Source organism: Alcaligenes aquatilis, from assembly GCF_003076515.1.
GTDB classification, from domain to species: domain Bacteria; phylum Pseudomonadota; class Gammaproteobacteria; order Burkholderiales; family Burkholderiaceae_B; genus Alcaligenes; species Alcaligenes aquatilis.
In genome coordinates this window covers 2359377-2588283 of the sequence record NZ_CP022390.1, presented here as the reverse complement: position 1 = coordinate 2588283, position 228907 = coordinate 2359377, and the positions used below count along the sequence as shown (strand labels likewise).

At 56.8% G+C, this 228907-nt stretch carries 200 protein-coding genes, 8 tRNA genes and 1 other RNA gene (1 of these 209 running past the window's edge); 110 read left to right on the top strand and 99 right to left on the bottom strand.

The annotated features are described in order from the left end of the window. Positions 1 to 34: 34 nt before the first annotated feature. From CA948_RS11835 to CA948_RS11815, 5 genes are read right to left on the bottom strand one after another with little or no spacing between them, the layout of a single operon-like run. Entirely contained in the window at positions 35 to 286 is a 252-nt protein-coding gene (locus CA948_RS11835) for a formate dehydrogenase subunit delta (protein WP_108728092.1), read from the bottom strand. After that, entirely contained in the window at positions 283 to 1149 is an 867-nt protein-coding gene (gene fdhD / locus CA948_RS11830) for a formate dehydrogenase accessory sulfurtransferase FdhD (RefSeq protein ID WP_094195653.1), read from the bottom strand. Before fdhD ends, CA948_RS11835 begins: the two co-directional genes overlap by 4 nt. A gap of 32 nt (positions 1150 to 1181) precedes the next feature. Beyond that, positions 1182 to 4103: a formate dehydrogenase subunit alpha gene (gene fdhF / locus CA948_RS11825; protein ID WP_108728091.1), complete on the bottom strand. Its 2922-nt coding sequence runs from the start codon at positions 4101 to 4103 to the stop codon at positions 1182 to 1184. Between the two features lie 13 nt (positions 4104 to 4116). Further along, the gene (locus CA948_RS11820) at positions 4117 to 5685 is read right to left on the bottom strand and encodes a formate dehydrogenase beta subunit (protein ID WP_108728090.1); all 1569 of its coding nucleotides are present in this window, start codon (positions 5683 to 5685) and stop codon (positions 4117 to 4119) included. After that, positions 5682 to 6188, bottom strand: a complete 507-nt coding sequence (locus tag CA948_RS11815) for a formate dehydrogenase subunit gamma (RefSeq protein WP_094195656.1) — start codon at positions 6186 to 6188, stop codon at positions 5682 to 5684. The genes CA948_RS11820 and CA948_RS11815 overlap by 4 nt, the downstream gene beginning before the upstream one ends. A 202-nt stretch (positions 6189 to 6390) precedes the next feature. Between CA948_RS11815 and CA948_RS11810 the strand changes: the two genes are divergently transcribed. From CA948_RS11810 to mobA, 3 genes are all read left to right on the top strand, one after another. Further along, entirely contained in the window at positions 6391 to 7497 is a 1107-nt protein-coding gene (locus CA948_RS11810) for a substrate-binding domain-containing protein (RefSeq protein ID WP_162496910.1), read from the top strand. A gap of 284 nt (positions 7498 to 7781) precedes the next feature. After that, positions 7782 to 8816 (top strand): GTP 3',8-cyclase MoaA, encoded by a 1035-nt coding sequence (moaA, locus tag CA948_RS11805; RefSeq protein WP_159086153.1) that lies wholly within the window; start codon positions 7782 to 7784, stop codon positions 8814 to 8816. After that, a complete protein-coding gene (mobA, locus tag CA948_RS11800; RefSeq protein WP_108728088.1) occupies positions 8813 to 9412 on the top strand; it encodes a molybdenum cofactor guanylyltransferase MobA in 600 nt (199 codons plus the stop codon). The genes moaA and mobA overlap by 4 nt, the downstream gene beginning before the upstream one ends. A 61-nt stretch (positions 9413 to 9473) precedes the next feature. Here the strand turns inward: mobA and CA948_RS11795 are convergent, their stop codons facing one another. Further along, entirely contained in the window at positions 9474 to 10070 is a 597-nt protein-coding gene (locus CA948_RS11795; protein WP_108728087.1) for a hypothetical protein, read from the bottom strand. Between the two features lie 94 nt (positions 10071 to 10164). Here CA948_RS11795 and CA948_RS11790 point away from each other — a divergent pair, with 94 nt between their 5' ends. Further along, a complete protein-coding gene (locus CA948_RS11790) occupies positions 10165 to 10842 on the top strand; it encodes a helix-turn-helix transcriptional regulator (protein ID WP_108728086.1) in 678 nt (225 codons plus the stop codon). Positions 10843 to 10895: 53 nt separating this feature from the next. On the opposite strand, the gene CA948_RS11785 is transcribed toward CA948_RS11790, so the two are convergent. From CA948_RS11785 to CA948_RS11755, 7 genes are all read right to left on the bottom strand, one after another. Continuing rightward, positions 10896 to 12101, bottom strand: coding sequence for a molybdopterin molybdotransferase MoeA (locus CA948_RS11785; RefSeq protein WP_108728085.1), 1206 nt, complete (start codon positions 12099 to 12101; stop codon positions 10896 to 10898). A 100-nt stretch (positions 12102 to 12201) separates the two neighbouring features. Continuing rightward, positions 12202 to 12732: a molybdenum cofactor biosynthesis protein B gene (gene moaB, locus CA948_RS11780; RefSeq protein ID WP_108728084.1), complete on the bottom strand. Its 531-nt coding sequence runs from the start codon at positions 12730 to 12732 to the stop codon at positions 12202 to 12204. Next, positions 12725 to 13204, bottom strand: a complete 480-nt coding sequence (locus tag CA948_RS11775; protein ID WP_094195660.1) for a molybdenum cofactor biosynthesis protein MoaE — start codon at positions 13202 to 13204, stop codon at positions 12725 to 12727. The genes moaB and CA948_RS11775 overlap by 8 nt, the downstream gene beginning before the upstream one ends. Position 13205: 1 nt before the next feature. After that, positions 13206 to 13463 carry a molybdopterin converting factor subunit 1 gene (moaD, locus tag CA948_RS11770; RefSeq protein ID WP_009463873.1) on the bottom strand — a complete coding sequence of 86 codons (258 nt, stop codon included), beginning with the start codon at positions 13461 to 13463 and terminating at the stop codon, positions 13206 to 13208. A gap of 19 nt (positions 13464 to 13482) precedes the next feature. Continuing rightward, a complete protein-coding gene (moaC, locus tag CA948_RS11765; protein WP_108728083.1) occupies positions 13483 to 13986 on the bottom strand; it encodes a cyclic pyranopterin monophosphate synthase MoaC in 504 nt (167 codons plus the stop codon). A gap of 80 nt (positions 13987 to 14066) precedes the next feature. After that, complete coding sequence (locus tag CA948_RS11760) at positions 14067 to 14705, bottom strand: response regulator transcription factor (RefSeq protein WP_108728082.1); 639 nt, start codon at positions 14703 to 14705, stop codon at positions 14067 to 14069. Next, the gene (locus tag CA948_RS11755; RefSeq protein ID WP_108728081.1) at positions 14698 to 16668 is read right to left on the bottom strand and encodes a PAS domain S-box protein; all 1971 of its coding nucleotides are present in this window, start codon (positions 16666 to 16668) and stop codon (positions 14698 to 14700) included. Before CA948_RS11755 ends, CA948_RS11760 begins: the two co-directional genes overlap by 8 nt. 115 nt (positions 16669 to 16783) lie before the next feature. On the opposite strand from CA948_RS11755, the gene CA948_RS11750 reads away from it, so the two are divergent. From CA948_RS11750 to CA948_RS11730, 5 genes are all read left to right on the top strand, one after another. Beyond that, the gene (locus CA948_RS11750; RefSeq protein WP_094195664.1) at positions 16784 to 17767 is read left to right on the top strand and encodes a TRAP transporter substrate-binding protein; all 984 of its coding nucleotides are present in this window, start codon (positions 16784 to 16786) and stop codon (positions 17765 to 17767) included. A 119-nt stretch (positions 17768 to 17886) separates the two neighbouring features. Next, positions 17887 to 18522 (top strand): TRAP transporter small permease, encoded by a 636-nt coding sequence (locus tag CA948_RS11745; RefSeq protein WP_094195665.1) that lies wholly within the window; start codon positions 17887 to 17889, stop codon positions 18520 to 18522. Continuing rightward, positions 18519 to 19844, top strand: a complete 1326-nt coding sequence (locus CA948_RS11740; protein WP_094195666.1) for a TRAP transporter large permease — start codon at positions 18519 to 18521, stop codon at positions 19842 to 19844. The genes CA948_RS11745 and CA948_RS11740 overlap by 4 nt, the downstream gene beginning before the upstream one ends. Before the next feature lie 391 nt (positions 19845 to 20235). Next, a complete protein-coding gene (locus CA948_RS11735) occupies positions 20236 to 20745 on the top strand; it encodes a peroxiredoxin (protein WP_094195667.1) in 510 nt (169 codons plus the stop codon). Between the two features lie 164 nt (positions 20746 to 20909). After that, positions 20910 to 22409 (top strand): MFS transporter, encoded by a 1500-nt coding sequence (locus CA948_RS11730; RefSeq protein ID WP_108728080.1) that lies wholly within the window; start codon positions 20910 to 20912, stop codon positions 22407 to 22409. 213 nt (positions 22410 to 22622) lie between these two features. Here CA948_RS11730 and CA948_RS11725 read toward each other — a convergent pair whose 3' ends face one another. Together CA948_RS11725 and bioB are read right to left on the bottom strand one after the other, a co-directional pair. Beyond that, positions 22623 to 23474 (bottom strand): EamA family transporter, encoded by an 852-nt coding sequence (locus CA948_RS11725; RefSeq protein WP_108728079.1) that lies wholly within the window; start codon positions 23472 to 23474, stop codon positions 22623 to 22625. A gap of 1 nt (position 23475) precedes the next feature. After that, positions 23476 to 24492 carry a biotin synthase BioB gene (bioB, locus tag CA948_RS11720; protein ID WP_094195670.1) on the bottom strand — a complete coding sequence of 339 codons (1017 nt, stop codon included), beginning with the start codon at positions 24490 to 24492 and terminating at the stop codon, positions 23476 to 23478. A gap of 288 nt (positions 24493 to 24780) precedes the next feature. Between bioB and CA948_RS11715 the strand changes: the two genes are divergently transcribed. Next, positions 24781 to 25203 (top strand): acyl-CoA thioesterase, encoded by a 423-nt coding sequence (locus tag CA948_RS11715; protein ID WP_094195671.1) that lies wholly within the window; start codon positions 24781 to 24783, stop codon positions 25201 to 25203. Here CA948_RS11715 and CA948_RS11710 read toward each other — a convergent pair. The 10 genes from CA948_RS11710 to CA948_RS11665 form a co-directional block, all read right to left on the bottom strand. Next, the gene (locus CA948_RS11710) at positions 25180 to 25662 is read right to left on the bottom strand and encodes a DUF3293 domain-containing protein (protein WP_108728078.1); all 483 of its coding nucleotides are present in this window, start codon (positions 25660 to 25662) and stop codon (positions 25180 to 25182) included. The two genes, CA948_RS11715 and CA948_RS11710, sit on opposite strands and share 24 nt — an antisense overlap. A gap of 191 nt (positions 25663 to 25853) precedes the next feature. After that, positions 25854 to 28925 carry an efflux RND transporter permease subunit gene (locus CA948_RS11705; protein ID WP_108728077.1) on the bottom strand — a complete coding sequence of 1024 codons (3072 nt, stop codon included), beginning with the start codon at positions 28923 to 28925 and terminating at the stop codon, positions 25854 to 25856. Continuing rightward, positions 28922 to 30007 (bottom strand): efflux RND transporter periplasmic adaptor subunit, encoded by a 1086-nt coding sequence (locus CA948_RS11700; RefSeq protein WP_108728076.1) that lies wholly within the window; start codon positions 30005 to 30007, stop codon positions 28922 to 28924. The genes CA948_RS11705 and CA948_RS11700 overlap by 4 nt, the downstream gene beginning before the upstream one ends. A 54-nt stretch (positions 30008 to 30061) precedes the next feature. Next, positions 30062 to 30673, bottom strand: a complete 612-nt coding sequence (locus tag CA948_RS11695; RefSeq protein ID WP_108728075.1) for a TetR/AcrR family transcriptional regulator — start codon at positions 30671 to 30673, stop codon at positions 30062 to 30064. Positions 30674 to 31046: 373 nt separating this feature from the next. Continuing rightward, a tRNA-Asp gene (locus CA948_RS11690) sits at positions 31047 to 31123 on the bottom strand. A gap of 24 nt (positions 31124 to 31147) precedes the next feature. Further along, positions 31148 to 31223, bottom strand: a tRNA-Glu gene (locus CA948_RS11685). Between the two features lie 25 nt (positions 31224 to 31248). Next, a tRNA-Ala gene (locus CA948_RS11680) sits at positions 31249 to 31324 on the bottom strand. Between the two features lie 124 nt (positions 31325 to 31448). Next, a tRNA-Asp gene (locus CA948_RS11675) sits at positions 31449 to 31525 on the bottom strand. Between the two features lie 24 nt (positions 31526 to 31549). Continuing rightward, positions 31550 to 31625, bottom strand: a tRNA-Glu gene (locus CA948_RS11670). 24 nt (positions 31626 to 31649) lie between these two features. Beyond that, a tRNA-Ala gene (locus CA948_RS11665) sits at positions 31650 to 31725 on the bottom strand. A gap of 538 nt (positions 31726 to 32263) precedes the next feature. Between CA948_RS11665 and CA948_RS11660 the strand changes: the two genes are divergently transcribed. Continuing rightward, a complete protein-coding gene (locus CA948_RS11660) occupies positions 32264 to 35092 on the top strand; it encodes an EAL domain-containing protein (protein ID WP_108728074.1) in 2829 nt (942 codons plus the stop codon). A 57-nt stretch (positions 35093 to 35149) separates the two neighbouring features. On the opposite strand, the gene lnt is transcribed toward CA948_RS11660, so the two are convergent. The 5 genes from lnt to miaB all read right to left on the bottom strand — a co-directional run bounded on the left by lnt (position 35150) and on the right by miaB (position 40656). Then, complete coding sequence (gene lnt, locus CA948_RS11655) at positions 35150 to 36772, bottom strand: apolipoprotein N-acyltransferase (RefSeq protein ID WP_108728073.1); 1623 nt, start codon at positions 36770 to 36772, stop codon at positions 35150 to 35152. Then, positions 36759 to 37640, bottom strand: coding sequence for an HlyC/CorC family transporter (locus CA948_RS11650; RefSeq protein ID WP_094195678.1), 882 nt, complete (start codon positions 37638 to 37640; stop codon positions 36759 to 36761). The genes lnt and CA948_RS11650 overlap by 14 nt, the downstream gene beginning before the upstream one ends. Before the next feature lie 147 nt (positions 37641 to 37787). After that, positions 37788 to 38264, bottom strand: coding sequence for an rRNA maturation RNase YbeY (gene ybeY / locus CA948_RS11645; protein ID WP_108728072.1), 477 nt, complete (start codon positions 38262 to 38264; stop codon positions 37788 to 37790). After that, positions 38257 to 39252 (bottom strand): PhoH family protein, encoded by a 996-nt coding sequence (locus CA948_RS11640; protein WP_108728071.1) that lies wholly within the window; start codon positions 39250 to 39252, stop codon positions 38257 to 38259. Before CA948_RS11640 ends, ybeY begins: the two co-directional genes overlap by 8 nt. Before the next feature lie 3 nt (positions 39253 to 39255). Beyond that, complete coding sequence (gene miaB / locus CA948_RS11635; protein ID WP_094195681.1) at positions 39256 to 40656, bottom strand: tRNA (N6-isopentenyl adenosine(37)-C2)-methylthiotransferase MiaB; 1401 nt, start codon at positions 40654 to 40656, stop codon at positions 39256 to 39258. A gap of 263 nt (positions 40657 to 40919) precedes the next feature. Between miaB and CA948_RS11630 the strand changes: the two genes are divergently transcribed. Together CA948_RS11630 and map are read left to right on the top strand one after the other, a co-directional pair. Continuing rightward, entirely contained in the window at positions 40920 to 41141 is a 222-nt protein-coding gene (locus tag CA948_RS11630; RefSeq protein ID WP_094195682.1) for a ParD-like family protein, read from the top strand. Beyond that, entirely contained in the window at positions 41138 to 41905 is a 768-nt protein-coding gene (gene map / locus CA948_RS11625) for a type I methionyl aminopeptidase (RefSeq protein WP_108728070.1), read from the top strand. Before CA948_RS11630 ends, map begins: the two co-directional genes overlap by 4 nt. A gap of 589 nt (positions 41906 to 42494) precedes the next feature. On the opposite strand, the gene secF is transcribed toward map, so the two are convergent. From secF to queA, 5 genes are all read right to left on the bottom strand, one after another. After that, positions 42495 to 43433: a protein translocase subunit SecF gene (gene secF / locus CA948_RS11620; protein WP_108728069.1), complete on the bottom strand. Its 939-nt coding sequence runs from the start codon at positions 43431 to 43433 to the stop codon at positions 42495 to 42497. Between the two features lie 52 nt (positions 43434 to 43485). Continuing rightward, positions 43486 to 45357: a protein translocase subunit SecD gene (secD, locus tag CA948_RS11615; protein WP_108728068.1), complete on the bottom strand. Its 1872-nt coding sequence runs from the start codon at positions 45355 to 45357 to the stop codon at positions 43486 to 43488. A gap of 60 nt (positions 45358 to 45417) precedes the next feature. Further along, entirely contained in the window at positions 45418 to 45762 is a 345-nt protein-coding gene (yajC, locus tag CA948_RS11610) for a preprotein translocase subunit YajC (RefSeq protein WP_003803689.1), read from the bottom strand. Between the two features lie 89 nt (positions 45763 to 45851). Then, positions 45852 to 46988 carry a tRNA guanosine(34) transglycosylase Tgt gene (gene tgt, locus CA948_RS11605; protein WP_094195686.1) on the bottom strand — a complete coding sequence of 379 codons (1137 nt, stop codon included), beginning with the start codon at positions 46986 to 46988 and terminating at the stop codon, positions 45852 to 45854. Beyond that, positions 46985 to 48049, bottom strand: a complete 1065-nt coding sequence (gene queA / locus CA948_RS11600; RefSeq protein WP_094195687.1) for a tRNA preQ1(34) S-adenosylmethionine ribosyltransferase-isomerase QueA — start codon at positions 48047 to 48049, stop codon at positions 46985 to 46987. Before queA ends, tgt begins: the two co-directional genes overlap by 4 nt. Positions 48050 to 48207: 158 nt before the next feature. On the opposite strand from queA, the gene dacB reads away from it, so the two are divergent. From dacB to CA948_RS11535, 13 genes are all read left to right on the top strand, one after another. Next, on the top strand, positions 48208 to 49656 hold the full coding sequence (gene dacB / locus CA948_RS11595; RefSeq protein WP_108728067.1) for a D-alanyl-D-alanine carboxypeptidase/D-alanyl-D-alanine endopeptidase: 1449 nt from the start codon (positions 48208 to 48210) through the stop codon (positions 49654 to 49656). 70 nt (positions 49657 to 49726) lie between these two features. Continuing rightward, complete coding sequence (gene upp, locus CA948_RS11590) at positions 49727 to 50377, top strand: uracil phosphoribosyltransferase (protein WP_042483245.1); 651 nt, start codon at positions 49727 to 49729, stop codon at positions 50375 to 50377. 102 nt (positions 50378 to 50479) lie between these two features. Beyond that, positions 50480 to 51196: a hypothetical protein gene (locus tag CA948_RS11585; RefSeq protein WP_108728758.1), complete on the top strand. Its 717-nt coding sequence runs from the start codon at positions 50480 to 50482 to the stop codon at positions 51194 to 51196. 145 nt (positions 51197 to 51341) lie between these two features. Continuing rightward, the gene (locus tag CA948_RS11580; RefSeq protein WP_094195690.1) at positions 51342 to 51659 is read left to right on the top strand and encodes an ElaB/YgaM/YqjD family protein; all 318 of its coding nucleotides are present in this window, start codon (positions 51342 to 51344) and stop codon (positions 51657 to 51659) included. Positions 51660 to 51817: 158 nt separating this feature from the next. After that, the gene (locus CA948_RS11575; protein WP_094195691.1) at positions 51818 to 52207 is read left to right on the top strand and encodes a phage holin family protein; all 390 of its coding nucleotides are present in this window, start codon (positions 51818 to 51820) and stop codon (positions 52205 to 52207) included. Beyond that, positions 52204 to 52593 (top strand): hypothetical protein, encoded by a 390-nt coding sequence (locus CA948_RS11570; RefSeq protein WP_108728066.1) that lies wholly within the window; start codon positions 52204 to 52206, stop codon positions 52591 to 52593. Before CA948_RS11575 ends, CA948_RS11570 begins: the two co-directional genes overlap by 4 nt. A gap of 159 nt (positions 52594 to 52752) precedes the next feature. Continuing rightward, complete coding sequence (locus CA948_RS11565; protein WP_094195693.1) at positions 52753 to 53631, top strand: LysR substrate-binding domain-containing protein; 879 nt, start codon at positions 52753 to 52755, stop codon at positions 53629 to 53631. Positions 53632 to 54128: 497 nt separating this feature from the next. Next, the gene (locus CA948_RS11560) at positions 54129 to 55352 is read left to right on the top strand and encodes an aromatic ring-hydroxylating oxygenase subunit alpha (protein ID WP_094195694.1); all 1224 of its coding nucleotides are present in this window, start codon (positions 54129 to 54131) and stop codon (positions 55350 to 55352) included. A gap of 18 nt (positions 55353 to 55370) precedes the next feature. After that, positions 55371 to 56336 (top strand): PDR/VanB family oxidoreductase, encoded by a 966-nt coding sequence (locus CA948_RS11555; protein ID WP_108728065.1) that lies wholly within the window; start codon positions 55371 to 55373, stop codon positions 56334 to 56336. Between the two features lie 20 nt (positions 56337 to 56356). Then, positions 56357 to 57229, top strand: a complete 873-nt coding sequence (locus tag CA948_RS11550) for an NAD-dependent epimerase/dehydratase family protein (RefSeq protein WP_035271165.1) — start codon at positions 56357 to 56359, stop codon at positions 57227 to 57229. A gap of 47 nt (positions 57230 to 57276) precedes the next feature. Beyond that, the gene (locus CA948_RS11545; RefSeq protein WP_108728757.1) at positions 57277 to 57891 is read left to right on the top strand and encodes an NAD-dependent dehydratase; all 615 of its coding nucleotides are present in this window, start codon (positions 57277 to 57279) and stop codon (positions 57889 to 57891) included. A gap of 9 nt (positions 57892 to 57900) precedes the next feature. Continuing rightward, on the top strand, positions 57901 to 59067 hold the full coding sequence (locus CA948_RS11540) for an oxamate carbamoyltransferase subunit AllG family protein (protein WP_108728064.1): 1167 nt from the start codon (positions 57901 to 57903) through the stop codon (positions 59065 to 59067). Further along, a complete protein-coding gene (locus CA948_RS11535) occupies positions 59048 to 60358 on the top strand; it encodes an amidase (RefSeq protein ID WP_108728063.1) in 1311 nt (436 codons plus the stop codon). The genes CA948_RS11540 and CA948_RS11535 overlap by 20 nt, the downstream gene beginning before the upstream one ends. Positions 60359 to 60419: 61 nt before the next feature. Here the strand turns inward: CA948_RS11535 and CA948_RS11530 are convergent, their stop codons facing one another. After that, a complete protein-coding gene (locus tag CA948_RS11530) occupies positions 60420 to 60854 on the bottom strand; it encodes a hypothetical protein (protein WP_094195698.1) in 435 nt (144 codons plus the stop codon). A 246-nt stretch (positions 60855 to 61100) separates the two neighbouring features. After that, positions 61101 to 62480, bottom strand: a complete 1380-nt coding sequence (locus CA948_RS11525) for an MFS transporter (RefSeq protein WP_108728062.1) — start codon at positions 62478 to 62480, stop codon at positions 61101 to 61103. Between the two features lie 306 nt (positions 62481 to 62786). Between CA948_RS11525 and CA948_RS11520 the strand changes: the two genes are divergently transcribed. Both CA948_RS11520 and gloA (CA948_RS11515) read left to right on the top strand, forming a co-directional pair. Continuing rightward, the gene (locus CA948_RS11520) at positions 62787 to 63710 is read left to right on the top strand and encodes a LysR family transcriptional regulator (RefSeq protein WP_238988587.1); all 924 of its coding nucleotides are present in this window, start codon (positions 62787 to 62789) and stop codon (positions 63708 to 63710) included. A 94-nt stretch (positions 63711 to 63804) separates the two neighbouring features. Next, entirely contained in the window at positions 63805 to 64221 is a 417-nt protein-coding gene (gene gloA, locus CA948_RS11515) for a lactoylglutathione lyase (protein ID WP_108728060.1), read from the top strand. Positions 64222 to 64345: 124 nt separating this feature from the next. On the opposite strand, the gene CA948_RS11510 is transcribed toward gloA (CA948_RS11515), so the two are convergent. Further along, on the bottom strand, positions 64346 to 65890 hold the full coding sequence (locus CA948_RS11510; RefSeq protein WP_108728756.1) for a UbiD family decarboxylase: 1545 nt from the start codon (positions 65888 to 65890) through the stop codon (positions 64346 to 64348). A 96-nt stretch (positions 65891 to 65986) separates the two neighbouring features. Between CA948_RS11510 and CA948_RS11505 the strand changes: the two genes are divergently transcribed. Further along, positions 65987 to 66826 carry a lytic transglycosylase domain-containing protein gene (locus tag CA948_RS11505; protein WP_094195701.1) on the top strand — a complete coding sequence of 280 codons (840 nt, stop codon included), beginning with the start codon at positions 65987 to 65989 and terminating at the stop codon, positions 66824 to 66826. Between the two features lie 94 nt (positions 66827 to 66920). On the opposite strand, the gene CA948_RS11500 is transcribed toward CA948_RS11505, so the two are convergent. Beyond that, entirely contained in the window at positions 66921 to 68081 is a 1161-nt protein-coding gene (locus CA948_RS11500; protein WP_094195702.1) for a pyridoxal phosphate-dependent aminotransferase, read from the bottom strand. A 142-nt stretch (positions 68082 to 68223) separates the two neighbouring features. On the opposite strand from CA948_RS11500, the gene CA948_RS11495 reads away from it, so the two are divergent. The 4 genes from CA948_RS11495 (at position 68224) to CA948_RS11480 (ending at position 73307) form a co-directional block, all read left to right on the top strand. Continuing rightward, entirely contained in the window at positions 68224 to 69123 is a 900-nt protein-coding gene (locus CA948_RS11495; RefSeq protein WP_108728059.1) for a hypothetical protein, read from the top strand. A 217-nt stretch (positions 69124 to 69340) separates the two neighbouring features. After that, complete coding sequence (locus tag CA948_RS11490; protein WP_108728058.1) at positions 69341 to 71635, top strand: NADP-dependent malic enzyme; 2295 nt, start codon at positions 69341 to 69343, stop codon at positions 71633 to 71635. A gap of 8 nt (positions 71636 to 71643) precedes the next feature. Further along, a complete protein-coding gene (locus CA948_RS11485) occupies positions 71644 to 72840 on the top strand; it encodes a patatin-like phospholipase family protein (protein ID WP_108728057.1) in 1197 nt (398 codons plus the stop codon). Next, positions 72840 to 73307, top strand: a complete 468-nt coding sequence (locus CA948_RS11480) for a barstar family protein (RefSeq protein WP_009455142.1) — start codon at positions 72840 to 72842, stop codon at positions 73305 to 73307. The genes CA948_RS11485 and CA948_RS11480 overlap by 1 nt, the downstream gene beginning before the upstream one ends. 10 nt (positions 73308 to 73317) lie before the next feature. Here the strand turns inward: CA948_RS11480 and CA948_RS11475 are convergent, their stop codons facing one another. After that, positions 73318 to 74046 (bottom strand): 16S rRNA (uracil(1498)-N(3))-methyltransferase, encoded by a 729-nt coding sequence (locus CA948_RS11475; protein ID WP_108728056.1) that lies wholly within the window; start codon positions 74044 to 74046, stop codon positions 73318 to 73320. Between the two features lie 194 nt (positions 74047 to 74240). Here CA948_RS11475 and tkt point away from each other — a divergent pair, with 194 nt between their 5' ends. From tkt to CA948_RS11460, 3 genes are all read left to right on the top strand, one after another. After that, complete coding sequence (gene tkt / locus CA948_RS11470) at positions 74241 to 76286, top strand: transketolase (RefSeq protein WP_108728055.1); 2046 nt, start codon at positions 74241 to 74243, stop codon at positions 76284 to 76286. A gap of 12 nt (positions 76287 to 76298) precedes the next feature. Further along, complete coding sequence (gene gap, locus CA948_RS11465) at positions 76299 to 77312, top strand: type I glyceraldehyde-3-phosphate dehydrogenase (protein ID WP_108728054.1); 1014 nt, start codon at positions 76299 to 76301, stop codon at positions 77310 to 77312. Positions 77313 to 77374: 62 nt separating this feature from the next. Beyond that, entirely contained in the window at positions 77375 to 78565 is a 1191-nt protein-coding gene (locus CA948_RS11460; RefSeq protein WP_275263375.1) for a phosphoglycerate kinase, read from the top strand. A 75-nt stretch (positions 78566 to 78640) separates the two neighbouring features. Here the strand turns inward: CA948_RS11460 and CA948_RS11455 are convergent, their stop codons facing one another. Together CA948_RS11455 and CA948_RS11450 are read right to left on the bottom strand one after the other, a co-directional pair. Continuing rightward, positions 78641 to 79030, bottom strand: a complete 390-nt coding sequence (locus tag CA948_RS11455) for a type II toxin-antitoxin system HicB family antitoxin (protein WP_108728053.1) — start codon at positions 79028 to 79030, stop codon at positions 78641 to 78643. Positions 79031 to 79039: 9 nt separating this feature from the next. After that, a complete protein-coding gene (locus CA948_RS11450) occupies positions 79040 to 79885 on the bottom strand; it encodes an NAD-dependent epimerase/dehydratase family protein (RefSeq protein WP_238988586.1) in 846 nt (281 codons plus the stop codon). Positions 79886 to 79960: 75 nt separating this feature from the next. Between CA948_RS11450 and CA948_RS11445 the strand changes: the two genes are divergently transcribed. From CA948_RS11445 to CA948_RS11410, 8 genes are all read left to right on the top strand, one after another. Next, on the top strand, positions 79961 to 81403 hold the full coding sequence (locus CA948_RS11445) for an aldehyde dehydrogenase family protein (RefSeq protein ID WP_108728052.1): 1443 nt from the start codon (positions 79961 to 79963) through the stop codon (positions 81401 to 81403). Between the two features lie 136 nt (positions 81404 to 81539). Next, on the top strand, positions 81540 to 82298 hold the full coding sequence (locus tag CA948_RS11440; protein ID WP_094195712.1) for an SDR family oxidoreductase: 759 nt from the start codon (positions 81540 to 81542) through the stop codon (positions 82296 to 82298). Positions 82299 to 82378: 80 nt separating this feature from the next. Continuing rightward, on the top strand, positions 82379 to 83008 hold the full coding sequence (gene mog / locus CA948_RS11435) for a molybdopterin adenylyltransferase (RefSeq protein ID WP_108728051.1): 630 nt from the start codon (positions 82379 to 82381) through the stop codon (positions 83006 to 83008). An 80-nt stretch (positions 83009 to 83088) separates the two neighbouring features. Beyond that, positions 83089 to 84153 (top strand): class II fructose-bisphosphate aldolase, encoded by a 1065-nt coding sequence (gene fba / locus CA948_RS11430; RefSeq protein WP_094195714.1) that lies wholly within the window; start codon positions 83089 to 83091, stop codon positions 84151 to 84153. Between the two features lie 209 nt (positions 84154 to 84362). Beyond that, complete coding sequence (locus CA948_RS11425) at positions 84363 to 85175, top strand: phosphoribosylaminoimidazolesuccinocarboxamide synthase (RefSeq protein ID WP_420866727.1); 813 nt, start codon at positions 84363 to 84365, stop codon at positions 85173 to 85175. Positions 85176 to 85414: 239 nt separating this feature from the next. Beyond that, on the top strand, positions 85415 to 85927 hold the full coding sequence (purE, locus tag CA948_RS11420; protein WP_162496909.1) for a 5-(carboxyamino)imidazole ribonucleotide mutase: 513 nt from the start codon (positions 85415 to 85417) through the stop codon (positions 85925 to 85927). Between the two features lie 15 nt (positions 85928 to 85942). Next, positions 85943 to 87124 (top strand): 5-(carboxyamino)imidazole ribonucleotide synthase, encoded by a 1182-nt coding sequence (locus tag CA948_RS11415; RefSeq protein WP_162496944.1) that lies wholly within the window; start codon positions 85943 to 85945, stop codon positions 87122 to 87124. After that, on the top strand, positions 87117 to 88142 hold the full coding sequence (locus tag CA948_RS11410) for an L-threonylcarbamoyladenylate synthase (protein WP_094195715.1): 1026 nt from the start codon (positions 87117 to 87119) through the stop codon (positions 88140 to 88142). The genes CA948_RS11415 and CA948_RS11410 overlap by 8 nt, the downstream gene beginning before the upstream one ends. Before the next feature lie 50 nt (positions 88143 to 88192). Here CA948_RS11410 and CA948_RS11405 read toward each other — a convergent pair whose 3' ends face one another. Then, positions 88193 to 89008, bottom strand: coding sequence for an alpha/beta fold hydrolase (locus CA948_RS11405; RefSeq protein WP_108728049.1), 816 nt, complete (start codon positions 89006 to 89008; stop codon positions 88193 to 88195). A 293-nt stretch (positions 89009 to 89301) separates the two neighbouring features. Here CA948_RS11405 and CA948_RS11400 point away from each other — a divergent pair, with 293 nt between their 5' ends. Next, complete coding sequence (locus CA948_RS11400) at positions 89302 to 89748, top strand: MaoC family dehydratase (RefSeq protein ID WP_094195718.1); 447 nt, start codon at positions 89302 to 89304, stop codon at positions 89746 to 89748. A gap of 336 nt (positions 89749 to 90084) precedes the next feature. Here CA948_RS11400 and CA948_RS11395 read toward each other — a convergent pair whose 3' ends face one another. Continuing rightward, positions 90085 to 91278, bottom strand: coding sequence for an acyl-CoA dehydrogenase (locus CA948_RS11395; protein ID WP_108728048.1), 1194 nt, complete (start codon positions 91276 to 91278; stop codon positions 90085 to 90087). A 301-nt stretch (positions 91279 to 91579) separates the two neighbouring features. On the opposite strand from CA948_RS11395, the gene CA948_RS11390 reads away from it, so the two are divergent. Both CA948_RS11390 and ggt read left to right on the top strand, forming a co-directional pair. Further along, entirely contained in the window at positions 91580 to 92461 is an 882-nt protein-coding gene (locus tag CA948_RS11390) for a LysR substrate-binding domain-containing protein (RefSeq protein WP_108728047.1), read from the top strand. Next, complete coding sequence (gene ggt, locus CA948_RS11385; protein ID WP_108728046.1) at positions 92458 to 94203, top strand: gamma-glutamyltransferase; 1746 nt, start codon at positions 92458 to 92460, stop codon at positions 94201 to 94203. Before CA948_RS11390 ends, ggt begins: the two co-directional genes overlap by 4 nt. Before the next feature lie 320 nt (positions 94204 to 94523). Here ggt and purU read toward each other — a convergent pair whose 3' ends face one another. The 5 genes from purU to CA948_RS11360 form a co-directional block, all read right to left on the bottom strand. After that, a complete protein-coding gene (gene purU / locus CA948_RS11380; RefSeq protein ID WP_166727032.1) occupies positions 94524 to 95378 on the bottom strand; it encodes a formyltetrahydrofolate deformylase in 855 nt (284 codons plus the stop codon). 25 nt (positions 95379 to 95403) lie between these two features. Then, the gene (locus CA948_RS11375) at positions 95404 to 96519 is read right to left on the bottom strand and encodes an NAD(P)/FAD-dependent oxidoreductase (RefSeq protein ID WP_108728752.1); all 1116 of its coding nucleotides are present in this window, start codon (positions 96517 to 96519) and stop codon (positions 95404 to 95406) included. Positions 96520 to 96606: 87 nt separating this feature from the next. Beyond that, a complete protein-coding gene (locus tag CA948_RS11370) occupies positions 96607 to 97119 on the bottom strand; it encodes a flavin reductase family protein (RefSeq protein WP_094195723.1) in 513 nt (170 codons plus the stop codon). A 39-nt stretch (positions 97120 to 97158) separates the two neighbouring features. Next, on the bottom strand, positions 97159 to 97791 hold the full coding sequence (gene pdxH / locus CA948_RS11365) for a pyridoxamine 5'-phosphate oxidase (RefSeq protein ID WP_094195724.1): 633 nt from the start codon (positions 97789 to 97791) through the stop codon (positions 97159 to 97161). Positions 97792 to 97800: 9 nt separating this feature from the next. Further along, positions 97801 to 98472, bottom strand: coding sequence for a gamma-glutamylcyclotransferase (locus tag CA948_RS11360; protein WP_042483350.1), 672 nt, complete (start codon positions 98470 to 98472; stop codon positions 97801 to 97803). A 252-nt stretch (positions 98473 to 98724) separates the two neighbouring features. Here CA948_RS11360 and CA948_RS11355 point away from each other — a divergent pair, with 252 nt between their 5' ends. Continuing rightward, positions 98725 to 99525, top strand: coding sequence for a tRNA threonylcarbamoyladenosine dehydratase (locus tag CA948_RS11355; RefSeq protein ID WP_094195725.1), 801 nt, complete (start codon positions 98725 to 98727; stop codon positions 99523 to 99525). On the opposite strand, the gene CA948_RS11350 is transcribed toward CA948_RS11355, so the two are convergent. From CA948_RS11350 to uvrA, 3 genes are read right to left on the bottom strand one after another with little or no spacing between them, the layout of a single operon-like run. Further along, complete coding sequence (locus CA948_RS11350) at positions 99502 to 100152, bottom strand: aminotransferase class IV (protein WP_094195726.1); 651 nt, start codon at positions 100150 to 100152, stop codon at positions 99502 to 99504. The two genes, CA948_RS11355 and CA948_RS11350, sit on opposite strands and share 24 nt — an antisense overlap. A 10-nt stretch (positions 100153 to 100162) precedes the next feature. Further along, positions 100163 to 101275 (bottom strand): aminodeoxychorismate synthase component I, encoded by a 1113-nt coding sequence (gene pabB / locus CA948_RS11345; protein WP_108728045.1) that lies wholly within the window; start codon positions 101273 to 101275, stop codon positions 100163 to 100165. Continuing rightward, complete coding sequence (uvrA, locus tag CA948_RS11340) at positions 101248 to 106950, bottom strand: excinuclease ABC subunit UvrA (protein WP_108728044.1); 5703 nt, start codon at positions 106948 to 106950, stop codon at positions 101248 to 101250. Before uvrA ends, pabB begins: the two co-directional genes overlap by 28 nt. 225 nt (positions 106951 to 107175) lie before the next feature. On the opposite strand from uvrA, the gene CA948_RS17860 reads away from it, so the two are divergent. Both CA948_RS17860 and CA948_RS11335 read left to right on the top strand, forming a co-directional pair. Further along, a complete protein-coding gene (locus tag CA948_RS17860; RefSeq protein ID WP_003803595.1) occupies positions 107176 to 107304 on the top strand; it encodes a hypothetical protein in 129 nt (42 codons plus the stop codon). A 257-nt stretch (positions 107305 to 107561) separates the two neighbouring features. Beyond that, positions 107562 to 108485: a glycosyltransferase family 2 protein gene (locus CA948_RS11335; RefSeq protein ID WP_108728043.1), complete on the top strand. Its 924-nt coding sequence runs from the start codon at positions 107562 to 107564 to the stop codon at positions 108483 to 108485. Between the two features lie 117 nt (positions 108486 to 108602). Here CA948_RS11335 and CA948_RS11330 read toward each other — a convergent pair whose 3' ends face one another. Further along, positions 108603 to 109103 carry a hypothetical protein gene (locus CA948_RS11330; protein WP_108728042.1) on the bottom strand — a complete coding sequence of 167 codons (501 nt, stop codon included), beginning with the start codon at positions 109101 to 109103 and terminating at the stop codon, positions 108603 to 108605. Positions 109104 to 109265: 162 nt separating this feature from the next. On the opposite strand from CA948_RS11330, the gene ettA reads away from it, so the two are divergent. The 3 genes from ettA (at position 109266) to CA948_RS11315 (ending at position 111839) form a co-directional block, all read left to right on the top strand. After that, positions 109266 to 110939 carry an energy-dependent translational throttle protein EttA gene (gene ettA, locus CA948_RS11325; protein ID WP_009455087.1) on the top strand — a complete coding sequence of 558 codons (1674 nt, stop codon included), beginning with the start codon at positions 109266 to 109268 and terminating at the stop codon, positions 110937 to 110939. Positions 110940 to 110949: 10 nt separating this feature from the next. Further along, on the top strand, positions 110950 to 111486 hold the full coding sequence (locus CA948_RS11320; protein WP_108728041.1) for an isochorismatase family protein: 537 nt from the start codon (positions 110950 to 110952) through the stop codon (positions 111484 to 111486). Between the two features lie 125 nt (positions 111487 to 111611). Next, a complete protein-coding gene (locus CA948_RS11315) occupies positions 111612 to 111839 on the top strand; it encodes a glycine zipper 2TM domain-containing protein (protein WP_094195732.1) in 228 nt (75 codons plus the stop codon). Between the two features lie 153 nt (positions 111840 to 111992). Here the strand turns inward: CA948_RS11315 and CA948_RS11310 are convergent, their stop codons facing one another. The 5 genes from CA948_RS11310 to CA948_RS11290 all read right to left on the bottom strand — a co-directional run bounded on the left by CA948_RS11310 (position 111993) and on the right by CA948_RS11290 (position 117258). Beyond that, entirely contained in the window at positions 111993 to 113141 is a 1149-nt protein-coding gene (locus CA948_RS11310) for an aromatic ring-hydroxylating oxygenase subunit alpha (protein WP_108728040.1), read from the bottom strand. Between the two features lie 259 nt (positions 113142 to 113400). After that, positions 113401 to 113679: a cell division topological specificity factor MinE gene (gene minE, locus CA948_RS11305; protein WP_042483380.1), complete on the bottom strand. Its 279-nt coding sequence runs from the start codon at positions 113677 to 113679 to the stop codon at positions 113401 to 113403. 1 nt (position 113680) lies between these two features. Then, a complete protein-coding gene (gene minD / locus CA948_RS11300) occupies positions 113681 to 114496 on the bottom strand; it encodes a septum site-determining protein MinD (RefSeq protein ID WP_094195734.1) in 816 nt (271 codons plus the stop codon). 223 nt (positions 114497 to 114719) lie between these two features. Next, positions 114720 to 115490, bottom strand: coding sequence for a septum site-determining protein MinC (gene minC / locus CA948_RS11295; RefSeq protein ID WP_094195735.1), 771 nt, complete (start codon positions 115488 to 115490; stop codon positions 114720 to 114722). A gap of 10 nt (positions 115491 to 115500) precedes the next feature. Further along, complete coding sequence (locus CA948_RS11290; protein WP_108728039.1) at positions 115501 to 117258, bottom strand: glutamine--tRNA ligase/YqeY domain fusion protein; 1758 nt, start codon at positions 117256 to 117258, stop codon at positions 115501 to 115503. 161 nt (positions 117259 to 117419) lie between these two features. Here CA948_RS11290 and CA948_RS11285 point away from each other — a divergent pair, with 161 nt between their 5' ends. From CA948_RS11285 to yfaE, 8 genes are all read left to right on the top strand, one after another. Next, entirely contained in the window at positions 117420 to 118760 is a 1341-nt protein-coding gene (locus CA948_RS11285; protein ID WP_108728038.1) for a cytochrome ubiquinol oxidase subunit I, read from the top strand. After that, positions 118757 to 119806, top strand: coding sequence for a cytochrome d ubiquinol oxidase subunit II (locus tag CA948_RS11280; RefSeq protein WP_094195738.1), 1050 nt, complete (start codon positions 118757 to 118759; stop codon positions 119804 to 119806). Before CA948_RS11285 ends, CA948_RS11280 begins: the two co-directional genes overlap by 4 nt. Positions 119807 to 119814: 8 nt before the next feature. Then, the gene (locus tag CA948_RS11275; RefSeq protein ID WP_094195739.1) at positions 119815 to 121587 is read left to right on the top strand and encodes a ClcB-like voltage-gated chloride channel protein; all 1773 of its coding nucleotides are present in this window, start codon (positions 119815 to 119817) and stop codon (positions 121585 to 121587) included. Between the two features lie 21 nt (positions 121588 to 121608). After that, complete coding sequence (locus tag CA948_RS11270; protein WP_108728037.1) at positions 121609 to 122745, top strand: fimbria/pilus outer membrane usher protein; 1137 nt, start codon at positions 121609 to 121611, stop codon at positions 122743 to 122745. A 9-nt stretch (positions 122746 to 122754) separates the two neighbouring features. After that, positions 122755 to 124581, top strand: coding sequence for a DNA helicase RecQ (recQ, locus tag CA948_RS11265; protein ID WP_094195741.1), 1827 nt, complete (start codon positions 122755 to 122757; stop codon positions 124579 to 124581). A gap of 198 nt (positions 124582 to 124779) precedes the next feature. Then, entirely contained in the window at positions 124780 to 127059 is a 2280-nt protein-coding gene (gene nrdA, locus CA948_RS11260) for a class 1a ribonucleoside-diphosphate reductase subunit alpha (RefSeq protein ID WP_094195742.1), read from the top strand. A gap of 18 nt (positions 127060 to 127077) precedes the next feature. Continuing rightward, positions 127078 to 128214, top strand: a complete 1137-nt coding sequence (gene nrdB, locus CA948_RS11255) for a class Ia ribonucleoside-diphosphate reductase subunit beta (protein ID WP_094195743.1) — start codon at positions 127078 to 127080, stop codon at positions 128212 to 128214. Next, entirely contained in the window at positions 128211 to 128519 is a 309-nt protein-coding gene (gene yfaE / locus CA948_RS11250; RefSeq protein WP_094195744.1) for a class I ribonucleotide reductase maintenance protein YfaE, read from the top strand. Before nrdB ends, yfaE begins: the two co-directional genes overlap by 4 nt. 16 nt (positions 128520 to 128535) lie before the next feature. Here yfaE and CA948_RS11245 read toward each other — a convergent pair whose 3' ends face one another. Further along, entirely contained in the window at positions 128536 to 130350 is a 1815-nt protein-coding gene (locus tag CA948_RS11245; RefSeq protein ID WP_108728036.1) for an ATP-binding cassette domain-containing protein, read from the bottom strand. Between the two features lie 65 nt (positions 130351 to 130415). On the opposite strand from CA948_RS11245, the gene rnpB reads away from it, so the two are divergent. From rnpB to lpxC, 16 genes are all read left to right on the top strand, one after another. After that, positions 130416 to 130822, top strand: an RNA gene (gene rnpB, locus CA948_RS11240) — RNase P RNA component class A. Positions 130823 to 131111: 289 nt separating this feature from the next. Beyond that, positions 131112 to 131540, top strand: a complete 429-nt coding sequence (gene mraZ / locus CA948_RS11235) for a division/cell wall cluster transcriptional repressor MraZ (protein WP_003803565.1) — start codon at positions 131112 to 131114, stop codon at positions 131538 to 131540. A gap of 7 nt (positions 131541 to 131547) precedes the next feature. After that, entirely contained in the window at positions 131548 to 132618 is a 1071-nt protein-coding gene (rsmH, locus tag CA948_RS11230) for a 16S rRNA (cytosine(1402)-N(4))-methyltransferase RsmH (protein WP_094195746.1), read from the top strand. Next, positions 132615 to 132917, top strand: coding sequence for a cell division protein FtsL (gene ftsL, locus CA948_RS11225; protein WP_094195747.1), 303 nt, complete (start codon positions 132615 to 132617; stop codon positions 132915 to 132917). Before rsmH ends, ftsL begins: the two co-directional genes overlap by 4 nt. Beyond that, positions 132914 to 134653, top strand: coding sequence for a peptidoglycan D,D-transpeptidase FtsI family protein (locus CA948_RS11220; protein WP_094195748.1), 1740 nt, complete (start codon positions 132914 to 132916; stop codon positions 134651 to 134653). Before ftsL ends, CA948_RS11220 begins: the two co-directional genes overlap by 4 nt. Continuing rightward, complete coding sequence (gene murF / locus CA948_RS11215) at positions 134650 to 137427, top strand: bifunctional UDP-N-acetylmuramoyl-L-alanyl-D-glutamate--2,6-diaminopimelate ligase MurE/UDP-N-acetylmuramoyl-tripeptide--D-alanyl-D-alanine ligase MurF (protein ID WP_108728035.1); 2778 nt, start codon at positions 134650 to 134652, stop codon at positions 137425 to 137427. The genes CA948_RS11220 and murF overlap by 4 nt, the downstream gene beginning before the upstream one ends. Beyond that, a complete protein-coding gene (gene mraY, locus CA948_RS11210; protein WP_094195750.1) occupies positions 137417 to 138589 on the top strand; it encodes a phospho-N-acetylmuramoyl-pentapeptide-transferase in 1173 nt (390 codons plus the stop codon). Before murF ends, mraY begins: the two co-directional genes overlap by 11 nt. Next, a complete protein-coding gene (murD, locus tag CA948_RS11205) occupies positions 138586 to 140115 on the top strand; it encodes a UDP-N-acetylmuramoyl-L-alanine--D-glutamate ligase (RefSeq protein WP_094195751.1) in 1530 nt (509 codons plus the stop codon). Before mraY ends, murD begins: the two co-directional genes overlap by 4 nt. Then, complete coding sequence (ftsW, locus tag CA948_RS11200) at positions 140112 to 141305, top strand: putative lipid II flippase FtsW (RefSeq protein WP_094195752.1); 1194 nt, start codon at positions 140112 to 140114, stop codon at positions 141303 to 141305. The genes murD and ftsW overlap by 4 nt, the downstream gene beginning before the upstream one ends. Beyond that, positions 141302 to 142375 carry an undecaprenyldiphospho-muramoylpentapeptide beta-N-acetylglucosaminyltransferase gene (murG, locus tag CA948_RS11195; RefSeq protein ID WP_108728034.1) on the top strand — a complete coding sequence of 358 codons (1074 nt, stop codon included), beginning with the start codon at positions 141302 to 141304 and terminating at the stop codon, positions 142373 to 142375. The genes ftsW and murG overlap by 4 nt, the downstream gene beginning before the upstream one ends. Next, complete coding sequence (murC, locus tag CA948_RS11190) at positions 142372 to 143778, top strand: UDP-N-acetylmuramate--L-alanine ligase (RefSeq protein WP_094195754.1); 1407 nt, start codon at positions 142372 to 142374, stop codon at positions 143776 to 143778. The genes murG and murC overlap by 4 nt, the downstream gene beginning before the upstream one ends. Continuing rightward, entirely contained in the window at positions 143775 to 144725 is a 951-nt protein-coding gene (locus CA948_RS11185; protein ID WP_094195755.1) for a D-alanine--D-alanine ligase, read from the top strand. The genes murC and CA948_RS11185 overlap by 4 nt, the downstream gene beginning before the upstream one ends. Positions 144726 to 144742: 17 nt before the next feature. Continuing rightward, positions 144743 to 145534 carry a cell division protein FtsQ/DivIB gene (locus tag CA948_RS11180; RefSeq protein WP_094195756.1) on the top strand — a complete coding sequence of 264 codons (792 nt, stop codon included), beginning with the start codon at positions 144743 to 144745 and terminating at the stop codon, positions 145532 to 145534. A 7-nt stretch (positions 145535 to 145541) separates the two neighbouring features. Beyond that, entirely contained in the window at positions 145542 to 146768 is a 1227-nt protein-coding gene (gene ftsA, locus CA948_RS11175; RefSeq protein WP_009455039.1) for a cell division protein FtsA, read from the top strand. A 171-nt stretch (positions 146769 to 146939) separates the two neighbouring features. Then, on the top strand, positions 146940 to 148106 hold the full coding sequence (gene ftsZ / locus CA948_RS11170) for a cell division protein FtsZ (RefSeq protein ID WP_094195757.1): 1167 nt from the start codon (positions 146940 to 146942) through the stop codon (positions 148104 to 148106). A gap of 210 nt (positions 148107 to 148316) precedes the next feature. Then, positions 148317 to 149240, top strand: a complete 924-nt coding sequence (gene lpxC, locus CA948_RS11165; RefSeq protein ID WP_094195758.1) for a UDP-3-O-acyl-N-acetylglucosamine deacetylase — start codon at positions 148317 to 148319, stop codon at positions 149238 to 149240. Between the two features lie 33 nt (positions 149241 to 149273). On the opposite strand, the gene CA948_RS11160 is transcribed toward lpxC, so the two are convergent. Continuing rightward, positions 149274 to 149756, bottom strand: coding sequence for a DciA family protein (locus CA948_RS11160; RefSeq protein WP_164461430.1), 483 nt, complete (start codon positions 149754 to 149756; stop codon positions 149274 to 149276). Between the two features lie 18 nt (positions 149757 to 149774). Here CA948_RS11160 and CA948_RS11155 point away from each other — a divergent pair, with 18 nt between their 5' ends. The 3 genes from CA948_RS11155 to CA948_RS11145 all read left to right on the top strand — a co-directional run bounded on the left by CA948_RS11155 (position 149775) and on the right by CA948_RS11145 (position 154661). Next, on the top strand, positions 149775 to 150707 hold the full coding sequence (locus CA948_RS11155) for a M23 family metallopeptidase (protein WP_108728033.1): 933 nt from the start codon (positions 149775 to 149777) through the stop codon (positions 150705 to 150707). 119 nt (positions 150708 to 150826) lie between these two features. Beyond that, on the top strand, positions 150827 to 153556 hold the full coding sequence (gene secA / locus CA948_RS11150; RefSeq protein ID WP_108728032.1) for a preprotein translocase subunit SecA: 2730 nt from the start codon (positions 150827 to 150829) through the stop codon (positions 153554 to 153556). A gap of 211 nt (positions 153557 to 153767) precedes the next feature. Continuing rightward, on the top strand, positions 153768 to 154661 hold the full coding sequence (locus CA948_RS11145) for an NAD(P)-binding domain-containing protein (protein ID WP_108728031.1): 894 nt from the start codon (positions 153768 to 153770) through the stop codon (positions 154659 to 154661). 373 nt (positions 154662 to 155034) lie between these two features. Here the strand turns inward: CA948_RS11145 and mgtE are convergent, their stop codons facing one another. The 3 genes from mgtE to CA948_RS11130 all read right to left on the bottom strand — a co-directional run bounded on the left by mgtE (position 155035) and on the right by CA948_RS11130 (position 158268). After that, positions 155035 to 156516: a magnesium transporter gene (gene mgtE / locus CA948_RS11140; protein WP_094195762.1), complete on the bottom strand. Its 1482-nt coding sequence runs from the start codon at positions 156514 to 156516 to the stop codon at positions 155035 to 155037. A gap of 21 nt (positions 156517 to 156537) precedes the next feature. Further along, a complete protein-coding gene (locus CA948_RS11135) occupies positions 156538 to 156882 on the bottom strand; it encodes an acyl-CoA thioesterase (protein WP_003803527.1) in 345 nt (114 codons plus the stop codon). Positions 156883 to 157068: 186 nt separating this feature from the next. Further along, a complete protein-coding gene (locus CA948_RS11130; RefSeq protein WP_108728030.1) occupies positions 157069 to 158268 on the bottom strand; it encodes a M20 aminoacylase family protein in 1200 nt (399 codons plus the stop codon). A gap of 80 nt (positions 158269 to 158348) precedes the next feature. Here CA948_RS11130 and CA948_RS11125 point away from each other — a divergent pair, with 80 nt between their 5' ends. Further along, positions 158349 to 160046 (top strand): AMP-binding protein, encoded by a 1698-nt coding sequence (locus tag CA948_RS11125; RefSeq protein WP_108728029.1) that lies wholly within the window; start codon positions 158349 to 158351, stop codon positions 160044 to 160046. 157 nt (positions 160047 to 160203) lie between these two features. Here the strand turns inward: CA948_RS11125 and CA948_RS11120 are convergent, their stop codons facing one another. After that, positions 160204 to 161067, bottom strand: coding sequence for an inositol monophosphatase family protein (locus tag CA948_RS11120; RefSeq protein ID WP_108728028.1), 864 nt, complete (start codon positions 161065 to 161067; stop codon positions 160204 to 160206). Positions 161068 to 161198: 131 nt separating this feature from the next. Between CA948_RS11120 and mnmC the strand changes: the two genes are divergently transcribed. The 9 genes from mnmC to glnQ all read left to right on the top strand — a co-directional run bounded on the left by mnmC (position 161199) and on the right by glnQ (position 171115). After that, positions 161199 to 163064 (top strand): bifunctional tRNA (5-methylaminomethyl-2-thiouridine)(34)-methyltransferase MnmC2/FAD-dependent 5-carboxymethylaminomethyl-2-thiouridine(34) oxidoreductase MnmC1, encoded by a 1866-nt coding sequence (gene mnmC, locus CA948_RS11115; protein ID WP_108728027.1) that lies wholly within the window; start codon positions 161199 to 161201, stop codon positions 163062 to 163064. 151 nt (positions 163065 to 163215) lie between these two features. Next, positions 163216 to 165384, top strand: a complete 2169-nt coding sequence (locus CA948_RS11110; protein ID WP_108728751.1) for a glycoside hydrolase family 31 protein — start codon at positions 163216 to 163218, stop codon at positions 165382 to 165384. 264 nt (positions 165385 to 165648) lie between these two features. Next, positions 165649 to 165724 (top strand) — tRNA-Lys (locus CA948_RS11105). Positions 165725 to 165970: 246 nt separating this feature from the next. Continuing rightward, the gene (locus tag CA948_RS11100) at positions 165971 to 166981 is read left to right on the top strand and encodes a methionine ABC transporter ATP-binding protein (protein WP_108728026.1); all 1011 of its coding nucleotides are present in this window, start codon (positions 165971 to 165973) and stop codon (positions 166979 to 166981) included. Next, the gene (locus CA948_RS11095) at positions 166978 to 167637 is read left to right on the top strand and encodes a methionine ABC transporter permease (RefSeq protein ID WP_022983463.1); all 660 of its coding nucleotides are present in this window, start codon (positions 166978 to 166980) and stop codon (positions 167635 to 167637) included. The genes CA948_RS11100 and CA948_RS11095 overlap by 4 nt, the downstream gene beginning before the upstream one ends. Positions 167638 to 167687: 50 nt before the next feature. Next, complete coding sequence (locus CA948_RS11090) at positions 167688 to 168479, top strand: MetQ/NlpA family ABC transporter substrate-binding protein (RefSeq protein WP_094195768.1); 792 nt, start codon at positions 167688 to 167690, stop codon at positions 168477 to 168479. 227 nt (positions 168480 to 168706) lie between these two features. After that, positions 168707 to 169438: a glutamine ABC transporter substrate-binding protein GlnH gene (gene glnH / locus CA948_RS11085; RefSeq protein WP_395013717.1), complete on the top strand. Its 732-nt coding sequence runs from the start codon at positions 168707 to 168709 to the stop codon at positions 169436 to 169438. Positions 169439 to 169550: 112 nt separating this feature from the next. After that, positions 169551 to 170390, top strand: coding sequence for an ABC transporter permease subunit (locus tag CA948_RS11080; protein WP_395013623.1), 840 nt, complete (start codon positions 169551 to 169553; stop codon positions 170388 to 170390). After that, a complete protein-coding gene (glnQ, locus tag CA948_RS11075; RefSeq protein ID WP_094195771.1) occupies positions 170387 to 171115 on the top strand; it encodes a glutamine ABC transporter ATP-binding protein GlnQ in 729 nt (242 codons plus the stop codon). Before CA948_RS11080 ends, glnQ begins: the two co-directional genes overlap by 4 nt. Positions 171116 to 171233: 118 nt before the next feature. Here the strand turns inward: glnQ and CA948_RS11070 are convergent, their stop codons facing one another. The 3 genes from CA948_RS11070 to CA948_RS11060 form a co-directional block, all read right to left on the bottom strand. Further along, entirely contained in the window at positions 171234 to 171941 is a 708-nt protein-coding gene (locus CA948_RS11070) for a hypothetical protein (protein WP_094195772.1), read from the bottom strand. Positions 171942 to 172105: 164 nt separating this feature from the next. Beyond that, on the bottom strand, positions 172106 to 172816 hold the full coding sequence (gene murU / locus CA948_RS11065; protein WP_108728025.1) for an N-acetylmuramate alpha-1-phosphate uridylyltransferase MurU: 711 nt from the start codon (positions 172814 to 172816) through the stop codon (positions 172106 to 172108). Then, positions 172816 to 173862 carry an aminoglycoside phosphotransferase family protein gene (locus CA948_RS11060; protein WP_108728024.1) on the bottom strand — a complete coding sequence of 349 codons (1047 nt, stop codon included), beginning with the start codon at positions 173860 to 173862 and terminating at the stop codon, positions 172816 to 172818. The genes murU and CA948_RS11060 overlap by 1 nt, the downstream gene beginning before the upstream one ends. A gap of 139 nt (positions 173863 to 174001) precedes the next feature. Here CA948_RS11060 and CA948_RS11055 point away from each other — a divergent pair, with 139 nt between their 5' ends. From CA948_RS11055 to rsmA, 3 genes are read left to right on the top strand one after another with little or no spacing between them, the layout of a single operon-like run. Continuing rightward, entirely contained in the window at positions 174002 to 176359 is a 2358-nt protein-coding gene (locus CA948_RS11055; RefSeq protein ID WP_338021505.1) for an LPS-assembly protein LptD, read from the top strand. Beyond that, a complete protein-coding gene (locus CA948_RS11050; protein WP_108728023.1) occupies positions 176352 to 177803 on the top strand; it encodes a peptidylprolyl isomerase in 1452 nt (483 codons plus the stop codon). Before CA948_RS11055 ends, CA948_RS11050 begins: the two co-directional genes overlap by 8 nt. Before the next feature lie 8 nt (positions 177804 to 177811). Continuing rightward, positions 177812 to 178594, top strand: a complete 783-nt coding sequence (gene rsmA, locus CA948_RS11045) for a 16S rRNA (adenine(1518)-N(6)/adenine(1519)-N(6))-dimethyltransferase RsmA (protein WP_094195776.1) — start codon at positions 177812 to 177814, stop codon at positions 178592 to 178594. 177 nt (positions 178595 to 178771) lie between these two features. Here the strand turns inward: rsmA and CA948_RS11040 are convergent, their stop codons facing one another. From CA948_RS11040 to glyQ, 7 genes are all read right to left on the bottom strand, one after another. Next, a complete protein-coding gene (locus tag CA948_RS11040; protein WP_094195777.1) occupies positions 178772 to 180001 on the bottom strand; it encodes a nucleoside recognition domain-containing protein in 1230 nt (409 codons plus the stop codon). Positions 180002 to 180378: 377 nt separating this feature from the next. Next, complete coding sequence (gene gloA / locus CA948_RS11035) at positions 180379 to 180774, bottom strand: lactoylglutathione lyase (RefSeq protein ID WP_108728022.1); 396 nt, start codon at positions 180772 to 180774, stop codon at positions 180379 to 180381. A 12-nt stretch (positions 180775 to 180786) separates the two neighbouring features. Then, positions 180787 to 181668: a M48 family metallopeptidase gene (locus CA948_RS11030; RefSeq protein ID WP_094195778.1), complete on the bottom strand. Its 882-nt coding sequence runs from the start codon at positions 181666 to 181668 to the stop codon at positions 180787 to 180789. After that, on the bottom strand, positions 181634 to 182383 hold the full coding sequence (locus CA948_RS11025) for a lysophospholipid acyltransferase family protein (protein WP_108728021.1): 750 nt from the start codon (positions 182381 to 182383) through the stop codon (positions 181634 to 181636). The genes CA948_RS11030 and CA948_RS11025 overlap by 35 nt, the downstream gene beginning before the upstream one ends. Before the next feature lies 1 nt (position 182384). Then, positions 182385 to 182924 (bottom strand): D-glycero-beta-D-manno-heptose 1,7-bisphosphate 7-phosphatase, encoded by a 540-nt coding sequence (gene gmhB / locus CA948_RS11020; protein WP_094195780.1) that lies wholly within the window; start codon positions 182922 to 182924, stop codon positions 182385 to 182387. Continuing rightward, positions 182924 to 185056 (bottom strand): glycine--tRNA ligase subunit beta, encoded by a 2133-nt coding sequence (gene glyS / locus CA948_RS11015; RefSeq protein WP_108728020.1) that lies wholly within the window; start codon positions 185054 to 185056, stop codon positions 182924 to 182926. The genes gmhB and glyS overlap by 1 nt, the downstream gene beginning before the upstream one ends. Next, positions 185056 to 185961, bottom strand: a complete 906-nt coding sequence (glyQ, locus tag CA948_RS11010; protein WP_094195782.1) for a glycine--tRNA ligase subunit alpha — start codon at positions 185959 to 185961, stop codon at positions 185056 to 185058. Before glyQ ends, glyS begins: the two co-directional genes overlap by 1 nt. Positions 185962 to 186203: 242 nt before the next feature. Here glyQ and CA948_RS11000 point away from each other — a divergent pair, with 242 nt between their 5' ends. Together CA948_RS11000 and CA948_RS10995 are read left to right on the top strand one after the other, a co-directional pair. After that, on the top strand, positions 186204 to 186971 hold the full coding sequence (locus tag CA948_RS11000) for a crotonase/enoyl-CoA hydratase family protein (RefSeq protein ID WP_094195784.1): 768 nt from the start codon (positions 186204 to 186206) through the stop codon (positions 186969 to 186971). A gap of 39 nt (positions 186972 to 187010) precedes the next feature. Continuing rightward, positions 187011 to 188531, top strand: a complete 1521-nt coding sequence (locus tag CA948_RS10995) for a fumarate hydratase (protein WP_042483647.1) — start codon at positions 187011 to 187013, stop codon at positions 188529 to 188531. Between the two features lie 327 nt (positions 188532 to 188858). Here CA948_RS10995 and CA948_RS10990 read toward each other — a convergent pair whose 3' ends face one another. Continuing rightward, positions 188859 to 189446, bottom strand: a complete 588-nt coding sequence (locus CA948_RS10990; protein WP_035271028.1) for a TetR/AcrR family transcriptional regulator — start codon at positions 189444 to 189446, stop codon at positions 188859 to 188861. A gap of 132 nt (positions 189447 to 189578) precedes the next feature. On the opposite strand from CA948_RS10990, the gene CA948_RS10985 reads away from it, so the two are divergent. The 3 genes from CA948_RS10985 to CA948_RS10975 all read left to right on the top strand — a co-directional run bounded on the left by CA948_RS10985 (position 189579) and on the right by CA948_RS10975 (position 192492). Continuing rightward, positions 189579 to 190781 (top strand): MFS transporter, encoded by a 1203-nt coding sequence (locus tag CA948_RS10985; RefSeq protein ID WP_108728019.1) that lies wholly within the window; start codon positions 189579 to 189581, stop codon positions 190779 to 190781. Between the two features lie 24 nt (positions 190782 to 190805). Further along, on the top strand, positions 190806 to 192017 hold the full coding sequence (locus CA948_RS10980) for an MFS transporter (protein ID WP_108728018.1): 1212 nt from the start codon (positions 190806 to 190808) through the stop codon (positions 192015 to 192017). 196 nt (positions 192018 to 192213) lie between these two features. Then, positions 192214 to 192492 carry a hypothetical protein gene (locus CA948_RS10975; RefSeq protein WP_230019077.1) on the top strand — a complete coding sequence of 93 codons (279 nt, stop codon included), beginning with the start codon at positions 192214 to 192216 and terminating at the stop codon, positions 192490 to 192492. A 180-nt stretch (positions 192493 to 192672) separates the two neighbouring features. On the opposite strand, the gene folK is transcribed toward CA948_RS10975, so the two are convergent. From folK to hda, 4 genes are read right to left on the bottom strand one after another with little or no spacing between them, the layout of a single operon-like run. Beyond that, entirely contained in the window at positions 192673 to 193125 is a 453-nt protein-coding gene (gene folK, locus CA948_RS10970; protein ID WP_108728748.1) for a 2-amino-4-hydroxy-6-hydroxymethyldihydropteridine diphosphokinase, read from the bottom strand. 29 nt (positions 193126 to 193154) lie between these two features. Next, complete coding sequence (gene pcnB / locus CA948_RS10965; protein ID WP_108728017.1) at positions 193155 to 194534, bottom strand: polynucleotide adenylyltransferase PcnB; 1380 nt, start codon at positions 194532 to 194534, stop codon at positions 193155 to 193157. Between the two features lie 10 nt (positions 194535 to 194544). Further along, positions 194545 to 195246, bottom strand: coding sequence for an HAD family hydrolase (locus CA948_RS10960; protein WP_094195789.1), 702 nt, complete (start codon positions 195244 to 195246; stop codon positions 194545 to 194547). A gap of 3 nt (positions 195247 to 195249) precedes the next feature. After that, positions 195250 to 195948: a DnaA regulatory inactivator Hda gene (hda, locus tag CA948_RS10955; protein ID WP_094195790.1), complete on the bottom strand. Its 699-nt coding sequence runs from the start codon at positions 195946 to 195948 to the stop codon at positions 195250 to 195252. A 54-nt stretch (positions 195949 to 196002) separates the two neighbouring features. Here hda and purM point away from each other — a divergent pair, with 54 nt between their 5' ends. Together purM and CA948_RS10945 are read left to right on the top strand one after the other, a co-directional pair. Next, complete coding sequence (gene purM / locus CA948_RS10950; RefSeq protein WP_094195791.1) at positions 196003 to 197052, top strand: phosphoribosylformylglycinamidine cyclo-ligase; 1050 nt, start codon at positions 196003 to 196005, stop codon at positions 197050 to 197052. A 285-nt stretch (positions 197053 to 197337) separates the two neighbouring features. After that, the gene (locus CA948_RS10945; RefSeq protein ID WP_094195792.1) at positions 197338 to 198798 is read left to right on the top strand and encodes an NCS1 family nucleobase:cation symporter-1; all 1461 of its coding nucleotides are present in this window, start codon (positions 197338 to 197340) and stop codon (positions 198796 to 198798) included. 106 nt (positions 198799 to 198904) lie between these two features. Here the strand turns inward: CA948_RS10945 and miaA are convergent, their stop codons facing one another. After that, entirely contained in the window at positions 198905 to 199843 is a 939-nt protein-coding gene (miaA, locus tag CA948_RS10940) for a tRNA (adenosine(37)-N6)-dimethylallyltransferase MiaA (protein WP_108728016.1), read from the bottom strand. Beyond that, positions 199840 to 201708: a DNA mismatch repair endonuclease MutL gene (mutL, locus tag CA948_RS10935; RefSeq protein WP_108728015.1), complete on the bottom strand. Its 1869-nt coding sequence runs from the start codon at positions 201706 to 201708 to the stop codon at positions 199840 to 199842. The genes miaA and mutL overlap by 4 nt, the downstream gene beginning before the upstream one ends. Positions 201709 to 201853: 145 nt before the next feature. Here mutL and CA948_RS10930 point away from each other — a divergent pair, with 145 nt between their 5' ends. Continuing rightward, entirely contained in the window at positions 201854 to 202504 is a 651-nt protein-coding gene (locus CA948_RS10930) for a VTT domain-containing protein (protein ID WP_094195794.1), read from the top strand. A 69-nt stretch (positions 202505 to 202573) separates the two neighbouring features. On the opposite strand, the gene CA948_RS10925 is transcribed toward CA948_RS10930, so the two are convergent. From CA948_RS10925 to CA948_RS10895, 7 genes are all read right to left on the bottom strand, one after another. Then, positions 202574 to 203548 carry an FAD:protein FMN transferase gene (locus tag CA948_RS10925; protein ID WP_108728014.1) on the bottom strand — a complete coding sequence of 325 codons (975 nt, stop codon included), beginning with the start codon at positions 203546 to 203548 and terminating at the stop codon, positions 202574 to 202576. Then, the gene (locus CA948_RS10920; RefSeq protein ID WP_108728013.1) at positions 203529 to 205712 is read right to left on the bottom strand and encodes a PepSY domain-containing protein; all 2184 of its coding nucleotides are present in this window, start codon (positions 205710 to 205712) and stop codon (positions 203529 to 203531) included. Before CA948_RS10920 ends, CA948_RS10925 begins: the two co-directional genes overlap by 20 nt. Positions 205713 to 205721: 9 nt before the next feature. After that, complete coding sequence (locus tag CA948_RS10915) at positions 205722 to 206201, bottom strand: DUF2271 domain-containing protein (protein WP_094195797.1); 480 nt, start codon at positions 206199 to 206201, stop codon at positions 205722 to 205724. A 75-nt stretch (positions 206202 to 206276) separates the two neighbouring features. Next, entirely contained in the window at positions 206277 to 206597 is a 321-nt protein-coding gene (locus CA948_RS10910) for a PepSY domain-containing protein (RefSeq protein WP_094195798.1), read from the bottom strand. A gap of 439 nt (positions 206598 to 207036) precedes the next feature. Beyond that, entirely contained in the window at positions 207037 to 208407 is a 1371-nt protein-coding gene (locus tag CA948_RS10905; RefSeq protein ID WP_094195799.1) for an N-acetylmuramoyl-L-alanine amidase, read from the bottom strand. Then, positions 208371 to 208871, bottom strand: coding sequence for a tRNA (adenosine(37)-N6)-threonylcarbamoyltransferase complex ATPase subunit type 1 TsaE (tsaE, locus tag CA948_RS10900; RefSeq protein WP_094195800.1), 501 nt, complete (start codon positions 208869 to 208871; stop codon positions 208371 to 208373). The genes CA948_RS10905 and tsaE overlap by 37 nt, the downstream gene beginning before the upstream one ends. A 9-nt stretch (positions 208872 to 208880) precedes the next feature. Then, positions 208881 to 209777, bottom strand: coding sequence for an AEC family transporter (locus CA948_RS10895; protein WP_094195801.1), 897 nt, complete (start codon positions 209775 to 209777; stop codon positions 208881 to 208883). Between the two features lie 208 nt (positions 209778 to 209985). Here CA948_RS10895 and CA948_RS10890 point away from each other — a divergent pair, with 208 nt between their 5' ends. Further along, positions 209986 to 210924 (top strand): tripartite tricarboxylate transporter substrate binding protein BugE, encoded by a 939-nt coding sequence (locus CA948_RS10890; RefSeq protein ID WP_234354421.1) that lies wholly within the window; start codon positions 209986 to 209988, stop codon positions 210922 to 210924. Between the two features lie 69 nt (positions 210925 to 210993). Here the strand turns inward: CA948_RS10890 and CA948_RS10885 are convergent, their stop codons facing one another. Next, the gene (locus CA948_RS10885) at positions 210994 to 213282 is read right to left on the bottom strand and encodes an NADP-dependent malic enzyme (protein WP_094195803.1); all 2289 of its coding nucleotides are present in this window, start codon (positions 213280 to 213282) and stop codon (positions 210994 to 210996) included. A 151-nt stretch (positions 213283 to 213433) separates the two neighbouring features. Here CA948_RS10885 and CA948_RS10880 point away from each other — a divergent pair, with 151 nt between their 5' ends. Continuing rightward, positions 213434 to 214429: a LysR substrate-binding domain-containing protein gene (locus CA948_RS10880; protein ID WP_094195804.1), complete on the top strand. Its 996-nt coding sequence runs from the start codon at positions 213434 to 213436 to the stop codon at positions 214427 to 214429. Between the two features lie 214 nt (positions 214430 to 214643). Here the strand turns inward: CA948_RS10880 and CA948_RS10875 are convergent, their stop codons facing one another. From CA948_RS10875 to dctP, 6 genes are read right to left on the bottom strand one after another with little or no spacing between them, the layout of a single operon-like run. Beyond that, positions 214644 to 216128: an aldehyde dehydrogenase gene (locus CA948_RS10875; RefSeq protein WP_108728012.1), complete on the bottom strand. Its 1485-nt coding sequence runs from the start codon at positions 216126 to 216128 to the stop codon at positions 214644 to 214646. Further along, the gene (gene dapA, locus CA948_RS10870; protein ID WP_108728011.1) at positions 216129 to 217016 is read right to left on the bottom strand and encodes a 4-hydroxy-tetrahydrodipicolinate synthase; all 888 of its coding nucleotides are present in this window, start codon (positions 217014 to 217016) and stop codon (positions 216129 to 216131) included. Positions 217017 to 217051: 35 nt separating this feature from the next. Further along, positions 217052 to 217702, bottom strand: coding sequence for a GntR family transcriptional regulator (locus CA948_RS10865; protein ID WP_108728010.1), 651 nt, complete (start codon positions 217700 to 217702; stop codon positions 217052 to 217054). A 25-nt stretch (positions 217703 to 217727) separates the two neighbouring features. Then, entirely contained in the window at positions 217728 to 219047 is a 1320-nt protein-coding gene (locus tag CA948_RS10860; protein WP_094195808.1) for a TRAP transporter large permease, read from the bottom strand. Then, positions 219044 to 219565, bottom strand: a complete 522-nt coding sequence (locus CA948_RS10855) for a TRAP transporter small permease subunit (RefSeq protein ID WP_108728009.1) — start codon at positions 219563 to 219565, stop codon at positions 219044 to 219046. Before CA948_RS10855 ends, CA948_RS10860 begins: the two co-directional genes overlap by 4 nt. A 26-nt stretch (positions 219566 to 219591) precedes the next feature. Further along, positions 219592 to 220650 (bottom strand): TRAP transporter substrate-binding protein DctP, encoded by a 1059-nt coding sequence (gene dctP / locus CA948_RS10850; RefSeq protein WP_094195810.1) that lies wholly within the window; start codon positions 220648 to 220650, stop codon positions 219592 to 219594. Positions 220651 to 221200: 550 nt separating this feature from the next. Here dctP and CA948_RS10840 point away from each other — a divergent pair. Together CA948_RS10840 and CA948_RS10835 are read left to right on the top strand one after the other, a co-directional pair. Then, positions 221201 to 221275: transfer RNA gene (locus CA948_RS10840), tRNA-Arg, on the top strand. Positions 221276 to 221350: 75 nt separating this feature from the next. After that, positions 221351 to 221776 carry a PACE efflux transporter gene (locus tag CA948_RS10835; RefSeq protein WP_108728007.1) on the top strand — a complete coding sequence of 142 codons (426 nt, stop codon included), beginning with the start codon at positions 221351 to 221353 and terminating at the stop codon, positions 221774 to 221776. A gap of 214 nt (positions 221777 to 221990) precedes the next feature. Here CA948_RS10835 and CA948_RS10830 read toward each other — a convergent pair whose 3' ends face one another. Continuing rightward, the gene (locus tag CA948_RS10830; protein ID WP_108728006.1) at positions 221991 to 222380 is read right to left on the bottom strand and encodes a winged helix-turn-helix transcriptional regulator; all 390 of its coding nucleotides are present in this window, start codon (positions 222378 to 222380) and stop codon (positions 221991 to 221993) included. A gap of 151 nt (positions 222381 to 222531) precedes the next feature. Between CA948_RS10830 and CA948_RS10825 the strand changes: the two genes are divergently transcribed. After that, positions 222532 to 223143 carry an NAD(P)-dependent oxidoreductase gene (locus CA948_RS10825; protein ID WP_108728005.1) on the top strand — a complete coding sequence of 204 codons (612 nt, stop codon included), beginning with the start codon at positions 222532 to 222534 and terminating at the stop codon, positions 223141 to 223143. Positions 223144 to 223159: 16 nt separating this feature from the next. Further along, positions 223160 to 223639: a nuclear transport factor 2 family protein gene (locus CA948_RS10820; protein WP_108728004.1), complete on the top strand. Its 480-nt coding sequence runs from the start codon at positions 223160 to 223162 to the stop codon at positions 223637 to 223639. 172 nt (positions 223640 to 223811) lie between these two features. Here the strand turns inward: CA948_RS10820 and CA948_RS10815 are convergent, their stop codons facing one another. The 3 genes from CA948_RS10815 to xerD all read right to left on the bottom strand — a co-directional run bounded on the left by CA948_RS10815 (position 223812) and on the right by xerD (position 226756). Continuing rightward, positions 223812 to 225041, bottom strand: coding sequence for an MFS transporter (locus tag CA948_RS10815; RefSeq protein ID WP_108728003.1), 1230 nt, complete (start codon positions 225039 to 225041; stop codon positions 223812 to 223814). A 308-nt stretch (positions 225042 to 225349) separates the two neighbouring features. Further along, positions 225350 to 225844, bottom strand: a complete 495-nt coding sequence (gene ybaK, locus CA948_RS10810; RefSeq protein ID WP_009461319.1) for a Cys-tRNA(Pro) deacylase — start codon at positions 225842 to 225844, stop codon at positions 225350 to 225352. A 15-nt stretch (positions 225845 to 225859) separates the two neighbouring features. Continuing rightward, positions 225860 to 226756 carry a site-specific tyrosine recombinase XerD gene (xerD, locus tag CA948_RS10805; RefSeq protein ID WP_108728002.1) on the bottom strand — a complete coding sequence of 299 codons (897 nt, stop codon included), beginning with the start codon at positions 226754 to 226756 and terminating at the stop codon, positions 225860 to 225862. Positions 226757 to 226943: 187 nt separating this feature from the next. On the opposite strand from xerD, the gene modA reads away from it, so the two are divergent. The 3 genes in view from modA to CA948_RS10790 are tightly spaced (at most 18 nt apart) and all read left to right on the top strand, a layout consistent with a single transcriptional unit that may run on beyond the window. Continuing rightward, positions 226944 to 227693: a molybdate ABC transporter substrate-binding protein gene (gene modA / locus CA948_RS10800; protein ID WP_094195818.1), complete on the top strand. Its 750-nt coding sequence runs from the start codon at positions 226944 to 226946 to the stop codon at positions 227691 to 227693. Positions 227694 to 227711: 18 nt separating this feature from the next. Continuing rightward, complete coding sequence (modB, locus tag CA948_RS10795; RefSeq protein WP_094195819.1) at positions 227712 to 228392, top strand: molybdate ABC transporter permease subunit; 681 nt, start codon at positions 227712 to 227714, stop codon at positions 228390 to 228392. Continuing rightward, positions 228389 to 228907, top strand: the 5' portion of a protein-coding gene (locus CA948_RS10790) for a sulfate/molybdate ABC transporter ATP-binding protein (RefSeq protein ID WP_108728001.1). 183 nt of this gene lie beyond the right edge of the window; the window shows 519 of its 702 coding nt (coding positions 1-519); it begins with the start codon at positions 228389 to 228391; its stop codon lies beyond the right edge, outside the window. Before modB ends, CA948_RS10790 begins: the two co-directional genes overlap by 4 nt.

Here is a 228907-nt window from a genome sequence, read left to right as displayed (position 1 = left end):
TGGCCGATCTTCAGGAACGCCAGAGCCGCCCACTTTAATAGCTGCGTGGCTCCAACTGCTGTTTATGGGCGACGACCGCCTGCAAGACAATAGGCAAAAGCTCGCCGTCTTCGCTTTTGCCGCTGGGATTTTGCTCTACAAAGTCCAGCAGGGAACGACGCATGCGCGGGTCCCAGAATTTCTGGATATGTTCCGCAATCTCGCGCAGGCCTTGCTCCCGATTGCTCAGGGTTTCAAAGAACTGGCCGATCTGGTTGGCCATGGGAATCAAAGGAACAATATTCATGGTGATGTGGCCGAGCGGGACTCGGCAGAATTCAGGTAGTGGGGATGGCTGTACAGCGTGAAGCTGCGGTCACGGGCAAAGGCGGCCAGCATGACACCCAGTTCATCAGCAATCTGCACGGCATAGGCGGTGGGGGCGGAGACCGCCACCACAAAGTTGATGCCCATGGCAGCGGCTTTCTGGACCATCTCGAAGCTGGCACGGCTGGAGATCAGCACCATGCCAGAGCGGGGATCAATATCATTGCGAAGCATGTGGCCCAGCAGCTTGTCCAGCGCGTTGTGGCGGCCTACGTCCTCACGCACGGCCAGGATATCGCCTTGCAGATTGCACCAGGCAGCGGCGTGGGTAGCCCCTGTCAGGCGATGCAAAGGCTGGCTGGAGCGCAAGGCATCCAGCGCCTGGAAGATGGCGGTGGCATCGGGGCTGTGCTCAGGGGCGTCCAGACGGGGTAGCTGGCGGCGTACCTCGTCCAGGCTTTCCAGACCACACAGGCCACAGCCCGTACGGCCAGCGAGCTGACGGCGACGCGCCTTGAGCTGATGCTGGCAAGCGCTGGCAATTTCGATTTGCAGCAAACTTCCGCGCTCGCCTTCCAGCACATCCACGCCGCGTATATCGTCAGCCGTACGGATGATGCCCTCGGTCATGGAAAATCCGTAAGCCAGATCCTCCAGATCGCTGGGGCTGCACAACAAGGCACTATGGCTGATGCCGTTGAATTCCAGGGCAACGGCCTGTTCGCGCGCCAGCGCATCCTGATCCTCTTGGGGCAGGGTGTCCGCTTGTGTTTGCGCTGGGGTACGCGCCTGCCGCCATACGGTGGCAGGGGCGCTGGCATCACGAAAATCTGCCTGGCTCACGTGGGCAACTCCTTAGGGCCTGTTTAGACGCATCATACTTTCGCGACGGCCTCGGCAGGCTCATGCGAGTGGCTATGATCCGCCTGGGCCAAATCCTCGGCCGGGACGGTCTCGCCTTGCAGGAGACGTTGCTGAATATCGTGGAAACGGTTCCAGCGATTTTGCCAGGCCGACTCGGAGGTCACGCGCTGAATTTGCACGGCCGTCACCTTGTACTCGGGGCAGTTGGTTGCCCAGTCCGAGTTGTTGGTGGTGACCACGTTGGCGCCCGACTCGGGAAAGTGGAAAGTAGTATAGACCACCCCAGGTTGTACCCGTTCGGTCACCGTCGCACGCAAGGCAGTCTCGCCCGCACGGCTCTTGACCGAAACTTTGTCGCCACTACGAATGCCACGATCTTCAGCATCCACCGGGTGAATTTCCAGCAAGTCTTCGGCATGCCAGGCCACGTTGTCGGTACGGCGGGTTTGTGCGCCCACGTTGTATTGCGACAGGATGCGGCCGGTCGTCAGCAGCAAGGGGAACTTGCGGCTGCTGCGCTCTTCGGTAGGCACATACTGGGTCAGCATAAAGCGGCCTTTGCCGCGCACGAACTCGTCAATGTGCATGGTGGGGGTGCCTTCAGGCGCTTGCTCGTTGCAAGGCCATTGCACGCTGCCACCCAGTTCCTGAATGCGATCGTAGGACACGCCGGTAAAGGTCGGTGTCAGGCGGGCGATCTCGTCCATGATCTGGCCGGGATGCTCGTAGCTCATGGGGTAGCCCAGCGCACGGGCCAGGGCGCAGGTGACTTCCCAGTCGGCCATGCCTGCCTTGGGTTCCATCACTTTGCGTACGCGCGAAATACGACGCTCGGCGTTGGTGAAGGTGCCGTCTTTTTCCAGGAAGGACGAACCGGGCAGGAATACGTGAGCGTATTTGGCGGTTTCGTTCAGGAACAGATCCTGCACTACCACACATTCCATGGCGGCCATGGCGGCGGCTACGTGCTGGGTGTTCGGGTCGGATTGAACAATGTCCTCGCCCTGGCAGTACAGCCCCTTGAAGCTGCCACTCAAGGCGGCCTCAAACATATTGGGAATGCGCAGGCCGGGTTCGGATTGCAGGGACACGCCCCAGGCTTCTTCAAACTGCTGACGTACGCTGGTGTCGGAGACGTGACGGTAGCCAGGGAATTCGTGCGGGAAGGAACCCATATCGCAGGAGCCTTGCACGTTGTTCTGACCACGCAGCGGGTTCACACCCACGCCTTCGCGGCCCACGTTGCCGGTGGCCATGGCCAGATTGGCAATGGCCATCACGGTGGTGGAACCTTGGCTGTGTTCAGTCACGCCCAGGCCGTAGTAAATCGAGCCGTTGCCGCCGGTGGCGTACAGACGGGCTGCGCCACGGATGTCCTCGGCGGACACGCCGCAAATCTCGGCCATGGCTTCTGGCGAGTTCTGGGGCTGGCTGACAAAGCTGCGCCATTCATTGAAGGCAGCAGTATCGCAGCGCTCGGCCACATAGGTTTCGTTCACCAGATTTTCGGTGACGATAACGTGGGCCATGGCAGTCAGTATGGCGGTGTTGGTGCCGGGGCGCAGGGGCAGGTGGTAGTCGGCCTGGATGTGTGGTGAGCTGACCAGTTCGGTCTGGCGCGGGTCGATCACGATCAGGCGCGCACCTTGGCGCAGGCGGCGTTTCAGGCGCGATGCAAACACGGGGTGGGCGGCGCTGGGGTTGGCACCCATCACGATCACCACGTCGGTGTGCATCACCGAGTCAAAGGTTTGTGTACCGGCGGACTCACCCAGGGTCATCTTCAGGCCGTAGCCGGTAGGGGAGTGACACACGCGGGCGCAGGTGTCCACGTTATTGGTACCAAAGGCGGCGCGAACCAGCTTTTGCACCAGATAGGTTTCTTCGTTGGTGCAACGCGAGGACGTAATACCGCCCACGGCGTCACGACCGTGCTGATCCTGAATGCGACGGAACTCGGACGCGGCGTAATTGATGGCCTCGTCCCACGACACTTCCTGCCAGGGATCGGTAATGCTCTTGCGTATCATGGGGTTCAGGATACGGTCCTGGTGAGTGGCGTAACCCCAGGCAAAACGGCCTTTCACGCAGGCGTGGCCACGGTTGGCCTTGCCGTCTTTCCAGGGGGTCATGCGAATGACCTTGTCGCCCTTCATCTCGGCCTTGAAGCCGCAACCGACACCGCAATAGGCGCAGGTGGTGATGACGGCGTGCTCGGGCTGGCCCAGATCGATAACGGATTTTTCCATCAGGGAGGATGTCGGGCAGGCCTGGACACAAGCACCACAGGACACGCAGTCGCTGCCCAGGAAATCGTCGTTCTGGCCGGCGGTGACGCGCGACTCAAAACCGCGCTTGTCGATGGTCAGTGCAAAGGTGCCCTGAACTTCCTCACAGGCGCGCACACAGCGGTTGCAGACAATGCACTTGCTGGAGTCGTAGGCAAAGTAGGGGTTGGAGTTGTCGGTGGTGTCGTCCAGATGGTTGGCACCCTCAAAGCCATAGCGCACGCTGCGCAGGCCCACAACACCGGCCATATCCTGCAGTTCGCAATTGCCGTTGGCAGGACAGGTCAGGCAGTCCAGCGGGTGATCGGAGATGTACAGTTCCATCACGTTGCGGCGCAGCTTGTGCAGGGTGTCGTTTTCGGTCTGGACGACCATGCCTTCTTCCACCAGGGTGGTGCAGGAAGCAGGGTGGCCGCGACGGCCTTCAATGTCCACCAGGCACAGACGGCAGGAGCCAAACGCTTCCAGCGAGTCGGTGGCGCACAGTTTTGGAATATTGATGCCGGCCAAGGCGGCCGCATGCATCACGGACGTGCCAACGGGCACTTCAATCAATTTGCCGTCAATGGTCAGGTTGACCATCTCGGTCTGGGTCGAGGCTGGGGTGCCCAGGTCACGTTCGCGTACGGCGACTGTTTCTTTCATGGTGTTCTCCGTCTTAGACCTTGGCCAGGTCCTGCTCGGTTTGCGGGGCCAGTCCAAAATCCTGGGGAAAGTGTTCCAGCGCGGACAGGACGGGATACGGGGTCATGCCGCCCAAGGCGCACAAAGACCCGGAGAACATGGTGTCGCACAGATCACGCAGCAGCTCGACATGGTTGTCCATGTCTTGGCGGCGACGGATCTTCTGGATGGTCTCCACGCCACGCGTAGAGCCGATGCGACAGGGCGTGCATTTGCCACAGGATTCGATGGCACAGAACTCCATGGCGTACTGCGCCATGTGAGCCATGTCCACTGTGTCGTCAAAGGCCACCAGACCACCGTGACCGACCATGGCATTGATCTTCATGTAGGCTTCGTAGTCCAGCGGGACATCCCACTGGTGCTCGGGCAGATAGGCACCCAATGGGCCACCTACTTGCACCGCACGCAAAGGACGACCGCTGGCGCTGCCGCCACCGTAGTCGTACAGCAGTTCACGCAAGGTGACGCCAAAGGCTTTTTCCACCAGGCCACCGTTTTGCAGATTGCCGGTCAACTGGAACGCCAAGGTGCCACGCGAACGGCCCATGCCGTAGTTCTGGTAGTAAGCACCGCCCTTGGCCAGAATCACCGGCACGGAAGCCAGCGACACCACGTTATTGATCACGGTAGGCTGACCGAACAAGCCTTTGATGGCGGGCAGAGGTGGTTTCACACGCACCATGCCGCGTTTGCCTTCCAGACTGTCGAGCAGGGCGGTTTCTTCGCCACAGATGTAGGCGCCGGCTGCTTTGCGCACTTCCAGGTCGAACTCGTAGCCGCTGCCCTGAATATTCTTGCCCAGCCAGCCCGCCGCGCGCGCTGCCTCAATGGCTTCGTTCAGCGCTTGCACGGCCAGCGGATATTCGGAGCGCACGTAGATGTAGCCATAGGTTGCGCCCACGGCCAGACCGGCAATCGTCATGCCTTCAATCAGGCACAGTGGGTCGCCTTCCATCAGCATGCGGTCAGAGAAGGTGCCCGAGTCGCCTTCGTCGGCATTACAGACAATGTATTTCTGCTGCGCCGGAGTGTTCAGTACCGTGTTCCATTTGATGCCGGTGGGGAAAGCCGCACCGCCACGACCACGCAGGCCGGAGTCGGTCACTTCTTTCACAATAGCGGCCGGCTCCATGGCCAGTGCTTTGCTCAAACCCTCAAAGCCACCACAGGCCTGATAATCGGCCACACTGACCGGATCAATAATGCCCACGCGGGCAAATGTCAGGCGTTCCTGGTTCTTCAGGTAGGGGATGGCGTCCGTCAGGCCGTGGCACAACTTATGTGTACCACCTTGCAGGAAACCGGCGTCAAACAGACCGGGCAAATCTTCAGTCTGGACAGGGCCATAAGCGACGCGGCCTGCTGCCGTTTGTACTTCCACCAGAGGTTCCAGCCAGAGCAAGCCGCGTGAGCCATTGCGCACGATCTGTATGTCCAGACCGCGCTCCTGAGCCTGGGCCGCCAGTTGCTGGGCAATCTCATGGGCGCCCATGGCGACCGCCGCAGTGTCGCGCGGAATGTAAACGGTGATGGTGCTCATGACTGGGCCTCCTGGCTGCTTAGCAGGGCGTCCAGTTTTTCGGGGGTGACGCGGGCATGGGGAACGCCGTCCAGCATGACAGCGGGGGATTGGGCGCACAGGCCCAGGCAGTAGACGGGCTCCAGTGTGTACTGGCCGTCGTCGCTGTTTTCGTGGAAGTCGCAGTTCAGGCGGCGACGGGCATGAGCCGTCAGCTCCAGCCCGCCCCGCGCCTGACAGGCTTCAGCCCGGCAGATTTCCAGGGTATGAGTCGCGTGAGGCTGGGTGCGAAAGTGGGCGTAAAAAGAGATAACGCCATGGATTTCCGCCCGGGATAGAGCCAGTTGTTCGGCCAGCACCGGCACCACGGACTCGGGAATACAGGCAATCCGGTCCTGAATCGTGTGCAAAATAGGCAATAGGTTACCTTTCTGGCCGGCGTGCTCCTGCACGGCCTGTAAGGTGACCTCTTCAGGCGTCAGGCCGGACTGGTCCTGCTCCTGGTGATGAGGGGTTGTTTGCATGTCCTGTGTGCGCGGTGCCCGAGTAGGGAGCCTGCGCCTCCATGTTTTTTTATGCACAGCCGTGCATATTATTTGACAGTGTTTTCCCTTGTAATCTAACCACTTAAGTCCATAACTTCAATAAGCAATATTTCGCATATATAATGTTTGGTACATGCAGCACAAAACATAAATACGAAAATACACTGGTCGACAAAAACACATGACCAAACAGAAATTCAAAGCCCGGCTGCGCTCTGAATGGATTCTGGAAAATGCAGACGGCGTGGAACTCCTCATGGGGGATGTGCTGCGTCTGTTGGGTGCCATCGAGCGACTGGGGCACTTGGCGGGAGCCAGCAAGGAATGCCAGTTTTCTTACAGACATGCCTGGGGCTTGTTGCGCAATGCCGAACAACAGTTTGATGCCGCCTTGCTGGAAACGTCCCGGCGTAAAGGCACCAAGCTGACCGAGTTTGCCCAGCGTTTGCTATGGGCAAACCGGCGCCTGGATGCGCGTCTGACGCCGACCCTGGAGAGCATGGCCTCCGAACTGGAAGAGGAGCTGGGTCGCTTGTATGCTCAGCCTCTGGACCGTTTGCGCTTTCAAGCCAGTCACGGATTTGCGATTGAAGGCTTGATGCGCTTTGCCAACGAACACGAGGGCTTGCCGCTGGAACTGCGCTATCGCACCGCTATTGAAGCACTGGCTTCGCTGGAGCGTGGGGACTGCGACCTGGCCGGTTTCCAGGTTCCGGTAGGCGAGTTCGAGGTGGCTGCCATGCGCCGTTATGGGCAATGGCTGTCACCGGCGCGTCACCGGCTGATTTTCCTGTCCACGCGCCGAACGGGCCTGTTTGTGGAACAGGGCAACCCCAAGAACATCACGGGCATGGCGGATTTGCTACGGCCCGATGTGCGCTTTGTGAACCGTCAGATGGGGTCCAGCACCCGCTTTCTGGCCACCTTGCTGCTGGGTCAGTTAGGGGTAAACACGAATGCGGTCCTGGGCTTTGAAACAACAGAATTGACGCATATGGCGGTGGCGGCCCATGTTGCCAGTGGCATGGCCGATACCGGGCTGGGTGTGGAAACAGCGGCCAGCCGATGCGGGCTGGAGTTTATTCCCCTGGCGCAGGAGCGTTACTTCATCGCGGTCGAGCAAGAAGCGCTGGATAAGGCTCCTATGCAGCAACTGATGAACGTGATTGGCGGTTCCGCGTATAGTCAATTCATGCAAGATCTGGTGGGTTATGACCCACGCGGTTTAGGGCAGATCATGACGCTGGAACAGGCATTCGGCCAGGCCGCCGACATGCTCTGGCGTTAGACCCCTTTGCTTGACGAAAACACACATACACCATGAGACGGGGCCAACCCTGTCCTTGAACGAAAGAGAACACCATGAGCGATGATCATGGGCCAACGTTTGAATCCCCGCCTGAAGGCGGGGGTTCGACCGGGCCACATCAAAAAGCGGCTCCTCCAGGCGCCGGGGCTTTGTCGTCGGGGCGGACTGACGCGGCGCCTGCTGGATCGGGGCTTGTACCGTCAGGCATTGAACAGGGGGTTCAAACGAGTGCTGCTGAACCTGCGCGCCGCCCTACCGTGCGCATGGCGGCGGTGTCTGAGCAACCGCTGGACAAGCGCCACCGTCCGTTTCACGATCTGCGTATTTCTCTGACCGACAAGTGCAATTTTCGCTGTACCTACTGTATGCCCAGGGAAGTGTTTGGCACGGACTACGAGTTCCTGCCTCATTCTTCCCTGCTCAGCTTTGAAGAGATCGAGCGCGTGGCACGGCAGGCGGTTTCCCTGGGCGTGCGCAAGCTGCGCCTGACAGGTGGCGAGCCGCTCTTGCGTCGAAATATTGAAGTGCTGATTGCCATGCTGGCCAAGCTGCGCACACCGGAGGGTGAGCCGGTAGAGCTGACTTTGACCACCAATGGCACCTTGTTGGGTCGCAAAGCTCAGGCGTTGAAAGACGCGGGCTTGAATCGTGTCACTGTCAGCCTGGATGCCTTGGACGATGCCCGCTTTACGCAACTCAGCGACAGCGGCGTGTCCGTGTCCACCGTGCTGGATGGCATTGCCAAGGCGCAGGCGGCAGGTTTGAGCCCGGTGAAGGTCAATATGGTGGTGCGTAAAGGCCTGAACGACGATCAGATTCTGCCCATGGTCGAGCACTTTAAAGGCTCCGGCCAGATTTTGCGCTTTATTGAATATATGGACGTGGGCACCAGCAATGGCTGGAATCTGGAAGAGGTCGTCAGCGGTGCGCAGATTGTGGAGCGTATCCAGTCCCGTTTCGCGCTGGAGCCGGTAGCGGCCCAATACCGTGGCGAAGTAGCCAGCCGCTGGCGTTTCAAGGATGGCACAGGGGAAGTGGGCGTGATTACCAGCGTGACGCAACCCTTCTGTGGGGACTGTTCACGCATGCGTCTTTCCCCGGAAGGACGTCTGTTTCTGTGTCTGTTTGCCTCTCAAGGTTATGATGTGCGGGCGCAATTGCGCTCGGGTGCTTCCGACGACCAGTTAGCCGCCTATATGCACGGTGTTTGGACGGGGCGGCAAGACCGATATTCCGAGATTCGGGGTGAGCACACCACGAGTCGTGACCGTATAGAAATGAGTTACATCGGCGGATGATAAGCACACAGGACATCAGCGGTATTGTGCTGGCAGGCGGACAGGCCCGGCGTTTTGATTTGTCGGGCCAGGTCGATAAAGGCTTGCTGCTTTTACAGGGCCAGCCGTTGGTTCAGCATCTGGTACGTCGCCTGCGCCCGCAGGTGGGGACTATCCTGATCAGTGCCAATCGCAATCCTGAACAGTATGTCCATTGGGGGCGGGTGGTGCCCGATGCGCTGGAGCTGGAAGGCTATCTGGGCCCCTTGGCCGGTCTGGCCAGTGTGCTGGATCAGGTTTCTACCCCGTGGGCTTTGTCCTGTCCCGTGGACTTGCCCTTTGTGCCAAAGGATCTGGGCAAACGCTTGATCAAAGCTGTGGAAGAGCAGGGCGCTGTCGCCGCTTATGCGCAAGCTGAACGCAGCCATCCTCTTTGTCTGCTGCTGCGTACTGATCAGGCTGCTAGCCTGAAACAGTATCTGCTGAGCGGTGAACGCCGCGTCATGAGCTGGTTGGAAAGCATAGCTGCGGTGGCAGTGGACTTTCGCGATGCACCGGAACATGCTTTTTTCAATATCAATACGCCGCAGGATCTGGATCAGGCACAGGGGTGGTAGCGCACCTTTCCATTGAGCAATGGGCTAGCCAACGTCGGTGATCGCGCTCCTTGGACGATGCTTAAATAAGCGTCCCAAATTCCATGCTGATCGGTTCAATCATATCCAGGAAGGTATTGCAGTCAGCATTCCCGGCCCAACTGTGACAAATGTTTTGAGCGTGGGTGTCGGTCGTAGCGAAAGCGATATCCATGAAGCTGCCATCTTGTAGACGAACCAGCCTCTGTCCGAGCCAGCCAGGTTGTAGGGACAAGTGCTTGTTGACCATTTTGGTGTGAGCTGCACGCAACGCTTCTTCGCTAAAGCCTTGGCGCAAACGAAATTGGCCAACTTCGATGCCGCTTCCGGTTTGCATTAAAACGACTTCATTGGCCGCGGTCGTATAGTGGCCCATCGTGCCAAACTCCGTAATCGTTACACGAAAGTCGGCAAAATCGTCTGACTTACCTACGATTTGCGCCGCTGTTTCAGCTGCTTTGGGATTGTCCCAAAGGACGATATCCGCCCGCTTGCTCTGGTCCATGCTATCAGTAAGCGGTAACCATCCTTTAAAGCCGGAGAGCGTTGAAACTCGCAGGCGTGCGCTGTCGCGCTGTTGGTCGGCCTGGATTGGATTTTCTATCTTATAAGTGACAATTTCGATACATTGACTGGCCATAGGGTTTGGCTCCTTGTAGTGGGCGTGTTGAAGAAGCCTCAGTTTAATAAGAGCCCCTGACATTTTCTGTCAGGGGTGTAGTACAAAATAATTTATGAAAACTCTTCGGCTTTTTGCCCTCTTGGATCAATTGAGAAGTGCTCGTTATCCAGTTTCTGCCGAGGCACTCGCACAGAGGTTCGGCGTTTCACCGCGTACTATTTATCGAGATATGGCCAGCCTTCAGGCGATGGGTGCGCCTGTGCGGGGCGAGTCCGGCCTTGGCTATCAATTGGAGAAGGGCTATTTTCTGCCACCGCTGCAATTTGACCCTGATGAGATGGAAGCGATCATGCTTGGCTTGCGCCTTGTGATTGCTCGTGATTGTGGGGACTTGGGGGATGCTGCCCAGCGAGTCTCGGGTAAAGTCGCCAGCGCCCTGGGTGAAGAAGGAGGGGAAAGGTTTCAGACCCTCCCAATTTTGGCGGTAAGCCGACCACAGCTAGGTGAGGAGCAAGTCACGAGGTGGGGCAGCATTCTGCGTAAATCCATTCGTGAGCGACGTGTCTTGGAGCTTGCCTATTGCGATCTTGGCGATCGCACTAGCTGCAGACGTGTCCACCCTCTTGGCCTGACGCTGTTCGATGAAGCGTGGCTCCTGACAGCGTGGTGCGAGCTGCGTCAAGATTTTAGGAATTTCCGACTGGATAGGATTAGCGGGATTAAGGAGATGGATGATCATTTCCGTCCGCAGAACGGGCAACGCTTTAAGGACTATTTAGCCAAACTGTGAGTGTGTCGTAAGGGGGCTGTTGCCCCCAAACTATTTTCTCTGTGAGGCTTAAATCAAGCCTGCCACTGGCTGTATTCGTACAGACGCACCACATCGGCGGGGGAGACATGGGAGTCGGCAGGGATGCGGGCCAGTGCCTGCGCCCAGGGCAGGGAGCTGATCACGCCCGAACCCTGATTATTGAATGGCCGCGCCAGCAGGCGGCCTTGTTCGTCGCTATCCACTTGTACTCGGATGAACTCTTCGCGGTCACCTTCAAAGTGGCGCTCGCCTTGCAAAATGCCGTAGCGAATCGCAGGCAGTACTTGATGGCGGCCTTGCAGGCGACGAATCAGCGGTGACACCATCAAGGAAAACACCGCGTAAGAGGACACCGGATTGCCGGGTAGGCAGACCAGGGGCTTGTTGTCTATGTACGCCAGTGCCAGCGGTTTGCCGGGCTTCATGCGCACTTTCCACAGATCTAGCTGACCGCCTATCCCTTCGATGGCTGGCTTCACAAAGTCCTTTTCACCGACCGAGACACCGCCTACGGTCAGCACCAGATCGCAGCGTTGCAGTAGTGCTTTCAGGGCGTCCTGAATGGCTTCCAGTGTGTCTTTGGCATGGACAGCATGGACTGTTTCAACCCCTAGTGCTTGAAGCTGTGCACGCAGCATGGGGGCGTTGGAGTTGTAGATCTGGCCGGTTTTCAGGGGCTGACCGGCGGGGGTCAGTTCGTCACCTGTAGTCAGAATGCCCACTGTCAGGCGAGGGTAGACCTGTAGCTGAGCGTGGCCTTGCGCAGCCAGTTGGGCAATATGGGCTGCTGTCAGCTTGGTGCCTGTGGTGATCAGCACCTCACCGATGCGCATGTCTTCACCACGGCGGCGGATGTTCACGCCTGCCACGGGCATTTCCAGAATGCGCACGCCCTGTTCGTCTTCCTGGCAGTTCTCCTGAATCACCACGGTATCGGCACCGGGCGGCAGCATGCTGCCGGTAAAGATGCGAATCGCCATGTTCTCTTGCAGCGTTTCAGGAATATCGCCGGCATAGCAGCGTTGCTGAATGGGCAATACCTTGCCATCGGCAATATCAGCCAAGCGCAGGGCATAGCCGTCCATGGCGCTATTGTCAGCGGGCGGCATGTCCAACAGGGCGTGAATATCCTGGGCCAGAATACGTCCCAAGGCTTGCGACAAGTCGCAGGTCTCGATTTGGGTGGGAACTTGCCCTGCCTGGGCCAGCCTTTGCTGTGCTACGTCAAATTCGATCATAGGATGGATAAATTCGATAAAACAATTCGTGGCTCAGGGCGTCAGAGCACGGTGGAAAGGAGGTCGTTCCGGAGCAGCCACTGCCATGCCTTTGCAGGCATCAGGACTTGGCTGGCTCCAGATATTCAGAGGCAAAATTGCACGGGCGATGACGGCTGTCCAGTTGTTCTTTCAGGATTTTTTCCCAGGCTAGTTTGCAGGCACCGCCCGAGCCGGGAATGCAGAACAACAAGGTCCGGTTGGCCGTTCCAGCCAGCGCATCGGATTGCAAGGCCGAGGAGCCAATATCCTGATAGGACAGGTAGCGGAACTGTTCGCCAAAGCCGGTAATGACCTGATCGAGCAAAGGCGTGACTGCGGCAATCGTGGATTTTTTATGGCTGAAACCCGTACCGCCATTGCAGATGATGACGTTGATTTCCGGGTCCAGAATCCATTGGCTGAGCAGGGCGCGGATGGCGTAGATATTGTCCTTGCTGATGGCTCTCCGTACGCAGTAGTGGCCGCTATCCGTCAGGCTGGCTGCCAGATAGTCGCCGGATGTGTCTTCATCTGGGCCACGGCGGTCTGAAATTGTCAGGACGGCCACATTCAATCGGGCAGCGGGTAAGTCGCTCTTGGCTTTAGACATGCTTGTTGGTGTCCGCAGAAGTATTCCAGGCATCGGTTTTCTGGGCGTCGCTGTCGCGCTGCTGTACCCAGAAACGTTTGCCGTCAGCCAGGGTTTCGCGTTTCCAGAAAGGAGCGCGGGTTTTCAGCACATCCATGATGAATTCGCAGGCACGAAAAGCATCGCCCCGGTGGGCGCTGGTCACGCCAACATAAACGATTTGTTCGGTCAGATGCAGTTCGCCCACACGGTGTACGACCAGCGTATCCAAAATGGGCCAGCGTTGGCGGGCCTGATCGCAAACCGCTTCGATCTCGCGCTCGCACATGCCAGGGTAGTGTTCCAGGAACAGGGATTCGGTGGCAGTGCCATCGACCTGATCGCGCACATAGCCGGTAAAGGTCACCATGGCACCGGCCTTGCCGCCAGCCGTGGTACGCAGTTCGGCGTTCAGAGTGGCAACATCAAAATCTTCGGTCTGGATGCGAATCATCTCAACCTCCGGTGACGGGCTCGAATACAGCCACTTCATCGCCGGGTCGGACAGGGTCGGTGGGCTTGGCGTGAAACTGGTTCACCGCCACATGCAGGCGGCCTGCCATATCGCTCAAATTCGGGTGGCGTTGCAGCAGGGCCTCAGTCCATTGCTGGACGGTGCCTTCCTGGGGCCATTCCCAGTTTTCCTGGCGCTGGCCTGTGCGTTCGGCCACTTGGGCGAAGTACAGGACGCGCAATGTTAAAGGGCTTGTCATGCTATCTCCGTGAAAGGGCTTAGGCAAAAGCTGTCCAGGTCCCGCTTTTGCCGCCGGTTTTCTCCAGCAAACGGGTCTGTTCAATCACAATGCCTTTGTCGGCCGCTTTGCACATATCGTAAATGGTCAGGGCGGCAATGGAGCAGGCCGTCATGGCTTCCATCTCAACGCCAGTGGTATAGCGGGTGCGGCAGGTAGCCAGCACCGCAATGGTGCCCGCCGCTGCATCACTTTCAAAATCAATGCCGACAAAATCCAGGGGCAGGCTGTGGCACATGGGTATCAGTTCGGCACAGCGTTTGGCGGCCAGCACACCTGCCACACGGGCGGTGTTGAGCACTTCGCCCTTGGCATTGTGCTGGGCTGACAGCAGTTGATAGGCAGCCGGGCTCAAACGTACCACGGCGCGGGCAGTGGCATAACGGGATGTCGCCGATTTGTGGCTGACATCGACCATCTGAACTTTGCCATCTTCATCCAGATGGGAAAGGTGCAAATCGGTGTTTTCGGTAGTGGTGCTCATGATTGCTCCGGGGACCGGGCCTAGTGCGCGGTTCTAATAGTTTATGGCTGCATTATATACACCCGCCCCGGTAGCTTTGACTAAGGCCCCGGTGGGTTGCGGTCTTCCCGCAGGCGGGCTGGGTCCAGTAGTCGGGCCAGCTCGATCAGCGTGCGGGCCTGCATCTTTTCCAGTGCTCGGGCACGGTGTACCTCCACCGTGCGCATGGTGATGTTCAGGTCCTGGGCAATCTGTTTGTTCAGTCGTCCCTCCAGCGCCAGGGCCAACACTTCACGTTCGCGCTGAGACAGGGTATCCAGCCGTTGTTCCAAAGCCTGCTCGTGGTCTCGTGCTTTCTGGCTGGCCTCGTAGTTGCGCAGCACCTCCAGCACGCGGTCCACCAGATCGTTATCGTTAAAAGGCTTTTCGATGAAATCTGCCGCGCCTTGTTTCAGCGCGGTCACGGCCAGGGGCAGGTCGCCGTGGCCGGTCAGAAAAATAACGGGCAGGCAGGACTGGCGCTGGCGCAGTTGCTCAAACACCTCCAGGCCGGACAGGCCATCCATGCGTATGTCGAGCAGAATGCAGCCTTGGGTTTGGGGGCCAAGCGCATTGAGAAAGGCCTCGCCGCATTCCCAGCGTTCGGTATTGACCTGACGGGTAGCAAAGAGCCAGGACAGGGCATCGCGGATGGCCGGGTCGTCGTCCACGATGTGGACTAAAGGGGCGTGCTTAGTCATGTTCGATCAAGGGCAAGGAAAACAGGAAGGTGGCACCGTGGGGAACCCCGTTTTCAAACCAGAGTTTGCCATGGTGCAGCTCCACAATGGAGCGACAAATATTCAGACCAATGCCCAGGCCCTGAGCTTTGGTGGTGGTAAAGGCCTGGAACACCTCGGCCATGATGGTCGCTGCTACACCGGGGCCTTGGTCGGCCACCATCACCAGCACCACACCGTTGCTGGCCTGCATGCTGACTTCCAGTACCCGGCGTTCCGGCTCCAGGCCGGACATGGCTTCGGCAGCATTACGCAGCAGGTTGAAAATCAGTTGTTCCAGTAGCACCTTGTCACCCATCACGGGCAGGTTCTCGGGGTGAGAGGGCACGATCAATTGAATCTGATGATGACGCAGGCCCGCCTTGGCCATGGCCAAGGCGCCTTGCAAGGCATCGGGCAAATTCAGGGGGCTGAGCTGCGGATCGCGTTTACGTACAAAGTCGTGAATGCGGTGGATGATTTGCCCGGCACGGCGTGTTTGTTCGGCCAGACTTTCCAGGCCTCGACGCAGCAGTGTCGGATCCAGTGGTTCATTACCCAGCAGGTTCAGGGAGCCGGCTGCATAGCTGGCAATGGCCGATAGCGGCTGGTTCAGTTCATGGGCCAGCGTGGAGGCCATCTCGCCCATGGTGATGAGTTTGGCCGTGTGGTGCAATTGTTCGGACTGTGAGCTGGCCAGGGCTTCGGCCTGCTTGCGCGAGCTGATGTCAATGATGGAACTGATCCAGCCCACATGCTGTTTCTGGGCGTCAATCAGCGGGGATTCAAAGACCTGTACATCGACGCGCGAGCCGTCCGGACGTTGGAACAGCGTGTCAAAGACCTGCACGGAGCGGGAGGACTTCAGGCGGTCCCGGCGCTCCAGCGTTTCATCCATCATCTCCGGCACCCACCAGGGCATGGGCGGTGCCAGACCAATAATTTCTTCGCTGCTGCGCCCGACCAGTTCGCAAAACGCCGGGTTCACATACAGCACCTTGCCGTCCAGATCGCGGGCGCGCATGCCGGTCACCATGGAGTTCTCGATAGCACTGCGAAAGGCTTGTTCCTGCCTCAAGGCCAGCTCGGCATCACGGCGTTTGCGTGCGTAGTGATGTTGCATGGCCAGGTTCACCACAGCCAGTAAAGCCAGACCGGCAATGACGGTCAGCAGCAAGGTGAAGGTGGGAATGTTTTTTTGCGGATAGGGTGTCATCAGCAAACGCACGCCATGCAAAGGCGGGTCTACCGACATGGCGTAACGTAATTCGCTTTGCCCCGGCTCGCCTTTGGAGCGTGTGGCCAGCGTCTGGTCGCCCTGGTCGATCAGGGAGACGTGATACTGCTCGGCGATCCACCAGGGCACGTTTTCCATCAGAATGGTGGCCAGGGAAAAGGTGGCGCGCAAGGTGCCGACAATCTCGTTGTCCTCGTAAATGGGCACCACCAGATCCAGCACACTTTCCTGGTGCTCATTGGAGTAGTAGGCAGGTAACCAGGTGGACGTGCGAGGCGTGCTGACGTGGGCCGCAATTCGGGTGTCGGCACCGGGAGGGCGCACCAGCAAAGTGGTGCCAAAGCGATCTTGTACCGCGACTTTGAGCAGATCGGGGTGAATGGTTTTGAAGTGCTGTAACTGTGTCAGTGCCGTCTGGGTGGTGGCGGGCTGGGAGTGAACTTCAATTTCACTGGCAATGCGGCTTAAATTGTTCTCGTGCGAGCGCAATTGAAAGGACAGGGACTGCTCCACCCACAGGGCATTGCGTATCAGCTCGTTGGATTGCTCCTCATGGCGCTCCTTGCTGACTGCCCAGGCAAACACGCCCATCAGCAGCACAATAATCAGAATGGCCAAAATAGGCACATAGGTGCTGATCGGGTGGGCGGCCAGGGTGCGTGAGGCAGCCTGGCGCATGAATCCGGACGGACGGGCAAGACGCATCATGACAAAAGGTTTCGGATTTCCACAATAGATAATTCGGGACTGCTTTTTTAAGCTACACGCTTTCAAGCAAATCAATCAATAACACGTGTCGGTTCCCCACCGACCGGAGGCAAACATGAAAAAGACCCTTGTGGCCAGCTTGCTGGCGTCCGTATTCTTGTCCGCGCCTGTTCTGGCCAACCCCATGATCATCAAGTTCAGCCACGTTGTGTCGCCAGACACACCCAAGGGCAAGGGTGCTGTGCGCTTTAAGGAACTGGCCGAAAAATACACCGAGGGCAAGGTCGTTGTCGAAGTCTACCCGAACTCGCAACTGTACAAAGACAAGGAAGAGCTTGAAGCCCTGCAACTGGGCGCGGTACACATGCTGGCCCCATCGCTGGCCAAGTTCGGTCCTTTGGGCGTACGTGAATTTGAGGTGTTCGATCTGCCTTTCATCTTCAATGACCGCAACGATCTGCGTAAGGTCACCGAAGGGCCTGTGGGCCGCATGCTGCTGGACAAACTGGAGCCCAAGGGCATCAAGGGCCTGGCTTACTGGGACAACGGTTTTAAGGTCATGAGCGCCAATACGCCCCTGAAAAGCGTGGACGATTTCCTGGGCCTGAAGATGCGTATTCAGTCCTCCAAGGTTCTGGAAGCTCAGTTCAAGGCACTGGATGCCGTGCCTCAGGTGATGGCGTTCTCTGAGGTGTACCAGGCCCTGCAAACCGGTGTGGTCGATGGCACCGAGAACCCGCCGTCCAATATGTACACCCAGAAAATGCATGAAGTGCAAAAGCACGCCACCGTGTCCAATCACGGTTATCTGGGCTATGCCGTGATTGTGAACAAGAAGTTCTGGGAAGGTCTGCCTGACGATATCCGCCAAGGCATGGAAAAGGCCATGGCCGAAGCCACGGTTTACGCCAACGATATTGCCGAGCAAGAGAACAACGATTCCATGAAGGCTATGCAAGAGTCCGGCAAGACTCAGTTCTATCAGTTGAGCGATGCCGAGCGTCAGGAGTGGGTCAAGCAACTGCATCCTGTTCATAAGGAAATGGCATCTCGTATCGGCCAGGACGTGATCGATGCCTTTTACAAGGCGACCGAATAAAGTCGGTTTTCTCCGCTTATCTTGTACAGGTCTGTTTCAGACCTGCTCCGTTTTTCTTCCCGCTACTGCGCCGCGCCTGCCCGTGATCCGGGTGGGCCCGCTGTAGTCTGGAGCTACCCATGTTCTTACGTATTCTGGACCGCTTTGAGGAGGCGTTCATCTCGCTTCTCATGGTGGCCGCCGTGGTGATTATTTTCGTAGCGGTCTGCCAGCGTTACTCGGTCAGCATGCTGGCTGATCTGGTGTCCTGGTCGCGGGCTCAGGGTTACGAATCCGTGATGGCGATGGCCCGTTCAAGCTATCGCAGTGTGGCTGGCATCAATTTGCTCTGGGCGCAGGAGCTGTGTATTTACCTGTTTGTCTGGATGGCCAAGTTTGGTGCCGCATACGGCGTACGCGTGGGTATCCACGTGGGTGTGGACGTGCTGGTTAACGCGGTAGGGCCGCGTTGGCGCCATCTGCTGGTGGTGATTTCCCTGTTCGCCGGTGCCTTGTTTACCGCCATGGTTGCCTGGATTGGCGGCAGCTTTGTCTACGACATTGCCCATACAGCTCAAGTGTCGGCTGACCTGGAAGTGCCTGTCTGGATTGTGTACCTGGCGGTGCCTGCGGGTTCCCTGCTGATGTGTTTTCGTTTCCTGCAAGCCTTGATGAATTTCATTCAGACTGGCCAGTTGCCCCATCACGAGCCTGCGGCTGATCTGATCGCTGAAACAGAGCGCGGTGTGTCTGAATCCGAAGGAGCGCGCGCATGACCGCCCTGATTATTTTTGCCTTGCTGGCTATCCTGCTGTTGACAGGCATGCCCGTGTCGATTGCCCTGGGTCTGACGGTGATGGGGTTCCTGTTCACCATGACAGACGTGCCCATGGACAGTATTGCTCTGAAGCTGTTTACCGGCATCGAGAAGTTCGAGATCATGGCGATTCCGTTCTTCATTCTGGCCGGTAGCTTCCTGACGCACGGTGGGGTCGCGCAGCGCATGATTCGCTTTGCGGCCTCCATGGTGGGCCATTTACCCGGCGGCATGGGCTTGGCAGCGGTACTGGCTTGCGCCTTGTTTGCCTCGATCAGTGGTTCTTCGCCAGCTACTGTGGCGGCCATTGGGTCGATCATGATTCCGGCGATGGTCAAACAAGGCTATCCCGCACAGTTCGGAACCGGCATTGTGGCTACCTCTGGTGGTCTGGGTATCTTGCTGCCACCTTCAATTGTGATGGTGATGTACGCGGTGGCTACCAGCGGCATGATGGTCGAAGGCCCGGATGGAGCCAAAGTAGGCACCGCCTCGATTGGTCAGCTATTTATTGCAGGTGTGGTGCCGGGCTTGATCTTGGCGCTTGCCCTGGGTGCGACCACCATGTTCCGCGCCTGGAAAATGAACTACCCCCGTATGCCGCGTGCTTCTTACAAAGAGCGCTGGCGTGCCTTCATGGATTCCATCTGGGGGTTGATGCTGATCGTTATTGTGATGGGGGGGATTTACTCCGGTGTGTTCACGCCGACCGAAGCCGCCGCCATCAGTGCCGTGTACGCTTTTGTGATTGCGGTCTGGGTCTACAAGGATGTGAAGCTGCGCGAGGTAAAACGCATTGTGCTGGAGTCGGCGGCCATGAGTGCCATGCTGCTGTACATCATCACGAACGCGGTCATGTTTGCCTTCATTTTGACCTCCGAGCAGATTCCACAAGCGATTGCCGAATGGATTGTGTCGCAAGGGATGGGGCTGATTGCCTTCTTGCTGTTCGTCAATGTCTTGTTGCTGGTGATCGGTATGGTCATGGAGCCATCGGGGCTGATCCTGATCATGGCCCCCATTTTGTTCCCGGTTGCCATGAAGCTGGGCATGGACCCGGTTCACTTCGGCATCATGATGGTGGTGAATATGGAGATTGGGCTGGCGACGCCGCCGGTTGGCTTGAATCTGTATGTGGCGTCTAGCATATCGAAGCTGGGCCTGACCGAAGTGACCAAGTCCACCATGCCGTGGTTGCTGACGGGCCTGGCCTTCCTCTTGATGATTACCTTCATTCCAGGAATTACGCTTTGGCTGCCCCGCATGATGGGATGGCTGTAGAGGTCCTGATCGCTATCGGCGAGCAGGGCAAGGTGAGCCCATGATGGGGCAGTACGGCTTTATGCAATCGGCGTAAAACGTGAATCACCTGGAAGGCCGGGCAAAAAGCCCGGCCTTTTTTTGTGGGTGAGTGTTTTGGTGCTGACAGATTTTTTTGCTGTATGGACTGTATTTTTTTGAGTGCGGGGACCGGCTTATTCCAGAACCCACCAAAGGTTGCTGCCTACGTGTGCTGGTCTGATTGTCTTTCAGCGCTGAATGGTTTTTCTTGGCTGTGTAGGCAAATGAAACGTACTGATAAGTATTATTTGTCTATCAGACACGCTAGTCTATTAGTATCATAGTTTGATCGGGCCGCCATACTGGCGGTGTTTATTCATACGGAGACCTTATGTCCATTTCAGTCGGTGAGCGCGTTCCAGACGCGACCCTTAGTGAGTACATTGAAACCGCCACAGAAAGTTGCCCGATGGGCCCCAATAACTTTCAGGTGGCTGATCTGGTTAAAGGCAAGAAAATTGCCGTGTTTGCCGTCCCTGGCGCTTTCACTCCCACCTGCTCCGAGCAGCACTTGCCTGGCTTTGTCGCCAAGGCAGATGAGTTCAAGGCTGCTGGTGTGGATGAAATCTGGTGCGTGTCTGTGAACGATGCTTTCGTGATGGGTGCATGGGGTAAGTCCCTGAATGTCAATGGCAAAGTGCGCTTGTTGGCTGACGGCAGTGCGGTCTGGACCAAGAAACTGGGTCTGGAGTTTGATCTGACGGCCAAAGGTCTGGGCGTTCGTTCCAAGCGTTTTTCCGCCTTGCTCGATGATGGCGTTGTTAAACAATTGAACATTGAGAACGACGGAGGCCTGCATACGTCGGATGCAGATACTCTGCTCAAACAGGTACAGTCTTAAGTATCTGACCCTGCGCCAGTCCGGCCAGGCGTGGGAGTGAAAGCTTACAAAGCGCTGGCTGCAAGCTGGCGCTTTTTTTACCGTGCTTTTGTCGTGGCACCCCGGCTGGAGTGTGGGGGATAGCCAGAGTAAGCACGGTGCTGCTGTTTTTTTAGGATGTGTGAATGCTGTCATCGGTGGGTGCGTTTTCGTCCCTGTACTTTGCGACCCTGATGCTCTTGCTCAGCTCGGGCCTATTCAACACCTTCATGGGGGTGCGCCTGACGGCCATCTCCGTGTCAGAGGTATGGATTGGTGGGCTGATTGCGGTGTATTACCTGGGCCTGGTATTTGGTGCTCGTATGGGCCATCGCCTGATCATGGGCGTGGGCCATATTCGTGCGTACGCCGCCAGTGCTGCCATTGTCACCATCTGTGTGCTGGTGCAGATTCTGATCGACTCCATGTATGTCTGGCTGCTGTTGCGTTTTTTGGCGGGCGCAGCGATGGTAGTGCAGTTCATGGGTATTGAAAGCTGGCTGAACGAGCAAAGCGACAATAGCCAGCGCGGTACAATTTTTGCCATTTACATGGTGTTCTCCAGTCTGGGCACGGTGTTGGGACAGTTGTCGTTAACGCTGTTCCCGCATCTGAATTACGAACCCCTGGTTTTTGTGGCGATCTGTTCGGCCTTCAGTCTTGTGCCGGTGGCGATTACCCGTCGCAGTCATCCGCCTTTGCAAGTCCCCGCACCCATTAATGCGCGTTACTACGTAGACCGCGTGCCCTTGTCCTTGATGGTGCTGCTGGTGGCTGGCATGTTGACCGGGGCCTTCTACGGGCTGGCCCCGGTATATGCGGTGCGTGTCCATTTAAGTAGTGAGCAGGCGGCCTTGTTTGTTGCGGTGTCGGTGGCAGCCGGGGTGTTGGCTCAGTGGCCGGTAGGCTGGTTGGCAGATCGCATGAATCGCGTCAAGCTCATCCGCATCAATGCAATCTGTTTGCTGGTCTTGGCTATTCCCTTGTGGGGCTGGTTCGAGGCACCGTTCTGGTTCTTGCTGGTTTTTTCCGCGCTGTTCGGGATTCTGCAATTTACGCTCTACCCCTTGGGGGCGGCGTTTGCCAACGATAACGTGGACCCAGAGCGGCGGGTCGGGTTGAGCGCCATCCTGTACATGGTGTATGGCTTGGGGGCCTGTTTGGGACCGCTGCTTGCCGGCGGCCTGATGACTTACATCGGCAGCAACCTGTACTACATTTTCGTGGCGGCCTGTGGTTTGGCACTGGTCCTGTTGGTTCGTCCGCAAAAAGTGCTGGGCGATCACTTGAGCCAGGATGCGCCAACCAACTTTGTGCCTATGCCCGATAGCTTGCAAAGCTCGGCTGCGGCGGTGGCATTGGATCCTCGGGTCGATATCAGTTCTGACGTGTCACACGACCCGGTGTTCGAGGATCTGCCCCCGGTTGAGGAGCGCGTGCCTGCGACAACGGAAAGTACTGCGGTAGAGCGCCAGGCGGAGGATGAGGCCGTAGAAGCGACACTTGCCGAGGACGACAAGAGGGTTGATCCTGTTGCGGGAAGTTCCAGAGGCTTGGATGATTCTGGGAACCCGGCAGATGTGGATAGCTCGGGCGGTGCGCAAGAGGCAGAGAGCAAGCGGAAACCGTCAGATCCAGCTCCGTAAACAGTCGACAGAATCGAGCCTGTTTTCGTGGCGCTTTACGACCATGATTCACTCAAAAAAACCCAGGCCAGGCCTGGGTTTTTTTTCTTTGCCCGGATCTTAAATCTGGAATTCAAGCCCGTTAAATTTAGCTTCAAGCTCAATCTTGCCAGCCAGAATATCCTGCTGCCGCGCTGCACTACGCAGGCGTGTATGAGATACGCCTGGGACTGTTTAACGTGGAATCAGGGCCACGATCGCGCCTATTGCCAGGGCAACCCCCACGATATTGAGGGCGCTGAGTTTTTCTTTGAAGAAGCCCGCTCCAACAATGGCCCCCAAGGCAATGACGCCAATATTCATGGCCGAGAACACCAGGGTGGGGTTTTCCGGGAAGATTTGGTGGGCGCGGATGTAAAAGAAAATATTTCCGAAGTTCAGCAGGCCTAGTACCAGACCAGCCAAGAGACTGCCTTTGTGCCAACTGGTGCGCTTGGCCAGCAGCCAGCACAGCATCAGCACTCCTGCCAAGGAGAAGGACACCACCAGACTGCTGGAGAAAGCGGCGCCGGCTTTGGAGAGCTGCTTGAACATGATGTCGATCACGCCATAGCCCAGCCAGACCGCCAGCAGCATCAGGGCCGGATGTCCGGAACCCGCGTCCTGCTTACTGGTTTGGTGGGGACGTATCAGCAAGCACAGCAGGGCGGTCAGGGCCAAGCCTATGCCCAATAGTTTCTGTCCGCCCAGATGTTCGCCAAACAGCAGAAAGGCCGCCAGCAAGGGGATGAACAGAGACAGGCGTTGGGCGGCATCGCTCAATACAATACCGGCCTGGCGTACGGCTGCCGCCATGAACAGAAAGACACTAGGCAAAAGCACGCCCAAGGCAATCAGAATCCACCAGGGTGTGGCGGGATTGAGCAGGCTGCTGGGGTGTGGTTGCAGCAAGACCAGGCTTAAGGTTACTGCCACGCCGTAGTTGACCATGATGGCCTGGGCGACATCGATCTGCCGCTGGCGGGCAACTTTGAGCAGAATGGAAACAGCAACACTGCACAGAATACTGGCGATCAAAGTGAGCATATTAAAGGGCCTCGACCATCGCGCGTGGACGGGTTTGTTCCAAAGACAAAGGAGGTTCGGACAGTGTGGTTTTGGCCGCTTCCAGTTGCAGGCGGGCAAACAGATCCTGGTCCGCTACAAACTGCGGGTTGCCGGTGGTCAGCAATTGCTCGCCATAGAAGATGGAATTGGCCCCCGCCATAAAGCACAGGGCCTGTGTGCTGTCATCCATGGTTTCGCGGCCCGCTGACAGGCGCACGGCGCTGGTGGGCATGAGGATACGTGCAATGGCGATAGTGCGTACAAACTCGAAGGGGTCCAGGTCATCGACCTGATCGAGCGGTGTGCCTGGCACTTTTACCAATTGGTTGATGGGCACGGACTCGGGGTAGGGGCGCATATTGGCCAACTGGGCCAGCAGGCCGGCACGCTCGCGGCGACTTTCGCCCATGCCAATGATCCCGCCACAGCAACTGTTCAAACCGGCTGCACGTACGCGTTCCAGCGTGTCCAGGCGGTCCTGGTAGGTGCGTGTGCTGATGATCTGGCCATAGAACTCGGGAGAGGTGTCCAGGTTGTGATTGTAGTAATCCAGCCCAGCCTCTTTTAGGCGTTCGGCCTGACCGTCTTTCAGCATGCCCAAAGTGACACAGGTTTCCAGCCCCATCGCTTTGACGGCACTGACCATATCAATGACTTGGTCCAACTGCTTTTCTGTAGGGGAACGCCAGGCGGCACCCATGCAAAAACGCTGTGCGCCCTGTGCCTGGGCCGCGCGGGCCGCCTCCAGTACCTGTTCCAGAGGCATCAAGGGTTCGGGTTCCAGCTCGGTCTGGTATTTGGAGGATTGCGGGCAGTAGGAGCAATCCTCGGGACAGGCGCCAGTCTTGATGGACAGCAGGCTGGAGAGCTGGATTTGATTGGCGGGGTGGTGCTGTCTATGTACGCTTTGCGCCTGGAATACGAGATCCATAAAGGGCAGTTCGTAAAGCTCCATGATGCGACGAATTGTCCAGGGCGCGGGGTTATTTACAGACATGGCAGGCTACCTTATTCAGTGACGCGGCTATGCTAGGTGCTCTGCCTGTGAAAGACGACTTCTGTCCCTGCTTGGGAGTGACGGCTTTCCCTCTGCAGAGGCTTTTTTCAGTGATAATTAAGCGAAATTGTTGCTAACTTCGCTTAATTGACATGCCTGATAGCGATACAAATTGTTTCTTGGCCAGTGTTTGCAAAATGTTTCCGTTGCTGGTTTAGTACCTGATTAGCGTGGTTTCCACCTTTTTATCCGCGGTAAACTGACCGGTGATTTTGCGAAAGGATAAACATGCACGTGTTCGAGCGCCGCATCACGGTGGAGTGGGGTGATTGCGATGAGGCCGGGATTGTTTTTTATCCCAACTATTTTTACTGGTTTGATTGCACGTATCAGGCGTGGCTGCGGCAGGCTGGTTTGAGCCAGCGTGTCTTGCGACAAGAATACGATGCCGTAACCCCGTTGGTGGATGTCGGTGCCAACTTCCGCGCACCTGTTACCTATGACCGCGAAATTCGCGTTTGTGTGCATGTGACCCAATGGCTGGAGCGGCGTTTCAAGCTTGAATATCAAGTCTTCAATATGGATGGTGTGCTGGTAGCAACTGGCCACGAGTGGCGTGCCTGGGCGCGGGTCTTGCCGGAGGGGCGGCTGAAAGGAGCTGCCATTGCCGATGGTTTCCGTCAGCGTCTAGAAGGGAGCAGGGCTGTTTAAATCAGCCTGATTGGAGACAGGCAGTCGCTGCTGCACGTGGTGCAACTGTGGTTTGCCATTGGTCGGGATATAGACAAAAGCCAATTGCTTGAACAGGCGTGCTTGCCAGCGCGCTTGTTGCAGACTGATGTCCAATACCAGCAAGCTGGGTTCATCCGGCCATTTGCCTTTGGGGTCCAGGTTCACGGCGGGCCACCAATGAAGGTCCTGTTTTTGCAAATCGCGTAGCAGGGTTTCCTGAACGGCATCGTTAAAGGCGCGGCTGCAAATTTGGGCGCCTGGATTGCAGGCGGTCAAAATCGCTGCGCCACGACTGTTTTCTTGTTCCAGCAATTGATTCAGAGTGCGGTTGAGCTGGCCGATGCGCACGTCTATATCGCCCTGAGGGCTGTGTACTCGGTAAATTGCCTTCTCGAAAGCGTGAGACAGGGCGGCGGGCAAGTTGTTCGGTGTAGACATAAGCTAACTGGCGTCGTTCTGTTCTCCAGGCCCACAAGACTGGCCGTGGGACACATGGTTTTTCCCTCACAAACCCCCGTCCGTGGGCAAAAAATGCTCCCTTTTGTGGGGGCGGCTGGCAGGCGGTATGCCTGCCTCGCGTGCGGGGTTCGGTCCAAACCATGCATCCATTATTTACATAGTTTCAGCCTTCAAGCAAGTGATGAGACGCGTGGGTCCTGGATTCGATTCCAGATCGAATACAAGCTGGGTAAAAACAGGAGGGTCAGGATGGTGCCAATCGCCGTGCCACCGATCAGCGTCAGGGCCATGGAGCCCCAGAACACGGAGAAGGACAGCGGGATGAAGGCCAGTACCGCCGCCAGCGCCGTCAGAATAACGGGGCGGGCACGCTGTACGGTGGCCTCGATTACGGCGTCGTAGGGCGAGGCACCCTCGGCCCGGTTGGTCTTGATCTGCTCAATCAAAATCAAGGTATTGCGCATCAAAATCCCCGCCAGACCGATCAGCCCCAGAATCGCGGTAAAACCAAAGGGCTGCTGGAAAATCAGCAAGGCAGGTACGCTGCCGATCAGGCCCAAGGGGGCCGTCAGGAACACCATGATCATGTTCGATAGCGAACGCACTTGAATCACGATAACCAGCAGCATCAGCGCAATCATGACCGGGAAAACGGGCAGCAGCGCGTCGTTGGATTTCTTGGCCTCGGCGGTAATGCCGCTCATCTCGATCAGGTAGCCAGGGGGCAGGGAAGCTTGCAAGGAGGCAAACTCCTTCATCACCCGGTTGGCGACCTCTGCCGGTTGTACGTGCGGAGCAATATCACCCCGTACCGTCATGGTAGGCAGGCGGTTGCGACGTGCCAGCTTGGGTTCTTCCTGCATGATTTCCAGCTTGCCGACTTGCTCCAAAGGTAGATTCTGGCCCTGATCATTCATGACGGTCAGGCCGGACAGGCGAGTGGGATCATGGCGGTTGACGGCCGAGCTGCGCGCTACGACCAGTACATTACGTAAATCCTCGCGGTATTCCGCAACCGTTGCGCCGTCCAGCTGCAACTGGATTTGTTCTGCCAGACTCTGACGATTCAGGCCTAGTGCCTGCAGGCGTTGAGGGTCTACATTTAGCTTTAAGACGGGCACACGCGAACCCCAATCCACGTTCACCTGACGCATGTCCTTGTCGGCACGCATAATCGTCATGGCCTGCTCGGAAATATCGCGTAGCGTGTCCAGGTCGGGGCCGCGCACCAGAAACTCCACGGGGTATTTGGTGGATGGGCCGAACACCAGTTGCGTTGCGCGCACTCGCGCTTCTGGCGTCAAACCATCGGCCACCACCTGGCGAAAGCGTTGCAGCAGAGCATCGCGGTCGTGATAATCGGCGGTCAGCACCACCAGACGGGCAAAAGAAGGGTCGGGCAGTTCTGGGTTGTAGGACAGAAAGAAGCGCGGTGCGCCTTGCCCGGTATAGCTGGTCACCAGCTTGGTCTCGGGCTGCTCGCGCAACCAACTCTCGACCTTGCGAGTAACGGCCTGCGTGGACTGAATGCTGCTGCCTTCAGGCAACTGCACTTCTACCAGCAGCTCGGGCCGATCGGAGGTGGGGAAGAATTGCTGTTTGACGAAACCCATGCCTACAACTGCCAGCACGAAGGCACCCACCACAATGCCGGCCACCAGAAACTTGTGGTGTACCGACCAGGCAATCATGCGGCGCAGACGCTTGTAGTTGGGGGTGTCATAAATGGCTTGGTGACCGCCTGGACGGGCAGGAATGGCGGGCAGCAGTTTCACGCCCATATAGGGAGTGAAAGCCACGGCAACCAGCCAGGAAGTCAGTAGGGCGGCGGCCAGAATCCAGAAGATATTGCCCGCGTATTCTCCAGCAGAGGAACGGGCAAAACCCACTGGCAGAAAGCCAATGATCGTCACCAGGGTGCCGGACAACATGGGAGCTGCCGTATGGTTCCAGGCATAGGCAGCGGCTTTCAGGCGGTCCATGCCTTCTTCCATTTTCACGATCATGATCTCGATCGCAATAATGGCGTCGTCCACTAGCAGGCCCAGCGAGATAATCAGCGCACCCAGCGTCACCCGGTCAAACACCTTGCCCGTCATCATCATGATGACGAACACCATGGCCAGCGTCAGGGGGACGGCTGCTGCCACCACAATTCCCACACGCCAGCCCATGCTGATCAGACACACCAGCAGCACGACGCTGAGTGCTGCGAAGAACTTGAACATGAACTCGCCCACGGCCGAAGCAATGTTCACCGACTGGTTGGTCACGGTCTCCAGCGAGAAACCCAGAGGCAGGGCAGCGGCAATATCTTCCCGTGCCTTTTCCAGATCCTTGCCCAGATACAGGCCGTTGTAGCCCTCCTGCATCACGACATCCAGCAGCATGGCAAATTGGGCGTTGTGATGAATCTCGAAGCTGGGCGGGTCCTCGTAACCCCGGCTGATTGTGGCAATATCGCCCAGTCGCAAGGTGTGACCTTGTACGTAGATATAGGTATTGCTGATGGCCTCTATATCATCCAGTCCGGCACTGAGGCGAAGATGAATGCGTGGTCCATCGGTGCTGACCGCACCACTGGCGGTCATGGCGCTGCGTTTGGACAAGGCTTCCAGGATCTGTTGAGGATTCAGTTGCAGATTGTGCAACTTGGCCTCGTCCAGATCGACAAAGATGCGCTCGCTTTGCTCGCCCAGAATGTTGACTTTCTTGACGCCGGGAACCTGCAGCAACTGGCTGCGCACCTTCTCGGCTTCGCGAGTCAGTAATCGCGGTGGCAAGCCTGGGGCTTGCAGGGCGAACAGGCTAAAGGACACGTCCGAATATTCATCGTTCACGAAGGGGCCTTGCACGCCTTTGGGCAGACGTGGAGCTTGATCTTGCAGCTTTTTGCGTAGTTGATAAAACTCGCTTTGGACGTCCGCCGGCGGCATGGTGTCTTTCAAGGTCACGACCATCAGGGCTGTGCCAGGGCGGGTAACCGTCTCTACCCTGTCAAACCAGCGCAGCTCCTGCATGCGTTTTTCCATGGGTTCGGCCACGAGATCCTGCATTTCCTGAGCCGTCGCTCCGGGCCACATGGCAGTGACCGTCAGCACTTTTACGGTAAACGCCGGGTCTTCGGCTCGTCCCAGTTTCACGAAGGAGTAAATGCCGGAGGCTGCCAGAGCAATGATCAGGAACAGTGTGATGGCCCGTTCGCGCACGGCCAATGCTGAAAGATTGAAGCGGCCTGTCATGGTTTGGCCCCGCGCATTTCTGGGCGTACTTCCTGGCCTTCGTGCAGTAGATTGGCACCCAGGGCCACAATGGTTGTACCGGTTTCAGGGCCTTTGGAGAGGTAGGCGTACTCTTGGGCCAGTTTGGCAATCGTCACAGGCTGCCAGTGCACGGTTTTCTGATTATCAATGACCCATACGCCGGGGCCTTTGCCCGCATCGTAAATGGCGGTCAGTGGCACCTGATTCAAGGCGTCTGCATCGGGAGGTGTCAAATGCACGATGGCGCTGGAGCCTAGTCGGGCAGTGACATTCTCACCCTCGAAGGAAAAGCGGGCCTGATAGCTGCGAGTGGCGGGGTCAGAGGATTGTGCCAACTCACGCAGTTGGGCGGGCAGGCTTTCCTGGGAGTCAGTCAGCTCGATCGTGGCGCGGGTGCCCAGTGGAAGATCCCATTGTTCGGGCAAACTGACGATGACATCACGTGGGCCGTCCTGGGCCAGGCGCAGCACGGCTTGCCCCGCACTGACAACCTGACCGACATCAGCCAACTGGGCGGTAATGATGCCGCTGGCCTCAGCCTTCAGGGAACTGTACTGGCCTGCGTTGCGGGCAAGGTCAGCCTGTGCTTGCGCTGACTTCAAGTTCGCCTGGGCGCTGCGTAGCGCTTGTCTGCTTTGCTCATGGGCCTGACGGGAGACACCCCCCTGATCGACAAGCAGGGATAAACGCTTGTAGTCTGACTGGGCTTGTTCTGCCTGAGCTTGGGCCGCCTGCACGGCAGCCAGACGAGCACGATGATCCAGTTGCAGATCCTTGGGATCCAGAGTCATCAAGAGCTGACCCTTTTTTACATGCTCGCCGTTTTGGACCTGGCGCGTATCAATCTTGCCGCCTACCCGAAATGCCAGCGGGCTCTCGATTCGCGCGCTAACCAAGCCCAGGAAACGCCGCTGCTGATCGGCCTTGGGCGCAACAACACTTTGAATTACCAAAGGAGCCTGAGTGCGAGGGTCTGCCTCTTGGGTCTGCTGACTACACCCCATCAGTACAAGGGCGGCAGACAAACTTAAAACGGGGCTAAGAGAGCGGAAAAGAGCCATGCAGGACTCCGGGTAAGTAAAGAGTTGGATGAACTGTAACTTGGGATTTGATGCTCAGGGCATCAGGCTGCGCAGGATTAGCTGGGTGACCACCAGCAAGCCTTGACGGGTTTTTTCAGGGGGGTGTATTTCTAGCAAGACGGGGTGCAGGCAGGCGGTCAAGGCAAACAAGATGCCTTGGACCACTTCGTCCAGGGGAGTACGACGCTCAAAGTCGCCACTTTCCCGACCCGCACGCACCAGTGCGGTAATTTGGGTCAGCAAATCCTCTCTGTGCTGGTCGACTGTGGCCCAGTTGTTTTGCAGAGCCTCAATCACCACCTCTTGCATGCGGCCTTCCCGCAAGAACAGCTCCAGGCTTAGATTGCAGGCGGTTTCAATGAAATGGCGCAGGCGTTCAATAGGCGGTAAATCGCCTTCAACAATTTGCTGCAGTTGCACGTGCATGCCATTGAGCACGGAATGACAAATTGCTTGGCCAATGGCCTGTTTGGAGTCGAAAAAACGATAGAGATAGGCGCTGGATACGCCTATGGACTTGGCCAGACTGGCAACCGAGGTCTTGCGATATCCGTAGAGCCGGAAATGAGCATTGGCCTGCTCAATAATCTGTTCGCGGCGATGGTGCTCGGTCGGGCCTCGCTGGCCCAAGGTGCTGGCGGACATGGAAGTTGAATGTTGAAGTAACGATAACGCAATACATTAACTTCCTTGCGTCTCAGGGGCAAGATAATTGCGTGCCTGAAACCACGAATTGACTGTTTGGTCGCGGAGGGGTTGGTGGTTGGGGTGCCGCGTCCGGCTACGCTGCAACGCGCTTGTGGATTGGCGAGAAAGAAGGTGAGGAACCTGCTGAATGTCAGCAGAGCTATCTGGCTTTCTGGGAGTCCGATGAGCGTGCCAGCTATAGAGGATCGAGATCTGATAATGGACCAGAGCTGCCATTTTGAGGTGTGCCTGGTGCTGAAGCTAGGTAACTTGAGTAGCGGGCATGAAAAAAGCCTGATAGATCGAAATCTATCAGGCTTTTTGAATTCTTTGGCGGAGCGGACGGGACTCGAACCCGCGACCCCCGGCGTGACAGGCCGGTATTCTAACCAACTGAACTACCGCTCCGCAGCGGTTGCCAAGCAAAAGCTTTGGCGTCCCCTAGGGGATTCGAACCCCTGTACCCACCGTGAAAGGGTGGTGTCCTAGGCCTCTAGACGAAGGGGACAGGACTTACAACTTAATCGTCGTTTTGGTGGAGGTAAGCGGGATCGAACCGCTGACCTCTTGCATGCCATGCAAGCGCTCTCCCAGCTGAGCTATACCCCCAATTTTCTTTACTTTGTATTTTGACTGTGTCAAAACACCCAAGTATCGAAATAAGTGTCAGGCTTGACGAGGCTTGCCACTTCAAACTGCTAAAACCAGTACAAGACTGATTTTTAAAATCTTTTGGCGGAGCGGACGGGACTCGAACCCGCGACCCCCGGCGTGACAGGCCGGTATTCTAACCAACTGAACTACCGCTCCGCAGCGGTTGCCAAGCAAAAGCTTTGGCGTCCCCTAGGGGATTCGAACCCCTGTACCCACCGTGAAAGGGTGGTGTCCTAGGCCTCTAGACGAAGGGGACAGGACTTACAGCTAATCTTCGTTTTGGTGGAGGTAAGCGGGATCGAACCGCTGACCTCTTGCATGCCATGCAAGCGCTCTCCCAGCTGAGCTATACCCCCATTTCGGTGTTCTTTGTGTTGACCACCAACGAAGAATTGAGATTATGAAGATGTTTTTGCCTTTGTGCAAGTCTTTTGAAGAAAAAAAACAAAATAAAGTGAAAAAACTTTAGATGACGCGGTTTGGGGGGGGCAGAAAATGATGTCCCAGCCGGGGGAGGGGGTAAAGGGGGGGCCTAGTCCTGGGAGGTTCTTGTATCTTTTTATTTGTTACAAAACTTTGTGCCTATTTGTGTCGTAGTATTTCATTTATGGGCTAATAAAAGAAAATGATTTCCTGTATTAGCATCGCTTTTTTGTTCCTTCAAAGGAACATTACGCCGCTCCTTAGGCGCATAAATGAAGGGTTTATAGGAAATTTTCGCTGCTCTGTAATCTAATGATGTTATGCTTCGTTGAGTAACATTTCACCTGCAATAATTACGTTTTGTAGGTCGATCTCTTAGCCTGCATTTTCTTATTTAATGGCGCTATGTCAGCAAAGCAGTGCATATCATCACCTCTGCCAGTTCCAGTGGATGCACAAAGACGAATCAGTTTGAGTGCCTTGCTGATTTGGGTGCTGTTGGCCTGGTTGTTGTTGATCTCGGCAACGGTTACGGTCATTTACAAGCAGAATCAGGCACAGACGCGTCTGCAAGCCAGTAGCGGCCTCTTGCGCCAGCTCTCGGATATCAGCTATTCCGTCGCCTTGGCGGTACCGTCCAGTTCAACCCCCGCTCGCTTGCGTCAAGTGGATCAACAGTTCCAGGGGGTAGTGCATCTGCTCAGAGAAGGGGGCATGGTCGATGGCGTCATGCTGCTGCCGTTGGACAAACCCTTGCTGGGGCTGGTGTCACAGCTGACCAATGAATGGCAGCGGCGTTTGATGCGTCTGGACTTTCCGGTCAGCTCGGAACAGGTGCTCTTGCCGGCTGCCAGCCTGAATGCGGAAGACTCCCTGTTTCGCCATAATACCCAGCAATTGCTGGATGCCTTTGAGGCCTCACGCGAAAGTACACTGGCTCAGCACCGCTGGACCGTGTTTTTCATGTTGAGTCTGGATTTGGTCGCTTTGTGCCTGTTTTACTTCATGTTGCGTGCCTGGGCTGCCGATCCCTTGCGACAGTTGATGACCCAAGGGCATGCCTTTACGAATGGTAATTATCGGGCCAAAAGTACCAGTTCCGGTACCAGCGAAACGCGCTATTTGTCGCAAATTTTGAATGCCTGCGGTTTGAAGATCCAACAGCTGGATGCACAGCTTTCTATTCAGCAACGTCATTTATCTCAGCTCAACGCCATATACCGTAGTTTGAGTCACAACCCTTTATTGGGGGTTTATATATCTCGCGATGGCCGCTTTGATTTCGTCAATAAAAAGCTTGCTGAAACATTGGGCTATAGCCGTTCACAATTGCGTCAGGAGTTCACGGTTGATCAAGTTTTTTTGTCACCTCGATTCCCGTCCCTGACACAAGTAGTGCCTGATTCGCGTTCTGGTGGTAGCAGTTTGCGTTATGAAACACGGGCATTGCGCTATGACGGCAAATCCATTGATGTAGAGATTTGTGCTATTCCCATCCAACTGGACGGACGTATGGCCGTGGTGGCGGTGGTGCAGGACATCACCACTCGGGTGCGCAATGAGGTGACAGGGCGCTTGGCCGCCGTAGTGTATGAGAACACCTGTGAAGCTATCGTGGTGACGGATCGTTTTGGTCATGTGGTCGATGCCAACCCGGCTTTCAGCCGCATTACGGGCTATGAGCTGGACGAAGTTCGTGGCCGTACCCTGTCTATTTTGAATTCCGGACGGCAGGACAACGAGTTCTATCGCAAGATGTGGCGCGAGATCTTAGAGACGGGGCGGTGGCAGGGTGATATCTGGAATCGTCGCAAGAATGGTGAGGACTTTGCCGAACGTTTGACTATCAGTACCGCCTGGAATCCGGATGGTACGGTGTATCGCCACATTGGCTTGTTCACCGACATTACCAGTCATAAAAAGCGTGAAGCGCAGATGTGGAAGCAAGCGCATTACGATCATTTGACGGGTTTGCCCAACCGTCAGATGTTCCAGGATCGTTTGCAGCAAGCTCGAGAACGCTCCCGCCGCACCGGTTTGCCCTTTGCGCTCATCTTTATGGATCTGGATTTTTTCAAGGATGTGAACGACTCCTTGGGGCACGAAAAGGGCGACGTACTTTTGCAGGAAGTGGCGCAGCGCTTGCAGCGCTGCGTGCGGGTAACGGATACCGTGGCCAGAATTGGCGGGGACGAGTTTACTGTCATCATCTCGGATATCAGTGATACTTCAATTGTGGAACGTACTTGTCGCTGTTTGCTGGATACGATTGAGGAGCCGTTTCAGTTGGACAATAACTCGGTATCCGTCTCTGCCAGCGTGGGCATTACTCTGTTTCCCGAGGATGGCGACGATGCTGGGCAGCTTTTGAAAAATGCGGATATGGCCATGTACGCCGCCAAGGCGTGTGGCCGCAATCAATACTGCCGCTTTTTGCCTGCCATGAGCGAAGCCGTGGAGGCACGGCTTCGGTTCTCCCAGGATTTGCAAAACGCCTTGAGCGAGCAGCAGTTTCAGCTTTATTACCAACCCATTGTGGATTTGCGTACCGGGCGTGTCACGCGTGCCGAGGCTCTGATTCGCTGGGAGCACCCGCAACTGGGCTTGGTGCCACCGTCAGAGTTCATCCCCTTTTCCGAGGATTCCGGGCTGATTGTCCTGATCGGTGAGTGGGTGTTTGAGACGGCTGCTCAGGCCGCTGTTCAGCTACGACAAGAGTTGGACCCTGCCTTCAGAGTCAGTTTGAATGTATCGCCTGCACAATTCAAACTGAATGGCTCTTGTGCGCGCGAATGGGTGCAGTATTTGCAAGCCGAAGGTATCCCGGGCGATGCGCTGGTGGTAGAAATTACCGAGCGCTTGCTGTTGGACGATCAAGGGCAGGCTTTGCAACAACTAAGCTTCTTGCGTGAATACGGTATGAGTGTGGCGCTGGATGATTTTGGTACGGGATATTCGTCTCTGTCGCACCTGAAGCGGTTTTCTATCAATGTGCTCAAAATCGACCAGTGCTATATCCGCAATCTGGCATTGAGTAGCGAGGATCTGGTACTGACCCAGGCCATGATCGTCATGGCCCAAAAGCTGGGCTTGCATGTCGTGGCAGAAGGGGTGACCACTCAAGAGCAGCTGGATTTGTTGAACGGCGCGGGATGCGACTTCATGCAGGGCTATTTGTGTTCCGCACCTATCCCAGCCAATGAATTTGTGGACTGGTGTAAAGCCTGGAACCAAAGGCAGGCAGGCGGGTTCGTGGGGCGATTCAATATCACCGCCAATGCTCCCCAGACTTTGCAGTAGTAGAGGCGTTTCATGCTCAGTGGCAAGTCGCAACGCCTGCGAGGGCGTGTGTGCCGCTTAAGGTTGGTGGCGGCGAGACCGCCAGGCGAAAACAAGCAGAATCAGACCCGCCCAAATCAAAAAGGGCAAATTGCCGTACTTGACATAGGGCGTCAGGCCGGTGGTGCCTTGTACTTCCACATCCAGCACACCTGGGGTCAACGGTGGCAAGACTGCGCGAATCCGGCCATAAGGATCAATGGCGGCTGTCATGCCGGTATTGGTCGCACGTAGCATGGGGCGGCCAGTTTCCAAAGCCCGCATGCGGGAGATTTGCAAATGTTGGCTCAAAGCCCAGGAATCGCCGAACCAACCCAGATTGCTGATGTTCAGCAGCAAAGTGGCACCTTCCTGATCAGGGCCGCCTTGGACAGCCCGGATGATCTCTTCGCCAAACACGTCTTCATAACAGATGTTGGGGGCCACTCGGCCCTCTGCCATTTTGAAGGGGGCTTGAGGTAAAGCGCCGCGATGGAAATCCCCCAGGGGGATGTTCATCATGTCCACAAACCACTGAAAGCCGGTGGGGATGAATTCACCAAAAGGCACCAGATGATGCTTGTCGTAGTAGCTGGCCGTGCTGTTGATGATGTCTTGGGGCTGCGTTTCGGGACTGATCAGCAAAGCGCTATTGGTATAGCTGAGCTTACCGTTGACGGTGCCACGGTCCATGGGGACGCCCAGCACCAGATTGGCTTGACGTCGCTGTGCCAGTTCCGTCCAGCGCAGCCAGAAGCTGCTCTCTAAGCGGTTTTGCAAGATAGGGATGACGGTTTCAGGTAGAACGATCAGTCGCGGAGCGTCTTCGGGGGATTTGGCGGGCAAGTTCGCCAGCTCGTAGTAACGCTCTATGCCCTCGCTCATATCAGGGCCGAACTTGGCGCTTTGGTCGACATTGCCTTGCACCAGGCGGGCAATAAAGGGCGCGCCATGCGATTGGACCCAGGCAATATGCGGCAGGCTGATGCCGATCAGGCCGAAAATCATGGCGATACCAATGCCGATCGCGCTGGACGGGCTTTGGTTCTTGTCTTTGGACGCGGCAAATTGGGCAATCACAGCGGCACTGAAAGCCGACAACCAGGCCAGACCATATACACCCACAACGGGTGCCCAGCCGGTAAACATCCCTTCCGCGTGGGCGTAGCCGATATTGAGCCAAGGAAAACCAGTGAGTAAATTGCCGCGCAGCCATTCGCTGAGTGCCCAACAGCTTGCCCAGCCTGCGGACAATAGCAATCGTGGTAACCAGGAATCACTATCGTGCTTGGGTCGCAATCTTTGCCAGACCGCTGAAGCCAGGGCCGGAAAGAGGGCCAGGGCAGCGGCTAGCAATAGAACACCCAAAGCGGCCATCCAGGAAGGCATGCCACCATATTGGTGCATGCTGATGTATAGCCAGTAAATTCCTACACCAAAATGGCCAAGCCCAAACAAGTAGCTGCGTCCAAACGCTTGGCGCACCGACCTGGAGCCCATGATCTGTGAGCAGGCGATAGCCAGCAAGGTGATCTGGTAGAAGGGCAGAAGCCAGGATGGCAGCGGGCCAATGGAGAAGGATAGGGCGTGCAAGCCCCCCAGGACCAGCAATAAAGCGACGCTTAGCGCCTGGGGTAAGGGTTTGGAATCAGCTTTGTTCAAGATCGGGCTCGGCGGGTGTGGCTCGCTGAACGTGCAACCATAAGGCTCGCTTGGCGTCGGCGCGTACAACGGTGATGCTGATGCCATCGAGTTGGGCCACATCGCCCCGGCGAGGGATGTGCCCTAATTCGGATGCCAGCCAACCACCGACTGTATCGAAGTCGTCGTTAGGAAGCCTGGTATGGAATGCTTCGTTGAAATCGGGAATTTCAGTCAGTGCCATGACACGCCAACTGTCGGGGCCGGCCTGGAAGATAGTCTGCTCGGCGTCCTCATCGTATTCATCTTCGATGTCGCCCACAATCTGTTCCAGCACATCTTCCATGGTGACCAGGCCTGCCGTACCGCCGTGCTCGTCAATCACGACGGCCAGATGGTTGCGGCTGCCACGGAACTCGTGCAGCAAGACGTTCAGGCGCTTGGTCTCGGGGATAAATACGGCAGGACGGATCAGCGGTCGCAAATCCAGCGTGGGATTGGCAATCGAGAGCAGCAAGTCCTTGGCCAGCAAAATACCGATGATGTTGTCGCGTTCTGTCTCGTAGATCGGAAAGCGACTGTGGCCCGTCTCAATAATGATGGGCAGCATCTCGGTCAACGGTTTGGCGATGTCCAGCATATCGATTTTGGATCGTGGCACCATGATATCGGCCACGGTTTTGTTGGCCATGTCCAACGTGCCGGCAATCATGGACAGCGATTCGTCGTCGATAACGTTGCGGGCGTGGGCCGCAACCAAGACAGACTTAAGGTCTTCTCGGTCTTCGGGTTCGTGACGCCGATTGAAAAAAGCACTTAAGCGAGAGATGGGATTGCTTGAGCTGGTCTTTGAAGGACGGGGCTCGGGGTCGGGAGCAGAGTCTGACATTGTCCGAAGGACGAGTTAAGGAATAATTAAGCATAACCGAAAAACGATGACAAGGTATGTACCTGTCATCATTCGGAATGCGCACAGGACGGTCAGTGTTGGGGCTGTTTTTTGATGGCTGACCGCGAGTCGCTGTACCCAGATGGTCTAGCGCTCTTCATAGGGATTGGGGATGTGAAAACTGGCCAGGATTGCAGTTTCCAGTGCTTCCATGTCTTTGGCCTCATCCTCTTCAAGGTGGTCGTAGCCCAGGGAGTGCAGACAGCCGTGCACGACCAGGTGGGCTGCGTGATGCAGAAATGGTTTCTGCTGTTCCTGGGCTTCACGTTCCAGCACTGGCAGGCAAAGCACGATATCGCCGCTGACCACACCGTCTTCGTCCTGACCATATTCAAAAGTCAGCACATTGGTGGCGTAGTCGCGTTCCCGGTAACTTAGGTTCAGGCTTTGGCCTTCTTCGGTATCCACAATGCGCAAGGTGGCGGACAGGGCGGTGAAGCGATCCTCGGGGTGGGTGCGTTCAACGGCCATGTCAATGGTGCGCTGCATCCAGCGGCGGATACGGGAGCGGCTTAGCTCGGGGCAATCAACAGCGTACTGGACGCTCAGGGACAGATCAGGCATCACCGGCTCGCTCGTAGGCGTCCACAATTCGCGCCACCAGGGGGTGACGCACCACATCGCGGCTGTTGAAACGCGAGCAGGAAATACCCTGCACGTTTTCCAGTACCTGGACGGCGTGATTCAAACCACTGCGCTGGCCTTTGGGCAAGTCCACCTGGGTGGGGTCGCCGGTAATTACGGCCTTGCTGCCAAAACCGATGCGGGTCAGGAACATTTTCATTTGTTCCGGTGTGGTGTTCTGGGCTTCGTCCAGAATCACAAAAGCGTGGTTCAGGGTGCGGCCGCGCATATAGGCCAGTGGTGCGATCTCGATGACTTGCTTCTCGAACAGACGCTGTACTTTTTCCACGCCCATCAAGTCGTAGAGCGCGTCGTACAGTGGCCGCAGATAGGGGTCTACTTTTTGGGCCAGATCGCCGGGCAAAAACCCCAGACGCTCACCGGCTTCTACGGCGGGCCGTGTCAGCACTAGACGGTGGACGGCTTCGCGCTCCAGAGCATCAATGGCGCAGGCCACTGCCAGCCAGGTTTTTCCGGTACCGGCCGGACCGACGCCGAAGTTGATGTCGTTGCTTAGAATATTGCGCAGGTATTCGCGTTGGCCGGGTGTGCGAGGACGCAGGTCGCGCTTGGCGGTCCGCAGGGAAATTTCTTCCTGACCTACGGGGGGCAGCTCGGGCAGGGGCTCGGGTTTGTCCTCTTTTTCGTGGCTACGACTGGCACCCAGCTCGACCAGGCCCAATTGAATATCGTCGATATTCAGCGCACGGTGTACGGCACGCGAATGGAACCAGTCAATGGCCTTGGCGGCTTCGTCCGCGCGCTCGCCTTCAATCGAAACATGGCTGCCACGCCGACGCAAGGTGACCCCGTAGGCAATGGCAATTTGCTTGATGTTTTCGTCCAAAGGGCCACACAGATTGGCCAGATGGGTATTGTCTCCATCCAGACGCAAGGCAGTGGGCATGCGGCGGCGTTGGCTAGTCATCGATTAGGCTCCTGCAACCCGGTCATGGGTCACAATTTCTCCGCGCAGGGTGTTGGTCAGTACTTGGGTCACATGCACATCCACAATTTGTCCGATCAGGCGAGTATCGCCGGGGAAGTTGATGATGCGGTTGTTTTCGGTACGGCCTTTCAGTTCCGAGTCGTCTTTGCGCGAGGTGCCTTCGACCAGAATGCGTTGCACGCTGCCAATCATGGCCTGGCTGATGGCCTGTGCCTGCTCGTTGATTTGCGCTTGCAAGCGATGCAGGCGGTCCAGCTTTTCCTCTTTGGTGGTGGTGTCTTCCAGGTCAGCGGCAGGCGTACCGGGGCGACGGGAATATACAAAAGAGAAAGACTGGTCGAAATTCACATCGCGAATCAGCTTCAGTGTTTTCTGGAAATCTTCTTCAGTCTCACCGGGAAAGCCCACGATAAAGTCCGAGGACAAGACAATGTCTGGGCGGGCTTCGCGCAGGCGACGCACGATGGATTTGAACTCCAGCGAAGTGTAGCCGCGTTTCATTGCAGCCAGAATACGGTCGCTGCCGGCCTGTACGGGCAAGTGCAGGAAGGGCACCAGTTTGGGCAGGTTACCGTGCGCGGCGATCAGGCGCGAGGTCATTTCCTTGGGGTGCGAGGTGGTGTAACGAATGCGCTCGATACCGGGGATCTCGTGTACGTATTCCAGCAGCATGGCAAAGTCGGCAATCTCGCCCGCGACGTCGGTCGGGCCACGGTAGGCGTTCACATTCTGGCCCAGCAGTGTGACTTCACGCACACCCTGGTCGGCCAGATCGGCCACTTCCATCAGGACGTCGTCAAAGGGGCGGGAGACCTCGGGGCCACGAGTATAGGGCACCACGCAGAAGCTGCAGTATTTGCTGCAACCTTCCATGATGGACACAAAGGCCGAGTATCCCTCCACACGTGCTGGGGGCAGGGCGTCGAATTTTTCGATTTCCGGAAAGCTGATGTCCACTTGCGAGCGGCCACTGTTGCGTCGCTTGACGATCAGCTCGGGCAGGCGGTGCAAGGTCTGTGGCCCGAACACCACGTCCACGTAGGGAGCACGGCGAATAATCGTGTCGCCTTCCTGACTGGCGACACAGCCACCCACACCAATCACCAGATCAGGGTTGAGCGCTTTCAGATGCTGAACCCGGCCCAGATCCGAGAACACCTTTTCTTGCGCTTTCTCGCGCACCGAACAGGTATTGAACAGGATGATGTCTGCTTCTTCGGGGTTGGTGGTTAACTCCACAGGGCGATCCTGATTCAGGATGTCGGCCATTTTTTCGGAGTCGTACTCGTTCATCTGACAGCCAAAGGTGCGGATGAAGAGCTTGCGGGCAGGCTTGGTGGCAGCGTCCGCGCTGGCGGGGGGAGAGATTGTGGTGTCGGTCATAGAAGGAGCCGTGACGGGTGTATATCCCGCGGGCCATTGAAAATGATGAATCGAGCATTATAACGCTCAGCTTCGCTTGAGCCACAAGCAAGCAGGGATTCCTGTGGTGGGACTTGTTGCAGACAAGCCGCCCTTTGGCTGGTGATAACTGGAAGCAGCCTTGCCAGGGCATCGAGTTGGATAAGGATTCTCGGCCAGGTTTTGCTTGCGTCCTGTTTTTATGAAATATATGATTCGTATATGAATCATATAGGGATTGAGAAATGGGTATCGTGAATATTGATGACGAGCTGCACGATCAGTTACGCAAAGCGAGCACCGTTTCATGTCGCTCCATCAATGCGCAGGCCGCTTTCTGGATACGTATGGGACTGCTGTGCGAACTGAATCCGACCTTGAGCTTTAACGACATTGTTGCTCGTGAAATGAAGGCGGCCGGTTTGGGTGAGCCTGCGGTGCCTCTGGATCAGATGGAGTCAGCATGATCAAGACGGCGGATGAAATTGCCTTGATGGCCGAGTCAGGTCGTTTGTTGGCTCAAGTGTTCACGCACCTGGATCAGTTGGATCTGATTGGCATGAGCACCATGCAGATCAATGATCTGGTCGAGAGCTACATCGTTGAAGATCTGCAAGCCCGGCCCGCCAGCAAAGGGCAGTACGGTTATGCCTATGTTCTGAATGCCTCGCCTAATCAGGTGGTGTGCCACGGTATGCCGTCCACGGCGGATGTGCTCAGAGAGGGAGACATCGTGAACTTCGATATCACCCTGGAGAAGAACGACTTTATTGCGGATTCCAGCAAAACCTACATGGTGGGGCAGGTTGCTCCTGCTGCGCAAAAACTGGTCGATGCCTGCTATAGGGCGATGTGGAAGGGCATACAAGCCGTGCGTCCCGGTGCGACTTTGGGCGATGTAGGATTTGCCATCTCGCAGTACGCACGCAAGAATGGCTACTCCGTTGTGCGCGATTACTGCGGGCATGGCATCGGGCGAGAAATGCACGAAGCGCCCGAGGTCCTGCACTGGGGGACACCGCGGACAGGCTTGAGACTGAAAGAGGGCATGGTGTTCACCATTGAACCTATGCTGAATCAAGGCGGCCATGCGGTGCAAACCGAGAAAGATGGCTGGACCGTACGTACGTGCGATGGCTTGCTGTCGGCACAGTTTGAACACACGGTGGCTGTGACGGAAAGTGGTGTGCGCGTATTGACGTTGCGGCCGGATGAAACCATCCCGCATTAATTAAGTCGTCTGCGACCATTTCGTTCCCCACACCGTCGGCTTGTCGTGCCTTATCCGATCCTTGCTGCTTGTGATCTGAAAATGACTGCGGCAAGTTCTATCAGCCTGATGGAAATGAGCTTCTCTGTAGACATTGTCGTGATCGCTACAGTAGTGAAGTTCCGCCATATTGCCATCGCAATATCGCTTGTTGTATAGCCATCGTGCCGAAGTATTCCGAATATAGGGTGGCAGCAGTAAACCCCTTTTTGTTTTATTGAGGGCCGGAGCAGGTCGGCTTGGCGGGTTATTCGCCCGTGCTACGCATGGGTCCCCTTGTCAGAGGCCAGATGCGGGCGGGTCGTGAACTCGGAGCGCGGTTTGTCCTCCGGACAAACCGCAAGCGTGCTCCTCAAACAGCACGACCCTTGTACCCCGCATCCAGCCTCCGCCCGCGGCGAACAACCTGACTCGCCCGCCGACCTGCTCCGGCCCTCAATAAAACAAACGTCTGCCACCCTATTACCCGCAATCTAGCAGCTCCAGAAACAAAAAAGCCCGACATCACAACAATGTCGGGCTAGTCTTGAACAACGACTAAAGAAGCAACTTAACCTTCTACAACCTCGCCGCCTTCGTCTTTCTTGATTGGCTTGACCAGGTCCTCACGTTTCACGCCCAGCCACATGGAAATAGCGGCGGCCACGAACACGGAGGAGTAAATACCAAACCAGATACCGATGGTCAGCGCCAGCGAGAAGTTGTGCAGCGTGGGGCCACCGAAGAAGAAAATCGACAGCACCATCATCTGGGTAGAACCGTGGGTGATGATGGTACGCGAGATGTTCTGGGTAATGGACAGGTCAATAATCTCCGATACCGACATCTTGCGCTGCTTGCGGAAGTTTTCACGGATACGGTCCATCACCACAACGGATTCGTTCACCGAGTAACCCAGGACAGCCAGAACACCGGCCAGCACTGACAGCGAGAACTCCCATTGGAAGAACGCGAAAAAGCCCAGAATGATGACCACGTCGTGCAAGTTGGCAAGGGCACATGCCAAAGCCAGCTTCCACTCAAAGCGGAAACCCAGGTACAGCAAGATGCCTGCAACCACGAAGGCCAGGGCCATCAAGCCGTTATTTAACAACTCCTGCCCGACCTGAGGGCCGACGAACTCCACGCGGCGCAGCTCTACATCTGAGTGTTGCTGCTTCAGGGCCTGGAGCACTTGTTCGCTTTGCTGGGTCGAATCTTGTCCGTCCAGAACGGGCAAGCGGATCATGATGTCCTGCGACGTTCCAAAGTTCTGCACCTGAAAATCGGTATAGCCCAAAGACTGAACCGAGCGGCGCACATCCTCAACCTGTACAGTTTGCTGATAGTGCACTTCGATGACCGTACCACCGGTAAATTCGATGGACAGGTGAAAGCCGCGCAAGATAATGAAAACGACCGCTGCGATAAACGTCAGAAAACTGATCAGGTTCAGCACCAAAGCATGGCGCATGAACGGGATAGTGCGGTGAATACGAAAAAATTCCATGATGCTTTATGCCTGTAGTTGTGCCTGGCCGGTTTGCACCGGCCCCGGCGCTTTACTTCTTGTCCTGTGGCTTCCAGACCTGGCCGATAGAAATCCCTTGCAGGCGACGACGGTTGCCATACCAGAGATTGACCAGGGCACGGACCCCAACCACCGAAGAGAACATGGAGGTCAGAATGCCGATCACGTGTACCACCGCAAAACCACGGATGGGGCCCGAGCCAAAGGCCAGCAAAGCAACACCCACAATCAGACTGGTCAGGTTGGAGTCGAAAATAGTGGCCCAGGCACGATCAAAGCCCTGGTGAATGGCTTGTTGCGGTGAGGCGCCATTGCGTAATTCTTCGCGGATACGCTCGTTGATCAGCACGTTGGCGTCAATGGCCATACCCAGTGTCAAGGCAATGGCCGCAATACCGGGCAAGGTCAAAGTCGCTTGCAGCATGGACAGCACAGCCAGCAGCAAAAGCACGTTGAAGGTCAGGCCAATGGTGGAGAACAGGCCAATCAAGTGGTAATACAGCATGATGAAGATGGCAATCGCAATAAAGCCGTACAGCGTGGCGTTAAAGCCTTGGCGAATATTGTCGGCACCCAGGCTTGGGCCAATCGTGCGCTCTTCAATGATGCTCATGGGGGCGGCCAGCGAACCGGCACGCAACAGCAGGGAAATGTCGGCGGCTTCCTGAGCATTCATGCTGCCGCTGATCTGTACCTGGCCGTTAGGAATTTCGCTGCGGATAACCGGAGCTGTCACCACTTCACCCACGCCGTTTTCAAACAGCACAATGGCCATGCGCTTGTTGATGTTGTTGCGGGTAATGTCGCGGAAAATACGCGAGCCCTTGTTGTCCAGAGTCAGGTTGACGGTGGGCTGCTGGGTTTGCGAGTCGCGGCCAGGCTGGGCGTCCTGCAGGTTCTCACCGGTCAGGATGACCTGACGGCGCAGCAGCAAAGGAGCACCGCCACGTTCGGTGTAGCGCTCCAGGCCAAAGGGCACGGTGCCCGAGTTCAACGCGGCAACGGCAGCGGGGGAGTCTTCCACCATGCGCAGTTCCAGCGTGGCGGTACGGCCCAGAATTTCTTTGGCTTTCGCTACATCCTGTACCCCGGGCAACTGAACCACGATGCGGTCCGAACCCTGTTGTTGAATAACGGGTTCGGCCACGCCCAGCTCGTTGATGCGGTTGTGTAAGGTGGTGATGTTTTGTGTCAGCGCGTTGGTCTGCACCTGGATGGTGGCGGTTTCCGTCAAACGAGCGGTCAAGCCGCTATCGCCGGCAGGAATGAACTCCAGATCAGGCATGGCGCGGCGCATTTCGGACTGGGCGCGGTCGCGATCCTCAGCCGAGGCAAAGTCCATACGCAGGGACTGGCCATCGCGCTCGATGGTCCCGACAGGTACTTTGGCTTCGCGCAGCACGCTGCGGGCATCAGCCACCATGGAGTCGTAGCGGGCTTGCAGTGCGCCCTGCATATCGACTTGCAGCAGAAAGTGAACGCCGCCGCGCAAGTCCAGGCCCAGGTGCATGGGGTGCGCGCCCAATGCGGTCAGCCAGGCTGGCGACGCGGACACCAGGTTCAGAGCGACGGTGTAGTCGGGAGCGGTCGCTGTGGAGTCCTTGTTCAGCTCACGCTCGATCAGATCTTTGGCTTTGAGCTGAACATCGGTGGACTCAAAACGGAAACGCGCGGTGGCGTTGGGTCCGTTTTGCTCAAAATACGAGCCCGTCGTAGGAATATTGTTTTGCTTGAGCAGCGCTTCAACATGGCTGATCAGGCTGGTTTCAAGCCGGACCGTGGATTTGGCGCTGGAAACCTGGACAGCAGGAGACTCACCAAACAGATTGGGCAAGGTATAGATCAGGCCGATCGCCAGCGCGACCAAGACGATGACATATTTCCAGAGGGGATAACGATTCATGGGATATCTACGACGGGTGCAGAAATGGCAACCCCGGACCGAGGTCCGGGGTCGGAGGCATTACAGCGACTTGATGGTGCCTTTAGGCAGAACAGTCGTAACGGCCACGCGTTGGACCAGAACTTCAACAGGCTTGTCGGTCAGGTTGGCCACTTCAACGGTCAGGTAGTTGTCGTGAACTTTGCTGACTTTGCCCAGCAAACCGCCGGAGGTGATGACTTCGTCGCCTTTGGCCAGGTTGGACACCAGATTGCGGTGCTCTTTCTGACGCTTCATTTGAGGGCGAATCATCAAGAAGTACAGCACAACGAACATCAAGATGATGGGCAGCATGCCCATCAAGGCATTTTCGCCGCCGGCAGCTGCCTGGGCGGGGATGAGAGTCAGAATGTCAACAGCGGACATGTGGGGCTCCTGAGGATTTTTTTGTGTGGGTTGTCAAAAACTAACGGTGTATTGTAGCGGCACTTTATTGCGGTATCACAAACCGCGTGTCATTCAATGCCGCGTGCTCGATCCTGGTGGAATTGCTCGCGCCAGGCCGCAAAACGCTTTTGCTCAATGGCATCACGCATCTCTTGCATGATCTGCAGATAGAAATGCAGGTTGTGCAAGGTATTCAAACGCGAGCCGGTAATTTCATTGGAACGCTGCAAATGATGCAAGTAGCCCCGTGAGAAATGCTGACACGTATGGCAAGTGCAGCTTGGGTCCAGCGGGCGTGTGTCGTCACGGTAGCGGGCATTGCGAATTTTGATGTCGCCGTAGCGCGTAAAAAGCCAGCCATTGCGGGCGTTGCGGGTGGGCATCACGCAGTCAAACATGTCCACACCCTGACTGACCCCTTCCACCAGATCTTCTGGCGTACCGACCCCCATGAGATAGCGGGGGGCGTTGGTGGGCAGTTTGGGTGTGGTGTGCGCCAGAATGCGCATCATGTCTTCTTTGGGCTCGCCTACGGACAGGCCACCAATGGCGTAGCCTTCAAAGCCGATGTCGGTCAGACCCGCCAGGGATTCGTCGCGCAAATCTTCGTACATGCCGCCTTGCACAATACCAAACAGGGCATTGGGGTTGGTCAGACGCTTGAATTCCTCGCGCGAACGACGCGCCCAGCGCAGAGACATACGCATGGATTTGGCCGCTTCATCATGCGTAGCGGGGCGATCATCAATCAGGTAGGGAGTGCACTCGTCGAACACCATGGAAATGTCGGAGTTCAAGGAGTACTGGATTTGCATGGACACTTCAGGTGTCAGAAACAGGCGCTCGCCGGTGATGGGGGAGGCAAATTTCACCCCTTCCTCGGTAATTTTACGCATGCCTTTCAGGCTGAACACCTGAAAACCGCCCGAATCCGTCAGGATGGGCTTGTCCCACTGCATGAAGTTATGCAGGCCCTGGTACTTGTCCATGACTTCCGTGCCTGGACGCAGCCACAGGTGAAAGGTGTTACCCAAAATGATCTGCGAGCCAATCTCGTTCAACTCGTGCGGCATCATGGCCTTGACGCTGCCATACGTGCCTACCGGCATGAAGATGGGGGTCTGCACCACACCGTGGTTCAGGGTGATCTGGCCACGGCGAGCGCCGCCATCGGTGCTTAAAAGGTCAAACTTCAGTCCACTCATGGGGTAGGGGGCTCAATGAACATAGCATCGCCGTAACTAAAGAAGCGATACCGGGATTGGACGGCGTGCTGGTAGGCACGTTGTATGGGTTCGATCCCCGCCAGAGCCGATACCAGCATCAGCAAGGTGGACTGGGGCAAATGAAAGTTGGTGATCAGCGCATCTACCCACTGGTACTGGAAGCCGGGGGTAATAAAGAGACGCGTGTCGCCTTCAATGCTGCCATCGGCGCAGCGCTGGTTCATGCCGGGCTCTTTGCTGGCGGCAGATTCCAGCGAACGCACGCTGGTGGTGCCCACGGCAATGACGCGGCCACCAGCAGCGCGGGTGGCTTCAATCTTGGTCAGGGTAGCGGCGGGGACGTGGTAGCGTTCGGCGTGCATGACGTGCTCGCTGATATTGTCCACGCGCACAGGCTGGAACGTGCCTGCACCCACGTGCAAGGTCACAAAGGCCTGGTCCACGCCTTGCTCGCGCAAGGTGGCCAGCATGTCGTCGGTAAAGTGCAGGCCTGCTGTGGGGGCGGCTACGGCACCGGGGTGACGGGCGTAGACAGTCTGGTAGCGCGAGTCGTCCTGTTCATCGGCCGCGTGGGTAATGTAGGGCGGCAGAGGTGTTGCGCCGTACTGCTCCAGCATGTCCAGCACAGGCTCGTGAAAGCGCAGGGCAAACAAGGCGTCTTCCCGTCCGGTGCAGTCGGCCAGTACGCGGCCTTCGGCCAGTTCCAGCAAGGTGCCGGGTTTGGGAGATTTGCTAGCGCGGATATGGGCCAGGGCCGTATCAGGGCCGGTCACGCGCTCGATCAGCACTTCCACCTTGCCGCCGCTGCTTTTTTGGCCGTGCAGGCGGGCCTTGATGACGCGCGTGTCGTTAAAGACCAGCAGGTCACCCTTGCGCAGCAGGCTGGGCAGGTCGGTGAATTGGCGGTCATGCAATTGGCTGGCACTGTCCAGATGCAGCAAACGGCTGCCCTGGCGCTGGGCCGGCGGGCTTTGAGCGATCAGATCAGGGGGAAGCTCGTAGTCGAACTGGGCGATAGTTAAAGAGGGGTCGATGCTCATGGTTTGTCGTAAAGGGCCGTGGGCCAAAAGACCGGGCCTGGTGGGGTAACCGACTATTTTAACGCTTTGCCGCCAGATTGCTGAAACGGCCATATCCGTGGTGTTTTTCTTTCGGTATGCTTGGATCTTTCCTGAATTGATCTGTTGGAGACGAGGGCATGGGCGTTTTAAAGGCAAAGCCTGTTTTGAGTCGTTGCAAGCATGTGGCTTTGGCCACCTTGCTCATGGTGCAAGGCGCATCGCTAGCCCTGGCCCAGGCCTTGCCGCCCGAGCTGGCTTCGGTCTGGAATGCCAGCCGTTTGCCACAATCGTCCCTGTCCATCGTGGTGGACGAGGCTGATGGTCCGCGTCTGATTGGCGTCAACGCCCAAGAGCCGCGTAACCCTGCCTCGGTGATGAAACTGGTCAGCACCTGGGCTGGTCTGTCCGCTCTGGGGCCAGAATACACGTGGCGCACGACCTTGATGGCCCAGGATGGCCTGCAAGTGGACGAGCAAGGCACGCTGAAAGGGCCTTTGTATATCAAGGCCGGGGGCGATCCGTTTTTGACCGTGCCGCAGTTGTGGGACATGTTGCGCGAGCTCCGCTTGCGTGGGGTGAAGAATCTGACCGACGTTATTGTGGATCGTTCCATTTTCGGTAACGTCACCATTAATCCGGGCGACTTCGATAATGCGGGTGACCGTCCCTATAACGCCAGCCCGGACGCCATGATGGTAGGGCTGGGGGCGTCCCGCCTGGTGTTCCAACCCGATACCCAGGCGCGCAAATGGATTGCGATTATTGACCCGCCCCTGCCGGGTGTGCGCGTTCAGGGTGAAGTCGAGTGGTCGACGGCCACCTGCCCTGGTTCACCTGTAGTTGGAACCCAGATTCAGCCTGAAGCCGGTGGCATGGTGGTGCGTGTCAGTGGCAAGGCCGCTGCTTCTTGCGGTGAGTTCAGCGTGTACCGACTGGTGCATTCCCAAACCGAATTTTTCGACAAACTGTTTCGTAGCCTGTGGCGCGATCTGGGCGGCACCTTGGCCCGCGATATCAAGACAGGCCGCGTGCCTGCCCGTGCCCAGGTGATTACCTGGCATGATTCGCGGTCATTGTCTGATTTGATTCGCCTTGTTAATAAGCAAAGCAATAACGTGATGGCTCGGACCATTTTGCTGACCGTGGGCGCTGAGATGAGCGGTCCGGGTGCGACCGTCGCCAGTGGTGAACGGGCAGTCATGGGAGTATTAGGCCGTCAGGGTGTCAACACGGCTGGCTGGACGGTAGACAATGGCTCCGGTCTGTCGCGTAATGGACGCGTTACGGCGGGCGGGATGGCCGACATGCTGAAGGTTGCCTGGCGCTCGAACTGGATGCCCGAGTACATTTCCTCCTTCGCGATTTCCGGTGTGGATGGCACGGTGCGTTCGCGCTTGCGCGATGACGAGGTTCAGGGCCGTGCTCACCTGAAAACCGGCACACTGCGCGATAGTCGTGCGCTGGCCGGTTACGTGCTGGGAGCCAGCGGAAAGCGGTATATTGTTGTCATGATGGTCAATGACGAACGTTCTGCCGCTGCCCGGCCCTTTTTTGACTCGGTGGTGAAGTGGTTGGCAGTGCGTTAACGATCACGATAGTGCGGGCTGCTGTGCAGCAGCCCCGTTTTTAGTTAGTCCCTAATTTGATGAAGCAATCATGCCCATACACGAAATACGCCACCCTTTGATCCGCCATAAACTGGGTTTGATGCGCAAGGCAGATCTGAGCACAAAAAATTTCCGCGAAATGTCCCAGGAAATTGCTTCTTTGCTGACCTACGAGGCTTGCAAGGATTTGCCCTTGGAACCCACCACCATTGAAGGCTGGTGTGGCAATGTGGAAGTGGAAAAGCTGGCTGGTAAGAAAGTGACGGTTGTTCCTATCTTGCGCGCCGGTATTGGCATGTTGGACGGGGTGTTGAGCTTGATTCCCGGCGCCAAGGTCAGCGTGATCGGTATCGCCCGAAATGAAGAAACCTTTGAGGCCCAGACCTATCTGGAACGGTTGGTCGGTGAGCTGGACCAGCGCCTGGCCCTGATTATCGACCCCATGTTGGCCACCGGCGGCTCTATGGTTGCCACGATCGATCTGCTGAAAAAAGCGGGTTGCAAGAATATTCGTGCCCTGGTGCTGGTGGCGGCCCCTGAAGGCATCGCCACTCTTGAAAAACACCATCCTGACGTGCATATCTATACCGCGTCCATTGATCAGCATTTGGACGAACACGGTTATATCGTGCCGGGCCTGGGCGATGCGGGCGACCGTATTTTTGGTACGCGTCAGAAGGTTCAGGACGGCGAGGTGTAATTCCGGAACTTGTTGTGCTTTTTTACAATCCCTTGCCAGCATGGCAGGGGGGATAGGCATAATAAAGCGTTAAGTCTACGTTTCACTGAATCCAGAATGCATATGAAACTGAATGCTTGGATGGCTGCTCCTCTGTTGCTTACCTTGGGCCTGGGTTCGGCCCAGGCCGGCTTGTGTGACGTCCCCTTTATGCGTGACGGCGGGCAGGTGCAGCTGACTGGCTCGGGTTTTCTGGCCTTGGGCGCTGATCTGGCGTTTTCTGATGTGAAAAAGCAGGGCGGCGATCAGTGCCAGGCTCGCGTACAGGGCAAGGCCAGCGTGGCCTTGGCGGGTTTGCCTGCCAGCAAGCCTAATATTGACTATGTCATGACCGTGCGCGATGGTCGCACCCGTTTCCAACGTGATGACGGCCGGGGTGGTCTGCAAGCCGTTCCAGGCTCGTTTGACCTGCGTTTGCTGGGGCTGTTCTCTTACGAACATGGTGGTCTGCAAGACGGACAGACTTTCCCCCGTCAGAGCTATCAGATCAATCTGGACAAGCGTAGCCAGGCCAATGTTCTGCGCATTCATACTGGTGCCAAGACGGTCGGCTCCCAACAATCCATACAGACTGCATTGGGCAATTACCAGTGCTGGCCTATTCGCTATCAACGCGAGATTGAGCCTACCCAGGCCAGTTTCAGTGGCATCAGCCTGCCTATTCCGGGAATCAATTCACAGGTTACCGATTGGTATTGTCCGGAGGTGCAGATGGTCATGAAGCAAGAAAGTATTCAGAACGGTGTACCGTCTACGGTAGAGGTAACCCAACTGAAGTAAGCTTGTGATGAATATCTCACAGGTTCACCGAGTATCTTTATCCTGAAAAGTGCGGGTTAAAGAATTTTGTGCGGCGCTGCTATGGCGCCATTCACTTGGCGATACGTATTTGTCGCGTGTCCCTTTCAACGGCAAGGAGTTATTTATGGCTACCAAGAAAAGTCTGGAAAACAGCGGAGACAAATTCATCGAGGAAGTGAAAGCGAGCTTGGATGAAGCAGAACAACTGATGCGTGAAGCAGCCGAAGCCACGGGCGACAAAGCCGGTGAATTGCGGGAAAAAGCCTTGCGCTCATTGCGTCTGACCCGGGATTCCTTGCACGATGCCCAGGAAGCAGTGGTTGATCACAGCCTGCGTGCAGCCAAAGCAACCGACAATTATGTCCACGACAAGCCCTGGCAAGCTATTGGCGTGGCCGGTATTGTGGGCCTGATGTTCGGCATGCTGATCAGTCGTCGTTAATCTGTCTGTGCTCTGCGCTGCAGGCCTTTCGTAGGGCTGCAGCAGCATAAAAAGCGACCCTGCCGATCTGGACTTTGCCGTCCAGATCGGCAGCCTTTTAGAAACCAGGCTCTTGTCCTTGCAGGTAAGGACAAGATGTCGCAGAGCAGGGATAAATCATGGCGCTTAGGCAAACTATCAGTCAGCTTGGTTCTACCTTGATAGGAGCTGTCAGTACTCGGCTGGAGCTGTTTGCTCTGGAGGCCGGCCAGCAAAAGGCGAGCCTGATCACTATTTTCACTATGGTGTTTGGCGCACTGCTGTTCTCCACTCTGGCGGTGCTGGTGTTCAGCTTGTTGCTGGCCTTGTACTTCTGGCCTACGGAGTATCGTTACTGGGCCTTGGGGGGACTGGTCGTTTTGTATGCCGGTTTGGGAGTGGGGCTTTTCCTGGCCGTACGTCGTCGTCTGACGACAGGTCCAATTCCTTTTTCAGCGACCTTGTCCGAGCTGCGTCGCGATGTCGCGTTTATTGAGCGCTTGAGGGATTCCGAGGGAGACGGGAAATGAGCACGAAGCAAGAGAGCATGTCCGCCCAGGAGCGGGCGGTGCGTATTGAACTGTTGCGAGTCCGCGCCTCCTTGGAGCGGCAGGCCATGTCGTCCCAGATCCATTCCCTGGGGGAAGATTTAAGTCCCGGCAACTTGTGGAACAGCGTCAAGCCGTCGGGTTTGAGCATGGGCGGTGTGGTGGCCAGTGCATTGTCCTTGTCACGCCGTTATCCGTTTCTGTTATCTGGTGCCTCGGCGGTGCTCAGTAGCTTTGGCGGGCGCTGGCTGCGTATCGGAGCCTTGGCTCTGGGAGCCTGGAAATTGTTTGATGCTTCCAAGTCGGCACGCGAGCAAGCACGCGATGTTCTGGTTCCGGTACGGCGCAAAACCGATGTGAACGAGTAAGCCTGCTTGTATTTTCAAAAACCGGCCCAGGCCGGTTTTTTTATGCGCGCTTGAGGGACCCCGTGTTCAGCCGACTGGTTTTTGAAGACGGCAAGGCTTATGCTCCGATAATAAATAATTTCAGAACAAAGCTAGCCACATCAGGAGACATAGCCCGTCATGCAGGTGCCATTACTGAATGCCTTAAGAACCTTTACGGTATCCGCGCAAAGGTTGAACTTCACCAAGGCGGCAGAAGACCTGCTGGTCTCTCCTTCGGCAGTCAGTCACCAGATCAAGGTGCTGGAGGAGTATCTGGGCTGCAAGCTGTTTCTGCGTAAAAACCGTTCCCTGGAGTTGACGGATCAGGGCCAGTTTTTGTTCGACCGTTTGCAGCGGCCTTTTTACGAGATCAATCAGGCCTTGAGCGAACTGCGTATGCCGCACGGCAAGAGCCGTATCAATCTGTCCTTGCGGCCCTTTGTGTCCAGCATGTGGTTTACCGGGCAGTTGGGAGATTTCTGGCTGAAGCACCCGGACATTGAAATCAACTTGCTGCACAGGTTGCAGGCACCGGACTTTTTCAGGGACAACATCAATTTTGCAATTGTCTGGGGCAAGCAGGGCGACTGGCCGCAGTTGCAGACCTTGCGCATCATTCCCGGCAATTTGACGCCTGTGTGTGCGCCGTCTTATTTGCAGGCGCATGGCCAGATCACATTTCCGGCGGATCTGAACCAGCATGTGCTGATTCACGAAGAAAATCAGCTGTGCTGGGAGCAGTGGTTGCGCAAGGCGGCGGGGCAGGAACTGACGGCCAAGAAGAGCTTTCACATTGATGACACCAATGTACGCATGAATGCCGTCTTGAACGGCCAAGGGGTGATGCTGGGCTGTCCGGCCTTGCTGCAACCTTTGATCGACAAGAAAGAGATCGTCCAGCTTTTCGATGTTTGCCTGGAAGAGTACGCCTATTTCCTGGCCTACCCCAAGGAGGCGAACCTTAGCCGACAGGAGCAGGAGTTTGTGGATTGGGTCGCGTCGATTGCAATTCGCTAGGCGGTAGTTGATTGGCGACGCCCCTATACTGCGTTCGGTGACCGGGCTTTCTTTGTTCTTTGCTGACCGTGTCGCTGTGCCTGCGTCTTTAAAAAACCTGCAAATATGCAGGTTTTTTTATGTATCGGCCTTCCCGAACCAGGCTGGATGCACATCGCACTTCGTTCATTGCTCATTTCTCATCGATCAGGGTGTGGAAACCCGATCTGACGCGCGTGGCTGGAGGTTTTATCAAGCTCCGCCTAGTTCTCACATCGCTCATACCTAGTCCCAAGTAGCTGACACGCAGTCCTCAATCGGGCTTTACGTCGTCGAGAACGGCTTCATTTTGTAGTGTTTGCGATCCACCGCTTTCCCTTCATCCCGATTCAACAACAAAAAAAACTCATCGTTCCGTCAAATTTGCTCAATTTTCAAGGGTCGCTCCCTGTCGCATGATTGGCCTGACCTAATAAAAGCCATTCATGGTGCTCATGCAAACCAGAGGAGATATTGAGATGACTACCGCTCTACGCTCGCCCATTGCGATTGAAGAATTTGACCGCAGCTACTTTCAGCAGGAAACCGATGAGGTTTTCGCCTTGCCCCCCGAGTGTTTCAACTCGGAAGAGTTTTTTCAGTTCGAACTGAATGCCGTCTGGAAAAAACAGTGGTTCTGTGTGGGCCGTGCGACTGACATTCCCAATGCCGGTGACTTTTTCACCTTTGACGTAGGTAATGATGCGCTGTTCGCTATCCGCACTCGTGAAGGTGGCATCAATGTGCTATCCAACGTCTGTCGTCACCGCAATATGCTGTTGTTGGAAGGAGCAGGGAATGTGCGCCGTATCAGTTGCCCTTTGCACGCCTGGGTCTACAACATGGAAGGTGAACTGGTTTCCGCCCCTGGTCTGACTGATACCGGCGCCAGCTTTGACCCCAAGAGCGTCTGTCTGCCCAAAATCCGTGCCGAGGTTTGGGAAGGCTTCATCTTCATCAACTACGACGCCATGGCGCCTGCCTTGCATACCCGCTTGGGCAATTTGGGTAAGCAACTGGCGAACTACCGCATGTCCGAGTTGAAGTCCTCGGAGCCTCTGAAGATGGAGAGCTTCGACTGGAACTGGAAGATCTTCAATGACGAGTGCTACCACTGCAGCTTCCTGCACGCTTCGTCCTGGGGCGGCATGTACGAAACCAATCCGGATCGTGTCGATGAAACTGCTGTCTTTAATGACGTAGCCAATGGCATTGTGTCCTACAACCTGCTCTCCACCCACAAGGACGCCGCGCCGACGCATACCGGTTCCATCTTGCAGCCGCCCATGGATGGTCTGACCGATCAGGAGCGGACCCAGCTTTCTTACGTGACGGTGGCTCCTAACCTCTTGCTGGTGGCCATGCCCGATAAGGTGAAGTACTTCATGTGGCTACCCAAAAGCGCCAAGCAATCGACCTACGGCGTGTCCTGGATGTATCCGCAAGAAACACTGGAGCGCGAGGATCACAAAGAGAAGTTCGATCAGGAACACGATGATTTGTACCCCGTGATGATCGAGGATTTGTTTGCCTGGCGTCGTTCGCATCAGGGCATGCAATCGAACTTTGCTTCCCGTGGCCGCTTGACCAATGAAGAGCTGGTCATCAAGCGTTTGCAAAACTGGCTGATTGATCTGTACCGCGCCGAAGAGCGCCGTGCGGACGAGCAAAGCCGGGTATTGCCGATCCGAGCGATTGCCTAAGGGAGCAGGAGCAGCATCATGCAGCAAACTTTGCAAACACGCGTGCTGAAGAAAACCAGGCTGTCAGAGCGCGTTGTGGGTCTGACTCTGGGTTTGCAAAACGGGGGCGCGTTTCCCGTCTGGGAGCCAGGGGCGCACATTGAGCTGGAACTGGCGGTGTCGCAGACCGAGCCGCTTTACCGTCAGTATTCGCTGTGTGGCCAACAGGCCAATACCCGCGAATGGCAAATTGCCGTTCTGAAAGAGGATGCCGGGCGGGGCGGCTCTGCGTATATCCATGAGGTATTGCAGGAAGGTGATGCACTGGCCGTCAGCATTCCGAAAAATCACTTTCCCTTTGCTGCAAACAAGAAGTGCTTCTTTATTGCCGGGGGCATAGGCATCACGCCTATCGTGCCCATGGTCCAGGCCGCTGCGGCAGCGGGTCTGGACTGGCACTTGCTGTATCTGGCAAGAAACGCAGCGGATTTTATTTTTCTGCAAGAGCTGCAAGAAGTGGATGGCGCGCGTATCACCACGCATGCCTCCAATCAGGACGGTCTGTTTGATCTGCAAGGCGCATTGCAAGCGCTGGATGCGCAAACCGTCGTTTATTCCTGCGGTCCGCAGCCTTTGCTGACCGCCTTGGAAAACTATCAACAGGAACAGGCCGATATTAGCTGGCAACTGGTGCTGGAGCGCTTCTCGGTAGAGACCGATCCGGCCATGTTGCAAGGCAAGGGCTTTACCGTGACCTTGAAGAAGTCGGGCAAAAGCATCGCGGTAGCGGGGGATGAAACGATTCTGGCCGCCTTGAAACGGGAAGGCATACGGGTCAAGTGCTCATGCCAGAACGGCACCTGCGGTACCTGCGAGACCGTAGTGATTTCCGGCTTGCCGGAGCATCGGGATTTTGTGCTGTCGCCAGAAGAACGGCGGCTGAATGAAACCATGATGATCTGCGTTTCGCGCGCCTTGTCGGCCGAATTGGTTTTGGATCTATAACAATAAACAGGAGAAACACCATGAAGAAAGTGGTGGTTACAGGTGGCTCGGGTCGTGTGGGCTCGTACGTCGTACAGCAATTGATGCAGACCATGGATGTGGTCGTGGCGGATCTGAAACCCAGCCAGCATCAGGTTTCTTTTATTCAAACGGATGTGATGGATCTGGAGGCCGTGCGTGCGGCCACCAAAGATGCCGATGCCGTGATTCACCTGGCGGCGATTGATTTCGACTGGAAGGCTGCTGAGGAGCAGTACATCAACGTGAATGTGCGCGGCACCTGGCATGTGCTGCAAGCCTGTCGTGAAAACGGCGTCAAGAAAGTGGTGCTGTGTTCCAGTATTTCAGCCTGCGGTCTGTCGGAGATGCGCGCCGATTGGAAACCTCAGTATCTGCCTGTAGACGAGGCCCATGAAAATAAGCCTTATCAGGCCTATAGCGTCAGCAAGATTGTCATGGAGCAGATGGCAAAAAGCTTTAGCGATGCCAGCGATATGGAAGTGATCTGCCTGCGTCCGCTGGCCGTGGTGCTGCCGGAAACCATTGCCGAGTACATCCAGTTCGTTGACAGCCCGCAGCGCAACTGGCTGTTTTATTACATCTGGGCTGCGGATCTGGCGCGTGCTTTTGAGGCCGCCGTGAATCTGCAAGGTTTGCGCTACGGCGTGTTTTTCATCAGCGCAGACGATAGCTCCCACCCTCTGGCAACCACAGACTGGTATCAGCAGATTATTGGCCCTGTGCCTGAAATCAAGAACCCGCGCTGGTATCAGAATAATCCCCGTGCCTCTATTTTCAGCAGCCATGCGGCCAAGGAAATTCTGGGCTGGCAGCCGAGCACGGATTTTCAGCAACTGCGCCAGGAATACGCGGTGGAAAAAGACCTGGCGTGAAACGTCCAGGCGTTCTTGACGAACAAATTGAACACGGAGACTTGAGCATGACGGGAATTAAAACCGGCACCTTGGATTGGACGGGTGACAACCCTTTTATTTATTTGAAGACCGACCCTGAGCAGGACTGGTCGTCCTTGTCCCTGTACTTTCGCATTGCCAGCTCGGCGTATGGCAGCGGCCAGGCCATTCTGGTATTGGACAAGCCCTACGAGGACGGGCAGGACAGCGACGCACGTTTGCTGATTACAGACAACCAGCCTTTGGCCGAGTATCTGGTACGGGATTTTGTGCGCCATTTTGGCTTGTTTCGCAAGGCGGTGGCGCTGGATAAGTTGCAGGTCTTGGGTGACGGCGTTTTCCAGACGGTGAACCGTTTCCCTGAGCTGGTCAGCGAGTCTGTCTCCTCCGCCAGTGCAGGTCTGACGGTGGAATTGCAATGGCATCAAATGACGCAGCCCGCGATTTGTGTGGACCTGCCGCAAAGCCAGACCCAAACCCAGAAGCACGAAATGATGTGTGTATTCCATCCGGCGCAGCAAGCCAGAGTGCTGATCAATGGCAAGGCCTTGCCAGGCAACACCATAGAGCGAGACTTTAACGGCTCGCGTGCGCAGTCCGCCAGCCTGGCGAACAGCGAAACCTGGGTGCGCGTGGCGTAAGGAGACGATATGGCTCAGCATGTAGAGACGCAGGCCGTGATGCCCGCCTGGACAGGAGTCCGTCCCCTGCAATCCCTTTTGCCCTCGCAAGGCCGCTTGGTCCTGCATGCCGGGCCACCGTTTCGGGATGCGCAGGAGCTGCCTGCCGCAATCCGAAATTCGGTTTTGATCGGCATTCTGTATGAGGGCTGGGCGGGCAACAAACAAGAGGCGCAAGCCTTGCTGGACGCAGGGGGCGTGCAATTGGCTCCCGCGCAGGATTACGGCGTGGTGGTGCCATTGGCCGGAGTCGTCACGCCGTCCATGTATTTGATTGAGGTCAGCGACAGCAATCAGCCCGAAAACAAGAAATACTCGGTGCTGAATGAAGGCATGCAGTGGTGCACCCGCCTGGGTATTTTTGCTGATGAAATGGTGCCGCATCTGCGTTGGCTGCATCAGGATTTGGGCGCACGGCTGGCTGCACAGTTTCAGGGGCCGGTAGATCTGGCCCCCATCGTCCAGGCTTCCTTGCTCAATGGTGATGATGGCCATGCTCGTACCATGCATGGCTCCAGGCAACTGGCCGACATTATTGTCTCCTGGGGCATTAATGACCAAGCCAGCCAGAGCTTTCTGTACGGTGCGATGGCCTGGGCCTTGAATTACTGGATGGCCGCCAGTGCCTTGATTCTGGCAAACCAGACGCCCGCTGATGGCGCGGATGCCATCGTTAAAGTCGGCGGCAATGGCTTGCGCTTTGGTCTGCAATTGGCCAGTTCGACAACTTGGTTGGTTACGGATGCCCCTGTTATTGCTGGCAATAAAGAACCCGGCAATGAACAGGCAAACGCGCTGGGAGCCTTGGGCGATAGTGCGGTGGTGGATTTTGTAGGGCTGGGTGGTCAGTGTCTGGATCTGGCCGGGATTAGTGCGAAGAATTTGCATGCCTTTTTGCCCTCGAACTACCTGACTCGTCAAAGCCTGTTTCTGAAAACCCGCTTGCCCTTTCTGGCCGGGCGCAATGGCATCAGTGATTTTGCGCAAGTGATTGCCAGCAATACCGGGCCTTTGGTGTTGCTGGGCATGATCGACGGTGCCGGAGAGCGCGGTCGTATTGGCGGTGGAGTGGCGACGGTGGATGCCTCTTTATTTCAAGCTCTCAAGGAGTGGCAGCATGAAACGACAGTGGTTTAAGCTGCCTTTGCATCAATTGCTGCACGCTCTGCATACGGGCGAAGCCAGTCTGCCGGATATCGTGGCTTCCTTCTACGAGCGCATTGCCACACGCGATGACAAGATTGGTGCCTGGCAGTATCTGATTGATCAAGACGACTATCTGGCCGAGTACGAAAGCCGCAGCGATTTTTACAAGGCTTCGCCCTTGATGGGCCTGCCCTTTGCGGTCAAGGACGTAATTGATACGGCCGGTATTCCCACCACAATGGGCTCAGCTATTCACCAGGATCGGATTCCGGATATGGATGCTTCCTGCGTTACCGCGATGAAAGCGGCAGGCGGCATTTTGATGGGCAAGACGGTCACAACCGAGTTTGCTTACTTTCAGGCTGGCAAGACGAATAACCCGCATGATGCTGAACGTACACCCGGCGGCTCCTCCAGCGGCTCTGCTGCTGCCGTGGCCGATTTCATGGTGCCGGTAGCCTTCGGCACACAGACGGCGGCATCGGTCATACGGCCCGCATCCTACTGCGGCTGCATTGGCTATGTAGGCAGCAAGAACGAGTTTTCCTTGCGTAATATTCAACCGCTGGCGCAGTCGCTGGATTCTTTGGGCATACTCAGCAACGATGTGCTCGACACGCTCTTGCTGCGCAATATCCTGCTGCACAAACCCTTGAGTTTGAGCACGCCGGGAGCGCAGGCGGCTTGTGTGTTCGGTGTTTTCTCTGGGCAAGCATTGGGCGAAGTTCAGGGCAAGATGCTGGAGACCTTGCAGGCGTGCCAGAAGGATTTGTCGGAACAGGGACATACGTTGGTTGATTTCCCCTTGCAGGATGCCGTCGTTGAGTTGACGGCCTTGCATGCCCAGATCATGGCTTATGAAGTGGCCCGGAATCTGGTGTACGAGCAACAGCAGCATGAAACCTTGAGTGTCCATATGCAGTCCTTGATGAGCACGGGTCTGGCTTTTCCCTACATGGAGTACATTGCTGCCTTGCAAAGAGCGGACACGCTCAAACAGGCAGTGTTGCAGTGGTTTGCAGATAGTGGGGCGGATTTCATTCTGGCGCCTGCGGCAGCCGGTGTTGCGCCTTATAAAACCGAAGGAACGGGGGCGCCATTCATGAGTCGTGCCTGGCAGTTATTGGGCTTGCCCGTGGTGTCCTTGCCTTTGGGTTATTTCCAGAAACTGCCCATGGGTTTGCAGTTGATTGGTAAACCGCATCAGGATGATGTTTTGCTTTTACAGGCGCGTCAGTTGCAGCAGTGCTTTTTAAATAGCAGCTCAGTGCTGACGGTGTAGATTTCTTTTTTCTTTTAGGCGTCCTGTTTTTACAGGGCGCTTTTTTTTAGGCTGCGTTTTTTTATAGTTTTGGCAGCAGATACTTTTCAAATAACCATTTCAAACCATACAGCGCCCCGAAAATAATCGCGGCAATGGCCAGGAAATCCGCGCTGAAAACGCTTTGCTGTTTGTGGGACAGCTCCATATAGACGTGCTCGTCAGCGGGCCGGGCATAAGTCATGGGAACGGCAGCCTTGGGCAGAGTGGCTTGCAGGACGACATAGCTGCCATCGTCGGCCGCTTGCATCAGCAGCTCGTCTACCTGCGTGGGGGCCAGACCGTCGTGATGTCCTGGTTTGCACAGCTGCCGGGCTCCTTGGGCCCAGTTGTCACTGCTTTCGGGGCAGTAGGCCTGGATGCTGTAGCCATTGCTGAATTGAACCGTCAGCCACCCTTGGGCATGCGAGTTGGCGTCGCTGCTTACGGTTACGTTGGTGAGGCTGATGGTGGTCATGGTGCAAATTCCTTGGGCAGTGCAAGCGTATTCTTCTGCCTGCTTAAGGCAGGAGGTGAGTCTATATTTGACGCGGGCTATAGAAGGCTATTCTATAGAAGCCGGTATGGTAATACGGTTTCTGTATAGGCAGAATCAGCTTTATGTGAATTGCTTTTAATGTAAATCAATGCTCTTTTTCCATAAAAAAACAGCCCTGTAAAACAGGGCTGTTGATAGCGGAAAACTAGCAGGAATAAAGAAGGCTTAACTGGCGCTTGCCTTGCCCATGCTGACTGCCGGTTTGGCATCATGAGCCGGTTCGGTGTGATAGCGGCGTAAAGGCTTGTTGGCGGTTTCGGGCATCAGCACCGTCACCCAGAAAAAGCACAGAACCGCGACCACCGTGACGTAAAACGCGGGAGCCAGATAGCTGCCTGTTTGCGTCGTCAGCCAGATGGCCAGGTAGGGTGCGGTACCACCAAAAATCGCGAAGGTGATGTTGTAGCACATGCTGGAAGCGGTATAGCGCATGTCGGTCGGGAACATCTCCGAGAGCAGAGTGACGGCCACCACACTGGCTGCCACCTGACCAATACCGATAATCAGCATGCCGAAAATAGCGGCCTCCAAAGAAGCTCCCTTGCTGACGATCATATAGGCCGGAATGGTGAACAGCGCATGCCAGACAGCGGCAAATTGCATCATGCGACGGCGGCCCACCCGGTCCGAGATCACACCGGCAAGCGGGGTCAGGGCAGTGACGAACAGCAGGGCAACCATGTTCGCGGTCAGGGACTGGACGGAGGACAAGCCAATGACCGTGCGCAGGAAGGTGTTCATGTAGGTGGAGAAAATGTAGAAGGACAGGGCGTACAGCACGATAAAGCCACCCAGCTTCACAATATTGGAACCCTCTGCCTTGAACACCTGGGAAGCGCTGTAGCTGAGCTGACCTTTCTTTTCCGCACGCATCTGCTGGAACTCGGGCGATTCGGCCAGGTGGTCGCGAATGAAAAAGGCCACGATGCCCATGGGAACGGCCAGCAGGAAGATGGTGCGCCAGCCCCAATCGCCCATGGCCTCGGTGCCAACAATGGCGGCCAGACCGGCGCTGATCCCTGCTGCCAGTGCAAACGCAAAGTAGGTGGCGCCGGACATGGCCCAGGCGTAGGAGTTGCGCTTGTTCATGGGGCTGTGTTCAACGGTGTAGATGGTGGCGCCTGTATATTCGCCACCGGCCGACAGCCCCTGAATACAGCGGATGATGATCAGCAGAACCGGAGCCCAGATGCCAATGCTGTCATAGGTTGGAATCAGACCAATGGCCGCGGTCGAGCCGGACATCAGCAAGACGGTCAGGGCCAGAATCTTCTTGCGGCCAATGCGGTCGCCCAGTCGGCCAAAGTAGATACCGCCCAGGGGACGGACAATAAAGGACACCAGAAATACCGCAAAGGTGGCCAGTAAGCCCGCCATCTTGTCTTCCGTGGGGAAGAAGTTTTGTGCAATGTACACGGCCATATAGCCGAACAAGGCAAAGTCGAACCATTCAACGATCGTACCGGCCGCTGAACCCATCATTACTTTCTTGATGTGACCCGTATCGGTATGTTCCGATTCGGCCACGGTGCTTTCCCTTTGCATACTTATGTCTCCTCAAGTATTGGGACTATCTGTTTTTTGAAATCAAACCCTGTGGGGGTAGCTGGTTTTTTTATTATTTATACGTGTCTGTCTTTTCTTGGTATTGGTTGAAAGCTCGGTTAGAGCATCGGCTGCAACAGGATGAGTTCCTCCTTTCTGTGGGGCTGGGCATCCGCTCCTGGCATGCTTGCAAAGCGCCATCCAGTGCGTGCTAGATAAGCTAATCCTCTGCAAATTGCTTGTCCATTCACTATTCGCGCACTATTATTGATCGCGATGTTATCAATCTAAAAAATGAGCGAAACCATGATTCCCGCACGCCTAGATTTGCATCACCTGCGCGCCTTTAAAACGGTGGCCGAACAGTTGCATTTCAAGAAGGCGGCGGAGCGGTTGCATATTACGCAACCGGGGCTGACGCGCATCATCAAAAAGCTGGAAGAGGACTTGCAGGTAGATCTGTTTGAACGCAGCACTCGCCAAGTCAGGCTGACAGCGGCCGGCTTTTTGCTGCTGCAGGAAATCGAGCAGGTTTTTGTGCATCTGGAGCGCGGTATCGAACTGGCCCAGAAAGCCAAGTTTGGCGATATCGGACACCTGATCATTGCCTATAACGACTACGCGGTGCAGGACGTGTTACCCAGAACGCTGGAGCACTTCAAGCAGCAGTATTCGAACATCACAACCGATTTGTTATATATGCCCACGCAGCAGCAAATTCAGGGCTTGCAGCAGGGCAGCCTGGACCTGGGCTTTGGCTTTGCTTTCTCTGATGACCCCGAAGAGCTGGGCGTGCAGTGGAAGCCGGTCTGTCATGATGACCCTATCGTTCTTTTGCAGAGCGATCACCCTTTGGCAAAGGAAAAATCCATTCCCTTGGTAGAGTTGGCCAATGAGCGTTTTGTAGTGGGCAGCAAGACGCATTGGCAGGTCTGGCGGCGCTATTTTTATTCACTGTGCCGACATGCCGGTTTTCATCCCAATTCCGTGCAGGAAGCCAGCACCATTACCGGCATCATGAGCATGGTGGCGGCCAATATTGGCATTGCTGTCTTGTCGCAGTCCTTGCGCAAGTACGTACACCGTGATTTGGTGGCCATTGATCTGGACTTGTCGGGGCAGCATCCGCAGTCCTTCATCAACATCATGTGGCAGGAAAGCAATGCCAATCCCTGTGTGCCTTTATTCATCCAGACCATCTCGTCGGAGCTGATGGCGGCCAGTGCGTAAGGCTTGAGTATTTCTCATGGATCCTTGATGAGCGGTCATGATGCAAGGGGGACGGTTTTGCTACATTGCAATTTTCCACCCTCTGCCCCTCGCTATGAGCACTTCCGAAATACAGTTTGGCCTTGATCATGTCATGTTGCGCGTCCTGGATCTGGAACAATCCCTGGCGTTCTACCGCGATATTCTGGGCATGCATGTTGTGCGCCATACGGACTATGAGTCCGGCCGCTTTACCAATGTGTTTCTTAGCTTTGACCAGAGTACGCAGTCCAGTCTGGAGCTCACTTGGAATTGGGATCAAAAAGAGCCGTATGAGAAGGGCGGGGCTTTTGGTCATCTGGCCTTGATGGTCCAGGACGTGCATCAGGCCGTGCGTTATCTGGAAGAGCAGGGCGTCAGGGTCAAGACGCCTCCCAAGCAGATGAATCACGGCAAACGCACGATTGCCTTTGTGCTTGACCCGGATGAGTACCTGATTGAGCTGGTGGAGCCACTGGCCTTGCCGACCTAGCGTCGGTTGTGGGCGCCGTGTGGGATGGCTCGCTTTGATGAGCTGAATAAAACAAAGACCATGCACCCTTGCGGTGATGGTCTTTGTTTGTTGTTGAATGCGCCGGATGAAGGTGTGTTCTGGTTTACAGCCCCAGCGATCCCCACATATCGTCCACTTTTTTCTTGGTGGCCTCATCCATCTTGATAGGCGTACCCCATTCGCGCTGGGTTTCTCCGGGCCACTTGTTGGTGGCATCCATGCCCATCTTGCCGCCTAGTCCCGAGACCGGCGAGGCAAAGTCCAGATAGTCGATAGGTGTGTTCTCCACCAGCACGGTGTCGCGCACCGGGTCCATACGGGTAGTCATGGCCCAGATCACTTCTTTCCAGTCACGCGTGTTCACATCCTCGTCCACCACGACGATGAACTTGGTGTACATGAACTGGCGCAAGATGCTCCAGACGCCAAACATCACGCGCTTGGCATGGCCTGCGTATTGCTTGCGAATCGACACGACGGCCAGGCGATAGCTGCAGCCTTCGGGTGGCAGGTAGAAATCCACAATTTCAGGCAATTGCTTGCGCAGGAGGGGCACAAAGACTTCGTTCAGTGCCACACCCAGAACGGCAGGTTCATCGGGTGGTTTGCCAGTGTAGGTGCTGTGGTAAATCGGATTACGGCGCATGGTGATGCGCTCAACGGTAAAGACCGGGAACCAGTCCTGCTCGTTGTAGTAGCCGGTGTGGTCGCCGTAAGGGCCTTCCAGTGCCATTTCATAGCTGCTGTCTGCGGGCGGTTTCATGCTTTCGGGCACGTCGGGGGCCAGAGCTTCCGGGTGATCGCTGGGCAGGATATGGCCTTCCAGTACAATCTCGGCCCAGGCGGGCACGGATAGGTCGCTCCCCAAGGCTTTGGCCACTTCGGTGCGCGAGCCGCGTAGCAAACCGGCAAATTGGTATTCGGACAGGCTATCGGGCACGGGGGTGACTGCACCCAGAATAGTTGCAGGGTCAGTGCCCAGAGCCACAGCAATCGGGAAGGGTTTGCCGGGGTTGGTCAGGGCGTGATCGCGGAAATCCAGCGCCCCGCCACGGTGGGACAACCAGCGCATGATCAGCTTGTTGCGGCCAATCAGTTGCTGGCGATAAATGCCCAGGTTCTGGCGTTTGGCATGGGGGCCTTTGGTAATCACCAAGCCCCAGGTCAGCAAGGGGGCCACGTCGCCGGGCCAGCATAGTTGCAAGGGGATCTGGTTCAGGTCCACATCCTTGCCTTCCAGCACCACTTCCTGACAAGCGGGAGAGCGAACGTTCTTGGGGCTCATATCCCACAGGGCGGACTTGAGCATGGACACTTTGGACAGCGCATCGCGCATTCCGGTGGGCGCTTGCGGCTCTTTCAGATTGGCCAGCAGTTCGCCAGTGTCGCGTAATGCCGACACATCCTGCGCGCCCATACCCCAGGCGACGCGTTGCGGTGTACCGAACAAATTGGCCAAGACCGGCATGGCAGCTTTAGCGCCTTGATGCTGGGCGTTCTCAAACAAAAGCGCCGGACCACCGGCACGTAGTACCCGGTCACTGATTTCAGTCATTTCCAGCGAGGTGGAAACTGGCTGCGTAATCCGCTTCAGATCGCCCTTGGCTTCCAACTGGGCAATAAAGTCTCTCAAGTCACGGTATTTCACAGAAGAACGGGGCTCCGCTTGCAGATATTTTTGGTTAAGACCTTGAACAGGTTCTAAGGTTAACATCGGGCAGTTAGCAATACTAAGGATGATCCCATGGGCTTCCAAGATATGGACTATGTACTTAGTCGCTCGGCCCGCACCCTGACGTATCGCATCGGCGAGTTTGTGCACGTATGTGCCATGTACCTGGGCATTGCCGTACTGGTCACGATCGCAGCTTGTGTGGTTGTGCCATCGATGCGCGCTCAGTTTAACCAGCTTTACACCGGTCTCGTGCAAACCCTGCGCCCCGAGGCGCTGAAATACGATGCGTACAGCCAGGCAGTCTGGCCTGCGGATAAAACTCAGCCCAACCTGTCGGAAGGAGGCGAAGACTTGAGTCAGGCGGAGCAGCAGCAAGCGGTCTCTACCTATCAGGGCTTCATGAAGAATCTGCGTGCGTCGGTCACCGGGCAGCCCATTGCCGGCGTCACGGCGGCTCAGCAGCAGGCTTTGCGCAGTTACCTGGCGCGCAAGTACAAGATTGCCTATTCGGTGGCGGGTGCTTTGATTCACACCGCTTTTATTGTGGGCAAGGAAAAGAACCTGGACCCGCAACTGATTCTGGCGGTGATTGCCATTGAGTCGCGCTACAACCCCTATGCAGAAAGCCATGTGGGTGCGCAGGGCCTGATGCAGGTGATGACCAAAGTCCATAAAGAGAAGTTCGATATCTATATGGAAGGCACGCTGGCTGTGCTTAGCCCGGAAGCGAATATTCGGGTGGGCGGGCAGATTCTGTCGGACTGCATCCGTCGCCGTGGGTCTTTGGAGGGGGGGTTGGCCTGTTATGTGGGAGCCACCGGTCCTAGCGATGGTGGTTATGGCGCGAAGGTACTGGCTGAACGCCGTCGTATTGCCTTGGCCTCGGGTATTCCGATTCGGGCACGCTAAGCAGTCTGGATAGAAAAAGAAATCGGGCCTTGCGGCCCGAAATACTTTTATGGAATCGGGCTTGATCGCCCGACAGACGGAAAAGAGGCTGGGCTTAGCGGCCCAGAAACTGCCCCAGACGGCTGATCGCTTCTTGCAGGCGATCCATGCCGGTTGCGTAGGACAGACGCAAGGTATAAGGCGCATGAGCCGTACCAAAGTCCCGGCCCGGCACCGCCGCCACACCCGCCTCGTGCAGCAGTTGCTGCGAGAAGGCATCGCTGTCCTGGCTGTATTCGCGAATATCCGTATAAATATAGAAAGCGCCATCCGGGCGTACGGGCACGCGCAGACCCAGACGCTCCAGCTCGGGCAGCAGGTAATCACGGCGCTGTTTAAAGGCCAGACGACGCTCTTCATAAATGGCCATGGTTTCCGGCTCGAAGCAGGCCAGGGCGGCATGTTGGGCCAGGGAGGGGGCGCAGATTGCCAGACTGGCGGCCATGCGCTCGCAGGCTTCGGTCATCCAGGTGGGCAGAATCAACCAGCCCAGACGCCAGCCCGTCATGTGGAAGTACTTGGAAAAGCTATTGATCACAATAATGTCCTGATCCAAGGTCAGGGCGCTCAGGGGGGCTTCTTCATAAAACAGACCCAGATAAATCTCGTCCATGATGATGAAGCCGTCACGGGCGCGCACTTCCTTGATCAGTTCTTGCAGGGCAGGGCGGGAAATCGTCGCGCCAGTGGGATTGTTGGGCGAAGCAATCAGAACGCCACGGGTCTTGGGACCCCAGTGTTCACGAATATGCTGGGCGCTTAGCTGAAAGCGTTCGTCTGCCGATGCGGGAATCAGGCGGGCTGTGCCGCCAGCGGCCATGATGAAGTTCTGGTTGGCTGGGTAGGACGGATCGGGCATCAGTACTTCGTCACCGGGATTGATCAGGGCCAGCGTAGCCAGAGACAGGGCACCCGATGCGCCCGCCGTGACCACAATACGCGAGGGGTCGACACGGGCCTGGAACTGCTGCTCGTAATACAGGGCGATGCGTTCACGTAGAGCGGTCAGACCGGCAGGGGCGGTGTATTGGCCTAAACCTTGATTGCTGGCCTGATGCAGTGCATCGACCACGGCTTGCGGGGCGGTAAAGTCCGGCTCGCCTATGCCCAGGCTGATGATGTCGCGGCCAGTGGCCTTTAAGGCATTGGCCTGTTTGAAGAGTTCAACAGCGTGAAAGGGAAGAACGTGCTCGGTACGACGGGCGAGGCGGGACATGCGGCAAATCTCGGGTAAAAAGTGTATTGTAGGACCTTGCTCAAAAGGGCGTCAGGTGGCTGTGGCGTGTGCGTGTGCCCAGTAGGGGTGCAAACCGGCGGGCCAGTGAGACTCAAGTTTAGGTTTGTTGCAGGAAAAGTCTATGGTTTCTTCGTCGCGGCGTGCATTTTTGATGGGGCGTCGTCCTCCCCAGACGGCTTGGCAGACATTTTGTTCGCGCCTGAAAGCCCGAGTGCAGGGCCAGTGGTCCGAACTTGGCACTGAAGCGCATCACGAGCAGGCTCGTCTGGAGCCCGCTTCCAGTGCGGACGTGCATATGGTGTTGACGCTGGCGGCCGAGTACGGCGTGACGGTGTGTCTGGAAGGCGTGCCGCAGGCCAGTGAAACCGATGACCCCATGATAGTCCTGGCCCCAGGCCGACAGATGGCCCGCTGTGACCGTCTGGAACCGAACTCCAATCGCTGGTTTGTTCAGCCCGGCTGTCTGCTGGGCGAGATGGAAGCCAAAGGTTTTCAAGGTCTGGCCAATGCCCCGGCAGGCATGACCGTCGCTGCCTGGTTGGCCGACCGGCGTCAGCATGATTGGCCCAGTGGTCGCACGGCCTTGTCAGGTGTGTTGCATTGTTCAGTCATTCTGGCGGACAACACGCAAGCGGCCCTGGGCCCTTTTGGACAGGACAATCGCAATCCCCTTGATAGCCTGCGCATGCAGCAATTGATTCCTGCCTTGTTCCAGTTGATGGGCGAGTCGGACACCCAGGCCCTGCGACAAGAGCAATGGCCTTGCCGCTATAGGCTGGACGCGCTGGAACCGGTTGAAGGCGAGGGCATCAATCTGGCTCATTTAATGCTAGGCCACGGCGGTGATTTGGCCTGGGTGGAATGGCTGGTGCTGGATGAGGCTGTGTTAAGCGGCTCGGACCCGCAAAACTGGTCCTGGCCGAATCAGGAGCAATCCTGGCAGGCTCAGGATGTGGATAGCCGTATCAAGGCGTTGTTTGATCCTACTGACCGGTTTTCTTACCCAGGCCAGACGCTGTAAGTTTGTCCTGGCCTGCGCTTGACCCAGCTTGTAACTCAAGGGCTAGAATGGTCCTTGCTTTGGCCTTGAGGGCCAGGCAAGGCGATCGGGGTTTCGGAGACAAGAACAGCATTTAGCGTATCAAGCCACGCGCTGGTTTGAATTTACGCTGACAGGCAATGGCCGCTTTCTGGCGATCCCGGTCCGTTTTAAATGGATTTTTTGGTAGGTATACAGCATGGACGCCAATTTTCGGAAAGCAGCTCTGGAATATCATGAGCAGGGCAGGCCCGGAAAGTTATCGGTCACGCCGACCAAGCAACTCTCTAACCAGCGGGATCTGGCGCTGGCGTATTCGCCCGGGGTTGCGGCTGCTTGCGAGGAAATCGTCAACGACCCGCAAAATGCCTTTCGCTATACCGGTCGGGGTAATCTGGTTGGAGTGATTTCCAATGGCACTGCGGTGCTGGGCCTGGGCAATATTGGCCCTCTGGCTGCAAAACCGGTTATGGAAGGCAAGGCCGTGCTGTTCAAGAGCTTTGCCGGTCTGGATGTGTTTGATATCGAGATCAATGAAACCGACCCCGACAAGCTGGTCGATATTATTGCAGGCCTGGAGCCGACCTTTGGCGGCATCAATCTGGAAGACATCAAAGCGCCCGAGTGTTTCGAGGTAGAGCGCAAGCTGCGCCAGCGCATGAGCATTCCTGTTTTTCACGACGACCAGCATGGCACCGCGATTTGCGTGACAGCCGCCTTTCTGAATGGCCTGAGCGTGGTGGAAAAAGACCTTAAGCAGGTCAAAGTAGTGACCTCGGGTGCAGGTGCTGCCGCGCTGGCTTGTTTGGACCTGATGATTGATATGGGGGTGCCGCTGGAAAATATCTGGGTGACGGATATTGATGGCGTGTTGTACGAAGGCCGTCCCGGTAATCCGGTGCCCGAGCTGGCCCGCTTTGCCAAACAGACCGACGCCCGTACTTTGAGTGACGTGATTGATGGGGTCGATGTGTTTCTGGGCTTGTCCGCCGGTGGCGTGCTCAAGCCCGAGATGCTGAAGAAAATGGCTCCCCGGCCCTTGATCCTGGCCTTGGCCAATCCGAACCCCGAGATCTTGCCTGAAGATGCTCACGCCGTGCGTGATGATGTGGTTATGGCAACTGGCCGTTCGGATTATCCGAACCAGGTCAATAATGTGCTGTGCTTCCCTTATATCTTCCGTGGCGCACTGGACGTGGGCGCCACCACGATTACGCGCGGCATGGAAAAAGCCGCTGTGCTGGCCATTTGTCAGTTGGCACGTGAAGAGCAGGATGAAGGCGTTGCTGCCGCTTATGGCCTGGAAGAAGTGTCTTTCGGTCCGTCCTTCTTTATTCCCCGCCCTTTTGATTCGCGCCTGATTGTGCGTATCGCTCCTGCGGTTGCCAAAGCGGCCATGGAAGAGGGCGTGGCGACCCGTCCGATTGCGGATCTGAACAGCTACATCTATCAGTTGCGTCAGTTCGTCTACAAGTCCGGCTCGTTCATGAAGCCGATTTACTCGCTGGCCCGTGGCCTGGTGCAAGACGGCGCCAAGTCGCGTGTGGTGTTCAGCGAAGGCGAGGACGAGCGCGTGTTGCGTGCCGTACAGATTATTGTGGACGAAGGGCTGGCTAGCCCCATTCTGGTGGGCCGTCCCGCTGTCCTGCAGCAACGTATTGAGCGCTACGGCCTGCGCCTGCGTCTAGGCATTGATGTGGAAGTGACCAACCCCGAGCAGGATGATCGTTTTCACCGTTACTGGACCAGCTATTGGGAAATCATGTCGCGTCGTGGCATCAGCAAAGAGATGGCACGTGTTGAAATGCGTCGTCGTCCGACTTTGATCGGCGCCATGATGCTGCACCTGGGCGATGCCGATGGCATGATTTGCGGCACGGTGGGGCGTTACGAAAACCATTTGGAGTTGGTGGATCAGGTAATTGGCAAAGCCCCCGGCGTCAAAACCTATGCCGCCATGAATATTCTGCTGCTCAGTGAGCGCAGCGTGGCCCTGACCGATACGCATATCAACCACGATCCCGATTCGGATCAGGTGGCCGAGATCACCTTGGCGGCGGCTCGCAAGATGCGCCAGTTCAATATCGAACCCAAGGTGGCGTTGCTGTCCAGCTCGAACTTCGGGACCAATGATTCGCCTGCGGCGGTCACCATGCGTGGTGCGCTGGAGCGCGTGCGCAAGCTCGATCCCAGTTTGGAGGTGGACGGGGAAATGCACGGCGATTGCGCGCTGGATGAAAAGGCCCGCCATCAAATCCTGCCCACCTCGGCCCTGACTGGCGAGGCGAACTTGCTGGTCTGCCCCAACGTGGAAGCGGGCAATATTGCCTACAACCTGCTCAAGACGGCGGCCGGTGGCAACGTGGCGATCGGTCCCTTCCTGTTGGGGGCACGGGCACCGGTTCACATCATGACGTCCACCTCCTCGGTGCGCCGTATCGTCAATATGACGGCGGTCACGGTGGTCGATGCCAACGTTGCTTCTGAAGGCTGATACCTGTCATGATCCAGCGCTCTCCCGCTTCCGTGGCATTGATCTTGAATGGGGGCGGGGCGCGCGGCGCGTATCAGGCCGGGGTGCTGGCTGGTTTGCTGGAGCTTCTGGACCCGGACCGCAACCCTCAGTTTCGTAACCCTTTCGATATTATTTGTGGCTCGTCGGCCGGTTCCATCAATGCTGCCGGATTAGCGTGTCGCGCTGACAAGCCGCACGAGGCTGTCGATCATATACAACAGCTGTGGGGGTCGTTGCACACTAACGATATTTTTCATGCCGACCCGTTGCAGTTGCTGGCCACCAGTGCGCACTGGGTGGCCACGCTGGCTTTGGGCTGGCTGGCCCCGCGTCTGCGTGACCATGTGCCGCACTCCATGCTGGACAATTCGCCGCTGCGCAACTTGCTGGAAGACAATCTGGACTTTGACCGTTTGCAGCGCAATCTGGCTCAACAGCACCTGGGGGCGTTGGCGATTACGGCGGCTGCCTACACCACGGGTGAGCACCTGACTTTTTATCAATGTGACGAGCGTATTCGCCCTTGGACGCGTAATCTGCGCCGAGCCATCCCAGGTGTGATCGGGGTGGATCACCTGATGGCTTCCAGTGCGATTCCCTTCATGTTTCCGGCCCAGTCCTTGCGGGTAGGCAAGCAAACCCAGTGGTGTGGGGACGGGACGATGCGTCAGTTGGCCCCTATCAGCCCGGCGATTCATCTGGGGGCGCGTAAGGTCCTGATTGTAGGGACGGGATACGCGGACAACACCTACCATGAGCAAGAGTGCAAGGATCCGCCCTATCCCTCTTTGGCGCAGATCAGTGGCTATGCCTTATCCAACATATTCCTCGATAGTGTGTCAACGGATATTGAGCGTATGGAACGCATCAATACATTGCTTGCCTATATGCCTGCAAATGTATTACAAAGCCAATCGCTGCGTCCTGTCAGCACGTTTGCCATCACTCCCAGCCGCTCGCTGGATGAAATTGCCACTCGGCATATTCATCAGATGCCAACTGCTGCACGTACCCTATTTCGAGTACTTGGTGTATCTTCAAAGTCCGGTCCGACCACAGGCGGTGCATTAATCTCATATTTGTTATTCGAGTCCGGCTATACCCAAGAGCTGATCGAATTAGGAAAGACCGATACCATGAGTCGTCGTGAAGAAGTATTAGCGTTTTTTAAGGAAGCGTCCTGATGAGCCAATCCCTGACTTTGCAAGAGGCTTTGCAACAAGGCGGCGTGCTCGACGCAACGGGCCTGACGGCTGCTGATTTTCTGGAGCAGGCACAGGACCAGGGGCTTACCGCCCTGGAAGTAAGTTGCGATCGTGCGCGCAATCGTTCCGCTGTGCTGCGAGCAGTCGCCAAGGCTGTCGATTACCCTGAGTTTTTTGGTGGCAATCTGGATGCGCTCTACGATTGCCTGTGTGACACCGTGCTGGACCAGAAAGCAGGCCTGGCCCTGTGGCTGGACAATCTGCACAGTGGTGATCCCGCATTGGAAAAAGACGCTCAGGCTATTTTGGGCGTGTGTGAAGATGTACATGCCTGGGCCTCGAACAACGAGCGCCGTTTTGTTTGTGTCGTTCTACACGCTGGCAAGCACCCTGACCCCGAACCGGGCGAGACGCCTGCTTCCTACTCCAGCCAGGACGAGGAATAAGTTATCGGTTTTATTCCCAGCCTTGCAAGGCGCTGATCGCTGCTGTCAGCGCCAAGGCGGCAGTTTCGGTTCGCAGCACGCGATGCCCGAAACGAATCGCCCGAGCCTGGGCACCCAGTGCCACCTTTTGCTCTTCGGGCGACCAACCGCCTTCGGGGCCAATCAATATCGTCATGGCCTGATCTTGCGGTCCAATGGCCTGCGCCAGTTGCAGGGGCGCATCGGGATCACAAAACAGATGCAGGCCAGTTTCAGCCTCGCGAAAGTACTCGGCCAATGTCAGCGGCGCAGACAGTTCCATCAAGCGGTTGCGACCACATTGCTCGCTGGCCGACTCGATCACTCTTTGCCAATGGCCCATGCGTTTGGCCTGCCGCTCCGCATTCAGTTGCAGTACGCTGCGTTGCGCGCGAATCGGCACAAGGCGGCTGACGCCCATTTCCACGGCTTTTTCGATAATCCAGTCCATCTTATCGCTGGAGGCAATGCCTTGCAGGACGGTAATGCGACCGGCCAGCTCGCGGACCGGTGTTTGGGCAGCGCCCAGGGCGGCGAAACCTTTTTTGCCATCAATGCGCAAGGTGGCGGGGTATTGAGTCCCGAGTCCGTCAAACAGGACGATGTCCTGGCCGTCCTTTAAACGCAGCACCCGGATGGCATGATGCGCCAGTGCCTCGGGCAGGGCGATCTCGGTCTGGGCCGTCAGGCCCAAGGGGTGGTAGAAGCGGGGAGCTGCCATATCAAGACACCATCAAGCATAAAAAACCGCACAAGCATACCGTACCCGGGCTTGGGGGAGAAAGCACAAGGCCCCAGCTCTAGTGGGGGCGATTTAGCGCCAGCAATGCTAAAATAGCGCGTTTTATAAACTAATCAGGGTCGTGAGCCGTCCGCTTGCCGGAATTGTCGCGCCGCCGCCCCAATGAGCTTCTAATGGATATTGCGTCAGCCTCTGATAAAACCCTAGCCAATGCCGTCCGTGCCTTGTCTATGGATGCCGTGCAACAAGCTAATTCGGGCCACCCCGGTGCGCCCATGGGCATGGCCGATATCGCCCAGGTTCTCTGGTCCCGGCACCTGAAACACAACCCTGCCGACCCTGCCTGGTTTGATCGTGACCGTTTTGTGTTGTCAAACGGCCACGGTTCCATGCTGATCTACGCTTTGTTGCACCTTAGCGGCTACGACCTGCCCATGGACGAGCTGCGCAACTTCCGTCAGATGCATTCGCGCACTCCGGGCCACCCTGAAGTGGGTATTACCGCTGGCGTGGAAACCACCACGGGTCCTTTGGGCCAGGGTTTGGGTAACGCGGTCGGTTTTGCACTGGCTGAAGCCTTGCTGGCGCGCGAGTTCAACCGCGAAGGCCACGATGTGGTCGACCACCTGACCTGGGTTTTCGCTGGCGACGGCTGTTTGATGGAAGGTATCTCGCACGAGGCTTGCTCCTTGGCCGGTACCTGGAAGCTCTCCAAGCTGGTCGTGATGTACGACGACAACGGCATCTCCATCGACGGTAAGGTCGAGAACTGGTTTGGTGATGACACTCCCGCCCGCTTTGAAAGCTACGGCTGGAACGTGATTCGCGCGGTTGATGGCCACGATGCCACTTCGATCAATAGCGCGATTGAACAGGCTCGCCGCAACGCGAAAGAGGGCACGGGTCCTACCCTGATTTGCTGCCGTACCGTGATCGGCAAGGGCGCTCCTAATGCCGCCGGTTCCGAGAAAGTCCACGGTGCTCCACTGGGCGCTGATGAAATCGCTGCCACCCGTGCTGCACTGGACTGGAACCACGGTCCGTTTGAAATTCCTCAGGAAGTCTACCAAGGCTGGGATTGCCGCGAAAAGGGTGGTGCTCAGCAAGCCGAATGGCAAAAGCGTTTTGACGCCTACAGCCAGGCTTATCCTGAACTGGCCGCCGAACTGGCCCGTCGTTTGAAAGGCGAACTGCCTGCTGACTACAGCGCCAAAGTCCAGGCCTTTATTGAAGAAACCGCTCAGAAGGCCGAAACCATTGCATCGCGTAAAGCCTCGCAATTGGCCATCAGCGCCTTGGTCAATGTGCTGCCAGAAATGCTGGGCGGCTCGGCTGACCTGACCGGCTCGAACTTCACCGACTGGAAAGGGGCCGAAGCGGTTCGCGCTCACGCTGATGGTCTGCATTTTGGTCGCCACATCAACTACGGTGTGCGTGAATTCGGCATGGCCGCCATCATGAATGGTCTCGCCCTGCATGGTGGCTACCTGCCTTTTGGCGGCACCTTCCTGACTTTCTCCGATTACTCGCGTAACGCCATTCGTATGGCTGCCTTGATGAAGCAGCGTGTTGTGCACGTCTTTACCCACGACTCCATCGGTCTGGGCGAAGACGGTCCTACACACCAGTCCATTGAACACGCCAACAGCCTGCGCCTGATCCCCAACCTGCACGTCTGGCGTCCTTGTGATACCACGGAAACTGCCGTGGCCTGGGCATGTTCGGTCGAGCGTCCTACCAGCATCGGCATGGACGTACAGAGCGGCGGTCCTAGCGCCTTGCTCTTGTCGCGCCAGAATCTGCCCTTCGTCGAACGCGATGCGCAAACCATCCAGAACATCCGTCGTGGTGGCTACGTGCTGCGTGACGCGCAAGATGCGCGCGCCATTATCATGGCAACCGGCTCGGAAGTCGGTTTGGCGCTGCAAGCCCAGGAACAGTTGGCTCAGCAAGGGATTGCGACCCGCGTGGTGTCCATGCCTTGTACCAACCTGTTCGATGCTCAAGACAAGCAGTGGCGCGATCAGGTCCTGACCCCCGGTATCCCGCGCGTTGCAGTTGAAGCCGGGACCACCGGTCTGTGGTTCAAGTACGTGGGTCTGGAAGGCGCCGTAGTGGGTATTGATACCTACGGTGAATCCGCCCCGGCTGGCGTCCTGTTCAAGCATTTTGGTCTGACAGCAGAGAAGGTCGCTGCGGCCGTTCAAGAAATTTTGTAATTGGAGTCTGACATGACGATTCGCGTCGCAATCAATGGTTATGGTCGTATCGGCCGCATGATCTTGCGTGCCCACTACGAGTACGGCAAAAAACACGATATCGAGATCGTGGCCATCAACGCCTCGGGCGGTGCCGAGATCAATGAACACCTGACTCGCTATGACTCCGTGCATGGCCGTTTCAACGCCGATGTGTCGCTGGATGGCGACTACCTGGTGGTCAACGGTGACCGTATCCGCCTGCTGAGCCAGCGCGATGCGCTGACCCTGCCTTGGGCTGAACTGGGTGTGGACGTGGTGCTGGAATGTACCGGTGCGTTCACCACCAAGGAAAAAGCCAGTGAGCACATTCAAGCCGGTGCCAAGAAAGTCATCATCTCGGCCCCCGGTGGCAAGGATGTGGATGGCACCATCGTGTACGGCGTGAACCACGACATTCTGAAAAGCACCGACACCGTTATCTCCAACGCATCGTGCACCACCAACTGCCTGGCTCCCCTGGTTGCTCCTTTGCATAAGGAACTGGGCGTGGTCAGCGGTCTGATGACCACCATCCACGCGTACACCAATGACCAGGTCCTGACCGACGTGCGTCACAAGGACATGCGCCGTGCCCGTTCGGCCACCAGCAGCATGATTCCTACCAAGACCGGCGCGGCTGCGGCTGTGGGTCTGGTGTTGCCAGAACTCAATGGCAAGCTGGACGGTTACGCTGTGCGCGTTCCTACCATCAACGTGTCCATGGTTGACCTGACTTTCGTGGCCAGCCGCAACACCAGCGTTGAAGAAGTGAACGGCATTCTGAAGGCAGCTTCGGAAGGCGCCATGAAGGGCATTCTGGACTACTGCACCGAACCTCTGGTGTCCATCGACTTTAACCACACCACCGCTTCTAGCACGGTTGATTCCCTGCTGACCAAAGTTACCGGCGGCAATATGGTCAAAGTGGCGGCCTGGTACGACAATGAATGGGCTTTCTCCATTCGTATGCTCGACAGCACCATCGCACTGATGTCGGCCAAGTAAGATCTGAATAGCAGGGGCGGGATTTCCCGCCCCTGTCACGTTAATTCCCAGAACAAAAAACCATGTCTACAAGCATCAAGACCTTGTCTGCGCTGGCCGAAACGGACGCGCTGCGAGGCAAGCGGGTATTTATCCGCTCTGATCTGAATGTCCCTCTGCAAGACGGACGTATTACCGAAGACACGCGCGTGCGTGCCTCGGTACCTGCCATTCGCATGGCGCTGGATGCCGGCGCTGCGGTGATGGTCACGTCTCACCTGGGTCGCCCTAAAGAAGGCGAGTGCCAGCCTGTGGATTCGCTGGAACCCGTGGTGCAACGTTTATCCGAGTTGTTGGGCATGCCCGTTGAGCTGCGTCGCAATTGGCTCGATGGCGTCCAAGTGTCGCCCGGTCAGGTGGTCTTGCTGGAGAACTGCCGCTGCAACGTGGGGGAAAAGAAGAACGATCCCGAGTTGGCTCGCAAAATGGCAGCCTTGTGTGACGTTTACGTAAACGACGCCTTTGGTACGGCTCACCGTGCTGAAGCGACTACCGAAGGGATCGCCCGCTTTGCTCCTGTAGCTTGTGCCGGTCCCTTGCTGGAAGCCGAGTTGAAAGCCTTGGGCCGTGCCCTGAATCAGCCTGCACGTCCTCTGGTCGCGATTGTGGGTGGTGCCAAGGTATCCACCAAACTGTCCATCCTGCGCGCTTTGGCCGAAAAGGTTGACCAACTGGTGGTCGGTGGCGGCATTGCCAATACCTTCATGATGGCCAGCGGCCTGTCCGTGGGCAAATCCCTGGTGGAAGACAGCCAGTTGGAAGAAGCCCGCGAAGTGATCCGCATCATGAAAGAGCGTGGTGCGGAAGTGCCTATCCCTGTGGATGTGGTGTGCGCCAAGTCCTTTGCTGCTGATGCAGCGGCTGAAATCAAGGCTGCTGATCAAGTCCAGGACGATGACATGATTCTGGACGTGGGCCCACAAACGGCTCAGCAGATCGCTGACATCATTGCCAAGGCTGGCACCGTGGTCTGGAATGGCCCTCTGGGCGTGTTCGAGTTCCCGGCCTTCGCACAAGGCACCGAAACCCTGTCACGCGCGATTGCAGACTCCAAGGCCTTCTCGATTGCTGGCGGTGGTGACACCCTGGCCGCGATTGCCCAGTTCAATATTGGTGAGGATGTGGACTACATCTCCACCGGCGGCGGTGCATTCCTGGAATTCCTGGAAGGCAAGCGTTTGCCTGCTGTGGCTGCGTTGGAAGACAAGGCTTAAGTCAGTTTTGGCTGCATAAGAAAAAGCCAGTCAACGCAAGTTGACTGGCTTTTTTGTGTGCATAGCTTTTATGGTTCAGGCATTGGCCATTTCGCGTTCAGCAGTCTTTGCCAGGAATGCAGAGCGGGATAGATGCTGGGCTTTTGCGACAGCATCAATGCGGTGGACTAAGGACTCCGGCAGACTGATATGCAAGCGAATGGCTTTGTTGTTGACTTTGGATAGGTCAATATCAATCATCATCCAAAATCCGTCTTTATAGTCATCGTGCCAAGACCAGCTTTCAGGTGTGGTCGGAGCAGGAATGGATGAGCTGTCGCCGAAGAAATGGGCCTCAACGGCTTCTTGAGCCGCCTTAGGTAGATCCTGTAATTCGTCAGCCGCTGCAAAACAACCTGGAAAGTCCGGAAAGGATGCGCCATAGGCGCTATGTTCTTCTTTGTGTACGTGGATGGGATAGAGCATGAGTTGCGCTTACGCCGCCCCATCTTTAATCAACTGCGCATACCCTTGCATGGCATCGGGCCAGTCCAACTGAAAGCCGCTGTCCAGCAGTCGCTGGTTGCTCAGGCGTTTGCCACCTTCATTGGACTGACGCCGTTCGGGATGCGGTACTTTCAGCAAATCAGCCAGTCCGTCATACAGTTCCGTAATCCGGTAAGGACGGCTATCAGTGCCTATATAGCAAGGGAAGGGCGCAGGAGCACGTAGCAGGTGCCAGCAGGCGCGCGCAGCATCTTCAATATGCAGGCGGTTGGCCCAATGTTCAGGGTCGTCTGGCACGGTGGCGCGGCCTTCACGCAGACGATCCAGTAATTGGGTGCGTCCTGGCCCGTACAGGCCGCTGGGTCGGATGACGACAGCCTGGGCTGGAATCCGGTGGTGCAGCAACTGCTCGGCCTGCAGCAGCACTTGCCCGTTAAATTGTGCCGGTTCGGTGGGCGAGTTCTCGTCCACCCATTCATTGCTTGGCCCGTAGACGGCGGTGGATGAAACAAAGACGAAGCGTTTCAGGGCTTTCAGGTCCAGTTCGTTGAGCAGGTTTTCCAGACCGTGCAGAAATACCTGTTCATAAGCAGCCTGACTACGCTGGCCGGGGGAGACAGCGTAAAGCACGTGGCTGATTTTGCGGTGTTTCAGGCGCAGGGAGGAGGGCTCACTTAAATCAGCCTGCACCCATTCAATCCCGCTGTCATCGTCCAAAGGGGGATGACGGCGCAGACCGATCACCGGCCAGTCGTGATGGCGGGCCAGCATACCGGTGCGGGTGCCCAGATCGCCAGCGCCCGCTAAGAGCAAAGTACGTTGTCGAGAGTCCAAAGCGGCAAGTCCTTGAGTAGAATGATCTCGAGCAAAGCTCGATTGGCTGGGATAACAATAGCATTGGAGGCGGTCATGGAGTGTCGCAATTGGATTGACGGACAGCAGCTTGGCGCGGAGGGCGGTGGTTTGCTACCGGTTATCGACCCCTCCACGGGCGAAATCTTTGCCCGGCTAGCACAATCGTCCGAGGTGGATATTGATTGGGCTGTACAGGCCGCCCGACGTGCCAGTCAGGGGCCCTGGAGCCATCTTACTGCCGCCCAGCGCAGCCAATTGCTGCTGCGCTGCGCCCGAACCCTGTCTGATGCCCGCGAGGAATTGGCGCGGCTGGAGTCCCGCGATACCGGCAAGCCTTTACGCCAGGCCCAGTCCGATGCTGCTGCCATTGTCCGCTATTTTGAGTTCTATGCGGGCGCGGTGGACAAGCTGCACGGTCAAACCATCCCATTGGGCTGGGAAATGACGGCCTTTACCTTGCGTGAACCCTTGGGGGTTACCGCGCATATCATTCCCTGGAATTACCCCTTGCAAATTTTTGGGCGCAGCGTGGCCGCGTCCCTGGCGGCAGGCAACACCTGCGTGGTGAAACCGGCGGAAGATGCCAGCCTGTCCTTGCTGCGGGTGGCCGAGTTGTTGCACGAAGCGGGCTTGCCGGCGGGTGTGCTCAATATCTGCACGGGGCTGGGGAGCGAGGCGGGGCAGGCCCTGTCCGCACATCCCGACATCAATCATATTTCTTTCACTGGTTCTCCCGGCACGGGCCGTCAAGTAGCCGTGCAAGCGGCGCGTAACTTTGTGCCAGTCACCTTGGAGCTGGGCGGCAAGTCTCCGCAAATCGTGTTCTCGGATGCGGATCTGGATGCGGCCTTGCCGGTCGTGGTCAACGCGATTGTGCAGAACGCAGGGCAAACGTGCTCGGCAGGCAGCCGGGTGCTGATTCAGCGCGCTATTTATGGTGATTTTACCGAGCGTTTGATCGAGGCCTTTAAAGCCTTGCTGACCGGGGCGGCAAGCGACAATCTGGATTGCGGTCCGCTGATCAGCGCCCAGCAGCAAGCGCGAGTGCGCTCCTATCTGGAAAATCTGGACCAGGACGGCATTGTGGTGCTTGCCAAAGGCAAGCTGGACTCCAAGGCCCCGGCTGGTGGTTTTTATCAAGTGCCTGTTTTATTGGGGCATGTGCCAGTTGATCATCGCCTGGCGCAGGAGGAAATATTTGGTCCGGTTCTGGTCGCTCAGCCTTTCGGCACCGAGGAGGACGCGATCGCCATGGCCAATGGTACGCCTTACAGTCTGGTGGCCGGGGTCTGGACCCGCGACGGAGCCCGTCAGGTACGCATGGCCAGACAACTTCGGGCCGGGCAGGTCTTTGTGAATAATTACGGCGCGGCAGGTGGGGTAGAGCTGCCTTTTGGTGGAACCGGCCAGTCTGGCATAGGACGCGAAAAAGGGTTTGAGGCTCTGTATGCGCTGACGTCCTTGAAAACAGTTGCGCTGCGTCATGCTGCGAACTGATCTTGAGGGAATCTAGGGTAAGCGTGGCTGTGGTGGGCCGGGTTTTCTGGCAGCATGGCAGCTGAACGCTAAACAGGTTTCATTAATGGCGGCGCAAAGCCGCCATTTTTTATATAGAAAGCAGAAGGAGACAAAGATGCGATTGCAAGACAAAGTGGCTATCGTGACGGGCGGTGCATCGGGTTTTGGCCTGGGTATCGCGCAACGTTTTGCACGTGAAGGAGCGCGTGTATTGATTGCCGACCTGAATGAGGAGCAAGGCAAAGCCGCCGCTGCCCAGATTCAGGCTGCGGGTGGTCAGGCCATTTTTGCCGCTTGTGATGTCTCGCAAGGGGACGAAGTGCATGCCCTGTTGGATATTGCTTTGCGTGAGTGCGGTGGGCTGCACATTGTGGTGAACAATGCAGGCACTACACACCGCAACAAGCCTTTGCTGGAGGTCAGCGAAAGCGAGTTCGATCTGGTCTATGCCGTCAATGTGAAAAGCATTTACTGGAGTGCCAAACACTTTGTGCCGTACTTGCGGGCTCAAGGTTCGGGGTCGTTCATCAATATTGCCTCCACCGCCGCTTTGCGTCCGCGCCCCGGATTGGTCTGGTACAACGGCACCAAAGGTGCAGTGGTGACGATCAGCAAGGGGATGGCAGCCGAATTGGGCCCGGATAATATTCGGGTCAACTGCATTAATCCGGTGATTGGTGACACGGCATTGCTGGAACAATTCATGGGTATGCCCGATACGCCGGAAAATCGCAGCCGCTTTTTGGCGGGAATTCCGCTGGGCCGTTTTTGCACACCCAAGGACGTGGCGGCGGCAGCGCTGTATCTGGCCTCGGACGAGGCCGAGTTTGTGACCGGCACCTGCATCGAGGTCGATGGCGGCCGTTGTATTTAAGCCCCACTGCGATTCGTTACAATCCTGCGGTTGGCAGGCCCGTTCAGGGCCTGTAATTTATTTCGCTTCCAAGGAAAAGCATGACATTCAATCGACAGTCTCCCCGCGAGCATCCGGATCAATTGCGTATCGGCTTGGTGTCGGTTTCGGATCGCGCCTCCAGCGGACAGTACCAGGATCAAGGTATACCGGCGCTGCGCCGCTGGCTGGATTCCGCCTTGACGGTCGCACCTGCCTATCTGGAGCGCTTGATTCCTGATGAGCGAGCCCAGATTACCGGCACTTTGGTCGAGCTGGTGGACGCCGGTTGCGATCTGATTTTGACCACCGGTGGCACTGGCCCGGCCCGTCGTGACGTGACCCCGGAGGCCACGGTGGACGCGGGAACGCGCGAAATGCCCGGATTCGGTGAACAGATGCGTCAAATCAGTTTAAAATTCGTACCAACAGCGATTTTGTCGCGGCAAGTTGCGGTCATCCGAGAAATTCAGGACCACGCTGCTCTGATTATCAATCTGCCTGGGCAGCCCAAAGCCATTCAGGAAACTCTGGAAGGATTACGGGATACAGAAACCGGACAAGTATTGGTGCCGGGTATTTTTGCAGCTGTCCCGTATTGCATCGATCTGATCGGCGGACCTTACGCACAAACTCACGAGCATGTGGTGCAAGCGTTCCGCCCCAAGTCGGCGCGTCGGACCGCCAGTTAATACGCTTACAAACAATCGGCTGGACACGAACCGTGCCCAGCCAAGTTTTTCAATTATTTTCGTCTTCAGGAGGTCTTCTCATGGCCCTAGTTTCCATGCGCCAGCTGCTCGATCATGCGGCCGAGCACGGTTATGGTATTCCAGCGTTCAACGTCAATAACCTGGAGCAGGTCCAGGCCATTATGGAAGCCGCCTCGGAGACGGACAGCCCCGTCATCATGCAGGCGTCGGCTGGTGCTCGTAAATATGCAGGCGAAGCGTTCCTGCGTCACCTGATCGAAGCGGCTGTCGAGTCTTACCCCAACATCCCTGTGGTGATGCACCAGGATCACGGCCAGTCCCCCGAGATTTGCAAAGGCGCCATTGAACTGGGTTTTTCCAGCGTGATGATGGACGGCTCCTTGCTGCCCGACGGCAAAACCATTGCCGACTTTGAATACAACGTGGAAGTGACCCGCAAAGTGGTCGATATGGCTCACAAGCTGGGCGTGACCGTTGAAGGTGAACTGGGTTGCCTGGGTTCTCTGGAAACCATGCAGGGCGACAAGGAAGACGGCCACGGTGCCGACGGCGTTCTGACCCTGGACCAACTGCTGACCGACCCCGAGCAAGCGGCTGAATTCGTGACCCGCACCCAACTGGACGCACTGGCTATTGCCATCGGTACCAGCCACGGCGCTTACAAGTTCACCCGCAAGCCTACTGGCGACATTCTGTCCATCGAGCGTGTGAAAGAAATTCACCGTCGCTTACCTAACACCCACCTGGTGATGCATGGCAGCTCCAGCGTGCCTCAGGAATTGCTGGCGGAAATCCGTCAGTTCGGTGGTGACATGAAAGAAACCTACGGCGTGCCTGTGGAAGAAATTCAGGAAGCCATCAAGTACGGCGTGCGCAAGGTCAATATCGACACCGATATCCGTTTGGCCATGACTGCCGCCATCCGTCGTTTCCTGTTTGAAAACCCAGAGAAGTTCGACCCGCGCGAATACCTGAAACCTGCTCGCGAAGCCGCCAAGAAAGTGTGTGTGGCCCGTTACCAGCAGTTCGGCGCCGCCGGTCAGGCTTCCAAGATCAAGGCTATTCCTTTGCAGGAAATTGCCCGCCAGTACAGCACCGGCGAGCTGTCCCAGATCGTTCAGTAATTTTGTCAGGCGGCGGCAGGAGTGGGCAGCACGACTGCCCGCCTCGGTCTCCGCGTCTTTGCCCGGTGCCGCAGGCGCCGGGATTGTCGTCCCGCCTGCATCCATAGTCAGCGGGATGTTTTCGTTTTAAGGATGAAATCGTGCAAGAGCCCTTACATCAATCCAGCCTGAGCTCCTTGCCGCTACTCGCGCGCGGCAAAGTTCGGGACATGTATGCGGTGGGTGAGGATAAGTTGTTGATTGTGGCCAGTGATCGCATTTCGGCATTCGACGTGATTCTGGACGACCCCATTCCCGGCAAGGGCGCTGTCTTGACGCAGATGACCGAATTCTGGCTGAACAAGCTGGCACACATCATCCCTAATCACACGACGGGCGTGAACCCGGTTGATGTGGTGGCGCCTGAGGAGCGTGCTCAAGTCGAAGGCCGCTCCATGGTGGTCAAGCGCTTGAAGCCCATCATGGTGGAAGCGGTGGCTCGTGGTTACCTGATTGGTTCGGGTTGGAAAGACTACCAGGCGACTGGTGCGGTTTGCGGCATCACCTTGCCTGCAGGTTTGAAGCAGGCTGCCAAGCTGCCCCACGTGTTGTTTACACCAGCGGCCAAGGCTGAAATGGGCTCGCACGACGAGAATGTGGATTTTGCTCACGTGGTCAAGGAAGTCGGTCAGGAACTGGCCGAGCAAATCCGTGACGTGACCCTGCGTTTGTATACCGAAGCTGCCGACTATGCAGCCAGCCGTGGCATTCTTATCGCCGATACCAAATTTGAATTTGGCCTGGATGATCAAGGCCAACTACATTTGATGGACGAAGTGTTGACTCCGGATTCCTCGCGTTTCTGGCCAGCCGACAGCTATGCCGAAGGTATCAGCCCACCGTCCTACGACAAGCAATTTGTGCGCGATTGGCTGGAAACCCAGGTCTGGGACAAGACGCCGCCCGCACCGCGCTTGCCTGTTGAAGTGGCCCAGCGTACGGCTGACAAATACCGTGAAGCCCTGGAACGCCTGACGGCGTGAACGGTTTGCAGCCCGGACAGGCACTCATCGTAAACGAGTTGCCTGCTCGTCCTCAGCAGGGTGCCAAGCGGCCATGTCCGTGGACGACTTGCTACAGCGAGCCGGGCTTTGGGGGAGGGCGATGGGCAGAGCAAAGTCTGCCTCGCCGGAAAACCCATCCTTGGATGGACCCTGCTGTTTTTCTATTGACCAAGGCGCCTGGTAGCATGGCGCCTTCTTCCTTTTAGGGCGTATCTCTAATGAGCGTACAAACTCCTGCGACCCCCACCGTGGGTATTGTGATGGGTTCTTCCAGCGACTGGGATGTCATGAGCCAGGCCGTGGCCATTCTGGATGAATTTGGCGTGTCCTATGAGTGCCGCGTGGTCTCTGCCCACCGCATGCCGATTGATATGGTGGATTACGGCGCCCAGGCCCCAGCCCGTGGCCTGAAAGCCATTATTGCCGGTGCAGGCGGTGCGGCTCACTTGCCCGGTATGCTGGCGGCCCTGACGCACTTGCCCGTGTTCGGCGTACCCGTGCCTTCGCGCTATCTGCGCGGTGAAGATTCTCTGTTGTCGATTGTGCAAATGCCCAAGGGCGTGCCGGTTGCCACCTTCGCCATCGGTGAGGCGGGTGCCGCCAATGCCGCGCTGCACGTGATTGCCAATCTGGCCGTCAACGATACGATCCTGACTGAAAAACTGATTGCATACCGTGCCCGCCAGACCGAGGCCGCCCGCGCGATGCGTGTTCCGCCTGCCACTGCCTGATTTTATTTTGTGATGATGACCCCCATGACTGATGCTGTCCTACTAGTCCCTGGCTCCTGGCTGGGCATGATTGGAGGCGGCCAACTGGGCCGCATGTTCTGCCATAGCGCTCAAAGCCTGGGCTATAAAGTGGCGGTGCTGGACCCCGACACCCATAGCCCGGCCGGTGCCGTGGCGGATCTGCATATCTGTGCGGCCTACGATGATGCACAAGCATTGGTTCAACTGGGGGAACTGTGCCAAGCCGTCAGTACCGAGTTCGAGAACGTCCCGGCGCAGTCCTTGCTGACTCTGGCTCAGCACACCCGAGTCACGCCGTCCGGCGATGCCGTAGGCATTGTGCAGGATCGCATTCGTGAGAAAGCCTTTATTTCGCAGGCCGGTGTGCCGGTGGCTCCCTATGCCGCCATCGAAAGCCTGGACGATTTGCAGGCCGCTGACAGCGCCTTGTTCCCTGGCATTCTGAAGACAGCGCGCTTTGGTTATGACGGCAAGGGGCAGGCGCGTGTGGCAGACCGGGAGCAGGCGCTGGCTGCCTTCAAGGAGTTCGGTTCCCAAGCCTGTGTGCTGGAAGCCTTGCAACCTTTGAAATCCGAAATTTCGGTGGTCCTGGCCCGTGGCCTGGACGATCAGGTCAAAACCTTCCCATGTGCCCGTAACGAGCACCGCGACGGCATTTTGGCCGTGTCCACGATCAGTGCCCAGTTCCAGGACGATGCATTGTCCGAACAGGCTCGTCAGGCAGCGGCTGCTATTGCCCGTACGCTGGATTATGTGGGTGTGTTGTGTGTGGAGTTCTTCATTCTGGAAGACGGCCGTTTGCTGGCCAACGAAGTGGCTCCTCGTCCGCACAATAGCGGTCACTACACCATGAATGCTTGCGTCACCAGTCAGTTTGAACAACAGGCCCGCGTGATGGCCGCTTTGCCTTTGGGCGATACCCGCGCTTTGTGTCCTTCCATGATGCTCAATATCCTGGGCGATATCTGGTTTGACGAACAAGGCCAGATGCGTGAGCCGGATTGGGCTGCCTTGCTGGCTGTGCCTGGTGTGTCCTTGCACTTGTATGGCAAGGCCGAGGCCCGTGTTGGCCGCAAGATGGGCCACGTGAATATTGTGGGCGAGTCGGATCAGCAAGTGCGCGAACGCACTGCTCGAGCTGCCGCCGCTTTGCACATTGCTTTTGATTATGACTGACACCCCCTCCAGCCCTTCCGAGCAGCAGATAGAGCAAGCCGCCCGTGTGCTGGCACAAGGGGGGCTGGTGGCCTTTCCGACTGAGACAGTCTACGGTCTGGGCGCGGATGCAGAAAACCCGGCTGCAGTGCAACTGATTTACAAGGCCAAGGGCCGCCCTGCGAATCATCCCTTGATTGTGCATGTGGCCCCTGGTGCCGATTTGCGCTATTGGGTGACGGATATTCCGCCCGTGGCGCAGCAATTGATGGATGCCTTCTGGCCCGGCCCGTTGACGCTGATCTTGCCGCGCAATCCGGCTATTCCGGATACGGTCAGTGGCGGACAAAGCAGCATTGGTATTCGTTGTCCTTCCCATCCGGTGGCTCAAGCCTTGCTCAAGCGCATGGCGGAACTCAAGCCCAGCGGTCAGGCCGGTGTGGCGGCGCCTTCGGCCAACAAGTTTGGTCAGGTATCGCCTACGGCCGCCAAGCATGTGCGCGATGAATTTGCGGACATGAGCGCAGAGGAACTGCTGATCGTGGAAGCGGGCCCGTCGGAAGTGGGTATCGAGTCCACCATTGTGGACGTCTCGCGTACCCATCAAGGCGTGGGTGCGGTGCTGTTGCGGCCCGGCCATATCACGGCAGCCATGATTGCCGAGGTCATCGGCTACGAACCCGCCAGTCCGGATCAACAAGCCCCACAAGTGTCGGGCAGCTTGAAAGCGCATTATGCGCCGCGTACCCCTTTGTCTTTATTTGATGAAGGCAGTGCGCCAACGGTGCAGGCTGCTTTGGCCGAAGGGGGCAAGCAGGCCATTGTTGCCTTTGCCTCTTTGCCGCCCTTTTCGGCGGATGTACACGACTGGTATGTGTGCAGCCCGGATGCGCAGCTTTATGCCCAGGATTTGTACGCCATGTTGCGTCGTCTGGACCAAGGCCAGTATCAGCATATTTGGGTGCAGCGTTGCCCGGATACGCCAGACTGGCAGGCGGTCAATGACCGCCTGGGCCGAGCAGCCGCCGCTTTTGAGTAAGCCTGCTGCTTGTTGCCTGGCGTGCCCAGGACGCTGAGCGAATTTGCGGCTTAGCGGGCGGTCCGTTTCAGAAAATCTGCAATCGCCTGGTTCACCTGCGCTTCCTTATCCCGGTAGGGCAGGTGACCGCATTGCTCCAGCTCCAGCAGCTCCGTGTGCGGCACCAGCTTCTTGATGCGACGGATTTGCTCCAGCGTGCCGTATTCATCATCCACGCCCTGAATGGCCAGAATCGGGCAGGTGATGCGGCTGACGTCCTCTTCGATATTCCAGTCGCGGAATTGGGGTTCCGTCCAGGTGGCGTTCCAGCCCCAGAAGGCGGACTCCACATCATCGTGATAGCGTGCCAGTCGCTCGCGTAAAAAACCTTGCTCGTAGGCTTCGCGGGCGACCAGAATGCCGCGCAAGGAAATGTCTTCCACAAACAGGTGCGGGGCCATCACCACAATGCCTTGCAGCTTGTCGCCAAAGCCGCTGGCTGCCAGCAGGGCAATCGAGCCACCATCGCTGTGGCCGACCAGCATAATCGGGCGCTTTTGGCCGTCCTCGCCCAGTTGTTCCAGCAATTGCGGCAGTACGTCCAGTGCCTGTTCGTGCAGATAGTCGGGCTCTTTGGGGCTATTGTCGGGGCGCGGGGTACTGCGGCCATATCCGTAACGTGAGTACATCAGACCGCTACAACCGGTTTGTTCGCACAACTGTGCTGGCCAGTCTTTCCACATGGCAATCGAACCCAGACCCTCATGCAGAAACACCAGCAAAGGGGCCGCGACCCGCTCGGGGAAAAGGCGTTGATATTCCAGTTCAATGGCTTGCGTGCCTTGAGTCAGGCTTGCAAATTGCAAAGATGAAGCTAGTGTTGTCATAGCGGTTGATGTGCATAAACCCCAAACAAATTGGGCGTTCAAGTAATTAGGAAACTCTCTTTATGCCATAGATTGGTATAGGACGCACAGGCTTGCTTTTCCCGATACCCGATGTGGACAGTTTGCTGCGGTTTGTGGCGCTTTAGGGGCAGGTGCTGCAAATTTTGACAGAGATGGTAGAGTGGCGCTCTCGGTCTTTTTTGCCGCCGGGCCGCCCCAAGGCAAAAGCTCCCCCTTGGGGGGGCAGCAAGCCGAAGGTGCAGCGTGGGGGCTCTTTTTCATTGCACCACAACATGAAATTTGCTGAATTTGAAGTGGGTATGGTCATCAAGCACCCACTTGTACCTGTGACTCGCGAAGAGATGCTCGATTTCGCCCAGAAATACGATCCGCAGTCCTTTCATATTGACGATAAGCAAGCCGAAGAAGGCCATTGGGGCGGCTTGATTGCCAGCGGCTGGCTCACTTGTGGCAAAGCCATGCGCATGGCTGTGGATTCTGCTTTGCACGACTCCGAGTCCTTTGGCTCGCCAGGTTTGGAACGTTTGCGCTGGGTGCTGCCCGTACGGGCAGGTGACTCTATCCGTCTGGAGGCCACCGTTATATCGAAGCGTGTGTCCAGCAGCCGGTCAGATTTAGGCATCATCCGTTGGAATTGGGATGTGTTTAACCAGCGTGATGAACGGGTGCTGGAGCTGGAAGCCACCAGTATGTTTGAGTTGAAGGTTCTACAAGACTAAGAAAGACTACCTACTTATCTATTTGGCCTGTTGCTCTTCGAGGGGCCGGTTTTTATTTTTGGAACGGCTTGGCGACACGAGAAAACTTCCGCGCTACGCTTTGGGCTTACTCGCTCTGAAGGGGGTATCTTGGGAACGGCTCGGTGGTAAGAGAATAGTCGCCACGCGACACGGTTCGCAGACTGCTTACCTGGAGGACACTTTTTACCTTGAGCTTGCTTGGTGTAAAAAGGATGCAAGCTGGCGATGCACTCCCACCGCATGTAATCGGCAAGTTTGATTAGATTCTGAATGAAAGAGGGCAAAGCTTTTTGCTTTGCCCTTATTGAGCTTCGCTTAGAAAAAGGCCTGAATCCCGGTTTGCGCACGTCCCAGAATCAGGGCGTGTACGTCGTGGGTGCCTTCGTAGGTATTCACCACTTCCAGATTGACTAGATGGCGGGCAATGCCGAACTCGTCAGAGATGCCGTTGCCGCCCAGCATGTCGCGTGCCAGACGGGCAATATCCAGTGCCTTGCCGCAGGAGTTGCGTTTCATGATGGACGTAATTTCCACCGCCGCCGTGCCTTCGTCTTTCATGCGCCCCAGACGCAGGCAGCCTTGCAACGCCAACGTAATCTCGGTTTGCATATCGGCCAGTTTTTTCTGAATCAGCTGATTGGCGGCCAAGGGGCGACCAAACTGTTTGCGGTCCAGGGTGTACTGGCGGGCGGTATGCCAGCAGGATTCAGCCGCACCCAAGGCACCCCAGGCAATCCCGAAGCGGGCCGAGTTCAGGCAGGTGAAGGGACCACGCAAACCCGAGACATGCGGCAGCATTTGGCTGTCTGCAATGTCCACATCGGCCATGACAATCTCGCCGGTCAGGGAAGCGCGCAAGCCTACTTTGCCGTGAATGGCCGGGGTGGACAGGCCTTTCATGCCTTTTTCCAGAATGAAGCCACGGATCTTGCCGTCGTCTTCACCACCCACGACTTTGGCCCAAACCACCAGCACATCGGCAATGGGGGAGTTGGTAATCCAGGTTTTATTGCCGCTCAGGCGATAGCCGCCGTCTACTTTGACAGCGCGGCTTTCCATGGCGCCGGGGTCCGAACCGTGATTGGGTTCAGTCAGGCCAAAGCAACCAATCCATTGCCCGCTGGCCAGCTTGGGCAGGTACTTCTGTTTCTGCTCTTCGCTGCCAAATTCAAAAATCGGCACCATCACCAAAGAGGACTGTACGCTCATCATGGAGCGGTAGCCCGAATCCACACGCTCCACTTCGCGGGCGATCAAACCGTAGCTGACGTAGTTCAGACCGGCACCCCCGTAGGCTTCAGGAATGGTGGCTCCCAACAGGCCCAGCGCGCCCATTTCGGCAAAGATGGCGGGGTCGGTCTGCTCGTGACGAAAGGCTTGCAGCACGCGCGGCAACAGCTTTTCCTGCGCATAGGCATGGGCGGCATCGCGCACCATACGTTCTTCATCGCTCAACTGCTGATTCAGTAGCAGAGGGTCGTCCCAATGAAAAGAGGGATTGGCAGACATAGAGGTACTCCGGGAAGATCAAAGACGGTCAGTTAAGTGGGGCCAACATGGGCGCCATCGGTCTGGGAAATAGAAAAGAGCCATGTGAGTATCGCTGGCACTGGCAACGGTGGGCAATAGCGTTAGAGGTGGCGCATGGTCAGGCGGCTGCGCACAAGCGATATCCATGTAAGGTCTCAGCATAATGTGCATAAAGCGCACAAATCAATTGATAAAATTGCACAATGTCGTGTGCTGGCGTAACGATCCCGCCTAGCGACGGGTGGGCAGGGAAGAGGTTTCACAATCAGGAGAGTGTCTAATGAGACAAGGCGTGCCCAGTCTGGGCGCATTACAGGCCTTTGAGGCGACGGCCCGCCTGGGGACCTTTTCCCGTGCGGCCGAGGAATTGTCCTTGACGCATAGTGCGGTGTACCGGCAGGTAAGCGGCTTGGAGCAGCGTCTGGGTGTGACTTTGCTGACACGGGTGCGGCGGCGTCTGGTGCTGACCCCGGCGGGGCGCGATTATGCCGCCCGTATCCGTCACCATCTGGAGCAAATCGGCAAAGACACCTTCAGCCTGATTGCGCGTGCTGGCGTGGGCCGCAGCATTCATCTGGCGGTGCTGCCTACCTTGTCCACGGTGTGGTTGATGCCGCGTCTGGCCCGTTTCTCCCGGCAATATCCTGACATTACGGTCAGTCTGTCTGTGCGTACCACTCCGTTTCAGTTTGGCGACCATCCCTTTGATGCCGCCATTTATCATGGACGGCAGTTATGGCCCCAAACCGAGGGTATCAAGCTGTTTGACGAAGGCGAGCTGGTGCCGGTGTGCTCGCCCACGCTGGCTGCCAGTGGCCACTGGCAAAAGCTGATTCACTTGCATATGTCTACACGCCCCGATAGCTGGTCGGACTGGTATCGGTCTGCCGGGCTGGAGCCGGATCTGCGCCTCAGCTCCGGCCCGCGTTATGAGCTGTTCAGCCTGGTGATGGCGGCCTTGCATGCCGATATGGGAGTGGCTTTGATGCCGCGCTTTTTGGTGCAGCAGGCGCTGGAGCAGGGCGAGCTGATTATGCCGCTGGACCATGCCATGCCAGTGAGCGAGGCTTACTTTTTTAGTTACCCCACGGCCAATGAACCCAGCGAGGCGGTGCGTTTGCTGGAACAATGGCTGCTTGAGCACGAAAAGGAGAATACATGAGATTGCACTGGAAACCGGCGTTGCTGTCGGCGGCTTTGACCCTAGCCTTGGTGCTGCCTGCGCATGCTCGGGAAGCGGCCAGCCAGCATTTGAATCCGGAGACCGCCAGCAGGGCCGTGCAACGTGACAAGCTCGTCACACAAAAAAGTATGGTGGTGACGGCCAATCCGTTGGCCACTCAGGCCGGTTTGCGCATTCTGGACCAGGGCGGCAGTGCGGTGGATGCGGCCATTGCGGCCCAGTTGGTGCTGGGGCTGGTCGAGCCACAGTCCTCCGGTATTGGCGGCGGCGGCTTTTTACTGATGTTTCAGCCCAAGACCGGCTTGATGAGCTATGACGGACGGGAAACCGTGCCTGCAGCCAGCAGTCTGGATCGCTTCGAGCTGGACGGCCAAACCATGTCCTTCAAACAGGCGGTCAATAGTGGTCGTTCGGTAGGCGTACCGGGTTTGCTGCGTGCCCTGGAGTTGATGCATAAAGATGGTGGCGTGCTGCCGTGGGCGAATTTGTTTGATCCGGCGATTGAGCTGGCCGAGGTCGGCTTTGAGGTCAGCCCCCGTTTGAATACCTTGATTGCCGATAATCCTGAGCTGGCAGACAAGGCCGCTACACGCGCCTATTTTCTGGACGAACAGGGCAGGCCTTGGCCCGTCGGCCATCGTTTACAGAACAAGGAATACGCCCAGGTGCTGCGCCTTTTGGCCAGACAGGGCGCACAGGCTTTCTATCAAGGTGAGCTTGCCCAGGATATGGTGGCTGCCGTTGCCGCCGACCCGATTGCGGGTGACTTGGCAGAGTCCGACTTGAAGCAGTACCGTGCGCTGCGACGTGAACCCCTCTGTATGGACTGGCAGCAGTTGGCGCTCTGTGGCATGGCACCACCCAGCTCGGGGGCTATCAGTGTGATGCAGATGCTGGGCATCTTGCAGCACACCCCCATTGCTGACGCAGAACCGCAATCTGTGGAAGCGATTCATTATTTTTCTGAAGCAGGGCGTTTGGCTTTTGCGGATCGGGATGCCTGGGTGGCGGATCCGGCATTTGTGTCTGTGCCCCAGCAGGCTTTGCTGGCTCCAGCGTATCTGAAATCACGCGCTGCCTTGATCCAGCCAGACCGTTCCATGGGGCATGCTCAACCGGGCAAGCCGTTGGCTGACTCACAAGCCGCCAGTGACAACACGCCCGAGCTGCCGTCCACCACGCATTTATCCGTAGCGGATGCTCAGGGGCAGGTGGTATCCATGACCACGTCAATAGAGTCTGCTTTTGGCAGCAAAATCATGGTGCGTGGTTTTTTGTTGAACAATCAGTTAACGGACTTTGCCTTGAGTCCCAAGGACGAGATGGGACGCCTGTCTGTGAATCGGGTGGAGCCAGGTAAGCGTCCACGCAGTTCCATGGCCCCGATGATGGTGTTGCAACAAGGGCGTCCAGTCATTGCCCTGGGTTCACCGGGTGGCAGTGCCATCATTCCTTACGTGGCTCAGGCCCTGACCGGCATGTTGATGTGGGATCTGGACGCTCAACGGGCAGTCAGCCTGCCGCATTACGGCAGCCGCAACTGGGCGACCGAGCTGGAAGCGGGAACGGCGGTGACCACGCAGGCCCAAGCTTTGAGAGCGATGGGTCATGAAGTACGAGAGCAGCCTTTTCCCAGCGGTACGCATGTGATTCGCTGGACCCAGAAAGGACTGGAGGCGGGGGTAGATCCTCGGCGGGAAGGCTTGGCGCTAGGGCAGTAAGCAGAGCTTGTAGCCGTGTACCCCAGGTAAACATGGTCTTGCCTACGAGACATGTTGCAAGCGCATGGCGGACTTGGGGAAGCAGTCAGTATTCGGGAGAGGCTGTTGGCGATGTGAAGCAGATACTCGTCAGAGATTGGCAGAGACAGCAGTCGATCGTTGCCAGAGGCTGGTAGAACTAATTGCCAAGTAGCTAGCAGGCTCAAGTCGTCTGGCTTTTGAAAAAATGGGTGACCAGTAAAAAGCCCTCAATGCGTGGATCTATATCCACAGCATTGAGGGCTTTTTTTTAAGTCTTGAGACAGACCTGATCGTGTCGCTTAGCGAAATACCACGGTGCGCTGATCGTTCAGCAAGATACGGTGCTCAACGTGGGCGCGCACGGCACGGGCCAGAACCAGAGACTCCACATCGCTACCGATCTGGGTCAGCTCAGCTGGGCTGACAGCATGGGTGACGTGTTCCACGTCCTGTTCGATGATCGGGCCTTCGTCCAGATCCGCCGTCACGTAGTGAGCAGTAGCGCCAATAATCTTCACACCGCGAGCATGGGCCTGGTGGTAGGGACGCGCGCCCTTGAAGCTGGGCAGGAAGCTGTGGTGGATATTGATGGCGCGGCCAGACAGGGACTGACACAGATTGGTGGACAGAATCTGCATGTAGCGGGCCAGCACAACCAGATCAATCTTCAGGTCACGAGCCAGGTCGATGATCTGTTGCTCTTGCTGGGGACGGGTTTCCGGTGTCACAGGCAGGTGATGGAAAGGAATGCCGTAGGAGGAAGCCAGGCCAGCGTGGTCGGTGTGGTTGGAAGCCACGGCCGCAATTTCAACCGGCAATTGGCCGCTATGGGCGCGAAACAGCAGATCGTTCAGGCAGTGGCCCTGGCGGCTGACCAGAATCAGCAGGCGGGCTTTGCGCTGGGCGTCATAAATATTGGCATCCATGCTGAATTTTTCGGCAATGGGCGCGAAGCTGGTTTGCAATGCGTTCACATCCTGCTTTTCAGGCAGGGAAAACTGGATGCGCAGGAAAAAGCGGTTGGTGGCGGCGTCGCCAAACTGCTGTGCCTCAACAATGTTGCCGTTCTGCTCAAGCAGCCAGCCCGAAACGTTGTGGACAATGCCGGTACGATCCGGGCAGGATAGGGTCAAGATGTAATCGTTCATCAACAGTATTGTAAAGATTTCAGAAAAGTTTTTAAGCTGCCTGGGCCAGGGTTTCCTGGCCGTGACGTGCAATCGCTAAACACGCGGTCAGGCCAGGGGATTCGATGCCGAACAGATTCAGCAGTCCGGGGATGCCGTGGGTGGCAGGCCCGGAAAAGACAAAGTCGGCAGCCGCATGGCCGGCGGGCACAATTTTAGGCCGGATGCCGCTATAGGCGGGGTTTAGGCTGTTATCGGGTAAAGCGGGCCAGTACTCGCGCACGGCGGCGTAAAAAGAGTGGCCTCGTTGCGGGTCCATATCGTAGTTCTCATCCTGCACCCATTCGGTGTCCGGGCCAAAGCGGGCCTGACCGGCCAGATCCAGCGTCAGATGCACACCCAGTCCGGCTTTATTGGGCATGGGGTAAATCAGGTGCTTGAAGGGGGAGCGACCCGCCAACGAGAAATAGCTGCCTTTGCACAGATAGGCGTTCGGGATATGGCTGGCATCCAGCCCTTCGATCTGGCGTGCAGCGGCGACAGCGCCCAGACCGGCCGCATTGATCAGGCAGGTGCTTGTCAGGCTGAACGGCTCTGCGCCACCGACGTGTACTTCAAAGCCTTGTCCGGGCAGGACACGAGCACTGACAAAGGGCGTATTGAAAACCAACTGAGCACCGTTATTCTCTGCATCGCCTTGCAAAGCCAGCATCAAGGCATGGGTGTCCACAATGCCGGTAGAAGGGGAAAGCAGGGCAGCGCTGCAATTCAAGGCCGGCTCCAGAGCCTGGGCTTGGGCCGCATCCAGCCACTGCAAATCGTCCACTCCACAGGTACGCGCTTGCGCCTGCAGCTTCAGCAGATCGGCTTGTTGTTCGGGCGTGGTCGCCACAATGAGTTTGCCGCAACGGGCGTGGTCTATATGGTGTTTCTGGCAGTAGTCGTACAGTTGGGCTTTGCCTTCTACACACAAGCGGGCCTTCAGGCTGCCGGGAGTGTAGTAAATGCCCGCGTGTATGACCTCTGAGTTGCGCGAGCTGACGCCATTGCCAATGCTGGCGGTTTGCTCGATCAGCAGAACTTCCATGCCTTGTTGGGCCATTTGTCGGGCACAGGCTAACCCTACTACCCCTGCTCCCAGCACTATGCAATCAACGTCGTTTGCCATGATCAGGACCTTATTGGCGTGTAAGAGCAAAAGGCGTAGTGTACTCCTGCCATGCAGCCCTCGTCAGGGGGGCCTTGCAACACCCTGTCACGCCAGGGAAGGGGTCAGGTCAAAGTCGCCCGCGTGGTAGATCAGGGGCTGGTGAGCGCTGCGTTCGCAATGGGTGACTTCACCGATAAAGATCAGGTGGTCGCCGGCCTCATGAACGGCATAAGGCTTGCACTCAAACCAGGCGCTGCAACGCTCGTCGTCCAGCATGAGTAAGCCGTGCGGGGAGCGTTTAGTGGGGTGATCGTGAAAGCGCTCGGCCTGGCTGCCCCAGGCAAAGCGTTTGGCCAGCGATAGCTGACTGGCTCCTAAAACGTGAATCACATAGCCCTTACCATCCACAAAATGCGGCAGGGACTGGGAGCGTTTGGCCAGCGACCACAGCACCAGAGGCGGGTCCAGAGACACAGAGTTAAAGGAGCTGACGGTCAGGCCAATGGCCTGATCCGGATGGTCTTTATTGGCGCCGGTCACGACCGTCACGCCTGTGGCGAAACGGCCCAGTGCCGAACGAAAGAAGTCGCTATCGAAAGTAGAAGAAAAAACAGTCATTGCATCGAGTCTGAGGGCAGGCGTCCCCAAGGGAACGTGTTAAGGAGCCAGTCGGCTCACCTGCCAATCAGATGGGTCCTTGCGGTCGAACACCAGCCTGTCGTGCAGGCGCGAAGCACGGCCTTGCCAGAATTCGACATGGTCTGGAGTCAGTCGGAAGCCACCCCAGTGTTCAGGGCGGGCGGGATGTTCACCTAAGCTTTCAGTGTACTGCTTGGCACGGGCATCCAGCTCTGCGCGGCTGATGGGTTGGCTTTGTGGTGAGGCCCAGGCACCAATGCGCGAGCCCAGAGGACGACTGTGAAAGTATTCGTCGGATTCGGCCGCGCTGATGCGGCTGATGCGGCCTTCAAAGCGCACCTGTCGCTGCATGGAAGACCAGAAAAAGGACAGGCTGGCCCAAGGGTTGTGGTCCAGGTCCGTTCCCTTGCGAGACAGGTAGTTCGTAAAGAACACCAAGCCTTGTTCATCGTAAGCCTTGAGCAGGACAACGCGCGCCGATGGGCGACCTTCTGGGTTCACCGTGGCCAGCGTCATCGCCGTGGGTTCGACTTCCTTCAGTTCAATGGCCTGATCCAGCCAGCGTTGGAATTGCTGGCGAGGGTCGGCACACAGTTCGTTTTCGCTCAGGGAAAAGCGTTCGTATTCGTTACGCAAATCGGCAAGGGACATGGGGCGCTCTTAGGCTTGTTGAGGATTAAGCAGTGCAGTCTGGCTTTGTAGTAATTGAACCACTGATTGCAGGCGTTTATCCAGAATTTTAGAGCGTTGCAGCGCCGAGGCGGTTTCCATGACGTATTCGATGCAAGGGCCGTTGGTTCCCTGGGCCGAATACACCACCTGTCGCAACTGTTCGTCCGGCATACGGGGTACGTAAGCATCGGTCTTGCGGTTCATGGTAAAGACCAGGGCGCGAATGTCGCCTTGGCTGGTGCGGCAGCGCAACCAGCGGGGGATATAAGCCCCGCTGGGCATCTCGCGCAGCCAAAGGGCATCGAATACTTTGGGTACGCTTTCGGCAGGAATACGGAAGGCCATGCCACGGCAAGAACCACCGACATCCAGCCCAAAGACCAGACCGGGCTGCTCGGGCGTTCCACGGTTGATTCGTGACCACAAGCACAGCGCCCGGTGGTAGCCGCGCAGCAAGGCTTGGCGCTGCTCGGCAAATTCAAAATCGGGACGCCAGATCAGGGAGCCGTAGCCGTAGACCCACAGGTCTTGTTTTTCACACCATTGCGCCTCTTCCAGGGATTGACGCAAAGAGGCGTTGCGCTCTTCGTCAGTCAGGACACGAAAGCTGCACGGTGTGGGTACGGCGGAAGGCGAGGCGGAAATAGAATCGATGTTCACGGCGTAAAGAAGTGGTAAGCCAAAATCACAGATGCTTGAAACCTATGGCAATTGTAGAGCAAGCACAGTCCACTGTAGCGGGCTTTGCCGCTGATAACTAAGGAAAAATACTAATTTGCTTATATGAGTGTTGCTATTTGGCAGAGCGCCGTCAAGCCACCAGGGCATAAGGCCTGTTTCCGGGGCTGGGCAGGCGCAATTAGACGTAGAATGAACGGGTTTGGCCGCATGGGCCGGTGATGGACAGATTGCATGACAGAGCAGCACAACATGGATGCCGAACGCCGCTTCGGTGGTTTGGATCGTTTGTATGGAGCCGGCGCGCGTGAGCGTCTGGCTGCCGCCCATGTGATGGTGGCGGGTATAGGGGGCGTAGGGACCTGGGCAGTGGAGGCTTTGGCCCGTTCTGCCGTGGGCCGAATCACCTTGATTGATCTGGATAATATTGCCGAGTCCAACATCAACCGCCAATTGCCTGCCCTGGACAGCACTTTGGGGATGGCCAAGATTGAAGCCATGGCCCAGCGCATTGCGCAGATCAATCCACACTGTCAACTGCAATTGATCGAGGATTTTGTCACCGAGGACAATGCGGCCAGCCTGATGGAACAGCGCCCTGACGTGTTTCTGGATTGCACCGACCAGGCCAGCGCCAAGATCGCCTTGATCTTGCAGGCCAAGCGGTGCAAGGTGCCCTTGTTGAGTTGTGGCGGGGCGGGTGGAAAAACCGACCCTTTAACCTTGCGCCGGGGAGATTTGTCGGTGGCACGCCACGATGCCCTGTTAGGCAAACTGCGGCAGATCCTGCGCAAGCAGCATGGCTTTGCGCGTGGCAGCGATGCCCAGGGCCGTGCCTTGAAGCGTGTACCCCGCATGGGAGTGGATTGCTTGTGGTTCGAGCAGGAAACCCGTTTGCCGCAAAACTGGACCCAGGCTGAAGACGGTGCCCTGCAAGGTTTGGCCTGTGCAGGCTATGGCTCCGGAGTGACGATTACGGCCAGCATGGGGATGCAGGCCGCCGACTACGCCTTAAACCGGATTCTGAACCAGTAAGGCGTTCTGCCAGCCGCGCAGGGCGTTCGAAATACGAATCGCCCGTGCATGCAGCAAGTCATCCAGAAAAAGCTCCGTTTCACGCGCCAGACCGCTATTTAGGAGCGCCTGTCGTTGCACACCAGGCAGGAGCCAGCCTTGTGCGGGTGGCGTCCACCAGTGGCCCTGCTCATCCTGGATATAGATATTGCTGCGGCTGCCTTCGCAAACCCGGTTTTGCGTATCCAGAAAAATTACATCAAAAAGTTGGGGATGCTTTTCCAGCAGGGCAGCGGCGTCCTGATACCAGGGGCGATGCGTGGTTTTGTGCGAGAGCAGTGGGTCCTGGGCCGGCAAAGGGGTCTTGGATAGGCATAGTTGCAAGGGCCCTTCCAGAGCGGGCAAGGCCTGCGCCTCGGCCTGCGCACTGGCTTTTGCGTTCCACAGAATGCGTAGCCGCAAGGGAGTATTGACGGGAGCCTGGCCCAGCGCCGTATGCATGGCTTGCAGCCAGGTTTGTGCGTCCCAGTCGTAGCCCAATTCCGCGCAACTGCGCGCCACGCGTTCCAGATGCAGTTCCAACAGGGGGATCTGGCCGTCTGCGTCTACCCGCAAGGTTTCTATCAATTCAGGTTTGCTTTGGCTCATGATGCTGCCTTTAAGTCAGTGTTACAGGGGCCTGCAATACACGTGCTTTCCACAAGCACTCCAACCACTCCTGGTCTGGGTCCGAGTCCAGAACGATGCCACCACCCACGCCAAACCTTCCTTGGCCGTGATTGTCCAGCTCCAGACTGCGGATGCTGACATTCAGGGACAGGTCGCCGTTAGGGTTCAGGTAGCCTACCGAGCCACAGTAAATACCGCGTCGCTGCGTCTCCAGCTGACGTATGCATTGCATGGCGGCCAGCTTTGGGGCGCCGGTAATCGAACCACAGGGGAACAGGGCGCGTAGCAAGGCTTCCAGCGTGCAATCCGGCTCGACTTCGGCCTGAATGCTGGAAGTCATGGTCCAGACCGAGGCATATTGCTCTACATCGAACAGGCTGGTGGTTTGCACGGTGCCGGTGCGGGCCACTTGGCCCAGATCGTTACGTAGCAAATCCACAATCATCAGGTTTTCAGCCCGGTCTTTCAGGCTGCTTTGCAGCTCCTGGGCGTTTTTCTGATCTTGAACAGGGTCGGTATCGCGCGGGCGTGTGCCTTTCATGGGGCGGGTCCGCACGGTGTTCCCGCGTTTTTCCAGAAACAGCTCGGGTGACAGCGACAGGATATGGCGATCACCCAGATCCAGATAAGCACCGTAGGCCACCGGGTGGCGGCTGGCCAGTGCGATATAGAGATCACGCGGCGCCATGCCTGATTGAATGCTCAAGGGCATGGTGTAGTTGATCTGGTAAAAATCCCCAGCCTGCAAACCCTGCTGAACCTGGGCCAGCGCATCCCGATAGTCTTGCTGGCTGATTGGCAGTTTGACCGTCAGCTCGGGCGTGGCCTGGCTATCCCATAACGCCACTTCCTGTGCCTGTTCAAATACCAGTGCGTTCAGAAGCGCATGTGGCGCAGTATCACGAGCGGGTAGACGGGGTTCGAACAGTTCGGCCAGTTCGTAGTCCAGTGCCAGGGCCACCCAGTGGCCCGCCTGTCGAGCTTGTTCGATGTTCTCAAAAGCAGTACTTAAGTCTTCAGGGCGACGGGCCTGGATATGGCCCAGGTAGCCCTGCATTTCCAGCGCATAGCCTTTTAGTCTGTCTTCAAATCGGCCATACATGCGCCGTGTTCCTTTAAAAATTCTGCCAAGGCCATGCCGGTATGCGAGGCAGGGTTGGCTTGCACTTGATCTGGTGTGCCTTGCACCACCAGCCTGCCGCCGCCCGAGCCGCCTTCGGGGCCCAGATCGACAATCCAGTCTGCTTCGGCAATCAAATCCAGATTATGTTCAATGACCAGCACCGTGTGACCGGCATCGACCAGTCGGTGCAGCACCACAATCAGCTTTTCCACATCTGCCATGGACAGGCCCACGCTGGGTTCGTCCAGTACATATAGCGTATGCGGCGCCTTGTAGGCGCGGCCCGTACGGGTCAGGCCCTCGTCCAGGCGGGCCTTGACCAGTTCGCTGACCAGCTTGACGCGCTGCGCTTCGCCACCGGACAGGGTGGGGGATGGTTGGCCCAGGGTCAGATAACCCAGGCCCACACTTTGCATCAATTGCAGCGGGCGCAATATTTTAGGATGTGCGGCAAAGTATTCAACAGCTTCGTCCACATCCATTTGCAAAAGCTGGCCGGCGGAGACATCGCGCCAGGTCACCGCCAGTGTTTCCGGATTGAAGCGCTGGCCGTGGCAGGCGTCACAAGGCACCTTTACGTCCGGCAGGAAGCTCATTTCCAGGGTGCGCATGCCTTGGCCTTCGCACAAAGGGCAGCGACCATCGCCGGTATTGAAGGAAAAGCGTGAGGCGCTCCAGCCCCGCAGGCGGGCATCGTTGGTGTTGGCAAACAGTTTGCGCACCTCGTCCCAGAAGCCGATGTAGGTGGCCGGGCAGGAGCGGGGGGTTTTGCCAATCGGGGTCTGATCCACTTCCAGCACGCGGTCCAGGCTTTCCCAGCCGCTGATGCTGGCGCAACCCTGCCACACAGGCTTTTCTTTGCTGCCGACAACGCGCTGCAAATTATCCAGCAGTACATCACGGGCAAAGGTGGATTTGCCGGAGCCCGACACGCCCGTTACCAGACTGAGCTTGCCTAGTGGAATACCGGCCTTTACCTTGTTCAGGTTATGCAGGCTGGCATCGTGTACCGTTAGCATGGGCACATCGGCCTGAACAGGGCGGCGTGCCTGCATGGGGTGTTTGAGTGGTTCGCGCAGATAGCGGCCAGTCAGTGAATTGGGGTTGGCCTCGATTTCTGCCAGTGTGCCCTGGGCGATGACTTCACCCCCTCGTTTGCCGGCACCGGGGCCCATATCAATAATGTGCTGAGCACGGCGTATGGTGTCTTCGTCGTGTTCAACGACCACGAGCGTGTTGCCATTGCCTTCCAGACGCGCCATGGCGTTGAGCAGAATCTGGTTGTCGCGGGGGTGTAAGCCAATGGTGGGCTCGTCCAGCACATAGCACACGCCCTGCAGGTTCGAGCCTAATTGGGCGGCCAGACGGATGCGCTGGGCCTCACCACCCGATAAGGTGGGGGCGGCACGATCCAGCGCCAGATAACCCAGGCCCACTTCATGCATGAAGTCCAGACGGCTACGTATCTCGTTCAGAATGTCGCGCGCAATATCGGCTTCGCGGCCACTCATGTTCAGGTTGCCAAAAAAAGTCTGTGCCTCGTCCACGGGCAGACCGGCCAGCTTGGCAATGGACTGGTCGCGCCATTCAAACGCCAGCGAGACCGGGTTCAAGCGTTGACCATGGCAACTTGGGCATTCCACCGTTTCGCCATCGTAGCCGTTGTTCCAGTTGTTTTCCTCGCCCGTTTGTTCCTGGTCGAAGCCAGTCAGCTTCAAACCCGTACCAAAGCAGTCCTTGCACCAGCCGTGCTTGGAGTTGTAGGAGAACATGCGCGGGTCCGGCTCGGGGAAGCTGGTGCCGCAGCAGGGGCAGGCCCGTTTGACGGAGAAATGTTGCTGGCTGGCATTGGACAGCGGTTGACCTTGTCGGCGTTGCTCCAGCGACATGGAACCTGATGGCGTCAATGGAGCCAGCACACTAAAGGAGCCGTGACCCAGTTCCAGCGCTTCGCGTATGGCTTGGCGCAGTTGCAGTTCGTGGCGAGGGTCAATGATCAGATCGGCTACTGGCAGTTCCAGCGTGTGTTCGCTGTAACGGTCCAGACGGGGCCAAGGGTTGACGGGGATGAACTCGCCATCCACGCGCAAATGTGTATAGCCCTTGCCCTGCGCCCATTTGGCCAGGTCGGTGTAGTACCCCTTGCGGGCCGTGACCAAGGGAGCCAGCAAACCAATATGCTCACCCTTGTGATCGCGCAGCAGTTGCGCGGCGATTTGCTCGGCGGTCTGTGGGGCCACGGGCACGCGGCAGTCCGGGCAGTATTGGGTGGCCAGCTTCACGTACAGCAAGCGCAGAAAGTGGTGAATTTCCGTCATGGTCGCCACGGTGGACTTGCGTCCCCCCCGGCTGGTGCGCTGCTCAATGGCAACAGTGGGCGGAATGCCGTAAATCGCGTCCACATCGGGCTGACCGGCTGGCTGCACAATGGCACGGGCATAAGCATTCAGGGATTCCAGATAGCGGCGCTGGCCTTCGTTAAACAGAATGTCGAAGGCCAGGGTGGATTTGCCTGAGCCTGATACCCCTGTCACCACTGTGAAGGTGTTGTGCGGGATGTGTACCGAGATGTTTTTCAGGTTGTGTTCGCGCGCATTCAGGATGGCGATCTGGCCATCGTTGCTGCCGCCCGAGCTGGCCTTGTAGTCCACCGCAGGTTCCTGGAACAGAGCCGAGCCTGAACCTATGGTGGCTTGCTCGTACTCTTTCAGGGCATGGCCGGTGTGCGAGTGCTCCAGGGCCATGATGTCCGCCGGTGTTCCCGCACCTAACAATTGACCACCATGTTCGCCACCTTCTGGGCCCAGATCAATAATCCAGTCGGCCGCGCGGATCAGATCCAGGTTGTGCTCAATAATCAGCAGGCTGTGGCCGGCAGCCAACAGCTTGCGGAAGGCGCGCATCAGGCGGGCAATATCGTCAAAGTGCAGGCCGGTGGTGGGCTCGTCGAACAGGAACAGATTGCCTTTCTTGGCGACCTTCACTTGACTCAAACGAGTGCGCGAAGCCTGGGCCAGATAAGCCGCCAACTTCAGACGTTGTGCCTCACCGCCCGATAGCGTGGGCACAGGCTGGCCCAGTTTCAGGTAATCCAGACCCACATCGGCCAGCGGCGCCAGGCCGGTTTGCACATCGCGCAGGCCTTCAAAGAATTCCATGGCCTGATGCACGGTCATGTCCAGTACCTCGTCAATCGAGGCGCTGCGACCAAAGTGTTCGATACGCACTTCCAGCACCTCGGGGCGGAAGCGTTTGCCATCGCAATCCGGGCAGCGCAGGTACACATCGGACAGGAACTGCATTTCGATATGTTCAAAGCCCGTGCCACCACACGTCGGGCAGCGGCCATCACCACTATTGAAGCTGAAGGTGCCGGGCGTGTAGCTGCGTTCTTTGGACAGCGGAGCCTGGGCGAACAGCTTGCGGATAGGGTCAAAGGCACCGACATAGCTGGCCGGGTTGGAGCGGGCCGTCTTGCCGATTGGCGTCTGGTCCACCATCACCACTTCGGCAATTTGCTCGGCACCCAGCAAGGCGCCGTAAGGGCCTGGGGCTTCGGTCGGTTTGCCTTGTTGTTTCAGGATGGCCGGGTAGAGCACGTCCTGAATCAGCGTGGATTTGCCCGAGCCGGATACGCCCGTCACGCAGACTAGACGGCCTAGCGGAATGGACACGGAGATATGGCGCAGATTGTGCGCGCTGACGTCTTCCAGCAGCAGGCGGGGCGTGTTCTCGGCCACCGGCATAGGGCGGGGAGATTCGATGCTCAGCTCGCCACTCAGGTAGCGGCCAGTCAGCGTTTGCGCGCCGCGCAAGGCTTGGGGCGAACCATCAAACAGAATCTGGCCACCACGCTCGCCAGGGCCGGGGCCCATGTCCAGAATACGGTCGGCAGCCACCATCACTTGTGGGTCATGCTCAACCACCACCAAGGTGTTGCCATTGCCGCGCAGACGGTGCATCACTTCAATAATGCGGTGCATGTCGCGCGGGTGCAGACCAATCGAAGGCTCATCCAGCACGAACAAGGTGTTCACCAGCGAGGTGCCCAGCGCCGTGGTCAGGTTGATACGCTGTACTTCACCGCCAGACAGGGTGCGGCTTTGGCGGTCCAGGGACAAATAGGACAAGCCCACATCGCACAGATAATCCAGACGGGATAGCGTTTCTTTCAGGAGCAGATCGATAGCCGCATCGCGTGCGTCGCCAAAGTGCAGGCCACGGAAAAATGTGCGCACGTGCTCGATAGGCAGGCGCATCAGGTCCGGGACGCTCAGGCCGGGCATGGCATCCAGTTGCTCGCGCAGCCAGTTGGAATGCACGGGCATGAAACGTGGGTAGCGGGAATCGGCGGGGGCGGCCTGATCGCCCACACGCCACAAGCTGGCTTCGGGTTTCAGGCGAGAGCCGGCACAGGCCGGGCAGGTGTTGTAGCTGCGGTATTTGGACAGCAACACACGCACATGCATTTTGTAGGCGCGTGATTCCAGCCAGTCAAAGAAACGCTGGGCGCCGTACCACTGGGTTTTCCAGGCTTGATTGCCACCCTTCCAGTCCGGGGTGCCATTAATCACCCAGTCGCGCTCTTCCTGGCTCAAGTCCTTCCAGGGCACGCTCAGACGTACACCGGCCGCCGGAGCGTAGCGCTCCATCTCGACCTGACATTCTTTGTAGCTGGCTGTCTGCCAAGGGCGGATCGCACCTTCAAGCAGGCTTTTGCTGGGGTCGGGAACGACCAGACCGTAATCAATGCCCATCACGCGGCCAAAGCCACGGCAGGACTCACACGCACCCAGGGGCGAGTTGAAGGAGAAGGTGCTGGCAACCGGCGTGCTGTATTCAATATCGCACGGGGCACAGTGCAGGCCCTGGCTGAAACGCCAGGCGGTTTCCGGGCCATCGGCACTGGCCGAGGCATACACCGTCAACTTGCCCTGGCCGTGGCGCAAGGCCGCTTCGATAGCTTCCATGAAACGTTCCGGCTCGACCGTGCTGGCACGGAAGCGGTCCTGAATCACATAAAGAAGCTTTTGTTCTGTAGGAGCGGCTTTGCTGCTTTTGCCCTTTTTCGTGCTGCTGCTGGGCGTGATGGATTGTGTTTCTTCGTGGTGCAGGCGGGTGTAGCCCTGCTGATGCAGCAAGGTTTCAATTTCTTGCTGCGTGAAGTTGGCCGGGACCTTGACGGCAAAGGTCAGAACCAAACGCGGGTCGTCGTGGTCCACCGCCAACTGGCGAATCTGTTTGGCGATGCTGTCGGCATTGTCGCGGCGCACAGGTTGGGCGCACTGGCGGCAATACAGCTCGCCCAGACGGGCGTACAGCAGCTTGATGTAATCGTTCAGCTCCGTCATGGTGCCCACGGTACTGCGCGAGTTGCGCACCGGGTTCACCTGATCAATGGCAATGGCGGGCAAGATGCCTTCAATGCGATCAACCTGGGGCTTGTCCATGCGATCCAGGAACTGGCGTGCATAGGGAGAGAAGGTTTCCACATAGCGCCGTTGACCTTCTGCATACAGGGTGTCAAAGGCCAGCGAGCTTTTGCCCGAGCCGGAAACGCCGGTAATAACCAGTAACTCGCCTGTTTTGATACGTACATTCAGGTTTTTCAGAGTGTTCTGGCGGGCGCCAAAAATGCGAATTTCTGAGCTCATGGCAAGGTCGGCTTTCTGGAGAGGGCTGGGTGGGAAAGCGGCAGCGAAAAGGCCTGTCAAACAGGCCCCATGCGCCAGTCAGAGCGGTATATGCCAGCAAGGTGTTGCCAGGGATGCTCACTCTAGCCTTTGTATCTTAACGCGGATTACGGTAGAATTTCTGGTTAGCTATTGCGCTTTTGTCGGGATCATCCGGCAGGGCTTACATTAAGATCGGAGATCACCATGGCGGAAATCAAACGCACTCGCCGCAACACGCTGGAGCGTCGTTGCCTGGGTAAAGCATTCAAACGTCTGTTTGTGCGCGCACCCAAGGGCGTTTTCAAAATGCTGGAAAAAGTCAAGCGCGTCTAAGTGCCTGGCTTGGGCGGTGGACAGGCAGGAATCTGATTTTCCAGCTTGAAATCACAGCCAGCAGCAAAAAAACCACAGGCTTGCCTGTGGTTTTTTTGTGCGCGTTTGATTTTTCTGCGAGTTCGGAAAATCTGTTGCACATCGTACCTTGTCCAAGAAGAAGCTTGCCTTATGATGGTGTCATCTTCATGCAGAAGTAAGCGTTGCCCGTAATAATAATCAAAACGGCTGATTGCATATTTTGGGGACATTAGCTTATGGAATGGCGCCATTTATTCACTGTTCTGACACCCAGTTATAACCGCGCTCACACGCTGGAGCGCGTCTACCGTTCACTGTGCGAGCAAACCTGTCAGGACTTTGAGTGGATTGTGGTTGATGACGGCTCCACGGATGGCACACGGGAGCTGGTAGAGGGCTGGCAACAGCAGGCTGCCTTTCCAATTCGCTATGTCTGGCAGGAAAATCGTCACAAAAAGGCTGCTTTCAATCACGGCGTGGCCCTGGCCCAAGGAGAACTGATCGTCGCGTTGGACAGTGATGACACCTTGCTGGTCAATGCGCTCTACGACATGGCGCAGATCTGGGCCGACATCCCCGTCTCAGAGCGGGCAGGCTATGCAGGCATTACCGGTCTGTGTGTGCGTCCGGATGGCAAGGTTGTCGGGGATATGTTTCCCCAGGATGTCTTTGATGCCAGCTCCCTGGACATGAGCTTTCGCTACCACGTGCGGGGCGAAAAGTTTGGCTGTTTGAGCACCGCTGTGCTGCGCAAGTTTCCCTTTCCTGATCAGATCGAAGGCTTTGTGCCTGAAAGCCTGGTATGGCGTGCCATTGCCCGGGCAGGCTATAAAAACCGTTTCGTAAATACCGTGTTTCGTGTCTATCACGACAGCCCGGATTCTTTGTCGGTACAAGGCAAGACCAGTCAGCAACATGCACTGGGTTTGTGGCTGCTGGCGCAGGATACGGTGGTGAAGTGCCTGCCCTGGTTTCGTTACGAACCCAAGGCTTTCTTGATGGCTGCCGCACGTTACACGCGCTTTGGGCTGCACTTGCGCGCCAGCGGGCGCAAACCACCACCAGGCTATGGCTTGAAAGGCCTGGCCTCTTATTTGTTGGTCGCTTTGATGTGGCCGGCAGGTGTCGCTTTATATCTGCGCGACAAGCGGCGGGCCTGAGCTTATGGGGCTCTAGGTATTACAGGGAGCGGGGCGTACCAATGCGACAGGTAGGCCGTTGTCAAAACACGGCCCCCTGGCTTTTACATCAGATTTGGGCAGTTGAGACGGACACGATCAGTGCAGGGTATGACCGTGAACACCCGGTTCCGGGCTGTCATCATCATCATCATCGTCGTCTTCGTCCGTATCGTCTTCGGGGGCAAAGGCATCTTCGCTCAAGGCGAACGGCAGCAATTCTTCCAGGGTTTCAGTCCAGGCGACTTCCTCGCCTTCTTCATCCACTTTGATAAAGCGCACGGGCTCGGCATCGCTTAACTGGATGGCCCACAGGTAACGGCAGGCGTAGACAGCATTGTCCTTGGGGTCCAGGCCACCACGGTTGCCCACGATGCGGGCCTGCGCGCCGCCGACCTGAACCACTGTGAATTCGCTTTCGTCCTCGTTCTTGTCCAGGGGCATGGCAAAGATGACCCATTCAAAGCCGGTTTCTTCTGCGCCCACGATCTCGGCCAGTACGGCGCGACCCAGGTAGGCGCTCAGCGCATCGGCAGTGCGGCCCAGGGTTTCGATCTCTTCAGTGGTAAATACAAGTTCAGGGGCGTCAGGTGTGGACATAGCGTTTTTGGATTGTCGGCAAAAGTGAGTATATTACCTGAGACAGGCCTGCATTCAGGCCGGGTGTTTCGTTCTGGACCAGACAGAAGCGCGCCTTTTGGGCGCCAAACGCCTACAATCCCAGTTTTCCGAACACGACCTGTTTTTCCCTTTTAGGTTTATATGGCTCAATACGTTTATTCGATGAACCGCGTGGGCAAAATTGTGCCGCCCAAGCGGCAGATTCTGCGCAATATCTCCTTGTCCTTTTTTCCAGGTGCCAAGATTGGTGTGCTGGGCCTGAACGGCTCGGGTAAGTCCACCTTGCTCAAGATCATGGCCGGGGTAGATACCGAGATCGAGGGCGAAGCCGTCCCCATGGCGGGGATCAAGATCGGTTACCTGCCACAAGAACCTCAACTGAACCCCGAACACAGCGTGCGCGAAGCTGTGCAGGCCGGTTTGGGCCAGGTGTTCGAGGCGCGCCAGCGTCTGGAACAGGTCTACGCCGAATACGCCGAGCCCGATGCGGACTTTGACGCTTTGGCGGCAGAGCAGGCCGAGCTGGAATCCATTATTGCCGCCGCCGCGACCAGCGGTGCTGACGACATCGAAACCCAGATGGAAATCGCGGCCGATGCGCTGCGTCTGCCACCTTGGGATGCGTCCATTGCCAATCTGTCCGGTGGCGAGAAACGCCGCGTGGCCTTGTGCCAGTTGCTGCTGTCCAAGCCCGATATGTTGCTGCTGGACGAGCCCACCAACCACCTGGATGCTGAAAGTGTGGACTGGCTGGAAGTGTTCCTGCGCCAGTTCCCCGGCACGGTTGTAGCAGTAACCCATGATCGTTACTTCCTGGACAATGCTGCCGAGTGGATTTTGGAACTGGACCGTGGCCACGGTATTCCTTGGAAGGGCAACTACAGCTCCTGGCTGGAGCAAAAAGATGATCGTCTGAAGCAGGAAGAGGCTTCGGAAAGCGCACGCCAGCGCACTATCAAGAAAGAGTTGGAATGGGTACGCCAGAATCCCAAGGGACGTCAGGCTAAAGCCAAGGCCCGTCTGGCCCGCTTTGAGGAACTGTCCTCGCATGAATACCAGAAGCGCAACGAAACCCAGGAAATCTTTATTCCGGTGGCCGAGCGTCTGGGTAACGAGGTGATTGAGTTTGAAAATGTCAGCAAGGGCTATGGCGATCGTTTGCTGATCGACAATCTGAGCTTCAAGGTGCCAGCGGGTGCCATCGTCGGGATTATTGGTCCTAACGGTGCCGGTAAGTCCACCTTGTTCCGCATGTTGGCTGGTAAAGAGCAGCCTGATTCCGGTACGGTCAAACTGGGCCAGACCGTCAAGCTGGCGTATGTGGATCAGTCGCGTGATGCCTTGGCCAATGAAAAAACTGTGTTTGATGCGATTGCCGATGGTGCTGACCTGCTGACGGTGGGCCGCTTTGAAATGCCATCACGTGCTTATCTGGGCCGCTTCAACTTCAAGGGCGCGGATCAGAACAAGATCGTGGGCAATCTGTCCGGCGGGGAGCGTGGTCGTTTGCACCTGGCCAAGACACTGATTGCTGGTGGCAACGTCTTGCTGCTGGACGAACCGTCCAACGATCTGGACGTGGAAACCTTGCGTGCCCTGGAAGACGCCTTGTTGGAGTTTGCCGGCTCGGTCATGGTGATCAGTCACGATCGCTGGTTCCTGGACCGTATCGCCACCCACATTCTGGCTTTTGAGGGTGATTCGCAGGTCGTATTCTTTGATGGCAACTATCAGGAATACGAAGCAGACAAGAAAAAACGTCTGGGCGAAGATGCTGCCAAACCCCGTCGTATCCGCTACAAGTCCCTGAAATAAGGAAAGTGCCATGCCTGTGCTCAATGCCCACCAGTCTTTCGTCTTGATTGTTGATATGCAAACCGGGCTCTTGCCCGCTATCGCAGACCACCAAGCCTTGGTCGAACGGGCCGGGAAGCTGGCACAGGCGGCCCGCCTTTTAGGGGTGCCGGTTCTGGCAACCGAGCACTGGGCCGGGAAAATCGGCCCAACTGATCCAGCCTTGTTGCCCCACATAGACAAAGTGCTGCATAAAACCCATTTCGATGCCACGCGTGAAACCGATTTTTTGCCAGCCTTGCCTGTAGGACGCACGCGCGTTTTGTTACTGGGTACAGAGTCTCATGTGTGTGTGTTACAAACTGGCCTGGGTTTGATGGAGCGTGGTTATGAGCCGGTACTGGTCGGCGATTGCGTCGGCTCGCGTCATCCCCAGTCCCGCCAGGCCGCCTGGGATCGCTGGGCGATGCACGGACTGGAGCGCGTTAGCGCCGAAATGGCCATGTTTGAATGGCTGGAAACGCCAGCTAACCCCGCATTCAAGCAGGTTCTGGCCTTGATTAAATAAACTGAATAAAAGCTGAATTACATCTGTTGCGTTACCTAACAATCGGGTATGGACTAATCTGCTCCATAGGGTGAAGATAGACTTTAACGCCGTGTTAAGCACGGAGACTTCACGGAGGTTTACGGATGAAAATGACGACTATCACTAAAGTAGGTATGGCCACGGTTCTAGCCGTCGTGATGGCGGGCTGCTCTTCCTGGGATAGTATGAGCAAGCGTCAGAAGGGGGCCGTTACAGGCGCTGGTGTAGGTGGCGTGGCCGGGGCGGTGATTACTGGCGGCGGCGTACTGGGCACTGTGGGCGGCGCAGCGATTGGCGGTGTGATTGGCGACCAGGTCGGCAAGAACCGTTAAATTGAAGATTGTTTGGTTGAGCTGACACGCTCGCCGAAGCAAAAAGCCTCAAGGCATTGGGAATGGATCCCGACCTTGAGGCTTTTTTCATGATGCGTCCAACAGGCGTTTGCTGCTGTGCCTGTGCGCGATTTCTGACAGGCATGTCCGGATCTATCGGTACGCATCCTCATCCATCATGGAGCGATACCACTCGTGAAAGTGCTTCATGCCATCTTCCAGTGGTGACTGGTAAGGGCCAACTTCTGATACCCCGCGTTCCATCAAGGCGCGGCGGCCAGCATCCATGCGCTCGGCAATCTCGTCATCTTCTACTGCGGTCTCCATATAGGCGGCGCGTTGTGCTTCTACAAAATCCCGCTCGAAGGCCACGATGTCTTCCGGGTAGTAAAACTCCACCACATTCATGGTTTCCTGCGGCCCCTTGGGGTACAGCGTGGAGAGCACCAGTACGTGCGGGTAGACCTCGATCATGTGGGTGGGGAAATAGGTTACCCAGACTGCACCGAAGTCCGGTGCTTCGCCCTGACGGTAGGCCAGCAGATTGTCATGCCATTGGCGATAGGTGGGTGAGCCCGGCTTAGCCAGAGCCTGATGCACACCGACTCGTTGCAGGCTGTACCAGTCGCTGAACTCCCACTCCAGATCGTCGCAGGTCACGAACTGACCCAGGCCGGGGTGGAAGGGGGCGACGTGATAGTCCTCCAGATAGACCTCGATGAAGGTCTTCCAGTTGTAGTTGCACTGGTGGATTTCGACGTGATCGAGCACATAGTCCTGAAAGTCGAACTCGGGGCGGCTGAATAAGGCGGCCATATCCTTGGCTGGATCGCGTGGGCCTTCAAACAGCAAGCCATGGCAGTCCTGCAAGGGGTAGCGCTCCAGGTTCAGACAGGGTTTGTCTTTGAAGCGAGGTGCCGCCAGCAAGTTGCCTTGGGCGCTATAAGTCCAGTTGTGCAAGGGGCAGACAATGTTGCCTCCTGTGCTGCTCAGGGAGCCGTGGCTGGCCTGATTAGGTTGGCCGGGCATGCCACCTAGCATCAGGGCCTGACGGTGTCTGCAGACGTTAGAGAGTAGTTCTACGCCGTGGTGGCTCCGTATCAGCGTACGGGCGGCATTTTCCTGAATCAAGGTGCGCCAGTCGCCGGGTTCGGGAACGAGTTTTTCATTACCGACGTATAAGGCGGACTGCTGAAAAATACGCTCTTGTTCGCGCTCGAACAGAGCATGGTCAAAATAGGCGCTAACAGGAAGCTGGGGGTGAGCGGGCACAAGACGTGCCATCTGACCGAGCTCGGTCATGATTCCCTCCGCATGGGTCAATAAGCCAGGCCTCTGGGGGCATTGGATGGCATTGCTTGCCATCTCTGGCGCGAAGAAAAATCGGAACTGGCCGATTACCAAGGCGAAATTGTACCTTATCTATTAGCCACCTAGCCGCATGGCGCCAGCCGTCACAGGTGTTTTTCGCCTTGCTTTTGGTATAGGGAGCCGCCAAGAAAATGGCCATCCGCATGGGATGGCCATTTCAAGCAGCAAGCGTTTGATTGCCAGTGGCGCTTTACTTGTTTTCCAGCGCACTGGCATCAATTTGCGGCATTTCGATTTTGACTTCCAGCACTTCCAGCGAGTCCTGGCGATCAAGGTTTACCTTGATGTCATCGGGATTAATCTTCACGTAGCGCGAGATGACCTCGACCAGCTCTTTTTGCAAGCGGGGCAAGTAGTCCGGGGCAACCCCACCTTGACCACGTTCGTTAATGAGGATCAGTTGCAGACGGTCTTTGGCGACCGTTGCCGAGGTTTTCTTGTGACCGAGCAGGAAGGACAGGAAAGACATATTACTTTCCTCCGAACAGGCGCTTGAATAGCCCTGGTTTTTCGTAATCCACAAAACGCAACGGTTTTTCACCACCCAGGTAACGATCTACGATGTCCTGATAGGCCTGGGACACATCACTTTCTTTGAGATGGATAACGGGTACTCCTTGGTTGGATGCTTGCAGCACGGTTTCCGACTCGGGAGTGACCCCAATCAGTTTGATGCGCAAGATATCTTCCACGTCCTGCAAGGACAGCATCTCGCCGTCCGATACGCGCTTGGGGCTGTAACGGGTCAGCAGCAAATATTCTTTGATGGGCTCTTTGCCTTGTTCACCACGGCGCGATTTGGCGGCCAAAATGCCCAGGATGCGGTCCGAGTCACGAACCGAGGACACCTCGGGGTTGGTCACAACCAGTGCATCGTCTGCGAAGTAGGAGGCCATCAAGGCGCCGGTTTCGATACCTGCGGGCGAATCGCACACAATGTATTCAAAACCCATGCCCTTGAGCTCTTCCAGTACTTTCTCCACGCCTTCGCGGGTCAGGGCGTCTTTGTCACGCGTCTGGGAAGCGGGCAGGATGAACAGATTTTCCAGCTGTTTGTCACGGATCAGGGCCTGGTTCAATGTGGCTTCGCCCTGGATCACGTTGACGAAGTCATACACTACGCGTCGCTCGCAACCCATGATCAGATCCAGGTTGCGCAAACCGACGTCAAAGTCGATGACCACGGTCTTGTGACCGCGCATCGCAAGACCAGATGCAAAACTGGCACTGGTGGTGGTTTTGCCCACACCACCCTTGCCGGAGGTCACTACAACTATACGCGCCATGACAATCGGATTCCTTTGTTTTTCAAGTCACATAATCGTAAAGCATAACGGGCCTTATTTTGACATCCGTTCTGCCACTTTACCTACTGCTTAGAAACAAAACATATCAATTGCTTTGTTCCGTGTCAGCTTACACGGTTGCACTTGCACTTGCTTGCTCTCAGGCGGGCTCTCAGTGCAAGCCACTATAAAAAGCGCCGGCAAATGCCGGCGCCTTGTACTGTCAGGGGCTCAGGGGATCAAATCTGAGCGTGTCGTCTTCCAGCGTGACCACGGCTGGCTTGTTGCGTAACTGCGCATCCAGTCGCGTTTCAATAATGCGATACACGCCGGCAATAGCGATCAGTTCCGGGTCCAGCTCGGTCGTGAAGATGCGTGCCTTGGTATCGCCACGGGCACCGGCCATGGCTTTGCCTCGCAGTGGGCCGTAAACATGGATATTGCCATCGGCCACTACTTCTGCGCCCTGACTGACTGCCCCGATCACAATCAGGTCGGTGTGGCGCGCATAGATACGCTGGCCGGAGCGCAACTGACGGTTGATGAGAAGGGCAGCCGGGGCTTGAGCAGGCGGCGGTGGGGTGGGCGTTGCGGGTACCTGTTGCTGGGCCGTTTGCGATAGCACGGGCACGTCCTTGTCCGGAGCTGCCTGGGTTTGTGGGCGGGCAGGTGGGTTGGACAGTTCAACGTGTGGCAAACCGCTGTCGATGGCGTTGTCGGCATGACCGGGGTGGGCAATGATGCCGACCGGATGCAGTTTGTGCTGACGCAGCGCGTCCACCAGTGCGGTCCAGTCCACCGGCGCGTCAATGGCGCTGGCATCGATGACGACGGGTTCGTCCTCAAAGAAGGAGCCAGCGTCTTTCATGCGTTGAGCCAGTGCGGCTAATTGCTCGGCCGTATCAGCCGAACGCAGCACCACTCGTACGGCGTACAGGGTGGCGCTTTTGAAATCCAGGGCTTGAGGCCCCTTGGCATGAGTCTGATCGTTCACGTCAATAGCCTTAGACCCAGGTGTCTTTCAGAGTCGTTGTACGGTTAAGAACGGGTTTTTCTGGTGTCGAATCCACACGGTCAGCCACAAAGTAGCCCAGGCGCTCAAACTGCCAGCGAGCATCGGGGGTGGCCTTGGTGCCGGGTTCCAGCCAGCCCTGAATCACGCGCAGCGAGTTCGGGTTGATGTGCTCCAGGAAGTCCTGGTCGGCCGCGTCGGGCTGGGGATGGGCAAAGAGACGGTCGTACAGACGGATCTCGGCGGCAATCGCGTGCTCGGCGCTGATCCAGGTGATATTGCCTTTGACCTTGACCGAGTCCGCACCGGGCGTGCCGCTCTTGGTGTCAGGCAGGTATTCAGCCAGAACCTGAGTGACATTGCCTTGCTCGTCTTTCACGCAGCCGGTGCAGCGCACGACATAGCCATATTTCAGACGCACGGTATTGCCGGGGAACAGGCGGAAGTACTTTTTAGGTGGCTCTTCCTTGAAGTCCTCGCGCTCGATGTACAGGCGACCGGAGAAAGGGAACTCGCGTTGACCAGCCTGCGGATTGTGCGGATTGCGCGGTGCGTGGCACAGCTCGCTGTGGCCTTCGGGGTAGTTGGTGATGATCAGTTCGATCGGATCCAGAATGGCAACGCTACGGTCGGCCACGGGATCCAGGTCATCGCGCAAAGCTTGTTCCAGCAAACTGTAGTCCACGTGCTGGGCGGCTTTGGACACACCCAGACGGTCAGTAAACAGACGGATGGCGCCGGCGCTGTAACCACGGCGACGCAAACCGGCCAAGGTAGGCATGCGCGGATCGTCCCAACCTGATACGCGGTTTTCCTGAACCAGTTGACGCAGTTTGCGCTTGCTGGTGACCACGTAGGACAGGTTCAAACGCGAAAACTCGTATTGTTTGGGCAATGGGTCGGATAACTGACCCAGCTCGACCAGACGCTCCAGAATCCAGTTGTAAAAGGGGCGCTGGTCTTCAAACTCCAGGGTGCACAGGCTATGGGTGATGCGCTCCAACGCATCTTCCACGGGGTGTGCCCAACTGTACATGGGGTAGATGCACCATTTGTCGCCCGTGCGATGGTGTTCCGCGTGGCGGATGCGGTACATGACCGGGTCGCGCATATTGATATTGGGCGAGCCCATGTCAACCTTGGCACGCAAGGCCATACTGCCATCGGGGTGCTTGCCGTCACGCATTTCGCGCAAGAGCTTGATGGATTCTTCGGCAGGGCGGTCGCGCCAGGGCGAGTTCACGCCTTTTTCGGTCAGGGTGCCACGGTTGATACGCATTTGTTCAGCGTTCTGTTCGTCAACGTAGGCATGACCCGCATTTACCAGTGCTTCGGCAAACTGGTACATATAGTCGAAGTAGTCGCTGGCAAAGTACAGGTTTTCTTCTTTCTTGAAGGTCCAGTCAAAGCCCAGCCATTTCACCATGTCGATAATGGCGTCCACGTACTCCTGCTCTTCTTTTTCAGGATTGGTGTCGTCAAAACGAAGGTGGCAGGCGCCTTGGTAGTCGCTGGCCAGCCCGAAGTTCAAACAGATACTTTTGGCGTGCCCGATGTGCAGATAGCCATTGGGCTCGGGGGGAAAGCGCGTACGAATACGCGCGGCATCAACAGCCGCCCCTTCCTGGGTGCTTGCCGGGCCCGGCTGACCGGCCCAGGTCTTTTGTGCGTAACGGCCAGCGCTCAAGTCCTGGTCGATGATCGTGCGCAGAAAATTAGATACGGGAGCGGGAGTGGTGTCAGAGGTCATACACGTTTGAAATAAAGAAGCCGACAGACGAATCGGCCATTTTGCCACGTTCTTGTTTTAGAGGGGTATTTACCCCATGAACGTGTTCTGAAAAATCAGGAGGAAACTTGGGGTAGTATGGTGGCGTTTGCTGGCCAATTCACCCTACACTAGCGCTCATTATGACGCACTCCGCCCTTTCCCTGTCTCATGCCCAGTTTTTCCTTAGTCTGGGATTCATGCTGCTGTTTCTGGCTCTGGAGCTGGGGTTGGCCTGGGTGTTGCTGTATTTCAAAGTCAGAACCTTCGGCAGCCACGCAACGGCCTGGATGGGCGCGTACCGTTTTTGGGTGCGTCTGTTCGCATTGGCGTTCATTTTAAGTTTTGCTGCGTCCATGCCGGTACTGATTCAGTTTGGCAGCGTCTGGCCAGGGCTGATGGCGCAGGTAGGTGATGTGATTGGCCCGATGCTGGCCGCCTCCATGTTGTCGCTGTTTATCTTCAAGTCCTGTTTTCTGGGTGTCATGCTGTTTGCCCAGCGCATGCTCTCCAATCTGGTTCATACCCTGGTGGTGCTGATGGTGGCCCTGGGCGTCACCGTGACGGCATTTTGGCTGGTGGCGATGGTGGCCTGGATGCAGGTGCCAACGGGGGTGGATGTTATTGAAGGCCATTACGTGGTGCTGGAGTGGCTGGATGTGCTCAGCACACCGGCCTTGCCGTGGTATGCCGGTCTATTATTTGCAGGCAGTTTATTGACGGTCGCCTTTTTTATTTTGGGCGTGACTTGTGCGCAGACCATGCAAAAACCGGTTACCGATCAGGAGCGCCTGGCTTTTCGTAGTGCCTTGTTTTTAGGCGCCGCCGCTTGGCTGGCCCTGGTTTTTGCGGTGGTGGGCAATGGTTTCATGACAGCCGAGCATCAGCCTGCCAAGGCAGCGGCTACGGCAGCGTATTGGGAAAGCGGCTCGCAACCTGATCTGATTCTGGTCGCTGCGCCCTCGGCCATGCAGGACAGCGTCCTGGGTGTGTTGCGCTGGTCACACGCCGGTGGTCGCTGGCTGGGTCGCAATGACAGTGGCATCCTGATGGGTCTGGATCAGTTTTCTGAAGCCATGCCCCCCGTTACCTTGACCTTCTGGTCCTTTCGTGTGGCGGTGCTGGCCGGCGCATTGATGTTTTTTCTCTTGATGTGGGTCTGGTTGCGTACCCGTCGTTATGGCCTGGATCCGCATTCGCTTTCTTATAGAGAGCGCCAGGGTATGGTGGTCGCGTCTGTACTGGGCTGGATCATGTTGTTGGGCGGCGCAGCGTATGTCTTGCTGGGCTTTCTGCCTTATCTGGTAGGTAACGATATTCAGGCCGTACAAGTGCAAAGTACCGAACCTGTTTTTACTGTGGGACTGGGTTTGCTGTTTTATAGCCTGGTCTACGTCTTGTGCATGATTGGTTTTTTCCAGAAATTACGACATGCCGTTCGTTTTGGTGTGGTGCCGATCGCACGTCATCGGGGTCGGGCATGATTGATTCTTTTGCAAATGCGTTGGGTTTGGGGGCCCATGATCCCGCGTTCTGGATGCCGCTGGCCTTTTTGGCCCTGTTCTTTTTGATTATTGTGGCCGGTACGGTTCTGGATGGCTTCGATATTGGTGTGGGCTGCCTGTCCTTGCTGGCACCGGATTCCCTGCGCCCGCGCATGCTGTCCTTGCTTAGCCCTTGGCGCGATGCCAACGAATTCTGGTTGTTTCTGGGTTTGGGCTTGTTTGTCTGCGCCTTTCCTAAAGCCTGGGGTGCAGTGATGGGGGGACTGTATGCGCCTTTATGCGCCTTGGGCGTGGGAGTCTTTGTCCGCTCCGTCTCCTTTGAGTTCCGGCTGCGTGCACCGGTAGAGCGTCAGTCTCGCTGGCAAATGGGCTTTGCCCTGGGTTCCTGGTTGACGGCGTTCTCCCATGGCGTTTTGTTGGCACAAGTCGTGGTAGGTTTTCAAAGCGATGCGGGCTATATCTGGTTCTCTATCTTCATGGGCTTTTGCGCTATTGCCGCTTACTGCTTGTTGGGCGCCAGTTGGCTCATCATGCGCGAGGCAGGCGAACTGCGTGCCCGTGCAGTGAACTGGGGGCGTCGCTCGGTGCGTTGGTTTGCGGCCGGTGCGGTGGGCGTTTCGGTGGTGTTGGCCTTTGTGAATGCCGGTGTGCTGCTTAAATGGAGCGATGGGCCTTACTGGGGCTTGGTCCTGTTCTTGTGGGCCTTGATCCTTAGCTGCTTTGTGTCGATTGAAATGAGCCTGCAGCGCATGATCAACAGCAGCTATCGCACTACCGCCTTGCCCTTTTTGCTGACTTTGTTCGTCATGGTCTGTGTCATGGCGGGTTTGGCTTTCAGTTTCTTTCCCTATTTGATTCTGGACGAGATGACGATCTGGGACGCCGCCGCCGGGGTACCCGCCTTGAGCCTGATTCTGTCGGCGATTGTGATTACCTTGCCCATCGTGTTGATATTTAACGTGTGGGTGTATTGGCGTATGTTTGGATTGTCCCGCCCACCTTTGCCGCCCAGCTTTAAAGGCTGACCTTTTTTATGATTGCCCATTCCGTGCTGTCGATGCGCAAGCGTCTGCAGGGTTTCAAGTGGTTGTCTGACATGCCCGCCATGCTGGCCTGGGCGGTCTTGGCCGGTATCCTGGGGGCCTTGGCGACCTTGGCCTTTCATCAGGGCATGCGCTTTGTGCAGCAAGTGGTCACAGGACAGCACGGTGGCATCGTCGCGGTAACGGAAAGCTTGCCTTGGTACATGCGCCTTTTGTTTCCCACCTTGGGCGGTCTGTGTGCCGGTATCTTGTTGTGGCTGGCGGGGCGTCTGCCGTCGGGCAGCAATTCAGACTATATGGAAGCAGTGGCTATTGGTGATGGCCGTTTGTCCATTCGCCAGGGCTTGCTGCGATCCTTGTCCTCTTTGATGACGGTGGCCTCGGGCGGCTCTATTGGGCGGGAAGGGGCGATGGTACACCTGGCTTCCTTGTCTGCTTCTGCGATTGGCCGTTTCACGCTGTTTGGTGAAGCTCGTCTGCGTTTGCTGGTGGCTTGTGGTGCCGCAGCCGGGGTGGCTGCCGCCTATGGCACCCCTATTGCCGGCGCTGTGTTTGTGGCCGAGATTGTGCTGGGCACCATGACCATGAGCAGCTTTGGCCCCTTGTTGATGGCAGCCGTTAGTGCCCATCTGACCATGCGTGTGCTGGGCGGCTATCACGCCCCTTATGAAATGACCAATGTGCAGGCGGTTGCGGGTTGGGATATTCTGCCTTTTCTGGTTCTGGGAGTGCTGATTGGTCTGGCTGCGCCCGCTTTTTTGAAGTTGCTCAATCTGTTTCGCACTCTGTTCAAGCGTACCGGCCTGGGTCTGCCCTTGCGTTTGGCGTTGGGGGGCCTGTTGCTGGGGCTTTTGCTGATCGTGATGCCGCGCGTGGCAGGTAACGGCTTCAGTGTCGTGTCTTCCATGCTGCATAGCGACTGGGCCTGGTACAGCGTGCTGCTGATTCTGGCACTCAAGGTTCTGGCGACGGGCCTGACAGTCGGTTCGGGCGCTGTCGGTGGTGTGTTCACCCCCGCGATCTTTGTGGGCGCCGCCTTTGGTACTTTATTTGGCCAGTTGAGCGTGTTGATCTTGCCGGGTCTGGACTTGCCTTTGTATCTGTTCACCCTGGTGGGCATGGGGGCGTTTTTGGGGGCGGCAACCAGTGCGCCCTTCATGGCCATTTTGATGCTGTTTGAAATGACATTGAGCTATCAGTTGGTGTTGCCGCTGATCGTGGCCTGTGTCATGGCCTATTTTGTCTCGCGGGGTGTGGCCGAGGTGGCCATGTATGAAGTCACACTGGTGCGCGAACGCGATGCCTTGCTACGTCACAAATTGCGTCACACCACCTTGGCCGAGTTGGTGCGTCCGGCCGATACCGTGGTCAGCACCACCACCCAAATGCGTGATGCCTTGCAGATGTTTCTAGATTATCCCGTGCGCTATCTTTATGTGGTGGACGAGGAGCAGATCTATCAAGGTGTGATTGCCCAGCCTGACCTGACCCGGATGTTGTTGGACGACAACGCTGCCCAGGAGCGTGTGGTGGGCGATATTTTGCGTATGGATTTCGTCAAGACGCTCTACCCGAATATGAGCCTGGACGAGGCTCAGGAGCACTTTGTCAGCTTTGCTGGAGAGCGCTTGCCTGTATTGAATGGTGACGGCTCGGGCCGCCTGATTGGTGTAGTCTATAAGTCTGCTGTGCTGGAAAAATACTCCGCCATCAAACGCTCCTTGGATGCGAGCGGCGAAGTGATGTTGGATGCCCGGCGCTAAACTCTTTTTGTGACATAAACCATGCGTACCAAAGCTTGCCAGCGAGGCTTGGCAGGCGGGCTGATTGTCGGTCTTGCCATGCTGTTCGCTGTTCCATTGGCCACTGCTCAAAACCGTGTCGGGCTGGAGAACCTGTCTGCCACGCAGGTGTATGGTGTGGATGAGGCCCAGGCGATTCCCTCTCAGGACCTTCCCCCGGTAGAGCCGTTTTTTGATGCTTCGCAATGGCATCGCCAGGGCGACCAGGATTTGCTCAACTCTGCCGCGTCCCTTGATTTTTCTTTTTCTGATTTCAGCCTGAGCGGTTCCACTACTGCCAGTCTGGCTCGCTCCATTCAATATAGTCAGCAGTCCTCGCCGATCTGGAATGGGCGCTGGTTGAGCAGCGCACCCGATCAGGTCTGGCAGTTTGGCGAGCGCAATTGGCGCTACGTCAATGAAGATGGCTTGCAGTTGACCCTAGGTAATGACACGGTGACGGCCCCAGACTGGGCTCGGCCTGTTGAGCTGGGCGGCATCAATATTACCCAGCAGTTTGAACAAGGCCCGGCTGGTCCTTGGCGCTATGCGCTGGCCGTCGGTGCGCTGGATATAACCGGCAAGCAAGACAATGGGGATCTGGTGTACGGATCGTCGGCAAGCAGCTTGATGGTCAGCACCGACGTCACCAGCAGGACCAGTATTGATACCCAGATGGAAAGCGCGCGTGATTTTGGCCTGACCGGGGTGGGCGCTACCTACCGTTCCCCTGATTTTGGGGTGTGGCAGGCCAGTGTGGCCAAGGCTTCCCATGCGGTCGGGCAGGGCTGGCGCTATCAGGCAGCTTACGGCCTGGATGTGTTGGATGATTTGCACCTGCAATGGCAAGGCGAACGCTACCAGGATCACTTCCTGGATCTAAGCCGCTATCAGGGCATGAAGATCGATGCGGCCAGCAGCCGACAGGTGGTGGGGCTGTCCGTGCCTTTGCGTCGCTGGGGCGAGGTCAAGACCCAGTACGAGGTGCAGCAGGCAATGGCCGGTGGGCAGAATCGCTACCTTGGGGTCACGCAGCAGTTCTGGTACAGTCCCCACCTTAGGGTGGGTTTGCAAGCTCGCCGTCATCTGGAAAGTCGCCAGTCGAACATCGCGCTGCGTTTTTCTATTCCGATTTTTTAAGCAGGCGGCATGGCCCAGTCAGCACTTGAGGTTCTTCAGGAAGTTTTTGGTTATGACAGTTTTCGTGGTTCTCAGCACGAGATTATCGAGACCCTGATCCAAGGCGGTGATGCCCTGGTCTTGATGCCCACCGGCGGCGGAAAATCGCTCTGTTACCAGATTCCTGCTTTGGTGCGACCCGGCACCGGCGTGGTCGTGTCCCCTCTGATTGCCTTGATGCAGGATCAGGTGGATGCGCTCAATGAATTGGGTGTGAATGCCGCCTATCTGAACTCCACCCAGGATTGGCAGACCGCCCGCGAGGTCGAGCGCGAGTTTCTGACGGGACAACTGGACTTGCTCTATGTCGCCCCTGAGCGTTTGCTGACAGATCGCTGCCTGGATTTGCTGGCACGCGGCCAGGTCTCCTTGTTTGCCATTGATGAAGCCCACTGCGTATCGCAATGGGGGCACGACTTCCGCCCGGAGTATCTGGGCCTGGATTTGCTGGCTCAGCGCTGGCCAGGGGTGCCGCGGGTTGCCTTGACGGCGACTGCCACTCAGTTGACGCGGGTAGAAATTGCCCAGCGCCTGAAGCTGGAAGAGGCCCGGCATTTTGTCGCCAGTTTTGATCGCCCCAATATTTGCTATCGCATCATCGAAAAGAACGAGGTGCGCAAGCAGCTCTTGAGTTTTATTCAGGAAGAGCACTCGGGCGATGCGGGAATTGTGTATTGTTTGTCGCGCTCTCGCGTGGAGGACACGGCCGAGTTTCTGTGCAAGAACGGCATTCATGCCTTGCCCTACCACGCAGGGCTGGATGCACAGCAACGTGCCATCAACCAGGCTCGCTTTCTTCGAGAAGAAGGGGTGGTCATGGTGGCGACCATTGCTTTTGGCATGGGCGTCAATAAACCGGATGTGCGTTTTGTGGCCCACATTGACCTGCCCAAATCGGTAGAAGGGTATTACCAGGAAACCGGGCGGGCAGGGCGCGATGGTGAAGCCGCTACCGCCTGGCTGGCCTATGGCCTGCAAGACGTGGTGCAGTTGCATCGCATGATTAACCAGTCGCAAGGCGATGCGGCACACCGGCGCCAGCAAGGCCATGCGCTCGATGCCATGCTGGGCCTGTGCGAAACCATTTCCTGCCGCCGTCAGCGCTTGCTGGCCTATTTCGATCAGCAGATCGAACCGTGTGGGAACTGCGATACTTGCCTGGAGGCTCCAGAAGCCTGGGATGGCACTGTGGCCGCGCAGAAAATGCTGTCCACTATTTATAGATTGTGGCGCGAGCGTGGCCAGCGCTTTGGCGCCGGCCATCTTATTGATATTTTGTTGGGCAAGCTGACCGAGCGTGTCAAAGAGCATGAGCATGACAAGCTCACCGTCTTTGGTGTGGGCAAGGAACTGACCGATCAGGCTTGGCGCGGGGTGCTGCGCCAGTTGCTGGCGCATAGTCTGGTCGCGGTCGACCCGGAAGGGTACGGCACCTTGTTGCTGACCGAGGCCAGCCGAGAAGTGCTCAAAGGGGAGCGCACCTTGATGTTGCGGCGCGAAACCGTAACACGTGGGCCAGCCGCCCATCGCGTAAAAGGTCAGGCGCCTGCCGGACCTGCTCTGGAGCCCGACCAACAGCGACGGTTCGAGGCTTTGCGCGCCTGGCGTGCCACTACCGCACGCGAACACGGCGTACCGGCCTATGTCATTTTCCATGACGCCACTTTGCGGGAAGTTGCCATCCGTTGCCCCAGCTCAGAGGCTGATCTGGAGCCGATTACAGGCATAGGTGTACGCAAAAGAGAAGCCTATGGCGAGGCTTTGCTGCGCTGCGTTCAAGAACTGCAAACGCAATAAAAATTGTTAATGGCGCAAAGATTGGTTGCATTTTTTTTGCGCTGAATTTGCGTTGCAAAGACAAATCCGCTATTCGCTCAATCCGCTATATGTAGTAGAATGGCGGCAATATCACACTATATATGGTGTGTATCAACTGACGCTGGCGGCTGCAAAAGCCGCGTCCCCCGTCAATCACCACCGATTTCCGAGACTGACATGCAATCAACCGAACAGTTAATGGTCACTAAGCGAGATGGCCGTACAGAACCTATTAACCTCGACAAGATTCACCGAGTAGTTGATTGGGCTGCTGAAGGTCTGAGTAATGTGTCCGTCTCTCAAGTAGAGCTGCGCTCTCACATTCAGTTCTACAACGGCATTCGCACCAGCGATATTCACGAAACCATCATCAAGTCGGCGGCGGATCTGATCTCTGAAGATACGCCTGACTACCAATATCTGGCCGCCCGCCTGGCGATTTTCCACCTGCGCAAAATCGCTTTTGGCCAGTTTGAGCCTCCCAGCCTGTTTGATCATGTGACCTTGCAAACCAAGGAGGGTCGCTACGATCCGCATCTGTTGCAAGACTACACGCGCGCCGAGTTCGATGAGCTGGATGCGCATCTGGATCACTGGCGTGACATGAACTTCTCTTACGGTGCCGTCAAGCAGTTGGAAGGCAAGTATCTGATTCAAAACCGCGTGACCAAGCGCATCTACGAAAGTCCCCAGTTCCTGTACATGCTGGTGGCCATGTGCTTGTTTGCCCGTTACCCGGCCGATACTCGCCTGGGCTTTATCAAGCGCTTTTACGACGCCGTATCGCAATTCAAGATTTCCTTGCCCACGCCCATCATGGCTGGCGTGCGCACACCCACCCGTCAATTCAGCTCTTGCGTGCTGATCGAATGTGACGACAGCCTGGACAGCATCAATGCCACGACCAGCGCCATTGTTCGTTACGTGTCACAGCGTGCCGGTATCGGTATCAACGGTGGACGTATTCGCGCTGTAGGCAGCGAAATTCGGGGTGGTGAAGCACAACACACAGGTTGCCTGCCTTTCTTCAAGATGTTCCAGGCTGCGGTGAAGTCCTGCTCGCAGGGCGGCGTGCGCGGCGGTGCGGCAACCTTGTTCTACCCCATGTGGCACCTGGAAGTGGAAACACTGCTGGTCCTGAAGAACAACCGTGGTGTGGAAGAAAACCGTATCCGTCACCTGGACTACGGCGTTCAGATCAACCGTTTGTTGTACCAGCGCCTGATCAAGGGCAGCCACATCACGCTGTTCTCGCCGCATGACGTGCCCGGTTTGTACGAAGCCTTCTTTGCCGACCAGGACGAGTTCGAGCGTCTGTACGAGATGTACGAGCAAGATCCCGCCATCCGCAAGCGCAGCCTGCCTGCCGTGGAGCTTTTCTCTTTGCTGATGCAAGAGCGCGCCAGCACCGGCCGTATCTACATTCAGAACGTGGACCATTGCAACACGCATAGCCCATTCCAGGCTGACCGCGCTCCTGTGCGCCAGTCCAATCTGTGCATGGAAATCGCTCTGCCCACCAAGCCCTTGAACGATCTGAACGATCCTGAAGGTGAAATCGCACTGTGCACTCTGTCGGCTTTCAACCTGGGGGCTCTGGAGTCCCTGGACGAGCTGGACGGCCTGGCTGAACTGATTGTTCGTGCTCTGGATGCCTTGCTGGACTACCAGGATTACCCGGTCAAGGCCGCGCTGAATGCAACCAACAAGCGTCGTTCCCTGGGCGTTGGCGTTATCAACTACGCGTACTACCTGGCCAAGAACGGCACCCGCTACTCCGATCCTGCTGCCTTGGGTCTGACCCACCGCACGTTTGAAGCCATCCAGTACTACCTGTTGAAGGCTTCGGTGCAGTTGTCGCGCGAATACGGTCCTTGCGAGGCCTTCGACGAAACCACGTACGCCGCTGGTTTGCTGCCTACCGACACGTACAAGAAAGACGTGGACGGTATTTGCAACGAGCCGTTGCACCTGGATTGGGAAGCCTTGCGTGCTGACATCGTCAAGCATGGTCTGCGTAACTCGACCCTGACCGCCCTGATGCCGTCGGAAACCTCCAGCCAGATCGCCAATGCCACCAACGGTATTGAGCCCCCGCGTGGTTTGGTGTCCGTCAAGCAATCCAAGGATGGCATCCTGCGTCAGGTAGTGCCTGAATTTGAAAAATATAAGGATCAGTACGAATTGCTATGGCAAATGCCCGGCAACGACGACTACCTGAAGTTGGTTGGCGTGATGCAGAAGTTTGTCGATCAGTCGATCTCTGCAAACACCAACTATGACCCACAGCGGTTTGAGGGTGGTCGCGTCCCGATGAAGCAACTGCTCAGGGACTTGCTGCTGGCCTACAAATACGGTGTGAAGACCTTGTACTACCACAACACCCGCGACGGAGCGGATGATTCGCATGGCGAAGTAGAGGACGACGGTTGCGCAGGCGGCGCGTGCAAGATCTAAGCAAGGGTAAAGAGCATCATGACTACCTATAGTACTTTTTCTAAAACGGATAACGATCAGCTCAAAGAGCCCATGTTCTTTGGGCAGCCGGTTAACGTAGCGCGTTACGACCAACAGAAATATCCGATTTTTGAAAAGCTGATTGAAAAACAGCTGTCCTTTTTCTGGCGCCCAGAAGAAGTCGATATTACTCAGGATCGGATCGACTATCAGAACCTGCCTGATCATGAAAAGCACATTTTCATCAGCAACCTGAAATATCAAACCTTGCTGGACTCCATCCAGGGGCGTAGCCCCAATGTGGCCTTCCTGCCCCTGGTGTCGATTCCAGAGCTGGAAACCTGGATCGAAACCTGGGCGTTTTCCGAGACGATTCACTCACGCTCGTACACGCACATCATTCGCAATATTGCCAATGATCCGTCCGTTATCTTTGACGACATCGTGCGTAACGAGAACATCCAGTTGCGTGCCGCCGATATTTCGTCGTATTACGACGACCTGATCAGTGACACCATGTTGTACGCCCAGTTGGGGGCTGGTGAACATGAGATCAACGGCGAGACTCGCACGTTGAGCCTCTATGAGCTAAAAAAGAAGCTGTATCTGTGCATGATGAGCGTCAATATTCTTGAGGCCATCCGCTTTTACGTCAGCTTTGCCTGCTCCTTTGCCTTTGCCGAGCGCAAGTTGATGGAAGGTAATGCCAAGATCATTCGCCTGATCGCTCGTGATGAGGCGCTGCACCTGACTGGTACGCAGCACATCATTAATATCTTGCGTTCTGGTAGTGACGATCCTGAGTTCGCTCAGATCGCCCATGAGCTAGAGCCGGTGTGTTTTGACATGTTCAAAGACGCGGCCGAGCAGGAGAAGCAGTGGGCGGATTACCTGTTTCGCGACGGTTCCATGATTGGCCTGAACAAAGACATTCTGAGCCAGTATGTGGAATACATCACCAATATCCGTATGGGTGCAGTGGGCCTGAAGCCTGCGTTTGAGTCTGTCAAACACAATCCCATTCCATGGATCAACACCTGGTTGTCTTCGGACACCGTGCAGGTGGCACCTCAAGAGGTGGAGTTGAGCTCTTACCTGGTCGGTCAGATTGATTCGGCCGTGTCGGCTGGCGACTTCGACGGTATTGAGCTATGAGTCTAGTCCGGACAACTGATGATTACTTTCAGTTGCGGGACGGCGAAACCTTGTTGGAAGGTTTGGAGCGAACCGGCCATCAGGTCGAGTACCAATGCAGGAGCGGCTATTGCGGCTCCTGCCGTATTCCTCTTGTTTATGGAAAGGTTGCCTATAAAGAGCAGCCCTTAGCGTATGTCGGCCCAGGCGAGGTTCTGCCGTGTTGTTGCACGGTACTCGAGCCGATCATGGTCGATTGTCAGCGCGTTGCCCGGACTGAAGAGGAATCTGTGGATCAGTTCGGCTTTACAGGGCTGAATCCCTGATTCCTCCGTCTCCCCTTTAGCTGGCTAAGCGTTTTTCTTCCAGTTTTTCCCAGCGTTCAAATAGCTGCTCCAAGTCTTTATTGAGCTGATCCAGTTGGCTGTTGATCTCGTCGGCCAGGGTAGAGCCATCTTTATAGAGATCCGGTGCGCTTAGTTGTTCTGCCAGTTCGGCTTGCTGGCTTTCTATGGCTGCAATTTTCTCGGGCAGCGCTTCCAGTTCCTTTTCTTCCCATGGCGCCAGACGGCCAGGCTTGGCAGTCTTGGTGTTGCGCTCGGTGGCAGATTTTTCGGCTGCGGCTGGCGCTGGAGCACTGCTGGCCGCTGTCTCGGTTCTGGTTTGCGGACGTTGTGCCAGCCACTCGTCGTAGCCACCTACATATTCACCCCAATGGCCGTCGCCCTCAGCAGCAATGACCTGAGTAACTACGTTGTCCAGGAAGGTACGGTCGTGGCTGACCAGCAGCACAGTGCCGGTGTAATCCTGAATCAGGTCTTCCAGCAGTTCCAGCGTTTCAATGTCCAGATCGTTAGTCGGCTCGTCCAGTACCAATACATTCGTGGGTTGGGCGAACATACGGGCCAGCGCCAGACGGGCACGCTCACCGCCGGACAGACTACGTACAGGGGAGTGAGCGCGGGCGGCGGGGAACAGAAAGTCCTCCAGGTAACTCATGATGTGCTTGCGCTGATTGCCAATTTCCACCCACTCGCTGCCAGGGCTGATGGTGTCAGCCAGCGTGGCGTTTTCGTCCAGGCGGCTACGCATCTGGTCAAAGTAACCAATATTCAGTTTGGTGCCGTGGCGTACTACACCGGAATTGGGTTCCTGCAAACCCAGCATGATGCGCAATAAGGTGGTCTTGCCTGCGCCGTTGTGGCCGATTAGACCAATACGGTCGCCACGCATCAGCACGGTCGAGAAGTCTTTGATCAGGATGCGGCCATCGTAGCCGTGTGTGACGCCTTGCAGTTCCGCAACCAGTTTGCCGGAGCGTTGGCCCTCAGAAATGGCGAATTTGACGTCGCCCGAACGTTCGCGACGCTCGGCACGGTCACGGCGTAATTGTTCCAGACGGCGCACCCGGCCCTCGTCGCGGGTGCGGCGCGCTTGCACGCCCTTACGAATCCAGACTTCTTCCTGGGCCAGGAATTTGTCGAATTTGGCATTTTGTTGCTTTTCCGCTTCCAGGAACTCTGCTTTGCGTTCCTGCCATTGGCTGAAGTTGCCGGGAAAGCTGAAGAGTTTTCCACGATCCAGCTCGATGATGCGGGTAGTTACCACATCCAGGAATCGGCGGTCGTGGGTAATGATGACGGCACTGCCGCGAAAATCCAGCAGCAACTGTTCCAGCCAAAGAATGCCGTCAAAGTCCAGGTGGTTGGTGGGCTCGTCCAGTAAGAGCAGATCAGGCTCTTCCACCAGCGCATTGGCCAGGGCCACGCGTTTGCGCTGGCCGCCAGACAGGCTGCCGGTCAGGGCGTCGGGGTCCAGCCCCAGCTTGTCCATCAGAGCATTGACTCGGGCAGGGCGTTGCCAGTCCTCGGTTTCGGTGAAATCGCCACACAGAAAGTCGTAAATGCTGACTTCGGGATCTAGCTCGGGTTCTTGTTCGACGGTGGCAATTTTCAGCCCACCCAGTCGTTTGATCTGGCCGTCGTCAGGCGCCTGGCGTTGATCCAGAATTTTCAGAAGTGATGATTTGCCAGCACCATTGCGCCCGATCAGACCGATGCGTTCGTTTTTTTGTATGACCAGATCGGCATGGTCCAGCAAGGGATGGTGGCCGAATGCCAACTGGACATCGGTCAGGGAAATCAGATTGTTGGACATAAGACTCCAGATAAAACAGCGCGTCCTGCGAATTTCTCTATTGTCGCAGGTTACAATGCATCTGTGAGGCAGGCTGGGCAGTCGCGGTACGCAAGTATCGAGGAAGGTCCGGACTCCATAGAGCAGGGTAGCGGCTAACAGCCGTCCGGCAAGGCTGGCATCACGTCAGATAAGCCGAGGACTAGGGCCACAGAGACGAGACCACAGCAAGGGCTTGCGCAAGCAGGCACAGATACGGCCACTTCCGTGTTTTCTTGCATTTCGGTGCAAAGTGCTGTGGGGTGAAACGCGGTAACCTCTACCCGGAGCAATACCAAATAGGCATACGCAGGCTTTTTAGCCGATAGGCGGCTCGTCTTAGTATGCGGGTAGGTAGCTAGAACCGGCCAGTAATGGTCGGTCCAGAGGAATGATTGCCGGTCAGCGGGTTCCCGCTGGCATACAGAATCCGGCCTATAGGCCTGTCTCACACTTCTCCTGGCATTCGCCACCAATTGCATTGATTTCGTACATTTGAAAGCAATTGTTAAGGATGTTGAATCCTTGGCAGGAGTCGCTTGTGCGCGTTTTTATAACAATTCACTTTTAATGCGCAACGCAATTTCTTGATTTAACACAGTATTTTTTTTCCGTCACTTCTAGGATAGTGCGCTAAGTGCTTGTTGTGATTGAAAAAATTGCAACCGCTGCCTTGACCGAAAAGCCTTTCCCCCGTAGAGTGGGGAAAAGTAGGAAATAGTGTAAAAAAGTGGGGGAAAAAAGTGTTCCAAGGCAGCAGCGCACTCACACTGGATGCTAAGGGTCGGATGTCCATTCCGACTCGGCACCGTGACGCGCTTTTGCAACAGGAACAAGGCCGCTTGACCCTCACTCGCCATCCCGACGGCTGTTTGCTGGTGTATCCGCGCAGTGTGTGGGAAGAAAAGCGCGAACAAATTGCCCGCTTTCCCATGAGTGCCCGTTTCTTGCAACGCCTGCTGCTGGGTAGTGCTCAGGACGTTGATCTGGACTCCGCTGGTCGGATATTGATCGCTCCCGAACTGCGCGCCGCAGTGGGGCTGGAGCGCGACGCCATGCTGCTGGGTATGGCCACCCATTTTGAGTTGTGGAATGCCCAGGAACTGGAACGCCGACAGGCCCAGGATCTGGCTGAAAACTCCACAGACGTATTCGACACTTTTTCTTTCTGAGTAAGTCATGACGCTGGTACATCGATCCGTGCTGTTGGAGCCTACGGTGGCGGCCCTCGTGGATCCGTCCTTTGAGGCCCGGCGCTGGGCGCAAAACCCTGAAATCCAGGGCCTGGTCGATGGGGTGTACGTCGATTGCACCTTTGGTCGTGGTGGTCATAGCCGGCTGCTGTTGTCGCACTTGAGCCCGCAGGGGCGCCTGATCGTGATCGACAAGGACCCGCAGGCCATTGCCGTGGCCCAGGAGCTGGCGGCACAAGATAGCCGTGTCACGGTTGTACATAGTGGTTTTGGTGATCTGGCCCAGGCTCTGGACGAGCTGGAGGTGGGGCCATTGCAAGGCGTCATGATGGATTTGGGCATTTCCTCGCCACAAATCGACGACGCACAACGAGGTTTCTCTTTTATGCGCGAAGGTCCCTTGGACATGCGCATGGATACCAGCGGTGGTTTGACCGCTGAACAGTGGCTGGCCGAGGTCAGCGTGGAAGTTTTAAAGGAGGTCATTGCAGAATATGGCGAAGAACGGTTTGCTTTCCAGATTGCAAAGGCGATTGTTGATCGCCGCCAATCCCGCCCGCTACATACAACGCGTGATCTCGCCGAGCTCGTCGCCGGTGTCGTCCGCACGCGCGAAAAGGGTCAACATCCGGCAACCAGGACCTTCCAGGCTATACGGATTTACCTCAATCGTGAGCTCGAAGAGCTCGCGTACGCGCTTCCGTCAATTCTGAGTCGATTGGCGACTCGGGGCAGGCTTGCGGTGATTGCATTTCATTCACTGGAGGACCGCATGGTCAAACAGTTCATGAACGCAGCTGCGCGTCCCGCGCAGGAACAGTCACGTCTACCTATTCTTGAAAAAGACTTGCCCCAGCCTCTGGTGCAGTCTTTGGGCAGAATCTTGCCCACCGACCAGGAGTCCAGCGACAACCCCCGAGCCCGCTCGGCGGTATTACGTGTGGTGCAACGCACCGACACCCCTATCCCCCAGGACTGGATGCGCAGCGCCAGCGAGCGTCTGCTGCAACAGGCCGCCTATAGCCGCCAGCCTGCTGGCAAGCGAGGCCGCCGATGATGCGCCTGGTCATCACCCTCTCTTTGGTGTTGATGCTGTCGGCCATCTCTTTGGTGACGGCGCGCTATCAGGCGCGCGAACTGTTTGTGCAAACCGATCGTCTGGTCACCAAAGCCGGTGAACTGGATACGGACTGGCGTCGTTTGCAACTGGAGCGGGCCGAACTGGCTCGTAATGCCCGGGTGGATGATATTGGCCGTAATGAATTGGGCCTGGTGCTTAGCTCTCCTGAGCGCACTCTCTATGTGCAAGGTGGTCAGCTCAGCTCGACGCTGGCGCAGCCCGGAGCGCAGCCATGAAACGATACGGCTATCACGAGAATCCCGCACTGAGCGTGCAGATGCCATTTTGGCGTTCGCGTTTGGTGCTGGTTCTTTTATTCCTGGGTTTCGGCGCCCTGATCGTCAAGGCTTTGTACTTGCAAGGCCTGTCTACTGAATTCTTGCAGCAACAAGGCGAGCGTCGCTACGAGCGCACCCAGGTGTTGCCGCCCATGCGTGGCAAGGTGTTTGATCGCAGTGGCTCGGTGGTGCTGGCCTCCAGCGTGCCGGTCAAGGCAATCTGGGCTATTCCTGATGATGCCCGTAATGCCAAGCCCGAGCAGATCGGACAATTGGCCAAGCTGTTGGGCATGGGTGCATCCGATATTGAGCGCCGTTTGTCCGTCGAGGACCGTAATTTTGTTTACATCAAGCGTCAGGTGGACGTCGATGTGGCTGCCCAGATTGCCGAACTGAAAATTCCAGGCATTCACCAGCAAGAGGAAATGCGCCGTTTCTATCCCGAAGGGGAAGTCATGGCGCATATTCTGGGCTTTACGAATATTGAGGACCAAGGTATTGAAGGCATCGAGTTGGCCTTTAATTCTGCCTTGTCCGGCACTCCTGGTTCGCGTCGTGTGATTCGTGACCGTTTGGGCCGTGTGGTTGAAGACGTACGCGCTGTCATCCCGCCTACTCACGGTCAGGATTTGCACCTGTCAGTTGACGCTGGTTTGCAATTTGACGCTTATACCGCCCTGAAAAAGGGGATGGAAGATGTCAAAGCCAATGCGGCTGCCGCTGTGGTCATGGATGTAAAAACCGGGGAAATCCTGGCCCTGGTGAATCTGCCTACCTATAACCCTAATGACCGGGATGACCGCAAAGGGCCAGCTCTGCGTAACCGTGCCTTGACCGACACCTTCGAGCCCGGTTCCATCATGAAGCCCTTTACGGTGGGGTTGGCGCTCGATATCAACCGCATTACCACGGCCACCCTGTTCAATACGGGTAATGGTCAGTATCGCTACCAAGGCAATGTGATCAGCGATGTCAGCCGTCACAATGGCACCTTGGATGCTGCGGGAATCTTGCGTCGCTCCAGCAATATCGGCATGACTATGATTTCCGAGCGTCTGACATCGCAGGAAATGTGGAACAAATTTACCGAGCTGGGTTTTGGCCGTTCTCCGCAGGCCGACTTCCCCGGTATTGCCAGCGGACGACTACGTCCGTGGGAGCGCTGGCGTCCTATCGAGCGCGCCACCATGTCCTACGGTTATGGCCTGTCGGTTTCCCTGCTGCAAATTGCCCACGCCTATACGGCGTTTGCGCGTAATGGCGATATGGTTTCCATGACCTTGCTCAAGCGCGAGGGCAAACCCGCCAGTGTTCAGGTTTATACCCCTAAAGTGGCGGCGGAACTGCGCGCCATGCTGGAAGATGCGGCTGGCCCGGCCGGTGCCCGTCTGGCTCAGGTGCAAGGTTATCGCGTCGCTGGCAAGAGCGGTACGGCCCGCAAGATTGTGGATGGCCGTTACAGCAAATCTCTGTATCGCGGCTCTTTTGTAGGCTTTGCGCCCGTCTCTGATCCTCGCATTGTGGTGGCCGTCACGATTGACGAGCCACATAGTTCCAATTATTACGGCGGGCGTATTGCCGCGCCGATTTTTTCAGAAATTGTGGCCCGGAGCTTGCGACGCCTAGGTGTCCAGCCTGATGCGCCCATAGATTCGCTGGTGGCCGTTGGCCCCGGTGCGGAGAATGTACGATGAACGCCGCAGCAATACTGGAGTGGCTGGCGCAGCATGTAGCGCCCACGGCTAACCTGTGTTTGGATTCCCGCCAGATCAAGGCGGGTGATGCGTTTTTTGCCTGCCTTGGTCATCAAGGTGATGGTCGTGAGTATGAAGTTCAGGCTGTGCAACAAGGTGCGGTTGCGATTGTGCGTGAGCAGGGCGATCAGGCGGTGGATCCCGGCGTACCTGTTTTGCAGGTTGCCAACCTCAGTGCCTTGTTGGGTGAAGTGGCTCATCAGTGGTGGGGTCGTCCTTCCGAGGAAATGACGGTTGTCGCGGTGACCGGTACCAATGGCAAGACCTCCACGGCGCAGTGGGTGGCTTCGGCTCTGAATCATTCCCAAGTGCCTTGCGGCACCATTGGTACGCTGGGCGTGACCTTGCCTGACGGCTCCAATCTGGGTGGCGTACTGACGACGCCGGACGTACTGACCGTACATCGCAGCTTGGCCGCCATTCGCGCCCAAGGTGGCAATGCCGTGGCGCTGGAAGCCTCGTCGATTGGCCTGGAGCAAGGCCGCCTGGACGGTGTCCGCATTGATATTGCCGGGTTCACCAACCTCACGCATGACCATCTGGACTATCACCACAGCATGGAAGAATACAAACAGGCCAAGCTGCGCCTGTTTAGCTGGCCCGGTCTGCGTAGCGCCGTTGTGAATGCGGACGATGAAACTGGCCGTGAATTGATGCAGGCCGGCTTGGCTGCTCGTGTGATTTCGTATTCCATGAGCCAACCGGAGGTGGATCTGCTGGCACAGGATGTGCATACCGGGGCTGATGGCCAGGTATTCAACCTGGTCACCGCGCACGGTACTGCACAGATTTTGACCCACCTGCTGGGCGAGCATAACGTGGCCAACCTCCTGTTGGTGGCCGGTGTGCTGCAAGAGGTGGGTTGGCCGGTGTCCAAGATCGCTCGCATCATGGACAAGCTGGAGTCCGTTCCTGGTCGCCTGCAAATTGTGACGCCCAAGAGCACCGCAGGCCGCCAGCCTCTGCCTTTGGTCGTGGTGGATTACGCTCATACCGCTGACGCGTTGGAGCGTGCCCTGCAAGCACTGCGTGAAGTGGCCAGTGTTCGGGGTGGCAAGCTGATCTGCGTATTTGGTTGTGGCGGTAACCGCGACACCAGCAAACGCCCCATCATGGGTGAAATAGCCGCCCGTCTGGCCGACGGCGTGCTGGTGACGACTGACAATCCTCGTTTTGAAGATCCTGCCGAGATCATTCGTCAGATTGTGGCTGGTATGCCTGAAGCGCCTGCCGTACAAATGGATCGCGCCCGCGCCATTCTGTCCTCAATCTGGGCTGCCAGTCCTGACGATATTGTGCTGCTGGCCGGCAAAGGGCATGAAACCTACCAGGAAGTGCAGGGCGAACGCTCTGTGTTTGATGACTGCGACTGGGCCAAAGCGGCCTTGCTGTGGTTGCGTGGTGTGCGTTTGAGCACCGACTCCCGTAGCTTGGCCAAAGGGGATGTGTTCCTGGCTTTGAGTGGTGAGCAATTCGATGGTCACCGCTATTTGGAGAAAGCCAAAGAGCAGGGCGCTGTTGCCGCCATCGTGGCTCAACGGGATACCGAAGTTGAACTGCCCCAACTTGTACTGGGTGATACACGCCGTGCCTTGATGACCTTGGCCACCGAATGGCGTTCGCGCTTTGATATCCCTGTCATCGGCGTGACCGGTAGCAATGGCAAGACCACGACCAAGGAAATGATTGCCGCTATCTTGCGCGCCTGGTTGGGCGAAGCAGAAAGCCTGGCAACTCGCGGCAATTTGAACAACGATCTGGGCGTACCCCTGTCCATCCTGCGTTTGAGCTCCGAGCACAAGGCTGCCGTCCTGGAGATGGGCATGAACCATCCCGGCGAAATCGCCGTGCTGGCGTCCATGGCTCGCCCCACGATTGCCCTGATCAATAACGCACAGCGCGAACATCAGGAGTTCATGCACAGCGTGGAAGCGGTGGCTCGTGAAAACGGGGCCGTTATTGATGCGCTGCCTCTAGACGGCGCGCTGGTCATTCCCGATGACGATGCTTTCAGTGCGATGTGGGCCGAACAAGCCGGTCAGCGCACCGTGTTGCGCTTTGGCCTGAGTGGTCAGGAGACGGTATTTGCAGCCGATATGTTTGTCGAGCCGGCCCAAACCCGTTTTGTGCTGCACGTGGCAGGGCAGTCCTGCGCCTTGACTTTGAACAGCCCTGGTATACATAACCTGCGTAATGCCTTGGCGGCTGCCGCTTGCGCCCATGCCGCCGGTGCTCCTTTGAGCGCGATTGCGCAAGGTCTGGAGAGCTTTCGTCCTGTCTCGGGACGGATGCAGCCCAAGCAGTTGTCTTCCGGTTACCAGTTGATTGATGACACTTACAACGCCAACCCGGATTCGGTGCGTGCCGCGATTGATGTGCTGGCACAGCTGAAAGGACGCAAGGTGCTGGTGCTGGGCAATATGGCCGAGATCGGTGACAACAGCTCTGAGTTGCACGCGGAAGTCGGTGCCTACGCCAAAGAGCGCGGCATGGATGAATTGCTGACCTTGGGTGGTGATGCCAGCCATGCTGCTCAGGCTTTTGGTGCACGTGCGCATCAATTCGAGACGCTGGAGGACATGGTGGCGTACCTATTGGCTTTGGAGCCGTCCCATGTGTTGATCAAGGGTTCGCGCAGTGCTCGTATGGAGCGTGTGGTTGCCGCCTTGGAAAGCCATTTCTCCCATAACGAAGGGGCCACTCATGCTTCTTGAACTGGCACGCTGGCTATCGGACGATCATATTCGCGCCTTTGGGGTGTTTGAGTACATCACCCTGCGTGCTATTTTGGCCAGCGCCACCGCGCTGGCAATTGGCTTGTTGGCAGGTCCCTGGGTTATCCGCAAGCTGACCGAACTGAAGATCGGTCAGGCTGTACGTGCCTACGGTCCGGAATCGCATTTGCAAAAGAACGGTACCCCCACCATGGGCGGTGTTTTGATCCTGATCGCTATCGGTATCAGCACCTTGCTGTGGGCAGATTGGACCAATCGTTTTGTCTGGGTCGTTTTGCTGGTGACGTTCGGTTTTGGCTGGATTGGTTGGGCTGACGACTACAAGAAAGTCGTCAACCGTGACCCCGAGGGAATGTCCTCACGTCAGAAATTCTTCTGGCAAGCCCTGATCGGTATGGTGGCGGCCGTGTACCTGAGCTTTGCCGTTTCGGTGCCTGCCAATACCGAATTGTGGCCCCTGTTCAAAGAATGGGTCTTGAGCGGCTTCACCATGTCATTGCCGACCCAGGCTGATCTGATCGTGCCGTTCTTCAAGTCTGTGAGCTACCCCCTGGGAGTGCTGGGTTTTGTCGTGTTGACCTGGGCAGTGATCGTGGGCTCCAGCAATGCCGTCAATCTGACAGATGGTCTGGACGGGCTGGCGATTATGCCTACCGTGCTGGTGGGCTCCGCACTGGGCATTTTTGCCTATGTGGTCGGCCGTGTGGACTACTCCAAATATCTTTTGTTTCCCTATATTCCCGGTGCGGGCGAATTGCTAGTGATTTGCGCGGCCATCGCTGGTGCGGGTTTGGCTTTTCTGTGGTTTAACGCGTATCCCGCGCAGGTGTTCATGGGCGACGTAGGCGCTCTGGCTCTGGGGGGGGCGCTGGGTACGATCGCTGTGATCGTGCGTCAGGAAATCGTGCTGTTCATTATGGGTGGCGTGTTTGTGGTGGAAACCTTGTCGGTGATGTTGCAGGTGACCTGGTTCAAGTACACCAAGAAACGTTACGGACAAGGCAGACGAATATTTCGTATGGCACCGCTGCACCATCACTTTGAAGTCAGCGGCTGGAAAGAAACACAGGTAGTGGTCCGTTTCTGGATCATCACCATGATGCTGGTCATGATTGGCCTATCTACATTGAAACTGCGATGAATGCCTTGAGTTTTCCTTCGATCCGTAAAGACGGTCTCATGCTTATCCTGGGGTTAGGCGAGACTGGCTTTGCTGCGGCTCGTTGGTCTTTGGCTCAGGGGGCTAGCATTCGTTTGGCGGATACGCGCGAAAACGTGCAAGGTCTGGACAAGCTCCAGGCCTTGACTGGCACGGCTCTGGATGTGCGTTTGGGGCAGAGCGCTTTGCAGGCCGATAGCCTGAGCGGTGTACACACGGTGGTGATTAGCCCCGGTCTGTCGCCAGTGGATCCTGTCTTGGCTGACTTTTTAGCTCAGGCACGCGATCGTGGCATTGAAGTTATTGGCGAGATCGAGCTGTTCGCTCGTGCCCTGAAAGATTTGGCCGATCAAGGGCATGAAAGCCGCGTAGTGGCCATCACCGGCACCAATGGCAAAACGACGGTCACTGCCATGACGCGCCACTTGCTCGAACAAGCTGGTGTCGCTGCGCTGGCTGTGGGCAATATCAGCCCTGCTGCGCTGACCGCCTTGTGCGACGCTCTGGAAAATAACGCTTTGCCTCAAGTCTGGGTGCTGGAACTGTCCAGCTTCCAACTGGATAGCACCTTTAGCTTGCAGGCGGATGCTGGCGTTGTACTGAATATTTCGCAGGATCATCTGGACTGGCACGGCGGCATGGATGCCTATATCCAGTCCAAACAACGTATGTATGGCATGTGCGATGTGACCTTGGTCAATCGCGATGACCCTGCCGTCATGGCCATGATTCCCGATGCCGGTCAGGAGTCGGTGCGCAGCTTCGGTCTGGACAAGCCCGCTTTGCTGGGCGATATGGGCTTGTTGACGGATGGCGGTATGCAGTGGCTGGTGGCCAACGAGCCTACCGATTTTGAGCTGCCTGCCACCGGTCTGAAAAAACGTAATGCGCCGCTTGAGCCCGCCGTGCGTGGCAAGGGCGGCTTGAAGCGTCTGATGCCGGTTGAGGCTTTGCAGATCAAGGGCCGTCATAACGCCTTGAATGCTCAAGCAGCTTTGCTGCTGGCTCGCTGCCTGGGGCTGGGTTGGGCGGAGTTGCTCAATGGCCTGCGCACCTATCAAGGCGAGCCGCACCGTGTAGAACTGATTCGTGTGCTCGATGGTGTTCAGTATCTGGATGACAGCAAAGGCACCAACGTTGGCGCGACTGTCGCGGCCTTGCGTGGCTTCGATCAGCGCGTCTGGCTGATTGCCGGTGGGCTGGGCAAGGGCCAGGATTTTGAGCCGCTGGCTGTGGCTGCTGCCCAAAATGTGGCTGAGGCCTTTCTGATTGGGCAGGACGCCAAGCAGATTGCTGCTGTTCTAGCCGCACACGATGTCCGTCACCGTTTTTGTGATGGTCTGGAAGCTGCGGTGCAGGCAGCCGCCGAACAGGCCCGTTCGGGCGATGTGGTCTTGCTGTCCCCGGCGTGCGCCAGCATGGATATGTTCAAAAGCTATCACCATCGTGGCATGTGCTTTGTTGCTGCCGTGACCGAGATGGCGTTGGACAAAGGAGAGTTGGCATGAGCCTGTTTGCTGAGCTGACCTCAGGTGTCAATGCGGTGCGTCCTGGACGTACGGCATTGCCTGTGCTGGATCGTCCCTTGCTGACCGCCACACTGATGCTGACTCTGTTCGGTTTGCTGATGGTGTATTCCGCTTCGATCGCTTTGGCAGACGGACCGCGTTATGAAAGTTATGGCCGCTATTACTTTGTAATACGTCACGCCCTGTTCATCGTAGTGGGTGTGGTGCTGGCCATGTTCACGGCTACGGTTCCCTTGCGGGTGTGGCAGAAGCTGGCTGTGCCCATGTTTGCACTGGCTATTTTCCTGTTAGTGGTTGTTTTGATCCCCGGAATTGGCCGAGAAGTGAACGGTGCACGCCGCTGGCTTCCATTGGGCATCATCAACTTTCAGCCTTCGGAGCTGATGAAAGTGGCCATGGTGCTGTATGCCGCTGACTACACGGTGCGCAAACAGCAGCATCTGCATGCTTTCGTGCGAGGGTTCCTGCCTATGGCGGTGGCCTTGGGGTTGGTCGGTGTGCTGCTTTTGATGGAGCCCGATCTGGGTGCCTTCATGGTCATCGTGGCTATTGCGGTGGGCATTCTTTTCATTGGTGGGATTAACGGAAAATTGTTCTCTGCCTTGCTGGGGATTATGGTCAGCAGCTTTCTTTTGCTGATCTGGCTCTCGCCTTGGCGTCGTGAGCGTCTGTTTGTGTATCTGGACCCCTGGAATCCTGACAATGCCTATGGCAGTGCCTATCAGTTGTCGCACTCACTGATTGCTTTGGGCCGAGGTGAATGGTTTGGCGTGGGCTTGGGCTCCAGCGTGGAAAAACTGCATTACCTGCCTGAAGCCCATACCGACTTTATCGTTGCCGTTATTGGCGAGGAGCTGGGCTTTGTGGGCGTTGCCGCCTTGGTCCTGACCTTTGGTTTTGTTATCTGGCGCGGCTTCAATATTGGTCGTCAGGCCTGCGCCATGGATCGTTTGTTCAGTGGTGTGGTTGCTCAAGGTGTGGCGCTTTGGTTTGGCGTACAGGCCTTTATCAATATTGGTGTCGTGTTGGGCCTCTTGCCGACCAAGGGCCTGACGCTGCCTTTGGTCAGCTATGGTGGTTCGGGCATTGTGATGAATCTGGTGGCTTTTGCCTTGTTAATGCGGGTTGATTTTGAGAACCGGCAAATGATGCGAGGTAAGCGCACATGAGCACTCCAACCATCCTGATCATGGCTGGCGGTACAGGTGGGCACATCATGCCCGGACTGGCGGTGGCCCAGGCCATGCAGCAACGTGGCTGGCAAGTGGTGTGGTTAGGTCATCCCGAGCGCATGGAAGGTAGCTTGGTCCCCCAGCATGGGATTAAAATGCTGCCTCTGCGATTTTCCGGATTACGAGGCAAGGGCGTGAAGGCATTGCTCTCTTTACCCTTTACCTTGATCAGTGCCTGCTGGCAGGCACACCGTTGCTTGCAGCAAGCCAAACCTGATGTGGTTTTGGGAATGGGTGGCTATGTCGCCTTCCCGGGTGGCCTGATGGCTTTTGTGTCGCGCCGTCCTTTGGTTGTGCATGAGCAAAATGCGGTGGCCGGTACGGCCAATCGCTACTTGGCCAAAATGGCGACCAGTGTATTGACCGGTTTTCCGGGTGCCTTGCCTGGCGCTGTGACGGTTGGCAACCCTGTGCGTGATGCCTTCGTAGGTCAGGGCCCCGCTGCGCAACGTTATGCCAAACGGACTGGACCGCTGCGTATTCTGGTGGTGGGCGGCAGCCTGGGGGCGGCAGCACTGAACAAGGTGGTGCCTGAGGCCATGGCACTGATCCCTGCCGAGCAGCGTCCGCATGTCACACACCAGTCCGGTCAGCAGCATCTGGAGAGCTTGCAGCAACGCTACGCAGATCATCAGGTACAGGCGGACTGTAAAGCCTTTATTGGTGATATGGCTCAGGCCATGAAAGAGGCCGATCTACTGATTTGTCGTGCCGGGGCCATGACGGTGGCCGAAGTCGCCGCCATTGGTGTGGCGGCCTTGTTTGTGCCTCTGCCACACGCTATTGACGATCACCAGAGCGCCAATGCCCGTTACCTGAGCGAATGTTCGGGCGCGTGGCTCAAGAAACAATCGGAGTTGACGGCCCAGTGGCTTGCACAATGGTTGCAAGGACTGGACCGTGAAGAATTAAGTCGCGTGGCCAGCCACGCGCAAGAACATGCACAGTTGAATGCCACGCAGCAAATTGCCGAAGCATGTCAGCAGGCGGCAAGGAGGGTGGAATGAAACACCGCATTCAACATATTCATTTTGTAGGGATTGGCGGCTCGGGCATGAGCGGCATTGCCGAAGTCATGCTGAACCTGGGTTTTGCTATCAGTGGTTCGGATATCCAGGAAACGGCGGTAACTCGTCGCCTGGAGCAGCTCGGTGCCCGTATTGTTATCGGTCACAAGGCTGAAAACGTTGCTGGTATGGGCGCTATTGTCACTTCCACCGCCATTGCAGGCGACAACCCCGAAGTTCTGGCTGCGCGTGCAGCCCGCATCCCTGTGGTGCCACGCGCCCTGATGCTGGCCGAGCTGATGCGCTTAAAGCGCGGTATCGCCGTGGCCGGCACGCACGGCAAGACCACCACCACCAGCTTGGTGGCCAGTCTGTTGGGGGCCGCTGATCTGGACCCGACCTTTGTGATCGGTGGTCGCCTGAATTCGGCGGGTGCCAATGCTCGTTTGGGGCAGGGTGATTACATCGTGGTGGAAGCCGACGAGTCTGACGCCTCCTTTTTGAATCTGTTGCCGGTGATGGCCATCATCACCAATATCGATGTAGACCATATGGACACCTATGGTCATGACGTTGCCCGACTGAAAAGTGCGTTCATTGATTTCACGCATCGCCTGCCGTTTTACGGCAGTGCCATTGTGTGCAATGACGATGCGAATGTGCGCGAAATCATTCCTTTTGTATCGCGCCCTGTCACCACTTACGGTATTGATACCGATGCTCAGGTCCGCGCGATCAACATCGAAAGCCGTGGCACCACCATGTGTTTTGATGTGCAGCGCAAAGGGGCAACAGGCGAGCTTCCTTTGCTGTCCGTGTGTCTGAATCTGCCCGGAAAACACAATGTACTCAATGCCTTGGCTGCTATTGCAGTAGCCACTGAATTGGGTGTCAGTGACGAGGTCATTGCCAAAGGCCTGAAAGAGTTCACCGGTGTGGGCCGTCGCTTCTCCATGGTGGGAGACTTCCCGGTTTCCCAGGCACAAGGCGGCGGGACGTTTACCGTTGTTGACGATTATGGTCACCATCCTGTCGAAATGGCTGCTACCTTGGCGGCCGCACGGGGTGCTTGGCCTGATCGCCGCATTGTGTTGGCGTTCCAGCCACACCGCTATACGCGTACCCGTGATTGCTTTGAAGATTTCGTGCAGGTACTTAGCCAGGCTGACGCTGTCCTCCTGGGTGAGGTCTATCCCGCAGGCGAGGCGCCCCTGGTGGCCGCCGATGGCCGTGCCTTGAGTCGCGCCGTGCGCGTACTGGGCAAGGTCGAACCTATTTTTGTGGCCGAAATCAGCGATATGGCACAAGCCGTTCTGGACTTTGTCCGTGATGGTGATGTGGTGTTGGTAATGGGTGCAGGATCCATCAGCCGGATTCCTGCTCAATTGGGAGAAATGGCATGACAGCGGATTTTGGTCGGGTCGGCGTGTTGTACGGCGGCAAGTCCGCCGAACGGGAAGTGTCCTTGATGTCTGGTGCAGGCGTGCATGAAGCTCTGTGCAGCATGGGGGTGGATGCGCATTTGTTCGATATGGGCGAGAAAGGACTGACCGAACTGGCTCAGGCCGGTTTTGATCGCGTGTTCATTGCTTTGCATGGTCGTTACGGCGAAGACGGCACCTTGCAGGGGGCACTGGAATGGATGGGTATCCCTTACACCGGTAGCGGAGTGATGGCCTCCGGTCTGGCCATGGACAAAATCATGACCAAGCACGTTTGGCAGCATCTGGGTTTACCCACCCCTGGCTTTGCGCAATTGGATCATGTCAGCCAGGTTGCCGCCGCAGTGGAACGTCTGGGTGTTCCCCTGATCATGAAGCCCCCTCATGAAGGTTCGACTGTGGGTGTGGTGCGTGTGGATCGCGCCGAGGACGCTGTTGCCGCCTTCGAAACGGCTATGCATTACGACACAAACGTATTGGCAGAGCAATTCATTCGTGGTCGCGAGTTGACAGTGCCCATCATCGGCGTGGGTGCCCAGGCGCGTGCCTTGCCTGTGATCGACATTGTGGCTCCGCAAGGCAATTACGACTTTGAACACAAGTACTACTCGGACGAAACCCAATACTTCTGTCCTGCTGATCTGTCGCCTGAACTGACGGCGCATATTCAGGATCTCTCGGTTCGTGCATTTAATGCACTGGGCTGCGAAGGCTGGGGCCGTGCCGATTTCATGCTAGACGAGCAGAACCGTCCCTGGTTGCTGGAGATGAACACCTCTCCTGGCATGACCAGCCACTCTTTGGTGCCTATGGCAGCCAAAGCGGAGGGTATTAGCTACGCCCAGTTGTGTGTGAACATTTTGGCAACGGCACGCTGCAAAGTGCAGGCCATTGCCCGCAGCCTATAGAGCGTGGAGTCTGAGTCATGTTTTCCGATGCCCGTCTGACCAACCTGATCGCCAATACGCTGGCTTTGCTAGCGGTATCGGCATTGGTGATCGGTGTTGTGGTTTGGGCGGTGCGTCGTCCGTACTTCAATATCGAGCGCATTCAGATCGAGTCCTCGCAAGGCGAACGTCTGGCCTACGTCACTCCAGAAGGGGTGAAAGCCACGATTGCCGGTCGTTTGCAGGGAAATTTCTTTACGGTAGACCTGGATCAGTCTCGCGCTTTGGTTGAAACGGCCCCTTGGGTGCGACGTGCGCAAATTCGCCGCGTCTGGCCCAACAGCCTGTCGGTACGGATTGAAGAGCAGCAGCCGCTGGCGTATTGGAATGAAGACGAGATGATCAACACCTGGGGTGAGTCATTTTCGGCTAATAAAGCGGTGGTGCCCGATGATGTGGATTTACCCCAGTTAAGTGGCCCTCCGAACTCGGAGCGTCTGGTGGTGCAGCGCTATGCCGAGCTGGCACGCTGGTTTGGCCCATTGGATGTGCAGGTCAGTGAAGTGACCTTGAGCCCGCGCTATGCCTGGGATGTGGTTTTGTCGAACGGTGTGCAGTTGAGCCTGGGCCGCGACCCGGCGGCTGATATCGCCGACCCGCACGGCCGAAAAGGGGCTTTGCCCTTTGCGGTTCGTGTCGAACGATTTGTGCAGGCCTGGCCTGCCTTGATGCAACGGCTTGGCGACCGTGCTTTGCAAAGTGCCGATTTACGTTACCCGAATGGCTTTGCGATAACGCTGGCTCCGGTTTCATCTACCCCTGTGAAGTAAAGAATATATGACTCGTGACATCAAAGACCTGATCGTTGCATTGGATATCGGCACCAGCAAAGTGGTTGCGGTGGTGGCCGAAGTGCTGCCGGAAGGCCGGTTTGAAGTGCTTGGTCTGGGCCAGCATGAATCCCAGGGCATGCGCAAAGGGGTGGTCGTCAATATCGAGACGACAGTCAATTCCATCCAGCGCGCTTTGGAAGAGGCGGAGTTGATGGCCGATTGCAAGATCCGTGAGGTCTACACCGGCATTGCAGGCAGCCACATCACCAGCTTTAACTCCAGCGGCATGGTGGCGGTGAAGGACAAAGAGGTGACAGCCACCGATGTGGCGCGCGTGATCGAAACGGCCAAGGCCGTGAACATCCCCACCGATCAGCAGGTGCTGCACGTGCTGACGCAGGAATTCATCGTGGACTCGCAAGAGGACATTCGCGAACCCATCGGCATGAGCGGTCTGCGTCTGGAAGTGCGGGTGCACATTGTGACTGGTGCGGTCAGCGCGGCGCAGAACATCGTCAAATGTGTGCGCCGTTGCGGCCTGGAAGTGCAGGACCTGATTTTGCAGCCTTTGGCCTCCAGCCTGTCCTGCCTGACGGCGGACGAAAAAGAGCTGGGCGTGGTGCTGGTCGATATTGGCGGTGGTACGACCGACATCGCCATCTACACCGGTGGGGCTATCCGTCATACCGATGTAATCCCGATTGCGGGCGACCAGATCACCAGCGATATTGCCGCCATGTTGCGCACCCCCACGCCAGATGCGGAAGAGATCAAGCTGCGCTTTGGGGTGGCCAAGCAGTCGCTGGCGCATCCGGAGGAAATGATTGAAGTGCCCGGTTTGGGTGATCGCCCTAACCGTCAGGTCAAGCGTCAGGCTTTGGGCGCCGTGATCGAGCCACGAGTGGAAGAGCTGTTTACCTTTGTGCAGCAAAGCCTGCGTGAGTCCGGCTACGAAGATTTGTTGTCCTCGGGGGTGGTACTGACTGGTGGTACGGCGATGTTGCCGGGCATCGTGGAACTGGCCGAGGACGTATTCCTGAAACCAGTGCGTATCGCTGTGCCCAGCTATGAAGGCAGTTTGGCTGATGTGATGCGTAACCCTCGTTTTTCGACGGTGATGGGGCTGTTGACCGAAGCTCGCCTGCAAAGCGCTCGTGGCCGCAAAGTGGCCCAGCAAAAAGGGAGCGTCAAAGGTCTGATGGCACGCATGAAGGAATGGTTCATGAATTAAGGGCGTTGCAATACGCTCAGGTCGGGCAGCCTGAAAGGGCGGTCCAGGAGGCAGTTCAAACCGGGTGCGAACCCCTTGGTTGGCAGATGTTTTGAGCTGATTCCAAATTTCAGTTGTATCGGGGAAGTACGTAGGAACTTGACTAATTAAGTGTTTGAGTGGGAGTCAATCATGATGAACTTTGAAATGTTAGATACCAGCGGTAGCGGCACGGTCATTAAGGTCGTGGGCGTGGGCGGCGCAGGCGGCAACGCTGTGATGCATATGATCAAGTCTGGTGTTCAGGGCGTTGATTTCATCTGCGCCAATACTGATTCGCAGGCTCTGGCCAGCAGCGATGCTCCTATCCAGATCCGTCTGGGCCGCAGTGGCTTGGGTGCCGGTGCCAAGCCTGATCAAGGCCGTGCGGCCGCTGAAACTGCTCGTGAAGAAATTCGCGCCGCACTGAACGGTGCCAATATGGTGTTTATCACGGCCGGTATGGGCGGTGGTACCGGTACGGGCGCCAGCCCCGTTGTGGCTGAAGTGGCCAAGGAATTGGGTATTTTGACCGTGGGTGTGGTCACCAAACCTTTCTCCTTTGAAGGCAACCGCCGCTTGCGCATGGCCGAAGAAGGGATCGAGGAGTTGAGCAAGCACGTTCACTCTCTGATCGTTGTATTGAACGAAAACCTGTATGACTTGATGGATGAGGACGCCACGCAGTCCGATTGCTTCAAGGCCGCTGACGATGTCTTGCACAATGCCTGCGCTGGTATTGCCGAGATCATCAATGTTGAAGGTAACGTGAACGTCGACTTTGAAGACGTGAAAACCATTATGGGCGAGCAAGGCCAGGCCATGATGGGTACGGCAGTGGCTTCCGGCTCGAACCGCGCTCGTGAGGCGGCTGAGCGTGCCATCGCTTGCCCATTGCTGGAAGGGGTGGATCTGCACGGTGCCCGCGGCATGTTGGTGAACATTACGTCCTCCTCGTCCCTGAAGATGCGCGAAACGCGCGAAATCATGGACACGATTCGTGGCTATGCGGCAGAAGATGCCACCGTTATCTTCGGTACCGCTTACGACGAGTCCATGGGTGACAGCCTGCGTGTTACTGTTGTGGCTACCGGCCTGGGTCGCAAACAAGCGCGCCCACAGTTGGTACAAAACAACGAAGAAGTGTTACGTACAGGTACGGACAATATGCCTGTCATCGGTGCTGATTACGCCAACGCTGATGTACCTGCTGTCATTCGCAACCCACGCAGCCAGGCTTCGGCTCAGGTGCGCGCGTTGGAGACCGCCGGTATGGATCACTTCGATATTCCGGCGTTTTTGCGCAAGCAGGCTGATTAAAAATCAGGTTCGGCGATTACCCGAGTCGCCAATTTGATTTCTCCCACGACTCCCCCTGGGCGTTCGCGCTCAGGGGGTGTAAGTGCTTTGTCGTGCTCTGGTGTTTGATGCTTGGCAATGACGCAGGTTTGAAGAAAGCCTATAGTGGATAACCCGTATTACGGTTACAATAGTCTTTGCGAACAACACTTTACAAATACAAGAATAGCTATGCTTCGTCAGCGCACCATCAAAAATGTCATCAGTACCAAAGGAGTCGGCTTGCACTCTGGTCGTCGTGTCGAACTGACACTGCGTCCTGCTGCGCCTGACACGGGTATTGTGTTTCATCGTGTTGATTTGCCCGAAATCGTGGATTTACCCGCTCAGGCAGACAAGGTCGGTGGCACACGTATGGCTTCGGTGCTGATCAAGGATAATGTCCGGGTGTCGACCGTGGAGCATTTGATGTCGGCCATTGCTGGTCTGGGCATCGATAATCTGCACGTGGACCTGACGGCTGAAGAAGTCCCCATCATGGATGGCAGCGCCGGTACGTTTGTGTACTTGTTGCGTTCAGCGGGTTTGCAAGAGCAGGAAGCGGCCAAGAAGTTTTTGCGTGTCCTCAAGCCTATTGAAGTTTCTGAGGGCGAGGGACAGGACATTAAATGGGCTCGTCTGGAGCCCTATGAAGGCTTTGCCCTTCAGTTCTCTATCGATTTTCATCACCCGGCTATTGATGCAACGGCCAATTTTGCCGAGGTGGATTTTGCGCATGACTCGTATGTGAAGACCATTTCCCGTGCGCGCACCTTCGGGTTCGCCAGCGAAGTGGAAGCCTTGCGTGCGGCAGGTCTTGCCCGTGGTGGCAGTTTGGACAATGCTATCGTCATGGACGAGTACCGCGTCTTAAACAGCGATGGTCTGCGTTACGAGGACGAGTTCGTCAAGCACAAGATTTTGGATGCTATTGGCGACTTGTACCTGATTGGCCATCCCCTGATTGCGCGCTATGTGGCGTGTAAATCTGGTCATGGTTTGAACAATCAGTTGGCGCGCGCCTTGCTCGCCGCTCAGGATAGCTGGGAACTGGTGACTTTCGAGTCCGCTGCCAGCGCGCCCCATGCATTTTCCAGCGAGTGGAAATTCGCCTGATACTTGTCTAGGGTTTCGATCGTGGTGCTTTGTTTAGCCACGATGATGGCGCAGCAAGCGTTCGATGGCTTGCGCCAAGGGACCTTGAGGCAATGAATCATGGAGCTTTTCGAATGATTCCAGGGCCCGCTCGTCCAGGACTTGTACCTGGCGTGTGGGCTTTTCTGTCACGCTTGCAAACAAATGGGCTTGCACGTGAACCAGCGCCTCGTTAATGTTCCAGCCAGCGGCATTCATCTTCCGTATGACTGTAGGTAAAAGCTGGCGTAGCTTGGCCGCATGCGCCGCGCTGGGAACTGCCAGCGTCAATTGCTGTCTGTCTATACGGGCTACTTTACAAGCCTTGCCTAAAGCTGGTGGCAAGGCTTTGCTTACATGGGTCTGTGCCGCCATCAGCTGCCGGGCCATTTCCAGTACCTGGGAACCTTGCTGGTCGCTAGCCAGCCAACCCAAAGCGTGGCTTTGCCCGCTACTGCGTTTTGGCGCGGATGAGGAAAAAGGGGGCTTCCAGGTCATGTTCGAGGTTATACGAGAGTGGATCAACATAAAGACTATACGTCCTTAGATGCCAAAGCCAAAGGGGTGCGCCGTACGGTGATTGCCCTGGTGGCTTTGGTATCGCTGGGCGTTTCCGCAGCGGCGGGAGCTCTGGTGCAGTCGCACTGGGGGGATCGCAGCAGCATGTCGCTGGATACGGATATGGCCCAAAGCCAGGCCGCCGCCATGCAGGACAACGTTACCCGTCTGGCTGAAAAAGTCGGCGGTTTGCAGGCCAAACTGATCGAGATGGACGGTGTCAGCAAACGCGTGGCCAAAGCCGCCGGTATCGAGTATACCGATCCGGAGCTGGCCGGTGCCATGCCGGTGCAGGACCTGGCCGTCATGGACAGCATGGACGGCGCCGATCTGGTCTGGAGTGCCGACCGTTTGGGCGAGCAGCTGGATAATCTGGCCAAACAGATGTCCGAGCAGCAGGACTGGTTCCAGATGTTGGACAGTGTGCTTACTGAGCGAACCGGCAATGAGGCCCGCCTGCCCAATTACCGCCCGGTGGATTACGACGAGGTGGCGTCCTCCTTTGGCTGGCGTCGCCACCCGATTTCGGGTCGTCACGCCTTGCACGAAGGTTTGGATTTTCCCGCTCCCAAAGGTACGCCTATTTACGCGGCCTCCGGTGGAGTCGTGTCCGAAGCCCGTTACATGACAGGCTACGGCAAGCTGGTGGAAATCAATCATGGCAATGGCATGAGCACGCGATACGCCCATGCGTCATCAATCGTTGTTAAATTAGGCGACGTAGTAGAAAAAGGGCAGTTGATTGCCCGTGTCGGATCGACCGGACAGTCCACTGGTTCGCACCTGCATTTTGAAGTGCGCATGGCCGGGCATGCCCTGGACCCCAAGCTTTTTCTGCCGGCGCGTGAGTACGTAGAACAGCAGATCGCGCAATTGGATTCGGACAAGTAGCTCCGTCTTGCAGCATGTGCGTTAAACTGATTGTTTGCTTGCGCATCCCTTTTAACCAGAGATAGGCTCGAGGCACAGATTCAAGCCCTTGCGGCCTCGCCTACATTGACGACACAAGAATGGTTTCATTGCTGAAAAAGCTTATTGGCAGTCGTAACGACCGACTGCTCAAACAGTACCGTAAGCAGGTCGCCCAGATTAATGCTCTTGAGCCTGCCATGCAGGGTCTGAGTGACGAGGCCTTGGCAGCCAAGACGCAGGAGCTGCGCCAACGTGTTCAGGATGGCGCCTCGCTTAACTCGCTCTTGCCCGAAGCCTTTGCTGTGGTGCGCGAAGCAGGTATCCGTGTATTTGGCATGCGCCACTTTGACGTACAGATGCTCGGTGCCATTGCTTTGCACAACGGCAAGATTTCCGAAATGCGTACGGGTGAGGGTAAAACCCTGACTGCGACCTTGGCCGTGTACCTGAATGCACTGTCCGGCAAGGGCGTGCATGTGGTGACCGTTAATGATTACCTGGCACGACGCGATGCGAACTGGATGGGCCGTCTGTACAACTTCCTGGGTTTGAGCGTGGGTGTAGTGGTTCCCCAGCAAGACAATGCCGAGAAGATTGCCGCCTACCAGGCCGACATTACCTACGGTACCAACAACGAATTTGGTTTTGACTACCTGCGCGACAATATGGAATACCGCGCAGAGGATCGCCGCCAGCGCGGTTTGTCCTACGCGATTGTCGACGAAGTTGACTCCATCCTGATCGACGAAGCCCGTACACCGCTGATCATCTCCGGCCAGGCCGAAGACAATACCGAGCTGTACGTGCGCATGAACGTGGTCCCGCCCATGCTGACCCGCATGACGCAAGAGCCTCGTCCACACGAGCCCGAGCCCGAAGGCGACTTCTGGGTCGATGAAAAGGGCCAGCAAGTTCATATTTCCGAAGCCGGTCACGAGCGTGCCGAGCAGATTTTGACTGAAATCGGCCTGCTGCCCGAAGGCGAATCGCTGTACGAGCCACGCCATATTTCTTTGATGCACCATTTGATGGTCGCCCTGCGCGCCCACAACCTGTTCTTCCGCGACCAGCAATACGTGGTTCAGGACGGTGAAGTGGTGATCGTGGACGAATTCACGGGCCGTTTGATGGCCGGTCGCCGCTGGTCCGATGGCTTGCATCAGGCTGTGGAGGCCAAGGAAGGCGTTCGTATCCAGAACGAAAACCAGACCCTGGCGTCGATTACCTTCCAGAACTACTTCCGCATGTATGACAAGCTGGCTGGCATGACCGGTACAGCAGATACGGAAGCCTACGAGTTCCAGGAAATCTACAGCCTTGAAACCGTCATCATTCCACCGAATCGTCCGCTGGCCCGCAAGGACCAGAACGACCAGGTCTTCAAGACCGATGACGAGAAGTTCAACGCCATTCTGAAAGATATCCAGGACTGCCACGAACGTGGGCAGCCTGTTCTGGTGGGTACCACCAGCATTGAAAACTCCGAGCTGATTTCCACACGCTTGAACGCCGCAGGCGTCAAGCACGAGGTGCTGAACGCCAAGCAACACGCCCGTGAAGCCGATATCGTGGCTGAAGCCGGTATGCCGGGCCATGTCACCATCGCGACCAATATGGCCGGTCGTGGTACCGACATTGTGTTGGGTGGCAGCATCGAGCGTCCGATTGCCCTGGTTCGTGAAGACGAGTCCCTGAGCGCCGAACAGAAAGAAGCCAAGATCCAGGCTATTCGCGCTGCGTGGGAGCCCTTGAACCAGCAGGTCAAACAGGCCGGCGGTTTGCGCATTATTGGTACCGAGCGTCACGAGTCCCGCCGTATCGACAACCAGCTGCGTGGTCGTGCCGGTCGTCAGGGTGACCCAGGTTCCTCGCGCTTTTACCTGTCGCTGGAAGATTCGCTGATGCGCATCTTCGCTGGCGATCGTGTGCGCGCCATCATGGAGCGCCTGCGTTTGCCAGAGGGCGAACCGATCGAAGCCCGCATGGTGACCCGTTCCATCGAGTCCGCCCAGCGCAAGGTCGAGGCCCGCAACTTCGATATCCGTAAACAACTGCTGCAGTATGATGATGTGGCCAACGATCAACGCAAGGTGATCTACGCCCAGCGTAACGAAGTGCTGGAGTCCGCTGACATTACCGATACCATCAGCAGCCTGCGCGAAGCCGCTGTCAGCCGTCTGTTCCGTGAATACGTGCCGCAAGACACGATGGAAGAGCAATGGGATATTCCCGGCCTGACGGCTGATTTGCAAAGCACCTTCCAGATTGAGCTGCCTTTGGCTGAAATGCTGGAGAAAGAATCCAATCTTAACGACGACGACCTGCATGATCGCGTCATCGCAGAATCTCAGCGCCTGTTGCAAGCCAAGATTGACCAAGTGGGCCAGCCTAACTGGGGCAACTTCGAGCGCTCCGTGCTCTTGCAGTCCATTGACACGCAATGGCGTGGTCATTTGCAGGCTTTGGATCATCTGCGTCAGGGTATTCATCTGCGCGGCTATGCCCAGAAAGACCCCAAACAGGAATACAAGCGCGAAGCCTTTGAGCTGTTCTCCGACATGCTTGATCGTGTACGTGATGAAGTAGTCAAAGTGCTGATGACGGTGCGTATCCAGACACCGGAGCAAATCGAGGAAGCCGCTGTCGAGGCGCCTCCAGCCAACTCCAATGTTCGTTTCCATCATTCGGACTATGATGCCGCCCTGAGTGGTGAAGACCCCGGTCTGGATGAGGCGGCCAAGGGCGAAGTGCCACGTGTAGGCCGTAACGACCCTTGTCCTTGCGGTAGCGGCAAGAAGTACAAGCAGTGCCACGGTCGTTTGAGCTGATGCTGTCTCAAGCCCCTCGGCCTACCGGCTGTTAGATAAAACCCCATGTGCTATAAGCCATGGGGTTTTTTCTTGGGTGGTGGCCTCGATTGTGTAGTTAGGCTTCTGGATTGCTGCATCGCGCTCATTCATGGCCATTTTTCCCTGTAAGCTACAGGGCGCAGCCTGATGCTACCGGCTGCTGCCTATCGTTTTTCTGCGTATTTTCTCTATGACACTATCTCCCTTATTGCATCGTGTTGCCTTGATCGGGGCGGGCGAAGTTGCGCGTTTTTATAGCGCAGCCTTGAAGGCTGCCGGTGTGCAGGTGCCGTTTATCCTGGTGCGCCGGGAAAGTGCTGCCGCTCGTGAACTGGCTCAGCAGTTAGGGGCGCAGCTATGTTTGCAGACGAATGCACACTGGCAGGGCCTGGATGGGGTGTTGTCCGCCGTGACGGGTACACAGGCAGACGTGGTGGCCAAGACTGTCATGCCGTATCTGTCCGCAGGGACGCTGTATATGGATTTGTGTACAGCCGAGCCTCAGGCTATGGAAAGCATGGATGTCTTAGCGCGACAGCATGGAGTCGAGCTGGCTGACCTGGCGATTATGGGTTCTGTGCCCTCTACAGGCGCTCAGACGGCGTTGTTGGCCGCCGGGCAAGGGGCTGGTAGGGCTGCGGCGTTTTGGCAGGCTCAGGGGGCTCCTGTGCGTATTTTGTCGGGGCAGGCCGGGGATGCGATGCGCTTGAAGTTGTTGCGCAGCCTGATGACTAAGGGCTTGGAAGCCTTGGGGATTGAAACTCTGATGCTGGCCGAGCAAATGGGGCTGCGGGACGAACTGTATGAGGTGCTGGAGGATTTGAACCAGCGGGGCTTGCAGGACTTCATGGAATCCTGCTTGCGCAGCCATCTGGTTCATGGTGTGCGCCGCCGTGACGAAGTTCTGCAAGTACGCCGCCAACTGGATCTGGCAGGCATTGCACCCAGAGTGACCAATGGCGTGCTGGATTTCTTTGAACATACGGCACAGACTGAGTCGTTACAACGAAGTCAGGTTGTGGAGACGAAGGAGAGTCTGGAGGTCTTTTTGGAAGAGGCCCGATCGTCGTCCCCCCGTTCTTAGTTGCTTGGAAGGTCAGTTTGGCGCTTGCGTCAGGTGCTTGGCGTCTGAGTTTGAGGCCACTTGTGGGATTGGCTATCAAGATTTTCCCCTGAGAAGGATAAAGAGCTTGTGCTTAATGAGATGAAGCAAGCATACTGAAAGCCAACGAGCCAACGAGCCAACGAGCCAACGAGCCAACGAGCCAACGAGCCAACGAGCCAACGAGCCAACGAGCCAACGAGCCAACGCCGCGATACTTGGGTGTTCCGGCGTCCCGGTGTTCGGATTTCCGAGTTTCCTGGTGTTAAAAGATTAAAAGACGTGATCGAAGGCCTTTGAGGCAGATAAAAAAACCGGCCAGAAGCCGGTTTTTCTAATCATGCCTGCTGGCCACCTACAGCAAAAACACCGTCGCCAGTCCCAGGAACAGCAAAAACCCCAGCGAGTCTGTTGCAAAGGTCAGCAGTACCGAGGAACCTACGGCCGGGTCATTGCCAAAGCGGTCGCGCAGGATCGGGATTAGCACACCCAGTGCGGCCCCAATCAGCATATTGCCGATCATGGCGGCCATCATCACCGCAGCAATGGCAATGGAGCCGGAGATAAACCAGGCAAAGAAAGCGGTTACTGCACTGCCACAGACCCCGACCAGAAAGGTCACCAGCAGCTCGCGCTTGATCAGTGGGATGACGTTGGAACCGGTGACACGGCCAGTGGCAATGGCACGAATAATCATGGTCATGGTCTGGTTGCCGGAGTTGCCGCCAATACCGGCCACAATCGACATCAGGAACGCCAGGATCACAATGTGGCTGACGGTGTCCTCAAAGCGCGAGGCAATGAAAGAGGCCGTGGCCGCCGTACAGAGGTTGATCAGTAGCCAGGGGGCCCGGTTGCGGATAGCGGTGCGGATGGGGGCGAAAATGTCATCCTCTTGCAGACCGGCGCGAGACAGAGCCTGCTCTTCCGAGTCCTCTTGCAGCACGTCCACCACCTCGTCAATGGTGACTCGGCCAATCAGGCGGCCAATATCGTCCACCACCGGGGCGGACACCAAGTCATAGCGCTCAAATGCCCCGGCGGCATCCGAGTCCGAGTCCAATGGATTCAGAGTCAGGTAGTCGGTGGACATGGCCGAGGACACCAGAGTTTCGGGTTCGCTGACCAGCAGACGTGTCAGCGACAGGGTGCCCTGCAGTTTATCGGCACGGTCTACCACGAAGATCTGGTCAGTGTGGTCTGGCAGTTCCTGCAGGCGACGCAGGTAACGCAAGACCACTTCCAGGGTCACGTCCTCGCGCACGCGCACCATGTCAAAGTCCATGATGGCACCCACCGTATCTTCGGGGTAGCCCATGGCTTCGATCAGTTGCGCACGTTCTTCGTCCGTCAGGCCGCGCTGCACGGCGGCCACCACATCGGGCGGCAGGTCGGGCACCAGATCGGCGATTTCGTCGGCATCCATATTGCCGGCGGCGGCGATCAGGTCTGCCGCATCCATGGAGCGAATCAGCGACTCACGGGCCCAGTCCGCCACTTCCAGCAGCACGTCAGCATCGTGCTCGGCATCCACCAGTTGCCAAATGGCCTGGCGTTCCAGCTCGGGCAAGGACTCCAGAATGAAAGCAATGTCGGCCGGATGCAGATCGTTCAGGATGGCCTTGATCTCGCTTTCATGCTGGCGATGGATCAGGCCTTCAAGCAGGTTGGAACGGTCGTCGTCCTCGAACTGGCGTTGAGCCAGTGACTCGACCACCTCTTGGCGTTTGAGGATGTTTTTCAGGCGGTAAAGTGCCTGCTGCGCGTCCTCGGGCTCCAGGCGGCGTGGCTTGGGAGTGTCACTGGGCGAAGTAGGGTGTACCAGGTTTTCCTGCATAGGCCTGCCTGTCACAAATGCTTAGAGAGGGGGCAGCGGGCGGCTGCGGCGCTCGTCATCGGTGGCCACATACGTCAGCGTGGCTTCCGTTACTTTGACTGTTTCCAGTTGCAGGCGTTTGCGTTCTGCATACACTTCCACCGACACCGTAATGGAGGTGCGGCCAGTTTTGATGATTTCTGTGTAGAAGCTGAGCAAGTCACCCACAAACACGGGCTGTTTGAAGGTGAAGGCATTGACGGAAATCGTGGCAACCCGGCCTTGGGCACGTCGTGTTGCAGGAATTGCTCCGGCAATGTCCACCTGGGACATGATCCAGCCACCGAATACATCGCCGTGAATATTGGCGTCGGTGGGCATGGGCATGACGCGCAGGGTGGGGGCTCCGTCCGGGAGCGAAGAGATGTTGCTTGAAGTAGTCACAAATACTCCCGTATAGGAGGAAAGGGTGGTGGGACCGATGCCCGTAGCGCGCGGGCGCACGCCGTCAACAATAGAACTTGCCATTGTAACGGCAAGCTTTAACCCCGCTATGAAACATTTGTTAAAGCATCAATGATGTTGTGCCAGCCAGTCCAGGGCCAGCTTGGCCCAGTAGCTGGCACCAATGGGGATCAGGGCGTCGTTGAAATCGTAGCTGCCGTTGTGCAGCATGCACGGACCCATGCCGTGACCAGGGCTGCGATGATCGCCATCGCCATTGCCTAACCAGACATAGCAGCCTGGGACTTCCTGCAACATGAAGGAGAAGTCTTCGGCACCCATGGAAGGGCGGATGTCCTGACGCAGCTTGTCGGGGCCGGCCAGTTCCCGGATGACTTGCGCGCAAAAGGCTGCTTGTTCGGGATCATTGATGGTGGGAGGGTAGCGGCGGTCAAAGTCGAATTCGGCCTTGCAGCCTTGGGCCGCACAGCTTTGTTCGCACAGTTCGCGCATACGGGTCTCGACCAGATCCAGGGCTTCGGTGGAAAAGGTGCGTACCGTGCCGCGCATGACGGCCTCGTTGGGAATGACGTTGTCGGCAGAGCCTGCGTGAATTTGGGTAATGCTCAACACGACAGGCTCTAGCGGATCCACATTGCGGCTGACGATGGTTTGCAGGCTTTGCGCCAGTTGCACCGCTGCCATGATAGGGTCCACGCCCAGATGGGGCATGCCACCATGGGCTCCTTTGCCTTCAATGCGAATTTCAAAGGTATTGCTGGAGGCCATCATGGCGCCAGGTAAAACGCCGAAGGTGCCGGCAGGCATACCGGGCCAGTTGTGCAGGCCAAATACCGCTTGCATGGGGAAAAGCGAGAACAGGCCGTCCTTGATCATCTCGCGTGCGCCACCAAAGCCCTCTTCGGCAGGCTGAAAAATCAGATAAATAGTGCCAGCAAAATCGCGGTGTTCGGACAGGTAGCGAGCTGCGCCCAGCAGCATGGCGGTATGTCCATCGTGTCCACAGGCGTGCATCTTGCCGTCGTGGCGGCTTTTGTGTTCAAACTCGTTCAGCTCCTGCATGGGCAGGGCGTCCATATCGGCACGCAGCCCCACCGATGGGCCCTGGCCGCCGGTGCCCTTCAAGATACCAACAACACCTGTGCCACCCAGTCCGCGATGCACCGGAATGTCCCATTTCTCCAGCCAGGACGCGACCTGATCGGCCGTCCGGGTTTCCTCGAAAGCCAGTTCGGGGTAGGTGTGGAGATCACGCCGGATGGCCGCAATTTCATGGGACCAGGCGGAAATGGGATCAAACAGCTTCATGATGCGGGCTTGTCCTTGGGCTTGAACAATAAAGTAGAGTAGAGTTAACCATAAATAAACACGTATTAGGTGACAAGCCCTTGGATACTCAGCAAAAACCTTGGCTCGAGCATTATCCGGCCTCCGTGCCCCATGACATTCAGCTAGGCGCCGAGCAGACCTTGATCGATTGTCTGGATGCCGCCATGAAAAAGCATAAGGACAGGACTGCGCTGACCTTTATGGGGCATGACATTTCCTACGAGCATCTGGACCGCAGCGCAGATGCGTTTGCCGCCTGGTTGCAAGCCCAGGGCCTGGAGCGTGGCAGCCGTGTCATGCTGATGTTGCCCAATGGGCTGCCTTTCCTTATTTGCTTGCTGGGCACGATGCGAGCGGGCATGGTGGGCGTCAATACCAACCCCCAATACACCGAACGTGAGCTTGAGTTTCAACTGGCCGATAGTCAGGCCCAGGTTATTGTGATTCTGGAGAATTTTGCGCATGTGCTCCAGCAGGTTCCGGCGAATGTGAAGCCCGCCCATGTGGTGGTGAGCACCGTGGGCGACCTGATGGGACTTAAGGGCAGTGTGGTGAATTTTGCCGTGCGTTATTTGAAACGTATGGTGCCGTCTTATTCTTTGCCCGGTTCGCAGCGTCTGGAAGCAGTGCTGGAGCGGGGCAGCAAATTGAGCCTGAGCCGTCAGCCCGCCAAACCGGATGATTTGGCGCTGCTGCAATACACGGGTGGTACAACGGGCCGCCCTAAAGGCGCCATGCTGAGCCAACGCAATCTGATGGCCAACGTTTTACAGGTGGAGGCCGTGGGCTTTCCCGCTTTGGGTGACTTCAAGGGCCCTGCCTACACCATGATGGTGGCCTTGCCGCTGTATCACATCTTCGCGCTGACCATTTGTGGCTTGTTCGCCATGTATGCGGGTATGCACATGGTGCTGGTGATGAATCCACGTGATCTGAATTCGGTATACAAGGCCTGGAAACGCAATCCGCCCGAAGTCGTCCCCGCCGTCAATACCTTGTTCAATGCGCTGGCGAATCACGAAAAATTCCGTACTTTGCCGTTTGCACAACTCAAGCTGTGCCTGGCCGGTGGTGCCGCTTTGCAAAAGGCCGTGGCCGAGCGCTGGCTGGCCGTGACAGGCTGCCCCTTGATAGAAGGCTACGGCCTGTCGGAAACTTCGCCTGTGGTGGCGGTCAATGCGACGGACTCGCGCGAGTACAGCGGTACGATTGGCTTTCCCTTGCCGTCTACCGATGTGCTCTTGCTCGATGAGCAAGGCCAGCCAGTGGCGATGGGTGAGCAGGGCGAGCTGGCCGTCAAAGGGCCCCAGGTAATGTCGGCTTACTGGAATCAGCCCGAGGAAACCGCCAATGTCTTTACGCCTAATGGTTTCCTGAAAACGGGTGATATTGGTGTCATGGATCAGCAGGGACGAATTCGCCTGGTGGATCGCAAGAAAGACATGATTCTGGTGTCGGGCTTTAACGTTTATCCGAACGAAATTGAGGACGTGGTTGCGGCTCATCCCGATGTGCTGGAAGTGGCGGCGGTCGGAGTGCCCAGCGAGCATAGCGGTGAAAGCATCAAGCTGTTTGTGGTCAAACGTAATTCATCACTGACTGAAGCCGATATCAAGCAATGGTGCAAAGAGCGCCTGACGGCGTACAAGCGTCCCCGTATCATTGAGTTCCGTGATGAACTGCCCAAGAGCAATGTGGGCAAGATCTTGCGCCGTGTCCTGCGGGACGAGCAAGCCAAGCCTGAAGCGCAGGCTTGATTTGGCGGCTTGGAGCAGGGGGCGATTATTCAGCAAATCGTCAAACCTGGCCTGCAACCTGATCTGCATGAAAAAAGCGAGCCGTTTTAAATGGCTCGCTTTTATTGGGTGATGAAGATCGGAGCAGGAAGTGTGGCAACCGGCCCCGAATAAGGCGTTAAGGTTTGGGTTTGGTCGGACGCTGTGTCAGCGACGGGCGCACCATGCCCAGCAATTCATCGGCAATGTGGGCATTGCCTGCGTAGACGTGGCCACTGACGGGCCAGGGCTCTTCCTGATACAGGTCCTGGCACACGCCCTTGGCTTCACGCACCAGCAAAGTACCCGCAGCAACGTCCCAGGGGGCCAAGCCCATTTCCCAGTATCCGTCGTAACGGCCGCAAGCGACCCAGGCCAGATCCAGCGCGGCGGCACCCATGCGACGTACCCCACGGCTGCCGGTAATGGCGACGTTCAGGCTGGGCATGTACTGGTCGGAAAAAGAAAAGTCGCGAAATGGAAAGCCGGTGGCCAATACCGAATCCGCCAGTTTTTTCGATGAGGATGTTTGAATACGGCTGCCATTTAACCAGGCGCCCACCCCGTACATGGCTGTAAACAGCTCTTCGCGATTGGGGTCGTAGACCACGGCAATGACTGGGGTGTCCTGGGCTAGAACGCCGTTGTCCATTTGGGTGCCAGCAGGCGCAATCAGGGCGACCGAAACGGCATAGTGCGGGATGCCGTGCAAGAAATTGGTGGTGCCATCGAGCGGGTCGATATACCAGGTGGGGCGGCCTGTATTCACACCGCCGCTTTCTTCGGCCACGATATCAATGTCTGGAGTGCGTTCCATCAACACACTGATGCAGGCCTGTTCGGCTTCGTGATCGGCTTGTGACACCAGATCGTTGTGCATTTTGTTGCTGATCACCAGAGAGCTACGGTCCGACGCATAGGCTTGTAAAATAGCGGCGGCGGCATGGGCTGCAGTAACAGCAGCGTCCAGGCAGGCGCTGAGCGGTAAACGTGACAATGGCATGGCAATCCGGTTTTAAAAAGAAGAGTCTGAAAGAAAGACCTTTGATTGTACGTGTTTGTTGGTGTCAGTTTGATTAAGGCCAGTTTAAGGGGTTAGAGCGTGTGTGAGTGTTGTGATGGGCAGGAAAATTAATGGCTGCCTTTGCGTTTGAGCCTTTGGTCCCGGCCGATTTGGAATTCAATGAGCACGACGTGCCTGTCAGTGCTCTGTATCAGGATAGCTATCACCCGGCAGATGGCCCCTTGGGCCAAGCCCGGCGGGTTTTTCTGCAAGGCAATGGGTTGCCCGAGCGTTGGCGGGGGCGATCTCAATTCACGATTTGTGAAACCGGCTTTGGACTGGGAGCCAGCTTTCTGGCGACCTGGCAGGCTTGGCGTCAGGATCCGCAACGCAGCCAGAGGCTGCATTTCGTCTCGGTAGAGGCTCATCCCTTTCGCCAGGCCGATTTGGCGACTCTGTATGCTCGCTTGCCCGAGCAGTTGCAGGCTCAAGCCCAGGAGTTGCTGGCAGCCTGGCCCATACTGGTGCCGGGTATACACAGGCTGGAGCTGGATGAGGGGCGGGTCACGCTGACCCTGGCCTTTGGGCAAGCTGAAACCATGATGCGCGAGCTGCAATGCCATGCCGACGCGTTTTACCTGGATGGTTTTGCTCCCCGTGGCAATCCTGCCATGTGGTCGCGTTCGGTTCTGGGGCAACTGGTGCGTCTGGCTGCGCCAGGGGCGACAGCGGCTTCCTGGTGCTGTGCAGGGCAGGTGCGACGTGATCTGGCCTCGGTAGGGTTTGAAGTGGAAAAAGTCCCCGGTGCCGGGGGCAAGTGGTGCACTATTCGCGCTCGCTTGCGTCCCCATCTGGGACGACGCGGCAGCTTGCCGCCGCAACAGGGGCGGGTGGTGGTGATCGGTGCTGGTTTGGCGGGGGCGGCGTGTGCCTGGGAGCTGGCGCGTAAAGGTGTGCCTGTTCTGGTTTGTGATCCGGCCTTGAGCCGGGGCCTGGATGCCACGCATCAAGGTCACCGTCTGGCTGCCATCTCTCCGGTATTCGCTCTGGATGATGCTCCCTTGGCCCGGTTGAGCCGCAATGCTGTGCTGCATGCCTGGCAAGGCTGGAAAGGCTTGCCAGAGGCGGCACGCCCGCGCCGAGTCGGGACGCTGGTATTTGGTCAGGCGGGCAATAGCGATGCGGATATTCAGCAGGCGTTGGCGCGTTTGGCTTTGGATCAGGACTGGGTGCAATGGCTGGATCGCGAGCAGGGCTCGGCCTTGGCCGGAGTGCCTTTGCAAGGCGGTGGCCTGTATTTCCCGCAAGGCATGGTGGTGGATCCCAGTGCACTGGTCGCCTGTCTGCTGGATCACCCTTTGATTCAATGCCTTCCAGAGCATGTGTTCTTGCAAACCGGCCAGGAGCCGAATGTGTGGGATGTCTGCAATCAGCGGGGACAATGCCTGGAAAGCAGCAATCGTGTCGTGATAGCGGCAGCGGCCCAAAGCCTGAGCCTGTTGCCAGACGAGCTGCTGGCGGCGCATCCCATGCCTCGCTTGGCAGCCATGCAGCGTCTGGCCGGGCAGGTGACGTATTTATCTGTTGAGCAGGCGTTGACGCAAGGTGGAGTGACTTTAAGTGGCCAGGGCTATATCCTGCCTGTTGACCCGCAGGGGCAAGTCATCGGTAGCACCTACGAGCGTTTTGGTGAATCTGCCCAGGTCAGCCACCAGGGACATCAGCAAAATATCGAAAAAGTTTCTGCCATGCTGGCCAATCCTGCTGTGAGGGGGGAGATACCCGAACAGGGTTGGGCCGGTTGGCGTTGTGCCTTAAGTGACCATTTGCCCGTGATGGGTTTTGTGCCGGGCCAGCCCGGTTTGTTTATGGCTGCGGCTTACGGCTCACGTGGTTTGAGCTGGAGCCTGCTGGCAGCCAGTTTGTTTGCCGCTTATTGTCTGGAGGAACCTATTCCTTTGGAGCGGCGTTTGGAGCAAGCTTTAATACCTCGCTAAGGCCCGTTTTTCGAATTATTTCGGCGAAATTTGAAGCAACATTTTCCTTTGTAGCGCAAATACGTCAAAATAGTGGCCTTGTTAAGTAATCTTGAGCGTGACCCTGCGATCAGCATCGTGCCGTTCGCTCCACTCTGACGACGTGACACAATTGTTTAATCATCTGAGTTTGTTGACGACGAAACCGGCCTTGGCCGATTTCGCTTTTGTCGAAACCGATTTTGCGCTGCGCATCGAAGCTCATGCGCCGGGTGTTTTTCGTTTCCGCTGTATGCCGCTTGCCCGGCTCGATAACGAAAAGCTCAGTACCCGTGCCAAAGCTTTGGGCGATATGCTGCTGGCCCGCCATGAGGCGGTCAGCGAATTTCAACTGGAAACAGCCGATTCCGGCTGGCGGATTGAGCAGGGCGAAGTCGCCTTGCATATTCAGTCCAATCCCTGGCGCTTCGAGGTCCGGCGCGGCGATCAACTGCTCTTGAGCAGTGCGGCGCAACCGCTGACACTGGTGCAAGAGCCCAGCCGCTGTTGGCAGCTGGATCTGGCCCTGGCCGAGGAAGATGCCTTGTATGGTCTGGGCGAAACCTTGGGCGAGCTGGACCGCCGCGAGGAAATGATCGATACCGATCGTCCGGATGATCGCAGCCTGCCTTTGCTCTGGAGCACGCAAGGCTGGGGGCTGTACATCAATACCTTCGAGCGGGTGGAACACGATCTGGGCCAGCAGGATTTGGATGCGTACCGCGCTCGCGTACACGCTGCCGAACTGGATTTTTTCCTGTTCCTGGGCGATCCCAGCGAAATCATCAACCAGTACTCCGCATTGACGGGCCGTGCGGGTCAACCCGGTGTCACGCCTATGGGCTTGTGGCTGGATGGCGCTCAAGCGCAAGACGTAACGTCCTTGCGTGAGTTGGCCAATCAGTGCCGCGAGCAGGGTATTGCACTGGATGTGGCCGTCTTGCCGCCTCCTGAGCCGTACGATTTCCAGCAGGACAAACCGACGCTGGAGTGGGACGCCGCCCGCATGGCTGATCCCCGCGAGGCGTTCTCTGCCTTGCATAATGATCAGTTGCAACTGGCTGCCTGGACGCGTCCCTGCGTACAGGCGGGCACCAGCTTGTTTGAGGAGTGGGAAGATCGCGGCTGGTTGCTCATCAATGATGATGACGGCTGCGCCTATGTATTCCCGGGCGACACGCTTAGCGGTGGCCGCGATTACGGCTTGCTGGACCTGACTCACAAAGACGTATTTCGCATGTGGACCGAGCGTCAGCGTCAGATGGTCGACGATGGCCTGGGGGCCGTGCTGTGCAATGCCCGCTTTGACATTCCTGATGCCGTTACCAGCCGGGGAGGCGAGTCTGGCGCTTTGTTGCGTGCAATTTATCCTGTGCTGGCACGTCAAGCCTTGTTCGACGCGGTTGCTGGTCACAAGACGCCGCAAGAAGGGGTGGTCGCCAGCCGCGACCTGAGTCCATCTTGTCAGCGCTTTGCCTGGCAATTGGGTCCTCAGGTCGAAAATACCTGGGCGGGTCTGACGGAATCCTTGAAGTCAGCCCTGGCCACCGGCAATAGTGGCGTGCCTATCCAGATTCATGGTTGGGGCAATGCGGCAGCATCGACCAGCGAAATGACGCCAGAGTTGTACCTGCGGTGGCTGGCCATGTCGGTTTTCTCGGCGAATTTCAGCCTGCAAGGTATTCCTGCTTTGCGGCCTGATGCGTTTGACGAAGAAACGCAGGCTCAGGTTGCCCATTGGTTGGAGTGGCGTTTTCGTCTGGTGCCTTATGTATTGGGCATTATTGAGGACGCTGTGCGTACCGGCTTGCCTGTACAGCGCTCTATGGCTCAAAGCTTCCCGGCAGATGCTCAGGCGCGTTTGTGGGACACCCAGTATTTATTGGGCCCTGCCTTGCTGGTGGCTCCTGTCTTGCAGCCGGGGCAGGATGTTGAGGTCTATCTGCCTGAAGGCGATGCCTGGTGGGATCTGAGTACCGGTTGGCGCTACGAGGGTGGCACGACCGTGAAAATGATAGTGGGTTTGGATCGTTTGCCGGTCTTTGGTCGCGAAGGACATATGCTGTGTTTGGGACCGGTGGTCAAGCACACCTCTGAATTTAACTCGGCCCGCTTGCTTGATGAGGTCTGGATGTTTGGCATGCCCGAGCACAGCCCGGTTGTGATGCGCAACAAGATCCGCGTCATGCAGATGCAAGGCTCCAGCTACATCAAAGGTCTGGAGGGATTGAAGATCCTGCCGTCCGAAGGGCTGGAGGTCAAACGCCGTGGTGCCGAGGTTCGTATTTCTCGTGCCCGTTAAGTCTTAGACGAACCTGATTGTCTTTGAATGCCTTCCGGCAGTGGGGTTAGCCCCCGTGTCGGGAGGCATTTTCTATTTTCAGCACAAAACTCTGTTGAATAGAAGTTCAAATTTTGTTTCTGAAACAGAGAAAAGTGTTGAGACTGGGGCGTTGAAAGCCGTTGTTTTCATCTTTTTTGAAGAAAAATGCTTTTTTTCTGATTATTTTGCATTTAATGCTTGACGAGTCCTTGGAATCGGGTCATAATTTCATCTTTCAGTAGGGGGTCGTTAGCTCAGTTGGTAGAGCAGCGGACTTTTAATCCGTTGGTCGCGCGTTCGAGTCGCGCACGACCCACCACTACACTGAAACGTAGAAACAAGGCCGCGCTTAGCGGCCTTTTTCTTTGGGCGCTTGCCTTGCACAGCCAAGGTCACGTCCGCGCATTAGCCGGTCGGAAATCTTGCTATACAGTGCAGCCCTCAGTATGGTTTCAATATTTCCAAGGGTTATATCTATCTGGTCATTGTCAAATTTGCTTTATGGTAAATTTCGCTTACAGCTCAGGCTTTTATAACTCGACTGACTAACTAGGCTGAGTTCATTTTGATTCGTCTTGAACACATCTCAAAAACCTATTCTTTGGCAGGCAGGACCGTTCATGCTTTGAACGACGTTTCCTTGCAGATTCACCAAGGAGAGGTCTTCGGTATTATTGGTCGCTCGGGTGCTGGGAAAAGTACGCTGATCCGCATGCTCAATCTGCTTGAGCAACCCAGTTCAGGCCAGGTCTGGGTACAGGATCAGGACATCACACGTTTTTCGGGCGCGCAGTTGCGCGCTTTCCGACAAGGCGTGGGCATGGTGTTCCAGCATTTTAATTTGCTTCACTCCCGCACGGTTCTGGATAATGTCTGCTTTCCTCTGCGATTGGCAGGGGTAGGTCGTGTTCAACGCCACGCTCGTGCTCTGGAAGTGTTGGAGCTAGTGGGCTTGAAGGATCATGCCAACAAGTATCCCCGTCAGTTATCGGGCGGACAGCAGCAGCGTGTCGGTATTGCGCGTGCCCTGGCTAATCGACCGCAGCTTTTGCTCTGTGACGAAGCCACCTCGGCGCTGGATCCAGAAACTACCCAGTCCATCTTGCGCTTGCTGCGCGAGATCAATCAGGAACTGGGGCTGACGATTGTCTTGATTACCCACGGTATGGATGTCATTCGCTCCGTCTGTGACCGGGTGGCGGTGATTGACGCCGGCCAGATTGTAGAGTGTGGCGAAGTGCTGGATGTGTTTCTGCATCCGCATCATCCCACCACGCAGTCCCTGCTCAGCGAAAGCGGCGTGAACGCTGACGACTGGCATGCATTGGCAGAGGGTGTGCCCGGTAGTGTCATGCGCCTGAGTGTGCGTGGTGTGGCCACGACCGAGCCTTTGATTAGCCGCATTACCAGCCAACTGGGGCTGAATGTGAGCATATTGCAGGGGGCCATTGGTCGCATCAAAACCGAGCCTTACGGCCAACTGGTTGTGGCCGTACAAGGGGATGCGCAGGCTAAGGCAGGGCTGGATGCCTTGCTGACTGAATTGAATGTCCAATTTGAGGTATTGCGGCCATGAACTTTAGCAACTTGGATTGGGCGCTGATTGGTGAGGCCACGATTGATACCTTGTTGATGACAGGTATTTCGCTGGGCTTTACCGCAATTATTGGTTTGCCATTAGGCGTGCTGCTGTTTCTGACCAGCCGCAAGCAGATGTTGGACAATGCCTGGATCTACCAGAGCTTGTCCCTGATCGTGAACATTTTGCGTTCCGTGCCGTTCCTGATTCTCTTGATCGTCATTATTCCCTTGACGCGCATTTTGGCCGGTACGTCTTTGGGAGTGCAGGGCGCGATTCCGCCTTTGGTCTTGAGTGCGGCGCCGTTTTTTGCCCGCTTGGTAGAAAATGTTTTGCGTGAACTGGATCCTGGTGTGAATGAGGCCTGCCGTGCCATGGGAGCCAACTCTCGTCAGACGGTTTTACTGGCTTTATTGCCCGAAGCGACGACCGGCATTGTGGCAGCCCTGATTGTGACTGCGATTGCACTGGTGGGCTATTCAGCCATGTCCGGGGTGATTGGCGGTGGTGGTCTGGGTGACCTGGCCCTGCGCTTTGGTTATCAACGATATCAAACGGATGTCATGGTGGTTACCGTGACTATTCTGGTGGTGCTGGTGCAACTCCTGCAGGTGTTTGGAGACGCCATGGTGGCTCGTTTGAGCCGAAAATAAGTTCTGGCAGCTATCGTGATAGTCTTGCCTTTCTGAAACTGGAGTCGCTCATGTCTTTGAAGAAATTTGTTCCCGTTCTGGCCTTGTCCGTGTCGGCTCTGCTGGCCAGCGTGGCCCAAGCCGCCGAGACCTTGTCGGTTGCTGCTACCCCTGTGCCACACGCCGAGCTGCTGGAGTTTGTCAAGCCTGCTTTGGCCAAGGAAGGCGTGAACCTGGATATCAAGGTGTTCACCGATTACGTGCAGCCCAACCAGCAAGTGGCTGACGGCCATATCGATGCCAACTTCTTCCAGCACAAGCCTTACCTGGATACCTTCAACAAAGAACACAAAACCGATCTGGTGTCGGTGGCCGTGGTTCACGTTGAGCCCTTTGGTGCTTACTCCACCAAGATCAAGAGCCTGGACGAGCTGAAAGAAGGCGCACTGGTGGCAATCCCTAACGATCCGTCCAATGGCGCTCGTGCTTTGCTGTTGCTGCAAAAAGCAGGTGTTCTGACCCTGAAGGATCCTTCCAATATTCTGGCAACCTCGCGTGATGTGGACCAGAACCCCAAGAAGCTGAAGTTCAAGGAACTGGAAGCTGCTACCTTGCCGCGCGTACTGGCTGATGTGGATATCGCTCTGATCAACACCAACTACGCGCTGGAAGCGGGTCTGAACCCCACCAAGGATGCTTTGGCTATTGAAGGTGCAGACTCTCCTTACGCCAATTTGATCGCGGTGGCTGCCAAGTCCAAGGACGACCCACGTGTAGCCAAGCTGATCCAGGCTTTGCATAGCGAAGATGTAAAGAAATTCATTGCAGACAAATACAAGGGGGCCATTGTTCCTGCGTTCTGAATGTGAGTTTTGATACGGCTCATTGTCTGAAAAACCTCGGGATTTCCCGAGGTTTTTCTTTTTTTAAAACTATTAAATACGAAGAGTTGGGCTGCTTCGGGTAGCATAGATCAACGCTGGGCCAGGTCATGAGCCTGTACCAGACTTGGGTAAACATCGAACTGGCTGATTGTGGGTCAGTCCCTACAGAGGAGTAACGGATGTTCAATAAGAAAATGAAAACCCTGATGGCCGGCTTGGCCCTGGCTTTGGCTTTGCCCGCTGGGCAGGCCTTGGCGCAACAAGGCAAAGAGCTGGTGGTCGCAACCGATACGGCGTTTGTGCCTTTTGAGTTCAAGCAGAACGGTAAGTACACAGGCTTTGATATCGACTTGTGGGATGCGGTCGCAAAAAAAGCCAATCTGAATTACCGCTTCCAGCCCATGGATTTCAACGGCATTATTCCAGGTTTGCAAACGCGCAATCTGGATGCCGCGCTGGCCGGGATCACCATCCGTGATGACCGCAAGCAAGTGATTGATTTCTCCGATCCTTACTACGAAAGCGGTCTGGCTATTTTGGTCAACACCGATAACTCCGCCATCAAGACCGCCGCCGACCTGGAAGGCAAGACGGTGGCTGTGAAGATCGGTACGGCCACTGTGGACTTCATGCAGCGTTCGGTGCCGACTGCCAAGCTCAAGCTGTTTCCCAATATCGACAACGCCTTCCTGGAGCTGGCAACAGGCCGTGTGGATGCCGTGGTGCACGATACCCCCAATGTGCAGTATTACGCCCAGACCGGCGGCAAGGACCGTGTGAAGGTCACTGGCGCCGTGAAAAGTGGTGACTTCTACGGTATTGGCTTTCCCAAGAACAGCGAACTGGTTCCGGTTGTGAACCAGGCTCTGAAAGACATTCGTGCTGACGGCACTTACGACAAAATCTACCAAAAATGGTTTGGCAAGCAGCCTGATTAAACAGCTTGGAGCCAAGCGCATGCCAGGCGGTGATCGCGTGTCGTAACGGGATCACCGCTTTTATTTTTTGACGCTCTGTTGCGGGCGTTTATTCAAAGACAAAGGTAGCACTGTGACTTTTGAATGGGACGCTATCTGGGGGGCTTTACCCAGCCTTCTGGAAGGTACAAAAATGACGCTGCTCATTACCCTGTCGGGTTTGATGGGTGGCGCTGTATTGGGTTTTCTGACCGGGGTGATTACCACCTATGTTCGGGTGCCGGTCACTTGGCGCCGGGCAGCATGGTTCATCCTGGGGCTGTTTGTGCTCGGTTTTGTGATCAAGGGCCTGTCCTGGCTGACAGGTAATTGGTTGAGCTTTGTGCCGGCCTGGATCTGGAGTTCGCTGCAGGCATTGATGGCTCTGTTCTTGCTGGCTTTTTTCAGGCGCTATCTGCTGCTGGTTCTGTCCTTTCTGTGCCAGGTCTATGTGCTGCTTATCCGCGGCACGCCGATTGTCGTGCAGGTAATGTTTATCTACTTTGCGCTGCCCCTGCTGGCCAACATCCGCATTGATGGACTGACTGCCGCCATTTTTACCTTGATGATCAATTCCGGAGCCTATATTTCCGAGATCGTACGTGGTGCCTTGCAATCGGTACCCAAGGGGCTGAAAGAGGCGGGCGAGGCGATGGGCTTGCCGTTTTACAAGATTTTGCGGCACATCATTGGGCCCGTGGCATTTCGCCGCATGATTCCGGCCATGGGTAACCAGTGCATTATCAGCCTGAAGGATTCATCGCTGTTTATTGTGATCGGTGTGGCCGAACTGACTCGCCAGGGTCAGGAGATTATTGCGAATAACTTTCGTTCGGTGGAGATTTGGGGGGCGGTTGCCGTGATCTATCTGATCCTGACTGGCCTGATTGCCCTGACTCTGAAGTTGATTGAACACCGTATGAGGATTGTATGAGTATTGTCGAGTTCAAGCAGGTAACCAAGCGCTTTGGAGACAATATCGTGCTCGACGATATCAGTCTGACGATTGATAAGGGCGAAGTGGTTGTGGTGGTCGGCCCCTCGGGTTCGGGGAAGTCGACTTTTTTACGGTGCATCAACAAGCTGGAAGACATTCAGGCGGGCGACATTGTGGTCAATGGCTTGAGCGTGAATGGTACGCCAGCCCAAGTGCGGGAGCTGCGCCGGGAAGCTGGCATGGTGTTTCAGCAGTTCAATCTGTTTCCGCAGATGAGTGCGTTGGAAAATGTCATGTTCGGGCCCGTGCATACGCGGGGCATGGATCGCGCCCAGGCGCGTAAGGAAGCGATGGAGCTGCTAGCCAAGGTGGGCTTGGCCGAGCGCGTCAATCATTACCCGAATGAGTTGTCCGGTGGTCAGCAGCAGCGAGTGGCTATCGCCCGTGCATTGGCGATCAAGCCTAAGTTGATGCTGTTTGATGAGCCAACCTCTGCGCTGGACCCGGAGCTGCGCCAGGAGGTGCTCAAGGTCATGCAATTGCTGGCAGAGGAAGGCATGACTATGGTGGTGGTAACCCACGAGATGGATTTTGCGCGTCGTGTGGGCAGCCGTCTGATTTTTATTGATCAGGGCCGGGTAGCGCATGATGGGCCGCCTGCCGAGCTGCTCAGTGATCCTCCTAGCCAACGCCTTAAAGACTTTTTGCAGCATGTAGCTTAAAGCGTCTGTCGGGATCGTTGGGCATAAAAAAGCCCTTCAGGGTTTTGGCGATGGAGCCAAGGACCTGAAGGGCTTTCTTGTCATTGCCTGCCTGTACGTGACAGACAGGCAAGGGTTGTTATTTCGATGGAGTGACGTAGATGGTACGTGTGGCCACGACGCGGTTCGAGCCATCTGGTTTGATGCGTATCGTGACCTGGCGCGGCGTAAAGCCGGCGGGCAGTTCGGCGGAGCCATTGATGTAGGCATAACGGCCTACGCTGACGGTCTGGCCAGGCAGGTCCACATTGCCAGAGCGGCCATTGCTGTAACGACCCGCTGCAACCAGTTCCATCGTGCCGCTAAATTCGGTTTCTTTGCCCTTGTCTTGCATCAGCAGCACAAAGTGATTCAGTTGGCCTTCCTTGATGGTGAATTCGGCAGCGCGAATGCCGGGCGAGGTCCCGCGTGGGTCTGGCGGCATGGCATCGGCAAACAGGGCAATGTCTTTTTCCAGTTTGGTGACCATGGCTTGCAGGTCGCTGGTCTGTTTGCCAAGTTTGTCCTCGTTTTGGCTGACGTCTTCCAGCTCGCGGCTGGTCTGGTTCAACTGAGCTTGCAAACGTTGCTTCTCGGCGTTGGCACTGTTCAGATCATAGTGCAACTGTTCGGACTGCTCTACGGTCAGGCGCGTGGGGCCATAACTTTGTTGCAAGAACAGCAGACCGCCCGCACCCAGGGCAATGCCTGTCAACAGCAGGACAAACCAGCGTGGAATACGGCGTTTTCGACGGCTGGAGCCGTAGGCGGTGGGCTTGAATACGGTGCGTTTGGAGGAACCAAGCATGAGAACAGACGTTCCTGTCAGACAAGGGACTTGAGACAAATCAAGTCCTGATTACAAAACCCATTAGCATAGACGTCATTGGGGCTAAGGAGGCGGGACTGGTTGGCTTTGTTGCCCTTTGTTGTGCTTGGAAACGTCTGCCAACCAGACTGCGAATGATCAGTTTACTGTGAGGGTGCTAACGATTCCAAGTGTTGGTTTAGCTGGTTTAATCGTTCGGGGGTGCCCACATCCATCCAGAAACCTGGATGCAGGCAGCCTAGTACTTGATGGCGATCAATGGCGGCGTGTAACAAAGGAGCGGCTTTGGCAGGCTGATCTTTAGGCAGGTGCGCAAAGAGTCCGGGCTTGTAGACTCCTATGCCGCTCAAGGTGGCGCTACGGGCTCCCGCACAGGCTTTGGCGCATAGATGCAGTTGTCCTTCCTGCATGCCAAAGTCGCCTTCGGGGTGGTGGGGTGGGTTGGGGGTCAGGATCAACCAGGCCTGCTCCGGGCCTGCTTGCAGGCGCTCGGCCATGGCAAAGGCCTGTGCCGGATCCCAATCACACCAGATATCGCCATTCATTAACAAGAAAGGCTGGTCTTGGAAAAAATCCAGTGCCCTGGCAATGCCACCGGCCGTTTCCAGGGCGGTTTCCTCTGGTGAGTAACTCAGGCGCAGCCCCCATTGGCTGCCGTCCCCCAGGGTGGATTCAATCTGCTCGCCCAACCAGGCGTGGTTGATGATGACGTCACGAAAGCCCGCTTTAGCCAGCGCACGTAAATGCCAGACGATCAGTGGCTGGCCGCCGGCCGGAATCAGAGGTTTGGGGCAGGTGTCGGTTAAGGGACGCATGCGCTCGCCTCGACCCGCCGCCAGAATCATGGCGCGCATCAGACCGTCATGCCTAAAACAGTTTGGCGGCCTTCCAGACGGTTCAAGAGGCGCAGCAAACCGTTGAAGCTTTCGTAGCGGCTGGCCACTTGGTGTACATACCCGAGCAGGCGGGGCATGTGATCAAGGTAATGGTGTTTGCCGTCACGCAGAGAAAGGCGGGCAAAGACACCCAGAATACGCAGATTGCGTTGCAGGCCCATCCATTCGTATTGCTGGTGGAAGACGGCGAAGTCGGCGGGGACATCCAGACCGGCCTCCATGGCGGCTTGCCAATAGCGAATTGCCCAGTCCAGTTGCTGCTCCTCCGTCCAGGTAACGCGCGCGTCCATGACTAAAGAGGCAATGTCATAAGTGATGGGGCCGGCCAAGGCATCCTGATAGTCAATGACGCCAGGCTCTGTCTGTCCGGGCAGGGGCATCATCAAATTAGGGCTGTGGAAATCCCGGTGCACGAGTACAGTAGCGCTTTGCACATTGCCCTGAACCAGTTCGGCAAAGGTCTTGCGCAACATGGCCTGATCTTTTTCATTCAGCTCAAACTGGCGGTGCTTCTGTATGTACCATTCGGGGAATACTTGCAGCTCTTCTAGCAGGCGCTGTTCGTTGTACTCAGGCAAGCCCGTGGTGTCCGCTTGTTGCAATTTCACCAGGGTCAGCAGCGTACTGCGGTACAGTTTGTCCAGCTCGCTTTGTGGCAAGGGGTTTTTCAGGGCGGTCTGGAAATTGTCCTGGCCCAGGTCGCTCAATAGCAAGAAACCTTGCTCGGTATCAGCCGCCAGGATCTCGGGCACATGAATACCAGTAGGTGCCAGCAGTTCGGTAACGTGTATAAAGGGTTTGCAGTCTTCAGTGGCGGGGGGGGCATCCATCAAAACGACGCTGCGGTCCTGGGCCTGAAGGCGAAAGTAACGGCGAAAGCTGGCGTCGCTGGAGGCCATTTGCAGGCTGTCGATATCCAGCCCAAAGCGGGATTTCAGGGTGTTCAGCCAAGAGATTGCTTGCTGCAAACGAGGGTCGGTAGCGGCAGAAATAGAAGCAGACATAAATAAAGGAAGCAGAAGATCGTAACGGATTAGTGTTTAGCAGTGCCGCTAAACGGCAGGCTTAACTATAATACCGGGTCGCCAGGGTTTTTCATCTGGTGCGAACAAATGGCAGGACACAACTGGAGGCGCAGTCTTAGTGCGAGTTGCGGCGTGGTATATCGTGTTGATGATGACAGGCATGGGGGTCGCCCAGGCTGAGTCGTCCGTGCGTCCGTCTTTAAAGACGTCCCCCGGTTTGCAAGTGCGCAAACTCCAGGAAGAGGACATGGCCGTCTATTTAATAGGCGATCAGATGAAAACGCTACAGGACGGTACGTTGCGTCTGGAAGGCGGTGCTCAGGTTCGGCGCATTGACTCTGTGGTCAAAGGCGATCGGATCGACTATCAGGAAAAAACCGGCCAGGTGCAAGTCCGTGGCAATGGCTTGATCATGCGTGACGGCGCTTTGGTGCGCAGCCAGGAATTTGATTACAACCTGGATGCCGATACCGGGCGCATGTCATCGCCGGAGTTCTGGCTGGGTGCAACGGGTGGCAGGGGAACGGCGACGCAGGCTGACATTCTCAGCTCTAATCATATGCGTTTGTCTGACGTGAATTATTCGGGTTGCCCATGTCCTGAGCCGTCCTGGTATATCCAGTCGTCCAAAGTAGACCTGTATTCCAAGGAAAATGAAGGGGTGGCGCGTAATGGCGTCCTGTATTTCAAGGGGGTCCCCCTGTTGTACTCCCCCTACTTGACCTTCCCGTTGCGTAAAGAGCGCAAGTCGGGTTTTCTGTTGCCTACTTACGGCATGACTACGCGCGGTGGTTTGGACCTGAGCGTGCCGTATTACTTGAATCTGGCGCCGAATTACGATGCTACCCTGACGCCGCGCCTCATGAGCAAGCGCGGTGCCATGCTGGGCGGTGAATTCCGTTACTTGGGTGACAGCTTCTCCGGAGAGCTGACGGGTAACTACCTGCCTGATGACAACGAGCTGGGTTATAAACGTTGGCTGTTCATGGGGCAGTATCGCCAGAGTCTGCCCGCCAGCTTTTATCTGAATGCCGATATTCGCCGGGTGTCGGATGACGATTACTTTCGTGACTTCAGCAGTTTTGGCCTGAATGATTCGACTATTCAGGATCTGGCCAGCACAGTGACGCTGGGGTGGGGCGGTTCCAAGTATTTCCGCTCCCACGTCAGTGCAACGCGTTATCAGACCTTACAGGACTCCAGTACCGGTTACCGCCAACCACAATACGACAAATTGCCTGAATGGTATTTGGGAGCATCCCGTTATAACTGGGGTGGCTTTGATGTGGTCAGCGATAACTACGCAACCCGTTTCCGCTTGCCGTTTTACAGCGGTAACCTGAGCGAGTTCGACAATATGCGCAGCACCCGTCTGGCTCCAGATGGTACGCGTTTCTCGTCCTATACGACGGTGGCTTACCCTGTCGTTCGCCCAGGCTGGTATATCACGCCGAAAGCGGGCTTGCACATGAGTCAATACCAGACGGACTGGTATGTGGGTGACCCCAATATGGCCAGGTTCGCAGACCGCTCCCGTACGCAAAGTCGCGTGCTGCCCATTCTGTCTCTGGATTCGGGCATGACTTTCGAGCGCGACACCACCTTGTTTGGCAATGACTCCATCCAGACCCTAGAGCCGCGTGTGTACTATTTATATGTGCCTTATCGCGACCAGTCTACGCTGCCCTTGTACGACACCAGTCTGGCCAGTTTCAACTTTGCCCAGGCCTTTAGCGAAAACATCTTCTCGGGTGGTTGGGACCGTATTTCCAATGCGAACCAGGTGACGGTGGGTTTGACTTCCCGTTGGTTGGATGCCGACACCGGCTACGAGCGTCTGGTTCTGCAGGCTGCTCAGCGTTTGTATTTTGATAAGCAAACTGTCACCTTGGGCGATGAAAAGGCGCGTACCAGCACGCGTTCCGACTATCTGGTCGGTGCCAGTGCCGCCTTGACCAATACGTTCTCGGTCAATTTCGATGCACAATTTAACCCTGACGAAAAACGCCGCAACCGTCTGGCTTCCGGTATTCGTTGGCGTCCCAAACGTCTGGCCACACTGGGTGTGAATTATCGTTATGAACGTGACCCGCGTCAGGTCGTGGATCCTTTTTTTACGCCTACCGAGGAAGATCATCGTGGCAAGGAATACGTCTCCATGATGGGCCAATGGCCCTTGAGCAACAAGCTGTATGCGGTGGGGCGTTACGATTACTCCATTCAGGAAAGCCGTGGTACACAGACGGTGTTGGGCTTGGAGTACAAAGGTGATTGCTGCTGGGCGGCGCGAGTGGTTCTGCAACGCTATGCGGTTTCGGCCAGGGAAACCAATAAAGCCATGTTCTTCCAGCTGGAGCTGTCCGGTTTGGGCGGCATTGGCAACGACCCTATCAAAATGTTGCGTGATCGCGTGATTGGCTATGAACCCATCTCGGACCCCGTACAGGAAAAAATGATTCATGAGAGGTATGAATAATATGCGTTTCAGCTTGAAAAACCGCAGCCTGTCATTGGCTTTGATGGCCGTCATGGGGCTGGGTACGGCTCACATGGCTCAGGCGCAATCCAAGCCCGCTGCAAACAAGGCAGCACCGGCTGCCGCCTCCCAGTTTGTGGACGGCATTGCTGCCGTGGTCAATGACGAGGTTATTACCTTGCGTCAAGTTGATCTGGAAGCGGCTCAAGTGCTGGAACAGCTCAAACGCCAAAAAATTCCGACTCCTGAGCAAGACGTTTTGCGTAAACAGGTTTTACAACGTCTGATCAACGAGCGTCTGGAGCAGCAGGAAGCGCGTGCCATGGGTATTTCTGTCGGCCCTCAGCAGGTGGATGAAGGCATACGCATGATTTCCTCGCGCAACAATATGACTGAAGCCCAGTTGCGTGCCGAGATTGAGAAAAATGGCATTACTTGGGAACAGTATCGTGCCAATCTGAAGCAGGAAATTCTGCTGGATCAGTTGCGTATGCGTGCGGTCGACAGCAGCATCAATATTACGGATGCCGATATCGATATTTATCTGCGCTCTCAAGGTGGTGCGGGTTTGGGTAATTTGGGGCAGTCCGCTGCACAAAGCCAGAATGCGCCCGTTGCCCTGGCGCAGATTCTGGTGCGGGTGCCTGAAGGCGCCAACGCTAGTGAAGAAGCCCGTTTGCGTACCAAAGCTGAAGGTCTGTTGGCCCAAGCTCGTTCGGGGGCAGACTTTGCGGGTTTGGCTGCGTCCAACTCGGACGGTCAGGAAGCCCTGAATGGCGGTGTGATGGGAAGCCGTTCACTGTCCGACTGGCCTGATTTGTTCGCACAAGCTGTTCATAACCTGGCTCCCGGCCAGGTTTCCAACCTGATCCGCAGTGGTCAAGGTTTTCACATTCTGAAGGTGCTGGAGCGTGGCGGCGCTGCGCCAAGCAATACCTCGCCTGTGGCCAGTGCGACATCGGCCCAATCGGGTCCCATGATGGTGACTCAGACGCATGCTCGCCACATTCTGGTCAAGCTCTCCAAGGTCATGACCTCCGAGCAGGCCCGTCAACGTATTGAGCAATTGCAAGTGCGTTTACGCAACGGTGAGTCCTTCCAGGATCTGGCCAAGCGTTACTCGGAAGACAGCAGTGCGCCACAAGGTGGTGATTTGGGTTGGCTCTCGCCCGGTGAGACAGTACCTCCGTTCGAGCAAGCCATGGACAAGTTGCAACCTGGCAACGATACCGCCGTGGTCGAGTCCCAGTTTGGCTGGCACTTGATCCAGGTTATCGAGCGCCGTACCCGCAATATGGAAAACGAGTACAAGCGTATGCAGGCTCGTCAGGCCCTGTTCCAGCAGCGCGCCGAGCCTGCTTTTGAGGACTGGCTGAACAGCTTGCGTGGCCGTGCTTACATTGATAACCGTTTGGACCCCGAGTCCAGCACCCGCCGTCGCTAAGGACAGGTATGGCCCAGCATCAGGCGCGCAAGCGCTTTGGACAGAACTTTCTGGAAGATGAGGCCATCATCGACCAGATCATCCGTGCGATTGGCCCTCGGCCTGTCGATAATATGGTGGAAATTGGTCCGGGCCTGTCGGCCCTGACCCGACCGTTGACGCAGGCGCTGGAGCGCTTGCGCGTGGTCGAGATTGACCGCGATCTGGCGGCTCGCCTGCGTCATCATTATTCGCCCAACAAGCTGGAAATCATTGAGGCTGATGCCTTGAGCGTGGATTTCGGTGCCTTGGGCCCGAATCTGCGTATTGTGGGCAACCTGCCTTACAACATTTCCAGTCCTTTGCTGTTTCATTTGCTGGACTATGCCGATGCCGTGCTGGACCAGCATTTCATGCTGCAACGGGAAGTGATCGACCGCATGGTCGCCAAACCCGGCTCCTCGGATTACAGCCGATTGTCGGTGATGTTGCAGGCACGCTATCGCATGACCAAGCTCTTTGAAGTGCCGCCCGAGGCTTTCAACCCACCGCCGCGAGTGGTGTCCGCCGTGGTGCGCATGGTGCCTTTGCCCGCTGACCGTGCCCAGGCCCGTGATGCAAAGGTGTTCAGCCAGGTTGTGGCCCGCGCGTTTGCACAAAAGCGCAAGATGTTGCGAGGTGGTCTGGGTGACTGGACACCCCATATTGATTGGGAGGCCTTGGAAATTGCGCCGACCAGTCGGCCTGCTGATTTGTCCTTGGAAAAGTACATTGCGCTGGCCGATCACCTGATGGATAAGGGCGTTCTATAAGCCGCCAGATGCACAACACTCCCTAATGAATGAGACCCCAAAAATTGGACCTTGATCCTGTTTTGGGGTGTTTTTCATGGTGGGCCCTGTTAAGGCCACACCTTACTGCGATAATCAATCCTTCTTGGCTGAGTCTGCTGGGGCGATGCTTCTGACTCTCACGCTGAGCCTTGGCTCCTAGCCGAAGAACCAATAACAAACAGCGATGGCGGCCAGTACGCCAGCCAGATCGGCAATCAAGGCGCAGGAAACGGCGTGGCGAGCACGTTGTATGCCTACCGCACCAAAATACACGGCCAGCACATAGAACGTGGTTTCGGTACTGCCTTGCACCGTTGCGCCCAGTAGCGCGGGGAAGCTGTCTACACCGTGATGCTGCATGGTTTCGATCAGCAAGGCGCGAGCGGCACCGGCCGAGAAGGGCTTGACCAAGGCGGTAGGCAGGGCATCAATAAAGCGTGTATCCAGCCCGATCAGGTTGACCAGCCAGCGGATCATGTCCAGCACGATATCCAGGGCGCCAGAGCTACGCAGCACGCCTACTGCACACAACATGGCAACCAGATAAGGCAGTAGATCCTTGGCGACGCCAAAGCCCTCTTTGGCGCCTTCTACAAAGGTTTCATAGAGCGGCACCTTGCGGCGCCATCCGATAAGCAGAAACAGCCAGATAATGGACAGCAGGGTCAGGTTACCCAGCAAGGAAGAAAGCGACTGGATAGCCGCAGCGCTAAGTGTGGCTAGCAAGGCCATGAAAGAGCCCAGGATCAGCGCAAATACCCCAAACCACAACATCAGCACCGGATCAAACAGACGCAGGCGCTGCACCAGGGCCACGCTGAGCAATCCGGCCAGTGAGGAGGCGGTGGTGGCCAGCAGAATGGGCAGAAACACCATCGTGGGGTCCGGTGCGCCTTGTTGAGCCCGGTACATGAAAATGCTGATGGGAATCAGCGTCAGTGACGAGGCATTCAGCACCAGAAACAGGATCTGAGCGTTGGTGGCGGTGTCCGGATGCGGGTTCAGTGTTTGCAGCGACTTCATGGCCCGCAAACCTATGGGCGTGGCGGCATTGTCCAGGCCCAGGCCATTGGCGGCGAAGTTCAGGGTGATCAAGCCCAAAGCGGGGTGACCGGCAGGCACGCCAGGCATCAGGCGGCTGAACAGTGGTCCCAGCCAGCGAGCCAAGGTGTCGATCAGCCCGGCTTTCTCGGCAATCTTCAAGAAACCCAACCACAGGGTGAGCGTGCCAAAAAGCAGCAGCATCAGTTGCACGGACAGGGCGGCCATATCGAACAAGCTGCGCACCATCTGCGCGAAAATTTCGCTATTGCCCCCGACCAGCCACTGGTAAAAACCGCTGACGGCGGCGATCAGGAAGAAAAGCAGCCAAAGAGTATTGAGCATAGTGTTGGCAGTAAACAGGGCAGGGACAAGCCAAGCTAGATTGTCGCAGAATCCAGGCGGGTTTTAGCGGCTACGCTATGTAAGGGTGTTGGCACAAATAGTCGCAAAATAGGATTCGAGTCGCTTGGCTCTGATTTTGAACTTGAAACCACCTGATCGGGAAGCGATCAACCTTGTTTTGGACCTAGTTTGATCGCTGGTGATTAGCCGTCTTCAAATGTGAACAGCAGGTGGAGCGAAGAAGGCCTTACGATGACTGTAGTATCTGGCTGCCCTAGAGCGTAGTAAGTACAAGCAGTCGTAGGGAGGCAATCATCAGTCGTAGAGTGTCCAGGGGCGCCATAAAAAAACCGGCCTGCTACGGCCGGTTCTGTTTTTTAATCCACGCGCCCTTTGGCCTGGATCAGTTCAATCTTGTAGCCGTCCGGGTCTTCCACAAACGCAATCACGGTGGTGCCGTGCTTCATGGGACCGGCCTCGCGTACGACCTTGCCGCCGCGCGCCTTGATGTTCTCACAGGCTTTGTAGGCATCAGGCACTTCCAGGGCGATGTGGCCATAGCCATTACCCAGATCGTAGGAGGGGGTGTCCCAGTTGTGGGTCAGCTCCAGTACGGCGGCTTCGGACTCGTCCTGATAGCCCACAAAAGCCAGGGTGAAGCGGCCGTCCGGGTAGTCGGACTGGCGCAGCAATTTCATGCCCAGTACTTCGGTGTAAAAGGCCAAAGAACGGTCCAGATTGCCGACACGCAGCATGGTGTGCAGGATACGCATAAGGTAGAGCTCCTAAAGCAGGGGCAGGGTGACTGGATCATATTGTCGTAACTGATTGCGCGCATTGACAAAATCAGGGTAGAGCGATTCGACTAAAGCCCAGAAACGTGGGCCGTGATTCATTTCTTGCAGATGCGCGACCTCGTGAGCGACGACGTAATCAATGATGGATGGGTGAAAGTGTATCAGGCGCCAGTTCAGCATGATCGTGCCGTCACTGTTGCAGGATCCCCAGCGTTTGGCGGGGGCGGCCAGACGCAGTTTTCTGGCGCTCAGGCCTGACAATTCCAGATAATGCGCCAGACGCTGCTCAAACCAGAGCCGGGCCTGTTTTTGCAGCCAGGCTTGGGTCAGCTCCTGAACGCGCTGGGCCTCGGCATCGACGGGTAAGGGCAGGGACAAGCGCTGGCCGTGTTGGGCTTGGCTGATCAGGCCTTCAAACTGAACTTGTTGAATCTGTGGGTTCAGGCTAAGGCGAATGGGTACGCCCATAAAGGGCAGGGTATCGCCATCAACCCATTGCAGGCTTTGCAAGGCCAATTGTTCGCGACGCTGTTGGTATTCGCGCAGCTTGCGCAGTATCCAGGCGCTTTTGCTGTGCAGGACTTGTTCGGCCTGGCTGAGCTTTACCCAGGAAGGCATGGCAACGGTCAGGCCACTGTCGTTAATGGTCAGACCCAGGGTGCGACGTCGAGAGCGTTTGAGTTGATAGCCAATGGTGTGGCCATCCAGTTCGACTTGTTGCCACTGAACGCCTTCGGGCAAGGTGTCAGGCCGGATGGTCAAGACCTGGCTGGGCGGCAAAGCAGAACCAGCGGGCGGCTTTTCTTGCCGCTGCGCCGGGTGGGGAAAGGCCGTGTCAGGAAACAGAGCCAGTTGCGGGGGGACCGTCATAGCGTTCCGGGTTCAAGACGCGCATTTCGGTTTCAATCCATGTCTGTACGCGTTGGTTGACTTCTTCAGGGCTCAGCCCGGTGGGATCAATGGGCGGCCCAAAAGAGATAGTAACCAAGCCCGGCGTCTTGATAAAGGCATTGCGACGCCAGCATTCGCCCGCATTGTGGGCGACGGGGATGACCGGTGTGCCGGTACGGGTGGCCAGCAAGGCTCCCCCCATTTTGTAGCGGCCTGTTGTGCCAGGGGCGGTACGAGTCCCTTCCGGGAACAAGAGGGGCCAGCGGCCTTCGTCAATGCGCTGCTGCCCGACCTTGATGACTTGTTCAAAGGCATCCCGGCCTTTGGCGCGATCAATCGGGATCATGCGCAACAAGGCCAATCCCCAACCGAAGAAGGGGACTTTGTGTAGCTCGCGCTTGTAAACAAAACACACCTGTCGCGGCATGTAGGACGGAAAGAACAATGTTTCCCAGGCTGACTGGTGCTTGGACAGGATGATGGCCTTGCCATCGGGCAGGTTTTCCCAGCCCTTGGTCTGCCAGCGTATGCCCAAAATCGTGCGGGCACCCCAGACCGCCAGACGTGGCCAGCCGGTGGTTACGCGGTAGCGTATATCCAGTGGCAGCGGTGCCATCAGCAGGCTGGCAAAGGCATAGGGGATGACGGTAATCAACAAAAAGAGTTGATAGAGTGAAGCGCGGATAATGCCCATATCAGTTTCCGTGGAGCCATTTGTCGACAACAGCGGCCAGATCGGCCTCGACGCGCGTGCCGTCGGGCAAGCCGCCTTTCTCTAGAGTACGCATGCCTTTGCCAGTCTGGACCAACCAGGGAGCACAACCGGCTTGGCTGGCCGCCTGCAGATCGCGTAAGGAATCGCCCACCGAGGGTACGGTTTTCAGGTTCACTTCATAGCGGTGTGCGATATCGTGAAACATGCCAGGGGCTGGTTTGCGACAGGTGCAGCCATCATCAGGGCCGTGCGGGCAAATAAAGATGGCGTCTATAAAACCACCCAGCAAGGCCAGTTCGCGGCGCATCTTGGCATGGATGGCGTTTAGCGTGGTCATGGAAAACAAACCACGTGCCAGACCAGACTGGTTGGTGGCAATGACCACCTTCCAGCCGTTTTCGGTCAGGCGTGCCAAGGCCTCCAGACTGCCTGGAATGGCTTCCCACTCTTGTGGGCTTTTGATAAAGGCATCGCTGTCATGGTTGATGACACCGTCCCGATCAATGATGGCAAGTTTCACTAGTTAGCTAGCCTGGAAAGATCAGCAACCTGGTTCATCAGTGCGTGCAGCTTGGCCAGCAAGGCCAGACGGTTGGCACGGACGGCTGGATCTTCTGCCATGACCATGACGTCCTGGAAGAAGGTATCCACAGCACCACGGGCCTGAGCCAGGGTGGCCAGGGACGCGTCAAACTCGCCGGCTTCAAATTGGGCCTGAGCAACAGGCTGCAATTGCTCTATCTTGGCAGCCAGCTCGCGCTCGGCAGGTTCGACCAGCAGTTTGTCGTCCAGCGTGGCCAGTTCACCTTCGGCTTTCTTGAGCAGATTGCTGACACGCTTGTTGGCGGCAGCCAGACTCTCGGCTTCAGGGCGTTGGGCGAAGGAGGCGCAAGCTTGGATACGGGCGTGAACCTGTTCCAGCGGTGGGCGCAAAGCCAGCACGGCATCCACCACGCTGCGCTCGTAATCGTTGCTGAGTTGGTTACGGTAGCGTTCGTAAATGAAGGTTTGAACCGCGTCTACCGTGTCAGCAGCCAGGGCACCGTCCTTGAAGAAGGATGCCGTGGTGTTCAGCAGCGTATCCAGATTCAGGCTATTGGCCTTCAACTGGGCACCGGCTTGTAGCTGTTCGTAGGCGCTGATCAGGCCCAGAGCCGCGCGGCGCAGGGCGTAGGGGTCGCGTTCACCTGTAGGAGCCAGACCAATGCCCCAGATACCGACCAGAACCTCGGCGCGCTCGGCCAGGAACAGAATGGCCTGGGTCAGGCTGGCTTCTGTGACTGGCTGGTCCAGACGGTGACGGTATTGCTCACGAATCGCCAGCACGATGTCCTCGGGCTCGCCATCGCCTTGGGCGTAGTAAGCACCCATCACACCTTGCAGTTCGGGGAATTCGCCCACCATATTGGAGTTCAAGTCCGCCTTGGCCAGAAGCGCGGCACGACGGGCGTGCTCTTGATTGGCACCCAACTGCTTGGCGATGTAGCCAGCGACGGACTGCAAGCGTTCGATACGGTCCAGTTGCGAACCCAGCTTGTTGTGGTACACGCTGCCAGCCAGTGTAGGAACACGCTCGGCCAGAGTCTGTTTGCGATCAGTTTCAAAGAAGAACTGGGCGTCCGCCAGACGGGGGCGAACCACGCGCTCGTTACCTTCAATAATGTTGCTGGGATCGTCCACCTTCATATTGCTGACGATCAAAAAGCGATTGGTCAGTTTTTGGGTGGCGGGGTCAAACAGTGGGAAATACTTTTGATTCAGACGCATGGTCAGAATCAGGCACTCGGAAGGCACTTGCAGGAATTGCTCGTCGAACTGGCCCACGTACACGGTGGGGTATTCGACCAGAGCGGTGACTTCGTTCAGCAACGCTTCCACTTCGGGATCGTCGCCCAAGGTGGAGTTCAGGCGTTTGGCTTCAGCTTCCAGGTCGGTGCGAATCTGTTCGCGGCGAGTCTCGAAGGACGGAACGACCCAGCCTTGTTCCTGGACTTGGGTGGCCCAGCTATCGGCATCACGGATGTCGAAGGGGGCATCGCACATGAAGCGGTGGCCGTGTGTTTGACGACCGGCTTGCAGACCCAGGGCGCTGACGGGAACGATGTCCGAACCCCACAGGGCGACCAGACCATGGGCAGGGCGCACAAAGCGCACGCTGCTGACACCATCGGCCAACTGGTAGCGCATCACTTTAGGGATGGGCAGGTGGGTAATGGACCATTCCAGGGCTTCTTGCAGGCCGTCTTTCAGCGCCGCGCCGGTGGCTATGCCGCTAGCGTACAGGTAATCCTGCTTGCCATCGGATTCGCGCAGCAGGTCGCTGGCTTTCAGATGTTCCAGACCTTTGGCAGCCAGGCGTTTGGCCAGAGCCGGGGCGATCTCGCCGTTGGCATCCAGGCCAATATGGGCGGGCATCAGTTTTTCGGTGTAAGGCTGGTCTTCAGCTTGCTGGTAAGCAGCGCTGAACCAGGCAGCCAAGCGGCGTGGCGTGGCGTAGGCACGCACTTCACAGTTCGGTGCCAGCAGGGCTTGCTCGCCCAATACTTTTTGCAGACCTTCACTAAAGGCCTGACCTAGCTGTTGCAGCGCTTTGGGGGGCAGTTCTTCAGTGAACAGTTCAATCAGCAAAGGCTGTGTCGTGGAGGCGTTCATTACTTGGCCTCCGAGGATGTGTTGCTCAGCATGGGGAAACCTAGGCGTTCGCGGGAGTCGTAGTAAGCCTGTGCGACAGCGCGGGACAGATTGCGGATACGGCCAATATAGGCAGCGCGCTCAGTCACACTGATGGCGCCGCGTGCATCGAGCATATTGAAGGTATGGGCCGCTTTCAGCGTTTGCTCGTAAGCGGGCAGGGCCAGCGGCACGTCAATGATGCGCTTGGCTTCGGCTTCGTAGTCGTTGAAATGCGCAAACAGCACATCGGTGCTGGCGTGCTCGAAGTTGTAGGTGGATTGCTCGACTTCGTTCTGGTGGAACACGTCGCGGTAGTAAATGCGCTGGCCGTTGTGACCTTCGGTCCAGACCAGATCGTAGACGCTTTCCACGCCTTGCAAGTACATGGCCAGACGTTCCAGACCATAGGTGATTTCGCCCGTGGTCGGCGTGCAATCCAGGCCGCCTACTTGCTGGAAGTAGGTGAACTGGGTGACTTCCATCCCGTTGAGCCAGACTTCCCAGCCCAGACCCCAGGCGCCCAGTGTCGGGTTTTCCCAGTCGTCTTCAACAAAACGGATGTCGTGCGCCTTGGGATTGATGCCCAAGGCTTCCAGCGAGCCGATATACAGATCCAGAATGTTTTCAGGTGCGGGCTTGAGCACGACCTGAAACTGGTAATAGTGTTGCAGGCGGTTGGGGTTGTCCCCGTAGCGCCCGTCTTTGGGGCGGCGCGAAGGTTGTACATAGGCAGCGCGCCAGGGTTCGGGACCAATAGCCCGTAAAAAGGTTGCCGTATGAGAGGTTCCGGCACCGACTTCCATGTCGTAGGGCTGAAGCAGAGCGCATCCGTGCTTGTCCCAGTATTGCTGGAGCGTAAGTATGATTTGCTGAAAGGTGAGCATGAGCAATGGCCAGTAAAGCGAGAAGCTGCAAAATTTTTCTATTTTAGCGTGAACTGCGCCCTTGCAGCAGAAAAGCGCCCGCAATGGGCTATTTTGGCCGTCCGGGCCATGGGCAAGGCCGCTGTGTACCGGGCGGTCAAGTTGTTTTTAGACGTATCATATGCGTTTGTCCAAATACGGCTTATTTGCTGACCCGATCTTGAAACACAATCCCGGGCAGCAGTCTATAGGAGGCTAGGTCCATGAGTGAACTTGTCACGCTTGAACGTATCGGCAAGGTGTTGTTGATTACCTTGAACCGTCCCGAGGCACGCAATGCCATCAACCTGGAAACGGCGCAGGCGCTGGCTCAGGCTCTGGATGAGTTTGATGCCGACCCCAGCATTGCCGTAGGCGTGCTGACCGGTGCCAACAATACGTTCTGCGCCGGTATGGATCTGAAAGCCTTTGCCAAGACGGGGCAGCGCCCCTATGTAGGCGACCGCGGCTTTGCCGGTATTTGCGAGCGCCCGCCTGCCAAGCCATTGATTGCCGCTGTGGAAGGCTACTGCCTGGCCGGTGGTTTTGAAATTGCCTTGTCCTGCGACCTGATTGTTGCGGCCGACAGCGCCAACTTTGGTCTGCCTGAAGTGAAACGCGGCATCGTTCCTGGATCGGGCGGCATGGTGCGTTTGCCAAGCCGCGTCCCTTACCATATGGCCATGGAAATGGTGCTGACCGGCGGGATGTACCCCGCGGCCCGTATGGCAGAACTTGGGTTGGTCAGCCGTCTGGCCGAGCCAGGCAAAGCCACCGAGCAGGCCCTGGCACTGGCCGAGCAGATTGCTGCCAATGGTCCTTTGGCTGTGCAAACTGCCAAGAGCATTATTTCCCAGTCGCGCGACTGGCGTCAGTCGGATCTGTTTGATCTGCAACGCCCTCGTATCGCTGCCATCTTCACCTCTGCAGACGCCAAGGAAGGCGCGACGGCCTTCGCTGAAAAGCGCGAGCCTGTCTGGCAGGGCAAATAGTTTCCCCTTGTTCATTCCGTTTTTTATATAGACGCCACCATGACCACGATCAAAGAAGACGATCTGATTCAGTCCATCGCTGATGCGGTGCAGTTCATCAGTTACTACCATCCCACCGACTATCTGGAGCATCTGGCCCGCGCCTACGAGCGCGAACAGAACCCGGCGGCCAAAGATGCCATCGCCCAGATCCTGACCAACTCGCGCATGTGTGCCGAGGGCCACCGCCCCATCTGTCAGGACACCGGGGTGGTGAACGTATTCCTGAAAGTGGGCATGGGTGTGCGCTTTGATACCAAGCGCTCCTTGCAGGAGCTCTGTGACGAGGGGGTACGTCGCGGTTATCTGAATCCGGATAATCCGCTGCGGGCCTCCATCCTGAACGACCCCTTGTTCACGCGCAAGAACACGCGCGACAACACACCCTGTATTGTGAATGTCGAACTGATCGCTGGGGATCAGGTCGACATTCAAGTGGCAGCCAAGGGTGGTGGTTCAGAAAACAAGAGCAAGTTCGTGATGCTCAACCCCAGCGATTCTCTGGTTGATTGGGTACTCAAGACCGTTCCTACGATGGGCGCTGGCTGGTGTCCTCCGGGCATGCTGGGTATTGGCGTTGGCGGCACAGCCGAAAAAGCCATGCTGATGGCCAAAGAAGCCCTGATGGAAGACATCGATATGTACGAGCTGCTGCAACGCGGCCCGCAAAGCAAGCTGGAAGAGCTGCGTATCGAGCTCTACGAGAAGGTCAATGCCTTGGGTATTGGCGCTCAAGGTCTGGGTGGTTTGACGACTGTGCTGGATGTGAAGATCAACACCTTCCCGACCCACGCCGCTTCCAAGCCTGTGGCCATGATCCCCAACTGTGCGGCAACCCGCCACGTGCATTTCTCGCTGGATGGCAATGGCCCAGCCGAGCTGGCACCTCCACCGCTGTCGGCCTGGCCTGACATTCACTGGGCACCGGACTACAACAAGTCCCGCCAGGTGAATCTGGATGAGCTGACCCCTGAAGAAGTGGCTTCCTGGACGCCAGGTCAGACCTTGCTGCTGTCGGGCAAGATGTTGACGGGCCGCGACGCCGCTCACAAGCGTATTCAGGACATGCTGGAAAAGGGCGAGTCCCTGCCAGTGGACTTCACCAACCGTGTGATTTACTACGTGGGCCCGGTTGATCCTGTGCGTGACGAAGCCGTGGGTCCAGCAGGCCCAACCACCGCCACTCGCATGGACAAGTTCACCGAGATGATGCTGGCCAAAACCGGCCTGATCTCCATGATCGGCAAGGCCGAGCGTGGCCCAACCGCGATTGAAGCCATTCGTGCTCACAAGTCGGCTTACCTGATGGCCGTGGGTGGTTCTGCGTACCTGGTATCCAAGGCCATTCGCAATGCGAAAGTGGTGGCTTTTGAAGACCTGGGCATGGAAGCCATTTACGAGTTCGAGGTTCAGGATATGCCTGTGACCGTAGCCGTGGATTCGCAAGGCGTGTCCGTGCACAACACTGGCCCGGCCGAGTGGCGCAAGCGTATTGCAGAGATCTCTTTGGTCGCTGTGTAAGACGTGAAGTGGGAAGCTTGGGCTTCCCGGCTTTGTCGATGAAAAACCCGCATGAGTGTTTCTGGTCTGCTTGTAAAAGCAGTGTCGGCACAACATTCAATGCGGGTTTTTTTTATGGCTGGCGTTTATGTGGCCTTTACTTGCTTGCCAGGACGTTTCGGCTTTTGGGACGGCTCATTATCGCCGCAAAAGCCAGGACCGTATATTTCTCGCCGCTCAAGAAGTCGCGTAAAACAGAATTCGATTTGTTGATCTGCCTGTCGCTAGAAGCAGATACTCCCAGGCCTGCTCTTTGCCGGGACTCTGGCTGCTTTGAGCATCACCCGTTCAGGACTTGATCAGCAAGCCGCGCAGCAACAAATCCAGTGCTGCCAGCCCCTTCACCAAGCGGGCATCGCCATCCTCTCCCTGGGCAATCCAGAATGCGGCTTCAGCCAGACTGCCGTAAATCAGGGAAGCCAGGGCGTGGGGATCGGCCTGTTCAATCCGGCCTTGATCCATCAGTGCCTGAATCAGGCCTTCCATGGAACCGACACAATATTGATGTGATTCGGGTGAGGCGCCACCCAGTACGGCTTTGGCATCACACAAGACAATGCGCTGCATTTCGGGCTCCAGTGCCATTTCCAGATAGGCATGGCAGCGGCGTACAAACCCGTCCCAGGCATCCTCGGCATTGTTTGAAATAGCCTGCAGGCGTTCATCCATTTCTGCATCGATCTGATCGACCACCGCCGCCAGCAAACCTTTTTTGTCGCCGAAGTGATGGTAGAGCGCGCCGCGTGTCAGACCTGCTTGGGCCGTCAATTCGTCCATGGATGTGTCGGCATAACCACGCTCTGCAAAGAAAGTGCGGGCGGTGGCCAGCAGGGTGGCGCGGGTTTCTTCCATCTCGGCGCGGGTACGGCGTGCCATAGTTTCTCCTTACATACGGACTGAATGTATATTTACATGCGCGACGTATGTATATATCATTTAAACATACGCCTTGTATGTATTGTCGACGCATCACCGTGTCGTGGCAAGCGGGCGTCCACGGAGAATGTAATGGCTCAGCCTTATCGAGAACTTTTTGCCGCGCCCGGCACACGGGGTTTTGCCCTGGCCGGGCTGCTGGCCCGGATTCCGCTGCCCATGATAGGGATAGGAATCATCACCATGCTGTCGCAATTGCGGGGCAGCTATGCCTTGGCGGGGGCGGTGTCCGCCACTTTTGTCCTGACCTATGCGTTGGTGTCGCCGCAGGTGTCCCGTTGGGTGGACCAGCGTGGGCAAAGTCGTGTCCTGCCGCTGGCAACAGCCATTAGTGTGCTGGGCCTGCTGCTCTTGTTGGGGGCGAGCTGGTGGCAAGCGCCTGATTGGATCTTGTTTGCAGGCGCGGTGCTGGCTGGTTTCATGCCCAGCATGTCGGCCATGGTGCGTGCACGCTGGACGGCGATTTACCGTGGTCAGGATCGTTTGCAAACGGCATATTCGTTGGAAACCGTGCTGGATGAAGTCACCTTTATTGCCGGGCCGCCTTTGTCGGTGGGCTTGGCGGTTCTGGTGTTTCCGCAAGCGGGTGTGCTGGCTGCTGCGCTATTACTGATTGCGGGTGTGTTGGCTCTGCTGCTCCAAAAGGGGACTGAGCCACCGATTCAAGTGCAGGAGCAGGGCAGTCGCCCTTCGGTTCTGCGTCTGAATAGTGTGCGCCTGTTGGCCTTGTTGATGCTTGCCATGGGTGTGATCGTGGGCACCGTGGATATTGTCAGCGTGGCCTTTGCCGAGCAGATGGGGCAGCCGGGGGCGGCCAGTCTGGTGCTATCGGCTTACGCCTTGGGTTCTTGCGTGGCGGGTCTGGTGTTTGGTGGTTTGAAGCTGAATATTCCTTTGCATCGTCTGCTTTTAATAGGTGGTTTGGCTACCGCTGCCACGACCTTGCCTTTATGGCTGGTGGCCAGCGTGGCTCAGTTGGCAGGGGCGGTCTTGCTGGCTGGTCTGTTTTTCGCTCCCACCATGATTGTTGCCATGTCGCTGGTTGAGCGTGTGGTGCCGGAGCAGCAATTAACCGAGGGCATGACCTGGTTGCTGGCTGGTCTGAATATTGGTGTGGCCATGGGGGCTGCCGCTTCGGGACAGATGGTGGATCAGGGCGGAGCTAGTTCTGGTTTTATGGTCGCGCTCTATGCCGCTGCCTTGATCGTCTTGCTTGCCTTGTTCAGCCATCAACGTTTGCGCAAACCTGTAACGGCTCGTTCCTGCGCTGTTTAGCCTTCTTTCCTTGAATATTTAGCGATGAATACCTCTTCTCTATCCATGGCCGGGCAGCCCGGCAAGCGGCAGTCCTGGTTGGCGGTTGGCGCTGTTGGCTTGGCCACCTTTTCAGTGGTCACCACAGAAATGTTGCCCGTAGGTTTGTTGACCTCCATTGCAGACAGCTTGCAGACCTCTACGGGGACGGCTGGTTTGTTGATTTCCTTACCTGCCTTATTGGCCGCTTTGTTTGCGCCGCTGGTAGTGCTAGCTTCTGGTGGCGTGGATAGGCGACGCATCCTGTGCGGTTTGCTGGCCTTGTTGGTGGTGGCCAATATTGCGTCTGCCCTGGCTCCCAGCATTGTCTGGATGCTGGCTGCCCGTGTACTGGTCGGCTTTTGCATGGGAGGGATCTGGGCCATTGCAGGTGGTTTGGCCTCTCGTCTGGTTCCGACTCAGTCTGTGGGGTTGGCAACCTCGATCATCTTCGGTGGGGTCGCCGCGGCTTCTGTATTGGGCGTGCCCTTAGGCGCCTTGATGGGCGATCTGCTTGGGTGGCGTTGGGCCTTTGGCGGCATGGCGCTATTGAGCGCTTTGGTGCTGATCTTCCATCTGGCCGTGATTCCTCCTCTGTCTGTGTCGTGCTCGACCACATGGCGTCAGTTCGTCGAGCAATTTGGCAATCGGCGGTTATGGTTTGGCTTGCTGCTGACCTTGATGCTGGTTGCGGGGCATTTCAGCGCGTTTACCTTTGTGCGTCCTCTTTTGCTGTCTGTTTCGGGCATAGGCTCTGAATGGATAGGGGGCTTGTTGTTCGCTTATGGTGTGGCCGGGATTGTGGGCAATTTCCTGATCGGGATTTCGGCGGCGCAACGCACTGAAGCCAGCTTGATGGCGATAGCGTTGGGTATAAGCATCACTGCTTTGCTTTTCTTGACAGTGGGTGGTTCACCGCTGGGTGGAGGTGTGATTTTGCTGCTTTGGGGCCTGGCCTATGGCGGGGTGTCGGTTGGGCTGATGAGCTGGATGATGAAGGCTGCAGCCAATGCTGTTGAGGTCGCCACTGCGTTGTACGTAGCTGTCTTCAATATCGGCATAGCGCTTGGCTCCTGGCTGGGTGGGCAGTTTGTGGACGCCTATGGCTTGAGTGCAAATCTGGGGCTGGCTGGCCTGGCCTCTTTTGTTGTGTTTTTGCTGCTGTTCGGAATAATTTTGCGACATAAAAGCTGTGCGAAAAAACAGGGCTCAGACTGATTTTCCCGGTCCAGCAAGGGCGCAAGCGCGGGTTATTGCTTATTGGTGACTTGGAGCAGCACTGCGACGATGTTTGTCAGAACTCCTTGAAATATTCTGTACATTGTTATGTTGTACGGTATAGGGATGCTTTCTGGCTGACCTCCCCTTATGGGCACACAATGTCGGTATGGGTGGTCTTAATTAAGGGCCTTGTATGACGCAACTTCAGCGCTCCACAACTATTCCGCAGCTCAACCCCACTATTTGGAACACTCTTGAGCTCGTGCGCTTACGCCAAACTCCCTGGCACAAGAAACAAGCCGTTTTTGAACAATTACAGTCGCTGGGATTAGTCCAAGCCATCCCGCAAACGACGCAAACGCCTTCCCCTTTTCCCGCTCCTTTGATTGCCATGTTGACCGAAGAAGGGCGGCAACTGCTGGAAGCCCGATCCAATCATCAGGACGCGCTGATCAAGCTCTTGGACGCCTAGCGCGCAAAAAAAACGTTAATAGGCCGGTGTCGATGACAGCGGCCTGTACAGCGTTTGCAGGGAGTCTTTCTTGCTCGCTCCAAGGAGCTGGCCGGGGTGTAGTCACCCCTTATTTCAGTCACTAGCAGCCTTGTCACGCATTGATGACGCAAAAAGGTGGCAAGTTGATCCTGCGTGCAATTAGTCCAGGCGCCAGATGCCCTGGTCTTTCACCGAGTCCAGCAGGGTGCTTATGTGGCCTTGGGCCAGTTCAAGTTCAGGAGCCAGATCGGCCAGTGGAACCAGCACAAAGGCACGCTCGTGCATGCGGGGATGTGGCACGATCAGCCGTTCCGTATTGATCTGCTCTTGCCCGTAAAGCAGCAAGTCCAGATCCAGGGTACGGGGTGCATTACGGTACAGGCGTGTGCGGCCGTGCTCTTGTTCGATGTGTTGCAGACGGTCCAGCAAATTCTCGGGAGCCAGGGTGCAGGTGAAGCGGACGACAGTATTGACGTAATCCGGGCCACTGGAATCGACGGGAGCCGTGCTGTAGAAATGGGCCAGCGTCAGATCCTGAATACCGGGAGTAGCGGCCAGTTCAGCCGCTGCTGTTTCCAGAGTTTGCCGTGCCTCACCCAGATTTGCGCCCATAGCCACAAAAACGGTGGTGTTGCCTGGGATCACGATTCGTTTGCGCCTGCTGAGTTGCTGCGCTTGGCATTGGAGCGGCGACGACGTGTGCGGCGCTGACCACTGCGCGAGCCAGTGGCGGCGGTGCCAGCAGGTTTGCGCACGGCGATCATGGCGCTGCGCTCTTCATCGCCCGCATCAGCCAGATCCATCCACCATTGTGCCTGTACGCTATCGATCTCTTTGGCTTCGGCGCGTAGTTGTAAAAAGTCCACAGCGGCACGGAAACGAGGTTGTTCCGTCATGCGCCAGATGGCGCGATTGGCGATGCGTTCAAAACGGGGCTGCATGAACCAGATTTCGCGCATATCCGACTGGAAGCGCTTTTGAATCGGCATGATGCGGCTTTGTTTTTCCAGGATTAGGTCGGCGGCCTCCAGCAAGGCTTGCTGGGGATGCATGTCCTGAGCGCTGCGTCGGTCCCACTCCTGCTTGACCAGCTTCCAGAGCAGGCAGGCATAGATAAAGCTGGGGCTGACCGATTTACCGGCGCGAACGCGGGTATCGGTACGGGCCAGGGCCATATCCAGAAACTCCGAGCCACCGGGCAGGCGCTGCACCGGCTCCACCATGGGCAAGAGCTTGCTGTGCAGGCCCAAGGCTTGCAGGCGCTGGATGCAATCCATGGCGTGGCCGCAGTTCAGCAGCTTGAGGGTTTCGTCAGCCAGACGGGATTCGGGCACGTTCTCGATCAGGCGCGACAAGGAACGAATCGGCGCGTCGGTCGTGGGTTCGATGGTGGCATCCAGCTTGGAGGCAAAGCGCACGGCGCGTAGCATGCGGACCGGGTCTTCACGATAGCGGGTTTGCGCATCACCAATAATACGTACCTGACGGTCTTTCAGATCGGCCACCCCGTTGTGGTAGTCGATGACGGTTTCGGTCAGAGGATCGTAGTAAAGCGCGTTCAGCGTGAAATCACGGCGGGCAGCATCGTCTTCGATGGTGCCGTACTCGTTGTCTCGCAGGATCCGGCCATGTTCGTCGGTCTGCTTGCCGCTATCGTCAGCCCGGAAGGTCGAGGTTTCGATAATTTCCTGGCCAAACACCACGTGAACCAGGCGGAAGCGGCGGCCAATAATGCGGGCGCGACGGAACAGGGGGCGGATTTGCTCGGGCGTGGCGTTGGTGGCCACGTCAAAGTCCTTGGGTTCCAGGCCCACCAGCAAATCGCGCACCGCGCCGCCCACGACATAGGCTTGATAGCCTTCGTGGTTCAGCACTTCGCACACTTTGATGGCATGACGTGAGACCAGACGCCGGTCTATGCCATGTTCTTCACGTGTGTAGCGGCGCGGCCCTTTGGGACGCGCGCTTTTGGCTGGTTTGAGCAGCCGGTCGACAAATGTTTTTATTGTTCGCTTGAGCATGCGTCTGATTTTACGATTTGCTGTCCATCATGTCAGCGAACAAATCGATGACGAGCCAATTACGTTCGGTCGCCACGGCGCGCAGCTTGTCGCTGGGGTTGGTCGCCACAGGGTCGGTCACCACTTCCATCAGGGGCAGATCATTGGGCGAATCGCTGTAGAACCAGCTGCGCTCGAAGTCAGCCAGAGATTTGCCCATGGTTTGGAGCCATTGCTCCACACGGGTAATCTTGCCAGCCTGAAAGCTGGGCACACCGCTGATCTTGCCGGTGTAGCGGCCATCTTTCATTTCAGGGGTAGTGGCGATCAAGTGGTCTACGTCCAGTGCAGCGGCAATGGGACGCGTCACAAATTCGTTGGTGGCCGTCACAATCGCTACCAGATGGCCCTGGTCCTGATGCTGGGCCAGCAGCTCGCGGGCAGCGGGGCTGATCGAGGGCAGGATCACGGCCTGCATGAATTCGTCTTGCCAGGCCAGCAACTCTTCCTGGCTGGCGTTGGTGAGCAGGCCCAACATGAATTCGGCCGATTCTTCGGCCGTCAATAATCCCTGGTTATAGCGTTCCATCAGGTCTTCATTCAGACGGATGGCTTCGGCGGGGTCACCGACGCGGCCAGTACGGGCCAGGAAGTCAGCCCACTGGTAATCGCTATCTAAAGGAAGCAGAGTGTGGTCCAGATCAAACAGGGCAATAAAAGAAGAAGCAGTCATGACTCAACTAGAAGATTGGGTCTGGCTGTTGGCCAGAAGTTCTTTGAGCAGGGGTAAAGTGATGGGGCGTTTCTTTACCAGTGAATAGTTGTCCAGCGCATCGATCAGTGCGCTCAAGCGGTTCATATCGCGATCGTAGTGAGTCAGTATCCAACTGAGCACTTCCGCTTGCAGTTGCAGCCCACGGGCAGCGGCCCGCTGTTGCATGGCTTCGGCCCGGTGGGCGTCCGACAGGTATTCCAGTCTGAATACCAGGTCCCAGCCCAGTCGTGTTCGCAAGTCCTCGCGTACTGACATGGTTTTGGGTGCCCGGTCGCCGGAGACCAGCAGCGTGAAGGCGTCGGGCCGGGTGGCCGACTCGCGCCAGCGATTGTACAGTGCAAATACGGCAGCCTGTCCGTGCTTGTCAAAACGTTCGATATCGTCGATGGCCAAGAGGCTGGGAGGAGCTTTGTCATCCGTGGCGATGTCAAAGATGGGCTGGGAGGGAGTATCTGAACTAAAATAGCGGCTGTCGTCTTGACTGGCCATCGCCCGCAGCAGATGTGTTCGACCTGCGCCGGGTGGTCCCCACAGGTAAACCGCGCGTCCTGGACTGCACTGACGCAGAGCCTGCAACGCAGCCTGATTCGCTCCGGCAACAAAGTTGTCCAAAGAGGCAGGCGGTGCTGGAGATATATCCAGAATCAGTTGCTCGGTCATGTGTCGTACAATTTCGTCCAACTCGCAATTTTCACATATCCCACGGCTTTTCCCATGAAAAACACTACTTCTGTTTCCTTGACCTACCGCGATGCAGGCGTGGATATCGACGCGGGCGATGCCCTGGTCGATCGTATTAAACCACTGGCTGCCAAAACCATGCGTGCAGGCGTCATGGCTGGAATCGGAGGCTTTGGCGCTTTGTTTGAAGTGCCTACCCACCTTAAAGAGCCCGTTCTGGTGTCCGGCACCGACGGTGTTGGTACCAAACTACGCCTGGCATTTGACTGGCAGCGCCACGACACTGTGGGTATAGACCTGGTGGCCATGAGTGTCAACGACATTCTAGTCCAGGGCGCAGAACCCTTGTACTTTCTGGATTATTTTGCCTGCGGCAAGCTGTCAGTCGATACGGCGGCTCAAGTGGTGGGTGGCATTGCCAAGGGTTGTGAACTGTCCGCTTGCGCCCTGATCGGTGGCGAAACGGCAGAGATGCCCGGCATGTACCCCGAAGGCGAATACGACCTGGCCGGTTTTGCGGTGGGTGCGGTGGAGAAATCGCGCATTATCGACGGCAAGTCCATTGTCCCCGGTGACGTGGTTCTGGGCCTGGCATCCAGCGGTGCTCACTCCAATGGCTACTCTTTGATTCGCAAGATTCTCAAGCACGCCAATGCCAAGCCTACCGACGAGCTGGATGGCCGTCCTTTGGCTGACGTGGTTATGGAACCCACCCGCATTTACGTGAAATCCGTGCTGGCCGCCTTGGCTGCCCACGGTGCAGACATCAAGGGCTTGGCTCACATCACGGGCGGCGGTTTGCTGGAGAACGTGCCACGCATTCTGCAAAAGCACCTGACTGCCCGCCTGAAGCGCGATTCCTGGACCATGCCTGCCTTGTTCCAGTGGTTGCAAAGCAACGGTAACGTGGCCGACGAAGAAATGTACCGCGTGTTCAACTGTGGTATTGGCATGATCATCATCGTTCCTGCAGACAAGGCAGAGGCCATCAGCGCCACCTTGTCCGAGCAAGGTGAAACCGTCTACCAACTGGGCGAAATCCTGGAACGTCAGGAAGGTCAGGCGCAGACTGAAGTGGTCTGAAACCCTCGGATCTTTCCGTGAATAGAAAAGCCAGCTCAATGAGCTGGCTTTTTTTATTTCTGCGTCTGCTCCCGAAGCCCGCTGTATTAGCGCATCGAATCTGGTGTATTTGATTTTCAAATAAGGTTTATATGAAAGTAATTATGCTGTTTTTCGAGCTAATCCGAATTTAAGTATTACTCGTACATTCCATAATGTTCCCCGGCCAGCAAGGCTCCTACAGTAGCGGCAAGAGCATAGAAATATTAGCTGAAATGTTAGAAGCAATTTCTGAGGGGAAGAAAAATGGAGCATAGCGATTTATCCTTGAAGGACCCGCATCCATCCTTGCATAACGAGGATCTGGCGCCTTTGCCGCGACAAAAACGTTTGTGGGGCTGGTTCGAGATTTTCAACGTCTGGTCCAACGATATTCAAAGTCTGTTTGGCTATACCCTGGCCGCCACCTTGTTTATTTCTTATGGTCTGAATGGCTGGGCCGTGTTTGCCGGCATCTTGCTGGCCGGTTTTATTGTGATGGGCCTGGTGAACCTGAGCGGTAAACCCAGCGTGTTGTATGGCGTTCCCTATCCTGTGATCGCCCGTATCAGCATGGGGGTGAAGGGCGCCAAGTTTCCTGCCCTGGTACGCGGGATTGTGGCTATCTTCTGGTACGGCGTGCAGACCTATTTTGCCTCTACCGCCTTGGCTTTGTTGTTCAATGCCTTGCTCGGCCACCCCGGAGGTGCTCTGTTCCTGGGGCTGGATTGGGTGGGCTGGTTGTCTTACATCGTGGTCTGTGTCTTGCAACTGGGTATTTTTCTGATGGGCATGAAGTGGATTACGCGCTTCCTGAATTGGGCAGGTCCCTTGGTGTACCTGGTGATGTTCGCGCTGCTGGCGGTGATTTGGTACAAGGCAGGCAGCGGTCTGCTTGATAAAGTAGGCGAGATTTTTGCCGGTAAGGGCACTTATGAAGGCGGCCCCTTGATGGCCTTTGGTGCGGTGGTGGGGACCATGGTGGCGTACTTTGCCGCTGTCGTGATCAATTACGGTGACTTCTCGCGTTTTGTGAAAGACGAGCGCAGCATGCGTATCGGTAACTTCATGGGCTTGCCCGTCAGTCTGGCCGTGTTCTCCTTCCTGGCCTTGTTCATTACCGCTGGTACGGCTGTGCTGTTTGGTGAAACCTTGACCAACCCCACCGATATTGTGGATCGTGTCGATAGCCTGGTTCTGACGGTCATTGCGGCTTTGACCTTCTTTGCCGCCACCGTCGGTATCAACCTGGTGGCGAACTTCATTCCGCCTGCTTTTGACCTGGCCAATCTGAAGCCCGAGCTGATCTCCGCCAAGATGGGCGGTATTCTGACTGCTGTCATTGCTTTCTTTATCGGTGCTCTGTGGCTGCCCTTGATCAGCGCCATCGGGATCACCGGCTTTGTGGATACCTTGGGCGCCTTGCTGGCCCCCTTGTACGGCATCATGATTGTGGACTTTTACTTGATTCGCAGACAGCGGGTGGTGGTGTCGGATCTGTTCTCCCTGAAAGAAAGTGGTGCCTACTACTTCCAGAATGGTTGGAACAAGCGTGCCATGATCGCTTTTTTCCTGGCGGCTGTGTTCTCGGTGGCGACGGTGTGGGTACCCGCACTGGCGAATATGGCCGGTTATGGTTGGTTGATTGGTGCCTTGTTGGGCGGTGCGTTCCAGTACCTGGCGATGCGCACTCAAATCCAGCCCAAGCTGAACGGCGCTTCGGTGTAAAAACGGAGTTTGGATAAAAAAAGCGGTCTTTTTGAACAGTCCCTGGCAGTTGGATACTATCCGGCTGCCAGGGACTGTTCGTAAAAACGAGGCTGTTATCTGAGTATCAAGCTGGCCAGATCTGGCGTGCCGCTTGCACAATCTGCTCGGCGGCTTGCGGGTTCTGGCAGTTGAATTGCTGACGCTCGGGTTCGGATCGCAGCCAGGTCAATTGGCGTTTGGCCAGTTGGCGAGTCGCGGCAATAGCCTGTTCAATGGCCAGGTCCAGGCTGACTTCGCCGTCCAGATACGACCACAGTTGCCGATAGCCCACACAACGAATAGAGGGCAGGCCGGGATGCAAGTCAGGGCGCTGATAAAGCTTCTCTACTTCCTGCAGCAGCCCTTGTTTGATCATGTCTTGATAGCGAACCGCAATACGTTTATGCAGCCAGGATCGGTCTTCCGGTTCCAGGCTCAGGGTGACGTACCGATGGCTGCCTTCTTGAGGCTGGGCCTTGTCCTTGAGCCAGTCGCTCATGGTTTTGCCGCTGATATGGAAAATCTCCAGCGCACGTTGAATGCGCTGGCTATCGCGTGGAGCCAGTCGGGCGGCTGTTACCGGGTCGATGCGGGTCAGTTCCGCGTGCATGCCGGGCCAGCCAATTTCCTGGGCGCGTTCATCCAGTTGCTGGCGAATGGCAGGGTCGGCCTGTGGCAAGTCGTTCAAGCCCTCACGCAAGGCTTTGTAATACAGCATGGTGCCGCCACATAGGACGGGATAATGCCCGCGTGCCTGAATCTCCTGAATCAGTCGGGTGGCATCGGTGGCGAATTCCGCCGCCGAATAACTTTCAACTGGGTCGCGAATATCCAGTAAGTGGTGGGGAATGGCCGCTTGTTCTTCGGCGCTGGGCTTGGCGGTGCCAATATCCATGTCACGATAAATCGTGGCCGAGTCCATCACAATCACTTCAATTGGCCAGTGTTGCGCCAAGGTGTGCGTGCTTGCGCTTTTGCCGCTGGCCGTCGGGCCGGCCAGGCACAGAATGGGTAAATCGTTCATTGTCCACGCATAAAAAGTTTGTCCAGCTCGCTGAGCTTCCATTGGAACCAGGTGGGGCGGCCGTGATTGCACAGGTCGGCCCGATCAGTTTGTTCCATCTTGCGGAGCAAAGCGTTCATCTCGGGAATGCTCAGGCGGCGATTGGCACGTACCGCACCATGGCAGGCCATGGTCGAGAGTAGTTCGTTGCGCTGTTCATCCAGATGGCGTGACGAGCCTACCTGGGCCAGATCGCGCAGCACGGCACGGGCCAGGGATTCGATATCGCCTTGCGCCAGGAGGGCAGGGACGGCGCGCACGGCCATCGTGGTGGGGCCTGCCGGGCTCATGCTCAGACCCAGCTCGGCCAGGGTCTCCTGATGCTCATCCAGTAAAGCGATATCGCTTTCCGAGCAGCCAAAGACCACGGGGACCAGCAAGTCTTGGCGAGGTAGCTCACGACCATCCAGCGCCTGCTTTAACTGTTCGTAGACCACACGTTCGTGGGCGGCGTGCATGTCCACCAGAATCATGCCTTGACGGGTTTCCGACAGAATGTAGATACCGTGCAATTGGCCCAGCGCCATGCCCAAGGGAAATTCGTCGGTCGGGCTATCCGTGTCGCTTTGATAGTCGGTGACGGGGGTGTTGCTGGAAACAGGCTCAATCGGGCGGTACATGCTTTTCCAGTCTGCACCACCTCCGGAAGGTTCGCGCATGTTGAAGCTGGATTGCCAGCCTTGGCGAGCCGGATGGCTATATGGCATGGCGGGTTCGCCGCTGGTATAGGAGCCGCCTGCTGCGCCAGGAACGGGGGAAGGGTAGGGTGTCTCTGGCGCTTGGGGCTGGGTGGCACCTTCAGGCAAAGGCATGGCGGCAATAGGCGTTTCACCGGCCATACTGCCTTGCGCCAAGGTTTGTCCCACGGATTGCAGCACAAAGCGGTACACGGCACCACTGTCACGGAAGCGGACTTCGTGCTTGGCCGGGTGTACGTTTACATCCAGTGTGGAGGGGGCAATGTCCAGAAACAGGGCATAGGCGGGTTGGCGATCCCCATGCAGCACATCGGCATACGCACTGCGTATGGCATGAGACACGGTACGATCGCGCACAAAGCGGCCATTCACAAACAGGAACTGCTTGTCTCCACTTGGGCGAGCGTGGGCAGGGTGAATCACCAGACCACGCAAGCTGATCAGGCCTTGTTCCTGGGCGACGGGCAGGCTTTGCTCAATAAACTCTTTGCCCAAGATATCCAGCAGGCGCTGTTCCAGCGTGCCACTGCGCCAGTGGCGCTGGGGTTTGTCATTGTGAAACAGGCGAAAAGCGATTTGTGGCTGTGCCAGGGCAATGCGCTCCAGCGCAGTCACGCAATGGCCGTACTCCGTGCCTTCCGTACGCAGAAACTTGCGACGGGCGGGGATCTCGTCAAAGAGCTGGCGTACATCCACATGCGTGCCGATCTGCCCAGAGGCCGGTTGAGGTTCACTTTGGCCTAGCGAGTACTCCCAGGCGTGTGGGTCGTCCTGGGTGCGCGAATTGATCGTCAGACGGGCGACCGAGGCAATCGAGGGCAGGGCCTCACCCCGAAAGCCCATGGACGCCACAGACTCCAACTCTTCGAGCGAGCGAATCTTGCTGGTGGCATGTTGCAGCAGCGCCAAGGGCAATTCTTCTTGCGTGATGCCGTGACCATCGTCGCTGACAGAGATGCGGCGGATACCGCCGCCGTCCAGACGAATTTCGATGGCACTGGCACCGGCGTCAATGGCGTTTTCCAGCAGTTCCTTCAGCACAGATGCCGGGCGCTCAATAACCTCACCGGCTGCAATTTGGCTTACAAGCAAGTCAGGGAGTGGGATAATACGGCGTCTTGATGACATAGGGCGGCTGGCCTTGTGTGTATTCAGGGTTGAACCATACACGTTCAACGGGTTTCAAACGGTAGCGGCTTATTTTAACCGCTTGATCTATGGTGTCGGTCTGGTCAGTATTGGGCTGACTGGATTGTTATTTTGGTGTGGAACTATGCCCGATTTACTCAGCATGATCCTTCATATTGACCAATACCTGGGGGTGTGGGTCGAGCAGTATGGGGCCTGGATTTATCTTGTTCTGTTCTTGATTATATTTGGCGAGACCGGGCTTGTGGTTCTGCCTTTCCTGCCGGGCGATTCCTTGCTGTTTATTGCTGGAGCCTTTGGCGCTTCGGGCATGCTGGACCCGGTGATGCTCGGTGGCCTGCTGATCGTGGCGGCGGTGCTGGGCAATACCGTGAACTATCACGTGGGGCGGTATATAGGCCCGAAAGTCTTTACCCAGGAATCCCGATTCCTGGATCGCCGTGCGCTGGTCAAAACCCATGCTTTCTATGAAAAGCATGGTGGCAAGACCATCGTCATTTCCCGCTTCCTGCCTCTGTTCCGTACCTTCGCGCCTTTTGTGGCGGGAGTGGGGCACATGAATGCCTGGCGCTTTCAGATGTACAACATGACAGGCGCGGTTTTATGGATTTGCAGCTTGATTACGCTGGGCTACTTCTTTGGTAACGTGCCTTTCATCAAGGCGCATTTGAATACTATCGTGCTGATTGGTATTGCGGCTGCCGCGGTGCCTGTTGTGGCCGGGGCCTTGTGGAAGATCTTCAAACGCAAGAGCAAGGGTGATGCCGCTTTATAGGCTGTCGAGTCCGCTGCCTGATACGACTGGGCCGTGCGAAAACGGGACGCTAAGGCGTCCCGTTTTTCATCATGCCTTTGCTGGCGATGCTGGCGCTTCGCTAAACCGCCCCAGGCCAACGGTGGTCAAACGATTGTCACGACGCAGTAGCCAAAGCGCTTCTATGCCCATGCGTTGTGCCAAGGCCATGCCATCGCTGCCGCTGACCAGCAAGGCGGTGGCCCAGGCATCGGCCCGCATGCAGTCTGGCGCCAGAACAGTTACGGACGCGATATCGTTGCGCACAGGTGCGCGATGCCTGCTATCCATGGTGTGTGCGACTCGGATATCACCGAGCTGTAAAAAGCGCCGATAATCGCCCGAGGTGGCGATGGACAGATTATCCAGTTCAACCACGCTGTGAGTGGAGCGCCGTCCATCCTGGGGGTATTCGACCGCTACCGCCCAAGGCTGGCCATGACACTGGCTGTTCAGGGCGCGAAGTTCTCCGTCCAGGGCCAGCAAGGCGTGATCAAGGCCGTGCTGACGCAGCACCAGGGCCATACGGTCTACCGCATAGCCTTTGGCGATCCCGCACAGGTCTAGCTGTAGGGGAGCGTGTTTGATGGCGCGGCCGGCGGCCATATCCAGTTCCAGTGTTTCGTAAGCGGGGGTAGAACCTGCTTGAGCGGCACGACGGATGGCGGCAGCATCGGGCTCATGTCGGGCGGGGCCAAAACCCCAGGCATCTACCAGGTCCCCCAGGCCAGGGTCAAAAGCGCCCTGGCTGCGACGATTGATCTCCAGGGCACAGGCTAACACCTCAAGTATTTCTGGGGGCAGGTCCAGCCATGTACCGGGAGGGGTCCGGTTGAGCCGATTTAGCTCGCTGTCGGGCAGCCACGGGGACATTTGCCGATCCACTTGGTGAACGGCCTCTGCCAGCGCTTGTTGCAGGTCTGCTACCTCCACGGCATCGGTCGTTTCCACAAGGGCGGACCAGCGCGTGCCCATGGTTGGGCCGTTCAGTGTCAGGCGTCGAACGTCAGAAGAGGTCTTCGGCATAGCGCCCGTTCTCCTTGAGCCAGGCCAGGTTTTTGCCCATATCCATCAGAATAGTGTCCAGTTCTTGTCTGATTGCCTGAGCCATGGGGCGGCTGCCACAAACACGCACAAGCGCGCCTTTTTCCAGAAGGGTGCGGATCTGTTGGGCGTCACGCTGTACGGCGTTCTGTACATAACCGCCACCATCAGGCATTCGGGAGAAGCTTGTGTGCAATTGGTGTAGATGGCCCTGGGTCTGCCAGTCTTTGAGCTCCTTTTCAAAATAATAATCCTGTTTGGAATCACGAGTACCGTAATACAGGTACATGGGACGATGTCGCCTATTGTCGCGAATGAAACCGGCCAACGGAGCCACCCCGGTGCCCGCGCCAATCAACACCACCGGGCTTCGGGAGCCGGTCAGCGTGAAGCCGGGGTTGGGCCGGATGAAGGCTTGAATCTGATCTCCGATCTGCAGGCGATGCAAATACGGAGAGCAAACACCACCGCTTGTGTATCGCACACAGATTTCCACGAACCCATCCTGTTTGCCTGAGGCCAGTGAGTAGTAGCGTGGGACTGACTGTTCGCCGGGAGGAAGAACGCCCAGCAGGTCTCCGGCTGCGAAGCGGGGCACTGGCTGGTCGGGCAGCGCAAAGCGCAGGATGACGGCGGGCTGACCCGTAGCACCGGGAAAGTCCTGGCGTGACAGCAGTGTCAGGGTTGCCATGCGCGGCAAACGAGGCTGGTAGGCAAGCGGCACAGCTTGCCCCAGCGCGTCAGAAAGGCTTCGTCCCCAGCGAGCAAACTCCTGGGGAGATTGCTGATGAATACGCTCTAGCGCCAGCAAAGGTTTCCATCCCCGCTCCCGCAAGGCGTGCTCGAGCGTGTTGGCAAATCCGCAAAAGTCAGGAAACTGTCTATCCCCAAACCCTAAAACCGCGACTTGAGCATCAGTGGGCGGCTGGCTGGCGATCTGTTTGAGTGCTTTTTGTGCGTGGGCGGGCGGCTGGCCTTCACCGTAAGTGGCGGCCAGGATATATACCTGGCGGGCCGTTGGTGGTACTCGCCAGTTCTCCAGCGTGGTGGTATGTACCTGACGACCCATGGCTTTGAGTGCGTCGTGCAGCGCTTGCGCAAACCCCCAGGTACTGCCGCCCTCACTGGCGACAAAAATCAGACTGTCGGCCTGGGCCAGTGGGCTATTGCCTTTAAGCGTGGGACGGCTGCGGCGCGCTTGCCACCACATTAGGATACCTGTGTACCAGAACAAGGGTATGCACGCTGCCGATAGGCCAAGAAAAATGGCCCACAGCCAGGCTCCATCTCCGGTATGCAAGAGCAAGATCCAGTCGTAGAGGCGTTGTGCCAGGGTCGACGGCTCCCAGGCCAAGGTCTGACCTTGGTACTGGTCCGCCCAGCCTTGGCCCTGAACAGTGAGAACGCGCCAAGTGTCTTGAGGGTCCTCATGTGTTGGTAGATTGAGCCGTTGCAGATCCTGCACACGTAAAGTCTGCAACAGGTCGATCTGGCCCGGTGGAAGCGGCGGCTGTCCGGTGGCTTGCGAGCTCACTTCGGGCTCCGTGCTCGGACTTAGCGTGATCAGCTCGAACGTGCTGGCGCTCATGTAAAGGGCCGTGGCTGAGGACAGGGCCAGGATCAATAAAATGACCCTGCCGCTCAGTACATGCAGGCGTTGGGGGAGGGTGCCACGCACGGGCCCGGTAAGTCCCCGCCAGCCACCCATTCGACGCAGCAGCAACACCAGTCCGGACACAGACAGGGTCAACATGGCCAGAGCAACCATGGCTGCTGTAATGCGTCCTGGGTCGTCCATCAAGAAAGTGCGATGCAGGTTTTTGACCCAACGCGGCAGCAGGGAGGCCTGGTAGTCTCCCAGGATTTTGCCGTCTGCCGGGTCCACACGTATGGCCCGGGCTTGTCCGTTCTCAAACGCATAGACCACGAAGATGCCTGATGGCAGATGACGAATTTCTTCTGCGCCAGGGACAGTGCTCTTTACGCGCTCCACCAGTGTGGCAAGCGGCAGGTCGGACTCGGTGGGAGCGGCCTGCAGGGCGTTGCGCAAGGGCTCAAGTGCCAACATCGTGCCTGTGATGGCCAGTACCAGCGCGAGGGTGCCTGCTACCAGTCCCAGCCATCGATGGACGAATCGCCAGATCATGTAGGTTCCTTACTGCAACTGATAGGTCAGGGATTGAATATATTGTTTGCCTGTCTGTGGCGAGCCCGCGTTGGCGGCAGTCAGGGGAACACGGATTTCCGATGGGCTATCCCGCATGTCTTCGGCGGCGGCATCGACACGGAGCTCGTAGCCGGCGTCAATCAGGGCATCCTCCAGTTCTGCTGTCACCTCCAGAGTGCGCCCGGCACCGACGCTGGCGCCGGTTACTCCTTGCAGGCGTTGGCCATCGCTGGCGGACAAGCGATTCCAGTCTGCCAGATGCTTGTAGTATTTGGCTTTGCCGCCGGCGACCCACAGTGTGCGTACATACGCGCCCTGGGCATCGGTCAGGTAGACGGCCAAATAGGCCCCGTCACCGCCGTAGTCTTTGAGGGTAGTGGAAAGTGCCACGGTACGGCCCTGCGCTAAAGAGGGCAGGGCCACGGTACAGGCTGCAGCCAGGGTGGTGAGAAGAAAACGCTTGGACATGATGGTTCTCCGGTGTGATCAAAGGGAAACAACTTCAGGGTTGAGGGCAGGAAGGACGGCGGCCAAGTGCAGGCTTCAGTGATTCCTTTCGCGCTCACGTTCGCGCTCCGGCTTGTCGTGACCCTCGCGCACTTTCATTTTCACGATGCGTAGCGTTTGCGGGTCAAGCTTGGCTTTGAACGAACGGCCTTGAGCATCCCGGCCGCGAATTTCATAGCAGCCGTCGTCAATTTTCAGGCGTTGCACCTGCCAGCCCAGACGAGCGGCATGCTCCAGGGCCGCATCCCGGCTTTGCCATTGCTGTACTGGGACATCGCAGTCGTCATCAGCACGGGCTGGCCCGGCTATCAGGGACAGGCATAGGTACACAATAAGCAGGCAGGGGGGGGATTTCATGATTTTTTCCTTGTCGTTTGAAGCCAATGCAAGAACGCTCGGAGGACATGGCAGGGTGTGTGTGTGCCTGGTCGTTGAGCCGACCAGCACATGGCTGCAGGGTGAGCCGATCAGGGAGGTGATTCGCGACAGGCGCGCGGACTACCCTGGCCTGGGATGAAGGGCAGGGGAGACGGGTAAGGAGCCGGACTGTACAGGCACAATGAGGCTTTGTTGGAACGGCGAAAGAAAGTGGATAGAGCCCTTGTTTGTCTCATCGACTATCTCTTGGAAATGAGTACTGGTTAACCTGTTTTCACGTAACGGCGCCGTAAAAAGAAATACGGCTAGTGTAGCGACTACGGGGCCTGATGAAATGAGTTTACGCTGGTGGGCATTGCCAAAGATCAAAAAAAGCGCAGCAGAAATCTGGTGCGCTTTTTGTGTGGGGCTTTACGGTTCAACTGCGGCTGGCCAATGCCGGGAATTCGGCAAAATAGCCTCGAATGCCCGTCAAAATAGCCTGGGCGATCTTGTCCTGATGCGAGGAACTACGCAGCAGACGTTCTTCTTCCGGATTACTGATAAATGCCGTTTCAATCAGAATTGAAGGAATATCGGGGGCTTTCAACACAGCAAAACCGGCGCGCTCGACACGACGTTTATGCAGGCGGTTGATCTTGCCGATCTCGCCCAGTAGACGCGAGCCCACTTTTACCGAATCGTTGATCTGGGCAGCCGTAGACAGGTCCAGCAAAATTTGCGCGACCTGCCGGTTATGGGAACCCAGGTTCAGACCGCCGATCAAGTCGGCATCATTCTCTTTTTTTGCCAGCCAACGGGCCGCCGAGCTGGTTGCCCCGTTTTGAGACAAAGCGTACACGGACGAGCCACGCGCGCTAGGTTTGATCCAGGCATCTGCGTGAATACTGATAAACAGATCCGCCTTTACCCGTCGAGCTTTTTGCACACGTACTTGCAGCGGGACGAAAAAGTCTGAATCCCGCGTCAAATACGTACGCATATTGGGCTGCGCATCAATCAGGCGCTTCAAACGTCGAGCGATGTTTAGCACCACATCTTTCTCGCGCGTACCACCCGGACCAATGGCACCGGGATCCTCTCCGCCATGACCGGGGTCCAGTGCAATCAACAAAGGACGATTGGGTGTGCCAGGTGTTGCCGCCGGCGAAGGAGCGCGGGGCGGGGTGCTGACGGGTGGGGGAGTCCGTGCCACAGCGGGTGGCAGGGATTGCCCTCGGACAGTCGGCACTGGAGCGTCAGGCGAATTTTGAGCCAGGCTTTCCAGCACGGAAGCCAAGGGGTCATCGTCGTCCTGAATTTGCAGGGCCAGTAGCGGGTCCTGGGCCACGCGCGGGTACAAGTCCAGAACCAGACGGTACTTGTATTCACCAACAGGCTTGAGTGTAAAGATCTGGGGGGCGATGGGCTGTTTCAGATCCAGCACCAGACGCACGACGTCGGGCCGGTTCTGGCCCACACGCACCGAGCGAATATAGGGATCGTTAGGACGGACTTTGGAAACCAGCTCCTCGATAGTGCGATTCATGGTCAGTCCCTGGATGTCCACCACCATGCGATGGGGATTTTCCAGCGTGAAGTGCTCGGCCTTGAGCTCGCTATCCATTTCCAGGGTGACGCGGGTGTATTCGTCAGCCGGCCAGGTACGGACGGCCACGATGGTGCTGGCGTTCGCCAGTCGCGGGATGACAGGAAGCAGGAACAGGGTAGTGGCCGTGGCGACGAATCGGCGACGGGCCTTGCCGGCGGGGGCTACTTCTGCAGGCTGGGGGCGAGTGTCGTAATCCATAGCGTTCCTTTGGCGCTGTGTGCATCCAGAGTGGCCAAACGACCGTCACCGCAATAATCCAGGTGTAAATCCAGATCGGGCTCGGGCAATAAATCCCCTGCTTTTTCGGGCCATTCGATCAGCACAACGGCATTGTCTTGCAAAATATCGCGAAAACCTGCATCGACCCATTCTCGTGGATCGCTAAATCTATAGAAATCAAGATGATAGAAGTATAAGCTAGAAACTTTATAACTTTCAAGTAAAGCGTAGCTGGGGCTTTTGATACGACCGGTAACACCGCAGGCTCGTAACAGGGCGCGAACGAAGTGGGTTTTACCGGCGCCCAGATCACCATGAAGGTGAATTCGGCCCCCCAGGGGTACGCCAGGCACCTGACCGCTAAGCAAGGGAGCAAGTCGTTCGGCCAAGGCGGTGGTGGCGTCCTCGTCAGGCAAGGACAGGGTCAACGCATGCGGATTCATAGGCGAGGATCAGGTAGCAAGGGATAACCACAGCGGAATGGTCAAGCCCGCTAGTATAGTGCCGATCGACATGGTTAGCGCGACCATGCGGCTATCGGCCCCCATACGGGCAGCCAGGACGTGGGCAGAAGAGGCCGTAGGCAGAGCGGCAAACACCAGTAACATCTGGCGCTCCAGTGGGCTCATATCCAACACCCAGGCAGTTGCCAAGGCAGCCAGGGGCAAAGCCAGCAGTTTGATGGCCGTGATCCAGCTGATCAGTGCGCCCGCCCGGCGCGAGCCTTGCAGCGATAGGGCGGCACCGACACACAGTAAACCAATCCCCAAGGCGCAGGCCCCCAAGCGGCTAAAGGCCAATTGAACCGGGCCTGGTACGGACAAACCAGCCAGATTCCAGGCCAATGCCGCTACGGTAGACAGGATCAGGGGATTTTTAAGCAGCTCGATTGCGATGCGGCCTTGTTGCCCACGCGCCAGCACGGTGACGGCCACCATATTGGCCATGGGAACCGAAAAACCCACCAGCAAGGCCATGACCGCCACTCCCGGTGGGCCAGCAATCGCGCTGGCCAGGGACATCCCTAAATAGGTATTGAAGCGAAATGCACATTGGGTCAGGGCCGCATGCTGCAAAAGTTCGGGTTTCAGAATAGGCAGGGCCAGCCAGGCCAGTAAGGTGCCGACAGAAATTAAAACAGCGGCAGCCACTAATAGAGGCCACGTGTCAGCCAAATTGAGGGGGATACGGGTAATGGAATCAAACAGCAGTGCAGGAAACAGCACGTAATAGACTAGTTTTTCAGCACCCTGGAAAAAATCCCGACTGAAATGGAAGCGGTGCAGCAACAAAGCCCCCAGTGCAATCAACAGAAAATCGGGCAGGATCAGCGGAAAAATGGTGGTCATAATGACGGTCGTTAAAGGCAGATATAGGTATATCCCCTGTAAGTATCTGCTTTCACAATTAACAATGGTTGGGGATTAGCTGCGCTATTATTGTTTGGTTCCCCTTACCCAGGGGATGGATCTACAAAAAGACGAAAGAGGAGATGTTCCCATGATAGAGAAGTTTCCCAAGAAATTTGCACTGCTATCCCTTTGTGCAAGTTTGTCCATGATCGGCACGGCCAATGTCGCGCACGCTCAAGCGGATTACCCTAATCAGGCGATTCGCGTCATTGTTCCGTTTGCGCCCGGTGGCTCCACCGATATTGTGGCGCGTATTGTGACCAAGGGCATGAGCGAAGTGTTGGGTCAGTCCATGGTGATAGAAAACAAGGGTGGTGCCGGTGGCGCTATTGGAGCGGCAGAGGCGGCTCGCGCTAAACCTGACGGCTACACCTTGTCGATCGCGACTGTCTCGACCTTGGCCGTGAACCCCGCCTGCCGTCCCAATGATCTGCCCTATGATCCCTTGAAAGACTTTTTGCCGGTCAGCAACTTTGCCAACCTGCCCAACGTGATCGAGGTCAATCCCAAATTTCCGGCACAAAACTTCAAAGAGTTCGTGCAGCAGTTGAAAGCGAATCCCGGTAAATATTCTTATGGCAGCTCCGGGACATGCTCGGTGTTGCACTTGTTTGGTGAAGCCTTCAAGCTGGCAACCGGCACAGACATCGTCCATGTGCCTTACCGGGGCTCCGGTCCTGCTGTGACCGATGCCGTTGGTGGCCAGATCAACGCCATGTTTGATAACTTGCCTTCCTCCATGGCTCAGATTCAGGCTGGTAATTTACGCGCCCTGGCGATTGCCTGGCCCGAACGTCTGCCTGCGCTCAAAGATGTGCCGACCCTGGCTGAGGAAGGTTACCCGCAGCTAAATAGTCCAGCCTGGTATGGTCTGCTGGCCCCTAAGGGTACGCCTCCTGAAATTGTTGCCAAGTTGCATGCAGCCGCTGTTGAGGCCTTGAAAAAGCCTGAAATTATTGCTGCCCTGGAAAAGCAGGGAGCAACACCTTCGGGTAATTCGCCTGAAGAGTTCGCCAAGGAAATCAAAGAGCAGTACGACTGGGCCCATGACGTGGTCAAGAAAGGCAATATCAAGCTGGAATAAGGTTTGAATCAGAGGTAGTAATAAAAAAACCGGCCTTTGCAGGCCGGTTTTTTATGTCAGCCCTAAGGCTTAGCCACGATTGGCTTGCAGTACGGTCAGGGCTGTCATGTTGATGATGCGGCGTACGGTCGAGCTGTAAGTCAGAATATGCACAGGAGCATTGGCACCCATTAGGAAGGGGCCAATGGCGACGTTGCTGCCGGCGGCGGTTTTGAGCAGGTTGTAGCTGATATTGCCGGCATCCACGTTCGGGCAGACCAGCAGGTTGGCAGAGCCTGTCAGCGAAGAGTTAGGCAAGGTGCGGCTACGCAGGGCCTCGTCCAGCGCGCAGTCGGCGTGCATTTCGCCTTCTACTTGCAGGTCCGGTGCCTGTTCGTGAATCAGCTTGAGCGCTTCGCGCATCTTGGGGCCGGAGGCGGCTGAATCCGAACCGAAGTTAGAGCGCGACAGCAGGGCTACCTTGGGTTCCAGACTCAGCGTGCTCAACATGCGGGCCGCTTCAATCGTGTATTCCGCAATTTCCTGCGCATTCGGGTCGTCGTTGACGTGTGTATCGGTCAGGGCAAGTGTGCGCTCGCCCAGGAGCAGGATGTTCATGGCGGCGTACACGCTGGAGTCGGGCTTGCGACCGATCATCTCGTCGATGTAGCGCAGGTGGTTGTGGTAGGAGCCGATTGTGCCGCAAATCATGCCATCGGCATCGCCCAGGTGCACCATGGTGGCGCCAATCAGCGTCAGGCGGCGACGCATTTCCACGCGAGCCATTTCCTTGCTGATCCCGCGACGGCACATTTTTTCCCAATAGGTGGTCCAGTACTGGTGGAAGCGGTCGTCCGATTCCGGATTGGTCACTTCCACATCCACGCCCAAACGTAGGCGCAGACCGAATTTCTTGATGCGGGACAGCAGTACGGCAGGGCGGCCCACCAGAATCGGGTGAGCCAATTTCTCATCCACAATCACTTGTACGGCACGCAGCACACGCTCCTCTTCGCCCTCGGTAAAGACGATGCGAGCCTTGCCGCCTTCGCGCACCAGTTGCTTGGCGATGGCAAAAACGGGCTTCATGAATGCGCCGGAGTGGTAGACAAACTGTTGCAACTTGGCAATGTAGCCTTCCAGATCGGCGATAGGGCGGGTTGCCACGCCTTCTTCCATGGCCGCCTGGGCCACGGCGGGGGCGATACGCACGATCAGACGGGGATCAAAGGGTTTGGGAATCAGGTACTCGGGGCCAAAACTCAGTCCATAACCACCGTAGGCTGCGGCTACTGCTTCGTCTTGCTCTTCTTCGGCCAGAGCAGCAATGGCGCGGGCAGCCGCTTTTTCCATGCCACGGGTAATCGTGGTGGCGCCCACATCCAGCGCACCGCGAAAGATGTAGGGGAAGCACAGCACGTTGTTGACCTGGTTCGGGAAGTCCGAACGGCCAGTTGCCATGATCACGTCGTCGCGGGCGGCTTTGGCCACTTCAGGCAGGATTTCGGGGGTGGGGTTAGCCAGCGCCATCACAAAAGGACGGTCTGCCATCTTTTGCAGCATTTCAGCTTTCAGCACACCGCCGGCGGACAGGCCCAGGAACACATCGGCGTTTTCGATGACGTCCGCCAGCTTGCGGGCCTCGGTTTCTTTGGCGAAACGAGCCAGCTCGGGCACTTGGTGGCCAGGGCGGCCTTTGTAGACCACACCATCAATGTCCGTTACCCAGACGTTTTCTTCAGGCAGACCCATGTCCACCATCAGATCCAGGCACGCCAAAGCGGCCGCACCGGCACCGGAGGTCACGACTTTGATCTTCTTGATGTCTTTGCCGACAACTTTCAGGCCGTTCAGAAACGCTGCCGACACGCAGATGGCGGTACCGTGCTGGTCGTCGTGAAAGACAGGGATGTTCATGCGCTCGCGCAGCTTGCGCTCAACCTCAAAACACTCGGGTGCCTTGATATCTTCCAGGTTGATACCCCCGAAGGTAGGCTCCAGGCCGGCGATGATGTCCACCAGTTTGTCGGGATCGGTTTCGTTGATTTCGATATCAAAGACATCCAGGCCAGCAAACTTCTTGAATAAAACGGCCTTGCCTTCCATCACGGGCTTGGAGGCCAAGGCACCGATATTGCCCAGGCCCAGCACGGCAGTACCGTTGGAGATCACGCCCACCAGGTTGCCACGGCCGGTGTAGCGGAAGGCATTTTGTGGGTCAACCACGATTTCTTCGCAGGCGGCAGCAACACCTGGGGAATAGGCCAGGCCCAGGTCACGCTGGCTGACCAAAGGTTTGGTCGCGGCAATAGTGACTTTGCCGGGAATGGGGAACTCGTGGTAATCCAGGGCGGCTTGTCGATCTACAGGTGAACTCATTGCGTGTCCTTTTGCTCAGGCGCCAAATAGGGGTTTGGTGAAATCCAGGGAAGGCGTGGCGAATAGTGCGTCACTGCCGGTTTTCAACAAGTGTAGATAATTAAACAGGCCCGGGTATTAGGGCTTATTATTACCCTATTAGTAAATGCTTATGGATAGAGGTAAGGGCTTGGAATCAAACGAAATCGCGCATCGCTTGGTGCAACGACTCAAGCTGCGCCACTTGGCCTTGCTGATCGAGATCGAACGCTTGGGTTCGCTGACCAAAGTGGCGGATTTAATGGCGATGAGCCAGCCTGCGGTGACCCAGGCCCTGGCCGAGGTGGAACAAGTTTTTGGCACGCCGCTGTTTTTGCGCTCCTCCCGTGGCATGGAGGCAACACCCCAAGGTCAGATCGTGATTTCACGCGCTCGGGCGATGGTCCAGGACATGGAATTGTTGAGTCTGGATTTGCAGGCGCACAGCATGGGGCGGCAAGCGCATTTGCGTCTGGGTGTGATTCCTTTTGTGTCCGGCAAACTGGTTTCTACGGCCTTGCGGGCGACCCGCCCTCAGGGACAGGTGGTTTCTGTCAGCATTACCGAAGGTTTGACGGAAACCCTGCTGGAACAATTGCGTGATCATGCCCTGGATGCCGTGGTGGCGCGCAGCTCTGCGGATCTGAATATGAAAGGGCTGCGCCATGAGGCCTTGTACGCGCAGCAACCGCGTCTGATTGCCAGTCGGGAACTGGCAGGCCGACTGGGACGGCGCAAGCTGGACTGGTCGCAGTTGCAGGATCTGGACTGGATTCTGGGGCCGCGCAGTACGCCCATGCGACGGCAGGTGGCCAACCTGTTTTTACGCGCGGGCTTGCCCGAGCCTGTGCCCAGCGTGGAAACGTCTTCACCCAAGCTGATCGGTGAGTTGATCGTGAATCACTCCCGGGCCGTCTCCGTGGTTCCCACTGAAATTGCCGAGGAACTGGTACGGGTATCCGGGGTGGCCATCGTGCCGTATTCCTTTGAATGGGGGCTGTCACCGATCGCGCTTTTTACACGGGTGGCCGGTCAGCAGCGTCCGGTGGACAAGTTGTTCGCGCAGGAGCTGAAACGGGTGTGTACCGACAAGACTGTGCCCTTGGAGCGGGGGGCTTTTTTCTACTAGTGTTGTTTTGCCCGCTGAGGGCTGATGACCAGTGTCACATCGTGAACACCCTATGCCGAGTGGGCCGGACGAGACCTGGAAGCAGGATGTTATACCGGCTCAAGAATCCGGATCCGCTCACGGACAAGAACCGCCCCCCGCTTTCATGTCCAGAAGTTTGGGGGGCGGTGTACAGCGGCCTGCTTATTACTGCCTGAGCCGCGCAAGGAGCGGATTACTGATTCACATACCAGATCGCCTTGGTTTGCTGGTACTGATCCAGGGCTTCCATTCCCTTGTCCTTGCCGCCAAAACCGGACAGTTTGAAGCCACCAAAAGGCGCGGTGATATCCCCTTCGGAAAAACCATTGACCGACACGGTGCCTGCTTTGATCTTGCGTGAGACACGTTGTGCGCGCCGTACATCCAGTGTGTAGATGGAGGCGGCCAGGCCGTATTGGGTGTCATTCGCCAAGGCGATGGCTTGTTCCTCTGTCTCGAAGGTCGTGACGGCCAGGATGGGGCCGAACACTTCCTCCTGGAACAGGCGGTCTTGCGGGGTGATGTGATCGAAGATGGTGGGTTCGATATACCAGCCACTGCCCAAGTCACTGTGGACACGCCCACCATGGACCAGTTGGGCGTTTTTACCGGGGTTCTGCAGAAAGCTGACCACTTTTTCAAAGTGCGCTTTTTCGACCATCGGTCCGATAGACACATCCGGGTCGGTAGGCAAGCCCACTTTCCAGGAGTCCAAGCCCTGCTTGAGCTTGTGTAGCAGTGTGTCTTTCAGGCTGCTGTGTACGATCAGGCGGGAGCCGCAACTGCAGTTCTCGCTCATGTTCCAGAAGGCGGCGGCCAAGATGGAGGGAACCGCTTCGTCCAGCAGGGCGTCCTCAAAAACGACCTGAGGGCTTTTACCGCCGCATTCCAGCACGACTTCTTTCAGATTGCTTTCCGCAGAGTATTTCAGGAACAGGCGTCCCACTTCGGTGGAGCCGGTAAACGACACGATGTCCACGTCCTCGTGTCGTCCCAACGGTTCTCCTACTTCTTCTCCTGTGCCTGTGATCAGAATGAGCGCCCCCTCCGGGATGCCTGCCTGATGCGCCAGTTGTGTCATGCGATAGGCACTGAGGCTGGTCAGCTCGGATGGTTTCACAATCACCGAGTTGCCGCATACCAGGGCTGGGGCCACTTTCCAGGCGTACATCTGGGCCGGGAAGTTCCAGGGCAATACGGCGGCCACCACACCAATGGGTTCTTTGGTGATCAAACCCAGTGCTTCTGTGCCAGTGGGGGAGATTCGGCCAAAGCATTTATCAGCCGCTTCCGCATACCAACTGAAGGTGTCGATGGTGGCTGGCATATCGGTGTTCAGGCATTCGGTAATGGGTTTGCCTGCATCCACACAATCGAGCGCAGCCAGTTCCTCGGCGTGTTGCTCCAACAAGGCCACCCACTTGAGCATGATCTTCTTACGGTCAGCCGGAGACAGCTCGGACCATTGCCCGGATTCAAAACTTGCGCGTGCGGCAGTGACCGCCGCTTCTACATCCGAGGCTTGGCCAGCGGCGATTTTGCCAATCACGGTCAGGTCAATAGGGCTGATGTTATCGAGCAAGCCCGCAGCCGTGGTTGGGTGGCCAGGAATCAAATGGGAAGCGTGCAGCTTGCCGGCGCGGGCCAACTCAAAGACCGTCTCTTTCTGTGTAGACATTCAAGCCTCCTGTTCGACTTGGTAAGCGTTGATTTGTGCCAGGAAGTCATCCCGTTCCTGCGCGTCGACGGGTAGCAGGGGCAGGCGTACCGAACCGACATCAATGCCGTGACGCACGCAACCCAGTTTGGCTTTTTGGTTGTAGTTACCCGATTCCATGGCGGCAATGGCGGGCAGCATGGCGGCCATCATGCGGCGCACGCTGTCCCAGTCTCCTTGTTCTGCCGCTTTGAGCATTTGAACCTGCTCGGCCGGAAACACATTGGCCCCGCCACTGATCCAGCTACGGACGCCCCAGAACAGGAAGTCTGCGGCTTGGTCATCACAACCACACACCACCTGAAAATCGGGCAGATTGGCATTGACCATGGCCACTACCCGGCTGAAGTTACCGCTGCTCTCCTTGATACCCACAATGTTCTTGACCTTGGCCAGTTCGTAAACGGACTCAAGCTCGATCTGGATGCCGATGCGTGCTGGGAAGTTGTACATGACGATAGGCAGTTCGGTGGCGGCGGCGACTTCTTTGAAATACGCCACCACTTCATTTTGGCCCGGCAGGCTGTAAGGAGTGGGGGATAGCATCAGCGCTTCGTAACCCAACTCCTCGGCTTCGCGGATTCGGCTGATGGCTTCGGCAGGTGACATGGAGTTCACGCCGGCAATCAGTGTTGTACGGCCACGGCCGGTGTTGGCAACAATCTCCAGCACGCGGCGGCGCTCTTGTACGCTCAGTGCGTAGTATTCGCCCGTGGTGCCACAAGCCACGATACCACCCACGCCGGCTTCAATAAAGCACTCGACCAGGCGCTCCAGAGCAGCTTCATTTAGTTGGTTGTTGGCGTCAAACGGGGTAACGATGGGAACGAGAATTCCGTTCAGATTCATGATGTCTCCAGATTATTAGTCGTTGGTCTATCGGTTTACTCAATGACCTTGCGGGTGAAGGCGCTAAGGTAGGCCATTAGCGTTTCAGAGCCTTGCAAGGCCAAGTCGGGGTTTCCAGCCTGGATGCCTTCAGCCAGTGTGAAATGAGCTTGGGCGCCGGCTTCCAGGTCGCCTTCGTATTGATAGGCGTACCAGAATCGTCTGCACTGAACGATCATGGGCGTGACCGCTTGCACAGCAAAGGTGTTGCGGCAGGCCTGGTGGATGACTTCGTCCAAATGCTGATCGGCCAGCATATAGGCGTCGATATCCTTGGCGTTGGCGGCATCGACCATGGCCTGGGCGTGGCCGAGCAAGGCGCTGCGCTGCGCCGGGCTTGCCCAGCGGGCAGCGCCCTGCACAATCAGGCGCTCCAGAACCCGGCGCGTTTCAATCAGGGTCAAGTGTTCAGCCACACGGATTTCACTGACACGCAGACCACGGCGGGGCTGCTGCTCGATCAATCCCAGGGCTACCATGCGCATCAGGGCTTCACGCAAGGGGGTGCGCCCCAAACCTGTCATTTCCACCAGATCACTTTCCACAATGGCCTGACCAGGCTCCAGTTTGAGTGTGGCAATTAACTGCTCAATCGCTTGGTAAGCGGTTTCAGCGGCACGAGAAGAAGGGGCAGGGGCGCTACTCACAGAGACTCCAATACAAAAAATGACGTTAAAAGCCGGAGACTTGCTGGGGTAACCAGGTTGCAATCGCGGGAAACAGCGCCACGATCAGCAAGGTCAGTAACTGAGCAAGAACAAACGGCATTACACCTCGACAAACTTGTCCGTATGTCATGTCTTTGGGGGCAATGGACAAGAGGTAGAAAATGGATGAGGCCAGGGGCGGTGTCAGATAGCTGGTTTGAATAACGACAATCACCATCACGCCAAACCACAAGGGGTCCAGTCCTGTTGCCACAATAAAGGGCAGGAACAGCGGCACGCAAATCAGGACGTTGGCAGTCCAGTCCAGCACAAAGCCCAGCAAAAATACGATACCCAGAAACAGAATGATCGTACCGGTGCTGCCCAGGCCCAGATCACTGGTCAGCATGTGTACCAGCTTGGCGCCGCCATTGGCAGCGAAGGCGCCGGTAAACATGGTGCCTCCGGCCACAATCAGCATGATCATCGCGGTAATGCGTACCGTAATCCGTAATGCTCCACTGAAAACGTCCCAGTTGAACTGACGGTAGAAAATGCACAGGACAGCGGCGGCTGCCGCGCCCAGGGCAGCGGCCTCGGTGGGCGATGCAATCCCTTTCATCAAGGAGCCCAGAACGGCGATGATCAGCAGCATCATGGGAACCAGACCACGCATCGTAATACTGATTTTTTCACCCAATGGCCGGCGCATATCCTCGTCGTCCGCCCGAGGCCCCAGCTCCGGTTTGAGCGTGGTGGCGATCAGGATGTAGCCCACAAACAGCGTGGTCATCAACAGGCCCGGAAAGAGCATGGCAGCAAATAACTCTCCCACCGGAACCTGTGCCAGGGAGGCGTAGACGACTGCAACCACCGACGGAGGGATCATGGTGCCCAGCGACCCGCCAGCGCAGATCGTGCCGGCGATCAGGGAGTTGTTGTAGCGAAAGCGTTTCATGGCCGGGATGGCCATCAGCCCCACCATGATCTCTACCGCCCCCACCACACCGGCTGCGGCGGCAAAGGTGGCGGCCATGGCGATAGTGGCAATGGCCAGCCCGCCTGGCAGACCACCTAGCCATAATTGCATGGTGCGAAACAGGCGGGCAGCAATACCTGAACGCTCCAGCAGCGCCCCCATCAGCACAAACATGGGAATCGCTGACAGGATATGGTTGGTGGCCGCTCCATACAGAGCACCGTACATCTGATCAAAGACCATGGGGCCAAAGGCGTACCAACCCGCCAGAAAAGCCGGCAGGATCAGTGCAAACGCCACGGGCATGCCCTGAAAAACCAGCAGAAACAGAGCGGGAAACATCAGTCCGGCAATCCATAGGTTCATGGGTTCACCTCGACCTCAGTATGGCTTTGCCCGTTGACCGCGCAGCGCAAGCCATGCGCCAGCAGTTGCAAGGTGAAGGCGACCAGACCAATGGCAATGCAGGCGTAGAACGGCCACATCACGGGGGCCCAGGGGCTGACCATTTCAACTTCGTTCAGCTTCCAGGCCATCCAGGCTTTGTTGATGCCAACTTTGCTCAATACGGCAAACAGGGGAAACAGCACCAGCAAGTACAGGACTACATCTGAAATACGGGCAAAGGACTTGGGTAAGTGCTTGCGAACCACATCAATGCTGATGTGTTCGTTCTGACGCATGACCCAGGCCATGCCCAGCAGAAAAATGGCTCCGTTCATCATGTACGCGATATCGAAGGCCCAGACTGTTGGCGCATGCAGCACGTAGCGGGCAAAGACTTCCCACACCATGGCCGTGACCAGGATGGCTGCAGCAAACTGCGCCAACCTGGCACTGACAAGGGCAACAAAGTCGATCAGTTTTGAAATAGGCTGCAGCATGGCAGCTCTCCTTCAGAAAGTAGGACTTAGTCGCGGATCAGGTAATTGCTCTCGCTGCGCCAACGAGTCAGAAAACCATCGTAGTCCGCCAGCAGATTTTTCATGTAGTCGTTGCCGGACTGCGCCTGGGCCTCGGCTTTCTTGTGTACCCAGTCATTGCCAGCCTCGGCCAATTGTTTGATGAAGGCCGGATCCAGGGTGATGACTTCGTTGCGTCCCTGGCGATACTTCTCCATGGCCTTGATGTCGGCGTTATAGAAGTAGTCCAGCGATTGATGCGTGGTCAGCTCAGCGGCGGCCTCAATGAGTGGCTGCAGATCGGCGGGCACCTTGTCCCAGGTTTCCTGCTTGAGGACGACTTCCCACATAAAAGTAGGCTGGTGCACACCCGGTACGACGATGTATTTGGCCGCCTGATGAAAACCTTCTGGGGTATTGGAAGAAGGAGTTGCCCATTCCACGGCATCGACCCCTTTGCGTTGCAGCAAGGTGTAGGTATCACCAGGAGGCACAACCGTGGGAACCGCAGCGAAATAGTCTTTCATCACATCGGCCCAGGCGCCGGAGGTTCGGTACTTCAGCCCTTTCAGGTCTTCAGCGGTTCGGATTGGGGTATTGGAGTGCGCCAGCACTTCGGTGGAGCCCAGCCCCACAATCATGGTTTTCAGGCCATTTTTGGAACGTAGTTCCTGCAGCTTTTCCTTGCCGCCGCCTTCATAGAGCCAGACGCGATAGGCATCGGGCCCCATGCCGCCGGGATACCCTGCAAAAATGGCATTGGCTGGGTCCTGGTTGACCAGATAGCTGGAGGTGGAGTGGCCCGCTTCCACCACGCCTGTTTCTACCGCTTCAAAGACTTTAAGGGCGGGAACGATTACTCCGGCTCCAAAGGGCTGAATCTCGACACGGTCCCCCGTCATGAGTTTCACGTTCTTTGCAAAACGCTCCAGAAAATTCTGATAAAACGGGGAGCCTTCGGGAACCGAAGTCGGGACGCGCCAGCTAATTTCGGCTGCCTGTGTCGAGGCCATGCCGCTTAGTAAAAACAGGCCAGCCAAGGTGGATGCAACAAGTTTGGAATTCATGTTTGTCTCCAGTGGTTTTTTTATAGTCCAGCTCTGTCAGAGGCCGACGGCCAGGGGCAGAGCATGGGATCGATCTTAATATTTTATAAATATATTAACAACATATTTAGATTGGGGTTTGTCCTAAAAAGGGCTGAAAATGGCGTTGTGGGCGGGGCTTGGGTTTTTTCAGTAAGCGGCAAGGCAGGGAAAACCTTTCCAGACTGGGGGCTGAGGCGGTTTTTGGACTACGGAGTCATTCGTGGTCTGGATGCTTTTAGGCTTGTCTGGCGTATCTTGGGGCCGCTTTGTGAAGCTGTTTCAAACCTTTCACCTCTGCGGTCTAGCTGGTACACTTTGCGGCTGCTTTTCTGACAAGCGCACAGAGGCAGGACAGGTAGGTTGAACCGCCTTTTTGCTGTAGCACTTTCAGTAGCAGCAGGCAGGAAAACACCCGGTTTTTTGCAGACAAGAAAAGGCGTCGGATCTGCCCTTATATGTTGTAAAGCCTGAATTCCTGCCGTGTATGTGGCGTCTGGCCTGCTTGGGCCCACTCCACAGAAAGCCCGCCGGGCCCATAGTTAAATGGATATAACTTTCCCCTCCTAAGGGAAGATTGCAGGTTCGATTCCTGCTGGGCCCGCCATCGTATTTTTAATCGCACTGTTCTCTTGGCTCCTTGATCTTGGGGCTGAGGGGCGTGCGCATAAGCAGCTTAGCCATGACACTCCAAGGTTGGAAACGCCGCGTGTTTTACGTGGGTTTGTTTGAGTTTTTTGCCATTGTTTTTTCTTCTTTCCTGCTGGCCTACTTTGCCGGTGGAGAGGCTTCGGAGTCCGCGCCTATCGCGGTGGCGATCTCGGTGATTGCGATTGTTTGGAACTACGTGTTCAACACCGCTTTTGAGTATTGGGAGTCTCGCCAAACGGTCAAAGGCCGTAGCCTGTTGCGCCGTAGCGTGCATGCCGTCAGTTTTGAGGCTGGCCTGGTGATTGCCATCGTGCCTTTGTATATGTGGTGGTATCAGGTTGGCTTGATGGAAGCGCTGCGGATGGAAGTGGCCATTCTGGTGTTCTTCTTGATCTACTCCTTTATCTTTAGCTGGACCTTTGACCGGGTGTTTGGCTTGCCAGCCAGCGCGGCTTGAGGCCTTGGCTCCCGTAGATAGAAAAAGCCGCGTAATGCGGCTTTTTTGTTGTCGACCTGGGGCTGACAAGGCGTCGTCCCCTCCGGTTTAGGTTTAGGGCGGGCACTGGCATTCGGGGCAGGGGTAGGACCGTTCGTTCAGGCCTTGCTTGCAAACGGGGCTGGTGAATACAGGAGGTGGGGCGTAATGCGCCGCCGGGTGCATCCGGCTACTGTTAGCCCGATTTGGATTCCCGGCGTGCCTGACAGATACGCGCATGATGAATGTCTGCCCACTTCACCAGTTCCCGCATGGGCACCAGAAAGGACTGCCCCAGTTCGGTCAGTGTGTATTCCACGCGTGGCGGCACTTCTGCGTACAAGGTTCGTTGTACAAACCCATCCGTTTCCAGGCGCTTGAGTGTGCGCGAGAGCATCTGACGGGAAATATCGCCGATTTCCCGACTTAGTTCGTTAAAGCGCAGCGTGCCCGGTGCCAGGGACTCCAGGATCAGCAGACTCCATTGATCGCCAATTCGGTCCAGCACATCCCGGATGGGGCAGGGTTGCTCGAACTCTTCCTGTATCAGGCTGCAAGCCTGTGTAGTGGCGCTTGATGAGGACATGGCGACTTGCTCTCCTGTGTTCAATAGTCACTTGCGTGTGACCTAGTATGGCCGGCGTGACTTCTTGTGGACTGTCAAAAAACTGTCTAGCATCACGCTTAATGGTCTACTTTATAGACCAGGTCTTTATTTGAGCACACAAGGAGCGGTTATGTCTCGTATTGCATTGATAGGTGCTTCTGGCGAAGTCGGTTCGCGCCTTTTGAAAGAACTCTCTGATCGTGGTCATACAGTGACAGCGATTGCTCGCCATCCTGAAAAAATTGCCAGCCTGCCCAATGTCACGGCTGTTCAGGGTGATGTGAATGATCTGGACGGTTTGATCGCGCTACTGCAAGGTCACGATGTGGCGATTAGCGCCGTTCGTTTCGCCTCGTCGGATCCTTCCAAGCTGATCACGGCAGTTCGCGCGGCTGGTGTGCCGCGTTATCTGGTGGTGGGTGGTGCGGCCAGTCTTGAAGTGGCTCCCGGTCAGCGATTGATTGATCAGCCCGCATTTCCGGATGCGTATCGTACCGAAGCCTTGGGGGGGATTGCCTTTCTGGATCAGCTACGTCAGGAAAAAGAGCTGGATTGGACTTTCTTGTCGCCCTCGGCAGAGTTTGGTCCCGGTCAGCGCACGGGCAAATTCCGTGTGGGCCAAGACAGTCTTTTGGTCTCCGACCAAGGCAGCAAGATTTCTTATGAGGATTACGCCATCGCTTTGGTGGACGAGATTGAACATCCTGCCCATTCGCGCCAGCGCTTTACCGTAGGTTATTGATCAAGGAGTGGGGCTGATGAAAGGGTTAATTCGATGGGTATCTCCAGTTTTATTGGCGGGCTCTTTCTTGTTGAGCACAAATGCAGCGTTGGCTGCCAATTCGCCGACTCGTGATGTGGTTCAGGAAGAAAGCAATCGCACGCTAGTGGTCAATTTTTACGATAGCTTCTTTAACAAGCATCAGGTGCAGGAAGCGGCGACAGTGGTGGCCGAGGACTATATCCAGCACAACCCGGAAGTGCCGGACGGGAAGGCGCCTTTTGTGGGCTACTTTAGTGGTTATTTCAAAGAGAACCCGCAGTCTCGTGCGCGGATTGTGCGCAGTGCCACAGACGGGGATCTGGTCTATCTGCATGTGCATTCGACCAATGGCAAGGCCGATCGCGGACAGGCCGTGATTGATATTTTCCGGGTGCAAGACGGCAAGATCGTGGAGCACTGGGATGTGATTCAGGCCGTGCCGGAGCAGGCTGCCAATAGCAACACCATGTTCTAAGAACTCTGTTGTGGGGCGACGTATTGCTCCGGTGCAAAGAGGACGTATGTGTACGCCAAATAAAAGACCCGCCAATGATGGCGGGTTTTTTTGATGAAGGGGCCGTTAAAAAGCGTTCTTTTTGGGACTGCAGTTTTTGCTGGGGTTTAGCAGGGTTTTACTCCTGAGACGCCTAAGCCGTCTGCATCTTGATCTTGGCTTCGCGTATCGGCAGATTGACAATGGCAGCCAGTACGGCCAGCACAATATCAGCCCACCACATCCAACTGTAGTCACCAAAACGAGTCAAGGCAATACCGCCCAGCCACGCCCCCAGAAAACCACCGATCTGGTGCGAGAACAAGGCCAAGCCAAATAGGGTGGCCAGATAACGTGTGCCAAACAGCTTGGCGACGATATTGGCGGTGGGTGGCACGGTCGCCAGCCAGGTCAGACCCAGGCCGATGGCAAAGATGTAAAACACCAGATCGGTTTTAGGCATCATCAAGTACCACAGGATCAGCACGGCGCGCGAGGCATACATCAGCGCCAGCACATACTTGCTGCGCCAGCGGGCAATGCAGGAACCGGCGGCGATACTGCCAAAGATATTGGCCAGGCCGATCAAGGCCAAGGACCAGCTTGCTACTGAAGGCGGCAGTCCGCACAGGTCGATTTCCCCCGGCAGGTGGGTGACCAGAAAAGCAATGTGAAAACCGCAGGTGAAAAAGCCCAGGCTCAGCAGCAAGTAGCTGCGATCTGTCATGGCGTTTTTCAATGTCTCGGCCAGTCCCGGACCGCTGGTAACAGGAGCGGGGCGGGGGGCGGCGGCTGTCTTTTGGGCCTTGCTGCCAGGACTTAGTTTGCGGATCAGGGGCAGGGTTAGCAGGGCGGTCAGAGCCAGAACCCAAAAGGTCGACATCCAGCCCACCCAACCGATCAGCTTTTGCACGACGGGAGCAAAGACGAACTGTCCGAAGGAGCCGCCGGCATTGATCAGGCCAGAGGCCTGGCCGCGTGCGTGCTCAGGAATTCGTTGGGCGGCCGCGCCAATCAGGGTAGAGAAGCTGGCCGCACCCGAGCCAACGCTGGCCAGTAGGCCCAAGGTCAAGGTCAGTCCCAGGCCTGTGCCTATAAAGGGAGTCACTGCACAGCCCAATGCCAGAATCAGCAGGCCCGCGATCAGAACCCGGTCCGGGCCCCAGCGGTCGGAGCAGGCACCGGCAATAGGCTGGATCGCCCCCCAGGTAAGCTGGCCCACGGCCATGGCAAAGCTGATGGACATAATGCCCATGCCGCTTGCCTTATCAATCGGGCCGACGAATAGGCCAAAGGATTGGCGTATCCCCATGGTAACCATCAGGATGCCAGCCGCTGCCAAAGTCACCGTCATTACGGCGGGCTGGCGCAAGGATTGAAACATGGGGTCCCCTCTTATTATTCAGATTTGAATTATCTGGCGAAATGTCAAAGCGGTGCAATCACCTTGTCTGGTGAAAAGCGACTGGGCGGACAGTGTTGCAGTGCGCGGCTATCCAGTTCCAGTTGCGGGAGGAGGAGGAGGAGGAGGAGGTGGTGGTGGTGGTGGTGGTGGTGGTGGCCGTGCGTGGCAGGAAGTGCAGGGAGCAGAACTAGGCTGTTTATTGCGGCGTTTGATGGTTCAAGCAAGCGCGGAATATAAAAAAGACGGGCTGACAGCGCCGTCTTTTTTATACCTGCCGCTAAGTGGGATCAGCCTTTTTCCAGGCCAGCCTGTACTGGGCGTGCGCCCAGTTTGTCGATCAGAACCTGGGGATTGATACCCAGCAAATAACCGCGTCGGCCACCATTGATGTAAATCGTGTCGAACTCCAGCAGTTCTTCTTCCAGCCACACAGGCATGGCTTTGCGAGTGGCAAAAGGCGAGGTGCCGCCAACCATATAGCCCGAATGGCGTTGGGCCACCTCTGGCTTGCAGGGGGCGATTTTCTTTGCGCCCGTTTGACGAGCCAGATTCTTGGTAGAGACTTCTCGGTCGCCGTGCATCACGATGATCAGGGGCTTGGCGCTTTCATCTTCCATGATCAGGGTCTTGGCCACCCGGTGCAGGTCCAGACCTAGTTGGGCTGCTGCTTCCATGGCTCCGCCATGATCGACATAGTTGTAGCTATGTTCGGTAAAGGAAATGCCATTTTTACGTAGCCACTGCGTGGCCGGTGTTTCGCTGACGTGTTTTTCTTTAGCCATATCTTGGTAGTGCGCTCAGGCGCGTGGATGATGGGCTGCGTGCAAGGCTTTCAAGCGCTCACGTGCCACATGAGTATAAATCTGGGTTGTGGAAATGTCGGCGTGGCCCAAAAGCATCTGTACCACGCGCAGGTCGGCCCCGTGATTGAGCAAATGGGTGGCGAAAGCGTGGCGTAAAACGTGCGGGGACAAGGGGGCCAGAATTCCGGCTTGCAGCGCGTATTTCTTGACGATCAACCAAAAGGACTGGCGGCTCATGCAGGTGCCGCGCCCGGTAATAAATACAAAATCGCTGCGACGCTGGCCCAGCAAGGCAGGGCGGGATTGCTGCATATAGCGTTCAATCCAGTGCAAGGCTTCCTGCCCCAGAGGCACCAGCCTGTCTTTGCCACCCTTGCCTTGGTCGATGCGTAGCACGCCATCGCTCAGGCTCAGGTTTTGCAAAGGCAACTCGGTCAGTTCGGTGACGCGTAAACCGCTGGCATACAGGGTTTCCAGCATGCAGCGGTCACGCAGCCCCAAGGGATTATGTATGTCCGGTGCGGCCAGCAGGCGCTCTACCTGTTCTTCAGACAAGGTATGCGGGACACGCGGGGCTTGTCGGGCGCTGCTCAGTTCCAGGCAGGGGTCGTCCTGCCGCATGCCTTCTTGCACCGTCCAATCGTAAAAGCGACGCAAGGTGGCCAGCCTGCGGTTGGCCGTGCTGGCCTTGCTTTGACCGGCCTGGCTGGCCATCCATTCGCGCAAATCGCTGGCTTGCAGTTGCTCCAGCGCTTTGCCTTCGCGCTCTTGCTGAGCCCACTCCTTCAGGCGCTCCAGATCTTGCCGATACGCTTGCTGCGTGTTGGCGGACAGGCCGTCCTGCAACCAGAGCATGGTGATGAAATCGGAAATCAGACTGGCTTGCGTCATGGGGATGAAAAATTCGGAAAGCGTGGCTGTCAGCGAGCCTTTGGGAGCCGGAATGAAGCAGGAAAGCCATCATGCTATCACTCCGGGGTGATGAGCTTCATTCAGCAGATGGGTAGATATACGCTATATACCTATATATATTTCCTGATTATACTCATTCGTTACACCCGTCCTGGAGGAGAAAACAATGTTCAAACGAGTCGTATCGGTCGCTGCCTTATCCCTGTTTTTGCAAGGCACTGCGCAAGCCGATGAATTGGTGGTGGCCGCCGCTGCCAGCCTGACCAATGCCTTCAAGGAACTGGCTGGCCAGTTTGAGGCAGAGCATCCCGGCACCAAAGTGCTGACCAGTTTCGCTGCATCGGATGTCGTGCTGCAGCAAATCGTCAACGGCGCTCCTGTCGATGTGTTTGCCTCGGCAGACCAAAAGGCTATGAACAAGGCGGAAGAAGCCCAGGTCGTGGACCCTGCTACCCGCAAGAATTTTGTGCAGAATCAGGTGGTACTGATTGTGCCAAGCGACAACCCTGCCAATGTGACAAACGTGGGTGATCTGGACAAAGCAGATGTCAAACGCGTGGCTTTGGGTAACCCGGCCGTGGTGCCGGTGGGCCGCTATACCCAGGCTGCCTTGGAAAAAGCGGGTCAGTGGGATGCCGTGAAACAGCGAGAAATCCTGGGTCAGAACGTACGCCAGGTGCTCGATTACGTCGCCCGTGGTGAGGTGGAAGCCGGTTTTGTGTTTGCGACTGACGCGGCCATCATGAAAGACAAGGTGCACGTGCTGGAGGTGCTCAAGACGACTGAACCTGTCACTTACCCCATCGCTCTGGTGCAGCGTGAAGGCCGTAGTGACAAGGCTCAGGCCTTTCAAGATTTCGTCATGTCTGAATCCGGGCAGCAAGTGCTGGCAAAATACGGTTTTGCCAAGCCTTGATAGGATGTTGATCGCCGGATGACTTCATTTTGGATTCCCCTGGGCTTATCGCTCAAGGTCGCCGGCTGGGCGACCTTGTTCGCTTGTGTGTTGGGCATAGGCATTGCCTATGCGCTGTCGCGCTGGCAGTCGCGTTGGTGTGACCTGCTTGATTCCATCCTGACCTTGCCCATGGTCTTGCCGCCTACGGTTATCGGTTATTACCTGCTGGTTCTATTGGGTCGGCGTAGTGCCGTAGGGCAATGGCTCTCCAGTATGGGGATAGAGCTGATCTTTACCTGGCAGGGCGCGGTGATTGCCGCCACAGTCGTGGCCTTTCCCATGATATTGAAGGCAGCGCGTGCGGCTTTTGAGGATGTGGACCCACGATTAGAAGATGCCGCCAGTGTGTTGGGTTTAAGGCCCTTGGCCATCTTCTTTCGTGTCAGCCTGCCTTTGGCGGCGCGTGGCATTATGGCCGGGGTTTTGCTGGCTTTTGCCCGTGCCTTGGGCGAGTTCGGTGCAACCTTGATGATTGCGGGCAGCATACCGGGGCGTACCCAAACCATGTCCATCGCCATTTACGAGGCGGTGCAGGCAGGGGAAGATCAGCAGGCTTTAGTGCTGGTTGCTATTATTTCGATTACCTGTGTGCTGGTTTTGTGGAGTACCCGTGCTTTGTCACCCCGTCACGTACGCCGTAAAAGAGGGATGCAATGAGCCTGAAGGTACAGATTCAACGCACCGTAGTTAGCGAGGCTCGTCATTTTGAATTGAACATTCAGATTCAAACCGAGGCTCGTCATATTGCGTTGTATGGGCCATCAGGCTCGGGCAAGTCCTTGACGGTGCAAAGCGTGGCGGGCTTGCTGCGGCCCGATCATGGCCGCATTCAGATTGGCGATCAGGTCTACTTTGATTCCGCAAAAGGCATCAACCTGAAGCCGCGCGAGCGTCGGGTGGCGTACCTGTTTCAGGACTACGGCCTGTTCCCACATCTGACCGCCGCACAGAATATTTGCTTTGGTCTGAACAGGGGCTTGTTCAACCGCTCCGTGCGGGCCATGCCTGCGGCTGCCCAGCGTTGGGTAGACGCGTTTGAATTGGAGTCGGTATTAAGTAGCTACCCCGCCCAGTTGTCGGGCGGGCAAAAGCAACGCTGTGCTTTGGCGCGAGCCTTGGCGATTGAGCCTCAGTTGCTCTTGTTGGATGAGCCTTTGGCGGCTCTGGATCAG

What these genes read in the sequence shown, in the direction of transcription:
- CA948_RS11835 (WP_108728092.1), bottom strand. Translation starts at nt 286, where the DNA reads ATGAATATTGTTCCTTTGATTCCCATGGCCAACCAGATCGGCCAGTTC.
- fdhF (WP_108728091.1), bottom strand. Translation starts at nt 4,103, where the DNA reads ATGAAAGAAACAGTCGCCGTACGCGAACGTGACCTGGGCACCCCAGCC.
- CA948_RS11820 (WP_108728090.1), bottom strand. Translation starts at nt 5,685, where the DNA reads ATGAGCACCATCACCGTTTACATTCCGCGCGACACTGCGGCGGTCGCC.
- CA948_RS11815 (WP_094195656.1), bottom strand. Translation starts at nt 6,188, where the DNA reads ATGCAAACAACCCCTCATCACCAGGAGCAGGACCAGTCCGGCCTGACG.
- CA948_RS11810 (WP_162496910.1), top strand. Translation starts at nt 6,391, where the DNA reads ATGACCAAACAGAAATTCAAAGCCCGGCTGCGCTCTGAATGGATTCTG.
- moaA (WP_159086153.1), top strand. Translation starts at nt 7,782, where the DNA reads ATGGCGGCGGTGTCTGAGCAACCGCTGGACAAGCGCCACCGTCCGTTT.
- mobA (WP_108728088.1), top strand. Translation starts at nt 8,813, where the DNA reads ATGATAAGCACACAGGACATCAGCGGTATTGTGCTGGCAGGCGGACAG.
- CA948_RS11795 (WP_108728087.1), bottom strand. Translation starts at nt 10,070, where the DNA reads ATGGCCAGTCAATGTATCGAAATTGTCACTTATAAGATAGAAAATCCA.
- CA948_RS11790 (WP_108728086.1), top strand. Translation starts at nt 10,165, where the DNA reads ATGAAAACTCTTCGGCTTTTTGCCCTCTTGGATCAATTGAGAAGTGCT.
- CA948_RS11785 (WP_108728085.1), bottom strand. Translation starts at nt 12,101, where the DNA reads ATGATCGAATTTGACGTAGCACAGCAAAGGCTGGCCCAGGCAGGGCAA.
- moaB (WP_108728084.1), bottom strand. Translation starts at nt 12,732, where the DNA reads ATGTCTAAAGCCAAGAGCGACTTACCCGCTGCCCGATTGAATGTGGCC.
- CA948_RS11775 (WP_094195660.1), bottom strand. Translation starts at nt 13,204, where the DNA reads ATGATTCGCATCCAGACCGAAGATTTTGATGTTGCCACTCTGAACGCC.
- moaD (WP_009463873.1), bottom strand. Translation starts at nt 13,463, where the DNA reads ATGACAAGCCCTTTAACATTGCGCGTCCTGTACTTCGCCCAAGTGGCC.
- moaC (WP_108728083.1), bottom strand. Translation starts at nt 13,986, where the DNA reads ATGAGCACCACTACCGAAAACACCGATTTGCACCTTTCCCATCTGGAT.
- CA948_RS11760 (WP_108728082.1), bottom strand. Translation starts at nt 14,705, where the DNA reads ATGACTAAGCACGCCCCTTTAGTCCACATCGTGGACGACGACCCGGCC.
- CA948_RS11755 (WP_108728081.1), bottom strand. Translation starts at nt 16,668, where the DNA reads ATGATGCGTCTTGCCCGTCCGTCCGGATTCATGCGCCAGGCTGCCTCA.
- CA948_RS11750 (WP_094195664.1), top strand. Translation starts at nt 16,784, where the DNA reads ATGAAAAAGACCCTTGTGGCCAGCTTGCTGGCGTCCGTATTCTTGTCC.
- CA948_RS11745 (WP_094195665.1), top strand. Translation starts at nt 17,887, where the DNA reads ATGTTCTTACGTATTCTGGACCGCTTTGAGGAGGCGTTCATCTCGCTT.
- CA948_RS11740 (WP_094195666.1), top strand. Translation starts at nt 18,519, where the DNA reads ATGACCGCCCTGATTATTTTTGCCTTGCTGGCTATCCTGCTGTTGACA.
- CA948_RS11735 (WP_094195667.1), top strand. Translation starts at nt 20,236, where the DNA reads ATGTCCATTTCAGTCGGTGAGCGCGTTCCAGACGCGACCCTTAGTGAG.
- CA948_RS11730 (WP_108728080.1), top strand. Translation starts at nt 20,910, where the DNA reads ATGCTGTCATCGGTGGGTGCGTTTTCGTCCCTGTACTTTGCGACCCTG.
- CA948_RS11725 (WP_108728079.1), bottom strand. Translation starts at nt 23,474, where the DNA reads ATGCTCACTTTGATCGCCAGTATTCTGTGCAGTGTTGCTGTTTCCATT.
- bioB (WP_094195670.1), bottom strand. Translation starts at nt 24,492, where the DNA reads ATGTCTGTAAATAACCCCGCGCCCTGGACAATTCGTCGCATCATGGAG.
- CA948_RS11715 (WP_094195671.1), top strand. Translation starts at nt 24,781, where the DNA reads ATGCACGTGTTCGAGCGCCGCATCACGGTGGAGTGGGGTGATTGCGAT.
- CA948_RS11710 (WP_108728078.1), bottom strand. Translation starts at nt 25,662, where the DNA reads ATGTCTACACCGAACAACTTGCCCGCCGCCCTGTCTCACGCTTTCGAG.
- CA948_RS11705 (WP_108728077.1), bottom strand. Translation starts at nt 28,925, where the DNA reads ATGACAGGCCGCTTCAATCTTTCAGCATTGGCCGTGCGCGAACGGGCC.
- CA948_RS11700 (WP_108728076.1), bottom strand. Translation starts at nt 30,007, where the DNA reads ATGGCTCTTTTCCGCTCTCTTAGCCCCGTTTTAAGTTTGTCTGCCGCC.
- CA948_RS11695 (WP_108728075.1), bottom strand. Translation starts at nt 30,673, where the DNA reads ATGTCCGCCAGCACCTTGGGCCAGCGAGGCCCGACCGAGCACCATCGC.
- CA948_RS11650 (WP_094195678.1), bottom strand. Translation starts at nt 37,640, where the DNA reads ATGTCAGACTCTGCTCCCGACCCCGAGCCCCGTCCTTCAAAGACCAGC.
- ybeY (WP_108728072.1), bottom strand. Translation starts at nt 38,264, where the DNA reads ATGCCTGATCTGTCCCTGAGCGTCCAGTACGCTGTTGATTGCCCCGAG.
- CA948_RS11640 (WP_108728071.1), bottom strand. Translation starts at nt 39,252, where the DNA reads ATGACTAGCCAACGCCGCCGCATGCCCACTGCCTTGCGTCTGGATGGA.
- miaB (WP_094195681.1), bottom strand. Translation starts at nt 40,656, where the DNA reads ATGACCGACACCACAATCTCTCCCCCCGCCAGCGCGGACGCTGCCACC.
- CA948_RS11630 (WP_094195682.1), top strand. Translation starts at nt 40,920, where the DNA reads ATGGGTATCGTGAATATTGATGACGAGCTGCACGATCAGTTACGCAAA.
- map (WP_108728070.1), top strand. Translation starts at nt 41,138, where the DNA reads ATGATCAAGACGGCGGATGAAATTGCCTTGATGGCCGAGTCAGGTCGT.
- secF (WP_108728069.1), bottom strand. Translation starts at nt 43,433, where the DNA reads ATGGAATTTTTTCGTATTCACCGCACTATCCCGTTCATGCGCCATGCT.
- secD (WP_108728068.1), bottom strand. Translation starts at nt 45,357, where the DNA reads ATGAATCGTTATCCCCTCTGGAAATATGTCATCGTCTTGGTCGCGCTG.
- yajC (WP_003803689.1), bottom strand. Translation starts at nt 45,762, where the DNA reads ATGTCCGCTGTTGACATTCTGACTCTCATCCCCGCCCAGGCAGCTGCC.
- tgt (WP_094195686.1), bottom strand. Translation starts at nt 46,988, where the DNA reads ATGAGTGGACTGAAGTTTGACCTTTTAAGCACCGATGGCGGCGCTCGC.
- queA (WP_094195687.1), bottom strand. Translation starts at nt 48,049, where the DNA reads ATGAGCATCGACCCCTCTTTAACTATCGCCCAGTTCGACTACGAGCTT.
- dacB (WP_108728067.1), top strand. Translation starts at nt 48,208, where the DNA reads ATGGGCGTTTTAAAGGCAAAGCCTGTTTTGAGTCGTTGCAAGCATGTG.
- upp (WP_042483245.1), top strand. Translation starts at nt 49,727, where the DNA reads ATGCCCATACACGAAATACGCCACCCTTTGATCCGCCATAAACTGGGT.
- CA948_RS11585 (WP_108728758.1), top strand. Translation starts at nt 50,480, where the DNA reads ATGAAACTGAATGCTTGGATGGCTGCTCCTCTGTTGCTTACCTTGGGC.
- CA948_RS11580 (WP_094195690.1), top strand. Translation starts at nt 51,342, where the DNA reads ATGGCTACCAAGAAAAGTCTGGAAAACAGCGGAGACAAATTCATCGAG.
- CA948_RS11575 (WP_094195691.1), top strand. Translation starts at nt 51,818, where the DNA reads ATGGCGCTTAGGCAAACTATCAGTCAGCTTGGTTCTACCTTGATAGGA.
- CA948_RS11570 (WP_108728066.1), top strand. Translation starts at nt 52,204, where the DNA reads ATGAGCACGAAGCAAGAGAGCATGTCCGCCCAGGAGCGGGCGGTGCGT.
- CA948_RS11565 (WP_094195693.1), top strand. Translation starts at nt 52,753, where the DNA reads ATGCAGGTGCCATTACTGAATGCCTTAAGAACCTTTACGGTATCCGCG.
- CA948_RS11560 (WP_094195694.1), top strand. Translation starts at nt 54,129, where the DNA reads ATGACTACCGCTCTACGCTCGCCCATTGCGATTGAAGAATTTGACCGC.
- CA948_RS11555 (WP_108728065.1), top strand. Translation starts at nt 55,371, where the DNA reads ATGCAGCAAACTTTGCAAACACGCGTGCTGAAGAAAACCAGGCTGTCA.
- CA948_RS11550 (WP_035271165.1), top strand. Translation starts at nt 56,357, where the DNA reads ATGAAGAAAGTGGTGGTTACAGGTGGCTCGGGTCGTGTGGGCTCGTAC.
- CA948_RS11545 (WP_108728757.1), top strand. Translation starts at nt 57,277, where the DNA reads ATGACGGGAATTAAAACCGGCACCTTGGATTGGACGGGTGACAACCCT.
- CA948_RS11540 (WP_108728064.1), top strand. Translation starts at nt 57,901, where the DNA reads ATGGCTCAGCATGTAGAGACGCAGGCCGTGATGCCCGCCTGGACAGGA.
- CA948_RS11535 (WP_108728063.1), top strand. Translation starts at nt 59,048, where the DNA reads ATGAAACGACAGTGGTTTAAGCTGCCTTTGCATCAATTGCTGCACGCT.
- CA948_RS11530 (WP_094195698.1), bottom strand. Translation starts at nt 60,854, where the DNA reads ATGACCACCATCAGCCTCACCAACGTAACCGTAAGCAGCGACGCCAAC.
- CA948_RS11525 (WP_108728062.1), bottom strand. Translation starts at nt 62,480, where the DNA reads ATGCAAAGGGAAAGCACCGTGGCCGAATCGGAACATACCGATACGGGT.
- CA948_RS11520 (WP_238988587.1), top strand. Translation starts at nt 62,787, where the DNA reads ATGATTCCCGCACGCCTAGATTTGCATCACCTGCGCGCCTTTAAAACG.
- gloA (WP_108728060.1), top strand. Translation starts at nt 63,805, where the DNA reads ATGAGCACTTCCGAAATACAGTTTGGCCTTGATCATGTCATGTTGCGC.
- CA948_RS11505 (WP_094195701.1), top strand. Translation starts at nt 65,987, where the DNA reads ATGGGCTTCCAAGATATGGACTATGTACTTAGTCGCTCGGCCCGCACC.
- CA948_RS11500 (WP_094195702.1), bottom strand. Translation starts at nt 68,081, where the DNA reads ATGTCCCGCCTCGCCCGTCGTACCGAGCACGTTCTTCCCTTTCACGCT.
- CA948_RS11495 (WP_108728059.1), top strand. Translation starts at nt 68,224, where the DNA reads ATGGTTTCTTCGTCGCGGCGTGCATTTTTGATGGGGCGTCGTCCTCCC.
- CA948_RS11490 (WP_108728058.1), top strand. Translation starts at nt 69,341, where the DNA reads ATGGACGCCAATTTTCGGAAAGCAGCTCTGGAATATCATGAGCAGGGC.
- CA948_RS11485 (WP_108728057.1), top strand. Translation starts at nt 71,644, where the DNA reads ATGATCCAGCGCTCTCCCGCTTCCGTGGCATTGATCTTGAATGGGGGC.
- CA948_RS11480 (WP_009455142.1), top strand. Translation starts at nt 72,840, where the DNA reads ATGAGCCAATCCCTGACTTTGCAAGAGGCTTTGCAACAAGGCGGCGTG.
- CA948_RS11475 (WP_108728056.1), bottom strand. Translation starts at nt 74,046, where the DNA reads ATGGCAGCTCCCCGCTTCTACCACCCCTTGGGCCTGACGGCCCAGACC.
- tkt (WP_108728055.1), top strand. Translation starts at nt 74,241, where the DNA reads ATGGATATTGCGTCAGCCTCTGATAAAACCCTAGCCAATGCCGTCCGT.
- gap (WP_108728054.1), top strand. Translation starts at nt 76,299, where the DNA reads ATGACGATTCGCGTCGCAATCAATGGTTATGGTCGTATCGGCCGCATG.
- CA948_RS11460 (WP_275263375.1), top strand. Translation starts at nt 77,375, where the DNA reads ATGTCTACAAGCATCAAGACCTTGTCTGCGCTGGCCGAAACGGACGCG.
- CA948_RS11455 (WP_108728053.1), bottom strand. Translation starts at nt 79,030, where the DNA reads ATGCTCTATCCCATCCACGTACACAAAGAAGAACATAGCGCCTATGGC.
- CA948_RS11445 (WP_108728052.1), top strand. Translation starts at nt 79,961, where the DNA reads ATGGAGTGTCGCAATTGGATTGACGGACAGCAGCTTGGCGCGGAGGGC.
- CA948_RS11440 (WP_094195712.1), top strand. Translation starts at nt 81,540, where the DNA reads ATGCGATTGCAAGACAAAGTGGCTATCGTGACGGGCGGTGCATCGGGT.
- mog (WP_108728051.1), top strand. Translation starts at nt 82,379, where the DNA reads ATGACATTCAATCGACAGTCTCCCCGCGAGCATCCGGATCAATTGCGT.
- fba (WP_094195714.1), top strand. Translation starts at nt 83,089, where the DNA reads ATGGCCCTAGTTTCCATGCGCCAGCTGCTCGATCATGCGGCCGAGCAC.
- CA948_RS11425 (WP_420866727.1), top strand. Translation starts at nt 84,363, where the DNA reads ATGTATGCGGTGGGTGAGGATAAGTTGTTGATTGTGGCCAGTGATCGC.
- purE (WP_162496909.1), top strand. Translation starts at nt 85,415, where the DNA reads ATGAGCGTACAAACTCCTGCGACCCCCACCGTGGGTATTGTGATGGGT.
- CA948_RS11415 (WP_162496944.1), top strand. Translation starts at nt 85,943, where the DNA reads ATGACCCCCATGACTGATGCTGTCCTACTAGTCCCTGGCTCCTGGCTG.
- CA948_RS11410 (WP_094195715.1), top strand. Translation starts at nt 87,117, where the DNA reads ATGACTGACACCCCCTCCAGCCCTTCCGAGCAGCAGATAGAGCAAGCC.
- CA948_RS11405 (WP_108728049.1), bottom strand. Translation starts at nt 89,008, where the DNA reads ATGACAACACTAGCTTCATCTTTGCAATTTGCAAGCCTGACTCAAGGC.
- CA948_RS11400 (WP_094195718.1), top strand. Translation starts at nt 89,302, where the DNA reads ATGAAATTTGCTGAATTTGAAGTGGGTATGGTCATCAAGCACCCACTT.
- CA948_RS11395 (WP_108728048.1), bottom strand. Translation starts at nt 91,278, where the DNA reads ATGTCTGCCAATCCCTCTTTTCATTGGGACGACCCTCTGCTACTGAAT.
- CA948_RS11390 (WP_108728047.1), top strand. Translation starts at nt 91,580, where the DNA reads ATGAGACAAGGCGTGCCCAGTCTGGGCGCATTACAGGCCTTTGAGGCG.
- ggt (WP_108728046.1), top strand. Translation starts at nt 92,458, where the DNA reads ATGAGATTGCACTGGAAACCGGCGTTGCTGTCGGCGGCTTTGACCCTA.
- CA948_RS11375 (WP_108728752.1), bottom strand. Translation starts at nt 96,519, where the DNA reads ATGGCAAACGACGTTGATTGCATAGTGCTGGGAGCAGGGGTAGTAGGG.
- CA948_RS11370 (WP_094195723.1), bottom strand. Translation starts at nt 97,119, where the DNA reads ATGACTGTTTTTTCTTCTACTTTCGATAGCGACTTCTTTCGTTCGGCA.
- pdxH (WP_094195724.1), bottom strand. Translation starts at nt 97,791, where the DNA reads ATGTCCCTTGCCGATTTGCGTAACGAATACGAACGCTTTTCCCTGAGC.
- CA948_RS11355 (WP_094195725.1), top strand. Translation starts at nt 98,725, where the DNA reads ATGACAGAGCAGCACAACATGGATGCCGAACGCCGCTTCGGTGGTTTG.
- CA948_RS11350 (WP_094195726.1), bottom strand. Translation starts at nt 100,152, where the DNA reads ATGAGCCAAAGCAAACCTGAATTGATAGAAACCTTGCGGGTAGACGCA.
- pabB (WP_108728045.1), bottom strand. Translation starts at nt 101,275, where the DNA reads ATGTATGGCCGATTTGAAGACAGACTAAAAGGCTATGCGCTGGAAATG.
- uvrA (WP_108728044.1), bottom strand. Translation starts at nt 106,950, where the DNA reads ATGAGCTCAGAAATTCGCATTTTTGGCGCCCGCCAGAACACTCTGAAA.
- CA948_RS17860 (WP_003803595.1), top strand. Translation starts at nt 107,176, where the DNA reads ATGGCGGAAATCAAACGCACTCGCCGCAACACGCTGGAGCGTCGTTGC.
- CA948_RS11335 (WP_108728043.1), top strand. Translation starts at nt 107,562, where the DNA reads ATGGAATGGCGCCATTTATTCACTGTTCTGACACCCAGTTATAACCGC.
- CA948_RS11330 (WP_108728042.1), bottom strand. Translation starts at nt 109,103, where the DNA reads ATGTCCACACCTGACGCCCCTGAACTTGTATTTACCACTGAAGAGATC.
- ettA (WP_009455087.1), top strand. Translation starts at nt 109,266, where the DNA reads ATGGCTCAATACGTTTATTCGATGAACCGCGTGGGCAAAATTGTGCCG.
- CA948_RS11320 (WP_108728041.1), top strand. Translation starts at nt 110,950, where the DNA reads ATGCCTGTGCTCAATGCCCACCAGTCTTTCGTCTTGATTGTTGATATG.
- CA948_RS11315 (WP_094195732.1), top strand. Translation starts at nt 111,612, where the DNA reads ATGAAAATGACGACTATCACTAAAGTAGGTATGGCCACGGTTCTAGCC.
- CA948_RS11310 (WP_108728040.1), bottom strand. Translation starts at nt 113,141, where the DNA reads ATGACCGAGCTCGGTCAGATGGCACGTCTTGTGCCCGCTCACCCCCAG.
- minE (WP_042483380.1), bottom strand. Translation starts at nt 113,679, where the DNA reads ATGTCTTTCCTGTCCTTCCTGCTCGGTCACAAGAAAACCTCGGCAACG.
- minD (WP_094195734.1), bottom strand. Translation starts at nt 114,496, where the DNA reads ATGGCGCGTATAGTTGTAGTGACCTCCGGCAAGGGTGGTGTGGGCAAA.
- CA948_RS11290 (WP_108728039.1), bottom strand. Translation starts at nt 117,258, where the DNA reads ATGACCTCTGACACCACTCCCGCTCCCGTATCTAATTTTCTGCGCACG.
- CA948_RS11285 (WP_108728038.1), top strand. Translation starts at nt 117,420, where the DNA reads ATGACGCACTCCGCCCTTTCCCTGTCTCATGCCCAGTTTTTCCTTAGT.
- CA948_RS11280 (WP_094195738.1), top strand. Translation starts at nt 118,757, where the DNA reads ATGATTGATTCTTTTGCAAATGCGTTGGGTTTGGGGGCCCATGATCCC.
- CA948_RS11275 (WP_094195739.1), top strand. Translation starts at nt 119,815, where the DNA reads ATGATTGCCCATTCCGTGCTGTCGATGCGCAAGCGTCTGCAGGGTTTC.
- CA948_RS11270 (WP_108728037.1), top strand. Translation starts at nt 121,609, where the DNA reads ATGCGTACCAAAGCTTGCCAGCGAGGCTTGGCAGGCGGGCTGATTGTC.
- recQ (WP_094195741.1), top strand. Translation starts at nt 122,755, where the DNA reads ATGGCCCAGTCAGCACTTGAGGTTCTTCAGGAAGTTTTTGGTTATGAC.
- nrdA (WP_094195742.1), top strand. Translation starts at nt 124,780, where the DNA reads ATGCAATCAACCGAACAGTTAATGGTCACTAAGCGAGATGGCCGTACA.
- nrdB (WP_094195743.1), top strand. Translation starts at nt 127,078, where the DNA reads ATGACTACCTATAGTACTTTTTCTAAAACGGATAACGATCAGCTCAAA.
- yfaE (WP_094195744.1), top strand. Translation starts at nt 128,211, where the DNA reads ATGAGTCTAGTCCGGACAACTGATGATTACTTTCAGTTGCGGGACGGC.
- CA948_RS11245 (WP_108728036.1), bottom strand. Translation starts at nt 130,350, where the DNA reads ATGTCCAACAATCTGATTTCCCTGACCGATGTCCAGTTGGCATTCGGC.
- rsmH (WP_094195746.1), top strand. Translation starts at nt 131,548, where the DNA reads ATGACGCTGGTACATCGATCCGTGCTGTTGGAGCCTACGGTGGCGGCC.
- ftsL (WP_094195747.1), top strand. Translation starts at nt 132,615, where the DNA reads ATGATGCGCCTGGTCATCACCCTCTCTTTGGTGTTGATGCTGTCGGCC.
- CA948_RS11220 (WP_094195748.1), top strand. Translation starts at nt 132,914, where the DNA reads ATGAAACGATACGGCTATCACGAGAATCCCGCACTGAGCGTGCAGATG.
- murF (WP_108728035.1), top strand. Translation starts at nt 134,650, where the DNA reads ATGAACGCCGCAGCAATACTGGAGTGGCTGGCGCAGCATGTAGCGCCC.
- mraY (WP_094195750.1), top strand. Translation starts at nt 137,417, where the DNA reads ATGCTTCTTGAACTGGCACGCTGGCTATCGGACGATCATATTCGCGCC.
- murD (WP_094195751.1), top strand. Translation starts at nt 138,586, where the DNA reads ATGAATGCCTTGAGTTTTCCTTCGATCCGTAAAGACGGTCTCATGCTT.
- ftsW (WP_094195752.1), top strand. Translation starts at nt 140,112, where the DNA reads ATGAGCCTGTTTGCTGAGCTGACCTCAGGTGTCAATGCGGTGCGTCCT.
- murG (WP_108728034.1), top strand. Translation starts at nt 141,302, where the DNA reads ATGAGCACTCCAACCATCCTGATCATGGCTGGCGGTACAGGTGGGCAC.
- murC (WP_094195754.1), top strand. Translation starts at nt 142,372, where the DNA reads ATGAAACACCGCATTCAACATATTCATTTTGTAGGGATTGGCGGCTCG.
- CA948_RS11185 (WP_094195755.1), top strand. Translation starts at nt 143,775, where the DNA reads ATGACAGCGGATTTTGGTCGGGTCGGCGTGTTGTACGGCGGCAAGTCC.
- CA948_RS11180 (WP_094195756.1), top strand. Translation starts at nt 144,743, where the DNA reads ATGTTTTCCGATGCCCGTCTGACCAACCTGATCGCCAATACGCTGGCT.
- ftsA (WP_009455039.1), top strand. Translation starts at nt 145,542, where the DNA reads ATGACTCGTGACATCAAAGACCTGATCGTTGCATTGGATATCGGCACC.
- ftsZ (WP_094195757.1), top strand. Translation starts at nt 146,940, where the DNA reads ATGATGAACTTTGAAATGTTAGATACCAGCGGTAGCGGCACGGTCATT.
- lpxC (WP_094195758.1), top strand. Translation starts at nt 148,317, where the DNA reads ATGCTTCGTCAGCGCACCATCAAAAATGTCATCAGTACCAAAGGAGTC.
- CA948_RS11160 (WP_164461430.1), bottom strand. Translation starts at nt 149,756, where the DNA reads ATGACCTGGAAGCCCCCTTTTTCCTCATCCGCGCCAAAACGCAGTAGC.
- secA (WP_108728032.1), top strand. Translation starts at nt 150,827, where the DNA reads ATGGTTTCATTGCTGAAAAAGCTTATTGGCAGTCGTAACGACCGACTG.
- CA948_RS11145 (WP_108728031.1), top strand. Translation starts at nt 153,768, where the DNA reads ATGACACTATCTCCCTTATTGCATCGTGTTGCCTTGATCGGGGCGGGC.
- mgtE (WP_094195762.1), bottom strand. Translation starts at nt 156,516, where the DNA reads ATGCAGGAAAACCTGGTACACCCTACTTCGCCCAGTGACACTCCCAAG.
- CA948_RS11135 (WP_003803527.1), bottom strand. Translation starts at nt 156,882, where the DNA reads ATGCCCATGCCCACCGACGCCAATATTCACGGCGATGTATTCGGTGGC.
- CA948_RS11130 (WP_108728030.1), bottom strand. Translation starts at nt 158,268, where the DNA reads ATGAAGCTGTTTGATCCCATTTCCGCCTGGTCCCATGAAATTGCGGCC.
- CA948_RS11120 (WP_108728028.1), bottom strand. Translation starts at nt 161,067, where the DNA reads ATGCCATTGTCACGTTTACCGCTCAGCGCCTGCCTGGACGCTGCTGTT.
- mnmC (WP_108728027.1), top strand. Translation starts at nt 161,199, where the DNA reads ATGGCTGCCTTTGCGTTTGAGCCTTTGGTCCCGGCCGATTTGGAATTC.
- CA948_RS11095 (WP_022983463.1), top strand. Translation starts at nt 166,978, where the DNA reads ATGAACTTTAGCAACTTGGATTGGGCGCTGATTGGTGAGGCCACGATT.
- CA948_RS11090 (WP_094195768.1), top strand. Translation starts at nt 167,688, where the DNA reads ATGTCTTTGAAGAAATTTGTTCCCGTTCTGGCCTTGTCCGTGTCGGCT.
- glnH (WP_395013717.1), top strand. Translation starts at nt 168,707, where the DNA reads ATGGCCGGCTTGGCCCTGGCTTTGGCTTTGCCCGCTGGGCAGGCCTTG.
- glnQ (WP_094195771.1), top strand. Translation starts at nt 170,387, where the DNA reads ATGAGTATTGTCGAGTTCAAGCAGGTAACCAAGCGCTTTGGAGACAAT.
- CA948_RS11070 (WP_094195772.1), bottom strand. Translation starts at nt 171,941, where the DNA reads ATGCTTGGTTCCTCCAAACGCACCGTATTCAAGCCCACCGCCTACGGC.
- murU (WP_108728025.1), bottom strand. Translation starts at nt 172,816, where the DNA reads ATGCGCGCCATGATTCTGGCGGCGGGTCGAGGCGAGCGCATGCGTCCC.
- CA948_RS11060 (WP_108728024.1), bottom strand. Translation starts at nt 173,862, where the DNA reads ATGTCTGCTTCTATTTCTGCCGCTACCGACCCTCGTTTGCAGCAAGCA.
- CA948_RS11050 (WP_108728023.1), top strand. Translation starts at nt 176,352, where the DNA reads ATGAATAATATGCGTTTCAGCTTGAAAAACCGCAGCCTGTCATTGGCT.
- rsmA (WP_094195776.1), top strand. Translation starts at nt 177,812, where the DNA reads ATGGCCCAGCATCAGGCGCGCAAGCGCTTTGGACAGAACTTTCTGGAA.
- CA948_RS11040 (WP_094195777.1), bottom strand. Translation starts at nt 180,001, where the DNA reads ATGCTCAATACTCTTTGGCTGCTTTTCTTCCTGATCGCCGCCGTCAGC.
- gloA (WP_108728022.1), bottom strand. Translation starts at nt 180,774, where the DNA reads ATGCGTATCCTGCACACCATGCTGCGTGTCGGCAATCTGGACCGTTCT.
- CA948_RS11030 (WP_094195778.1), bottom strand. Translation starts at nt 181,668, where the DNA reads ATGACGGTCCCCCCGCAACTGGCTCTGTTTCCTGACACGGCCTTTCCC.
- CA948_RS11025 (WP_108728021.1), bottom strand. Translation starts at nt 182,383, where the DNA reads ATGGGCATTATCCGCGCTTCACTCTATCAACTCTTTTTGTTGATTACC.
- glyS (WP_108728020.1), bottom strand. Translation starts at nt 185,056, where the DNA reads ATGAACGCCTCCACGACACAGCCTTTGCTGATTGAACTGTTCACTGAA.
- glyQ (WP_094195782.1), bottom strand. Translation starts at nt 185,961, where the DNA reads ATGCTCACCTTTCAGCAAATCATACTTACGCTCCAGCAATACTGGGAC.
- CA948_RS11000 (WP_094195784.1), top strand. Translation starts at nt 186,204, where the DNA reads ATGAGTGAACTTGTCACGCTTGAACGTATCGGCAAGGTGTTGTTGATT.
- CA948_RS10995 (WP_042483647.1), top strand. Translation starts at nt 187,011, where the DNA reads ATGACCACGATCAAAGAAGACGATCTGATTCAGTCCATCGCTGATGCG.
- CA948_RS10990 (WP_035271028.1), bottom strand. Translation starts at nt 189,446, where the DNA reads ATGGCACGCCGTACCCGCGCCGAGATGGAAGAAACCCGCGCCACCCTG.
- CA948_RS10985 (WP_108728019.1), top strand. Translation starts at nt 189,579, where the DNA reads ATGGCTCAGCCTTATCGAGAACTTTTTGCCGCGCCCGGCACACGGGGT.
- CA948_RS10980 (WP_108728018.1), top strand. Translation starts at nt 190,806, where the DNA reads ATGAATACCTCTTCTCTATCCATGGCCGGGCAGCCCGGCAAGCGGCAG.
- CA948_RS10975 (WP_230019077.1), top strand. Translation starts at nt 192,214, where the DNA reads ATGACGCAACTTCAGCGCTCCACAACTATTCCGCAGCTCAACCCCACT.
- folK (WP_108728748.1), bottom strand. Translation starts at nt 193,125, where the DNA reads ATGGGCGCAAATCTGGGTGAGGCACGGCAAACTCTGGAAACAGCAGCG.
- pcnB (WP_108728017.1), bottom strand. Translation starts at nt 194,534, where the DNA reads ATGCTCAAGCGAACAATAAAAACATTTGTCGACCGGCTGCTCAAACCA.
- CA948_RS10960 (WP_094195789.1), bottom strand. Translation starts at nt 195,246, where the DNA reads ATGACTGCTTCTTCTTTTATTGCCCTGTTTGATCTGGACCACACTCTG.
- hda (WP_094195790.1), bottom strand. Translation starts at nt 195,948, where the DNA reads ATGACCGAGCAACTGATTCTGGATATATCTCCAGCACCGCCTGCCTCT.
- purM (WP_094195791.1), top strand. Translation starts at nt 196,003, where the DNA reads ATGAAAAACACTACTTCTGTTTCCTTGACCTACCGCGATGCAGGCGTG.
- CA948_RS10945 (WP_094195792.1), top strand. Translation starts at nt 197,338, where the DNA reads ATGGAGCATAGCGATTTATCCTTGAAGGACCCGCATCCATCCTTGCAT.
- miaA (WP_108728016.1), bottom strand. Translation starts at nt 199,843, where the DNA reads ATGAACGATTTACCCATTCTGTGCCTGGCCGGCCCGACGGCCAGCGGC.
- mutL (WP_108728015.1), bottom strand. Translation starts at nt 201,708, where the DNA reads ATGTCATCAAGACGCCGTATTATCCCACTCCCTGACTTGCTTGTAAGC.
- CA948_RS10930 (WP_094195794.1), top strand. Translation starts at nt 201,854, where the DNA reads ATGCCCGATTTACTCAGCATGATCCTTCATATTGACCAATACCTGGGG.
- CA948_RS10925 (WP_108728014.1), bottom strand. Translation starts at nt 203,548, where the DNA reads ATGCCGAAGACCTCTTCTGACGTTCGACGCCTGACACTGAACGGCCCA.
- CA948_RS10920 (WP_108728013.1), bottom strand. Translation starts at nt 205,712, where the DNA reads ATGATCTGGCGATTCGTCCATCGATGGCTGGGACTGGTAGCAGGCACC.
- CA948_RS10915 (WP_094195797.1), bottom strand. Translation starts at nt 206,201, where the DNA reads ATGTCCAAGCGTTTTCTTCTCACCACCCTGGCTGCAGCCTGTACCGTG.
- CA948_RS10910 (WP_094195798.1), bottom strand. Translation starts at nt 206,597, where the DNA reads ATGAAATCCCCCCCCTGCCTGCTTATTGTGTACCTATGCCTGTCCCTG.
- CA948_RS10905 (WP_094195799.1), bottom strand. Translation starts at nt 208,407, where the DNA reads ATGGATTACGACACTCGCCCCCAGCCTGCAGAAGTAGCCCCCGCCGGC.
- tsaE (WP_094195800.1), bottom strand. Translation starts at nt 208,871, where the DNA reads ATGAATCCGCATGCGTTGACCCTGTCCTTGCCTGACGAGGACGCCACC.
- CA948_RS10895 (WP_094195801.1), bottom strand. Translation starts at nt 209,777, where the DNA reads ATGACCACCATTTTTCCGCTGATCCTGCCCGATTTTCTGTTGATTGCA.
- CA948_RS10890 (WP_234354421.1), top strand. Translation starts at nt 209,986, where the DNA reads ATGATCGGCACGGCCAATGTCGCGCACGCTCAAGCGGATTACCCTAAT.
- CA948_RS10885 (WP_094195803.1), bottom strand. Translation starts at nt 213,282, where the DNA reads ATGAGTTCACCTGTAGATCGACAAGCCGCCCTGGATTACCACGAGTTC.
- CA948_RS10880 (WP_094195804.1), top strand. Translation starts at nt 213,434, where the DNA reads ATGGATAGAGGTAAGGGCTTGGAATCAAACGAAATCGCGCATCGCTTG.
- CA948_RS10875 (WP_108728012.1), bottom strand. Translation starts at nt 216,128, where the DNA reads ATGTCTACACAGAAAGAGACGGTCTTTGAGTTGGCCCGCGCCGGCAAG.
- dapA (WP_108728011.1), bottom strand. Translation starts at nt 217,016, where the DNA reads ATGAATCTGAACGGAATTCTCGTTCCCATCGTTACCCCGTTTGACGCC.
- CA948_RS10860 (WP_094195808.1), bottom strand. Translation starts at nt 219,047, where the DNA reads ATGAACCTATGGATTGCCGGACTGATGTTTCCCGCTCTGTTTCTGCTG.
- CA948_RS10855 (WP_108728009.1), bottom strand. Translation starts at nt 219,565, where the DNA reads ATGCTGCAGCCTATTTCAAAACTGATCGACTTTGTTGCCCTTGTCAGT.
- dctP (WP_094195810.1), bottom strand. Translation starts at nt 220,650, where the DNA reads ATGAATTCCAAACTTGTTGCATCCACCTTGGCTGGCCTGTTTTTACTA.
- CA948_RS10835 (WP_108728007.1), top strand. Translation starts at nt 221,351, where the DNA reads ATGACACTCCAAGGTTGGAAACGCCGCGTGTTTTACGTGGGTTTGTTT.
- CA948_RS10830 (WP_108728006.1), bottom strand. Translation starts at nt 222,380, where the DNA reads ATGTCCTCATCAAGCGCCACTACACAGGCTTGCAGCCTGATACAGGAA.
- CA948_RS10825 (WP_108728005.1), top strand. Translation starts at nt 222,532, where the DNA reads ATGTCTCGTATTGCATTGATAGGTGCTTCTGGCGAAGTCGGTTCGCGC.
- CA948_RS10820 (WP_108728004.1), top strand. Translation starts at nt 223,160, where the DNA reads ATGAAAGGGTTAATTCGATGGGTATCTCCAGTTTTATTGGCGGGCTCT.
- CA948_RS10815 (WP_108728003.1), bottom strand. Translation starts at nt 225,041, where the DNA reads ATGTTTCAATCCTTGCGCCAGCCCGCCGTAATGACGGTGACTTTGGCA.
- ybaK (WP_009461319.1), bottom strand. Translation starts at nt 225,844, where the DNA reads ATGGCTAAAGAAAAACACGTCAGCGAAACACCGGCCACGCAGTGGCTA.
- xerD (WP_108728002.1), bottom strand. Translation starts at nt 226,756, where the DNA reads ATGACGCAAGCCAGTCTGATTTCCGATTTCATCACCATGCTCTGGTTG.
- modA (WP_094195818.1), top strand. Translation starts at nt 226,944, where the DNA reads ATGTTCAAACGAGTCGTATCGGTCGCTGCCTTATCCCTGTTTTTGCAA.
- modB (WP_094195819.1), top strand. Translation starts at nt 227,712, where the DNA reads ATGACTTCATTTTGGATTCCCCTGGGCTTATCGCTCAAGGTCGCCGGC.